Raw genomic sequence first — 225,495 nt, forward strand, 5'->3', positions numbered from 1 at the left:
GGGTGACGCAGGAGGGTAGCTCCGCCAGTGAATGGTAGTACTGGTGCAAGCCTGTAGCCCGACATCCAGGTAAATCCGGGTGTCATATAAGGGTGAGAGGTGACGCGTAGCCGATTGAGGCGAAGTAGAGTGATCCCATGCTGCCGAGAAAAGCCTCTAGCGAGTGCTGTTGCGGCCCGTACCCCAAACCGACACAGGTGGTCAGGTAGAGAATACTAAGGCGATCGAGTGAACTGTGGTTAAGGAACTCGGCAAAATACCTCCGTAACTTCGGGAGAAGGAGGACCGGCTGCTGTGAAGCTCCTTGCGGGCTAGCGGTGTCCGGTCGCAGAGACCAGGCCCAAGCGACTGTTTACTAAAAACACAGGTCCGTGCGAAGTCGCAAGACGATGTATACGGACTGACGCCTGCCCGGTGCTGGAACGTTAAGAGGACCTGTTAGTCCTTCGGGGCGAAGCGGAGAATTTAAGCGCCAGTAAACGGCGGTGGTAACTATAACCATCCTAAGGTAGCGAAATTCCTTGTCGGGTAAGTTCCGACCTGCACGAATGGCGTAACGACTTGGGCGCTGTCTCGACCACAGACTCGGCGAAATTGCACTACGAGTAAAGATGCTCGTTACGCGCGGCAGGACGGAAAGACCCCGGGACCTTTACTACAGCTTGGTATTGGTGCTCGGTTCGGCTTGTGTAGGATAGGTGGGAGACTGTGAAGCGGCCACGCCAGTGGTTGTGGAGTCGTTGTTGAAATACCACTCTGGTCGAATTGGGTGTCTCAACCTCGGGCCATGATCTGGTTCAGGGACAGTGCCTGGTGGGTAGTTTAACTGGGGCGGTTGCCTCCCAAAATGTAACGGAGGCGCCCAAAGGTTCCCTCAGCCTGGTTGGCAATCAGGTGTTGAGTGTAAGTGCACAAGGGAGCTTGACTGTGAGACCGACAGGTCGAGCAGGGACGAAAGTCGGGACTAGTGATCCGGCACCACCTGGTGGAAGGGGTGTCGCTCAACGGATAAAAGGTACCCCGGGGATAACAGGCTGATCTTGCCCAAGAGTCCATATCGACGGCATGGTTTGGCACCTCGATGTCGGCTCGTCGCATCCTGGGGCTGGAGTAGGTCCCAAGGGTTGGGCTGTTCGCCCATTAAAGCGGTACGCGAGCTGGGTTTAGAACGTCGTGAGACAGTTCGGTCCCTATCCGCCGCGCGCGCAGGAGACTTGAGGAAGGCTGTCCCTAGTACGAGAGGACCGGGACGGACGGACCTCTGGTGTGCCAGTTGTCCCGCCAGGGGCACGGCTGGTTGGCTATGTTCGGAAGGGATAACCGCTGAAGGCATCTAAGCGGGAAGCCTGTTCCAAGATGAGGTCTCCCACCACCTTGCGTGGTTAAGGCCCCCAGCAGACCACTGGGTTGATAGGCCAGAGATGGAAGCCCGGCAACGGGTGGAGTTGACTGGTACTAATAGGCCGAGGGCTTGTTCATGACGAGTTGTTTGCATCCACTGTGCGACCCTGAACACACAACTACGGTGTGGTCGGGTTGCGAAGGGTTCTGCGATGGTTCGTCGTCGTGTTTCGCATCCATTAATTGCATACGCTTGATCAGCACGACACTTGGAAGATAGTGTTGTCGGTGGTTATGGCGGAGGGGGAACGCCCGGTCCCATCCCGAACCCGGAAGCTAAGCCCTCCAGCGCCGATGGTACTGCACCTGTCAGGGTGTGGGAGAGTAGGTCGCCGCCGACATCAAACCTGAATTTGTGGGCCCCCGCCTGACGGCGGGGGCCCACTTTTTTTGCGTGCAGGAAACCGTTCAGCATCGCACGGCGGGCCGACAGTTCTCGTTCTCGGCTTCGCGGTTGTCCACATCGTGCGTGCGCCATCCACAGAATCAGGGCGGGTCTGGTGTGGCCCCGGACGGCGGCGGCAGTCTCGATCTCGTCAGCACGACCACCGGACGAGGAGAGACCCATGAACCAGACCAGCGTCACCGCCGTCGGCACCGTCATCACGCCGATCCACCTTCGGCACCTGCCCAACGGCACCCCCGTCCTGAACTTCCGCATCGCGTGCAACGAGCGGCGCTTCGACCGCGACTCGAACACGTGGATCGACCGGGACTCGTTCTTCGTGGCGGTGAGCTGCTGGCGCCGCCTGGCCGAGAACACGGCGCGGTCCCTGCAGAGCGGCGACCCGGTCGTCGTGCGCGGGCGGTTGGTGACCAGGAGCTACGACACCGCCGACGGCCGGCGCAACTCGGTCACCGACCTCGAGGCCGACGTCGTGGCTCCCGATCTCACGCGCTGTACGGCCGTCGTGACGCGGGTCCGGCGGGCCGAGGCGCCGGCACCGCTCGCCGTCGCGGTGGCCCCGGCCGGCGCCACGGAGGGCCCGGCCGCGTCCGATCAGCCGTCGGACGACCCGTGGAGCGAGCAGCAGGCCCCGGTGGCGGAGGGCGGGCGTGAGCTCGTCGACGCCGTACCGGCCGCAGGGCACTGACCGGCCGCGAACTACCATCGTGGGCGTGGCGGAGTTCATCTACAGCATGCAGAAGGTCCGGAAGGCTCACGGCGACAAGGTCATCCTCGATGACGTGTCGCTCAACTTCCTCCCGGGCGCCAAGATCGGCGTCGTCGGCCCGAACGGAGCCGGCAAGTCCACCGTGCTGAAGATCATGGCCGGGCTGGAGCACCCCAACAACGGAGAGGCGCTCCTGGCACCGGGGGCCACGGTCGGCATCCTCCAGCAGGAGCCCCCCCTCAACGAGGAGAAGACCGTCCTCGGCAACGTCGAGGAGGGTCTCGGCGAGATCAAGCAGCAGCTCGACCGGTACAACGCGATCGCCGAGCAGATGGCGACCGACTACACCGACGAGCTGATGGAGGAGATGGGTCAGCTCCAGGAGGTCCTCGACCACGCCGACGCGTGGGAGCTCGACTCCCAGCTCGAGCAGGCGATGGACGCCCTGCGGTGCCCGCCGCCCGACTCGCCGGTCGACATCCTGTCCGGGGGTGAGCGGCGCCGGGTGGCCCTGTGCAAGCTCCTGCTCGCCAAGCCCGACCTCCTGCTCCTCGACGAGCCCACCAACCATCTCGACGCCGAGAGCGTCCTGTGGCTGGAGCAGCACCTCGCGAGCTACGCGGGAGCCGTGCTGGCCGTCACCCACGACCGGTACTTCCTCGACAACGTCGCCGAGTGGATCATGGAGCTCGACCGCGGTCGCGCGATCGGCTACCAGGGCAACTACTCGACGTACCTGGAGAAGAAGGGCGAGCGCGTCGCGGTCCAGGGCCGCAAGGACGCCAAGTTGGCGAAGCGGCTCGCCGACGAGCTCGCCTGGGTGCGCTCGGGCGCCAAGGCGCGGCAGGCCAAGAGCCGGGCGCGGCTCGGCCGTTACGAGGAGATGGCCGCGGAGGCCGACAAGCACCGCAAGCTCGACTTCGAGGAGATCCAGATCCCGCCGGGCCCGCGCCTGGGCAACACCGTCGTCGAGGTCGACCACCTCGACAAGGGCTTCGACGGCCGGGTGCTGATCAAGGACCTGTCCTTCTCGCTGCCCCGCAACGGCATCGTCGGCGTGATCGGGCCCAACGGCGTCGGCAAGACCACGCTGTTCAAGACGATCGTCGGGCTGGAGCACGCCGACTCGGGCACGGTGAAGGTCGGCGACACGGTCAAGCTGTCCTACGTCGACCAGAACCGCGGCGGCATCGACCCGAAGAAGAACGTGTGGGAGGTCGTCTCCGACGGCCTCGACCACATCCAGGTCGGACAGACCGAGATGCCGTCGCGGGCCTACGTCGCGGCGTTCGGGTTCAAGGGGCCCGACCAGCAGAAGCCGGCAGGCGTCCTCTCCGGCGGAGAGCGCAACCGGCTCAACCTCGCGCTCACGCTCAAGGAGGGGGGCAACCTCATCCTCCTCGACGAGCCCACCAACGACCTCGACGTCGAGACCCTGGGTTCGCTGGAGAACGCGCTGGAGCAGTTCCCCGGCTGTGCGGTGGTCATCTCGCACGACCGGTGGTTCCTCGACAGGGTCTGCACCCACATCCTGGCGTGGGAGGGCACCGACGAGAACCCGGCGTCGTGGTTCTGGTTCGAGGGCAACTTCGAGGCCTACGAGGCCAACAAGCTGAAGCGGCTGGGTGCGGAGGCCGCGCGCCCGCACCGGGTCACCCACCGTAAGCTCACGCGCGACTGAGCGCGGGCGTTACCCCGGCCGGTGGAGTCCGGTGGCTCATCCGGGGGTGCCCGGCACTTCGGGAGGTCACGTGGAGTCGGCGAGCACCCAGGGGTCGTCCGTTCCTCCGCCGGCGGTGCCGGCGGCGGTGCGGTCCCTGCGCTGGGCCCGGCCCGACCTCGCGGGGGTGCTGTCCGAGCACCTGATGGAGTCGGCGTCGGCGGTCTCCGACCGCGACGCCTGGCTCCTGGCCACCGGTTGGCGGGTGCACGCGGCATCGGCGGTCGGTGACGGCCGGAAGATCGCCTCCGACGTCCTCGAGGCCCTGCCGCGCTGGGGGGCCGACGCGCTCTCGGCGCCGGCCGCGGCGCGGCTGCGGCTCGAGCTGGCGGTGCTCGCCCACGGCGCGGGGGAGAATCTGGCGTCGCGGGCACTGCTCGACACCCTCCCCGGTGCCGGGGCCGATGCGGAGTTCGCGGCCGACGTCGCGGTCGCGCGGCTGCGCTGCGGTGACGACGGTCCGCTCGACCCGACCGAGGCGCTCGCCGCGTGGGCGCGGGTGGGCGGGGCGGCAGCGGAGATCGGGTCGGCGACGGCGCTGCTGGTCGCGGCGTCGGCCGATCGCCGGCTCGGGCGCTCCGACAGCGCGGTGACGCGCTCGGTCGACGGGCTCGGTCGGCTCGACCGCGCGCGCACTTCGCCGCAGGCGCTGAGCCCGTCCCCGCACCTCGCGGCCGCGCTGGCCGCGGAGTGGATCTCGTCGCTCATCGCGGCGGGTCGTTCGGACCAGGCGAGCGAGGGCAGCCGCCCGCTGCGGTCGCGGCTCGTCGAGCACGCGCGCCCGACACGCCAGCTGGCGCTGCTGCGGCTCACCCTGACCCGGGTCGTCGCCGAGGAGGGTCGCGGCACGGGGGCCGACGTGTCACAGGAGCTGGAGCGGGCGGCGCACGCCGCCGCCGCCAGCGACGCCCCTGAGCTGGAGTTCATCTGCCGGACCGCACTGGGGGAGGTCCACGAGAAGGCGGGCCGGCCCGAGGCGTCGGCGGAGTCGGTGCGCCTCGCCGTCGTCGCCGAGCGCCGCCACCGGGCCCGCGTCGCGCGCTTCCGCACTGCGCTGGTGTCGCTGCCGGGGATCCTGTCGCTGGGCCCGGCCGCGCAGCCCGGCGGCGTCACGCGTCCGGGGCAGGGCGCGGCGACGGGGGATCCCGGCCGCGCCGCGCCCTCGCCAGCTGCCTCGAACGGCCGGGCGGTCGAACCCGAGCGCGGCCGTGGCGAGGCCGTCGGGCGGCGTCGGGCGCCGGATCCGGACGGGTCGGGCGATTCCCGGCGGGTTCAGGGCTCGGCTGAGCGGACGGCGGGGCTGCGCACGGCCCAGGCGGCGTCGATGGCGGACGACGGAGCGACCCGGGGCGGTGACGCGAGCGCTGGCGGCACCGGTGACACGGCCGCCGGTGGCGCCGGTGCTGCAGCTGAGGAGTCTGCCGGCGCCGGGCGTGCCGGCGGTGGGACCGCCGGCGCCGGTGCGCCTGGTGCCGCGGGTTCTGCCGAAGGCGGGGCGGCCGGTGCGGGCGGGCGGCGTCGTCGGCGGGAGGAGGACGCCGCGACGTCGAGCGGGTCGTCGGCCGGGTCCGCGTCGTCAGGCGCCGGGAACGCGGCGCGGCGCGGCGAGGACCGCGAGCCCGGTACGGGTGCGGCGGCTGGCTGGCCCGGCACCGCGTGGGCCCCACCGGCACGAGTCGCCGCGGCCACCGGTTCGGACGGCGGTGGCGCGGCCGCTTCCGGACGGAACGGAACAGGGCGCGAGGAGCCCGGGCGCACGGGTGGCCCCCGTGGCGCGAACGGGTCGACCTCGCGTGCTCCGGGTGCGACCGCGTCGGGTGCCGACAGCGCGGAGGGCCGAGGACGCAACGGCGCGTCCGGCACGGGGGGCAGCGGGGCCTGGCCCGCCGATCCCTGGGCCACCGGGATGTGGTCGGCGGGGTCGACGCTGGACCCCGCCCGGGACGGCGCCTCGGAGGCTCCCACCCAGGCGCTGCGCGCGTACCGGCCGGCGACGTCCCCGGAGGCGGGGAACGGCATTGCTCGCGGTGGGGGCGCTGCGGTAGACGACGGGTCTGCTCCGGCGGATCCGGCAGCTGGTGCGGGGCCGGGTGATCACTCGACGACTGGCGCGCCGACGCCTCCTGCGCCGACGCCTCCTGCGCCGACGCCTCCTGCGCCATCGACTCCTGCGCCGGCGACCGCCCCGGATCCGGCCGTCGTGTCGGCGCTGGCCGACCCGGAGGCCTGGTTGGCCTCGGCGCTCGCGGGGCTCGACCGGATCTGGGGGAAGTCGCCCGCGGAGGGTGGCGACGCGCACGAGACCCCGGTCGAGGTCCCGGCGACGGGCGCGGGCGAGTGCGCGGTCGTGCTCGACCTGGTGCGGGAGGGGCACCGGCTGTCTGCGGACGAGTCGGCCCCGACCGTGCGACGGGTGGCGCGCCGGCTGGCGCAGCGGCTGCCGGAGTCCGGGCGGCTGCGGCGCGACAGCCCGGACGCGGTGTCGGTGGTGCTGGCCGACGGTGACCGCGCGGCCGCCGCCGAGTGGATGCGCCGGGTCGTGCCGGCCCTCGTCGACGGCCTGGCGGTCGACGCCGCCGTGCAGGGCGCGCTGCTGCGCGCGGCCGTGCACGACGAGCACGGAGTGGTCGGGGCGCAGGTCCTGCAGCGCCTCGACGGCCGGGCCCGGCCGGCCGGGACGCCCGGGCGGTCGCGCCACGCCTCGCCCCGGTCGGACGCCGACCCCACGCCGGACCCGGATCCGCTCGGACCGTCGGGACGGGTGAGTGGTCGGGCGGCCGCGGAGCCGGACCCCCACGACGGTCGTGCACCAGCATCGGGCCGCCGAGCGCGCACGGACGCCGGCCGAGGCGCGGGCGCGAACGGGCGGGTGGGCGACCGGCACCTGGTGGACGAGGGTCCCGGACGGGGCCGGGCGAACGCTCCCGGTGCGGGCGCGGCACCCGGCCCCGCGCCGGCACGGCACGCCGACCACCCCAGGTCGTCGGACGACGACGCCGGCCTGCCGGGCAGCCGGGGCTACGACCCCTCGCACGACGACGAGACGGACGTGCTGGGCGGGTCGTCGGCAGGGCCGGACCCTGTCGATGGCGAGAGCCGTGCCGGTAGCGGGGCCGGTGCCGACGGGCCCGGCCAGGCCGGCCGTGCGGGTCGCCACGGCGGGGCCGGCCGGAACCGTGCCGATCGGAACGGGACCCGCAGGAACGGGACCGGTCGGGGCGGCGACGCGGGCGTGGACGGCGACAGGGGCCCGAACGGTGACACGGGCCGAACCGGCGCCACGGACCAGGTCGGCGGGACGGACCGGACCGGTGGGTCGGATCGGGTCGATGGAGCGGGCCGCACGCTGCCGGTCGAGCGCGCCGACAGAGCGGCCGGGCCGGCGGACGGTGCCGTCCGGCGGGGACGCGACGCCGACGCCGCCGACTCCCCCGGCGCGGCGAACGGCACGGGGCGACGGCCGGATCCCGTCAGCGCCGACGGCCGGGACGGGCGCGAGGGGCCGGGGGAGCGGCGGCCGTACCTGCCCGACGGGGTGGTCGTCCGGCCCGGCACCGGAGGACGTCGGCACCGGCGCGGCGACGGGTCCGCGCCGACCGGGCAGGACGGGCAGGCCGAGCAGACCGAGCAGACGGGGCGCACCGAGCAGACGGGGCGGAGCGAGCAGACGGGGCGGACCGGGGAGGCCGGGCGGGCCGAGGCCGACCCGGGACCGGAGGAGGCGGCCGAGGGACGGCCGGAGGCGCCGCGCGGCGGGCGCGGGAGGCCGTCGACCGCTCCCACCTCGACCGACGGCCTCGGCCTGGCCGACCTCCTCGCGGGGGCGCTCGCGGCCTACCGGGGCATCTGACCGTTCACTCGACCGGGGGGCCCGCGTTCGCCCGGTGGGAATAGGGTGGCGGTCCGATGACGAGACCCCGGAGCCGCATGTGACCACCGGCGAGAGGGCGACGAAGCCCGGCCCCGAACTGACGGCCCTGCGATCGTTGTACGCACGGCACGCCCCTGACCTGGACGGACTCGCCGGTGAGCACCTCCCGCTGCTGCTCGCGGCGGCCCGCTCGCACGTCGAGCTGGCCGGCCGGCGCGCGGCGGGGCAGGAGCTCATCCGCGTGCGGGACGCGCAGCCCGAGGGATCGGCGGACGGTCCGGTGGTGGAGATCGTCACCGACGACATGCCGTTCCTGGTGCAGTCGCTGCTCGCGGCCGTCGCGCGGGCGGGCGGCGAGGTCACGCGCGTCATCCACCCGATCGTCGTGGTCCGCCGCGATGCCGAGGGGAACCTCGAGGACGTGCTCACCGACGCCGACCCGGCCGCGCCGCCCGCCGACGGCACCGTCGAATCGTGGATCCACCTCGACCTGGAGACCTCGCACCTCACGCTCGACGAGCTGGCCGGGCGCCTCGGCGAGGTGCTGCGCGAGGTCCGCGAGATCGTCGGCGACGCCGAGCCCATGCTCGCGACGGCCCTGCGGATCGCCGACGGCCTGCCTTCGCGCGCCCCGGCCGGCGCCACCGCCGAGCCCCGCGACGTCGCCGAGCTGCTGCGCTGGCTCGCCGACGGCCACGTCACGTTCCTCGGCTACCGCCACTACACGGCCACCGCGGGCGGCGAGCTCGTCGCCGAGCCCGGCACCGGCCTGGGCGTCCTGCGCCGTGACGTCGCCGAGCGCGCGTTCGTGCCGCGCGTCGACGCCGTCCCGGGTCGTCCGGACCTGCTCGTCATCACCCGCGCCAACGACCCGGGCCCGCTGCGCCCCGAGCACCCGTACTACCTGGCTGTGGCCACCGTCGACGCCGAGGGTCGGCTCACCGGCGAGCACCGCTTCCTCGGGATGCTCACCGTGCCCGCGCTCTACGAGAGCGTCCTGGACATCCCGGTGATCGCCCGCCGCGTCCGCGACGCCATCCACCGCGCCGGCTTCCCGCTCGAGTCCTACTCGGGCCAGCAGATGCTCGAGGTGCTCTCGGACCTGCCGCGCGAGGAGCTGTTCAGCGCGGGCGTGCAGCGGCTGCACGACACCGCCGTCGGCGTGCTCGCCGTGGCCGGGCGCCGCGCGGTGCGGGTGTTCCTGCGCCCCGACCCGTACCGCCGCTTCGTCTCGGCCCTGGTGTACCTGCCGCGCGACCGCTACACGACGTCGTCGCGCCTGGCGATGGCCGACGTGCTGCAGCGGCGCCTGGGCGGCACGGCCGTCGACCACACCGCACGGGTCTCGGAGTCGGCGCTCGCGCTCGTGCAGTTCACCGTGCACGCGCCCACCGACGCGGCCGGCTTCGGCGACGTCGACGTGGCGGCGCTGCAGGACGAGCTGACCGAGGCCGTCCGCACCTGGGACGACCGGCTGCTGCAGACCGCGGAGGGCGCCGGGGTCGGCGGTCTGCTGGCCGGGGTGCCCGGAACGTACAAGGCCGCGGTCGACCCGCAGCACGCGGTGGCCGACCTGCACCGCATCGCCGCGCTGAGCGGCCCCGGCGACTTCTCGGTGCGCCTGCACGACGCGGCGGCGAACGGCGTCCGCCGCTTCGCGCTCTACCTCGCCGGCGCCCCCGCCACCCTGACGGCCGTGCTGCCGCTGCTGCAGCAGCTCGGCGTCGAGGTCCTCGACGAGCGCCCCTCGGAGTTCCTGCGCCCCGATGGGCTGCGCTGCTACCTCTACGACTTCGGTCTGCAGGTCGACGAGGCCACGCGCACGGCGCTCGCCGGGCGCACCGAGGCCGAGGTGGAGACCGGGTTCTGCTCGGCGTTCAGCGCCGCCTGGCGCGGTGACTCCGAGACCGACCGGTTCTCCGCGCTCGTGCTGCGCGCCGGCCTGCCCTGGCGCGAGGTCGCGGTGCTGCGCGCCTACGCCCGCTACGCGCGCCAGCTCGGCAGCCCGTACGGCGTGCAGTACATGGCCGACACGCTGCTCACCCAGCCCGCCGTGGCGCGGGCGCTGCTCGGGGTGTTCCGGGCGCGGTTCGACCCGGCCGTCGGCTCCGTCGAGGACCGGGAGCGCGCCGAGACCGCCGCGCTGTCCGAGGCCCGCACGCTGATCGACTCCGTCACCGGGCTCGACGCCGACCGCATCCTGCGCGGCTACCTGGCGATGATCACCGCGACGCTGCGCACCAACTGGTTCCGCGAGCGCGCCTTCTTCTCCTTCAAGATCGACCCGGCGCTCGTGCCGGACATGCCGGCGCCGCGCCCGCGCTTCGAGATCTGGGTGTACTCGCCGCGCGTCGAGGGCGTCCACCTGCGCTACGGCGCCGTCGCGCGCGGCGGGCTGCGCTGGTCGGACCGCCCGCAGGACTTCCGCACCGAGATCCTCGGGCTGGTCAAGGCGCAGGCGGTGAAGAACGCGGTGATCGTGCCGGTCGGGGCGAAGGGCGGGTTCTTCGTCCGCGCGGCGCAGCCGGACCCGGCCGAGGTCGAGGCCTGCTACCGCATGTTCATCTCGGGGCTGCTCGACGTCACCGACAACCTTGTCGACGGCGCCACGGTGCCGCCGCCCGACGTCGTCCGCCACGACGGCGACGACTCCTACCTCGTGGTCGCGGCAGACAAGGGCACCGCGCGGTTCTCCGACACGGCCAACGAGGTCGCGGCGTCCTACGGCTTCTGGCTCGGCGACGCCTTCGCCTCCGGCGGCTCGGTCGGCTACGACCACAAGGCCATGGGCATCACGGCGAAGGGCGCGTGGGAGAGCGTCAAGCGCCACTTCCGCGAGCTCGGCGTCGACACGCAGGTGCAGGAGTTCACCGTCGTCGGCGTCGGCGACATGTCCGGCGACGTGTTCGGCAACGGCATGCTGCTCTCCCCGCACATCCGGCTGCTCGCGGCGTTCGACCACCGGCACGTCTTCGTCGACCCGACGCCCGATGCGGCCACCAGCTTCGCCGAGCGCGAGCGGATGTTCGCGCTGCCGCGCTCGTCGTGGGACGACTACGACCGGTCGCTGATCAGCGCCGGCGGCGGGGTGTGGCCGCGCACGGCGAAGTCGGTCCCGGTGGGGCCGGAGATGCGCGCCGCACTGGGCCTGCCCGACGGCACCGAGCGGCTCAGCCCGCCCGAGCTCATCGCCGCGATCCTGCGCGCGCCCGCCGACCTGCTGTGGAACGGCGGCATCGGCACCTACGTCAAGGCCACCGACGAGACGCACGAGGCGGCGGGCGACAAGGCCAACGACCCCGTGCGCGCGAACGGCGCGGAGCTGCGCGTCAAGGTCGTGGGCGAGGGCGGCAACCTGGGGCTGACGCAGAAGGGGCGCATCGAGTTCGCGCGCGCCGGCGGCAAGATCAACACCGATGCCATCGACAACTCGGCGGGCGTCGACTGCTCCGACCACGAGGTCAACATCAAGATCCTGCTCGACCGGCTCGTCGTCGCCGGGGAGCTCGACCGCACCGACCGCAACGCGGTGCTCGTCGAGATGACCGACGAGGTGTCGGCGCTGGTGCTGGCCGACAACCGCGACCAGAACGCGGTGCTGGGCATCGCGCGGGCGCACGCCGCCGACATGACGAGCGTGCACGGGCGGCTCACCGCCGACCTCGAGGAGCGCCACGGGCTCGTCCGGCGCCTGGAGGTGCTGCCCGACGAGGCCGGCTTCGCCGCGCTCGAGGCGGCGGGGATGGGCCTGACCAGCCCGGAGCTCTCGACGCTGCTCGCGCACAGCAAGCTCGACCTCACCGCGCAGGTGCTCGCCACCGACCTGCCCGACGCGGCGGCGTTCGCGTCGCGGTTGCCGGAGTACTTCCCGCGCGCGATGCGCGAGCGGTTCCCGAAGGCGGTCGCCGGGCACCCGCTGCGGCGCGAGATCGTGACGACGCAGCTGGTCAACGAGATGGTCGACGGCGCCGGGATGACGTACGCGTTCCGGCTCGGCGAGGAGATGTCGGCCACCGCGACCGACGCGGTGCGCGCCTACGCCGTGACGACGGCGGTGTTCGACCTGCCCGCGCTGTGGTCGGAGCTGCGCGACCCGGCGATCGCGACCGAGGTCTCGGACACGATCGTGCTCGACTCGCGGCGCCTGCTCGACCGCGCGTCGCGCTGGTTCCTCACCAACCGGCCGCAGCCGCTCGCCGTCGGCGCCGAGGTGGCCCGCTTCGCCGGGTCCGTGCGGGCGCTGCGCGGTGAGCTGGCCGGGCTGCTGCGCGGGCGCGAGCTGGAGGCCGTGCGCGACCGCGCGCGCCTGCTCACCGAGTCCGGCGTCGGCGCGGAGTGCGCGCTGCGGGCGGCGGCGCTGATGTACGGCTACGGCCTGCTCGACGTCGTCGAGCTCGTCGAGCTGGCCGAGCGCGACCGGGAGCCGCGCGAGCCGCGCGAGGTGGCGGACCTGTACTACGCGCTGTCCGAGCACCTGGGCGTCGACATGGCGCTGACGTCGGTGAGCGCGCTGGAGCGCGGCGACCGCTGGCACGCGCTGGCCCGCCTCGCCCTGCGCGACGACCTCTACGGCTCGCTGCGCGCCATCACCCTCGACGCGCTGCGCGAGGCGGCGCCCGGGACGCCGGCGGAGGACGCCATCGCGCAGTGGGAGCAGGCGAACGCGTCGCGGCTGGTGCGGGCGCGGGCGGCGCTGCACGAGGTCGGGACGTCGGCGCGGCTGGACCTGGCCACGCTGTCGGTGGTCTCGCGGCAGCTGCGGGGCCTGGCGCGCTGACCCCGCGACCTGGGGTGAGAGGGTGGGGGCGTGGCGCACTTCGTCGCGCAGGTGCCCCTGCGCTGGACCGACCAGGACTCCTACCGGCACCTCAACCACGCTCGCGCGGTGACGCTGCTCGAGGAGGCGCGGATCGCGCTGTTCTTCGAGCGGGCCGAGGCCGACGGCGTCGGCGGGTTCGCCTCCGGGCTGCTCGTCGCCGAGCTCGGCGTGAGGTACGCCAAGCAGGTGACGTACCGGTCGCACTCGCTGCGTGTCGTGATGACGGTGGAGGAGGTGCGGGCGGCGTCGTTCGTCATCCGCTACGCCCTGCACGACGGGCCCGGCGAGGACGCGCCGGTCGCGATCACCGCGCACACCCGCATGGCCACGTTCGACCTGGCGGCCCAGCGTCCGCGGCGGCTGACGGCGGAGGAGAAGGCGTGGCTGGGGGAGTGGGCGTGAGCGAGCCTGCGAGCTCACCAGGGGACACAGCAGTGCCGCGAACGCGGCCGACGAGCGTCAGCGAGGAGGGTGCGTGAGTGAGCTGGCGATCCCCGACGCAGACGAGCGGGGCGACCTCGGCGCGTTCATCGGCCGGGTGGTGCGGCTCGACGCCGTGGCGACGGTGCGGCTGCGCGCGGCGGGAGGGGTCGTGACGGCGTGGGCCTCGACGCCGTTCGACGTCCTCGCGACGCGCTCGGTGCACGGCACGCTCGACCCCGCCGAGGTCACGACGCCGGCGTCGTCGCTGCTCACGGCGCTGTCGGTGGAGCGGGCGGGCGTCGTCAACCCGGGCGCGGGCGGGCTGTGGCAGGGCGAGCTACCGCCCGTCGACGGGTGGGCGGCGGTCGACGTCGTGCCCGCCGAGGAGATCGAGCAGCTCACCGAGCGCGGGCTGACCGTGGCGCGGGAGAACGCGGGGCCGATGGGGCCGCCGGCGTCGCTCCTGGACCAGACGGTGCTGACCGTCAGCGCGGGGGACGCCCCGGCGGTGAAGGTGCCGATGCGCTGCCTGTTCGCGCTGTCGGGGATGGGGTTCGTGGCCGGGGGTCCCGGCGATGCCGTGCGCGTGTCGTCGACGGGCACCTGGATGCGCCTGGATGCCCGCTACGGCGCCGTCGTGCGCCGCCGGCTCACCGCGCTGCCGCTGCTGCTGGCCTGAGGTCGTGAGTGGCGAACAGGGCCCTGGCACTGTTCGCCGCTCACGGGGCCGTCAGGCCAGCCAGACCGCGGTGTCCGGGGGGAGCAGGCCGCCGCGCAGCGGGCCCGAGGACAGCAGGACGTCGCCCGGGGGCAGCGGCACCGCCACCTCCCCGGTGTTCAGCGCGCACACCAGCGTCGACCCGGAGCGGCGGAACGCGAGGCAGTCCTGCGGGGCGCCGAACCACTCGACGTCGGTGCCGGTGAAGCCGGGGTGGCAGCGGCGCAGCTCGAGCGCTCGGCGGTACACCGACAGCGTCGACGCCGTGTCCTCCAGCTGGTCGGCGACGAGCCGGCCGGCCCACCGGGCGGGGATCGGCAGCCACGGCTCGCCGGAGGTGAACCCGAACCCCGGTGCGGCGCCCTCCCACGGGATCGGGACGCGGCAGCCGTCGCGACCGCGGTCGGTGCCGCCCGACTGCGCCCAGCGCGGGTCCTGGAGCAGCTCGTCGGGCAGCTCGACGTCGGGCAGCCCCAGCTCCTCGCCGTTGTAGAGGAACACCGTGCCGGGCAGCGCGAGCGTCACCAGGGCCATCGCCCGCGCCCGCGCCTCGCCGCCCCAGCGCGTGACCGGGCGGGCGGTGTCGTGGTCGGCCAGGGCCCACGACGGCCGTGCCCGCGTCGGCGCGACGGCCTCGAACGAGTCCTCGATCGCGTCGCGCACGGCGTCGGCGGCGAACGGGCACTCCAGCAGCCGGTAGGTGAGCCCGACGTGCAGCTCGTCGGGGCGGACGTAGCGGGCGAACGCGTCGTCGTCGCGGACGTCGACCTGCCCGACCAGCACCGTCCCCGGGAAGTGGTCGACGACGGCGCGGACCATCCGGTGCACGTCGTGGACGCCCTCGTGGTCGAAGCGGGGGTCGTCGCGACACCCGCGGGCGTCGGGCAGGCCCTCGGGCTTGCTCATGCCGTGGGCGACGTCGACGCGGAACCCGTCGACGCCGTGGTCGAGCCAGAACCGGACGGTCTTGTCGAGGTCGGCCCACACCTCGGGGTTGGTCCAGTTGAGATCGGGCTGCGACGGGGAGAACAGGTGCAGGTACCACTCCGGGTCGTCGGGCAGCCGCGTCCACGCGGGCCCGCCGAACACGCTCTGCCAGTCGTTGGGCGGCTGCTCGCCACGGGGGCCGCGGCCGGGGCGGAAGTGGAAGCGCTCGCGCTCGGGGCTGCGGGGTTTCGACGTGCGGGCGGCGCGGAACCACTCGTGCTCGACGGAGGTGTGGTTGGGCACCAGGTCGACGACGATCTTCAGGCCGTGCTCGTGGGCGTCGGTGACCAGCGCGTCGAAGACGGCGAGGTCGCCGTAGACGGGGTCGACGTCGCGCGGGTCGGCGACGTCGTAGCCGTGATCGGCCATCGGCGACGGGTAGAACGGCGCCAGCGACAGCGCGTCGACGCCGAGGAGCTCCAGGTAGCCGAGGCGGGCGCGGATCCCCTCCAGGTCGCCGATGCCGTCGCCGTCGCTGTCGGTGAAGCTGCGCACGTAGACCCGGTAGACCACCGCCTCGCGCCACCACTGCACGGGCAAGATCCTGCCAGGCTTCGCGCCCGGATGGCGGGGGAGTTGGTCACCGCCCGTAGTACGCGTCGCCCGATGGGCCGCACCGGGCGTCCCAGACCGAGACCCACCTCGACGGACCGTGTGAGGCGTGACACGCTCTGCCGATGGACCGGCCGACGGACCCCGCACTCGGCCCCGTCCGGGTCCTGGTCGAGGAGCACCTCGCGCTCGAGACGTCGTCGTGGTCGGCCGGGGCGCCCGGTGCGCTCGCCCGGCTGGCGCGGCTGCCCGGGGAGACCGCGCAGCGCGGGCCCAACAGCGTGGTCACCCCGCGCGGCGGGCTGCGGATCGTGCTGCCCGACGACGCCGTGGCGATCGCCTACGAGACGCCCTCGGCGCGCGACCCCCTGCGCTGGCACCACGCCGTCGCGTTCTGCGTCCCTGAGGAGGCGGCCCGGCGCGAGGGGCGCCGCGTCGTCACCGAGATCGGACCCGACGACGGTGCGCTGCGCCCGGCCGACCTCTCCGGCGTCCTGTTCGACCTCGGCCTCGGAGCGCCCGCCGCGGACGTGCTGGTGCGCACCGCCGACCCGGACGCCCTCGCGGTGCTCCGCGGGGCCGTCGGGCGCGACGCCGTCACCGGCGGCCTGCTCGGGCAGCTCACCGGCGTGGCGCCGGACGTCGTGGTCGTGACGGCGGCGGGGCGCATGGAGATCACCGCCCCCGGCGGCGGTACGGGGCTGCGGCTGCGGCCGTCGCAGGTGCGCCAGGAGCGGCCGCCGGCCGCGCACGTGCCGGTGCCCGACGGCTGGGTCCCGGTGCTGCGGCTGCACCCGGCGCACCCGGCGTCGGAGCCCGACGGGGCGCCGCTGCCCTTCGACGCCGAGCGCGACGCGGCCTTCCGCCGGCTGCTCGACGAGCACGGCGACCCGGTGCTGGGCGTGGTCGTGGCCGACGTCGTCGACGCGGTGCGCGAGATGCGCGGCCCCGAGACCATCGACCTGCCCGGCGACCCCGCCAGCCGGGCGGCCGTGGCCGTGACGCTGCGCCGGCTGGCCTTCACCGACGGCACGTCCGGGACGCTGGCGGCCTGGCGCGGGCACTACGGGCCGACGGTGGAGCTCGCCGACCCCGACGAGTGAGGGCTCAGAAGTCGGAGTTCTGCATGCTCGCCGCGGCGTAGGTCATGTACTGCCAGATCTGCTCGCGGTGGGCGTCGTCGAAGCCGGCCTCGTCGACGGCGATGCGCATGCAGCGCAGCCACGCGTCGCGCTCGATCGGCCCGACCTTGAACGGGTTGTGCCGCATGCGCAGGCGGGGGTGCCCGCGCTGGTCGGAGTAGGTGCGCGGACCGCCCCAGTACTGCTCCAGGAACATCCGCAGCCGCACCTCGGCCGGGCCGAGGTCCTCCTCCGGGTACAGCGGCCGCAGCACGTCGTCGGCGGCCACCTCCTCGTAGAACCGGGAGACGAGCTTGTCGAAGACGGGCGCGCCGCCCACCTCGGCGTAGAAGTTCTGCGGATCGCTCACGGCTCCATCATCCCCTGCTGCGTCACTTGGCGAGGGGCGGGCCCGCGGGCGGGAGGGCGGGGAGCAGGCCAGGGCGCGGGACATGGGCGTCGTCGAAGGCGTCGGTGAGGGCGGCGTTGAGCGCACGCTGCACCAGCCACTGCTTGCCGGGCGCGACCTTGACGGTGAGCCGCAGCGTCACGCCCTCCGGCCCGACGCGGTCGACGCCGAGGACCTCGACGGGCTCCAGCACGTGCGCGGAGACGTCGTCCAGCGTGACGCGCTCGGAGGCGACGGTGCCGATCAGGGCGGTGGCGTCGGCGATGTCGGCGCTGTGGGCCACCGGGATGTCGACGACGGCGACGGCGTAGCCCTGGCTCTTGTTGCCCACACGCAGGATCTCGCCGTTGCGGACGTACCAGACGGTGCCGTTGATGTCGCGCAGCGTCGTGATCCGCAGGCCGACCGCCTCGACGGTGCCGCTGGCCTCGCCGAGGTCGACGATGTCGCCGACGCCGTACTGGTCCTCCATGAGCATGAACATGCCGGACAGGAAGTCGCGGACGAGGTTCTGCGCGCCGAAGCCGACCGCCACACCGACGATTCCGGCGGACGCCAGGATCGGGCCGAGGTTCACGCCGAACTCCGACAGCACCATGATCGCGGCGATGGTCAGGACGATCACCGAGATGGTCGAGCGCAGCACCGAGCCGATGGTGCGGGCGCGCTGGGCGCGCCGCACCGGTGCGGCCGCGGCCGCCGCAGCGGAGGCGCGCCGGGGGAGCCGGGCGTTGGCCGCGCCGTCGACGACGCGGGAGACCAGCCGGTGCAGCAGGTACCGGGCGAGGATCGCCAGCACCAGCACCAGGCCGATCCGCATCGAGGTGCCGACGATCGCGTCGGCCGAGCGCGCGAGGAAGTCGTTGTTGGTCCACTGGTAGAAGCGGGCGCACCAGGTGCCGGCCTCGGAGGCGCAGGCGGGCTGTTCGGGGAGCAGGTCGTTCACGGGGCCATCCTTCGTGTCGCGAGTTCCAGTCCGGTGTGCGCGGCCAGGAACGCGAGCTGGTCGGCGGCGAGGCCGACGGTGCGGGAGACCGAGCGGGCGCCGTGGCCCACGTCGGTCTCGCGGCGCAGCAGGATCGGGGCCCCGCCCGCCGTGGCGTGCTGCAGGGCCGCGCACATCTTGCGGGCGTGCAGGGGGTCGACGCGGGTGTCGGACTCGAACACGGTGAACAGCGTCGCCGGGTAGTCGACGCCGTCGGTGACGTGGTGGTAGGGCGAGTAGGACAGCAGCCAGCCCAGCTCCGTGGGGTCGTCGGCCGTGCCGTACTCCTCGTTCCAGGTGCGCCCGAGCGAGAACTCCTCGTAGCGCACCATGTCCAGCAGCGGGGCGGAGCAGACCACCGCGGCGTAGAGGTCGGGGCGCTGGACGAGCGCGGCGCCCACGAGCAGGCCGCCGTTGGATCCGCCCATGATCGAGAGCTGTCGCGGGGTGGTGTCGCCCACGTCGACCAGGGCCTGCGCGGCGGCGTGCAGGTCGTCGAAAGTGTGCTGCTTGTGGCCGCGGTTGCCGGCGCGGTGCCAGTCCTCGCCCTCCTCGCCGCCTCCGCGCAGCGACACCAGCGCGTACCCGCCGCCCGCGGCGACCCAGGCCAGCGCGGACGCGGTGTAGGCGGGCTCGCGGCTGATGCCGAAGCCGCCGTAGCCGGTGACCAGCGTGGGGCGCGGGCCGTCGCCGGTGGCCGGGGTGACGACGAACATCCGCACGGTCGTGCCGTCGGCCGAGGTGAACTCGCGCTGCTCGGTGCGGACGTCGGGGACCTCGACCGCGCCCGGGGCGGTGGCCTCCAGCACCAGCGCGCCGGCCTCGTAGCGGTGCACCTGCGGCGGCGTCACGAGGTCGGTCCAGCCGATCCACAGCCTGCCGTGCTCGGCGGGGGTGTCGCGGTCGGCGACGGTGAGGCCGGGCACTGAGCCCGTGCCCGGCAGCGCCACGGCCTCCGCGGGCGTGCCGTCGGGGTGGTGCAGCGCGAGCTCGGAGACGGCGTGCCGGGAGCGCAGGACGGCCAGGCGGGGGGCGTCGCCGTCGAGCAGGACGACGGCGTCGAGCACCGACCCCGGGTCCTCGTCGACGAGCGGGCGCCAGTTCCCGCGCCCGGGCGTCGACGGGTCGGTGACGGCGAGGCGCCAGCGCGGGGCGCCGTCGGTCGTGAGCAGGTAGAGGCGGCCGTCGCGGTCGACCCACGCGCTGCACTGCACGTCGTCGTCCTGGGCGAGCACGCGCTCGAGGTCGCCGCCGACCGGACCGACCCACAGGCTGTCGCGCCGGGCCGTGCCGACGTTGGCGGTGACGACCATCCACGCGCCGTCGCGGGACACGCGGACGCCGTAGTAGTTGTGGCCGTCGTAGAGGCCGGGGGCCTCGACCAGCACGTCGTCGGTGGTGGGCGTGCCGATGCGGTGGCGCCAGATGCGTCGGTGGAACGCCTGCTGCCCCTCGGGCACCTCGGCGGCGTCGACCATCCGCACGAACAGGAACTCCTCGCCGCCGGGCAGCCACGCGACGGCGGAGTAGCGGCAGCGGTCGATCGGCGGCTCGACGTCCTCGCCGGTGGCGACGTCGAGCACGTGCAGCACCGACTGCTCGTCGCCGCCCGCGGAGAGCTGGTAGGCCAGGCGGCGGCCCTCGAGGTCGGGGGCCCAGCCGTCGATGGTGGTGAGGCCGGTGGGGTCGATCGCGATCGGGTCGAGCAGCACCCGCTCGGTGCCGTCGGGCTCGCGGACCAGCACGACGGCGTGCTCCTGGCCGGGCTCGCGGCGCACCGAGAACCGACGCCCGGCCCGCCACAGCGGCACCGACACCGAGCCCGACGACAGCAGCGTGCGCAGGTGCCCGGCCAGCGCCTCGCGGCCGGGGAGGCCGTCGAGGTGCGCGGAGGCCAGCTCGTCCTGGGCGGCCGACCAGGCCTTCGTACGCGGGTCGGCGGCGTCCTCGAGCCAGCGGTAGGGGTCGGCGACGCGGTGCCCGTGCAGGGTCTCGACGAGGTCGAGCCGTTCGGCGGCGGGGTAGGACGTGCTCTGGTCGCTCACGCGGACCGAGGTTAGTTCACCCGGCCGGGTGTCCGGCCGCCCCTGCTGACCAGCACCTCGTCCCGTCGGCTCAGTCCCGGCGGCCGCCGACGTGCCCGGCCACCGGCGTGGTGGCGGGGAGCAGGGGGCACGGCTCGGGCTCGCCGAACACCGTGCGCACCGGCAGCACGCCCGACCAGCGGCCGGTGGGGACGTCGTCGGCGACGTCCTCGTCGTCGTCGAGCGGCGGGCCGGTGCGCACCTTGAGGCTGGCCTCGGTGAGGTCGAGGGCGAGCACGGCGGTGGCGGCGAGCTCCTTGCGGTCGGGCCCGCGGGCGTGCTCCCAGGAGCCGGGGGACATGTTCTCGACGATCGCGCGCAGCCCGGCGAGGCGCTCGTCGTCGTCGGTGACGAGGCGGGGCACGCCGTGCACGACCGCGCTGCGGTAGTTCATCGAGTGGTGGAACACCGAGCGCGCGTAGACGACGCCGTCGACGTGGGTGACCGTGACGCACACCGGCTCGTTCCGCGCGGCGGCGCGCAGGGAGGCGGCCCCGGTGGAGCCGTGCAGGTAGAGGACGTCGTCGATGCGGCCGTAGCCGGTGGGCAGCACGACCGGCGACCCGTCCATGACCAGCCCGAGGTGGCACACCATCCCGGCGTCGAGAACGGCGTGGAGCTCGGAGCGGTCGGTGCGGGCGCGGTGCGGGAGGCGCCGGACCGTGCTGCGCGGGGTGGGGGAGAGCGTCGTCATGCGGCCATCCTGCCCGCCGCGGTGGCATCCTCGAAGGGCCACTGCGCCCCTACTCCGGAAGGCCACTCGTGCCGCTGCCCCCGATCGTCCTGGACCGCGCCGGGGAGCACCCGCTCTCGGTGCAGCTCGCCGACGCGCTGCGGGCGGCGACGGCCGACGGGGTGCTGCGCACGGGCGACCGGCTGCCCTCGACGCGGGAGCTGGCCGTGACGCTCGGGGTGAGCCGGACGGTGACGGCGGGGGCGTACGACCAGCTGCTGGCCGAGGGGTGGGTGGGGGCGCGGCGGGGGAGCGGGACGTACGTGGAGCAGGTGCCGCCGGGGGCCGCTCGTGCGGGTGCGGGGGCCGGGCCGAGTTGCAGGAAAGCCACGTTCCCGCCACCAGAGGGCAGGAACGTGGCTTTCCTGAACCCGGGCGGGGCGGGCGCGCTCGTCGACCTCTCCGCCGGCTCCCCCTGCCTCGACGCCCTCGACCCCGCCGCCTGGCGCCGGGCCTGGCGCGCCGCCGCCGACGGCCCCGCCGACGCCGGGCCCGACCCGGTCGGCATGCCGGCGTTCCGGGCTGCGGTCGTCGAGCACCTGCTCCGCCACCGCGGCCTGCCCGCCGACCCCGCCACCGTGCTCGTCACGTCGGGCAGCTCCGCGGCCGTGGCGGAGCTCGCGCGCACCTTCCCGCCCGGGTCGCGGGTGGCGGTGGAGGAGCCGGGGTACCGGCGGGCGGTGTCGGCGCTGCGGGCGGCCGGGCTGGTCGTCGTACCGGTGCCGGTGGACGCCGCCGGGCTCGTCGTCGACGCCGTGCCGCCCGGCGTCGTCGCCGTGTACTGCACGCCCGCCCACCAGTACCCGCTCGGCGTGCGGCTCTCCGCCGCGCGGCGGGTCGCGCTGGTGGAGCGGGCGCGTGCCGAGGGGTTCCTCGTCGTCGAGGACGACTACGACGGCGAGCTGCGCTACGACGTCGCCCCGCTCCCGCTGCTCGCCGCGCTCGGCCCGGACGTCGTCGCGCACCTCGGCACGGTGAGCAAGCTGCTCACCCCGACCCTGGGCGTCGGGTGGCTGGTGGCGCCGCCCGCCGTCGTCGGCGCCGTGCTGGCGCAGCGCGAGGCGACCGGGATGCGGCCCGCCCGCGCCGGGCAGCGCGTGTTCGTGGCCCTCGCCGCGCACGGCGACCTCGCCCGGCACCTGCGACGGCTGCGGCGCGAGCTGGCCGGCCGGCGGGCCGACGTCGTGGCGGCGCTGGCGGGCGTGGGCGTCGCGGTCACCGGGGACGAGGCGGGTGGGCACGTCGTCGCCCTGCTCCCCGGTCCGGACGCCGAGCGCCGGGCGATCGCCGATGCCGCGGCCGGGGGCATCCACCTCGACGGGCTGGGCCGCCACCACGTCGGCGAGCCCGCCACCAGCGGGATCGTGCTCGGCTACGCCGGGCCGCCGGGTGCGGGTCTGCGCCGGGCGCTCCCGGTCGCGGCATCGGCCTTGCGGGCGGCGCTAGGTTGCGGGGATGGCCGAGGATGAGCGCGTCGAGCCGCGGTCGCTCGACGAGTGGCGCGCCTGGCTGACCGAGCACCACACCCGCCCGCGCGGGGTCTGGCTCGTCACCTGGCGCACCGGCACGAGCGGGCCGCAGATCGGCTACGAGCAGACCGTGGAGCAGGCGCTGTGCTTCGGTTGGATCGACAGCACGGCCCGCAGGCTCGACGACGAGCGCCGCATGCTGTGGTTCGCCCCGCGCAAGAAGGGCAGCGGCTGGGCGCGCACGAACAAGGCGCGCATCGAGCGGCTCACCGCCGCCGGCCTGATGACGCCCGCGGGTACGGCGCTGATCGACGCGGCGAAGGCAGACGGCTCGTGGACGCTGCTCGACGACGTCGAGGACCTGGTCGTCCCCGACGACCTCGCCGCCGCGCTCGCCGCGCGCCCGCCCGCCGCGGAGCACTGGGCCGCGTTCCCGCCCTCGGCGCGGCGCGCCCTGCTCGGCTGGATCGTCATGGCCAAGCGCCCGGAGACGCGGGCGAAGCGGATCGCCGAGACCGCGGCGGCCGCCGCGGAGAACCGGCGCGCCAACGAGTGGACCCCGAAGGAGCGGACGTGACCCTCACCCTGCACCGCGGCGACATCACCACCGACACGGAGGTCGACGCGCTCGTCACCGCGGCCAACAGCGGCCTGCGCGGGGGAGGGGGCGTCGACGGCGCGATCCACCGCGCCGCCGGGCCCGCGCTGCTCGCGGAGTGCCGGCGGACCGGCGGCTGCGCCGTCGGCGACGCCGTGATCACCGGCGCGGGGGACCTGCCCGTGCGCCACGTCATCCACACCGTCGGGCCGGTCTGGTCGGGCGGCGGGCACGGCGAGCCCGAGCTGCTCGCGTCGGCCCACCGGCGGACCGTGGAGGTCGCCGCCGCGCACGGCTGCGCTCGTATCGCGCTGCCCGCGATCAGCTGCGGCGTCTACGGCTACCCCGTCGAGCAGGCCGCCGCGATCGCCGTCGCGAGCACGCGGGAGGCGATGGCCGCGCACCCGGAGGTCGTCGAGGCCCGGTTCTGGCTCTTCGACGAGCGCACGTACGCGGCCTTCTCCGCGGTGCTGTAGTCAGCCCTGGTGCGGGTACCGGACGGCCGTCGGGGCCACCGAGGTCTCCTTGATCGTCCGCGGGCTCGTCCAGCGCAGCAGGTTGTAGACCGAGCCCGCCTTGTCGTTGGTGCCGCTCGCGCGCCCGCCGCCGAAGGGCTGCTGGCCGACGACGGCGCCGGTGGGCTTGTCGTTGACGTAGAAGTTGCCCGCGGCGAACCGCAGCGACTCCGACGCCCGCGCGACGGCGGCCCGGTCGCGCGCGACCACCGCGCCGGTGAGGCCGTACGGGGCGCCCTCGTCGACCTGCTCGAGCACGGTCTCGAAGTCGCCGTCGTCGTAGACGTGGACGGCGAGCAGTGGCCCGAAGAACTCGGTGCGGAACACCTCGTGCGTGGGGTCGGAGCCGACGACGACCGTGGGGCGGACGAAGTAGCCGACGCGGTCGTCGGAGGTGCCGCCGGCGAGCACGTGCAGCTCGGTCTGCGCGCGCTGCTGGGCGGCGGTCACCTTGTCGAAGCTGCGGCGGTCGATGACCGCGCCCATGAAGTTCGAGAAGTCGCCGACGTCGCCCATGGTCAGGGCGTTGACCTCGTCGGCCAGGTCGTCGCGCAGCCGGGACCAGACGCTGGCGGGCACGAACGCGCGCGAGGCCGCGGAGCACTTCTGGCCCTGGTACTCGAACGCGCCGCGGACCAGCGCGGTGCGCAGGACGTCGACGTCGGCGCTCGCGTGGGCCAGCACGAAGTCCTTGCCGCCGGTCTCGCCGACCAGGCGCGGGTAGCTGCGGTAGCCGGAGATGTTCGCGCCGACCTGCCCCCACAGGTGCTGGAACGTGGCCGAGCTGCCGGTGAAGTGGATGCCGGCCAGGTGCGGGTCGGTGAGCAGCACCTCCGAGACGTCCCGGCCGTCGCCGGTGAGCAGGTTGACGACGCCGGGCGGCATCCCCGCCTCCTCCAGCAGCCGCATCGTCAGGTGCGCTGCGAGGCCCTGCGTGGGCGACGGCTTCCAGATCACCGTGTTGCCCATGAGCGCGGGCGCGGTGGGGAGGTTGCCGGCGATCGCGGTGAAGTTGAAGGGCGTGATGGCGTAGACGAAGCCCTCGAGCGGGCGGTAGTCCATGCGGTTCCACACGCCCGGTGAGCTCTGCGGCTGGTTGTCGTGGATCTCGCGGGCGAAGGCGACGTTGAAGCGCCAGAAGTCGGCCAGCTCGCACGCGGCGTCGATCTCGGCCTGGTAGCAGGTCTTGGACTGGCCCAGCATCGTCGCGGCGTTGAGGCGGTCGCGCCACGGCCCGGACAACAGGTCCGCGGCCTTGAGCAGGACGGCGGCCCGCTCGTCGAAGGGGAGGTCGCGCCAGGCCGGGGCCGCGCGCAGGGCCGCCTCGACGGCGCCCTTCGCGTCCTCGCGGGTGGCGTTGCCGCCGGTGCCGAGCACGTGGGCGTGATCGTGCGGCGCGACCACGTCGAACGGTGCGCCACCGGCGAGGTGCTGCTCGCCGCCGATGGTGACGGTCAGCTCGTGGTGGCGGCCGCCGAGCTCGGCCAGCGCGGCCTGCAGCGAGGCCCGCTCCGGGCTGCCGGGGGCGTAGTCGCGGACCGGCTCGTTGCGCGGCGCCGGGGTGCGGGTCAAGGCGTCCATGGAGCGAGCGTAGGAAGGCAGGCGGATCGGAGTCTCGTCCGATCGGACAGGGTCGTCTGGTTCCGGTCGTCGGATCGCACTAGCGTGTGGCGGGTTTGGCCGCGGGCACTCCTACCCGTCACCACCCACTCGTGAACGGACCCGCCGTGGACCTGCTCGACCTGTCGTTCGCGCTCGTGGGCGTCGGCGCCCTCTCGGCCGGGCTGCTGCCCCGGCTGCTCGCCGGCCGACCGCTGTCGCTGCCGATCGTGTTCCTGGGGCTCGGGGCGCTGGTCTTCGCGGTCGTGCCCCCCCTGCCCGATCCCGACCCGCTCGCGCACCCCGACATCGCCGAGCACCTCACCGAGATCGGCGTGATCGTGGCGCTGATGGGGGCGGGGCTGAAGCTGGACCGCAAGATCGGCTGGCGCTCGTGGTCGTCGACGTGGCGGCTGCTCGGCATCGGGATGCCGCTGATGATCGTCGCGACCTCGCTGCTGGGCTGGTGGGCGCTGGGCCTGGCCCCGGCCGCGGCGCTGCTGTTCGGCTCCGCGCTCGCGCCCACCGACCCGGTGCTGGCCTCGGACGTGCAGGTGGGCGAGCCGAACACCGACACCGAGGACGGCGAGGACGAGGTCCGCTTCGCGCTCACCTCCGAGGCCGGTCTCAACGACGCGCTCGCGTTCCCCTTCGTCTACGCCGCGATCGCGATCGCGCTGGCCGGGGCGGGCACGGTCGGCTGGGTCGGCGGCTGGGTCCTGCACGACGTCGTCATCAAGATCGCCGTCGGGGTCGTCGGTGGCGTGCTGGTCGGGCGGGGGCTGGGGGCGCTGTTCTTCCGGCCGCAGTCGGAGCAGCTGCAGCTGGCGTCGCACGCCGAGGGGTTCGTCGCGCTCGCCGCGACCTTCCTCGCCTACGGGCTCACCGAGGTCGCCGGGGGCTACGGCTTCCTCGCGGTGTTCGTCTGCGCCCGCTCCATCCGCGCCACCGAGCGCTCGCACGAGTACCACCAGGTGCTGCACGACTTCGTCGAGCAGATCGAGCGGCTGCTCACCGTCCTGCTGCTGGTCCTGTTCGGCGGCGCGATCGTGCGGGGGCTGCTCGGGCCGCTGACGTGGCAGATGGTCGCCGTCGGGCTGGTGCTCGTGCTGCTTGTCCGGCCGCTGACGTCGTGGGTCGCGCTGCGCGGGGGGCCGGGGTCGCCCCAGGAGCGCACGGCGATCGCGGTGTTCGGCATCCGCGGGATCGGGTCGTTCTACTACCTCGCCTACGCGACGGCGAAGGCGCCGTTCGACGAGGCGGACCAGCTGTGGGCCGCGGTCGGCTTCGTGGTGGTGGTGTCGGTGCTCGTGCACGGGATCGTCGCGACACCGGTGATGGCGCGGCTGGACCGCAGGCGGGAAGTCGCGTGATCGGGCGCCGCGGCGCCGGTCGCGTTACGGTCCGCGCGTCGGACGGGGGACGGGGAGCGCGATGAACCTCGAGAAGGTGGTCTTCGGCTTCTTCGTGCTGCTCGCGGCCACCCTGAACTTCGGCTTCGTGCTCGGCGACCTCGACGACCCGGCCCACCACAACGTCTACGAGCTGTTCGCCGCGATCGTCGTCAGCCTGATCGCCACCGTGCTGAAGTTCGGCGACCGCACGCAGATGGGCGCGGTGCACCTGGCCACCAGCCTCGTCGCCGACCTGCAGCTCGTCGCCGCAGCGGTCGTCTGGGGCATCACGGTCAGCATCCCGGCGACCCCGCTCGATGCGGCGAGCACGACCGCCGTGGTGTCGCTGGCGGCGGGTGCGCTGCTCGCCAACGCGGTGTCGGTGATCCTGCTCGTGGCCGAGACGGTCTCGTTCCGCGGGCCCTGACGCCGTGAGCCCGCCGCCGTGAGGCCCCATGCCGTGAGCCACCCGCCGTCCGCCACCTTCTTCCTGGTCATGCGCCGGATGCGGGTCCCGCTGATCACGCTCGTCGTGATCTTCGCGATCGGGATGCTCGGGCTGACGCTCATCCCGGGGCAGGACGACCAGGGGCAGCCCTACCGGCTCGGCTTCCTCGACGCCTTCTACTTCATGAGCTACACCGCCTCGACGATCGGGTTCGGCGAGCTGCCCTACCCGTTCACCTACGCGCAGCGGCTCTGGGTGGCCGCGACGATCTTCCTGACCGTCGTCGGGTGGGCCTACGCGATCGGCTCGCTGCTCGCGCTGCTGCGCGACCGCAGCTTCCGCGCGGCGATCGCCCGTGCGCACCTCGCCCGCAAGGTGGCCCGGCTGCGCGAGCCGTTCCTGCTCCTCGCGGGCTACGGGCGCACCGGGGAGCTGCTCGGCCGCTCCTTCGACGCGCTGGGGCGGCGCTTCGTGGTGCTCGACATCGACCGCGATCGCATCGAGGGCCTCGACCTCGCCCCGTTCCGCGCCGACGTGCCCGGTCTCGTCGCCGACGCCCGGGACGCCGTCGCGCTCACCGTGGCGGGGCTGGAGCACCCGCGCTGCGCGGGCGTGCTGGCGCTGACCAACGACGACGAGGCCAACCTGACCGTCGTCATGGCCGCGGCGCTGCTGCGGCCCGACCTGCCGGTCGTCGCGCGGACGGCGGCGCCGCTGATCGCGGAGCGGATGCGGGCGTTCGGGGAGCCGACCGTCGTCGACGCGTTCGCGGCGTTCGGCCGGCACCTGCGCATCGCCCTGCGCGCCCCGGCGAGCTACCAGCTCACGACGTGGCTGGAGAGGGGCCCGGGCGCGGAGCTCCCGCAGCGCGGCGAGCCGCCGCGCGAGGGGCGCTGGGTGGTCTGCGGCTACGGCCGGTTCGGGCGCCGGCTCACCGAGGACCTGTCCGCCGAGGGGCTGGAGGTGACGACCGTCGAGCCGTCGCCGGACCCCGACGAGGACACCCCGGAGATCATCGGCGACGGATCGGACCCGAGGGTGCTGGCCCGCGCCGACCTCGGCAGCGCCGTCGGCCTGGTGGCCGCCACCGACAACGACGCGGCCAACCTCTCGCTCGTGGCCGCGGCCCGCCGGGCCAACCCGGACCTGTTCGTCGCCGCGCGCCAGAACCGCCCCGACGGGGCGCCGCTGTTCGCCGCGATGGGGGTGGACGCGCTGCTGGTGCCGACCGAGGTGGTGGCCCACGAGGTGTACGCGCAGCTCAGCACGCCGCTGCTCTACCGGTTCCTCGGCCTCGCGGCCGAGCACGACGACGCCTGGGCCGCCGAGCTCGTCGACCGGCTCACCGACCTGTGCGGGCGGCGGCTGCAGTCGATCTGGAAGTTCCGGCTCGACCGCGGGCGCGCCCCGGGCCTGCGTGCGCCGCTGGCCGCGGGCCGGGTCGTGCTGGGTGACCTGCTGCGCGACCCCGACGCCCGCGAGCGTCCGCTGCGCGCCGTCGTGCTGCTCGTGCTGCGCGACGGCGAGGCGATACCGGCGCCCGGCCCGGACCTGGCCCTGCGCCCCGACGACGAGCTGCTGCTCGTCGGGCGGGCGGTGGCCCGGCGGTCGCTGGACGTCACGCTCGTCGACGAGGCGGCGGCGACCTACGTGCTGACCGGCGACCGGGTGCCGTCGGGCTGGCTGTGGCGGCGCCTGACCCGGACCGGCTAGATGTGATCAGGACTGGACGCCGGCGGCGCCGTCGCGGAGTCGGGAGAGCAGTGCGAAGCACCATCCCGGCAGCCGTGTGCGCGATAGGGCGCGTCGTGCAGCGCTCGACCAGCCGGCTGTCCAGGCCGCCACCTCGCACGCTGGGTGGTGACCTCGCACAGCGTCGGCGGTGTGCGAGGTGCTCAGTGGGTGTGCGAGGTCGGCCGCCCGGCGGACTCAGAGGCCGGCGAGGACCGTGTCGAGCCGGTCGGGGCCTGGCCCTGGCGGTGGTGGCTGACGGCGCGCCGGGCTCCGCCGGCAGCGACCGGACCCGGTCCACGATCGCCTCGGTCCGCGGTGATCGCGACGTGGCGATCTCCCCGGCCTCGGTGTCGATCAGGCAGCCAGGCCCACGTACGGACGCTCTGCCGGCCCTCGTACGGTCCAGGTCTAGGAGCGGGCGGGCTGGGGACGAGTGGGCCGGGAACGGGCCGGCTGGGAGCGCGCCGCGCGCAGCAGGTGCAGGTGGTGCACCACCCGCGCGGCCGGGTCGCCCAGGCGCAGCCCCGCCACCTCCGACGCCCGGCGCAGCCGGTAGCGCAGCGTGTTGGGGTGCACGGTGAGGCGGGCGGCGGCCGCGCGGACGTCGCCGAGGGCGTCGAGCAGCGCCAGCACCGAGGCGGCGAGGTCGCTGCCGTGCGCGGCGTCGTGGGCGAGCAGGGCGGCCGCGGCGGGGTCGTGCAGGTCGCCGAGGCGGGCGAGGGCCTCGTCGAGCAGGATCTCCGCGCGCAGGTCGCCGATGGCGGCGACGTCGGCGTCGGCGGGCATCGCGTCGAGCACACGGTCGGCGTCGGCGCGGGAGGCGGGCACCCCGGCCAGCCCCGCGACGCCCGACCCGATGCCGGCCCGCACCCGGCCGCCGCCGGCGCGCCGCCCGGTGATCGCGACGACCTCCGCGCACATCGCGTGCAGCGCGGGCGGCACGCCGTCGGCGTCGACGGCGGGGAGGTCGACGGCGGGCAGCACGGCGTACACGCGCGCACCCACCGGCGCGGTCAGCGCGCCCCGGCGGAACGTGGCGGCGTGCACCGACACGACCTCGGCCAGCTCCGCGGCCCCCAGCTCGGCGACGCCCGGCTCCGCGGCCCCGGTGCCCACGGCGAACCCGACGACCACCGCGGGCTCGGCGGTGTCGAGCCCGAACGTGGCGGCCACCAGGTCGGCGCCGACGCGCCCCTCCAGCAGTCCGGTGACGACGTCGCGGCTCCAGCGTGCGCCGGGCGACTGCTGCGACCGCCGCCGGATCAGGTGCCCCGCGGCCACCCGCGCCGCGCCGAGGAGCACCGACTCGGCCCGCTCGGCGAACGGTGTCGCGCCCTCCTGGACCCAGATCGTGCCGAGCTGGCGCTGCCCCGCGTGGACGCCGACGGCGAGGCGGCGGCGGATGCCCAGCTCGGCGTGCTCGTCGACGCGGACGACCTCCTCGCCCGCGCGCAGGCGGTCGAACACGCCCCAGCCGCGCAGGGTCGCGAGGTAGTCGGCGGGTCCGTGCCAGCCCAGGATCGACCGGCGGCGCAGCTCGTCGGGCGAGGTCGAGTCCGACCGGGAGTAGGCCAGCACGCGGCTCGCGGTGTCCTCGATGCTGACCAGGCCGCCGGTGAGCCGCCCGACCGTCTGGGCGAGGGAGTAGAGGTCGCCCGCGTCGTCGGCCTCGGCGGGCGGGCCGTCGTCCACGACGCCGTGGACGAGCGCCTCCAGGTGGTCCCAGCGGACGTCGGCGCGCACCGCCAGCAGCGCGACGCCGGCGTCGGCGGCGGCCGCGCACAGCTCCTCGTCGCCTCCCGTCCCGGCGGACTTCACGGCCACCGCGACGGCCCCGCGCCGGGCCGCGGCGCGCAGCGGGCGGACCGCGTCGCGGCCCCGGGCGCCGATGACGAGCACCAGGCGGCCGGGGTGGTCGGCCGGGTCGTCGTCGGGGTCGAGGATGGCGGTGCCGGAGACCGGGACGTCGAGTCCGGCCGGGGCGACCCGGACCTCCGCCAGCGGCTCCCCGATGGCGGCGAGCACCTGCGCCAGCGTCGATTCCATCGTCGGATCGTACGGCCGGAGCGCCGTTTCGTTGTCCGTCGCGACGAACCGGGCGGGGTGTGACCCGCTTAACGTTCCGGCCCATGCTGAGGTCCGCCCAGAGAACGGCACTGCTGGCGGCGTCCCGGTCCGGGGCGCTGCGCACGCTCGCCGAGAACACCGCACTGCTGCGCCCGGTCGTCGACCGGTTCGTCGCGGGGACGACCGTCGACGAGGTGGTGGCGGTGGCCCGCGACCTCACCTCCGACCGCTGCGTCACCGTCGACCACCTCGGCGAGGACACCACCGACCGCGCCCGCGCGGAGGCGAACGTCGACGCCTACCGGACACTGCTGCGCCGCCTGGGCGAGGACGGGCTCGCCCCGCGCGTCGAGGTGTCGGTGAAGCTCTCGGCGCTCGGCCAGGCCCTGCCCGGCGCCGACGCGGAGAAGATCGCGCTCGACCACGCGCAGCAGGTCTGCGAGGCCGCGCACGCCGTCGGCACGACCGTCACCGTCGACATGGAGGACCACACGACGACCGACTCCACGCTGGGGATCGTGCGCGACCTGCGCGTCGACCACCCGTGGGTCGGCGCCGTCGTGCAGGCCGGGCTGCGCCGCACCGAGGGCGACTGCCGCGACCTCGCGGGGCCGGGCTCGCGCGTGCGCCTGTGCAAGGGCGCCTACGACGAACCGGCGTCGGTGGCGTTCCGCGACCGGCACGAGGTCGACCGGTCCTACGTCCGCTGCCTGCAGGTCCTCATGGCCGGCGAGGGACTGCCGATGGTGGCCACGCACGACCCGGTGCTCATCGACATCGCCCGGCACCTCGGGCGCGACCGGCCCCACGAGATCCAGATGCTGCACGGCGTCCGCCCCCGCGAGCAGCAGGCGCTCGCGACGGCGGGGGAGACCGTCCGGGTCTACCTCCCGTACGGCACCGAGTGGTACGGCTACTTCGTCCGGCGCCTGGCCGAGCGCCCCGCCAACCTGGCGTTCTTCGCCCGGTCCCTGCTCACGAGAGGCTGACCCCGACGACGAGTCCGCTGCTGCGTCGCACACCCGTCGGCGAGGGTCGGGTCCGAGGCGAACGGCGGGCTGGCGGGCGCTGGGCCGGGCCGCTCCGCCCGCCGTTGCGGCCGGTGGGCGAAGAACCATCTCTCCTTGGTCGGCGGCCCGCCGTGCGTGCCTGTCGTCATGATCGTCAGGAGTGGTGCGGGAGGGTCATCCGTGACCGCCCTGCACCACTCCTGGTGATCTTGGCAGAGTTCAGGCGGCGGCGAGGCGGGCGAGGACCTTGCGCCGGGGTGTTCGGCCGGGGCCGATCCACCCCGGTGGCCGTGTAGGTGCGCCGTGTTCACGGTGGTGGATGTGGTGGATCTCGGACCAGGAGGGTGGGCGGTCGCAGCCGGGGTGGGCGCAGCCGCGGTCCCTGGCGGTGACGGCGCGGCGGAGGCCGTCGGGGATGGTGCGCGTGGCGCGGCCGACGTCGAGGGGTTGTCCGGCACCGTTCATGGGGCAGGGCGACCGCGGCGACGGCGTTGCCGAGCAGCGACAGGGCACCGGCGAGCAGGTAGCGGGTGAGCACGGGCGGAGCGTGCGGCCCTGACGCTGCGTCAGGGTCAGGCGTTGCCGTAGGTCCGGCGCGGCGTCACGAGGACGGCGACGCGGCCTTCCTCGAGCATCGTGCGGTCGTAGGCGTCCCAGTCGTCGTGGGTGCCGCCGGCGGCGGTGAAGACCGCGCGCAGCAGCAGGCGCAGCTCCCCGGCGTCGATGTCGCCGTCGTCGGGGCCGAGCAGCTCGCAGTCGCCGTCGACGGCGGCCCAGCGCCAGCCCGCCCGCCAGCACAGCGACGTGGCCGGACGGGCGCGCAGGGCGCGCAGCTTGACCGGCCCGTAGGTCACGTACGCGACGACGGGCCCGCCGGTGCGGGGGTGGTCGAGCACCCCGGCGTTGACGAGCGAGCTGTGCGGGGTGCCGTCGGCGCGGACCACGGCGACGCTCGCCAGCCCGCTCTCCTGCGCGACGATCCGGCGGACGGCGGCGAGGTCGACGGGCATGCGGCGACGCTACAACAGCGGGAGCACGCGGACCCGGGGCTGGGCCATCAGGGGGTGCCACCGCGGCGTTCGGCACAACCGGGGGGCGGCGCCTGGGCCGAACGGTGCACTCCGCGTCACGGTTCGGCCGCGACGGCAGCGGGCCGGCCGCGCTGCCCCGATCCTGGCGCGGACCAGCTCCCTCACCACCCCCCGGAGGTTCCCCGTGGTCGCCATCGCCGCCGCGGTCCTGTTCGGACTCGCGCTCCTGTTCCAGCTCGCCGGCATCTCCGTCCCGGTGCTCACCGCCGACGTCCTCATCACGGCGGGCCTGCTCTGCGTGGCCCTGCACCTCGCGGGCATCGGCACGACCCGCCGCGCCCGCTCGCGCCGCTGACCCCCGCCGCTCCCCTCACCGGAAGGACCACCATGGTCGCCGCCGTCGCCGCCGTGCTCTTCGGACTCGCCCTGCTCTTCCAGCTCACCGGCTTCGCCCTGTCCGTGATCACCGCGGAGGTGCTCGTCACCGCCGGGCTGCTGTGCGTCGCGCTGCACCTGGCCGGCGTGGGCAACACGGTGCAGGTGCGCAGCTACCGGCGGCGCCGCTGAGCACAGCTCCCGACGGGCGCGCCTACGACGCGGCGTCGAGCAGCGCGCGGCACGCCCGCTCGCAGCGGCGGCACGCCTCGGCGCACACGCGGCAGTGCTCCATCCCGGCGTCGCCGTGGGTGGAGCACTCGTCGCCGCAGCGGCGGCACGCGGTGGCGCAGGCCTCCAGCACCGCCCGCGTCACCTGCGCGTCGTAGGCGGTCTGACGACTGAGCACCCGCGAGGTGGCCGTGCAGACGTCGGCGCAGTCGAGGTCCAGGCGGATGCACGCCACCATCGCGGCGACGTCGGACTCGGACAGGCAGGCGTCGGCGCAGGCCGTGCAGGTCTGGGCGCACTCGACGCAGGCCGCGATGGCCTCGGCGAGGGCGTCGCGGTTGAAGTCGAAGTGGGCGGGGGTGGTGTCGAGCATCTCGGCGGCGCGTGTCATGCCCCCGGGCTACCCGCTCCCAGCCGGTCCAGTGCCGCGTCGAGGTCCTCGACGTCGGCGTACTTGGCGTCGAGGTCGGCGAGGTTGTGCGCGTGCAGGTCCGGTGTCCGGTCGGCGCAGGCCTGGCGCACGACGTGCGGGCGGAAGCCGTGGTGCAGCGCGTCGGTCGCGGTGGCGCGCACGCAGCCCGACGTCGACACCCCGGCGATCACCAGGGTGTCGACGCCGAGCGCGTGCAGCGTCGGCGCGAGCGAGGTGCCGGCGAACCCGCTCGCGTACTGCTTGACGACGACCGGCTCGCCCGGGGCGGGGTCGAGCACGAGCCCGCCCCACCCGCCGTCGGCGCCCTCGGCGAACGCGGCCAGCGCCGGGACCTTGCGCACGAACAGCCCACCGTCGGCCAGGTCGCGGTCGTAGCGCACGACCGTCCAGACCACCGGCAGCCCCGCGGCCCGCGCGGCGTCGACCAGGGCGGCCGTGGCCGCGACGGCCGGGCCTGCGTCGGGCAGCAGGAACGGCCCGCCCGGCTCGGTGTAGGCGCGCACGAGGTCGATGACCAGGACGGCGGGCCGGGCGCCCCAGCCGACGCGCCCGGAGAACGCCGTCCCGTGCGGCCCGCTCATGCGGCTGCGCCGCTCGTGAGTGGCAACCAGGGCCAGGGCCCTGGTAGCCACTCACGGGCTGTCAGCTCCACACCGGCTGCTTCGGCGCGGGGAGGCCGGTCTCGGCCTCGCAGTTCGCCAGGATCTCCGCCATCGGCGGCCCCATGTCGAACACCGGCAGCTCCGCCGGCCGCGACTCCCGCATCTGCGCCCGCAGCGCCGCCGTCGCGTCGGCGTCGCCGATGACCACGCCGTAGCGCCGCGCGCCCTCCTCGGTGACCAGCCCGCGCCGCACCTCGAGCTCGACGAGCCCGGGGTCGCGCTCCAGCGGGTCGCCCCAGCCACCCCCGCCCCACGTCACGAAGTGCAGGACGTCGCCGGGGGAGACCGGCACGTCGTGGCACTTGCTCGGCAGCACCTCGCGCGAGCCGCCGGGCCGCTCCAGCCATTTCGTCCCGCGCGCGCCCGGCGCCCCGCCGTTGACGCCCCACGGATAGGTCAGCCAGCGGTCGTCGTGGATCGCGATGGTGCCCGGCTCCTCGAACACGTACGCCACGTCGACGCCGTTGCCGCCTCGGTGCAGGCCCGCGCCGCCGGTGTCGGAGACGGTCTCCCACTTCTCGATCCGCAGCGGGTAGTAGGACTCCAGGTACTCGCACGGGATGTTGACGAAGCTCGGCCACAGCGAGTGCCCGTCCGGTCCGTCGCCCAGCGGACGCCCGGGGATCCCGCCGAAGCCGATCGAGTACAGCTGGAACCACTCGCCCTTGCGCTCACCCGTGGAGTAGTTGCCCGAGTACATGAAGTGCGGCGACGACGAGAAGCCGGCCGCGTTGAGCAGTGCCGGGTTGGTCTGCCCGAGCAGGCCGCCGAACAGGTCGAACACGCGCCCGATGCCGTGGTTGCGCCCGTTGAGCGAGGCCGGGTGCTTGGGCTTCCAGTACGAGCCGTCGGGGATCGTGACGTCGACGAGCGGGTAGAAGCCGTCGTTCCAGAGGATCTGCGGGTCGGCCACGGTGATCATGTAGATCCCGAAGAACATCCGTGTCAGGTTCTCGTTGATGTAGTAGTTGATCGGCCCCGCGGCCTGGGGCGAGCTGCCGGTGAAGTCCAGGTGCACCTTCTCGCCGGTGCGGGTGAGCGACAGCTTCAGCTCGTAGGGGCCGTTGCCGACGCCGTCGTCGCAGATGTAGTCGGTGAAGGAGAGCGTGCGGCCCTCCTCGAACACCATCGACAGCAGCGCCTTCATGGCGTCGTAGTTGCGCTGCAGCAGGGCGTCGAGGGCGGAGAGGTAGACGTCGGTGCCGAAGCGGTCGCACATCTCCACGACCCGGCGCGACGCCGTGCGGCACGCCGCGACCAGACCGTTGAGGTCGGCGCGGTTCCAGTCGGGCATCCGCACCTGGTTGAGGATGATCCGCAGCGCGTCCTCGTTGAGCACGCCCTTCGAGTACAGCTTGAAGGGCGGGATGACCACGCCCTCCTCGTAGATCGTGCGGGCGTCGGTCGGCATGGAGCACGGCGTCTTGCCGCCGACGTCGGACATGTGCCCGAACATCGACGCCCAGCCGACGACCCGCCCGTCCTGGAAGATCGGCACGACGATCAGCCAGTCGTTGGCGTGGCTGATCGCGGCGCCGCAGGCGTACGGGTCGGACGTCAGCAGGACGTCGCCCTCCTCGACGGTGTCGTCGAAGCCGTCGAGGAAGTCGGGGATCGACAGGCCGAACTGCCCGACGACCATCTTCCCGGCCGGGTCGCCGATCAGCGGGAACTCGTCGTGCTGCTCCCGGATGCCGGGGGACAGGGCGGTGCGGAAGAGCACCTCGTCCATCTCGTAGCGGGCGTTGCGCAGACCGTTCTCGATGAGGTCGAGGACGACGGGGTCGACCTCGGTCTTCTCGACGGTGCCGGTCGCGGTCTCGACGATGCGCGCCATCTCAGGCTCCAACCGGGTAGATGAGCAGGCTTCCGGACGGGTGCACGGTCGCGGTGTGCGCCGGCAGGACGAGCGTCGTGGAATCCATCTCGACGACGATCGCGGGACCGGTGATCACGTCGCCCGCCCGGAGCGTCGTGCGGTCGTAGACGGCGGCGTCGACGGACCCGCCGGACACGTGCACGGGATGGGTGTCGACCGGGGTCGGCGGTCCCTCCGACGCCGGCAGGGTCACCGCGGCCACCGACGGGCGCGGGCCGGAGACGGTCGCGCGCGCGTTGACGAGCTCGTGGTCGGTGCCGAGCAGGAACGAGAACAGCCGCTCGTGCTCGCGGTCGAAGTCGGCGGCCAGCGCGGCGAGCGGGTCGCCGTCGAGCGAGGGCACCTCGATCGGGATCTCGAAGCCCTGGCCGTGGTAGCGGACGTCGACCTGGTAGGTGAAGGTCGGGTCGTCGACGCCCTGCTGCGCGAGCCGGGCGCTCGCCTCCGCCGCCAGCTCGGTGAGCACCGTCGCGAGCTCGCCGCCGGTGAGGTCGGCGAACCGGCGCAGCACCGTGCGCGCCGACTCCGCCCGCTTCGACGTCGTCGCGTCGCCCAGCGCGCACAGCACGCCGGGCGAGGGCGGCACGATCACCGGCCAGGCGCCGGTGAGGACGCCGAGCGCGTTGGCGTGCAGCGGGCCGGCGCCGCCGAAGGCGACGAGGGCGAAGTCGCGCGGGTCGAAGCCCTGCTGCACCGAGACGAGCCGCAGGCCGCCGAGCATGTTCTCGTTGACGATGTCGACGATCCCGGCCGCTGCGGCCTCGGGCGACTTGAGCCCCATCGCGTCGGCGACGCCCGCCACCGCGGTCCGGGCGGCGTCGACGTCGAGGGTGATCTCGCCCCCGGCCAGCGACGACGGCAGGTAGCCGAGCACGACGTTGGCGTCGGTGACGGTGGGCTCGGTGCCGCCCTTGCCGTACGCGGCGGGACCCGGGTCGGCGCCCGCGGACTGCGGGCCGACGCGCAGGGCTTTCGTCAGCTCGGGGACGTGGGCGATCGAGCCGCCGCCCGCGCCGACCGTGCGGACGTCGACGCTCGACGCCCGGACCGTCAGGTCGCCGACCTTGGTCTCGCGCCCGATCCGCGGGGTGAGGCCCTGGACCAGCGCGACGTCGGTGGACGTGCCGCCCATGTCGAAGGTGATGAGGTCGGTGAAGCCGCACTGCTCGGCCACCCACACCGCGCCGGTGACGCCGCCCGCCGGACCCGACAGCAGCATCGTGACCGGAGCGTCGATCGCCGCGTCGGCCGAGGAGAGCCCGCCGTCGCTGCGCAGGATCGCCAGCTCACCGGCGACGCCGCCCTCGGCGAGCTGCGTCGCCAGCGTGCGGACGTAGCGCTCCACCTGGGGCTGCACGTACCCGTTCGCCACGGTGGTGACGGTGCGCTCGTACTCGCGCAGCTCGGGAAGCACGTCGCTCGACAGGCTCACCGGCACCCCGGGGAGCACCTCGGCGGCGATCTCGGCGATCCGCCGTTCGTGCGCGGGGTCGGCGAAGGAGTTGATGAGCGAGACGGCCAGCGCCTCGATCCCGGTGAGCTTCGCGAGCTGGGTGCGGACGTCGTCCTCGTCGAGCGGACGGATGACCGCGCCGTCGCTGGCCAGGCGTTCGGACACCTCGACCGTGTTCTCCAGCGCCGCGAGCGGCTCCGGCTTGGGCCAGATGATCCAGCCGGCGAGCCCGCCCGGGACGTAGGAGCGCGCGATCTGCAGCACCTGCCGGAACCCCTGCGTCGTCACCAGCCCGACGGTCGCGCCCTTGCCCTCCAGGATCGCGTTGGTGGCGACCGTCGTTCCGTGCAGCACCTGGGAGACGTCGGAGAGCGAGATCCCGGCCTCGGCGCACACCTTCCCGATGCCGGTCAGCACGCCCACGGACTGGTCGGACGGCGTGGACGCGGTCTTCGCGCGCCACGTCGCCCCGCTGGTCTCCTCGACCAGCAGCACGTCGGTGAACGTGCCCCCGACGTCGACACCGAGCCGGTACGTCATCGGACTCCCTCGCTGCGCTCGGTCACCGATGACGACCGTCGCTGCGTCGATGATTCGCTCGCAAGCTCGCTCATGGTTCCTCCTGGGCGTGAGCGGCGCGGACCATCACGGCCCGGGCGTTGTGGATGTGTGCGGTCATGACGGCGCCCGCCCACGCCGGGTCGCCCGCCCGCACCGCGGCGACGATCTCGACGTGGTGGGCGAGGCTCCGGCGCAGCGACGCCTCGTCGTAGGCGTGGAAGTTGCGGAGCACGATCGGGGCCTTGACCGCGCCGGCCAGTGCCGCGGCCAGCGCGGGGTGCTCGGCCAGCGCGACGAGCCGGTCGTGGAAGGCGCGGTTGAGCGGCACGAGGGCGTCGAGGTCGTGGTCGGCGACCTCGACCATCCGCCGGGCGAGGTCGTCGAGCGCGTCGACGTCGGCGGGGCGCGCGTTCGGCACGGCGAGGGCGGTGAGCTGCGGCTCCAGCAGCGCGCGCAGCTCGAACACGCCCTCGAGCTCGGCGACGGTCCAGCTCGCGACGCGGGCGCCGCGGTTGGGCACCAGCTCGACCAGCCCCTCGGCCGCGAGCCGGCCCAGCGCCTCGCGGACGGGGGTTCGGCTGACGCCGAGCCGGTCGGCCAGCTCCGCCTCGCCCAGCCGGGTGCCCGCGGAGAGCTCGCCGCCGAGGATCAGCTCGCGCACGGCCGCGTGGGCCCGCACCGCTGACGTGCCCGGCGATGTCGCCGTCATGTGACCTCCCGCACCCAGATTGTGTGCAATCTAGGGACAAGTGGTGTCCAGGACAAGACGATGCGGTTACTTTGCATGCATGGGGAACCTGTTGTCGGGGCCGAGCGCCCCCCGTGCCCGTCTCCGCGAGCTGCTGGCCGCCCCCGGCCCGCTCGTCGCCCCGGGCGCCTACGACGCGCTGTCGGCCCGCCTCGTCGAGCAGGCGGGGTTCGACGTCGTCTACATGACGGGGTTCGGCACCACGGCCTCGCTCGTCGGGCGGCCGGACGTCGGGCTGCTCAGCGGCACCGAGATGGTCGACAACGCGCGGCGCATCGCCGCCGCCGTCGACGTCCCGGTGATCGCCGACGCCGACACCGGCTACGGCAACGCGATCAACGTCGTCCGCACGGTCCAGCTCTACGAGCAGGCCGGCGTCGCGGGCATCCACCTGGAGGACCAGGTGATGCCCAAGAAGTGCGGGCACATGAGCGGCAAGGCCGTGATCGGCGCCGAGGAGATGGCGGGCAAGATCCGCGCCGCCGTCGCCGCCCGCCGCGACCCCGACTTCCTGCTCATCGCGCGCACGGACTCCGCGGCCGTCGAGGGGCTGGACGCCGCGATCGCCCGCGCCCGCCGGTACGCCGAGGCGGGCGCCGACGTGCTGTTCGTCGAGGCCCCGACCAGCGAGGACGACATCGCTCGCGTCGCCGACGAGCTGAAGGGCGTCGCCCCGCTGGTGTTCAACTGGGCCGAGGGCGGACGGACGCCGCCGATCCCGCTGGACCGCATCGGCGAGCTGGGCTTCTCGCTCGTGCTCTACCCGATCGGCACGCTGCTCGCGGCCACGGCCGGCATCCGGTCGTTCCTGGAGGTGCTGCGCGCCGAGGGCACGCCCGTGTCGACGCTGCCCGACCTGCCGACGTTCGAGGGCTTCACCGACCTCATCGGCCTGCCCGAGGTCCACGACCTGGAGTCGCGCTTCCGCCCGTGACACCCTCCCGGCGCAGGCGGCGCAGGGCCAGCGCGCCGCCGACGCCCGGGACGAGCGCGAGCAGCCGGGCCGCGCGGGAGCCTCCGGGCACCAGCAGCACCGCACCGATGACGACGAGGTAGGCCGTGCCGTGCACCGGGCCGGTGACCGAGGTGACCGGGTCGAGGTGGACGGTGAGCCGGTTCGCCAGCAGCACGGCCAGAGACACCGCCTCCACGACGGCCGCGACGGCGAGCAGCCGCACCTCAGACGCCCGTCGTGGAGCCGGGGCGCACGATCATCAGCACCACGACGGCGGCCCACGTGAGCGCGAAGACGCCGGACGCCATCGCGAGGCGCGGGGACGCCGCCGTCGTGCCGTCGGCGTGCAGCGCGGCGACGACGCGGCTCTGGCCGGGGAGCACGACGAGCGCGAGCAGTGCCGCGGCGCCCGCGGTCAGCAGGATCGAGGCGATCAGCCAGGCGTCACCGAGCATGCCCATCGCCGCGCCGGTGGCCAGTCCGAACGCGGGCACCGACACGCCGAGCACGGCGTAGACGCGGCTGATCCGGTGCAGCGCGTCGACGACGGCCGTGTTCCCCTCCCGCGCGTAGCGGGGGAACAGGCTGGTGGCGACGGTGACGGGGCCGATGAACACGATCGCGGCGATCACGTGGACGGAGAGGAGGACAGCGGTCACAGGAAGACTTTAAGCCCGGCTGATAGCGGCGCGGAAGCGCGGCCCGGGGGAGGATCGTGCGATGGAGTCCGAGCGGGTGCCGCTGATGGCGTCGTCGTCGGTGCTGATGCTCGTCGGCGCAGGCCGCGTCCTGGCGCGGCGGGTGGAGTCGGAGCTGGCCGGGTTGGGGCTCACACTGCGGCACCTGGGGGCGCTCGGACACCTCGTGCACCGGCCCGACCTGTCCTACAGCGACCTGGCCCGGCGCGCCGGCGTCACCGCGCAGAGCATGCACGCCACCGTCCGCGGGCTGGAGGAGCTCGGGGCCGTGCGGCGCGCGCTGCCCGGGCAGGGACACCGGGCGCGCCTGGAGGTGACCGACCGGGGCCGCGAGCTGCTCGACCGGGTCCGCGCGTCGGCCGAGCGCCTCGACGCCGAACTCCTCGCCGATCTCACCGACGAGCAGCGCACCGCGCTGCGGGCCGCGCTGCGGTCCCTGGTCGTCCCGACGGGGCCGGGGCCTAGTCTCGCGCCATGACGGGACGCACCAGGGTGGCCGTGGTCTTCGGCGGGCGCAGCAGCGAGCACGCGATCTCCTGCGTGTCGGCGGGCAGCGTGCTGGGCCACGTCGACCGCGAGCGCTTCGAGATCGTCCCGGTCGGGATCACCCCCGACGGGGCCTGGGTCCTGGGCAGTGACGACCCCCGCGAGCTGGCGATCTCCGGCCGCGAGCTCCCCTCGGTCGACGGGTCCCGCACCGCGCTCGCCCTGCCCGGCGACCCCACCCGCGGCGGCATCGTCGTCCTCGACGCCGACCGCGCCGGCGAGGTGTTCTCCGGCGTCGACGTCGTGTTCCCGGTGCTGCACGGCCCCTACGGCGAGGACGGCACGATCCAGGGGCTGCTGGAGATGGCGGGCGTGCCCTACGTCGGCGCGGGCGTGCTGGCCAGCGCGGCGGGCATGGACAAGGAGTTCACCAAGAAGCTGCTCGCCGCCGACGGGCTGCCGATCGGCACCGTCGTCGTGCTCCGCCCGCACGTCGCGACGCTCACCGCCGACGAGCGCGAGCGCGTCGGGCTGCCGGCGTTCGTCAAGCCGGCCCGGGCCGGGTCGTCGGTCGGGATCACCCGCGTCACCGACTGGGCCGACCTCGACGCCGCGATCGCCACCGCCCGCGAGCACGACCCGAAGGTGCTGGTCGAGGCCGCGGTCGTCGGGCGGGAGATCGAGGTCGGGGTGCTGGAGTTCCCCGACGGCTCGGTCCGCGCGAGCGTGGCGGCGGAGATCCGCCTGGTGGGCGCTCGTGCAGATGGAACGACGGCGGAGTGGTATGACTTCGACGCCAAGTACCTCGACGACGTCTGCGAGTTCGACATCCCCGCCAAGCTCGACGACGAGGTGTCCGACCGCGTCCGCGAGATGGCGGTCGCCGCGTTCCGCGCGCTCGACGGCCAGGGCCTGGCCCGCGTCGACTTCTTCGTGGGGCCCGACGGCGAGCTCACCGTCAACGAGGTCAACACGATGCCCGGCTTCACCCCGATCTCGATGTTCCCGCGGGTCTGGGCCGTGACCGGGCTCGACTACCCGACGCTGCTCACCACACTGGTCGAGACGGCGCTCGCGCGCGGCACCGGGCTGCGCTAGACGACCACGTGGCCGTGCACGAGCCCGGTCAGCGCGGCCCCCAGCGCGTGCCGGTCGTCGCCCACGCGCACCCAGCGCGGCCCGCCGAACGGGGCCTGCTCCTCCACCGACAGCTCCGCGCCGGGGACGACGCCCAGGTCGCCGAGGTAGCGCAGGGCGGCGCTGTCGCGGTCGGACACGCGGTCGACGCAGAAGCGCGCGCCGGCAGGCACGTCGTCGAGCGGGGTGCCCCGGACCTCGACGTGCGGGCCGTCGCGCGGCGGGATCGGGTCGCCGTGGGGGTCGTGGGTGGGGTGGCCGAGCGCGGCGTCGATGCGCTCCTCGAGCCGGTCGGACAGCGCGTGCTCCAGGAGCTCGGCCTCCTCGTGCACCTCGTCCCACGGGACGTCGAGGACGCGGGCGAGGAAGGTCTCCAGCAGCCGGTGGCGGCGCACGACCCGCAGCGCGGCGCGCTCGCCCTCGGGCGTCAGCGCGACGGTGCGGTGGTCGGGCCGGTCGAGCAGCGCACCGTCCTCGAGCCGCTTGAGCATGGCCGACACCGACGGCGAGGACACGCCCAGCTCCGTGGCCAGCGTGCTGGTGGTGACGGGTCCGCCGAGATGGGCGAGGTTGTAGATCGCCTTGAGGTAGTCCTCGGTGGCCCGGGACATCGTCACCATGCACCGAGGGTAGAACGCCCCTACCTGACGGCCACCGGGGTGGCGGGGAGTGTGTCGCGCACCACGTCGGACACGGCCTGCAGCGGGCCGCTCCCGGCGTCGACCGGCGTGGTCAGGACGACGTAGACGGGCCGGTCGACGGCCACGTACGTGACGACGACGGGCTCGGGCACGCCGTCGTCGAGCTCCAGCCACTGCACGCCGTCGATCTCGAGCAGCGCGGACGTGGGCGTGAGCTCCTGCGGGCGGGGCAGCCCGCAGCGCAGCACGACCGGGCGGGGCGCGGCGGCCCAGGCGCGGACGCCGTCGGGCGCGGGGTCGGCGAGCGCGCGGACGGGCAGGGTGGAGTCGCCCGCGGGGAGGTCGCCGTCGAGGCGGGCGAGCAGCGCGGTGCACTCCGGGCCGGTGGCGTCGGGGGCGTCGACGGGGGGAGTCGCCAGCGGCGTGGTGTCGGGAGCGGGCGCGGCGGGCTCGGAGGAGCGGGCCGTGAGCCCGATGCCCGCCACCACCACGGCGAGGAGCAGCGGCAGCGCGATCGCGATCAGGACCGGCAGCGGCGGGCGTCGGGTGGGGGCGGGCACGTCGGTGACCCCCTCAGGAGGGGAGGTGGACCACCGGGCAGGTCAGCGTGCGGGTGATCCCGTTGACGCCCTGCACCTGCGCGACGACGAGCTGCCCGAGGAGGTCGACATCGTCGGCCTCCGCGCGCACGATGACGTCGTAGGGCCCGGTGACGTCCTCCGCCGAGATCACCCCGGTGATCCCGGCGATCGCGGAGGCCACGGCCGCGGCCTTCCCGACCTCGGTCTGGACCAAGATGTACGCCTGCACCACGTCGTGCCCCTTCCACTGCGTTGTTTCGTTCTGGCTGATCACGCCCGGACCGCCCGTGGGGAGGTCGGACGCCGAACGTACCGGAGGAGACCCCGTTGCCCACACCGTCGACCCCCGCGGAGAAGAAGATCACCCTCGCCGCACTCGGTGAGTTCGGCCTGATCTCCAGCGTGACGGCCGGACGGACGCAGCCCGCGTCGACGCTGCTGGGGCCCGGCGACGACGCCGCGGTCGTCGCGGCGCCCGACGGGCGGGTCGTGGCGTGCACCGACGTCCTGGTCGAGGGCGTGCACTTCCGGTTCGACTGGTCCTCGCCCGAGCAGGTCGGCCGCAAGGCCGCCGCGGCGAACCTGGCGGACGTCGCGGCGATGGGGGCGGTGCCGACGGCGCTGCTCGTCGGGCTGGCCTGCCCGGCCGACACCGACGTGCCCGTGCTGCAGGCCATCACCGACGGGCTGTGGGCCGAGGCGGCCGCCGCCGGGGCCGGCGTCGTCGGCGGGGACGTGGCGGCGTCGTCGCAGCTGGTTCTGTCGGTCACGGCGCTGGGGTCGCTGGAGGGCCGCCCGCCGGTGACGCGCGGCGGGGCCCGGCCCGGTGACGTCGTGGCGGTGGCCGGGCGCCTGGGGTGGGCGGCGGCCGGGTGGGCGGTGCTGGCGCGGGGGTTCCGGTCGCCGGTGGCGGTCGTCGGGGCGCACCGGGTGCCGGAGCCGCCGTACGCGGCCGGTCCGCAGGCCGCGCGCGCCGGGGCGACGTCGATGATCGACGTCTCCGACGGGCTGCTCGCCGACCTCGGGCACGTGGCCGGGGCGTCGGGGGTCGTCATCGACGTGCGGTCGTCGGTGTTCTCCGTGGCGGGCCGGCTGGCCGACGTCGGGCAGGCGCTGGGCGTCGACCCGGTGCACTGGATCCTGACCGGCGGGGAGGACCACGCCCTCGTCGCCACGTTCCCCTCCGGCGCCCCGGAGGGGTGGACGGTGATCGGCTCCGTGTCGGCGGGGGAGCCCGCCGTGCTCGTCGACGGGCGGCCCTACGAGGGCGGTCCGGCCGGCTGGGAGCACTTCTCGCCCTGATCCCCGGGCCCGGGTGCAGCGCCCGCGCTCCAGCCGACGACCTCCGCACGGGGCACGAGCGTGCGTCAGCTCACCCGATCCGGCAGGACGGGAGCGCTCAGCCCAGGCGGATCACCGTGGGGCGGTCGGCCTCCCAGGCGTCGAGGAGCAGGTCGGGGAGGTCGTCGGGCTCGTCGGCGCGGACCTCGAGGGCGCGGACGTCGTGCGGCGTCCGGCCGTCGGAGCGCCCGTCGTCGCTGCCGTCGCGGACCACCACCACGGGCAGCGCCAGCCCGAGCCCGACCGCCGTCGCGAGCTCGTCGGAGGCGCACGCGAGCGCGCCCGTGCCGAGCAGCACGACCACCGGCCGCGCGGGCCGGACCATCGACGCGCCGACGGCCGCGGGCAGCCCGCCCGGGCAGAACAGGCGCGGGGCGGGGACCGGGAAGAAGTGCACCGAGCCCAGGCGCGACACCGGGGTGGCGCCGCCGACGAGCACCCCGTGGGCGGGCAGGGCCTCGCGCAGGACGTCGTTGACGAGCTCGAACGCGCGGCCGTCCGCGCGCGCCTGCTCCCGGCACTCCGAGCGCAGCGCCGCCGCCCGGACCACGCCGATCCCCGATCCCCAGCGGGGCCGGGCCGCGCGCCGCGCGGCGACGGTGGCGGCCGCGTCGCCGAGCAGGCCGACCCCGCCGGGCGGGAGCCGGTCGGCGTCGACGTCGATCCCGATCACCGGCACGCCGTCGGGGCAGGCGAACCCGCTGCCGACCACGAGGACGACGTCGCTGTCGGCGGCCGCGCCGGCCACCGCGGGCAGGCGGACCGAGGCGCCGGCGGACAGCGGGTGCCCGTCGTCGACGACGCCCTTGCCGCTCGTCGTGCTGACGACGGGCGCGCCGAGGGCCTGCACCAGCGCGGTCAGCTCGCCGGCCGCGCCGGCCGCCCCGGCACCGACGACGACCAGCGGTTTCTCGGCGGCGCGCAGCAGGTCGGCGGCCCGGGCGACCGCGTCGGGGTCGGCGACGGGCGGGGTCGCGGTCGTGGCGGCGGGCGCGCGGCCGTCCCACGCGCCGTCCAGGACGCCGGGGGCCACGTCGACCGCGACGCTCCGCAGCCGGCCCCCGCGCATCGCGGTGAGGGCGTCGGCGACAGCGGCGGCGGTCTCGTCGGCGCTGCGGGGCGGGCCGTCGCCGCGGGCGGTGAGGACGAGCAGTGTCCCGGTGCCGCCCGCCGGGCCCGGCCCGGTCGCCAGCAGCACGCCGGGGCGCCCGCCCACGCGCGCGTAGGCCGCGGCGGCCCGGTGGGCCGCGTCGTCGTCGGGGAGGGCGACCACGGCCACCCCGGCGTCGGTCAGCGGGCGGTGGAGCGGGTGACCGGGGGCGCCGAAGGCGGTGTCGACGCCGTGCGCGGCGAGCGTCTCGGCGACCGCGGTGGCTCCCGTGCGCAGCACGTTCATGCGACGACCTTGCCCGCCCGGGGCGCCCGCCGCCTACGGGCGGGCGCGGGTTGAGTCGATCGGCGTAGTGCGGTCACGCTCGGCACCCGGGTGAGGTCGCTCGGCCGGATGTCGTAGCGTCACCGCGTGCGCCGGACCACACACGCCCTGTCGCTCGCGGCCCCGCTCGCCGCCGCGGCTCTGCTGCTCTCCGGGTGCGGGGTGCTGCCGGGCCTGCCCGGCGCGTCGGCCGGGCCGGTCGACCTCGCCGCGTTCACGCCGACCGCCGAGGTCAGGGACCCGTCGACGCAGATCGACGGCGTCGTCGGGCAGGTGTTCGAGAACCCCCAGCACGTCGGCCCCGACCAGCGCGTCGCCTACACGTTCACTCCGCCGATCGGCGGCAACCACGACCAGGCGTGGGCCGCGTGCAGCGGCGTCGTCTACGCGAAGCCGCTGCGCAGCGAGAACGCCGTGCACTCCCTCGAGCACGGCGCCGTGTGGATCACCTACGACCCCGACGAGGTCGACGGCGCCGCGCTCGACGCGCTCACCGCCCGCGTCGAGGGGCAGCCGTACATGCTGCTCTCGCCCTACCCCGGCCAGGGGTCGGCGATCTCGCTGCAGTCCTGGGGCCACCAGCTCGCCCTCGGCGACGCCGACGACCCGCGCATCGACCAGTTCGTCGCCGCGCTGCGCCAGAACCGCTACACCCACCCCGAGCCCGGCGCGTCGTGCGACGAGATCGGCCAGGGCTACTTCGACCGCGACGCCCCGCCCCCTTTCGCCCCCGTCCCGGGGGCGGCGGAGGTCGACGGGAGCACGGTCGTCGCGCAGTAGGGATCAGGTCCGCGGCACCGGCACCCCGCGGATCGAGGCGTCCAGCAGCTGGACGGGGTGCAGGATCGGCACCCCGTCGTCGGCCATGTACTTGCCGATCTGCAGCAGGCAGCCCGGGTTGGCCGTCACGATGACGTCCGGCGACACCGACCGCACGTTCGCGGCCTTGCGCTCGCCCAGCTCGGCCGCCGCGTCGGGCATCACCATGTTGTAGATCCCGGCGCTGCCGCAGCACAGCTCGGCCTCGGGGAGGTCGACGAGCTCGACCTCGGGGATCGTGCGGATCACCGCGCGCGGCTGGGCCCGGACCTTCTGCGCGTGCCCCAGGTGGCAGGCGTCGTGGTAGGCCACTCGCCCGCGGACGGGGTGCCGCACGGCCACCGGTTCGAGCGCGGCCAGCACCTCGTGGACGTCGCGGACCCGCGCGCTGAACGCCGTGGCGCGCTCGGCCCACGCCTCGTCGTCGGAGAGCAGGTGGCCGTACTCCTTCATCGACGACCCGCAGCCGGCGACGTTGGTGACGACACTGTCGACGTCGAGGGTCTCGAAGCGCGCGATCGTGCGCCGCGCCCGCCCCAGCGCCGTCTCCTCGCGCCCGGCGTGCAGCTCCAGCGCGCCGCAGCACTGCTGGTCGCGCGGTACGAGCACGTCGTAGCCCTCGGCGGCGAGCACCCGCACCGTCGCCTCGTTGACGCGGTGGAAGAACACGTCCTGCACACAGCCCGACAGCAGCGCGACCCGCCCGCGCCGCGTTCCCACGGCGGGGGTGAAGACGGGCAGCCGCGCGAACGCCTCGCGCACCGACACCGGCGGCAGCAGCGACTCCATCGCCGCGAGCCGCCCCGGCAGCGCCGACGTCAGCTTCGCGACGCCCGGGATCCTCCGCAGCTGCTGGTAGAGCGCCCCGGGCAGCGCGGCCGCGCGCAGCCGCCGCGTGTAGGGGAACAGGGCGAAGATCGCGTCGCGGAACAGGGCGTCGCCGCGGTCGCGCTCGACGTTGCGCTCGATCTGCGGGCGCACCGATTCCAGCAGCCGGTCGTACTGCACGCCCGACGGGCACGCCGTCACGCACGCCATGCAGCCCAGGCACGCGTCGATGTGCTCGCGGAACGTGCCCTCCAGGGAGATCTCGCCCTTCTCGGCGAGGTCCATGAGGTAGATGCGCCCGCGCGGGGAGTCCATCTCCTCGCCCCACAGCTGGTAGGTCGGGCAGGTCGGCAGGCAGAAGCCGCAGTGCACGCAGTCGTCGAGCAGCTCGCGCTCGGGCGGGCGGTGGCCGTCGAAGGCGCTGGGCCCGGTCTGCGGCAGGTTGGTGTCGGCGGAGCCGGCGGGAGTCGTCACGAGTTCACATCCAGGGGGAGAAGCGGCCCGGACCGAAGCGGCCGTCCGGGTCGAGCGCGTGCTTGAGGCCCTTCAGCCCCGGAAGGGCCGACGGTGCCGGGCCCCCGGCGGGGGCGTCGGCGCCGGGCGCGCGGGCGCGCCGCCGGGACGTGCCGCCGGCGGCGTGCACGCGGCGGTGCGCGTCGGCGACGGCGTCGGGTGCGAGGGACAGGGTGGCGACGCCGGTGCCCAGTCCGACCGTCGCGGCGTCGGGCGCGAGCTCGGACACCAGACCGGGCAGCACCGAGGGCTTCGCCCCGATCCGCAGCACGGCGGCGCCCGGGGTGCCGCGGGTGAGCTCGGCGTGGCGGAGCCAGGGGTCCTCGGAGCGAACGGCACCCTCGCCCGGCGTGCTCGGCTCAGAGTGCCGTTCGCCCGCCAGGACGTCGGTGACCGCCGCTCCGCCCAGCACGTCCTGCAGCCGCGACACCCGGGCCGGGAGCGCCTCGTCGGTGCCCTCGAGGCGCACGAGCAGCCGCCCGCTGCCGTCACTGACCCACTCCAGCGCAGCCGGTTCGAACGGCCCCTCCAGCACGCGGGCGGCGATCTCCGCGGCGCGCGCCAGCGGGGCGTCGACGACGAGCGTGGCGGTGCGCTGCGGCACCGGGTGCAGCCGCAGCACGACCTCGGCGATCACCCCGAGCGTGCCGTGCGAGCCGTGCAGCAGCTTGGCCAGGTCGTACCCGGCCACGTTCTTGATGACGTGCCCGCCGCTGCGGGCCACGGTGGCGTCGGCGAGCACCACGGTGACCCCGATGACGAGGTCGCGCAGCGTCCCGTGCACCAGCGACGCCGGGCCGGCGTCCCCGGTGGCGACGAGCCCGCCGAGCGTGGCGCCGTCGGCGATCCGGGCGGCGTCGATGCAGACGTGCTGGCCGTGCTCGGACACCTCCTCGACCAGCGCGCGCAGCGGCGTGCCGGCGTGGGCGGACACCGTCATGTCGCCGGGGTTGTGGGTGATCACGCCGGACAGGCCCGACACGTCGAGGACGGCGTCGACGGTCTCGAGCGCGCCGGCCCAGCCCGCGGCCGAGCCGGCACCGGCGACGGCGATCCGGCCGGTGGTGTCGCGCACGGCGTCGCGGACCCCGGCGAGGTCGGTCGGGCGGAGCGTGGTGGGTGCGGTGTGCGTCAGCGGGCTGTTCACAGGCGTTCGATCGCTCCCGTTTCCTCGAGGGGGTGGGGCTTGTACCTGCCGGGGCGCTCCCCGCACAGCCGGGGCGTGGGCAGGACCTTGCCCGGGTTGCAGATGCCGTCGGGATCGAACGCGGCCCGCACACGGTGCATCGTGGCCAGGTCCTCCTCGCCGAACATCTTCGGCATCGAGCAGGCCTTGTCGGTGCCGATGCCGTGCTCGCCCGAGAGCGACCCGCCCATCTCGACGCACAGCTCCGCGATCGCGCCCGACAGCTCCTCGGCGCGCTCGGTCTCGCCGGCGGCCGCGCTGTAGAGCACCAGCGGGTGCAGGTTGCCGTCGCCCGCGTGGAAGACGTTGGCCACCCGCAGGCCGGCGTCGGCGCCCATCCCGGCGATCCTCCTCAGCACCTCGGCGAGCCGGGTGCGCGGCACGACGCCGTCCTGCACGAAGTAGTCGGGGGAGATGCGCCCGACCGCGGCGAACGCGGCCTTGCGGCCCTTCCAGATCTTCGCCCGCTCCTCGGGTGACCCGGCGATGTGCAGCCGCGTGCAGCCGTGCTTCTCGCAGATGGCCTTGACCAGCTCGAACTGCGCGTCGCACTCCTCGACCGGCCCGTCGAGCTCGACGACGAGCGCCGCGGGGACGCCGACGGTGTAGCCGGCGTGCACGGCCTCCTCGGCCGCCTCGATGGCGAGGGTGTCCATCATCTCGACGGCCGCGGGCACGATCCCCGCCGCGACGATGTCGGACACGACGTCGCCCGCCGCCGCGACCGACGGGAAGTCGGCCAGCAGCGTCCGCACCGACTCCGGCGTGCGCAACAGGCGCACCGTGACCGCGGTCGTGATGCCCAGCGTGCCCTCCGAGCCGAGGAACACCCCGCGCAGGTCGGGCCCGGACTGCTCGCCCGTGTCGGTGCCCAGCGTGACGACCGAACCGTCGGCGAGCACGACCTCGCAGCTCAGGACGTGGTTGGTGGTGAAGCCGTACTTGAGGCAGTGGGCGCCGCCGGAGTTCTCCGCGACGTTGCCGCCGATCGTGCAGACCTGCTGGCTCGACGGGTCGGGCGCGTAGTACAGCCCGTGCGGCGCCGCGGCGGCCGTGATCTCCAGGTTCGTGACGCCGGGCTGCACGACCGCCCGCCGGTTCACCGGGTCGACCTCCAGCACCGACTTGAGCCGCGCCAGGCTGATCACCACGCCGTCGGCCACGGGCAGCGCGCCGCCCGACAGGCCGGTGCCCGCCCCGCGCGCGACGAACGGCACGCCGTGCTCGTGGCAGACCCGCACCGCCGCCGCCACCTGCGCGGCGTCGCGGGGCAGCAGCACCAGGTCCGGGCACACCCGGTAGCCGGTCAGGCCGTCGCACTCGTAGGCCCGGCACTTCACCGGGTCCGACAGCACGTCCGCCGGATCGAGCACCCGCTCGAACGCCTCCCGCACCCCGCCGTGAAGCGTCACGGGTCGCCCCCTTCGTTGCGTGTCGATGGTCCGAACGAGACTACGACGGGACGGGCGCCCGCGCCGAAGTCGGTGCGGGCGCCCGCGGTCATGCCCGGGGCATCCGCAGCCCGGCCATGCCGCCGTCGACGGCCAGCTCCGTGCCGGTCACCGAGGCCGCGGCCGGGCTCGCGAGGTAGGCGACGGCGTGCGCCACCTCGTCCATCGACACGAGCCGGCCGAGGGGCTGGCGGGCCCGCAACGCCGTCAGGGTCGCGTCGGGATCGGTGGCGGCGTCCAGCAGCCGCCCGATCCACGGCGTGTCGACGGTGCCCGGGTGCACGCAGTTGACCCGGATGCCCTCCCCGACGTGGTCGGCGGCCATCGCGCGGGCGAGCGCCGTCACCGCCCCCTTGCTGGCGGAGTACAGCGCCCGCTCGGGCAGCCCAGCCGTGGCCACGATCGACCCGACCATGACGATCGAGGCCGCGGACGAGGCGCGCAGCGCGGGCAGCGCGGCCCGGGTCATGCGCACCGTGCCGAGCAGGTTGACCTCCAGCACGCGCCGCCACTCGTCCAGGCCGCCCGCCTCGACGGTGCCCGAGGCCCCGATACCGGCGTTGTTGACCAGCACGTCCAGGCCGCCGAGCCGGTCGAGGGCCTCGGCGACCGCCGACGCCACCGAGGCGTCGTCGGCCACGTCGGCGCGCACCCGCAGCAGCGGGTCCGGTGCCCCCGAGGGGTCGAGGTCCAGCACCGCCACGGTGGCGCCGCGTTCGGCGAGCAGCAGGGCCGTCGCCCGGCCGATCCCGGACGCGCCGCCGGTGACGAGCGCGGTGAGGCCGTCGAGATCGGTCATGAGAGCGTCTGCCCGCCGTCGACGTGCCACGACTGCCCGGTGACGAAGCGCGTCGCGTCAGACGCCAGCACCACCGCGAGATCGGCGACGTCCTCCGGCGTGGTGAGGCGCCCCATCGGGATGCCGGTGCGGAACTTCGCGGGGTCACCGGCGATCTGCCGCTCCGGGCCGATGCCGAGGCGGCGCCACTGCTCGCGCTGCAGCTCGGTGTCGCACGAGCCGGGGCACAGCGTGTTGACGCGGATGCCCTCGCCGGCCAGCTCGAGGGCGAGGCAGCGGGCCATCATGTCGGTCGCGGCCTTCGACGCGCAGTACGCGCCGAGGTCCATGCGCGGGGTGTCGGCGCAGTTGGAGGTCACCACGACGATCGACCCGCCCGCGGCGCGCTCCCGCATGTGCCGGGACGCGGCCCGCACCGACAGGTAGGCGGCGCGGGTGTTGACGGCGAACTGCGCGTCCCAGTCGTCCACCGGGGAGGTGGTGAGGTCGCCCGCGCGCAGGATGCCCGCGTTGTTGACGAACACGTCCGGGGCGCCCAGGGCGTCGACCACGTCCTGCACGGCGCGCTCGGCCTGCTCGGCGTCGGTCAGGTCCGCGGCGACGGCGACGCCGCCGAGCCCGTCCGCCGTGCGCTTCGCCCCCTCCGCGTCCTGGTCGATGACCGCGACGGTCGCGCCCGCCCCGGCCAGCGCCGCGGCGATGGCCGCACCGATGCCGCGGCCCCCGCCGGTGACGGCGGCCGTGCGGCCGGCGAGCACGGCTCTCACGAGGCGACCTCGTCGGCGTAGCGGGCGCGGATGCTCAGCAGCGAGCCCAGGCTGATCACGGCGATCACGGCCAGCAGCGCGGACATCGGCCATGCGGCGTTGTCGTAGGCGACGAGCAGGGCGCTGGCCAGCAGCGGGACGAGCCCGCCGAGCATGCCGCCGATCTGGTAGCCCAGCGACGCGCCGCTGTAGCGGACCTCCGGCGGGAACATCTCCGAGTACAGCGCGGCCTGCGGCCCGTACATCAGCGGGTGGCCGATACCCATGATCACGATGATGCCGAGGAACAGCAGCGGCGTCGAGCCGGACTCGATGAGCCAGAACAGCGGGAACGCGAACAGCGCGACGAGGACCGCGCCCGCGCCGAACACCGGCTTGCGGCCGAGGCGGTCGGACAGTGCGCCGAACGCCGGCACGGTGAGGCACATCACCACGGCGGCCACCAGCACGGCGCCGAGGAACGTGCCGCGGGGGATGCCCACGTGCGTGGTCGCCCACGACAGGCCGAGCACGGTCACCAGGTAGAAGACGGTGTTGATGATGATGAATGCGCCTGCGGCGCCGAACACGCTGCGGGTGTGGCCGGTGATCGCGTCCTTGACGGGCATGCGCGCGGTGCTGCCCGCGGCCTCCATCTGCGCGAACACCGGCGACTCCATGACCCGCAGACGCACCACGAGCCCGACGATGATGAGCAGCGCGCTGGCCAGGAACGGCAGGCGCCAGCCCCACGCCATGAAGTCCTCGTCGGGCAGGAAGCCGACGGCGGAGAACGCGGCGGTGGAGAGCACCAGCCCCAGCGGGCTGCCGATCTGCGGCCACGAGCCGTAGAAGCCCCGCCTGCCCGGCGGTGCGTGCTCGACGGCCATCAGGACGGCGCCGCCCCACTCGCCGCCGACGGCGACACCCTGGACGAAGCGCAGCCCCACGACGAGGATCGGCGCGAGGATCCCGATCTGCGCGAACCCGGGCACCAGCCCCATCGCCAGCGTCGCGATCCCCATCGCCAGCAGCGAGATGACCAGCATCTTCTTGCGGCCGACCCGGTCGCCGTAGTGACCGAAGACCATGCCGCCCAGCGGCCGCGCGGCGAACCCGACGGCGTAGGTGGACAGCGACGCGAGCAGGCCCGCGGCGGGGGAGAAGTCCGGGAAGAACACCGTGGGGAACACCAGTGCCGCGGCGGTGCCGTAGATGTAGAAGTCGTACCACTCCACGGTGGTGCCGACCAGGCTGGCGAAGGCGACCTTGCGGGTCTGGCGTGGTGTGGCCGCGCCGGCGGGTGCGCCGCCTGCGGGCCGCTCGGTGATGTCGGTCATCGGGATGCGACCTCCGTGGGTCGGGTCGTGTCGGGGGTGGGACGGGTGGTGCTCTTCAGGGCGGCGTCGTAGGCGCTGGTGATCGCCTCGCGGGCCTTGCCGGCCCGGGCGGCGTCGCCGATCACGACCACCTCCGTGCGCGCTGCGAGCGGGAGCCGGGCCGCGAGGGCGGCGCCCGCTCCGCGGCGGAGCCGGTGGTAGAGCCAGTCGCGCATCCGGTCGGAGGCGAACAGGCGGTGGGCGGCGCGCGAGCGGGCGGCGCGGGTGTGCAGCAGCCGGGGGACCACCGCGCCGAGCCCGAACCGGTAGCGGGCCCCGGTGGCGACGACGACGAGGTCGGCGTCGCGGAGCAGTGCGGCGGTGGCCTCGGTGCGGTAGTGGAACGCGACGCCCCGGCGGGCGCAGTCGCGCTCCAGCTCGGCGACGTACGCGGCGAACGTCGGCTCGGCCGCGACCACGTCGTTGAACCGCGGTGCGAGACCGGTGAGCCGGAACGCCCCGCCGGGCCGGTCGGCCCGCTCGACGACGACGACGTCGTTGCCCTGCGCCACCTGGGCGGCGTAGGTCAGCCCGGCCGGTCCCGCGCCGAGCACCACGATGCGGCGCCCGATGGCGGGGGTGGCGTCCGCGTACTCCAGTTCGCGTCCCGTGGCCGGGTTGACCACGCAGGACAGCGTCGCCCCCGAGCGCATGTGCGTGACGCAGTGGTTGCAGGCCAGGCAGCGCCGCACCGGCTCGCCCGCCTGCGCCTTGGCGACCCACTGCGGGTCGGCGATGAGCGGGCGGCCCAGCGCGACCACGTCGAGCCTGCCCTCGGCCACCGCGCGCGCCGCGACCTCCGGGTCGCCGAGCCGCCCGACCCCGATCACGGGCACGGAGACGGACTGCTTCATCCGTGCCGCGTAGTCCAGGAAGGTGGCCTCCGGGTACATCATCGGGGGAATCATCCGGGCCGCGTCGGGCAGCGAGCGGTAGTGCCCCGCGGTCACGCTCACCGCGTCGGCCCCGTCGCGCTCGGCCCAGCACCCCACCTGGATGCCCTCGTCGAGGGTGAGGCCACCGGAGAAGAAGTCCTCCACCCCGATGCGGAAGATCACCGGGAGGCCCGGGACCTCGGCCTTGATGCGCCGCAGGATCTCCAGGCCGAAGCGGGCCCGGTTCTCCAGCGACCCGCCGTAGGAGTCGGTCCGGGTGTTCTCCATGGGGGAGAGGAACTGCGAGATCAGGTAGCCGTGCGCGCCGTGCAGTTCGACGACGTCGAAGCCCGCCTCGCGGGCCCGGCGCGCGGCGGCCACGTACGCGGCGAACGCCTCCTCCAGCCGCTGCGCCGTCATCGCCTCGGGCACGGCGATCTCGTGCTCGATCTCGAACACCGGGGTCGGCACGGCCGACGCGGACACGGGCCGGACCCCCGAGACGACGCTGCGCGCCCGGCTGCCGCCGTGGCCGAGCTGGATCGAGGCCTTCGCGCCCGCCTGGTGCAGCACGTCGACGAGCCGGCGCAGGCCGGGGAGGAACCGGTCGTGGTGGATCCCCAGCTCGTGGAAGCGGTGCTTGCCCGCGATCTCCGGCGACGCCATCTCGACGGTGACCAGGCCGACACCGCCCTCCGCCCGCGCCCGGTAGTAGGCGACGGTCGCGTCGGTGACGTGGCCGTCGTCGTCGGCGAGACGGGTGGTCATCGAGGGGAGCAGGGTCCGGTTGCGCAGCGTGACCCCACCGATGACGACGGGGTCGAAGAGGTCAGCCACGGGGCAGCCCCGCACGCTCGACGACGGAGCGGATGCGGGAGCGCTCGAAGGCACCCACGGGCTGCAGAGGCGGCCGTACGTGCGCCTGGTCGATCCGTCCCAGCTCGGCCAGGGCCACCTTCATGCGGTTGTGGCCGTCGAGGAACGGGTCGTCGTAGCAGACCTCCGCCACCGGGCGGATGCGCTCCCAGATGCGCCGGGCCTCGGCGAGGTCCTGCTTCTCGACCGCGCGCCACAGCTCGACGTGCAGGTCGACGACGAGGCTGCCGTGACCCGAGAGCACCCCGTCGGCACCGAGCACGAGCGAGGCGAGCAGCGAGCGGCTGAAGCTCGACAGCACCGAGACCGGCTTGGCCAGCGAGCGCAGGGCCCGCAGGTTGCGCTCGTAGGCGACGATGTCGTTGGACCACTCCTTGACCGCCACGACGTTGTCGATATCCGAGCAGATCCGCACGACCGCGTCGGTGCCCAGCCGCAGGCCGGACGTGGAGGGGTAGAGGAACGCGATCATCGGCAGGCTCGTGGCGTCGGCGATCGCCGCGTAGTGCGCGAACGCCATCTCCGGCCGCAGCTGCGACCCGCCGTCGAACACGACCGAGGGGAAGACGAGCAGCGCGTCGGCACCGGCGGCCTCGGCGTCCGCGGCGATCCGGGCGGCCTTGGCGGACCCGTCCTGGTAGACACCGGAGATCACCGGGACGGTGCCGGCCGCCTCGTCGAGCACGATGTCGAGGACGCGGCGCTGCTCGTCGGCGGTGAGGGTCGCGACCTCGGAGGCGTGGGCGTTGGTGGTGATCCCGGTGACGCCGTCCACGTCGAGCAGGGCGCGCACGTGCCGCCGGAGCTGGGGCTCGTCGATCTCGAGATCGGCGGTGAACGGCAGCAGGTGGGCGGGGATCACACCGCGCAGTGAGACCATCGTCGGTCGTTCCCTTCGTCGGGGCCGCAGGTCGGAGGGGAGCGACCAGCGGGTTGAGGGGAAGTTACGTCCGTGGTTCGGGGTGGTGGAAATGCCGATCTGGCAGGTGTTATGCATGTGGGGCATCACAGAGATGCCGTGAGGGGTGCCAGATGACGCAGGAGCACGCGGTCGAGCTGCGGCACCTGCGCGCGTTCGTCGCGGTGGCCGAGGAGCTCAGCTTCACCCGTGCGGCCGTCCGGCTGCGGATGACCCAGCCCGCCCTGAGCCGCACGATCGCCGGGCTGGAGCGGATGGTGGGCGGCGCGCTGGTCCGGCGGGACCGGCGGTCGGTGGGCCTCACCGCGGCGGGCGTCCGGTTCCTGCCGCACGCGCACCGCGTGCTCTCGGCGATGGACGAGGCCGTGCGGGCGGCGTCGGACCGGCTGCCGGTGCTGCGCGTCGGCTTCACGTGGGGCTCCACGGCCGAGTACACCGGGCCGATCGTCCGGGCGTTCGAGCAGGAGCACCCCGACGTCGTGGTCGACATCCGGCGCTACGACGACGCCGTCGCGGGCCTGGCCGACGGGCGCACCCATGTGGGCTTCCTCCCCGGCGTGCCGGACGACCCGCGCCTGAGCTCGCTGGTGCTGGCCGAGGAGCCGCGGGTGGCGGCGCTGCCCGCCGACCACCCGCTGACCGCGCACGAGGTGGTCCGCCTCGCCGACCTGGCCGACGGGCCGGTGGTGATCAACGTCGTGTCCGGCACCACGACGCCGGACCTGTGGGACGCGGGGCGCCGGCCGCAGATCATGGTGCGGGTGCGCAACGTCGACGAGTGGATGGAGGCGATCGCCGCGGGCCGCGGGGTGGGCCTGACCCCGGCCTCCACGGGCAGGCTCTACAGCCACCCCGCCATCCGCTACCGCGAGATCGCGGACGCCCCGCGCGTCCCGATCTCACTGGCCTGGCTGCGCAGCGCCGCCCACCCGCTGGTGGCGGAGTTCGTGGCGGTGGCGGGCCGGACACGGCCGCAGGAGCGCGGGTGAGGTGACCGGCGGAGTCCGGGCCGGGGTGGACACCGGGCGTCGCGCGGCGCCGAGGAGCGTCACCGCAGCCCCTTCCCCGCGTCGACGGTCCGGACGAGACTGCGACGGCGTCGTGGCGTTCCGCCGGAGCCGGGCGACGCCGTATCAGGACGGGACGTCCCCGACTCCGGTCGGCACCGGACGACCGCGACGGCGAGCTGGAGGCGAGATGGACACCCCCCGAACCCCCGACGAACCGGCCCCGGACAAGCCGCCCCGGCCCGATGAGCCGGCCCCCGCCGTCGTCCTCGTGCTGGGCGAGAAGGTCGCCGACGGCGCGGAGGACGACCTGAACCGCGTCGTCGACAACAACCTGGATCTGCTCGGGCCGCTGCGTGAGTTCCTCCTCCGCAACAAGGTCCCGCGGGTCGCCCGCGTCGTCACCGCGGTCACGCGTGACGAGCTGCTGGAGGCCGAGCGGGAGGCGGCGGCCGACCCCGACTTCCCGCCGCTGGAGAGCCTCACCCGGTACTGGCGCATCGACGTCGCGGGCCTGGACGGGGTGAAGTCCGCGGAGCAGCTGGTCGAGGAGCTGCTCGCCGGGGAACGGGACCGGTCGTCGTCGGAGCGGGGTGTGGTGAACGCCTACGTCGAGTCGGCCGCGGAGAGCCCGGGCGCCCCTGCGGTGATCGGCGCGTTGACGGTGCAGTCCGGGCAGGGCTGGTTGCGCCCGGCCGAGGAGGGGGTCAACGTCTGGGCGGCCTGGGACCACCACGGCGGGAAGGGCGACGGCATCACCGTCATCGACGTCGAGCAGGGGTGGCAGTTCACCCACCCCGACGTGGACGGCCTGGCCGGCACGAAGCCGCTGGTGCACCGCAACCGGTTCGACGAGAGCCCGTCGGAGGGCGACCACGGCACCAGCGTGCTCGGGATCGTCGTCGGGCGGACCAACGGCGTCGGGGGCACCGGCATCGCGCCGAACGCCACGGTCCGGACCTGCTCCCACTACGACGGGGGCACGGTCATGCGCACCGTCGACGCGATCCTGATCGCCCGCAAGAACCTCGAGGCCGGTGACGTGCTGCTGCTCGAGGTGCACCTGCCGCACATGGACTACCTGTGCGCCGAGGCCGACGACGCCACCTTCCACGCCATCCGCCTCGCGGCCTCGAAGGGGATCGTCGTCGTCGAGGCCGCGGGGAACGGGTCCGAGGACATCTCGCAATGGACGAGCGCCGCGGGGCGCCGGCTGTCCCGGGACGTGCCGGCCGAGGACTCCGGGGCGATCGTCGTGGGCGCGTGCTGGCAGGAGGTCGAGACCATCGACGGCACGACGGGCCACGGCTACAACGGCGCCGCCCAGTCCAACTACGGGGCGCGGGTGGACTGCTACGCCTGGGGCGACGGCGTGGAGGCCCCCATCGTCGGCACCACGGCCAGTGCCCACGGCCCGTTCGGCGGGACGAGTGCGGCCGCCGCGATCATCGCCGGGGTCGCCGCCGCGGTGCAGGGGATGGTCGTGGCGGCGAACCAGCCGCGGCTGCGCACCAAGGCGATGCGCACCCTGCTGCGCGACACGGCGGGCACGAGGCAGGTGCCGGTCGCGTCCACGTTCCTGATCGGGGTCATGCCGGATCTCGGGCAGCTGGCGACGGCGGTGGGTGCGCGCCGGATCTACGAGCCCACCGGCAGCAGCACCGCCACCACGGTGCCCGACAGGCTGGACAGCAGCTCGTAGCGCCCGCCGAGTTCCTCGGTGCGGCTGCGGATCGAGCCCAGGCCGACGCCGTCCTCGCGGGGCTCCTGGGCGGGTTCGACGCCCTGGCCGTCGTCGGTGATCCGGACGTCGAGGTGTCGGTCGTCGCGGCGCACGTCGACGTCGGCCCGGGTCGCGTGCGCATGCTTGAGGACGTTGGTGAGCGCCTCGGTGACGACCCGGTAGGCCACGACCTCGACCGCGGCGGGCAGCTCGGCGAGGTCGGCGTGCGCGTGCAGCTCGATCTCGGGGCCGTGTCCGCGGAACCGCGCGACCAGGTCCTTCAGCGCCGGCTCCAGGCCGTCGTCGAGCGCGGCGGGACGCAGGCCGTCGATCAGCTCGCGTACCTCGGCGGTGCAGCTGTCCAGGTCCGTGGCCAGCGCGTCGAGCAGGCCGGGCGCGGGCCCGTCGGCGGGCACGGTGCGCCGGACCGCCTCGGTGAGCATCCGGGTGCCGACCAGCGCGGACGCCACGCCGTCGTGCAGGTCCCGGCGCAGCTTCCGGCGTTCCTCCTCGCGGGCGAGGACCAGGCGGTCACGGGCCCGGGCCAGCGCGATGGCGCTCCGGCAGGCGTCGGCGGCCTGGGCGGCCTGCCCGGCCAGGTCGCGCAGCAGCCGGGCGTCGGCGGCGGAGAACCGGGTGCCGGTCGTGCGCGGCGCGACGAGCAGCTCACCGACGACCGCGCCGTGCGCGACCATCGGGAACGCCTCGGGCTCACCGGCCCACCGGCCCCGCTCCGCGGCCGTGCCGATGGTGCCGTCGTCGTCGATCACCCGCACGGCCGCGTAGGGCACCCGCAGCGTGTCGACGACCGTCTCGGCGATCCGCGGCAGCACCGCGAGCGGGTCGCGGACGTCGCCCAGGTGCCGGCCCAGCTCGGTGAGCACGGCGTAGGGCTCGTCGCGCCGGCCGTAGAGCAGCCGCCGCACCCCCCGCTGGGCCACCCACTGGGCGGGCTGGAGCAGCGCGACGACCACCGCAGCGGCGATCGCCGACTGCGTCGGGGACCCGGGCTGGGCCACCGTGGCCCCCGCGACCGTCGCGATCCCGACGTAGGCCGCGATGACGAACCCGGTCAGCACCGCCCACACGACGCCGCGGTGGATGTAGAGATCGAGGTCGTGGAGCTGGTAGCGCAGCACCGCGACGGTGAGGCCGAGCGGGAACGCCAGTACGGCGGGTACCCAGGCGAAGGGCACCTCGGAGGCGTCCAGCGCCACTCCGGCGAGCAGCAGCACCCCGGCCGGCAGCAGGCACGTCAGCTGGCCGCGCACGTGCCGGTCGGCCCGCACCCACCGCGCCCCGAGCGACACCAGGACACCGATCGTGGCGAGCCCCAGCGCCACGGCCGCACCGCGGGAGATCAAGATCAGGACCCGGTCCGGACCCGCGAGGACCTCCGTGCCGGTGAACAGCCTGCGCGGCTCGAACACCGCGGCAGCGGCGGCGGACACCGTGAGTACGGCGGTTCCGGCCACCAGCGCCACCATGAGCGACCGCCACCGGGCCGACGGCAGTGCACCGTCAGGGGCGAGCAGCAGGATGACCGGGATCAGGGCCCATGCCGGGAGCCACAGCCACTTGCTCAACCACGCCACGGGGAGGAAGGCAGACCAGCTCACGGCGGCAGCTGCGCATGCGGCGAGGGTGCCCACCAGCAGCATCAGCAGGCCGATCGGGTTGCCCGGCAACCGGCGCAGCACCAGTACGGCGAGCGGAGTGAACGCGAGGGCCGAGGTCACGGTCATCGCTGCACCGGGCGAGGGCGCCGGCTCGGCGACGAGGAATCCGGTGGCGCCCGCGGCGGTCAGGATGCCGGCGATCAGCAGCAGCGTGCGGGGTGGCAGCTCCAGCACGCGGTCGAGCCGGTCGGTCGGCACGGGTCAGTGAGCCCAGAAGTTGTGCCACCAGCTGCCGGGATTCGGACCTTGGGGAGAGGGGTCCAGGTCCTTGTCCAGCGCCGCCAGCATGATCAGCACGTCGCGCAGCTCTCCCTGGACCCGCACCATCCGGACCGATTCCTTGTCCCTCGGCGGGTCGTGCCCCTCGATCCGCTCGGCGATCTTCAGGTCCAACCGCAGCTGGGCGTGGGCGAGCACCAGGTCGATGCGGGAGACGAGGATCTGCCGGACCGGGCGGAGCGGCAGGGCCGCGTTCGGGTCGGCGGGCTCGATCACCTCCCCGGCGCCGTGATCGGCGACGGCGAGCGCCACACCGCGGGCGTCGAAGTACTGCCAGGCGATCTGGTCGCCTCCCTGGGCGGCCTCCGCCGTGACGTGGGAGATCACCGTCGCGTCGGCGCCCACGTGCATCCGGTCGTCGTCGGGGGAAATGGCCAGCACCGGATCGGTCACGGCGGCAACCTCGCTTCTCTCCCGACGGTCCACTTGCGGTTCCATCCAACTCAGCGTGACAGCCCGGTCGTCCCAGTGGAAGCGACATGCACCCGTTCGGATCAGCGCAGCAGCCCGCGGTCGCGGGCGAGCAGGGCGGCCTGCACGCGGTCGGCGACGCCGAGCACCCCGAGCAGGATCGCGACCCGGTTGCGCACCGTCTTCTCCGCGACGCCGAGCTCGCGGGCGAGCTGGCCGTTGGTGCGGCCCTGCGCGAGCAGCGTGAGCAGGCGGAGGTCGCCGGGGGAGAGGCGGTCGAGCGGGGCGGGCAGCGCGGCGGGGCGCTGCGTCCCGAGCGCGGCCGGGGCGACCTCCGGGCCGAGTACCAGCCCGCCGTCGAGCACGGTGCGGGCGGCCCGCACGACCACGTCGGGCGGGTTGTCCTTGAGCACGTAGCCGGTGGCGCCGGCGGCCAGGCACGCGCGCACGGCCTGCTCGTCGCGGGTCATGGTCAGCACCAGCACGGGGCAGCCGGGGGAGCGGCGCAGGCGCGCGACCAGGTCGACGCCGCTGCCGTCGGGCAGCCCCAGGTCGACCACGGCGACGTCGACGCCCTCGGCCGCGCCGGTCAGCGCGCCCTCGCGCACCGATCCGGCCTCGACGACCCGCCCCACCCAGTCCTCGAGCCCGAGCAGGGTGCTCAGCCCGCGGCGCACCAGCGGGTGGTCGTCGACCACGAGCACCGTGACCGGCTCCATGGCGCGGGAGCCTAGCCCGCGGCGCCGGGCGGACGTCCCGGTCGCGGCGGGACCCACGGCCTCCTCGCGGGACCGCCCGGAGCCGAGCGTCACGGGTGACCCCAGCAGGACCGCCGGAAGGGCCCCCGTGATGCAGACGACCACGATCGAGCAGGACACCGAGCAGGACACCACCGACCTGGTGCGCGCCGCCGCCGCGGGCGTCCCCGGCGCCTGGGACGAGCTCGTGCGCCGCTACACCCCGCTGCTGCGCTCGCGCACCCGCGGCTTCCGGCTGCAGGAGGCCGACGCGCTCGACGTCGCCCAGGCCACCTGGCTGCGCCTGGCCGAGAACCTGCACCGCATCCACACCCCCGAGCACCTGGCCGGCTGGCTGGCCACGGTCGTGAGCCGCGAGTGCATCCGGCTGCTGCGCCACGGCTCGCGCACGATCCCGGCCGACGAGCCGCTCGCGACCGCGGCGGACCCGCGGCCCGGGCCCGAGGACGTCGTCGTCGACGCCGACACGTGCGCGGCCCTGCGCACCGCGCTCGACGCCCTGCCGGCCCGGCGGCGCGCGCTGGTGGCGGCCCTGTTCCTCGACGACCGCCGCCCCTACGTCGAGATCGCGCGCGACCTGGGCATGGCCGTGGGCAGCCTCGGGCCGACCCGCGCGCGCACCCTGACCGAGCTGCGACGGCTGCTGGACGGCGCCGGAGTCGTCGCCTGATTCCGCAATGCGGAAAACATGATCCGTATGGTAGAAAAGCGGCCATGGACCTGCGGATCGACCCGACCCTGCGCTCGTTCGTCGCCGAGGAGCTGCTGCCCGGGCTGGACCTCTCCCCGGAGCGCTTCTGGAGCGTCCTCGCCGAGCTCCAGGAGCACTTCGCGCCCCGGATCGCGACGCTGCTCGCCCGGCGCGACGAGCTCCAGTCGCAGATCGACGACTGGCACCGCGAGCACGGGGCGGGCGACGCCGCGGCCTACGCGGAGTTTCTCACCGGGATCGGCTACCTGCTGCCCGAGGCGAAGCCGTCGGTGCGGGTGAGCGGCGTCGACGCCGAGATCGCCGACGTCCCCGGCCCGCAGCTCGTCGTGCCCGCCACCGTGCCGCGCTACGCGCTCAACGCCGCCAACGCGCGCTGGGGCTCGCTCTACGACGCGCTGTACGGCACCGACGCGCTGCCGCTGGACCACGAGCTCGCGAAGGGCTACGACGAGCAGCGCGGCGCGCAGGTCATCGCCGCGGCCGACGAGCTGCTCGACGAGCTGTTCCCGCTGGCCTCGGGCAGCCACGCCGACGTCACGGAGTACGTCGTCACCGACGGCGCGCTCTCGCCCGCGCTCGCCGACCCCGCGCAGCTCGCCGGGTCCGGTGAGGGCACGGTCCTGCTGCGCCGCAACGGCCTGCACGCCGAGCTGCGGATCGACCCGGAGCACCAGGTCGGGCGCCGGCACCACGCCGGGGTCGCCGACGTCGTGCTGGAGTCGGCGGTCACCACGATCGTCGACCTGGAGGACTCGGTCGCCACCGTCGACGGCGAGGACAAGACCGAGGCGTACCGCACCTGGCTCGGGCTGATGACCGGTGAGCTGGTCACCAGCTTCGAGAAGGGCGGGGAGACCGTCGAGCGCCGCGTCCACGGGGACCGCACCTACACCGCCCCCGACGGCTCCGAGCTGGTCCTCCCGGGCCGCTCGCTGATGCTGGTGCGCAACTGCGGCCACCACATGACCACCAACGCGGTGCACGCAGGTGAGCACGAGGTCGCCGAGGGCGTGCTCGACGCGCTCGTCTCCGTCACCGCCGCCCTGCACGACCTGCGCGGGCTCGGCCGCTTCTCCAACTCGCGCGCGGGCAGCGTCTACATCGTCAAGCCCAAGCAGCACGGGCCCGAGGAGGTGGCGCTCACCGTCGAGCTGTTCGCGGCCGTCGAGGAGGCGCTGGGCCTGGAGCCGCGCACCGTCAAGATCGGGATCATGGACGAGGAGAAGCGCACCTCGCTCAACCTCGCCGCCTGCATCGAGGCCGCCCAGGACCGCGTCATCTTCGTCAACACCGGCTTCCTCGACCGCACCGGCGACGAGATCCACACCGACTTCGAGGCCGGCCCCGTCGTGCGCAAGGACGACATGAGGTCGACGCCGTGGCTCACCGGCTACGAGGACCGCAACGTCGACGTGGCGCTGGCCGCGGGCTTCGCCGGGCAGGCGCAGGTGGGCAAGGGCATGTGGGCCAAGCCCGCCGCGATGGCCGCGATGCTGCAGCAGAAGGGCGCGCAGCCCGAGGCCGGGGCGACCTGCGCCTGGGTGCCGTCGCCGACCGCCGCCACCCTGCACGCGCTGCACTACCTGCGCACCGACGTGCACGCGCGCCAGGAGGAGCTGGCCGGGCGCACGACCGACCGCGCGCTGCTGCTCGAGGTGCCGGTGCTGGCCGCGGAGCTGTCGGACGAGGAGAGGAAGCACGAGCTGGAGACGAACGCGCAGTCGATCCTGGGCTACGTCGTCCGCTGGGTCGGGCTGGGCATCGGCTGCTCGACCGTGCCCGACCTGGAGGGCGTCGGGCTGATGGAGGACCGCGCCACGCTGCGCATCTCCAGCCAGCTCATCGCCAACTGGCTCCACCACGGGATCGTCGACGAGGCGACGGTGCGCGAGACCTTCGCCCGCATGGCCGCGCTGGTCGACGAGCAGAACGAGGGCGAGCCGGGCTACGCGCCGATGGCGGCCGACCTCGACGCCAGCCCGTCGTTCCAGGCCGCGCTCGACCTGGTCTTCTCCGGGCGCTCCGAGCCGGGCGGCTACACCGAGCGCGCGCTCACCTCGTGGCGGCAGAAGGCGAAGGCCGGGGCCTGAGTCCTAGGGTCGTGGGGTGCTCCAGCTGCGCCCCACGCCCTTCGACCACCCCGACTCCCTGCGCCTGATCGCCGAGGTCCAGGCCTTCTACCGCGAGCGCTACGGCGACGAGGACACCACGCCCGTCGACGCCGCCGAGTTCGCCGCCCCGCGTGGGTTCTTCCTGGTCGGCTACGTCGACGGGGTCGCCGTCGCGAGCGGGGGCTGGCGGGCCCAGGACTCCGGGGCCGACCCGGAGTTGCGCGACGGCGACGCCGAGATCAAGCGGATGTACGTCTCGCCCGCCCACCGCGGTCGCGGGTACGCCCGCGCGGTCCTGGCCGAGCTGGAGCGCGCCGCCGCGGCGGCCGGGCGCGTCCGCACGGTCCTGGAGACCGGCACGAAGCAGCCCGAGGCCCTCGCCCTGTACGCGGGCGAGGGCTACGAGCCGATGCCCAACTTCGGCATCTACCGCCACGAGCCCGACAGCCGCTGCTTCGCCAAGCCCCTGCACGCCCGCGTCGGCTGACCGGTCGCGGCCGCACCCGGCGAGTCGTCCGGTTCGCCCGGGTCCCGGCGACGATCGGGTATCAGCCCTGGCGCGGGGACGGCCGCCGGGCGATCATCCCCGCACGGCACCGACGCCCCGGGGGAACACATGATCTCTGCGCAGGCCGATCTGCGGCTGGACACCACGTTCGTCGACTACGTGTTCGTGGCGTTCTACTTCCTGCTCGCGCTGGGGATCGGGGTCGCCGCACGGCGGTCGGTCAACTCCAGCCTCGACTTCCTGCTGTCCGGCCGGTCGCTACCGGCGTGGGTCACCGGCCTGGCGTTCATCGCGGCCAACCTGGGCGCGATCGAGCTGATCGGGTTCACGGCCAACGGTGCCCAGTACGGCATGGCGACCGTGCACTACTACTGGATCGGGGCCGTCCCGGCGATGGTCTTCCTGGGCATCGTGATGATGCCCTTCTACTACGGCAGCAAGGCGCGCAGCGTCCCGGAGTTCCTGCGGATGCGGTTCAACACCACCACGCAGCGCGTCAACGCCGTGACGTTCGCGCTGGCGCAGGTGCTGATCGCGGGCGTCAACCTGTTCGCGCTGGGCCTGGTGCTCGAGGCGCTGCTGGGGTGGTCGCTGGCCGTCGCGATCCCGGTGGCCGCGCTCGTCGTGCTCAGCTACACCTTCCTCGGCGGCCTGTCGGCGGCGATCTACAACGAGGTCCTGCAGTTCTTCGTGATCCTCGCGCTGCTGATCCCGCTGACGGTCGCCGGGCTCGCGCGCGTCGGGGGCTGGAACGGGCTCGTCGAGCGCGTCACGGCCGGCCCGGGCGGCTCCGAGCAGCTCTCGGCGTGGCCGGGCACGGAACTCACCGAGATCGAGAACCCGGTCCTGTCGGTGATCGGGATCGTGTTCGGCCTGGGCTTCGTGCTGTCGTTCGGCTACTGGACGACGAACTTCGCCGAGGTGCAGCGCTGCCTGTCGGCGAAGTCGATGTCGGCGGCGCGGCGCACGCCGATCATCGCGGCGTTCCCGAAGGCGCTCATCCCGGCCGTCATCGTGGTGCCGGGCATCATCGCCGCGGTGCTCGTCCCGCAGATCACCGAACTCAAGGCGGGCTCGGGGGCCGAGGGCGTCACGTACAACAACACGCTGTCGCTGCTGATGGGCGAGGTGCTCCCGAACGGCGTGCTCGGCGTCGCACTGGCCGGTCTGCTCGCGGCGTTCATGGCGGGCATGGCGGCCAACGTCAGCTCGCTCAACACGGTGTTCACCTACGACATCTGGCAGGACTGGCTGCGCCCCGGCCGCGACGACCGCTACTACCTGCAGGTCGGACGGGCAGTCACGGTGATCGGCTGCATCCTGGCGATCGGCACGGCGTTCCTCGCCGGCAGCTACGAGAACCTGATGGACTACATCCAGGCGCTGTTCAGCTTCTTCAACGCCCCGCTGTTCGCGATCTTCATCCTCGGCCTGTTCTGGAAGCGGATGAGCGGGACGGCGGGCTGGACGGGCCTGGTCTCGGGCACGATCGCCGCGGTCGCCGTCGACGTGCTCGTCCGCACGGGCGTGCTCGCGCTGTCGTCGCAGGCGGGCAGCTTCGTGGGGGCCAGCGCCGCGTTCGTCGTCGGCATCGCGGTGGGCGTCGCCGTCACGATGGTGACCAGCCCGAAGCCCGACGCCGAGCTGGTCGGGCTGGTGTGGCAGCTGACGCCCAAGGCGGACCGCAGCCACACCACGACCGGCGAGGACGCCGGGTGGTACCGCTCGCCGGCCCTGCTCGGCGGCATCGTGCTCGTGCTGACCGCGGCCCTCTACCTGCTCGTGCCCTGAGGGAGGGGAACCCGATGACGAACGAGGACCCGAACGCGACGACCGCACCCAGTGCGGCCAGTGCACTCTTCGACCTGCGCACGGTGATCGCGGTGCTGTTCGCGGTCTACGGCGTGCTCCTCACGCTGCTCGGCCTGTTCGGCGGCAGCGAGGCCGACCTGCAGAAGGCCGGTGGCATCAACCTCAACCTGTGGACCGGCGTCGGGATGCTGGTGGTGGCGGCGGTCTTCGTGACGTGGCAGCGGCTGCGCCCGACGCTCACCGAGGCCCCGCCGGAGTGACCGGCCGCGCTGCCGGTCGGCACGCCTCAGCGGCGGGTGTCGGCCGGCAGGCGCGGGTTGAGCACGGTCAGGGTCCAGGAGTCGAGGCGCTGCAGGAGTCGGCGGACGCGGCTGGTGGTGGTGTTGTTCTCGGTCACGCCCTGTTCAGCGCACGGGTCGTCTGAATCGTTCCAGTGCTGCGCGTGAGTCGGCTCACGACCGAGTTCGGCGCCCGGGATGTCCGGTGCCGCCGGTAGGGTGGGCGGCACATCGCGATCACTCGTCGGCATCCCCAGGCCGGCCGTTGCACCGTGCCCGACCCGGAGGAGAGGCGTGCTCGCACTGGTCGTCGCCCACCTCGTGGTGGCGCTGGCCCTGCCGCTCGTGGCGGCACGGGGGCACCGCACCGCGTTCCTGGTGGCCGCCGTGCTGCCCGCCGTCACGCTCGTGTGGGCGCTGGCGCACGCCGGAGCCGCGCTCGGCCCGGGCGTCTCGGAGTCGGTGGCGTGGGCCCCGACGCTGGGGCTGGAGCTCGCGTTCCGGCTCGACGCGCTGTCGCTGGCCATGATCGTGCTGGTCTCCGGGCTGGGCGCGCTGATCCTGGTCTACAGCGCGGGCTACTTCGGGCCGACCTCGGAGGAGGCCACCCGCTCCGCTGCGCTGCTGCTGACCTTCGCCGGCGTGATGCTCGGGCTGGTGCTGGCCGACGACCTGCTCACGCTCTACGTGTTCTGGGAGCTCACCTCCATCACGTCCTACCTGCTCGTCGGCCAGCGCGGCGACAAGCGCGAGGGTCGACGGGCCGCAGTGCAGGCGCTGCTGGTCACGGTGTTCGGCGGGCTGTCGATGCTGCTCGGGTTCGTGCTGCTCGGCGAGGCCGCGGGCACCTACCGGATCTCGGAGATCCTGGCCGACCCGCCGCGGGGCGGGATGGTCCCGGCCGCGCTGCTGCTCATCCTGGTCGGGGCGTTCACGAAGTCGGCGCAGCTGCCCTTCCACCCCTGGCTGCCCGCCGCGATGGTCGCGCCCACGCCGGTCAGCGCGTACCTGCACGCCGCATCGATGGTCAAGGCGGGCGTGTACCTCGTGGGACGCCTCGCGCCGGGCTTCTCCGACCTCGCGGTCTGGTGGGTGCCGATCGCGGTCGTCGGGGTCGGCACGATGGTGGTCGGCGGCTGGCGCGCGCTCGCCGAGACCGACCTCAAGCGCGTGCTCGCGTTCGGCACCGTCAGCCAGCTCGGGTTCCTCATGGTGCTCTTCGGCGCGGGCGGGCGGATCGCCGCGCTCGCGGGCGTCGCGATGCTGCTGGCGCACGGCCTGTTCAAGGCCCCGCTGTTCATGATCGTCGGGGCGATCGACCACGCCACCGGCACCCGCGACCTGCGACAGCTCTGCGGCCTGCGCCACGCCCTGCCCGGGCTCACGGCCGCCGCCGTCCTCGCCGCGGCGTCGATGGCGGGGCTGCCGCCGATGCTCGGGTTCATCGGCAAGGAGGCCGCGTTCGAGGCGTTCCTGCACGAGGGCGGCGTGCGGGGCTGGACCATCGCGCTGGGCCTGCTGCTCGGCTCGGTGCTGACGGCCGCCTACAGCGCGCGGTTCGTCTGGGGGGCGTTCGGGCGCAAGCGCGGCCGCGAGGCCACGGAGGTGCACCCGCTCGACGCGCTGCTCACCGTCCCGATCTGGCTCTGCGCACTGGGTGGGCTCGCGATGGGCCTGGCCTTCCCCGTCGGCGACGCGCTGGCCGGCGCCTACGCCGGGCAGTACGTCCCGGCCGACGCGGAGGCCGCGGAGTACCACCTCGCGCTGTGGCACGGAGTGGGCCTGCCGCTGCTGTTCTCGGCGATCGCGATCGGCGGCGGTCTCGCGGTGCACCGCCTGCGCAGGCAGGTCAAGCGCCTCTCGCAGCGCACCCCGTTCGACGCCCAGGCCGGCTACGAGAACACCGTCGCCGGGCTGGAGCGCGTCGCCGTCGTAGTCACCGGGCGCTCGCAGGTCGGGTCGCTCCCCGCCTACCTCGCCACGATCCTCGCCGTCGTCGTCGCGCTGATCGGCCCGGTCACGCTGCTGACGGGCACCTGGCCTGCGCAGCCGGTCTACCACGAGGTCGCGCAGGTGCCGCTGGCCGTCGCGGTGGTGGTGGCGGCGCTGGCGGTCCTGCGGTCGCGGCGGCGTTTCACCGCGGTGCTGCTGGTCGGCGTCATCGGCTACGGCGTGGGCGGGCTGTTCGTCGTCGACGGGGCGCCGGACCTCGCGCTCGCGCAGTTCCTCGTCGAGACGCTGTCCCTGGTGGCGTTCGTGTTCGTGCTGCGCCGGCTGCCCGCGCACTTCACCGCCCGGCCCACGCAGCGCCGGGCGCAGATCGCGAAGGCCGCCCTCGCGGCGGTGGGCGGTACGGTCGTCGCCGGGGTGGCGGTCGTGCTGTCCGGCGCGCGGGTCGGGCCGGCGTCCGCCAGCGACGACTTCATCGCGCTGGCCCCCGACGGCGCGGGCGCCGACAACGTCATCGCCGCGATCCTGGTCGACTTCCGCGCGCTCGACACCATCGGCGAGATCGGCGTGCTGTTCGTGGCCGCGGCGGGGGTGGCGAGCCTCGTGCTGGCCACCCGCTACGACCGCAGGCACAGCAGCGGCCAGGGCTCGCCCGGACACGAGAAGGATGTGCTGGGGTGAACGACGAGCGCCCGTTCGACGAGTGGGACCGTCCGACAGAAGGCTGGATGCTGTCCGGCACCGTCCGGGACGGCCACGACCGCACGCTGCTGCTGGAGGTCGCCACCCGCACGCTGTTCCCCACGATGCTGGTCTTCTCGATCTACCTGCTGCTCGTCGGGCACTACTCGCCCGGCGGCGGCTTCTCCGGGGGCCTCGTCGCCGGGCTGGCGTTCGTCCTGCGCTACACCGCGGGCGGCGGCGTCGGGCTGGGCGCGGTGTTCTCGGTGCGCCCGCCCGCGATCATCGGCACCGGCCTGGCGATCGCCGTGTGCACCGCGCTCGTGCCGCTGTTCCTCGGCGTCCAGGTCCTCACCAGTGCGAAGGTGCAGGTCGAGCTGCCGCTGATCGGGAGCGTCTCCACCCAGACCAGCCTGCTGCTCGACGTCGGCGTCTACGTGCTGATCGTCGGGGTCGTCCTCGACCTGCTGCGCTCGCTCGGGTCGGGCATCGACCGCGACATGCACGACGCGGGGGAGGTCGTCGGATGAACACGATCAACGTCGTCATGGCGCTCACGGTCGCCGTGCTCTTCTCCACCGGCTTCTACCTCCTGCTGCAGCGCTCGCTGATGCGCGTGCTGCTCGGCGTCGTCGTGCTCGGGCACGGCACCAACCTGCTGCTGCAGATCGCGGGCGGCCCGCCCGGGCGGCCGCCGATCGTCGGCACCGTCCCGCCCGAGCTGATCACCGACCCGCTGCCGCAGGCGCTCGCGCTCACCGCCGTCGTCATCACGTTCGCGCTCACCACCTTCCTGCTGGCGCTCGGCTACCGGTCGTTCGTGCTGGTCGGGCACGACGAGGTGCAGGACGACGTCGAGGACCGCCGCATCGCGACGCAGACCATGCCGTCGGCGTCGCTCGACGAGGACCACGACCACGAGCAGCTCGTGCGCGAGGTCGAGGACGACGAGGCCGACGACGAGGTCGAGGCGAGGGCCCGGTGACGCCCTTCGCCTGGCTGCTCGCCCTGCCGGTGCTGCTGCCGCTGCTCGGCGCCGCCGGCACGCTCGTCGGGTCGCGGTCGCCCACGCTGCAGCGGGTGATCGGCATCGTCGTGCTCGCGGCGGTCTCGGTGGTCGCGGCCGTGCTGCTCGTCGTCGCCGACGAGGGCGGGCCCGTCGTCGCGGCGCTGGGCGGGTGGGCAGCGCCCGTCGGGATCGCGCTGGTGGCCGACCGCCTCTCGGCGCTGCTGCTGCTCGTCTCCACGCTCGTCACGCTGGCGGTGCTGGTCTACGCGATCGACCAGCGCATCGCCGACTACGGCCGCGGCACGGCCAGCACCACGTTCCACCCGATGTACCTGATGCTCTCGGCCGGCGTCTCGCTCGCCTACCTCACCGGCGACCTGTTCACCCTGTTCGTCGCCTTCGAGATCATGCTGACGGCGTCCTACGTGCTGATCACGCGGCGCACGAGCGCGCGGAAGATCCGCGCCGGGATGACGTACGTGACGGTCAGCCTGCTGTCCTCCCTGCTGTTCCTCACCGCGATCGCGTTCGTCTACGCCGCCACCGGCACCGTCAACCTGGCCGACCTCGCGGGCCGGGTGGCGCTGCTGCCGCCGGGTCCGGTCACCGTGCTCGGGCTGATGCTGCTGCTGGTGTTCGGGATCAAGGCCGCGATGGTGCCGCTGCACTTCTGGCTCCCCGACAGCTACCCCAACGCGCCCGGCCCCGTCGCGGCGCTGTTCGCCGGGCTGCTCACCAAGGTCGGCTTCTACGCGATGCTGCGCACGCAGACGCTGCTCTTCCCGCGGGAGGAGCCCTGGGCGCTGCTGCTGGTGCTGGCCACCGCCACCATGCTCGTCGGCGCGCTGGGCGCACTGGCGCAGAACGACCTCAACCGCCTGCTGTCGTTCCTGCTCGTCAGCCACATCGGCTTCATGCTCTTCGGGCTCGCGGTCTTCGACGCGGCGGGCGTGTCGGGCGCCGCGCTCTACGCGGCGCACCACATCACGGTCCTGGCCACGCTGTTCCTGGTCAGCGGCCTCATCACGCGCCGCACCGGCACCGTGCAGCTCGACGAGATGGGCGGGCTGCTGCGCACCTCGCCGTGGCTCGCCGTGCTCTACGCGATCCCGGCGCTCACGCTGGCCGGGGTGCCGCCGACGGCCGGTTTCGTCGCCAAGCTGGCGCTGCTGCAGGCCGGCGCGGCGGCCGGCCTCTGGCCCACCGTCGTCGCGGGGGTCGTGGTCGTGGCGAGTCTGCTCACCCTCTACGCGCTGGCCCGGGTCTGGGTGCGCGTGTTCTGGGGCGAGCCGCGCGCCGCGCTGCCCGACGACGACCCCGACGACGAGATGGTCGTCGGCACCGCCCGCACGCCGGTGCCGATGTTCGCCGCCACGGCCGGGCTCGTGGTCGTCAGCCTGGCCATCGCGGCGTTCGCCGGCCCGCTCGCCGCGATCACCGGCCGGGCGGGGGTCGACCTGCTCGACCGGGAGCCCTACCTGGTGGCCGTCCTGGGCGCCCCGGAGCCGGGGGTGCTGCGATGATCCGCGCGCTGAGCGTGGCGTGGCTGACCGTCGTGTGGGTGCTGCTCTGGGGCTCGTTCACGCTGCTCACCGTCGTCGGCGGGGTGTTCGTGGGGTGGTTGGTCACCGCGATCTGGCCGCCCGGCCCCGTCGAGCGGCTGCCGCTCCGGCCGCTGCCGCTGCTCTCGCTCGTCGCCTTCCTCGCGCGCGACATGGTCGTGTCGTCGCTGCAGGTGAGCCGGGAGACGCTGCGGTACGGCCCGCGCTCGCGCGGCGCGATCCTCGACCTGCCGCTGCTGAGCACGTCCGACCGGGTCGTCGCGCTCATCGCCGGTGCGTACACGATCACGCCGGGCACGCTGGTCCTGCAGATCGACCTGCGGGGGGGCCGCTGGTTCATCTACGTCGTCGGGCCCCGCGAGCACGAGGCCGTCGAACGGGCCCGCCACGAGGCGCTGGAGGTGCAGCGTCGGGTCCTGGACGCGTTCGGGTCGCCCGCCGAGCGCGCCGCCGCCCACGATCTGGAGAGGACCCTTCGATGATCGTCGTCTACGCGATCGTCCTCGCGATGCTGTGCCTCGCCGGCGTGCTCACGCTGGTGCGGCTGTTCCAGGGGCCGCACGCGCTCGACCGCGTCGCCGCGCTCGACGTGTTCATCCTGCTGATCGTCGCCGCCACCGCCGTCTACGTCGCGTACTTCGAGGACGGCTCCAACATCCCGCTGCTGGTGGCGTTCGCCCTGCTGGCGTTCGTCGGGTCGGCCACCGCCGCCCGCCTGGCCGAGCGCCGGGAGCGGCACCGGTGAGCGCCGTCGACGTCCTCTCGGCCGCGCTGCTGCTGGCCGGCGCGGCTCAGTGCCTGCTCGGGGCGCTCGGGCTCGTCCGCCTGCCCAGCCTGCTGTCGCGGATGCAGGCCGCCACCAAGCCCCAGACGCTCGGCCTCCTGCTCATCCTGGCCGGCGCGGCCCTGCGGGTGCCGCTCGACAGTGCGGTCACGCTCCTGCTCGTGGGTGTGTTCCAGGTGATCACTGCGCCGGTGATCTCCCAGCTGATCGGCCGCTCGGCGTACCGGAGCGGGTCGGTGCACCGCAAGATCCTGGTGGTCGACGAGCTGGCCGGGCGCATGCCGTTGGAGGGGCCGGAGCGGGCGGGGGAGTAGGGCTCGCCGAGGTGCGGGCCGAGGTGCGGGCCGAGGTGCGGGCCGACGTGCGGGCCGACGCGCGCGCTGTGCGGTGATCGTCGGGAGTGTGACGTGGGGGTCGTCGGGAGGGCGCTGGTGGTGCACTCTCGGCGATCATGCGGCGGTGATCGTCGGAAGTGTGACGTGGCGGTCGTCGGGAGGGCTGTGGGGGCGCACTCCTGTCCGTCGGTCCGCGGGGGAGTCGTCGCACACCGGTCCTGCGCCCGGCGCACCAGCTGCAGCCGGTGTGTCGGTGGTGGAACCGGTGCGCGGGCCGGCGAGCCGGTGGTGATCGTCAGGAGTGTGGCGTGGCGGTCGTCGGGGGGACCCTGGTGGTGCACTCTCGGCGATCATGACGCGGTGATCGGCGAGAAGGTGACGTGGCGGTCGTCGGGAGGGCCGTGAGGGCGCACTCCTGCCCGTCGGGTCGGCGGTGAGCCGCCGCGCAGCGGTCTCGTGCGCCGGTGCGGTGCCGGTGGTGCCACAGCGGCCGACCGCTGCAGCCGCCACCCCACCCCGCTGCTCCGCGTCTCGGCACCACCCGCGGGCCTCGCGGCAGCGGGCCATCGCCGGCCGGTCCGCTCCACCACCGGCTGTCGGCCCCGCGCACCAGTGATTGTCGGGAGTGTGACGCGGCGGTCGGCGGAGGGACCCTGGCGGTGCACTCCCGGCGATCATGCGACGGTGATCGCCGAGAAGGTGACGTGCCGGTCGTCGGAAGGGCCGTGGGGGCGCACTCCTGCCCGTCGGCCGGTGGTGAGGCGGACACGAGCCCCCGCCGCACACCCGGTCCGGCGTCCGGGTCCTAGGGTGTCGGGGTGCCCCTCTACGCCCTCGGCGACGTCGAGCCCCGCATCCACCCCGACGCCTACGTGCATCCCGACGCGGTGGTGATCGGTGACGTCACGATCGGGGCGGAGTCGACGGTGTGGCCCACCGCGGTGCTCCGCGGCGACGACGGCCACATCGTCGTCGGCGCCCGCACGAGCATCCAGGACGGCACGATCATCCACACCACCGTCGTCCGGCCGACGATCATCGGCGACGAGGTGACCGTCGGGCACAACGTGCACATCGAAGCGGCCACCATCGGCGACCGCGCGCTCATCTCGTCGGGCTCCGTGGTGCTCAACGGGTCGACGGTCGGGGCCGGGGCGGTCGTCGCCGCGGGCGCGGTGGTCTCGCCGAACGCGGAGATCCCGCCGCGCACGATGGCGCTGGGCATCCCGGCGCGCGTGCGCGAGGGCTACGAGGTGCCGTCCGACGTCACCGAGTACGCGGTCACGTCCTACGTCCAGCGCGGCAAGCGGTTCCGCGCCGAGCTGCGCCGGTTGGAGGGCTGAGGTGGCGAAGCCGCTGAGCGAGGTCGTCGAGGCCGGGTGGGCGCGGGCGCTGGAGCCCGTGGCGCCGGTGATCGCCGACATGGGGGAGTTCCTGCGCGCCGAGCTCGCCTCCGGCCGCCGCTACCTGCCGGCCGGGGCGAACGTGCTGCGCGCCTTCACCCAGCCCTTCGACGACGTGCGTGTGCTGATCGTCGGGCAGGACCCCTACCCGACGCCCGGGCACGCGATCGGGCTGTCGTTCTCGGTGGCGCCGGAGACGACGCCGGTGCCGCGGTCGCTGGCCAACATCTTCCGTGAGTACAGCGACGACCTCGGCCATCCGAGGCCCTCCACCGGCGACCTGACGCCGTGGGCCGCGCAGGGGGTGCTGCTGCTGAACCGGGTGCTGACCGTCGAGCCGGGCAACCCGGGCAGCCACCGCGACAAGGGGTGGGAGAAGGTCACCGAGCAGGCGATCCGCGCGCTGGTCGACCGCGACGGCGAGCCGCTGGTGGCGATCCTGTGGGGCCGCGACGCCCGCAACCTCGCACCGCTGCTGGTGGACGTGCCGCTGGTGGAGTCGGCGCACCCGTCACCGATGTCGGCCGACCGCGGGTTCTTCGGGTCGAAACCGTTCAGCCGGGTCAACGACCTGCTGGAGGAGATCGGCGGCGACCCCGTCGACTGGAAGCTGCCCTAGCCCGAGCTGCCCGTCCGGACTCGCCCAGCACCGCCCCGCCCCACCCCGACTGCAACGTCCGGCAGCCCAAGACGACGGGCACGACGAAACGGCGCCCCGCCTCAGCGGAGCGCCGTCAGCCGTTCAGCAGAGCCGCGTCAGGCGCGCGCGACCTTCCCCGCCTTGAGGCAGGAGGTGCACACGTTGAGGCGGGTGCGGTTGCCACCGGCGGTGAGACGGGCCCGAACGGTCTGGATGTTCGGGTTCCAGCGGCGGTTGGTGCGGCGGTGCGAGTGCGAGACGGACATGCCGAAGCCCGGACCCTTGCTACAGACGTCGCAGACGGCAGCCACGTCGAACTCCTCGAATCTGGGGGTACGCCGGGATTCCCCGGACGTGAAGCCCAAGAGTACCTGCGACGTCCGCGGCGGCTCCACACCCCCCGGGTCACTACGCTCGTGACGTGCCCCCGATCCTCGACGCCGCCGTGCTCACCGGCTGGGCGAAGGCCGCGATCGGGTCGCTGGAGCGCCACCGCGCCGAGATCGACCGCATCAACGTCTTCCCCGTGCCCGACGGTGACACCGGCACGAACCTGCTGCTGACCATGCGCGCCGCGCTCGACGCCGTGGGCCGCGGCGAGGGGCAGGTGGCCGCGGCGCTGGCGCGCGGTGCGCTGATCGGGGCGCGCGGCAACTCCGGCGTGATCCTCTCGCAGGTCCTGCGCGGGGTCTCCGACGCCGTCGCGGCGAAGGCGGGCCCGTCCGCGGGCGGGAAGGTCCTGGCCGACGGCCTGGGCCGCGCGCACCGGCTCGCCACCGCCGCCGTGACGCGCCCGCGCGAGGGCACGGTGCTCTCGGTGCTGTCGGCGGCGGCCGTGGCGTCGGTGGCGGTGGGCTCCGACCGGCTCGACGCGGTGGCCGTCGCGGCCGCCGACGCCGCCCGCGACGCCCTGTGCGAGACCACCGGGCAGCTGCCCGAGCTGGCCCGCGCCGGGGTCGTCGACGCCGGCGGGCTCGGCCTCTACCTCGTCCTCGACGCCCTGGCCGCGCTGGTCAGCGGGCGGGCCGGGTCGGCGTTCCCGGAGCCCTCGCCCGGGCGCGGCCCCGCCCGCGGCCGCGACGCGCTCGTCGCCGCCCGCGAGTCGGGCTCCCCGGCCTTCGACTACGAGGTCATGTACCTGCTCCAGGCCTCCGGCGAGGCCGTCGCCGTCCTGCGCGCCGAGCTCGACGAGCTGGGCGACTCGGTCGCCGTCGTCGGCGACGGCACGGGCACCTGGAACGTCCACGTGCACTGCACCGACGTCGGCGCGGCGGTCGAGGCCGGCGTCGTCGCGGGCCGCCCGCACCGGATCACCGTCGTCCGGTTCGCCGACCAGCTCGCCCCGGCGCCCGACCGCTTCGACCGCCCCCGTGCGGTGCTCCTCGTCGCCGCCGGCGCGGAGCTCGGCGAGCTCGCCCGCTCGGCCGGGGCCGACGTCCTGGCCCGCGAGGACGCCGTCGACCACCGAGCCGTGCACGAGGCGCTCGTCGCCACCCGCGCCCGCCACGTCGTCCTGCTGCCCGCCGACAACGACCTGCTCGCCACGGCCGAGCGCGCGGCGACGGCGGCCCGGCGCGACGGCCAGGAGGTGCTGGTCCTGCCCACGGCCTCGGTGCTGCAGGGGCTCTCCGCGCTCGCCGTGCACGATCCCGAGCGGCGCGCGGCCGACGACGTCGTCGCGATGGCCGAGGCGGCGGCGCTCACCCGCACGGCCGCGCTCGTCGTCGCCGAGACCGAGGCGATGACGTGGGTGGGGCGCTGCGAGCCGGGGGAGGTGCTGGGGCTCTCCGACGGCGAGGTGGTGCTGATCGCGCCGGACCTGGCTGTCGGTGCCCTGTGGTTGGCTCACCGCATGCTCACCGCGGGGGGCGAGATCGTCACGGCGCTGCTCGGGGAGGGGGCCGACGACGCGCTGGGCGAGGGCCTGGCCACCGACCTGCGGCGCACCCACCCCGAGGTCGACGTCGTGGTCCACCGGGGCGGGCAGACCGACTACCCGATCGTCCTGGGGGTGGAGTGAACGTCGACCTCGACGCGGCGCTGGAACCGCTGCTCGGGCGCAAGTCCGCCGACCTGCTGGCGGCGCAGCTGGAGATCCGCACCGTCGGCGAGCTGGTGCGGCACTACCCGCGCCGCTACGTCGACCGCGGCAAGCTCACCGACATCGCGGGCCTGGAGATCGGCGAGCACGCCACGCTCGTCGCGCAGGTGGCCTCGTCGACGCTGCGCGACATGCGCGCGCGGCGGGGCAAGCTGCTCGCCGTCGTCATCCGTGACGAGAAGGGCGCCCAGCTCGACTGCACGTTCTTCAACGGCCACAAGGTGCAGCACCTCATCCACCCCGGCGTGCGGGCGGTGTTCTCGGGCAAGGTCGGGGTCTTCAACGGCAAGCTGCAGCTCACCCACCCGCAGTTCGAGCCGATCGACGAGACCGACGAGGTGCGCCCGTTCCTGTCGGTCTACCCGGCCACCGGCAAGATCGCCTCGCAGGTGATCGCGAAGTGCGTGCGGATCGTGCTCGACCTGCTCGACGCGGGCGGGCGGGTCGAGGTCACCGACCCGCTGCCCCCCAAGATCCGCGAGCGCGAGTCGCTGCCCGAGCTGGGCCGTGCGCTGCGCCGCATCCACGTGCCCGAGACCGAGGCCGACATCCACGCCGCCCGGCACCGCCTGGTGTGGGACGAGGCGCTCGGCGTCCAGCTCGCCCTCGCGCTGCGCCGCCAGGCCACCGCCGCCCGGCCGGCGCCGGAGTGCCCCCCGGTGGCGGGCGGGCTGCTCGACGCGTTCGACGCCCGGCTGCCGTTCACGCTCACCGCGGGGCAGCAGGAGGTCGGGGCGCAGGTCGCGGCCGACCTCGCGCGCGCCCACCCCATGAACCGGCTCGTCCAGGGCGACGTCGGCGCGGGCAAGACGATCATCGCGCTGCGGGCGATGCTGCAGGCCGTCGACAACGGGCAGCAGGCGGCCATGCTCGCGCCCACCGAGGTGCTGGCCGCGCAGCACGCACGGTCACTGCGGGCGATGCTCGGCCCGCTCGCCCAGGCCGGCGAGCTGGGCGGCGACGAGCGGGCCACGAGCGTCACGCTGCTCACCGGGTCGCTGGGGGCGAAGGCCAAGCGCCAGGCGCTGCTCGACGCGCAGTCCGGCCGGGCCGGGATCGTCGTCGGCACGCACGCGCTGATCCAGGACCGCGTCGGGTTCGCCGACCTCGGGCTCGTCGTCGTCGACGAGCAGCACCGCTTCGGCGTCGAGCAGCGCGACGCCCTGCGCGGGCGCGGGGAGAAGGCGCCGCACATGCTCGTCATGACGGCCACGCCGATCCCCCGGACCGTCGCCATGACCGTCTACGGCGACCTCACGGTGTCCTCGCTGCGCGAGCTGCCCCGCGGCCGCTCGCCGATCGCCACGTCGGTCGTGCCGCTGGCGGAGAAGCCGCAGTGGTTCGCGAGCGTCTGGCGGCGCATCCACGACGAGGTGGGGAAGGGCCACCAGGCCTACGTCGTGTTCCCGCGCGTGGGCGACGCGGAGAAGGACGCCGACGCCGACGTCGAGCCGCCCGGCCCCGACGAGGAGGCCCGCCGCCCGCCGCTGGCCGTGCTCGACATCGCCCCCCGCCTGCAGGAGGGCGCGCTCGCGGGGCTGCGCCTGGCCATCCTGCACGGCAAGCTGCCCGCCGACGAGAAGGACGCCGTCATGCGCTCCTTCGAGCGCGGGGAGATCGACGTCCTGCTGGCCACGACCGTCATCGAGGTCGGCGTCGACGTCCCCAACGCCACCGCCATCGTCATCCTCGACGCCGAGCGCTTCGGCCTCTCGCAGCTCCACCAGCTGCGCGGCCGCGTGGGCCGGGGTGCGGCGCCCGGGGTGTGCCTGCTCGTCACCGACATGCCCGAGGCCACCGCCGCCCGCGAGCGCCTCGCCGCCGTCGAGGGCACCACCGACGGGTTCGAGCTGGCCCGCCTCGACCTCGAGCTGCGCCGGGAGGGCGACGTCCTGGGGGCGCTGCAGTCCGGCCGCCGCTCGGGGCTGCGCCTGCTGTCGCTGCTCAAGCACGAGGACGTCATCGCGAAGGCGCAGGTCTACGCGGCCGATCTGGTGGCGCACGACCCGGGCCTGGCGACCAGCCCGGGCCTCGCCGCGCTGGTCGGGGAGGTCGTCACCGACGACCGCGCGGAGTACCTCGACAAGGTGTGAGGGTCCGGCTCAGATCCGCAGGTCGGCCGAGCCGCCCGTGGGCGTCGGGGCGGCCGGCTCGGGCCGGCGGGCGCGACGCGCCACCAGCACCACCCAGCCGCCCGCGAGGGCGAGCGTCAGGCCGGCGGTGAGAAGCGGCTGCGCCTGCGGCACGACGGTGTGCACGATCGCGAGGACCGCGAGGGCAAGCACCAGCAGCGCGACGTCGACGACCGGGACGGGCAGCCACCGCAGCCACGACGGCGTGCTGCGGTGCGGACGGACGCGGGCGCCGTGGAAGCGGTCGGCGAGCGAGGGGTCCTGCGCGTTCAGGGCGTCTTCGATGGCGGCGAGCGCCCTCTGCTCGTGGGGCGACAGGGGCATGGCGGTCCTCCGGTCCAGCGGGCGTACGGGGTGCGGCGTGCGGGCGTGCGACGGGCACTCCCTCGCAGGGTGACCGGTATTCGTCGGGTTCAACCCCGTGGTTCGGGTCGGGCCCGTCGGATCAGGCGGGCAGGGCCCCCCGTGCGGCCGCGTCGAGCGCGGCGCGGGCGGTGCGGGGGAGGTGGACGGTGCCCGCGGCGTCGAGCCTGCCGAGCTCGCTGCGGGCCCGGGCGTAGGCGCTCCGGCGCTCGGGTTCGTGGTCGGAGTCGCGGGCCGTGGTGAGCAGCTTGATCACCCGCTCGACCGTGGACCGCTCGACGGGCGAGAGCCCCGCGAGCCGGATCCGCTCCGCGGCCTCGCGGGCGGCGCGCCAGGCGCGCTCGGCGGTGTCGACGGCGGCGACGAACTGCGCGGCGTGCGCGTCGCCGGGGTAGGCGTCGGACTCCAGGGCCTGCGCGTGGGCGAACGCGTCGACGAACCGCCCGGTGCTGGGCACCGTGACGTCGGACAGGGCCGGCAGGCGCAGCACGTTCATCGGGTCGCACTCGTGGGTCGCGTAGGCGGCGGCCAGGGCGTGGAAGCGGTCGAGCGAGCGCCGCCACACGACGTCGGGCCGCTGCGGGGCGGCCGGCCGCCCGGGCAGCGGCGCCGTGCCGGCCGACCGCGCCCGGATCCTGCGCCGCACGACGTGGAACGCGACGCCGCCGGCGACGAGGAACGGCGTGGCCGCGGCGACCGTCAGCCCCAGCGCGACGGCCGTGGCCAGTACGAACGAGACCAGGGCCAGCACGCCGGAGAGGAACAGGGGCAGGAGCAGCAGCCAGGGCAGGACCCGGCGCGGCAGCGGCCGCGGGCGGCCCCTGCGGGCGCGGCGGATCTCGGCGGCCCGGCGCTGCCGACGGCCGTCGGCGAACGCGCGGGCGTCGTGGACGGTGGCGTGCCGGCTGTGTCCCACGACTCCTTGGTACCCGAACCAACCTGAGATTCGCACGGGTCCGATCGGGTGCGCCCGGGTACGGTTCGCGCGCCGGATCAAGAAACGGGCCGGGTGGAGAACGAGAGGGGTCGTCCGTGTTCCGCAAGGTGCTCGTCGCCAACCGGGGAGAGATCGCGATCCGGGCGTTCCGGGCCGCCTACGAGCTCGGGGTGTCGACCGTCGCGGTCTTCCCCTACGAGGACCGCAACTCCCTGCACCGGGCGAAGGCCGACGAGTCCTACCAGATCGGCGAGCCCGGTCACCCCGTTCGCGCCTACCTGTCGGTCGACGAGGTGATCAGGGCGGCGCGCAAGGCCGGCGCCGACGCGATCTACCCCGGCTACGGCTTCATGTCCGAGAACCCCGACCTGGCGCAGGCCTGCGCCGACGCCGGGATCACGTTCGTCGGGCCCCCGTCGTCGGTGCTGCACCTGACGGGCAACAAGTCGCGCGCGATCGCCGCGGCCCGCGAGGCCGGCGTCAACGTGCTGAGCTCCTCGGAGCCCGGTACCGACGTCGACGCGCTGGTGGCCGCGGCCGACGAGATCGGCTTCCCGATCTTCGTCAAGGCCGTGGCGGGGGGCGGCGGGCGCGGCATGCGGCGCGTCCAGGAGCCCGGCGACCTGCGCGAGGCCATCGAGGCCGCGATGCGCGAGGCGGAGTCGGCCTTCGGCGACGCCACGGTGTTCGTCGAGCAGGCGGTGGTGAACCCCCGCCACATCGAGGTGCAGATCCTGGCCGACGCTTCAGGCAACGTCGTGCACCTCTACGAGCGCGACTGCTCGGTGCAGCGGCGCCACCAGAAGGTCATCGAGATCGCGCCGGCTCCCAACCTCGACCCGGAGATCCGGGCGCGGATCTGCGACGACGCCGTGAAGTTCGCCCGCCACATCGGCTACGTCAACGCGGGCACCGTCGAGTTCCTGCTCGACGAGCGCGGCGAGCACGTCTTCATCGAGATGAACCCGCGCATCCAGGTCGAGCACACCGTCACCGAGCAGGTCACCGACCGCGACCTGGTCATCGCCCAGCTGCGCATCGCGTCGGGGAGGACGCTGCCGGAGCTGCGGCTCACCCAGGACCAGGTGACGTGCACGGGTGCGGCGCTGCAGTGCCGGGTCACCACCGAGGACCCGTCCAACGGCTTCCGCCCCGACACCGGCACGATCAGCAACTACCGCTCCCCGGGCGGGCCCGGCGTCCGCCTCGACGGCGGCACCACCCACACCGGCGCCGAGGTCAGCGCGCACTTCGACTCGATGCTGGTCAAGCTCACCTGCAACGGCCACGACTTCCCGAACGCCGTGCGCCGTGCCCGCCGGGCGATCGCGGAGTTCCGCATCCGGGGCGTGTCGACGAACCTGCCGTTCATCGCCGCCGTGCTCGCCGACCCGGACTTCCAGGAGGGCCGGGTCACCACCAGCTTCATCGAGGAGCGCCCGCAGCTGCTGCGCGCGCGCCAGCCCGCCGACCGCGGCACGCGGATCCTCACCTACCTCGCCGAGACCACGGTCAACCGGCCCAACGGGGAGCGGCCGCAGGTCGTCGAGCCCGTCGACAAGCTGCCGGCCTGCGACCTCGGCGCCCCTGCCCCGGACGGCTCGCGGCAGCTGCTGCGCGAGCTCGGGCCCGAGGGGTTCGCGCGGCGGCTGCGCGAGCAGACGGCCGTGGCCGTCACCGACACGACGTTCCGCGACGCCCACCAGTCGCTGCTGGCCACCCGCGTCCGCAGCCGCGACCTGCTCGCCGTCGCCCCGTTCGTGGCCCGCACGGCGCCGCAGCTGCTGAGCCTGGAGTGCTGGGGTGGCGCGACCTACGACGTGGCGCTGCGGTTCCTCAACGAGGACCCGTGGGACCGCCTCGCCGCGCTCTCCGAGGCGCTCCCCAACATCTGCACCCAGATGCTGCTGCGCGGGCGCAACACCGTCGGCTACACGCCGTACCCGACGGAGGTGACCGACGCGTTCGTCGAGGAGGCGGCGGCGTCGGGGATGGACGTCTTCCGCATCTTCGACGCCCTCAACGACGTCCAGCAGATGCGCCCGGCCATCGACGCCGTGCGCGCCACCGGCACGTCCGTCGCGGAGGTCGCGCTCTGCTACACCGGCGACCTGTCCGACCCGTCCGAGAAGCTCTACACCCTCGACTACTACCTGCGCCTGGCCGAGCAGATCGTCGACGCGGGCGCGCACGTCCTCGCCATCAAGGACATGGCCGGCCTGCTGCGCCCGCCCGCGGCGAAGGCGCTGGTCACGGCGCTGCGCGAGCGCTTCGACCTGCCGGTGCACCTGCACACCCACGACACGGCGGGCGGCCAGCTGGCCACGCTGGTCGCGGCGATCGACGCCGGGGTCGACGCCGTCGACGCCGCGGTGGCGAGCATGGCCGGCACGACGAGCCAGCCGTCGCTGTCGGCGCTGGTGGCCGCCACCGACCACACCGAGCGCGCCACGGGGCTCTCGCTCACCGCGGTCGGCGACCTGGAGCCGTACTGGGAGGCCGTGCGCAAGGTGTACGCGCCGTTCGAGTCGGGGCTCGCGTCGCCGACCGGGCGCGTCTACCACCACGAGATCCCCGGCGGGCAGCTGTCCAACCTGCGCCAGCAGGCGATCGCGCTGGGGCTGGGTGACCGGTTCGAGCTGATCGAGGACCTCTACGCCGCCGCCGACCGGATGCTGGGGCGGCTGGTGAAGGTCACGCCGTCGTCGAAGGTCGTCGGCGACCTCGCGCTGCACCTCGTCGGCGCCGGGGTGGAGGCGGCCGACTTCGAGGCCGAGCCCGGCAAGTTCGACGTCCCGGACTCGGTGATCGGGTTCCTGCGCGGCGAGCTGGGCGACCCACCCGGCGGCTGGCCCGAGCCGTTCCGCACCCGCGCACTGGAGGGACGCTCGCCGGAGAAGAGCGCCGTCGACCTGACGATCGACGACCGACGCGGCCTGCGCGAGGACCGCCGCGCCACCCTCAACCGCCTCCTGTTCCCGGCGCCGACGAAGGAGTACGAGGCCCACCAGGAGGCCTACGGCGACACGTCGGTGCTCTCCACCAAGGACTTCCTCTACGGCCTGGAGCCCGAGACCGAGCACACCGTCGAGCTCGAGCAGGGCGTCACGCTGCTCATCGAGCTGGAGGCGATCTCCGAGGCCGACGAGCGCGGCTACCGCAACGTCCTCGCCACGCTCAACGGGCAGATGCGCCCGATGCAGGTGCGCGACGAGTCGGTCACCACCGACGTCAAGGCGGCCGAGCGGGCGGAGCGGGGCAATCCGCACCACGTCGCCGCGCCGTTCGCCGGCGTCGTCACGCTGCAGGTGGAGGAGGGCGACGCGGTCGAGTCCGGCCAGACCGTCGCCACCATCGAGGCCATGAAGATGGAGGCCTCGATCACCGCGCAGCAGGGCGGCCGGGTGGGCCGGCTCGCGATCGGCAGGGTCCAGCAGGTGGAGGGCGGCGACCTCCTGCTGGAGCTGGAGTGACCCCTCGTGAGCGGCGATCGTGGCCAGGGCCGCGGTCGCCGCTCACGGGCGGCGAAGCCGCATGACACGGATCGTCGCGGGCACGGCGGGCGGGCGGCGCCTGGCCGTGCCCCCGTCGGGCACCCGGCCCACGTCCGACCGGGTGCGCGAGGCGCTGTTCAGCTCACTGACCCACGACCCGGGGCTCGAGGGCGCCGTCGTGCTCGACCTGTGCGCGGGGTCGGGGGCGCTGGGGCTCGAGGCGCTGTCGCGGGGCGCCGCGCACGCGCTGCTGGTGGAGTCCGACCGGCGCGCGGCCGCGGTGCTGCGGCGCAACGTCGCAGACCTGGGCCTGCCCGGTGCCGAGGTGCGGGCGGCTCCGGCGGGCGCCGTGCTGGGCTCGGACGCCCCGCGCCCCTACGACCTGGTGCTGGTCGACCCGCCCTACGACGTCCCCGACGCCGAGGTCGCCGGCTGGCTCGCCGACGCGGCCGCGCACGGCTGGTTCGCGCCCGACGCCGTGGTGGTCGTCGAGCGGCGGGCGGGGCGGGGGCGCGACGGCGGGTCGTTCGCGTGGCCGTCGCCGCTGGTGGCGGTCCGGCAGCGGCGCTACGGGGAGACGGTGCTGTTCACCGGGGCGTGTCAGTAGGCCTGCACGGCCAGCCACACCGCGAGGCCCAGCCCGGCCAGCGCGATCCCGACGCGCAGCGGCCCGGCCGGCAGCCGGCGCACCACCCAGGGCCCGCACCAGCCGCCGATCGCCACCCCGATCGCGAGCGGCGGCACCGCCCACCACGCGACGACGCCCAGCACCGCGAACCCGACGGCGGCGACGGCATTGGCGACGCCGAGCAGCACGGCCTTGAGCGCGTTGCCCCGCGCCAGGCCCACCGGCAGCCCGATCAGCACCAGTGCGAGCATCAGCACCCCGGCCGCCGCGCCGAAGTAGCCGCCGTAGACCGCGACGACGAACATGCCGCCGAGCACCGCGGGGCCCGCCTCGGAGGACCCCCGGCGCGCGGCGACGGCCCGGATCCGCGGCTGGAACAGCAGCACCAGCGCCGCCCCGCCGACGAGGAACGGCACGATCCGCTCGAACGCCTCCGACGGCGTCACCAGCAGCAGACCGGCCCCGGTGGCCCCGCCGAGCAGCGTCAGCGGGGCCAGGCGGCGCAGGACCGGCCACTGGCCCGACAGCTCGGGCCGCGAGCCGGCCACCTGCCCGACCGTCGAGAACGCCAGCGCGACGGTGTTGGTGACGTTCGCCGTCGTCGCCGGCAGGCCCACGGCCAGCAGCGCCGGGTAGGAGAACAGCGACGCGAGCCCCGCGATCGAGCCGGACAGCCCGGCCGCCACCCCGGCGACGAGCAGGAGCAGGACCGTCACACCGGCCCCGCCCCACCCCGACACGCGCGCAACGAGACCCCGACTCGCGGGAAGTGCCCCGGCGAGTCGGGGTGTCGTGGCGACCGAGTCGGGGTGCCGCTGCGGCCGGTGCTCACGGGCGGGGTAGGGCCTCCGCGTAGAGGGTCTCGAGCGCCGTCCAGTGCCGCGCGGCCGCCGCCTCGTCGAAGGTGGGGTTGTCGGGCACCGCGAAGCCGTGGGCGGCGGGGTAGGTCTCGACGGTGTGCGTCACGCCGGCCCCGGTGAGCGCGGCCTCCAGGCGGTCGCGGGCGGCGTCGTCGAAGGAGCCGTCGTCGGTGGCCCCGGCGACGTAGACGACCGACCGGATCTCGGCGGCACGCAGGTGCGGGCTGTCGGGGTCCTCGGCGGAGGCGATGCCGCCGCCGTGGAACGAGGCGGTGGCGGCGATCCGGTCGGGCCGGTGCGGGGCGACGACCATCGACGCGCGCCCGCCCATGCAGTAGCCCGTGGTGCCGACGGCGTCGCCGGAGACCTCGGTGGCCGCGGAGAGGAAGTCGAGGTAGGCGTCGAGGTCGCTGCGGTACATCGCCGCGGTGACGCCCTTGACCATCCCCATCAGCCGCGCGCGCTCGTCGGGCTCGGAGAACACGGTGGCCAGGTCGAAGGGGATCCAGCCGGGGGTGCGGTAGTAGACGTCGGGCAGCAGCACCGCGTAGCCCTCGCCCAGGGTGGCGAGGCGGTCGGCCATCGCCCGCATCGTCTCGCGGGTGCCGCCGGCGTCCGGGTAGAGGATCACCGCGGGCCAGGGGCCCGGTCCCTCGTCGGGCAGGTGCAGGGTCACGGGGCAGTCGCCGTCGGTGGTCGGCACGACGTGATCGAGTACGGGCACGGGTCGAGTTCTACTCCGGACGGCGCCCGCGTGCGCGACGGGTAGGGTCACCGGCCATGAGGCGCGCGGTCTGCCCCGGTTCGTTCGATCCCGTCACCCACGGCCACCTCGACATCATCGGGCGCACCGCCCCGCTGTTCGACGAGCTGGTGGTCGCGGTGCTCGTGAACAAGTCGAAGAAGGGCATGTTCACGCTCGAGGAGCGGATCGACATGCTCACCGAGCAGACGGCGCAGTACCCGAACGTCCGCGTCGACTCCTTCCACGGCCTGCTCGTCGACTACTGCCGCGACCACGACGTCCGCGCGATCGTCAAGGGCATCCGGGCGGTGTCCGACTTCGACTACGAGCTCCAGATGGCGCAGATGAACCACGGCCTGACCGGCGTCGAGACGCTGTTCATGCCCACCGCGCCGGAGTTCAGCTTCATCGCCAGCTCGCTGGTGAAGGAGGTCGCGACCTTCGGGGGCGACGTCGCCCACCTGCTCCCGGAGGCCGTACACGCTCGGCTGATGGAGCGCATCGCGGAGCGCGCCTGATCACCCGAACGGAACTTGACACGCGGGTGCGGGCCGAATAACCGGGTCCGGGCGCGCCCGGTGAGAGGATGCCCCGCGTGTACCGGGTCTTCGAATCGCTCGACGCGCTGGTCACGGTCGTCGAGGAGGCTCGGGGCGTCCCGATGACCTCGAACTGCGTGGTCCCCCGCGGGGACGTCCTCGAGCTGCTGGACGACGTGCGGGAGGCACTCCCGGGCGAGCTCGACGACGCCCAGGACGTGCTGGACCGCCGCGACGACCTCATCGGCGAGGCCGAGCGCGAGGCCGAGCAGGCCCGCTCCGGCGCGCAGGCCGACGCCGAGCAGATGCTCGCCGACGCCCAGGCGGAGGCGACGCGTCTGGTCGAGGAGGCCCGCGCCGAGGCCGAGCAGACGCTCGCGCAGGCCCGGCACGAGGCCGAGCGCGCCGTGGGGGAGGGCCGCCGCCAGTACACCGAGCTGACCGACCGCGCCCGCGCCGAGGCCGAGCGCCTCGACGCCGCCGGGCGCGCCACCTACGACCGGTACGTCACCGACGGGCTGGCCGAGCAGGCGCGGCTGGTGTCGCAGACCGAGGTGGTGCGTACGGCGCACGCCGAGGGCGCGCGGGTCGTCGACGCGGCGCAGGCGGAGTCCGACCGGCTGCGCCGGGAGTGCGACGGCTACGTCGACGCCAAGCTCGCCGAGTTCGAGGAGACGCTGGGCAAGGCGCTGCGCACCGTCGGCCAGGGCCGCAGCCAGCTCTGGCGCGGCCAGGGAGGCGGACCGGCGCCGGTGGCGCCCGGCTACGGCCGCTCGGGCACGGGGATGGACCTGATCGACTGACGATCGGCACGCAGCGCGTCGATCACGCTACTGTCCGTGCCATGGCGCGACGGGTCGAACCCGACCCCGCGGGCTGGTGGGAGCGCTACGGGCACCGCCTCCACGTCGGATCGGGTGCGGGGGCGGGAGTGGGCAGTGCGAGCGGAGCCGGCGTGAACGGATCCGGTGCGAGCGGGAACGGCGCGGGCGGTGTGCGCACGGCCGGTGAGCTCACCGACGACCTGATCGTGCGCCGGCGCGCCGACGTGCCCGGTGAGGGCTGGCGCCAGGTGGTGCACCGGGTCAGCGGCGGGCTGGTGAACCCCGGCCCGAGCGAGCTGGAGCGCGTGCGGCGCCAGCTCGTGCACCGGCTGCGCCGCCCCCTGCACGCCACGCACCGCATCGCCGTTACCTCGATCAAGGGCGGCGTCGGGAAGACGACGGTCGCCACCTGCCTGGGCCTCGCCCTGGCCGAACACCGCGGCGACCGCGTCGTCGTCCTCGACGCCAACCCCGACGCCGGCACGCTCGCCGACCGGCTCACCGGGGAGTCGTCGGTGACGGTCCGCGAGCTGCTGCGCGACGTCGACCGCATCCACTCCTGGGCCGACATCACCCGCTACACGAGCCTCGCGGGCCGGCTGCAGGTGCTCGCGTCCGAGCAGGACCCGGCGTCCAGCGACGCGTTCAGCCGCGAGGAGTACGAGCGGGTCAGCGGCGCGCTCTCGCGGTTCTTCAACATCGTCATCACCGACTCGGGCACCGGGCTCGTGCACTCGGCGATGGAGGGCACGCTCAACCTCGCCGACAGCGTGATCATCGTCGGCGCCCCCACCGTCGACGGGGCGAGCCGGGCGAGCAAGACGCTCGACTGGCTGCTGGCCCACGGCCACCCCGACCTCGCCCGCGCCGCGATCGTGGTGCTCTCGTGCGACCGCACGAGCGACGAGGTCGACGCCGTCCGCATCCGCGAGCACTTCGCCGCCCGCTGCCGGGCGGTCGTGGAGATCCCGCACGACCCGCACCTGGCGACCGGAGGGCGGGTCGAGCTGGCCCGGCTGCGGCCCCGGACCCGCGACGCGTTCCTCGGCCTGGCGGCGCTGGTCGCGGACGCCTTCGACCGGCCCCCGCTCGACGCCCCGCCCCCGTCCCCGTCCCCGCCGCACGCCTAGTGCGGGCGGCGGGCGCGACCACTGCGCCGGGGGGCCTACCCTGGGAAGGGTGAGCGCACACCGTCCCGCGTCCCGCGGCCCCGTGAGCCCCTGGGTCTTCGGCACCCGGGAGCTCGGGCGCCGACCGGGCGCCATGAAGTCCTCCACCCGCACGATCCCCGCCCCGGCCGAGCCCGAGCGGCTGGGCCTGGAGACGATCTGGGTGCCCGCGGGCAGCCCGGTCGAGCTCGAGGTCCGGCTGGAGTCGGTCAGCGAGGGCATCTACGTCTCCGGCACCGCGCACGCCGCCCTGGAGGGGGAGTGTGCGCGCTGCCTCGACCCGCTGACCGACGGGATCACCGTCGACCTGGCCGAGCTGTTCGCCTTCCCCGACAGCGTCACCGACGAGACCACCGACGCCGACGAGCTCCCGCGCGTCGGCGACGAGCAGGTCGACGTGGAGCAGATCGTCCGGGACGCACTGGTCCTGGAGCTGCCACTGTCGCCGCTGTGCCGTCCCGACTGCCCCGGACTGTGCGTCGAGTGCGGCGAGAAGTGGGCCGACCTCGCGCCCGACCACGGGCATGAGACACTTGACCCTCGTTGGGCCGCTCTGCGTGAGCGCCTGCCTGCCGACTGAACACCCCCAGTCGGAAATCGAGCACTGCTAGGAGATTCATCGTGGCCGTTCCGAAGCGCCGGATGTCGCGGTCGAACACGCGCTCGCGTCGGTCGCAGTGGAAGGCCACTGCTCCCACGCTGACCGCGTGCTCGAACCGCGCCTGCCGGGCCGTCAAGCCCCCGCACGTGGCGTGCCCGACCTGCGGGCAGTACGACGGCCGCCAGGTCGTCAGCCCGGCCTGATCCCCGGATACTCGTGCCAGGACACGGTCAGCAGGGGCCCGCAGACGACCGCGGGCCCCTGCTGCACGCCCTGGGTGTGGAGATCGGTGAGGAGCTGCTGGTCCTCGCGCTGACCCACCGCAGCTACGCCTACGAGAACGGCGGCCTGCCCACCAACGAGCGCCTGGAGTTCCTGGGCGACTCCGTGCTGAGCATCGTCGTCACCGAGCGGCTCTACCTCGAGCACCCCGACCTCCCGGAGGGACAGCTCGCGAAGCTGCGCGCGAGCGTCGTCAACATGCACGCGCTCGCGGGCGTCGCGGAGACCATGGGTCCCGAGGGGCTCGGCGCTTACCTCTACCTGGGGCGCGGCGAGGAGATGACGGGCGGGCGCACGAAGTCGAGCATCCTCGCCGACGCCACCGAGGCCCTGATCGGCGCGATCTACCTGGAGCACGGCCTGGAGACCGCCCGCGAGGCGGTGCACCGGCTGTTCGACTCCCTGCTGGTCGGCGCGCCCCTGCTCGGTGCCGGCCTCGACTGGAAGACGAGCCTGCAGGAGTTCACCGCGGCCGCCGACCTGGGCGTGCCCGAGTACCGCATCACCGAGGACGGCCCCGACCACCTCAAGGTCTTCACGGCCACGGCGGTCGTCAACGGGCGCGACCTCGGCTCCGGTGACGGGCGCACCAAGAAGGAGGCCGAGCAGAAGGCCGCCGAGCTGGCCTGGCGCACGCTGACGGCCGAGGCCGCCACCGGCTCCGCCGCCTCCTGAGCCGGCTCGAGAAGCCCTGTGCCCGAGCTCCCCGAGGTCGAGGTCGTCCGGCGCGGCCTGGCCGACCACGTCCTCCATCGCACGATCTCCTCGGTCGACGTCGCCCACCCGCGCGCGGTGCGCCGCCACCTCGCCGGCGGCCCCGACTTCGCCGCCCGCCTCGCCGGCCGCACGATCACCGCGGCCCGGCGCCGGGGCAAGTACCTGTGGCTCGACCTGGACGGCGACGACGGCGCGGGGGAGCGGGGCGACGACGCCCTCCTGGCGCACCTGGGCATGAGCGGCCAGATGCTCGTCGCCGACGAGGGCCGCCCCGACGAGAAGCACCTGCGCATCCGCCTGCGCTTCGACGACGACGGCCCCGAGCTGCGGTTCGTCGACCAGCGGACGTTCGGCGGGCTGTCGCTGCACCCCGTCGTCGGCCCCGACCGGCTGCCCGAGCCCGTCGCGCACATCGCCCGCGACCCGATGGACCCCGCCTTCGACCTCGACGCCGCCGTCGCGGGCATCCGGCGACGCCGCACCGGGCTCAAGCGCGCGCTGCTCGACCAGACCGTGGTGTCGGGCATCGGCAACATCTACGCCGACGAGGCGCTGTGGCGGGCGCGGCTGCACGGCGAGCGCCCCACCGAGAAGCTGACGCGCGCCCAGGGGCGGACGGTGCTCGCCGCGGCCGCCGAGGTGATGGACGCCGCGCTGGCCGCGGGCGGCACGTCGTTCGACGCGCTCTACGTCAACGTCAACGGCGCCTCGGGCTACTTCGACCGCTCGCTCGACGCCTACGGGCAGGCCGACCGCCCCTGCCGGCGCTGCGGCACGCCGATCCGCCGCGAGTCGTTCATGAACCGCAGCTCGTTCAGCTGCCCCCGCTGCCAGCCCCGCCCCCGCAGCGGTGCTACAGCCATCCGCGGCGCTTGAAGCTCGTGTAGAGCCCGAGGCCCAGCAGGATCATCAGCAGCACGGCGAACGGGTAGCCCAGCGTCCAGTGCAGCTCGGGCATGACGTCGAAGTTCATGCCGTAGATCGAGGCGACGAGCGTGGGCGCGAAGAGGATGGCCGCCCACGAGGAGATGCGCTTGACCTGCTCGTTCTGGTCGTAGCCCGCCTGCGTCATCCGGGCCATCTCCTCGTTCTGCCGCTGTCCGACCAGCGCGGCGTTCACGGTGAGGATGTTGGTGAGCAGCGCGCGGAAGCCCTCGATGCGCTCCAGGACGCGCGTGGCGTGGTCGGCGACGTCGCGCAGGGCCCGGCGCAGCTCGAGGTCGCTCTCGGACGCGGTCTCCTTGAGGCGCTCGCGCAGGCCCGCGAACAGCGTCTCCAGGGGCTCCACCGCGCGCTGGAACTCGATCACCTCGCGGGTGAGGGTGTAGATGCGCCGGGAGACCCCCGGGTCGCCGCCGAAGACCTGCACCTCGATCTCGTCGATGTCGTCCTGCAGGCCGTCCAGCACCGGCGCGTAGTCGTCGACGACCTTGTCCAGCACGGCGTAGAGCACCGCGTAGGGGCCGGTGTCGAGCAGTGCGGGGTCGGCCTCGAGGCGCTTGCGCACCTCGCCGAGGTCGGGCTCCTCCGCGTGCCGCACGGTGATGACGTAGTCCTGCCCGACGAACAGGTGCACCTCGCCGATGTCGACGACCTCGTCGTGGTCGACGTAGCGGGCCGGGCGCAGCACGACGAACAGCAGGTCGCCGTAGCGCTCGAGCTTGGGGCGCTGGTGGGCGGTGACGGTGTCCTCGACGGCGAGGGCGTGCAGGCCGAACTCCTCGGCGACGGCGTGGATCTCCTGCTCGCTGGGCCGCAGCAGCCCGATCCAGCCGAAGGTCCGTGGTCCGGCGGGACAGGCCTTGAGCTCCTCGAAGGTGTGGTCGAGCGAGGAGGGCACGACGGCGCGCTTCCCGTCGACGTAGATCGCGTTGTCGACGACGGACATGCGGACTCCTGGTCGTGCGGGCCGAATCTCCCGCTGCCGGGAGCGCGCCGCCAGCGTATCCGGGCGGGGTGTCCGCGGTGCTCGCCGACGGGCCGCGACGCGCCGGTGGTGGTGCGCGTGTGACAGTACTGCGCGTCGCGTAGTAGTGTCCGCCGCGTGGATCCGACGCAGCTGCTCCGAGGGGTGCTCGACCTGGCGGTGCTCGCGGTGCTCGACCGGGCCGACGGCTACGGCTACGAGGTCCTGCGGGGCCTGCGCTCCGCCGGGCTGGAGGACGTCGGCGACGCGTCGGTCTACGGCACCCTGCGCCGCCTCTACAACGCCGGGCTGCTGACGTCCTACGTCGTGCCCAGCGAGGAGGGCCCGCACCGCAAGTACTACAGCCTCAACGCGCTGGGCCGCGAGCGGCTGGCCGAGTCGACCGCGACCTGGCACACGTTCGCGAAGACCATGGAAGGGCTGGTGGACCGATGACCGCCGACGTGCACGGCGCAGCGCAGCAGGAGTACCTCGCGGGTCTGCGGGCCGCGCTGGCCGACCTGCCCGACGGCGAGGTGGGCGAGATCCTCGACGACGTCGGCGCGCACCTGGCCGAGCTCGACCCGGACGACGACCTCGTCGCGCGGCTGGGCCCGCCGCAGGCCTACGCCGCCGAGCTGCGGACCGCCGCGGGCTACCCGGCCGCGCCCGTCGCCGTCGACACCGCCCCGGCGGGCACGGGCGGTGCGCGGTTCGCCCTCGTCGCGCTGGTCGGGTCGACGGCGCTGGTGCTGCTCGCCGGACTCGTGGCGTTCGAGCCGGAGGCCGCGGCGCTGGTCCTGCTCCTCGCCCTGCTGCTCGGTCTGGCCGCGGCCCCGGTGGTGTTCCGGGCCGGGCCGCGCGTGGAGGCGGTCGCGGCGCTGCCCGCGGTCCGCGCGGCGCTGGCGTCCCGCACGGCCCCCGACTCCTCGGGAGGCCGCCTGCTCGGCTTCCTCGCGAGCCTGCAGCCCGCGTGGTGGCTGCTGCGGGCGCTCGCCGCGGCGGCGCTGGTCGGCCTGGTCCTCGGTGCCGCCGGCGCGCTGCAGGTGGTGCTGACCGGGCTCGTGCTCGCGCCGTTCTCGGTGTGGCTCGGGTTCCGCGCCCGCCGCGACCGCCGCTGGCTCTGGTCGGTCGTCCCGCTCAACGCCCTCGCCGCGGCCGTGGTGCTCGGCTGGCTCGTGCTGAGCCCTGGAGCGCCGTCCGACCAGGGCTCGTCGGCGACGTCGTCGTACCTGCCCGGCCTGTGGCAGGACGGGGAGCGCCCGATCGAGGACATCCGGCCCGTCGACGCGTCGGGCACCCCGCTGACCGGCGTCTACCTCTTCGACCAGGACGGCCGGCCGCTCGACGTGGGCGGGTACGGGGAGTGCGCCGTCGAGGACGGGACCCGCTCCGGCGCGGTGCAGCCCTACCCGCGGGGCGTCCCGCGCTACGACGACCGCACCGGCTCCTGCCGGCTCGTGCCGCCCGGCCCGCTGGTGGTGGCGGTGCCGTCGGCGACCCCCACCCCCGCTCCGGCGCCCCTGGCGACCCTCGCCCCCGTGCCGCCCGCCCCCACCACGGCGCCCCCGGCGCCCACCGTCCAGGCGCCGCCCACCGGGTGACGTCCGCGTCGGGCGGCCGGTGGTGCGGGGGCTCCGCCGGCCGCCCGGACATCGCTGCCCGGAACCCGGGTGTCAGAACCCGAAGTTCTGCACCCAGTAGTTGCCCTCGTCGTCGAAGCCGACGCCGATGCCGGCGAAGTCGCAGTCGAGGATGTTGCGGCGGTGGCCCGGCGAGTTCATCCAGCCCTGCACGACCTCGGCCGCCGTCTCCTGGCCGCGTGCGATGTTCTCCCCGCCCGGGGAGGGGTGTCCCTGCGTGCCGATCCGGTCGTCGAAGCGGCGGCCGTCGCGGCTGACGTGGTCGAAGTAGCCCTGCGCGGACATGTCCTCGGCGTGGCCCTGCGCGGCGGCCGCGAGCCGGGTGTCGGTGGCGAGCGGGCCGCAGCCGGCCTCGGCGCGCTCGGCGTTGGTGAGGTCGACGACCTGCGCGGACGGGCCGCCGGAGCTGCGGCGGGGCGCGGCGGGCTCGGGCTCCGGGGCGGGCTCCGGCGTCGGCTCCGCGGTGGGCGTCGGCTCCGGTGTGGTGGTGGGCGCGCCCGTCGTCGTCAGGGCGGGGGCCGGCGCGACCGGGAACGGGACGACGGCCCGGCGGGCGGGTGCCGTCGTCGGTGCCGTCGTCGGGGCCGGGGTGCTCGGCGGCGCGGTGGCGGCCAGCGGCGTCCCCAGCGCGGTGTTCACGGCGTCGGGCAGCGCGGCGGCCGGGGCGACGACGGCGACCGTGCCGACGGCGACCGCGCCGGCGGCGAGCCCGGCGAGCAGGGGTGCCGCGCGGCGCCCGAGGCTGATCACGCCGGGTAACGTAGCAGCCTTGTGAGTACCACCGAGCGTTCCTCCGTCCGGCTCACCGCATGGGTCCACGGCCACGTCCAAGGGGTCGGGTTCCGGTGGTGGACCCGCTGCCGGGCGCGGGAGCTGCAGCTCGTCGGCGAGGCCCGGAACCTGCGCGACGGGCGTGTCGCCGTGATCGCGGAGGGTGAGCGGCGCTCCTGCGAACGGCTGCTCCTGCTCCTGCGGGGTGACCGGACGCCGGGGCGCGTCGACGAGGTCGTCGAGCAGTGGGGCGACCCGCGGGGCGGGTTCGACGGGTTCGTCGAGGCCTGAACGGCCCCTGGCGCGGCGGGCCCCCGGCGGTGACGATGGCCCGGTGACTGACGATGTTGCGGTGACGACGCCGGCACCGACCGCCGACCTGCAGCGACGGGTCGTCGGGGTGCTGGTGGTGGCGCAGGTGCTGGGCGGGGTCGGGGTGTCCACGGGCATCGCGCTCGCGAGCCTGACGGCGGCCGAGCTGTCCGGCTCCGACGTGATCGGCGGGGCGGCGCTCACCGCGATGGTCGTCGGCACGGCACTGGCGGCGCTGCCGGTCTCGCGGCTCGCCGCGCGGTCGGGGCGCCGGCCCGCGCTGGTGCTCGGCTACGGGGGCGGTGCCGTGGGCGCCGCCGGGGCGGTGGGGGCGCTGTCGATCGGGAGCTGGCCGCTGCTGCTGGTCGCGCTGGTGCCGTTCGGAGCGGCGTCGGCCGCCGGTCTCGCGGCGCGGTTCGCGGCCACCGACCTCGCCGAGCCCGGGTCCCGCGCCCGGTCGCTGGCGCTGGTGGTGTGGGCGGTGACGGTCGGCGCGGTCGCCGGGCCCAACCTCGCCGGTCCGATGCAGGAGCTGGCCCGCGCGCTCGGCCTCGTCGCGCAGAGCGGCCCGTTCCTGCTCGCCGCGGTGACCTTCGGCGCGGCCGCGGCCGTCGTCTCGGCGGGTCTGCGGCCCGACCCGCTGGTGCTCGCCCGCGAGCGGGAGGCGGCCGTCCCGACCACCGTGCCCGCGGCCCCCGCCCGCAGCGCGTGGAGCGCGGCGCGCGAGCACCCGACCGCGCTGCTGGCCATCGGGGCGATCGCCGTCTCGCACCTGCTGATGGTCGGGCTGATGTCGCTCACGCCGGTGCACATGCACCACGGCGGCGCGACCGTGTCGGTCGTCGGGCTCGTGATCAGCCTGCATGTCGCGGGGATGTACGTCCTCAGCCCGCTGTTCGGCGTGCTCGCCGACCGGTGGGGCCGGCGCCCGGTGCTCGTGGTCGGCGCGGTGCTGCTCGTCGCGGCGGGGCTGGTGGCCGCCCCGGCGGCGCCGACCGATCCCGCGATGCTCGCCGTCGGCCTCGTCGCGCTCGGGCTGGGCTGGTCGGCGGCGCTGGTGGCCGGCTCGGCGCTGCTCACCGACGCGGTGCCGCTCGCCGACCGCGCCCGGGTCCAGGGGCTGTCGGACATCACGATGAACGTCGCCGGGGCGGCCGGGGGAGTGCTGGCGGGCGTCGTGGTCGCCGTGGCGGGCTTCGGCGCGCTCGGCCTCGGCGTCGCGGCGCTCGCGGTGGTGCTGCTGGGCGTGGTCGCCGTGGGTGCGCGGGCAGGGGCGCGCGCCTAGCGGGACCGCGCCGATCGCTACTCTGCGGGGCCCGCCCGACGCAGGAGAGCCGTGCACCTCAAGAGCCTGACGCTGAAGGGCTTCAAGTCCTTCGCCTCGGCCACGACGCTGCGCCTCGAACCCGGCATCACGTGCGTCGTGGGGCCGAACGGGTCGGGCAAGTCCAACGTCGTCGACGCGATCAGCTGGGTGCTCGGCGAGCAGGGCGCGAAGGCGCTGCGCGGCGGGAAGATGGAGGACGTCATCTTCGCCGGCACGTCCGGGCGGGCGCCGCTGGGCCGCGCCGAGGTGACGCTGACGATCGACAACTCCGACGGGGCGCTGCCGATCGAGTACTCCGAGGTGTCGATCACGCGCCGGATGTTCCGTGACGGCGCGGGCGAGTACGAGATCAACGGCTCGTCGTGCCGGCTGCTCGACATCCAGGAGCTGCTGAGCGACTCCGGCATCGGCCGGGAGATGCACGTCATCGTCGGGCAGGGGCAGCTCGACTCGGTGCTGCAGAGCAAGCCCGAGGACCGCCGCGCCTACATCGAGGAGGCCGCGGGCGTCCTCAAGCACCGCAAGCGCAAGGAGAAGGCGCTCCGCAAGCTCGACGCGATGCAGGCCAACCTCACCCGCCTGACCGACCTCACCGCCGAGCTGCGCCGCCAGCTCAAGCCGCTCGGGCGCCAGGCCGAGATCGCGCGTCGCGCCCAGAGCGTGCAGGCCGACCTGCGCGACTCCCGGCTGCGCCTGGCCGCCGACGACCTCGTGACCCTGCGCGACTCCCTGGCCCGCGAGGAGGCCGACGAGTCGGCGGCGCGGGCGCGGCGGGCGGAGGTCGAGGAGCAGCTGTCCGTGGCGCGCGTCGAGCAGGAGCGGCTGGAGACGGCGCTGGCCGCCGACGCGCCGCGCCTGGCCGCCGCGCAGGACACCTGGTACCGGCTCTCGGCCCTGGCCGAGCGGCTCGCGGGCACCGTACGCCTCGCCCAGGAGCGCGGCCGCCACCTCGCGGGCTCGGCCGAGGAGCGCACGCCCGGGCGCGACCCCGACCAGCTCGAGGCCGAGGCCGAGGCCGTCGCCGAGCAGGAGGACGAGCTGGTCGGGGCCGTGGTGTCGGCCCGCGCGACACTGGCCGAGCTGCTCGAGGAGCGGACCGCGCACGAGCGCACCCTCGCCGCGGCCGAGCGCGCCCACCTCGCCGCCGTCCGCGCGCTGGCCGACCGCCGCGCCGGCCTGGCCACCCTCGCCGGGCGCGCGGAGGCGATGCGCAGCACGGCCGCCGCCACGGCCGACGAGATCGAGCGCCTGTCCGACGCGCTCGCGGAGGCCGAGGACCGCGCGACCGCGGCGCGCGCGGAGCTGGAGGCGGCGGGCGACGCCGTCGACTCCGGGGACGTGCCCGCCGAGCTGGAGGAGCGCTGGGCCACCGCGGTCGAGGGGCTCGAGGCGGCCCGCGCGCGGGTGGCCGACCTCGTGGCGCAGGAGCGGGAGGCGGAGAAGCAGCGGGCGCACTGGGGGGCGCGGGTCGATGCGCTGTCGGTGGGGCTGGCGCGCAAGGACGGCTCGGCGTCGCTGCTGGGGGAGGACGGCGTGCTGGGCGCGGTTCCCGGGCTGCTGACGGTGCAGCCGTGGGCGCGGACGGCTGTGGCGGCGGTGCTGGGGGAGCTGGCCGACGCGGTGGCGGTGGTGGACGCGGGGGCGGCGGTGGGGGCGCTGCGGCTGCTGCGGGCCCGGGATGCGGGACGGGCGGCGCTGGTGGTGGGGTCCCCGGACTTGCAGGAAAGCCACGTTCACGCAACCACGTTGCAGGAAAGTGGCTTTCCTGCAACGGCGCGCTGGGTCGCCGAGGGGGTCGCGGCCGACGGCCCCGTCGCCTCCGCGGTGCGCCGGCTGCTCTCCGGGGTCGTCGCCGTCGACTCCCTCGACGACGCCGCGGCCCTGGTCGCCGCCGACCCCGCACTCACCGCCGTCACCGCCGAGGGCGACGTGCTCGGCGCCGCGCGGGCGTCCGGGGGATCGGGCACCGCGACCAGCGCGCTCGACGTGCAGGCCGCCGTCACCGAGGCCGCGCAGGCCCGTGACGGCGTCGAGGAGGAGCTGACGCGCCTGCGCCCCGCGCTGGAGGGCGCGCGGTCGGAGGAGGCGGCGCGCCAGGCCGAGGTCGAGGCGGCGCGGCGGGCCCAGAACGCCGCCGAGCAACGCCGGGCGGCGGCGTCGGCGCAGCTCGGGCGCATGGAGCAGGCCGTCCGCTCGGCCGCGGCCGAGGCGCAGCGGCTGAGGGAGCGGCGCGACGCCGTCGAGTCGCGGCGGTCCGACGCGCTGCTCGCGCTGGAGGCCGCCGAGCAGCAGCTCGCCGTCGCCGAGGACGAGCCGGTCGACGACGAGCCCGACACCGAGGTGCGCGACGCCGCCGCCGACGCGGTCGAGACGGCCCGGTCGTCGGAGGTCGACGCCCGGCTCGCGCTGCGCACCGCCGAGGAGCGGGCGCGGGCGATCTCGGGGCGGGCGGAGTCGCTGCGGCGGCAGGCGTCGTCGGAGCGGATGGCCCGCGAGCGCGCCGCCGCCGCCCGGGAGGCGCGGGAGCGCGGAGCCGCCGTGGCCGCGCTCGTCGTCGAGGCGGGGGAGGTCGCGTGCGCGCGGATCGCGCAGTCCCTGGCCGTCGCCGCCACCGAGCGCGACGACGCCGCCGCCGCCCGCGACGCCCGCGAGCGCGAGCTGGGCGAGGTCCGGCTGACCGCGCAGCGCCTCACCGGGCTGATGGAGAAGCTCACCGACGCCGTGCACCGCGACGAGGTGCTGCGCGCGCAGTCGCGCCTTCGCCTGGAGCAGGTCACGGAGAAGGTGCTGGCCGACCACGGCCTGGGCGTCGAGGACCTCGTCGCCGAGTACGGGCCGGACGCCCCGGTGCCCGCCTCGCTCGCCGAGGCCGCGGAGTACGAGGCGGCGCGCGAGCGGGGCGAGGACGTCACCGCACCGCCCGCCATGCCCTACGACCGCGCAACGCAGGAGCGCCGCGCGGCGCGCGCGGAGAAGGACCTCGCGCTGCTGGGGCGGGTCAACCCGCTCGCGCTGGAGGAGTTCGCTGCGCTGGAGGAGCGCTACCGGTTCCTGTCGACGCAGCTCGAGGACCTCAAGAACACCCGCCGTGACCTGCTCACCGTCGTCCGCGAGGTCGACGACAAGATCCTCGAGGTGTTCGCGCAGGCCTACGAGGACGTGGCGCGCGAGTTCACGGTGGTGTTCGAGACGCTGTTCCCCGGGGGCGAGGGCCGGCTCGTGCTCACCGACCCCGAGGACATGCTGACCACCGGCGTCGAGGTCGAGGCGCGGCCGCCGGGCAAGAAGGTCAAGCGGCTGTCGCTGTTGTCGGGCGGGGAGCGGTCGCTGACGGCGATGGCCCTGCTCGTCGCGATCTTCCGGGCCCGCCCGTCGCCGTTCTACATCCTCGACGAGATCGAGGCAGCCCTCGACGACGTCAACCTCCGGCGCCTGATCAGCCTGATGGAGGAGCTGCGCGCCACCAGCCAGCTCATCGTGATCACGCACCAGAAGCCGACGATGGAGGTCGCCGACGCGCTGTACGGCGTGGCGATGCGGGGAGACGGGATCACCACGGTGATCAGCCAGCGGTTGAGGCCGGCGAGCTAGACCCCGTGAGTGGCGACCGTGCCCAGGGGCACGGTCGCCACTCACGACCTCGTCGGCGGGGTGGGCCGGCGGGGGTGAAGTCCGGGCGGGGGTCGGGCCGGGCGGCTCGGGGTGGCGCGGCTCGGGGTGGCGCCGGCTCGGGGTGGCGCGGCTCGAGTTGCAGCAAGGCGACCTTGTGGACGCTTCGTGGCTGAAGGTGGCCTTCCTGCAACGGGCGGGGCCGCGCGCGGAGGGCAGCGGGAGGGCGCGGGACGGCGAGCGGGGGCCGAGCGGGGCGCGCGGGGCGGGCGCGGGCCGGGCCGGTGAGCGCCGGGAGCGTGACGTGGGGGTCGTCGGGGGGACCGTGGCGGTGCGGTTCCGGTGATCACCGGCGGGTGAGCGTCGGGAGTGTGACGTGGGGGTCGTCGCAGGGGCTGTGGTGGTGCGGTCGCGACGATCACGGTGGGGTGGGGTGCCGGGACCGGTGAGGTGGGCCGGGGCATGACAGGCTGGTCGGGTGACCCCGGAGACCCTGTGGATCGTCGTCGCGGTCGTGGCTGCGGTCGTGCTCATCGCCATCGTCGTGGGGCTGGTGCTCCGCAACCGCCGACGCATCAGCCTGCGCCGGGCCGAGGAGCTGGAGCGCGCCGACGAGGCCGCCAAGCCCAAGCCGCGCGGCGGCACCTACCAGGCCGGCGGCGGCTTCTCGTTCGCCCCCGGCGCCGGTGCCGCCACTCCGTCCGCACCGCCGGTGACGCCCCCGCCCACCCCAGAGCCCCTGCCGACGGCACCGCCCGAGGCCGCGTCCGCCCCTGAGGCCGCGCCGGCTCCCGAGGCCGCGCCCACCCGGCCGCTGCACGGCGACACGACCCTGCCCGACGCCCGCCCGCCGTCCGGCCCGGACACCGCAGGCCCGGACACCGCAGGCCCGGACACCGCAGGCCCCGCGACGGCGGTACCGGACACGGCCGCGGCCGACACCGCCGCCCCCGACGCACCGGCCACGCCAGACGTCGAGCGTCCCGTCGACGCCACCCGGCCGACGCCCACCCCGGCCCCCACCCCGATGCCGCCGCTGGGCACCTCGTCGGCTCCCACGGCCCCGCCGACCGAGCCGGTCCCGCCGACCGAGCCGGTCCCGCCGACCGAGCCGGTCCCGCCGACCGAACCGGTCCCGCCGACCGAGCCGGTCCCGCCGACCGAGCCGGCCCCGACGACCCCGCCGACCGGCGAACCGCCGACCGGGCCCGCCCCGATGGCCAAGCCGACGACGGAGCGCCCCACGACGGCGCCCCCCGCCCCGTCCACCAACGGCTCGGCCCCGACCTCTCAGCCCCCGGCCCCGGCCGCCCCGGCATCCCCGACCACCCCGGCACCCCCGGCCGACACCGCCCCGCCGACCCCGACCCCGACCACAGCCCCGACTCCGGCCCCGACCACAGCGCCCCCGACGGTGCCTCCAACAGCACCACCGACGACGACCACCCCACCCACCCCCACCGAGGAGATCGCCCCACCCGGCGGCCGCCTCGAGCGCCTCCGTGGACGCCTCGCCCGCTCCCGCTCCGGCTTCGGCCAGGGACTGCTGGGCCTGCTCGGCGCGGGGGAGCTGGACGAGGAGTCGTGGGAGGACGTCGAGGCCACCCTCCTGCAGGCCGACCTCGGCCCCGAGACCACGGCCGAGCTGATCGACCGGCTCCGCACCGAGCTGGCGGCCCGTGGCGTCCGCACCGCGGAGCAGGCGCGCCAGCTGCTCAAGGACGTCCTCACCGAGGCACTGCGCCCCGAGCTGGACCGCTCGGTCCGCGCGCTGCCCCACGACGGGCGGCCCGCGGTGCTGCTCGTCGTCGGTGTCAACGGCACCGGGAAGACGACGACCACCGGCAAGCTGGCGCGGGTGCTCGTTGCGGGCGGGCACCGGGTGGTGCTCGGCGCGGCCGACACCTTCCGCGCCGCCGCCGCCGAGCAGCTCGTCACCTGGGGCGAGCGGGCCGGGGCCACCGTCGTGCGCGGCGCCGAGGGCGCCGACCCGGCGAGCGTCGCCTTCGACGCCGTCAAGCGCGGCACCGGCGAGGGCGCCGACGTGGTCCTGCTCGACACCGCGGGCCGGCTGCACACCAAGACCGGCCTGATGGACGAGCTCGACAAGGTGAAGCGGGTCGTGTCGCGCCAGGCCGAGGTCGACGAGGTGCTCCTCGTCCTCGACGCCACGACCGGCCAGAACGGGCTGACGCAGGCGCGGGTGTTCGGCGACGTCGTCAAGGTCACCGGCATCGTCCTGACCAAGCTCGACGGCACCGCGAAGGGCGGCATCGTGTTCCGCGTCCAGCGCGAGCTGGGGGTGCCGGTGAAGCTCGTGGGGCTCGGCGAGGGCCCCGACGACCTGGCGCCGTTCGAGCCCGCCGCCTACGTCGACGCACTGTTGAGCTGACGCGTCATGCGGATGTAACTCGCGAGGGGGCCTCGTTCACGTCGGCGAAACACCGGTGGAGGACGACGGAAACACGGCGATCCGATAGTTCCCGCACCAGCCGCGGAATCCGTCCATTCCGGACGGAGCGCGGCGCAGACGGGAAGGAGTCGACGTGCCTGGAGTGCCCGATACCGGCGATACCGCCTGGATGATGACGGCGACGGCCCTGGTGTTGCTCATGACACCGGGACTCGCGCTGTTCTACGGCGGCATGGTGCGCAGCAAGAGCGTGCTGAACATGATGATGATGAGCTTCGCCTCGATGGGCCTGGTCGGCGTCCTGTGGGTGCTGTACGGCTACTCGATGACGTTCGGCACGAGCGTCGGCGACGCCGGCGTCGTCGGTGACCCGGCGCAGTTCGCCGGGCTGCAGGGCCTGACGGCCGGCACGTACCTCGCCGACGCGGAGGCCGGTACCGATGTGGCCGTCCCGCTCGTCGGCACGATCCCCTCGCTGGTGTTCGTCGGCTTCCAGGCCACCTTCGCGATCATCACCGTGGCCCTGATCTCGGGTGCGGTCGCCGACCGCATGAAGTTCGGCTCCTGGCTGGTGTTCGCCGGCATCTGGGTGTCGGTCGTCTACTTCCCGGTCGCGCACTGGGTCTTCAACTTCGACGACGTCACCGCGGGCGCGGGCGGCTGGATCGCCAACGACCTCGCCGCGATCGACTTCGCGGGCGGCACGGCCGTCCACATCAACGCCGGTATCGCCGCGCTGGTCCTCGCGATCGTCCTCGGCAAGCGCCGCGGCTGGCCGCGCGAGCCCATGCGCCCGCACAACCTGACGCTGGTCATGCTCGGTGCCGCCCTCCTGTGGTTCGGCTGGTTCGGCTTCAACGCCGGCTCCGCCGTCGGCTCGGGCGCCATCGCCGGTTTCGCGTTCCTCAACACCATCGTCGCCACCGCCGCGGCCATGATCGCCTGGCTGCTCGTGGAGCGCTTCCGTGACGGCCACCCGACGAGCCTCGGTGCCGCCTCCGGTGTCGTCGCGGGCCTCGTCGCGATCACCCCGGCCTGTTCCTCGGTGTCGCCGCTGGGGGCCATCGCGGTCGGTGCGATCGCCAGCGTCCTGTGCGCCCTGGCCGTCGGCCTGAAGTTCCGCTTCGGCTTCGACGACTCGCTCGACGTCGTCGGCGTCCACCTCGTCGGCGGTCTCGTCGGCACGCTGCTCATCGGCTTCCTCGCCACCGCCGACTCCCCGGCCGGCGTCGACGGCCTGTTCTACGGCGGCGGCGCCGACCAGCTCTGGCGCCAGGCCGTCGGTGCCTTCGCGGTGCTGGCCTACTCGGGCATCGTCACCGCGGTCATCGCCTACGCCCTCAAGTTCACGATCGGGCTGCGCGTCTCCGACGAGGACGAGGCCACCGGCATCGACGAGACCGAGCACGCGGAGTCGGGCTACGACTTCTCCACGCTGCGCGGCGGCGGCAACATGCGCCCCGCGGCCGGGGCGTCGACCCAGTCGGCACGCGACCACGAGCCGGCCACCGCCGGTCAGGAGGTCTGAGCGATGAAGCTGGTCACGGCGATCGTCAAGCCGTTCGTCCTCGAGGACGTCAAGGGAGCGCTGGAGCAGATCGGCGTCCTGGGCATGACCGTCAGCGAGGTGCAGGGCTACGGGCGGCAGAAGGGCCACACCGAGGTCTACCGCGGTGCGGAGTACTCCGTCGACTTCGTGCCGAAGGTCCGGGTGGAGGTCGTCGCCGACGACACCCTCGCGGAGAAGGTCGTGGACGCGGTGGTCGAGGCCGCCCGCACCGGCAAGATCGGTGACGGGAAGGTCTGGGTGACCCCCGTCGAGAGCGTGATCCGGGTCCGCACCGGCGAGCGCGGCACCGACGCGATCTGAGCTCGACCGCTCGTCCCGGGCCCGCCGCACCTCCTGGTGCGGCGGGCCCGGCGCCTTCCTCCCCTTTGTCCGGTTCGTCACCGATCGGAGAACCCCGAGATGATGCTCGTGACCGCGATCGTCAAGCCGTTCGCCCTGGACGACGTGCGCTCCGGCCTGGAGGTGCTCGACGTCGCCGGCATGACCGTGAGCGAGGTGTCGGGCTACGGCCGGCAGCGCGGCCACACCGAGGTCTACCGCGGCGCCGACTACCAGGTCGACTTCGTGCCGAAGGTCCGCGTCGAGGTCGTCGTCGACGACGGCGTCGTGGAGAAGGTGATCGACGCCGTGCTGGCCGCCGCGCGCACCGGCAAGATCGGCGACGGCAAGGTGTGGGTCACGCCGCTGGAGACCGTGGTCCGGGTCCGCACCGGCGAGCGGGGCGCCGACGCGCTGTGAGCGACGCGATCGCCGTGTCGTCGTCCGCGGGGGACGCGCAGGACCTGGTGCGGGCCAAAGCCGTGCTGCTCCAGGTGGGCGAGGGCAAGCGGCGGCTGTCACCGGAGGCGCTGCGCACCGCGCTCGTCGACCTCCACGACTTCTGGCTGTCCTCACGGGCGGCCTCCATCGGTCTCACCGAGCGGGCCGCGCTCGTCGCGGTCGGCGCGCTGGGCCGCCGCGAGCTCGCGCCGTGGTCCGACCTCGACCTCGTGCTGCTGCACGACGGCCGCAAGGACGTCGACCGGCTCGCCGACCAGCTCTGGTACCCGCTGTGGGACGCCGGCATCGGCCTCGACCACTCCGTGCGCACGCCCGGCCAGGCCGTCCAGGTGGCGGCCACCGACCTGCGGGCGGCCTTCGGGCTGCTCGAGATCCGCCACATCGCCGGCGACCCGGCGCTCACCGGCACCGTGCAGACCGCGGTCCGCCAGGCCTGGCGCGCGGGCATCCGCAGCCGCTTCGACGAGATCGTCGAGGCCGCGCAGGGCCGCTGGCGCAAGATCGGCGACGTCGCCCACCGCGTGGAACCCGACCTGAAGAACGGCCACGGCGGGCTGCGCGACATCCAGCTCGTCGACGCCCTCGCCGCCGCCCAGCTCGTCGACCGCCCCGGCGGCGACGTCCTGGAGGCCCAGCGGCTGCTGCTCGACGTCCGCACCGAGCTGCACCGCCTCGCCGGGCGCGCCCGCGACGTCCTGCGCGCCCAGGACGCCGACGAGGTCGCCGCCGTCCTGGAGATCGGCGACCGCTTCGAGCTCGCCCGCGCGCTGTCCGGCGCGGCGCGGGCGGTGGCGTTCAGCGCGGAGACCAGCCTGCGCTCGGCGAAGGGTGCGCTGCCCCGGCGCGGGCTCGCCGCGCTGCGCCGCAGCCCGGTCCGGCGCCCGCTCGACTCCGGGGTCGTCGAGCACGCGGGGGAGGTCGCGCTGGCCCGCGACGCCGCCGCGCCGCGCGACCCCGCGCTCGTGCTGCGCGTGGCCGCCACCGCCGCCCGCACCGGCCTCCCGGTCGCCGCGGGCACGCTGCACCGGCTCGCCGACACCGCTCCCGAGCTGCGCGAACCGTGGCCCCGCGACGCGCTGGGCGAGTTGCTGTCGCTGCTGGGCACCGGGCGCCCGCTCGTCGACGTCGTCGAGGCGCTCGACCGCACCGGCCTGTGGGGGCGGCTGTTCCCCGAGTGGGGCGCGGTGCGCGACCTGCCCCCGCGCGACCGCGCGCACGTCTGGACCGTCGACCGGCACCTCGTGGAGGCCACCGCGCAGGTCGCCCGGCTGACCACCCGCGTGGCGCGGCCGGACCTGCTGCTGGTCGGCACGCTGCTGCACGACATCGGCAAGGGCCGCGGCGGCGACCACTCGGTGGTGGGGGAGTCCCTCGCCGTGCAGGTCGGGCGCCGGCTCGGGTTCACCGAGTCCGACGTGACCGTGCTCGGCGCGATGGTCCGCCACCACCTGCTGCTGCCGCACACCGCGACCCGCCGCGACCTGGAGGACCCGGCCACCGTGACGCGGGTCGTCGAGACCCTCGACGAGGCGGTGCGCGACGGCGCCCCCGGCGCCGGCGGCCTGCTGCTCGACCTGCTCACCGCACTGGCCGAGGCCGACTCGCTCGCCACCGGCCCCGGCGTGTGGAGCCCGTGGAAGAAGGCGCTGATCGGCGACCTGTCGCGGCGCAGCCGGGCGCTCATGGCGGGGGAGCCGCTGCCGGTGCCGCCCGAGGGCACCGACGACGGGATCGCCGCGGCCGTGCTCGCCGACCAGCGGCCGCAGGTGCGGTTCGTCGACGAGGACACCCCGGCCACGGTCCTGGTCGCGGTGCCCGACGCGCGCGGCTCGCTGGCCGCCGCCGCGGGGGTGCTGGCGCTGCACTCGCTGGAGGTGCACGCCGCGGAGCTCGCGACCACCGGCGAGGTCGCGGTGTTCACCTTCACCGTGTCGCCGCGCTTCGGCGGGCTTCCCGACCCGGCGGTGCTGCGCACGGCGCTGGGCCGGGTCCTCGACGGCACCCTCACCCTCGCCGACGCGCTGGCGCGCAAGGAGCGCGACTACGCCCCGGCCGCGTCGACCGAGCCCGCCGCCCCACCGAGGGTGCTGTGGTTCGACGACGAGGCCACCGGCGCGGTCGTGCTGGAACTGCGCGGCACCGACCGCATCGGGCTGCTGCACCGCGTCGCCGCCGCGCTGGAGGGCTGCGACGCCGAGCTCCGCTGGGCGCGTGTCTCGACGCTGGGCTCGTCGGTCGTCGACTCGTTCTGCCTCGCCGGGCCCGACGGCGACGGCGCGATCCGGACGGCCGACCGCCGCCGCATCGAGGAAGCGGTGCTGGCCGCAGCGGGGTGAACGCAGCAGGATGAGGAGAACCGGGTGACCGGCCGGGTGAACTGCGGAGGCAACTCCGACGACACGACCCGGAAACGCAGGCGTAACAGACGGCACTGACGATCACCGCCGTGACGGCGTCGTCGGGTGTGCAGGTGTTGTCGGGCGTGCAGGTCGGGAACACCGCGTACGTCCTGGGGTGTGCGGCCCTGGTCATGCTGATGACGCCGGGGCTCGCGTTCTTCTACGGCGGCATGGTCCGCGCCAAGAGCGTGCTCAACATGATGATGATGAGTGTCGTCTGCCTCGGCGTGGTGGGCCTGGTCTGGGTGCTGGGCGGGTTCTCCCTCGCCTTCGGCGACTCGACGGGCGGCCTGATCGGCAACCTCGACCTCGCCGGCCTGCGTGACACCACCACGGTCGTCGGCGGCGACGCCGGCATCCCGCTGCAGGTGTTCGCCATGTTCCAGCTGATGTTCGCCGTCATCACCGCGGCGCTGCTGTCGGGCGCCGTCGCCGACCGCGCCCGGTTCTGGCCGTTCGCTCTGTTCATCGCGCTGTGGACGGTGCTGGTCTACGTCCCGCTGGCGCACTGGATCTTCGCCTTCGACGGGTTCGTCGGGGAGAGCGGCGGCTGGATGGCCAACACCCTGGGCGCGCTGGACTTCGCGGGCGGCACCGCCGTCGAGATCAACTCCGGCGCCTCGGCGCTCGCCCTGGCTCTCGTGCTGGGCCGGCGCCGCGGCTGGCCGCAGCAGCCGATGCGCCCGCACAACCTGCCCGCCGTGCTGCTCGGCGCGGGCCTGCTGTGGTTCGGCTGGTTCGGCTTCAACGCCGGGTCGGCGCTGGCCGCGGGCGCGGTGGCGGGCAACGCCTTCGTCACGACGATGACGGCCTCGGCCGCCGCGGTCCTGTCCTGGCTCGCACTGGAGCACCGCCTCGACGGGCGCCCGACCAGCCTCGGGGCGGCCTCGGCGGCCGTCGCGGGGCTCGTCGGCATCACCCCGGCCTGCGGGTACGTCGACACGTTCGGCGCGCTGGCCATCGGCCTGCTCGCCGGCGTCGTCTGCCAGCTCGCGATCCGGCTCAAGTACCGCCTGGGCTACGACGACTCGCTCGACGTCGTCGCGATCCACGGCGTCGGCGGCCTGCTGGGCATGCTGATGCTCGGGTTCGTCGCCACGAACGCGGTCAACGACGCCGGCGCCGACGGCCTGCTCTACGGCGGCGGCCCCGCGCAGCTCGGGAAGCAGGTCGTGGCCGTGCTCGCCACCGCCGCGTTCGCGTTCGGGGTGTCGTTCCTGCTGGCGTGGCTGATCCGCGCGACGATCGGGTTCCGCGTCGACGCCGAGATCGAGGCCGAGGGCATCGACGAGGCCGAGCACGCCGAGACCGCCTACGACTACACGCCGCTGACCACCACCGGCCGCTCCCTGGGAGCGGCCCGCACGGAGGAGACCACCGGATGATCCTGGTGACCGCCATCATCAAGCCCTTCGCGCTGGGCGACGTGAAGAACGCCCTGGAGCGCCTCGGCGTGCTCGGCATGACCGTGTCGGAGGTGCAGGGGCACGGCCGCCAGAAGGGCCACACCGAGGTCTACCGGGGCGCGGAGTACAACGTCGACTTCGTGCCGAAGGTCCGTGTGGAGGTCGTGGTCGACGACGAGGTGGTCGAGCGGGTGCTCGACGCGGTCGTCGCGGCGGCCCGCACCGGGAAGATCGGCGACGGCAAGGTGTGGACCACGCGCGTCGAGCAGGTCGTGCGCGTGCGCACCGGCGAACGCGGGCCCGACGCGGTCTGAGTGCCCCCGAGCCCGCAGGTCCCGCCCCGGCACAAGTAGTCTCGTGCGGGTGTTCGACACCCTCTCCGAGCGCCTCTCCGGCACGCTGGCGAACCTCCGTGGCAAGGGCCGTCTCTCCGAGGCCGACATCGACGCCACCGCGCGCGAGATCCGCATCGCGCTGCTGGAGGCCGACGTCGCGCTGCCCGTGGTGCGCGGCTTCGTCGCGCGCACCAAGGAGCGGGCCAAGGGCGCCGAGGTCTCGGGCGCGCTGAACCCCGCCCAGCAGGTCGTCAAGATCGTCAACGAGGAGCTCGTCTCCGTCCTCGGCGGCGAGACCCGGCGGCTGCGGTTCTCCAAGGAACCGCCGACGGTGATCATGCTCGCCGGCCTCCAGGGCTCCGGCAAGACGACGCTGGCGGGCAAGCTCGCGTTCTGGCTCAAGAGCCAGGGCCACACGCCGCTGCTGGTCGCGTGCGACCTCCAGCGCCCCAACGCCGTCACCCAGCTCCAGATCGTCGGCGAGCGCGCCGGGGCCACGACCTTCGCGCCCGAGCCCGGCAACGGGGTGGGCGATCCCGTCGACGTCGCCCGCCGCGGCGTCGCGCACGCGCGGGAGAAGATGTACGACGTCGTCGTCGTCGACACCGCGGGCCGCCTCGGCGTCGACGAGGAGCTGATGCGCCAGGCCGCCGACATCCGCGACGCGGTGCGGCCCGACGAGACGCTGTTCGTCGTCGACGCCATGATCGGCCAGGACGCCGTGGCCACCGCCGAGGCGTTCCGCGACGGCGTCGGCTTCACCGGCGTGGTGCTCACCAAGCTCGACGGCGACGCCCGCGGTGGTGCCGCGCTGAGCGTCCGCGAGGTCACCGGCCAGCCGATCCTGTTCGCCTCCGACGGCGAGAAGCTCGAGAACTTCGACGTCTTCCACCCCGACCGGATGGCCAGCCGCATCCTCGGGATGGGCGACCTGCTCACCCTCATCGAGCAGGCCGAGGGGGCCTTCGACCAGGAGCAGTCGGAGAAGGCCGCCGCCAAGATCGCCAGCGGCGAGCTGTCGCTCGAGGACTTCCTCGAGCAGATGATGGCCATCCGCAAGATGGGCCCGATCGGCAACATCCTGGGAATGCTGCCCGGCGCCAACACCGGGCAGATGAAGGACGCGCTGGCCCAGGTCGACGACCGTCACCTCGACAAGCTGCAGGCCATCATCCGCGGCATGACGCCGGCCGAGCGCGCCGACCCGAAGATCATCAACGGGTCGCGGCGGCTGCGCATCGCCAACGGCTCCGGCGTCTCCGTCGGCGACGTCAACGACCTGGTCAACCGCTTCTTCGACGCCCGCAAGATGATGAAGCAGATGGCCGGGCAGTTCGGCTTCGGCGGCGGCCAGCGCAGCGCCACGAAGAAGCTGGCGAGCAAGCGCAAGAACAAGAAGGGCAAGGGCCGGCCGACGCCGTCGCGCGCGGGAGGCGGGATGCCCGACCTGTCGGGCCTGCCGCCGACGCTGCAGCAGCTGCCGCCGGGGCTGGACCAGCTGCCCCCGGGGTTCGACCCGAGCAAGCTCCGGTTCCCGAAGGGGCGCTGAGCGTGTACCGCCTGCGGGGTGTGCTGCTGCCGGGGGAGGAGACCGTCGAGCTGTTCGTCGGTGCCGACGGGCGGTTCGTCGAAGAGCCGGTCGCGGGCGCCGAGACGCTGGTCGACGGCGGCTGGATCGTGCCCGGCCTGGTCGACGCCCACTGCCACGTGGGCCTGGGCCCGGGCGGCCCGGTGGACCTGGAGGAGGCCGACGCGCAGGCCCGCGTCGACCGCGACGCCGGCACGCTGCTGATCCGCGACTGCGGCTCGCCCGTCGACACCTCCGCGCTGCAGGCCCGCGACGACCTCCCGGAGATCATCCGCGCCGGGCGCCACCTCGCGCGGCCCAAGCGCTACATCCCGGGCCTGGCGATCGACGCCGACGACCCCGCGCTGCTGCCCGATCTCGTGGCCGAGCAGGCCGCGGCGGGCGACGGCTGGGTCAAGCTCGTCGGGGACTGGATCGACCGCGGCGTCGGCGACCTCGCCCCGCTCTGGCCCGACGACGTGCTCCGCGCCGCGATCGACGCCGCCCACGCGGCCGGCGCCCGGGTCACCGCGCACGTGTTCGGCACCGACGCACTGCCCGGCCTGATCGGCGCCGGCATCGACTGCATCGAGCACGGCACCGGCCTCACCGACGACCTCATCGCGCAGATGGCCGAGCGCGGCACCGCGCTGGTCCCGACGCTGATCAACGTCGAGACGTTCCCGGGGATCGCCGACTCGGCGTCGAAGTACCCGGCGTACGCCGCCCACATGCGGGCGCTGCACGCCGGGGCGGGCGGCGTCGTGCGCCGGGCCGTCGAGGCCGGGGTGGCCGTGTTCGCGGGCACCGACGCGGGCGGCGGCATCGCCCACGGCCGGATCGCCGACGAGGTCCGCGCGCTCGCCGCGGCGGGCCACACCGACCCGCTCGGCGCCGCCAGCTGGAACGCCCGCCACTGGCTCGGCCGCCCCGCGCCGCACCCCGGTGCCCCCGCCGACCTCGTCGTCTACCGCAGCGACCCGCGGGCCGACCTGTCGGTGCTCGACGAGCCCGCGCTGATCCTGCTGCGCGGCCGCGTCTTCGCGGGCTGATCTCGCCGGCCGGGCGCCCGGTACGGTCGGGATCGTGCGATCTGCCGGAGTCACTGCTGTCGGCCCCCGTACCCGGTCACGCCGGGCCGCCCGGACGGGACGGACGGGTCGCCTGCGGTGGCTCCTCGTCGTCGCTGTGCTGGGGGTGGTCGCGGCCCTCGCCGCCACGCGCTCGCGGCGTCCGGCCCCGGCCGCGCGTCCCGCGCCCGCCGAGGGCCCCTGGTTCGACGCCCCCGTGCCCGCCGACACCGCGACGCCGCCCATGGGCATCCCGACCTCGGCGCCGGAGCGGGCGCGGTCCGGTGCGCCCGCCGTCCTGACCGGTGCGCCGGCGTGGTCGGCGGAGGCCACCGACCCCGGACTGCGCCTGCCCGTCCCCGCCGACCCGCGGCTCCCGGGCCACGGCTCCGCCGAGGCCACCGACCGCCTGCCGGTGGCGACGCTCCTGGCGGCCCCGCCGGTGCCCCCGCCCGGGCCCCCTCCCGGCCCTCTCGCCGGGTTCGCCCCGTGGCCCGCACCGCCGGCGCCCCCGGCCTCCCCGGAGCCGGCGCCGCGCCCCGCCCACCGCTGGGGCCTGGGCGCGTACCTGGTCGCCGAGCTCGTGTTCCTCGCCGTGTCCGGGCTGATGGGCCTGCTGCTCGTCGGGCAGGACCCGATCGCGGCGGGGGCACTGGCCGCCGCGCTGGGCGTGCCGACCGTCGCGGCCGCGGGCGTCGCCCTGCTCTGGACCCGCTGGCGCGGCAACGGGCCCGTCATCGACCTGCACCTGCGCCCGACCTGGAAGGACCTGTGGCTGGGCCTGGGCTTCGGGTTCGGCGGGCTGTTCCTGACGATCCCGGCGTCGCTGGTCTACGTGTCGATCGTGGGGGAGGACGCCTCGTCGGCCGTCGGCGACGTGTTCGGCGACATCACGGCGCCGCCGCTGACCGCGCTCGCGATCGTCGCCATCGTGGTGCTGGTCGCGCCGCTGTGCGAGGAGATCCTCTACCGCGGGCTGCTGTGGGGCGGGCTGACGCGGCTCGGCGCGAACCGGTGGCTGGCGTTCGGCGTCACGACCGTCATCTTCGCCCTGGCGCACTTCGAATGGCCCCGCGCGCTGCTGCTGCTGGTGGTGGCGCTGCCGCTCGGCCTGGCCCGGGTCTACAGCGACGGCCTGCTCGCGCCGGTGATCGCGCACCAGATCAACAACCTGCTGCCCGGGATCGGGCTCTACCTCATGCTGACCGGTGCGTTCCCCGTCCTGTAGGGGCGTCTGGCACAATGGCGTGTCGGCCCCGCGGTCGGCCCTCTACCAGCCGCGGCCACAACGTTCGAGCGACGCGCAGCCCGTAACCCCACGCGAGCAGCGCGGCCTCATCGCCGAAGTACCGATCCAGGGAGCAGTCAAGAGCGTGGCCGTCAAGATCAAGCTGATGCGTCTGGGCAAGATCCGCCAGCCGTACTACCGCATCGTCGTCGCCGACGCCCGCAACCGCCGCAGCGGCCGGGCGATCGAGACCATCGGCAAGTACCACCCCAAGAACGAGCCGAGCCTCATCGAGGTCGACTCCGAGCGCGCGCAGTACTGGCTCGGCGTGGGCGCGCAGCCCACCGACCCGGTGCAGCACCTGCTGGAGATCACCGGCGACTGGCAGAAGTTCAAGGGCCTGCCCGGCACCGAGGGCACCCTGAAGCCGCAGCCGGAGAAGGTCGACAAGCTCGCGCGCTTCAACGCCGCGCTGGCCGCGGCCAACGAGGAGCCGACCACCGAGGCCACCACGGCCAAGAAGAAGGCCGACCGCCGGCCCAAGGCCGATGACGCCGCCGCCGAGGCCCCCAAGGCCGACGAGGCCCCGGCCGAGTCGTGACGGTCCTGGCCGACGCACTGGAGCACCTGGTCCGGGGGATCGTCGATCACCCCGACGAGGTGCAGGTCGACCTCGTCACCAGCCGCCGTGGCCGCACCCTCGAGGTGCGGGTCCACCCGGAGGACCTGGGCAAGGTCATCGGCCGGGGTGGCCGCACGGCCACCGCACTGCGCACCGTCGTCGGCGGCATCGGCGGGCGCGGCGTGCGCGTCGACGTCGTCGACACCGACCGCTAGGACCGCCGTGCCCGCACCCGTCCGCGGTCGAGCCGGCGAGCTCCTCGTCGGCGTCGTCGTGCGGGCGCACGGGCTGCGCGGCGAGCTCGGCGTCGACGTCCGCACCGACTCACCCGACGAGCGCTTCGCCCCCGGCGAGGCGCTCGTCGCGCGTCGGGCGGGCGCCGCCGACGCCGTCCTGACCGTCGAGTCCACCCGTGACCACTCCGGGAAGCTGCTCGTCCGCTTCGTCGAGGTCCCCGACCGCACCGCCGCCGAGCAGTGGCGCGGCACCCGCCTGCTCGTGCGGGCCGCGGAGCTGGCGCCCACCGACGACCCCGACGAGTTCCACGACCACGAGCTCGAGGGCCTGCGCGCCGAGCTCGAGGACGGCACGACCGTCGGCACGGTCCGCGAGATCCTGCACGGCCCCGCCGGCGACCTGCTCGTGCTCACCCGTCCCGAGGGCGACGCGCTCGTGCCGTTCGTGCACGCCATCGTCCCCACCGTCGACCTCGACGGTGGCCGGGTCGTCCTCACCCCGCCCGAGGGCCTGCTCGACCCCGAGCAGTAGCCGCCGCTAACGGGCGCCCGCCCGCGCGAGTGCCGCGGCCGGTCCGGCGGCGTCGGTGAGCTGCGGGATGTGCGCGGTGTCCGGTCGCTCGACGTGGTCGGCGCCGCCGGACCACATCAGGCCCCCGTGCCACTCCGGTACCCGGGCCGGCTCCAGGTCGCGCACAGCGCCGCTGCAACGGACGGTCTTGTCAACCATGGTTGACGAGCGGCAGATGTCAACGTAGGTTGACGTCCATGAGTGATGCCACGAAGGTTGCGGCGGCGGCGTCCAGCAGGGACCCGGCCGTCGGGCTGGCGGCGGTGGCCTCCCTGCGGGGGCTGCTGGAGTCGCTGGAGGAGCTGCAGGTGAGCAACGCGCGCGACCAGGGGTGGTCGTGGCAGCAGATCGCCGAGGTCCTGCGCGTGAGCCGTCAGGCCGTCCACAAGAAGTACCGCCGGTTCGGGTTCTGAGAGGGGATCGACGATGTTCGAGAGGTTCACCGACAAGGCCCGGCAGGTCGTCGTGCAGGCGCAGGAGGAGTCGCGGCAGCGCCGCGCCGACGCCGTCCGCACCGAGCACCTGCTGGTCGCGCTGTACGCCGTGCCGGGCAACCTGGCGCTCGCCGTGCTCGAGGGGCACAGCGTCGACGCCGCGGCCGTGCGTGCCGACGTCGACGCGCTGCGCGGCGGGCTCGGCCCGGCCGACGCCGAGGCGCTGTCGACGCTGGGGATCGACCTCGACGAGGTGCGCCGCCAGGTCGAGGACGCGTTCGGGCCCGGAGCGCTCGACCGCACGCGGTCGCGGGGCAGGAGCTGGTTCGCCGGGCACATCCCGTTCGACCGCGGGGCGAAGAAGGTGCTGGAGCTCGGGCTGCGCGAGGCCCTGCGGCTCAAGCACAACTACATCGGCTGCGAGCACGTCCTGCTCGGCCTCCTGCGCGCCGAGGGGTCGGCGCAGACGATCCTGCTCGCCCGCGGCGCCCGGCTGGACACCGCGCGGGTCATGGTCGAGGAGCTGCTGCGGGGGCGCCGCGCGGGCTGAGGCCCGGCGGCGCGGCGCGCCCTGGCAGCATCGCCCCGTGCGGATCGACGTCGTCACCATCTTCCCCGGCTACCTGGCGCCGCTGCGGGAGGCGCTGCTCGGGCGCGCGATCGAGGCCGGGCTGGTCGAGCTCGGGGTGCACGACCTGCGCGACTGGACCCACGACGTGCACCAGGCCGTCGACGACTCCCCGTACGGCGGCGGCCCGGGGATGGTGATGCGACCGCAGGTGTGGGGCGAGGCGCTGGACGCCGTCGTCGGCGACGCGCCCGCGCGGCTCGTCGTCCCGACGCCGGCCGGGCGGCCGTTCACCCAGGCCACCGCGCAGGCCTGGGCGGGGGAGGAGCGGCTGGTGTTCGCCTGCGGGCGCTACGAGGGCATCGACCAGCGCGTCGTCGACGCCTACGCACAGCGGATGCCCGTCGACGAGGTGAGCATCGGCGACTACGTGCTGGTCGGGGGCGAGGTAGCCGTGCTCGTCATGGTCGAGGCCGTGGTGCGGCTGCTGCCCGGCGTGCTCGGCAACCCGGTGAGCGCGCAGGAGGACTCCTTCTCCGACGGCCTGCTGGAGGGTCCCGCCTACACGCGCCCGGTGTCCTGGCGCGGCCTGGACGTGCCCGACGTGCTGCGCAGCGGCAACCACGCCGCCATCGCCCGCTGGCGGCGCGACCGGGCGCTGGAGCGCACCGCCGCCCGTCGCCCCGACCTGCTCGACGCCCTGCCCGACGACGCGCTCGACCGCGCCGACCGCGCGTTCCTGGCCGGCCTGGACGGGTGAGTTCGGCCCGCCGGGACGCGTCTGGCATCATGGTCTCCGAGCTGCTGCGCCCGCAGGCGCCTGCCCGCGCCCCGATGCGCGCACCGGAACTTTGTCGGTACCGCACGACCGCTATTCGAACCGAGGACGGATCTCCGCGATGAACACCCTGGACGCACTGGACGCACAGATGCTGCGCCCCGACATCCCCGCCTTCCGGCCGGGCGACACGCTCAAGGTGCACGTGAAGGTCATCGAGGGCACGCGCTCCCGCGTCCAGATCTTCCAGGGCGTCGTCATCCGCCGCCACGGCGCGGGCGCCCGCGAGACCTTCACGGTCCGCAAGGTCTCCTTCGGCGTCGGCGTCGAGCGCACCTTCCCGGTGCACTCCCCGAACCTCGAGCGCATCGAGATCTTCACCCGTGGTGACGTCCGGCGCGCCAAGCTCTACTACCTGCGTGACCTGCGCGGCAAGGCCGCGAAGATCAAGGAGAAGCGCGAGCGCACGTCCGCGTCCTGACCGACGCGGACCTGTTGCCGTAGCCTCGTGGCCGTGGCCCTCCCCGAGCTCCCCGACGACCGGCGGGCCCGACCGCAGCGCTTCTCGCCGGCCGGTCCAGCGGGATCCCGGCACGCGGTGCGCACGCCGCCGGGAGGGCAGCCCGCGAGTCGCGGCGACGACGAGGGCGCCCCGGATCAGCGGCCCGAAGGGCCGCGCCGGGGCACCGTCGTGCCCCCGCTCTCGGGGATGCGCCCGCCGCTGCCGCCGTCCGGTCCGCGGCCGCCGCTGAACGGTTCCACCGCTCGCCGCGACGGGGGCGCGCCCGGCAGCGGTGCTGCGTCCGTCGGGGGAGCCCCGCCCGTGCGGCGCTCCGGGCCCCCGGCGCCCGCCGGCCCGAACGGCCGGGGTCCCAGCCGCTACGGCGTGGTCCCGCCGCCCGTCCGCGGGTCCCGCCCGCCGTCGGCGCCCGTCCGCAGGGTCCCCGGTGACGACGAGCCGACCGAGGTCCACGGCGATCCCGTCCGCGACGCCGCTCCGGCGCGCCCCGACACCGCCGCGCGCGCCTCGGCGGCGGCCGCCCCCGCCGGCCCCGTCGACCCCGCACCGGGCGACGAGTCGCCCGCCGCGCCCCCCGGCACCGCCACCGAGTTCCCCGGCCGCCACCGCCGCCGTGCGGGAGCCACCGCCGGGTCCCGGCCCGCGTCGGAGTACCAGGCCGAGGCCGCAGCCGCGCGCGGCGGCAAGAAGGCGCGCCCGGGCCGTCGGCGCCGCGAGAACTTCTGGCGCGAGCTGCCGCTGCTGATCGTCGTCGCGCTGGTGCTCACGTTCCTCATCCAGACCTTCCTGGCCAAGGTCTACGTGATCCCGTCCGGCTCGATGGAGACCACGCTGCACGGCTGCACCGGCTGCAACAACGACCGCGTGCTCGTCGACAAGGTCACCTACCGCTTCACCAGCCCGCAGCCCGGCGACGTCGTCGTCTTCCGCGGCCCGGAGGGCTGGATCAACACCGAGTTCTCGGTGCCGCAGTCCGACAACGCGCTGATCAACGGCCTGCAGCAGTTCGGTTCGCTGATCGGCCTCGCGCCGCCCGACGAGAAGGACTTCGTCAAGCGCGTGATCGCGGTCGGCGGCCAGACGGTGCAGTGCTGCGACAGCCGCGACCGGCTCCTCGTCGACGGCGAGCCCCTCACCGAGCCCTACGTCTACTTCCTGCCCGAGGCCGGCCCGGCCCGCGAGCAGCGCTTCGATCCGGTGACGGTCCCCGAGGGCCAGCTCTGGATGATGGGCGACAGCCGCAACAACTCGTCCGACTCCCGGGCCGAGGGGCACGGCGCCGTGCCGGTGGAGAACGTCATCGGCCAGGCCCGGCTCATCGTGCTGCCGTTCGGCCGGTTCGGGTGGGTCGACGCGATCGACCCGCAGCCCGACCAGGCCGTCGGCATGGGCGCGGGGGCGGCTGCGGGCGTCCCGCTCGCGATGGGGATGCTGGGTACGCTGCCCCTGGCCCTGTGGCGCCGTCGCCGCGCCGAGCGCGGCGAGACCTTCCTGCCCTGACCGTCGTCCGACCGGTCCTGCGAGTCCCGGAGCGTTCGTGCCCGTCCGTCGTCGCCGCCCCCCGCGGATCCTGCTGCCCGCGGAGCTGCGCCCCACCCGTGCGGTGGTGCGGCGCTCCGCCGGGAGCTGGACGCTGCAGTCCACGCTCCACCGGCACGGCCTCGGGCCGGTCGCGGGCGTCGACGAGGCCGGGCGGGGGGCGTGCGCGGGCCCGCTGGTCGTCGCCGCCTGCGTCCTGCGGCCCGGTGACGCGCGGGCGCTCGACGGCCTCACCGACTCCAAGCTGCTGACGGCCGCCGCGCGCGAGGAGTACTACGCGCTGATCCGGCGGCGCGCGCTCGACCACGCCGTCGTCGTCATCCCGCCGGAGGAGGTCGACCGGCGTGGGGTGCACGTCGCCAACATCGAGGGGATGCGCCGCGCCGTCGCCGGTCTCGCGTCGCCCCCCGGCTACGTCCTCACCGACGGCTTCCCGGTGCGGGGGTTCGGCCGACCGGCCCTGGCCGTGCCCAAGGGCGACCAGGTGGCGGCGTGCGTGGCAGCCGCGTCCGTGCTCGCCAAGGTGACCCGGGACCGGATCATGGTCGGTCTCGACGCCGAGCACCCGCGCTACGGGTTCGCCGAGCACAAGGGGTACTGCACGCCGGTGCACGACGCGGCCCTGGCCGAGCACGGGCCGAGCTCGGTGCACCGCTTCTCGTTCGTCAACGTGCGGGCCGCCGCGCGGGGTGAGCTGGTGCCGCGCCTCCCTGCCGCCGGGCGCGTGCCCGTGCTGGTCCACAATGACGGGGTGAGCGAGGAGAGCGAGCTGTGAGCGCCGAGGATCTCGAGAAGTACGAGACCGAGATGGAGCTCACGCTCTACAAGGAGTACCGGGACATCGTCTCCCAGTTCTCCTATGTCGTGGAGACCGAGCGGCGGTTCTACCTGGCCAACTCCGTCGACGTTGCGGCGCGCAACGCCGACGGCGAGGTGTACTTCGAGGTCCGCATGTCCGACGCCTGGGTGTGGGACATGTACCGCCCGGCGCGGTTCGTGAAGAACGTGCGGGTGCTGACGTTCAAGGACGTCAACGTCGAGGAGCTCGACAAGCCCGACCTGCGGCTGCCGGAGGGCGACCAGTTCGGCTCCTGAGCCGGGTTGTCCACATCGGCCCCGGTCCATCCACAGAAATCCGGAAGTCCCGCCGGCGCGTCCGCCCGGCCCCATGGTGGGTCCATGGCAGCGAAGGACGAGCTCGGACGCCGCGGCGAGGACGTCGCGGTGGAGTACCTGCAGGGCCGGGGCCTGGTGGTCCTCGACCGCAACTGGCGGTGTCGCGAGGGGGAGCTCGACGTCGTCGCCACCGAGGCCGACGTCGGCCGGCTCGTGGTGTGCGAGGTCAAGACCCGCTCCGGCACCCGCTACGGCGAGCCCGCCGAGGCCGTCACGGGGCAGAAGGCGCGCCGCATCCGCAGGGTCGCGCAGCGGTGGCTGGCCCAGCACGGCGTGCCGTGGGTGGAGGTCCGGTTCGACGTCTGCGCGGTGCTGGTCGAGCCGGGCCGCCCGGCCACCGTGCAGTACTACGAAGGAGCCTTCTGATGGGGCTCGCACGGGGGTGGTCGGTCGCGCTGCGCGGCGTCGACGGGCACCTGGTGGAGATCGAGGCCGACATCGGGGGCGGGCTGCCGGGCGTCCACCTGCTGGGACTGCCGGACGCGGCGCTGCAGGAGTCGCGCGACCGCGTGCGCGCGGCCGTCGTCAACTCGGGGCTGGTGTGGCCCAACGAGCGGATCGTGCTGGCGCTGAGCCCGGCCACGCTGCGCAAGACGGGCTCGGCCTTCGACCTGGCCCTGGCGTGCTGCGTGCTCGCCGCGGCCGAGCACGTGCCCCAGCCCGCGCTCGACGGCACCGTCCTGCTCGGGGAGCTGGCGCTCGACGGGCGGCTGCGTCCGGTGCGGGGCGTCCTGCCCGCGCTGCTGGCGGCCCGGGCGGCGCGGATGCGCCGCGTCGTGGTGCCGGTCGCGGCGCTGGCCGAGGCCGCGCTGGTGCCCGACATCGAGGTGCTCGGCGCGACCGACCTGCGCGAGGTGCTGTCCTGGCTGCGTGACGGCACGCCGCTGCAGGTGCCCGGGCCGGTCGTCGACGGGTCGGGACCCGAGCCGCCCGACCTCGCCGACGTCGTCGGACAGGACGACGCCCGGCACGCGCTGGAGGTGGCCGCCGCGGGCGGGCACCACCTGCTGCTCATCGGGCCACCGGGCACGGGCAAGACGATGCTCGCGCAGCGCCTGGTCGGGCTGCTGCCGCGGCTGGGCCGGACCGACGCGCTGGCGCTGGCCGCGGTGCGCTCGGTGGCCGGGCGGCTGCCGGCCGAGGCGCCGCTGGCCACGCTCCCGCCGGTCGAGGCGCCGCACCACTCCAGCTCGATGGCTGCGCTGGTCGGCGGCGGCAGCGGCCTCGCCCGGCCCGGGGCGGTGTCGCTCGCGCACCGCGGGGTGCTGTTCCTGGACGAGGCCCCGGAGTTCGGGGCCCACCTGCTCGACGCGCTGCGCACGCCCCTGGAGGAGGGCGAGGTGCGCATCGCGCGGGCCGAGGGCACGGTGCGCTACCCGGCGCGGTTCCAGCTCGTGCTCGCCGCCAACCCCTGTCCGTGCGCACCCGCCCACGACCGCGACTGCGTCTGCTCCTCGCTGGCTCGCCGGCGCTACCTGGGCCGGCTGTCCGGGCCGCTGCTCGACCGCGTCGACCTGCGGGCCGTGATGTACCCGGTCACCACGTTCGCGGCGGCGGCCGACGGCGAGGACACCGCCACCGTCGCCACGCGCGTCCACGCGGCCCGGGCGGCGGCGCTCGAGCGCTGGGCGGGCCACGGGTGGCGCACCAACGCCGAGGTGCCCGGCCCCGAGCTGCGGGGGCGCTGGGGTCTGGCCCGGGCCACGGTCCGTCCGCTCGACGCGGGCATGCGCGCCGGTTCGCTCACCGCGCGCGGGGCGGACCGGGCGCTGCGCGTGGCGTGGACCCTGGCCGACCTCGCCGGGGCCGCGCGGCCCGATCCCGACCACGTCGAGGCCGCGCTGTACTTCCGCGACCGGAGGGCGGCGTGAACGACGAGCTGCTCCGGGCGTGGGCCCACCTGTCGCGGGTCGCCGAGCCGCCCGCCCCCGGGCTGGCCGCGCTGGTGGCCGAGGTGGGCGCGGTGCGCGCCGTCGACCTCGTGCGGCGCGGGGAGGTGAGCGAGCGGGTGGCGGCGGAGACCTCGGCCCGCCGCGGGGTGGAGCGGGCCGACGCCGACCTCGCCGCGGCGTCCGTCGCCGGGGTCCGGATCATCGGGCCCGAGCATCCCGACTGGCCGCACGAGCCGCTCGCCGCCCTCGCGGCGTGCGGGGTCGGCGAGCTCGCGCCGCCGGCGGCGCTGTGGGTGCGGGGGCCCGGGCGGCTCGCCGCGCTGTGCGAGCGGGCGGTCGGCGTCGTGGGGTCGCGGGCGGCCACCGGCTACGGCCTACACGTGGCGGCCGAGCTCGGGGCCGGCCTCGCCGACCGCGGGCACACCGTCGTCTCCGGGGCGGCGATCGGCATCGACGGGGCGGCGCACCGCGGGGCGCTCGGCGTCGAGGGTCCGACGGTGGCGGTGCTGGCCTGCGGCGCCGACCGCGCCTACCCGGTGGCGCACCAGGCGCTGCTCGCCCGGATCACGGCCACCGGGCTGGTGGTGAGCGAGTACCCGCCCGGCAGCGTGCCCGCCCGGCACCGCTTCCTGGTGCGCAACCGCCTGATCGCCGGGCTGTCGGCGGGCACGGTCGTCGTGGAGGCCGGGCTGCGCAGCGGGGCCACCCGCACGGCGAGCGACGCGGCCACCCTCGGGCGTCCCGTGCTGGCCGTTCCCGGGCCGGTCACGTCCGCGATGTCCGCGGGCAGCCACCGGCTGGTGCGCGAGGGCGCGGTGCTGGTCACCCGCACCGAGGAGGTGCTGGAGGAGCTCGGCCCGATCGGCGCGCACCTGGCCACCGACCCGCCCGCCGCCCGGCGCGCCACCGACGCCCTCGACCCCGTGGGGCGGCTGGTGCACGACGCCCTCCCCGCCCGCGGGGCGCGGGAGATCGGCTGGCTGGCGAAGGAGGCCGGCGTCCCGGTCGGGGCGGTGCGGGTGGCCCTGGTCGACCTGGAGCGCCGCGGCCTGGTCGACCACCACGCCGGCCGCTGGCAGCTGCGGCCGGAGGAGCTGCCGGCAGGGCGGTGAGCGAACTGCGCACCTTGCGGCCTCCCGCGCACTCGCGGACGTGCGCGGGAGGCCGGGACGTACGCAGTTCGGCCGGCTCAGGTGGGTGCCGGTGCCGGTGCCGGTGCGGAACGCGGAGGGGTGCGGGGTGGCGGAGGGGCGCGGGGTGGCGGTGGTGGCGGGACACGCGGGTGGGGTGCTTGACCCGGGGCGGCCGGGGCCGGACCGTCGGAGCGTGCCTCCCCGTCCTCCCGGCCCCGAGCGGAGCACCCCCGAGTCCGCCGCCGATCCCGCCGCCGATCACGCCGCCGAGCCGGCGGCCGATCCGGGGGCCGATCCCGCCGCCGAGCCGGGGGCGGCGGCCCGGGCCGTCGCGCCCGACGTGGGGGAGGCGCTGGAGGGGTTCGTGCGCCACCTGACCCTGGAGAAGGGGCGGTCGGCGCACACCGTGCGGGCCTACCGGGGCGACCTCGACGGCCTGCTGTCCCGCCTCGACCTGCTCGCCGCGCTCGACCTGGCCCTGCTCCGGCGCTGGCTGGCGGAGGGGCACGCGGCCGGGCTGGGGCGCTCGACGCTGGCGCGCCGGGCCGCGGCGGCCCGCACCTTCACCGCGTGGGCGCACCGCACCGGGCGCCTCGGGAGCGATCCGGGGGCGCTGCTGGTGTCGCCGCGACCGCGGTCGCCGCTGCCCGACGTGCTCGACACCGCGGAGACGGAGTCGCTGTTCGCCGCGGCGGTGTCGGGGGCCGCCGAGGGGGAGCCGGAGGCGTAGAGCAGCTCGACGACGGCCAGGTCCCGCAGCGCCACCGGCGTGCGGGTGGGGGAGCTGTGCGGCCTGGACGTCGACGACGTCGACGAGGAGCGCCGCGCGCTGCGGGTGCTCGGCAAGGGGAACCGGGAGCGGACGGTGGTCTACGGTGTCCCCGCCGCCCGGGCCCTGCGCCGCTGGCTCGACGGCGGACGGCCCGCGCTGGCCCGCAGCACCTCGCCGCCCGCACTGCTCCTCGGGGCGCGCGGGGGGCGGATGGACCCGCGGATCGTGCGCGAGGTCGTGCACGCCGCGGTGGCCGCGGTGCCCGGTGCGCCCGACACGGGACCGCACGGTCTGCGACACGCCGCCGCCACTCACATGTTGCAGGGCGGCGCGGACCTTCGTTACGTACAGGAGTTACTCGGTCACGCTAAGCTAGCAACCACTCAGCTCTACACACACGTGACCGTCGAACGGCTGAAGGTGGTACATGAGCAGGCACACCCCAGGGCATAGCGCAGTCCTGGACGGAACGGTGCAGCTCAAGGCGTTCGCCGGAGCTCTCGTCACCGCACTGAACCGTCGTGAGCAGGGCCCGCTCGAGCCGGCTCCGGCTCCCGTGGCGCCGGCCGCGCCCGCCCCGGCCGCCGAGCGGACTCCCGTCGAGCAGCTCTGGGACGCCTACCTGACCGAGCCGACACGCCCGGTGCGTGACCGACTGCTCGTCCACTACACGCCGCTCGTCCGCGCGGTCGCGCACCGCACCGCGGCCGGGCTGCCGACCTACGTCGACATCGGCGACCTGGTGCAGTCCGGGGTCTTCGGCCTCATCGACGCCGTCGAGCGCTTCGACCCGCAGCGCTGCCCCCGCTTCGAGAGCTACGCGGCGCAGCGCATCCGCGGCGCGATCCTCGACGAGCTGCGCGCCCAGGACTGGGTGCCGCGCACGATCCGCGGGCGGGCCCGGGAGCTGGACCGCGCGCAGCAGCGGCTGGAGTCGCGGCTGCGGCGCGCGGCCTCGGACCACGAGCTCGCCGCCGAGCTGGGCGTCGCGCCGCGCGACCTGCGCAGCGTCGGCAAGCACGTGGCACTGGTGAGCATCGACGCCCTCGACGACGGCGCGGGCGGGCTGTCGGAGCTGCTCGCCGACGACGCGGCGCCCGACCCGATGGCGGTCGTGCAGGCGCGCGAGACCTCCCGGCAGCTGTCGATGGCGGTGGCGCAGCTCGGCGAGCGAGACCGGCTCGTCGTGCAGATGTACTACCTGGAGAACCGGACGCTGGCCGAGATCGGGCGGCACCTCGGCGTCACCGAGTCGCGGGTGTGCCAGCTGCACACGCGCCTGGTCGGACGGCTGCGGGGCCGGCTCGAGGAGCTCGCCGCGGGCTGATCCGGCTCACCCCGGCCACGGGTCGGGCACCGGCAGCAGCCGGACCCGCGGCGGGCGCAGCAGCACGAGCGGGTCGAGGTACTCGGTGCGGTCGCGGCGCACGCCCCAGTGCAGGCACCCGGGGCAGCCCGGGTGGCCGGGTCCGAGGACGCCGAGCACGGCGCCCGCCCCGACGACCGCGCCCGCGGTGACCGCCGGCTCCACCGGCTCGTAGGTCGTGCGCAGGCCGTCGTCGTGCTGCACCGACACGAGCGACCGGCCGCCCACCGGCCCCGCGAACACCACCGTCCCGCCCCGCGCGGCCAGCACCGCCTGCCCGGGCGCCCCGGCGAGGTCGACGCCCCGGTGGCCGGGCCCGTAGGCGTGCTCGGGCGCCCGGAACGGCGTGCGCACCGGCGGCACGGGCAGCAGCGGCCACGCGTACCGCGCACCCGGCGCCGGCACCCCGGCGAGCGGGGGAGCAGGTGGCGTGACCGGTGGCGGCTCCGCCGGCGGCGCGGGGGCCGATGGCGGAGGAAGTGGTGGAGGAACGGGCGGAGCCGGGGCCGTGACCGTGGGGGTGGCGGCGGTGGGGATGTGGGCGGTGGGGATGGCGGCGCCGGAAGGGACGGCGCCGGGCGCGACGAGGGCCCCCGCGACCAGGACAGCGGTCAGCAAGCGCCCACCCCGCCACCCCCGTCCCGCCATGCCCCGAGCCTGCCCCGCCGGACCCCTCCGCGGCGCCACGTTCCCGCAGGCTGGGGACGGCGGGGCGGGGATGTGGACAACCCGGGCCTCCGGGTGAGGGGGTGCGGGCCCGGGCGTACACTCGACCCGCACCCCGGTTCTCCGGGGTGACTTCGCGCGTTCGCGCCTCCCCTCGGGGGATCGGCGGCCGGGCGGTCCCGCAGGTGGTCACACCGGCGGGTCCGGACGCCGACGCGACGCCAGGGCGGTACCGCCGAACCGGCGCTCCGCACAACCGCGTGCGTGGTCGCCGAGCGGCCGCGCCTGACCGAGAGGTGAACGCAGGCCATGGCCGTCGTCACCATGAAGCAGCTGCTCGACAGCGGCGTGCACTTCGGGCACCAGACCCGACGCTGGAACCCGAAGATGAAGCGCTACATCCTCACCGAGCGCAACGGCATCTACATCATCGACCTGCAGCAGACGCTGTCCTACATCGACCGGGCCTACGAGTTCGTGCGCGAGACCGTCGCGCACGGCGGCACGATCATGTTCGTCGGCACGAAGAAGCAGGCGCAGGAGGCCATCGCCGACGAGGCGGGCCGCGTCAACATGCCGTACGTCAACCAGCGCTGGCTGGGTGGCATGCTCACCAACTTCCAGACCGTCCACAAGCGCCTTCAGCGGATGAAGGAGCTCGAGACGATGGAGCAGACGGGGGGCTTCGAGGGTCGCACCAAGAAGGAGATCCTCATGCTCACCCGCGAGAAGACCAAGCTCGAGAAGACCCTGGGCGGCATCCGGGACATGACCAAGGTCCCGAGCGCGGTCTGGATCGTGGACACCAAGAAGGAGCACATCGCCGTCGGCGAGGCCCGCAAGCTGGGCATCCCGGTCGTCTCCATCCTGGACACCAACTGCGACCCGGACGAGGTCGACTTCCCGATCCCGGGCAACGACGACGCGATCCGCTCCGCGGCTCTGCTGACGAAGGTCGTGGCGCAGGCGGCGGCCGACGGCCTCATGCAGCGCTCGCAGCGCGCCCGCGGTGGCGACGGCGGCGAGGAGAAGGCCGCGGCCGAGGAGCCGCTGGCCGAGTGGGAGCAGGAGCTGCTCACCAGCGGCGCCGGCTCCGACGGTGCGAGCCTGACGGCCTCCGCGGCGCCCGCCGAGGCGCCGAACCCGGCGGCCGAGCCCGCCCCGGCCACCACCAGCAACGGCACCCAGACCGCCAGCTGACCTCCTCACCGCCCCGGGCCGCACAGGTCCGGGGCGGTGCCGGTCCCACCGACTGAAGGACGAAGAGACACCACCATGGCGAACTACACCGCCGCCGACGTGAAGAAGCTCCGCGACCTCACCGGGTCCGGGATGATGGACTGCAAGCGGGCGCTGGAGGACTCCGACGGCGACTTCGACAAGTCCGTCGAGCTGCTCCGCATCAAGGGCGCGAAGGACATCGACAAGCGCGCCGGGCGCGAGACGGCCAACGGCCTCGTCGTCGCCGAGGGCGGCACGATGGTCCAGCTGAACTGCGAGACCGACTTCGTCGCCAAGAGCGACGACTTCCAGAAGCTCGCCGACTCCGTCCTCGCGGTCGCGGTGGCCGAGAAGCCCGCCGACCTCGAGGCGCTCAAGGCCGCCAAGCTCGACGACGGCACCGTCGAGGACGCCGTCCTCGCGCTGTCGGCGCGCATCGGCGAGAAGCTCGAGCTCAAGCGCTACATCCACGTCGACGGCCCGGTCGCGCTGTACCTGCACCGCCGCGCGTCGGACCTCCCGCCGGCCATCGGCGCGCTGGTCTCCTACGACGGTGGCGACGAGGACGCTGTCAAGGGCGTCGCGATGCACATCGCCGCGGCCCGCCCGAGCTACACCACCCGCGACGAGGTCCCGGCCGACGTGATCGAGAACGAGCGTCGCATCGCCGAGGCCACCGCCCGCGAGGAGGGCAAGCCCGAGCAGGTGCTCGCCCGCATCGTCGACGGCCGCATCAACGGCTACTACAAGGACGTCGTGCTCCTCGAGCAGCCGTCCGTGCAGGAGCCGAAGAAGACCGTGAAGGCCCTGCTCGACGAGGCCGGCGTCACCGTGAAGACGTTCGCGCGCTTCGAGGTCGGCCAGGCCTGATGCCCGATCCCGGAGTCGACACCGACCCCCGCCCCGGATTCCGCCGCGTGCTGCTCAAGCTCGGCGGGGAGATGTTCGGCGGTGGTGCCGTCGGTGTCGACCCGGAGGTCGTCGAGACCGTCGCCCGCCAGATCGCCGAGGTCGTCTCCTCCGGCGCGCAGGTGGCGGTCGTCATCGGCGGCGGCAACTTCTTCCGCGGCGCCGAGCTGCAGGACCGGGGCATGGAGCGCTCCCGGGCCGACTACATGGGCATGCTCGGCACCGTCATGAACTGCCTCGCGCTGCAGGACTTCCTCGAGCGCGGGCACCACATCGACACCCGGGTGCAGACGGCCATCACGATGGGCCAGGTGGCCGAGGCCTACATCCCGCGCCGCGCGATCCGGCACCTCGAGAAGGGCCGCGTCGTCATCTTCGGCGCCGGAGTGGGTATGCCCTACTTCTCCACCGACACCGCGGGCGCCCAGCGCGCCCTCGAGATCGGCGCGGAGGCGCTGCTGCTGGCCAAGGGCGTCGACGGTGTGTTCACCGCCGACCCCAAGACCGACCCGGGCGCGAAGCTGTACGAGGAGATCACGCACCGCGAGGTCCTGGAGCAGGGCCTCAAGGTCGCCGATGCCACCGCGTTCAGCCTCTGCATGGACAACAGGATGCCGATCATCGTGTTCAACCTGCTGGTCGAGGGCAACATCGCCCGCGCCGTGCGGGGTGAGAGGATCGGCACGCTGGTCAGTACGCCAGGGGAAAGGTAGGTACGTCGTGATCGACGAGACGCTCTTCGACGCCGAGGAGAAGATGGAGAAGGCCGTCACCGTCGCCAAGGACGACCTCGCCTCGGTGCGCACCGGCCGCGCGACACCCAACATGTTCTCCCGGGTCATGGTCGAGTACTACGGCGCCATGACCCCGATCAACCAGCTGGCCTCCATCAGCATCCCCGAGGCCCGCATGGTGATCATCAAGCCGTACGACGCGAGCTCGCTCAAGGCGCTGGAGAAGGCGATCCGCGAGTCCGACCTCGGGCTCAACCCGGGCAACGACGGCCAGATCATCCGGTGCGTCATCCCGCAGCTGTCCGAGGAGCGGCGCCGCGAGATGGTCAAGGTCGCGCGCGGCAAGGGTGAGGACGCGCGGGTCACCATCCGCAGCGTGCGCCGCAAGGCCATGGACGAGCTCGGCCGCATCGTCAAGGACGGCGAGGCCGGCGAGGACGAGGTCGCCCGCGCCGAGAAGGAGCTCCAGACCACGGTCGACAAGTACGTCCACCAGATCGACGACCTGGTGAAGCACAAGGAAACCGAGCTCCTCGAAGTCTGAGCCCGTGTCGACCTCCGCCTCCCGTGACCTGCCGTTCGCCTCGGCCGGGCCCCCGTTGACGCCCGGGCAGGCCGCGGCCCCGCGGCAGCTCAAGTCGGCGCGGCTGGGGCGCAACCTGGTCGCGGCGGTCCTGGTCGGCCTCTCGATGGGCGCGATCATCCTGTCGTCGCTGCTGTTCGTGCGGCAGTTCTTCGTGCCGGTGCTCGCGGTGTCGGCGGCCATCGCCACCTGGGAGCTCGCCGGGGCGCTGCGCCGCGGGGCGGGGATCGAGGTGCCGCTGCCGGTGGTGCTGGCCGGCGGGCAGGCGATGATCTGGCTGGCCTGGCCGTTCGGCACCGCGGGCCTGGCCGGCTCGTTCGCCCTGACGATGGTGGCCACGCTGCTCTGGCGGATGCGCGGGGGTGCGTCGCACTACGTCCGCGACGTCACCGCCACCGTCTTCACGGCCGCCTACGTGCCGCTGTGCTGCGGCTTCGCCGTCCTGATGACGGTCGCGCCCGACGGCCTGGGCCGCGTGCTCACGTTCATGCTCCCCGTCGTCGCCTCCGACGTCGGCGGCTACGCCGCGGGCGTGCTGTTCGGCCGCCACCCGATGGCGCCGACGATCAGCCCGAAGAAGTCCTGGGAGGGCTTCGCGGGGTCGCAGATCGCGGGGATGGTCACGGGCGCGCTGTGCGTGCACCTGCTGCTCGACGGGCCGTGGCTGGCCGGGGTGCTCACCGGGTCGCTGCTCGTGGTGTCGGCGACGCTGGGCGACCTCGTCGAGTCGATGGTCAAGCGCGACCTCGGCATCAAGGACATGGGCAACCTGCTGCCCGGTCACGGCGGCATGATGGACCGCCTCGACTCCCTGCTTCCGACGGCCGTCGTCGCGTGGCTGCTGCTCACCGTGCTCGTCCCCGCATGACCGGCGGCACCATCCCGAGCCCGAACCTCTGGAACTGGCCGGAGGTCTACGAGCGGGAGAACCGCGCCCAGGACGTCGAGGGAGCGATCTGGGACGCGCTGCGCGAGGAGGCCCCGTGGGCCGGGGCGGACGTCGTCGACGTCGGCTGCGGCGACGGCTTCCACCTGCCGCACTTCGCCCGCGAGGCCGCCTCGGTGGTGGGCGTGGAGCCGCACCCGCCGCTCGTCCGCCGGGCCCGGGAGCGCGGGCTGCCGGTGGTGCAGGGCGGAGCGGCCGCGCTGCCGCTGCCCGACGCCTGCGCCGACCTCGTGCACGCCCGCACCGCCTACTTCTTCGGGCCCGGCTGCGAGCCCGGCATCGAGGAGGCCGAGCGCGTGCTGCGCCCGGGCGGCGCGCTCGCGATCGTCGACCTCGACGCCACGCGGGCGCCCTACGGCGACTGGATGCGCGCCGACATCCCGCACTACGACCCGGTGCGCGCCGAGCGGTTCTTCGTGCGCCGCGGCTTCTCGCTGCGCCGCATCGCCGCCCGCTGGACGTTCGACGACCGCGAAACGCTGGAGGCGGTGCTGCGCATCGAGTTCTCCCGGGAGACGGCCGACCGGGCGATCGCGGCCGTGCCCGGCCTCACGGTGCCCGTGTCCTACCGGCTGCACGTGCGCCGGCGCGGGGCGGCGGGCCGGTTCAGCCGAGCGTGATCTCGGTGCCCGACACCGTGACGGGCACGGCGGCCAGGCCGCTCTCCGCGGGGCCGGTCAGGACGGCGCCGGTGAGGTCGAACCGGCTGTCGTGGCACGGGCAGATGATCTCCGCGCCCTCGACGGCGTTGACGTTGCAGCCCTGGTGCGGGCAGACCGTGGAGAAGGCGGCGAAGCTGCCCGCGGTGGCCTGCGTGACGACCACGGCCCGGTCGGCGAAGATCGTGGCCCCGCCGACGGGGACGTCGGTGGTGGTGGCGAGCGGGCCGGTCGCGGCGGGCGCCGAGCCGGCGCCGGACGCGCAGCCGGCGACGGTCAGGCCCGCGGTCAGTGCGGCGGCGCCGATCACGACGGTGCGGCGGTCGATCTGGGTGTCGGGCACGGGCGTACTCCAGGCGGTGGTGGTGGGGGAGCGTTCGGCCCGAGCCTGGCACAACCGGGCGTAGCGCTACCGTGAGAAGCATGGCGAGGACGGTCACGCTCTCCGCCGCCGCGGTGCTCGCACTCGGTGGCGGTCTCGGGTGGTTGGTGGGCAGCTCGGCGCTGGACGCGGGCACCGGCACGGTCGTGCTGGCCGCCGGGATCGCGGTCACGGTGTGGCTGGTGGTGATCGGCAGCCGCGACGCCGCGACGCGCCCGATGGAGCACTGGCGCAGCCGGAAGCTGCTGCGCCTCGCGGTGATCGGCCTGGTCGTGATCGTCGCCGGGTCGGCGCTGCTCGGCTTCACCCCCTACGGCGAGCTGGCGGTGCCGCTCGGGTTCGGGGTGGTCGGCGCCCTGCTGCTGCCGGCGTCGTCGCTGCTGGGCGACCGCACCTACCTCGTGCTCGGGGCCCTGCTCATGCTGCTCGCCGCGCTCGGCGCGTTCCTGGCGCTGAACTCGGTGGGCCAGCTCTACCCCCGCGGGCTCGTCGGGCTCGGCGCCGGGGTGCTGCTGTGGGCGGCCTCGGCGCACCGGTCCGGACTGGTGGCCCAGCTGGGTGGCGCACGCTACCGCTAGGCGCCTCCCGTCACCTGGCACACTGGAGGGCGTCATGACCTCCCTCCCGCTCGTCTTCGATGCGCCCCGCCGCGCGCTGCCGCCCCGCCACCTCGCCGACCTCGACCCCGCCGAGCGCCGCGCCGCCGTGGGGGAGCTCGGGCTGCCCGGCTTCCGCGCCGACCAGCTCGCCCGGCACTACTTCGGCCGTTTCACCGCCGACGTCGAGCAGATGACCGACCTGCCGGCCGCGGCCCGCGAGGCGCTGCGCCCGCTGCTGCCGCAGCTGGTCACGCCGGTGCTGGAACAGGCCTGCGACGACGGCACCACGCGCAAGACGCTGTGGAAGGGCCACGACGGCACCCGCGCCGAGTCGGTGCTGATGGGCTACCCCGACCGCGCCACCGTGTGCGTGTCGAGCCAGGCCGGCTGCGGGATGGCGTGCCCGTTCTGCGCCACCGGCCAGGGCGGGCTGGAGCGCAACATGTCGACGGGCGAGATCGTCGAGCAGGTCCGCCAGGCCGCCGCGGCCGCCCGCGACGGCGCGCTCGGCACCCCCGCGCGGCTGTCCAACGTCGTGTTCATGGGCATGGGCGAGCCGCTGGCCAACTACAAGCGCGTGGTCGCCGCGGTGCGGCGCATCACCTCGCCCGCGCCCGACGGCCTGGGCATCTCCGCGCGCGGCGTCACCGTGTCCACGGTGGGGCTGGTGCCGGCGATCGACAAGCTGGCCGCGGAGGGGCTGCCCGTCACGCTCGCCGTGTCGCTGCACACCCCCGACGACGAGCTGCGCGACACGCTCGTGCCGGTCAACAACCGGTGGAAGGTCGACGAGGTGCTCGACGCCGCGCGCCGCTACGCCACGACCACCGGGCGGCGGGTGTCGATCGAGTACGCGCTCATCCGCGACGTCAACGACCACGCGTGGCGCGCCGACCTGCTCGGCAGGAAGCTGGCGCAGCGCATCGGCAAGCACCGCGTGCACGTCAACCTCATCCCGCTCAACCCGACGCCGGGCAGCGAGTGGGACGCCTCGCCGCGCCCGGTGCAGGACGAGTTCGTCCGCCGCGTGCAGGCCGCCGGGGTGGCGTGCACGGTGCGCGACACCCGCGGCCGCGAGATCGCCGCCGCCTGCGGGCAGCTGGCCGCCACCGGGGCGTGACGCTCCCGCCCCTGGACCCCTACGACGGCGGCATGCTCGACGTCGGCGACGGCCAGCGCCTGCGCTGGGACGTCCGCGGCAACCCCGACGGCATCCCCGCCGTGGTCCTGCACGGCGGTCCGGGCTCGGGCGCTCCCACCGGCACCCACCGGTCGTTCGACCCGTCCCGCTACCGGATCGTGCAGTTCGACCAGCGCGGCTGCGGCGGCAGCACCCCGCACGCGTCCGACCCGGCCACCTCGCTGGCGACGAACACCACCGCACACCTCGTCGCCGACGTCGAGCGGCTGCGCGAGCACCTCGGCGTCGACCGCTGGGTCGTCCTCGGCGGCTCCTGGGGCTCGACGCTCGCGCTGGCCTACGCGCAGGCCCACCCCGAGCGGGTGCGGGCGGTGCTGCTCGTGGCCGTCACGACGACCCGGCGCAGCGAGATCGACTGGCTCTACCGCGGCGTCGGCCGGTTCCTGCCCCGGGAGTGGGAGGCGTTCCGCGCCCACCACGACGACCCCGACCTGCTCGGCGGCTACGACCGCCTCCTCGCCGACCCCGACCCGGGCGTGCGCGAGCGCGCCTCGCTGGCCTGGGCGACGTGGGAGGACGCCGTGCTCTCGCCCGAGCCCGGCGGCCGCGCGATCTACGCCGTGCGCCCGCCCCGGGAGCTGCTCGCGCTCACCCGCCTCTGCGCCCATTACTTCTCCCGCGGCGCGTTCCTCGAGGAGGGCGTGCTGATCCGCGGGGCCGGGGCGTTGGCCGGGATCCCCGGCGTGCTGGTGCACGGCCGCCTCGACCTCGGCGGCCCGCTCGTCACCGCGTGGGAGGTCGCGAGGGCATGGCCGGGAGCCGAGCTGCACGTCGTCGAGGACGCCGGGCACCTGGGCGGCGCGGAGTTCGGGCGGTTGGTGCGCGAGGCGCTGGTGCGGTTCGCCGACGCCCCCTGATCAGCCCGCCCGCCGCAGCTCCACGAACGACAGGCCGTGCGCGGCGTCCTCGACCGAGGTGAGGGTCAGTCCCGCCTGGCGGGCCAGCTCCGCGAACTCGGCGCGGGTGCGCTCGCGGGCGCCGAACACGACGAGCATCCGCAGGTCCATGACGACGTGGTCGCGGCTGGGGTGGTCGGGATCGGGCACGCGCTCCACCAGCAGGACGCGCCCGCCCGCGGGCAGCGCCTCGGCGCAGCGGCGCAGGATCGCGACCGCGGCGTCGTCGGGCCAGTCGTGCACCACCTGGGCCAGCACGTACACCGGCTCGCCGGGTGGGAGGGCGTCGAAGAAGCTGCCCTCGACGATCGACGTGCGCTCGTCCAGGCCGGCCGCGGTGAACCGCTCCCGCGCCCGCTCCGCCGACGCCTCCTGCTCCACCAGCGTGCCGAACAGCGTGGGGTCCTGCTCGAGGACCGCGGCCAGCAGGCCGCCGGTGCCGCCGCCGACGTCGACGATCGAGTGCGCGGCCCGCGCGGCGAGACCGGGCGCGACCGCGGGCACCCAGACCGCGGCCCACTGGTCCATGTAGGCGTCGAAGGAGGCGGCGAGCGCGGGGTCGGCGGCGAGGTGGTCCCAGAAGCCGCGCCCGAACACCTGCGGGTAGGCCGCGGTGCCGGTGCGGACGGCGTGCCCGAGCCCGGCCCAGGCGCGGTCGAGGTGCCCGGCGGCGCCGTCGAGGTCGAGGAACGCGCGCAGGTGGTCGTCGAGCAGGGGCTCGCCCAGCTCGCCGAGCGCGAACACCCGCGGCCGGACCTCCTCGAGCACGTCGCACGTGACCAGGCGACGCAGCAGGCCGAGCGTGGCGCGCGGGTCGGTGCCGCAGCAGGCGGCGATCGCGTCGGCCGTACGGGGGCCGGTGGCCAGCACGTCCGGCACGCCGAGGGACACGGCGAGGCGGACGGCCGTGGGCGTCAGCAGGTCGGTCAGCGCGCGCAGCCGCTGGGGCCGCGGGTCGTCCGGGTCGGGCGGCGCAGCGGGTCGTCGGGCTGCGGGTCGTCGGGCTGCGGATCGTCGGGGCTCCACTGCGGCAGCGTAGGTAAGGGTGCCCTAATGGTCAAACGGCAGGACCGGTCAGCGGGGGAGCCCGAGCACCTCGGCCAGGTCGAAGTCGACGGCCTGTTCCAGCTGCGCGTAGGTGCACGACTCCGGCTGCCGGTCGGGGCGCCAGCGGACGAACTGCGCGGTGTGCCGGAACCGCACGCCCTCCATGTAGTCGTAGCGCACCTCGACGACCCGCTCGGGGCGCAGCGGGACGAACGACAGGTCCTTGCCGCTGTTCCACCGGCTGGCCTCGGCCTTGCGCGGGGTGCGCTCGCCGTCCTCCTGCTTCGCCCACGCCCACGGGTGGTCGTCGAAGGTGGTGACGAGCTCCTGCAGCTCCTCGAACAGCTCGCGCCGCCGCGCCATCGGGAACGCCCCGATCACGCCGACGCTCGCGAGGTGCCCGTTCTCCTGGTAGAGCCCGAGCATCAGCGAGCCGATGACGTCGGGCCCGGACTTGTGCACGCGGTAGCCCGCCACCACGCAGTCGGCCGTGCGCTCGTGCTTGATCTTGGCCATCACGCGCTTGTCGGGCTGGTAGGGCTGATCGGGCTTCTTCGCGATGAGGCCGTCGAGCCCGGCACCCTCGAACTGCTCGAACCACTGCTGCGCGAGCGTGTGGTCCGACGTCAGCGGCGTGACGTGGACGGGCGGGCGCGCGTCGGCGAGGGCGCGCTCCAGCGCCGCGCGGCGCTGCTCGAACGGCAGGCCGGTGAGGTCGTCGTCGCCCAGGGCCAGCAGATCGAACGCGACGAAGCTGGCCGGGGTGGTCTCCGACAGCATCGTCACGCGACTCGCCGCCGGGTGGATCCGGTGCTGCAGGACCTCGAAGTCGAGCGTGTTGTGCTCCCGGTCGAGCACGACGATCTCGCCGTCGACGACCGCGCGCTCCGGGAAGTTGGCCTTGACGGCCTCGACGACCTCGGGGAAGTACCGCGTCATCGGCTTCTCGTTGCGGCTGCCGATCTCGACCTCGTCGCCGTCGCGGAAGATGATCGACCGGAAGCCGTCCCACTTGGGCTCGTAGAGCTGCCCCTCGGGCACGGCGGCCACGGGCTTGGCCAGCATCGGCTTGACCGGGGGCATCACGGGCAGGTCCACGCCCGCCATCCTGCACCGTCGGGCAAGGTGGGGGCGTGCGCGTGCCCGATCGTGTCCGGCCGGCCCCGGAGGTCCTCGAACCGCAGTCCGCCGACCGCCTCCTGGGGATCGGGCTGGACCTGCCCGGCGCGCTGGACGTCTGCTACGGGGCCGGGCCGCAGGAACCCGCGCGGGTGGCCGGGGTGGTCACGACGGCACTGGAGCAGTACGGGTTCGGCGACGTCCGGGTCGTCGCGGACGAGCGCGGCCCGGCGGTCTCGGTGCGGCGGACGTGAGCTGGACCCGCGCCGAGCTGGAGGCCGCGCGCGCCCTGACGATCCCCGACGTCCTGCCCGGGCCGGGCGACCCGCCGCTGCGCGTGCTGTTCTGCGGCATCAACCCCGGCCTGGTCTCCGCGGTCACCGGGCACCACTTCGCGCGCCCGGGCAACCGGTTCTGGCCCGTGCTGCACCGGTCCGGGTTCACGCCGCGGCAGCTGCGGCCCGACGAGCAGGGGGAGCTCCCGGCGCTGGGCCTGGGCATCACGAACATGGTCGCCCGCGCCTCGGCCCGCGCCGACGAGCTCACCGACGAGGAGGTCGTCGCGGGCGGGATGCGGCTGCGGACCCTGGTGGCGCAGCACCGGCCGCGGTGGCTCGCCGTCGTCGGCATCACCGCCTACCGCACCGCGTTCGGCGCGCGCCACGCCGCCGTCGGCCCGCAGGAGGGCAGCTGGGACGCCACGCGCGTGTACGTGCTGCCCAACCCCAGCGGCCTCAACGCGCACTGGTCGGTGCAGGCGATGGCGGAGGAGTTCGGGCGGCTGCGCGCGCTCAGCGCGGCGGACGGGTGATCAGCCCGTGCGCGAGCAGGTCGAGCATGCGGCCGGCCTGCGCGGCGTCACCGGCGGCCAGCGAGACGCCCGAGAGGCTCGCGAGCACGTCGTCGGCCTCGACGTCGTCGCGGACGGTGCCGGCGCGCACCCCCGCGTCGAGCAGCGACGCGACCGCGGCGAGCAGCCGACCGCGGGTCTCCGCGAACGGGTCGCCGCCCGAGGCGACGAGGGCGCGCAGCGCGTCGGCCATGCCGCGCTTGGCGGTGGCGTAGGCGACGAAGCGGTCCATCCACGCCCGCAGCGCGCGCTCGGGAGGCCGGTCGGCCAGCAGCTCGCCCGCGGCGTCGCACAGCCGGGCGAGCTCGGTGCGGTACGCCGCCTCGACCAGTGCCTCGCGGGTGGGGAAGTGGCGGTACAGCGTGCCGATGCCGACACCGGCGTCGCGGGCCACCGCCTCCAGCGTGACCTCGGGACGCCCGTCGGAGAACGCGCGCACGGCGGCGGAGACCAGGCGGTCGCGGTTGCGGCGCGCGTCGGCCCGCATCGGCCGCGTGCCTGTGTCCGGCGTCACATCTCCCTCTCGGAATGAAGCGGAGGGCCCTCCGCTTGTACGACTCGTAACGGAGGTTCCTCCGCTACCAGGCTACCGGCCACGAGAGGAACGGGACATGACCACCGCATCCCGTGTCAGCACCGGATTCACCGCCACCTCCACCGCCGCCGAGGTCCTCGCGGGCGTCGACCTGTCCGGCCGTCGCGTGATCGTGACCGGCGGCGCCTCCGGCATCGGCGTCGAGACCGCCCGCGCGCTGGCCGGCGCCGGCGCCGAGGTCACCCTGGCCGTCCGCGACGTCGACGCGGGCGTCCGCACGGCGTCCGACATCGTCGCGAGCACCGGCAACGACCACGTGCAGGTCGCGTCGCTAGACCTGGCCGACCGCGCCTCGATCGCCTCCTTTGTCCGCCTCTGGGACGGACCGCTGCACGTGCTCGTGAACAACGCCGGCGTCATGGCCGCGCCGGAGACGCGCACGCGCGAGGGCTGGGAGCTGCAGTTCGCGACCAACCACCTGGGGCACTTCGCCCTGGCCACGGGCCTGCACCTGGCGATGGCCGCGGCCGGGGACGCCCGCATCGTCTCGGTCAGCTCGAGCGCGCACCTGCGCTCGCCGGTCGTGTTCGACGACGTGCACTACATCGGGCGGCCCTACGACCCGTGGACCGCCTACGGGCAGTCGAAGACGGCCAACGTCCTGTTCGCGGTCGAGGCGGCCCGCCGCTGGGCCGATGACGGGATCACGGCCAACGCCCTGATGCCCGGCGGGATCCGCACCAACCTGCAGCGCCACGTGAGCGCCGCCGAACTCGACCGGCAGCGCGCGGCGAGCGGCCCCGGCCGTGCCCTGCGCTGGAAGACCGTCGCCCAGGGCGCCGCGACCTCGGCGCTGCTCGCCGGGTCGCCGGTGGTCGGGGGCGTGTCCGGGCGCTACTTCGAGGACTGCGCCGAGGCCGACCTGCACCGCCCCGGCCACCGCACCGGGGTGGCCGCCTACGCGCTCGACCTCGAGGCCGCCGCGCGCTTGTGGGACGAGTCGGTGCGCGCGCTGGCGTAGGATCTGGAGCATCTGCTCCAATTTGCTCGGAGGTCCGCATGTGGTTCTGGTTGATCGGCGCGATCGTGGCCGAGGTGACGGGCACCGTGGCCCTGCGGTTCTCCGAGGGGTTCACGAAGCTGATGCCCTCGATCATCGTGGCGCTGGGCTACGGCACGGCGTTCTACGCGCTGTCGCAGGCGCTCACGCGGGGGATGGCGATCGGGGTGGCGTACGGCGTGTGGGCCGCCGTCGGCGTCGCCCTGATCGCGCTCATCGGCGTGGCGTTCCTCGGCGAGTCGCTGACGTGGGTGCAGGTCGGGGGCATCGGGCTGGTGATCTGCGGGGTCTTCGCCCTGGAGCTCGGCGGCGCGTCGCATGCCGCCTGAGGGACGCGCGCCCGAGCGGCCGGACCGGCGGCGGCGCAAGGGGGAAGCCCGGCGCCGCGCCCTGCTCGACGCCGCGCTGCGGGTCGTCGGCCGGGAGGGGGCGTCGGCGGTGACGCAGCGGGCCGTCGCCGCCGAGGCCGGTGTGCCGCCGACGGCCGTCCTGTACTACTTCCCGACCGTCGACGACCTGCTGGTGGCCGCGCTGCTCGACGTCAACGACCGGTGGGTCGCCGCCGTGGACGCCCTGCCGGCCGACCGGGAGGGTGCGCTCGACGGCCTCGCCGCGCTCGTGGCGGGCAGCGCGGAGCACGCGCTCGCCGAGTACGAGCTGTGCCTGCTCGCCGCCCGCCGCCCGGCGCTGCGCGGGGAGCTCGACCGCTGGTGGGGCTCCCTCGACGCGCTGGCGCGGCGGCTGGTCCGGGGCGCGGACGGGGAGGCCGACGCGGACGGGGACGGCGACCGGGCCGCCGCCACGGCCTTCACCGCCGGCGTCGACGGCCTGCTGCTGCGGGTCTCCGGCGGCGGGCTCGACCCCCGGCGGGCACGGGCGGTGCTCGAGGCCCTGGTGGGGCGGCCTCATCGCTGATCAGTCGAGGTCCGGGGGATCCGGCGGTTCCTCGGCGCCCTCGTGCGCGTCGCGGTCGGCCCACTCCAGCAGCGGGGCCAGGGGGAACACGGCCTCGTCGATGCCGGTGTGCAGGTCGCCCAGCTCGGCGAACCGGGCGGGGACGGTGGCGATGGTGAAGTCGCGCGGGTCGGCGTCGTCGATCTCGTCCCAGCGGATCGGCGTCGACACGACGGCCTCGGGCACGCCACGCACGGAGTAGGCGCTGCGGATCGTGTGGTCGCGGGCGTTCTGGTTGTAGTCGACGAACACCGAGGCCGGGTCGCGGTCCTTGCGCCACCACGTGAGGTCGACCAGCTCGCAGCGGCGCCCCACCTCGCGGGCGAACGCGTGGGCGGAGCGGCGGACGTCGGCGAAGCCGTGCTCGGGCGGGATCCGCACGTAGACGTGCATCCCCGAGCCCCCGGAGGTCTTGGGGAAACCCGTGGCGCCCAGCTCGTCGAGGATCTCGTGGACGACGTGCGCCACGCGCCGCACGTCGTCGTAGGACGCCTCGGGCATGGGGTCGAGGTCGATGCGCCACTCGTCGGGCTGCTCGACGTGGTCGCGCCGCGAGTTCCAGGGGTGGAACTCGACGGTGGACATCTGCACCGCCCACACGACGTCGGCCGGGTGCTGCACGCACAGCTCGTCGGCGGTGCGGTTCCAGCGCGGGAAGTGCACGCGCACGGTCTCGACCCAGTCGGGCGCGCCCCGCGGCAGCCGCTTCTGGTGCACCTTCTCGCCCGTGACGCCGGTGGGGAAGCGGTGCAGCATGCAGGGCCGGTCGCGCAGGGCGCGCACGATGCCGTCGGACACGGCGAGGTAGTACCGGGCGAGGTCGAGCTTGGTCTCGCCGCGGGCGGGGAAGTAGACGCGGTCGGGGTTGCTCAGCCGGACGGTGCGGTCGCCGACCTCGAGCTCGATCGCCGGCCCGGCCACGGCGCGGCGCTCAGCGTCGCCAGGCGTTGCGCTTGCGCACCGACTGCAGGACCAGCGCGGCGGCCAGGAGGATGCCGGTGCCGATCAGCCAGATGTCCTCGGTGCGCCCGGTGTGGTTGCCGATCAGCATGATGAACATGATCACGACGACGGTCCAGCCGGCGATGATCGACCCGCGCGGGAACCCGCCGTGCCAGCCCCACTCGACCGACGGCTCCTCCTGGGGGTCGACGCCGTCCGTGCGCTGGACCAGCTCTCGGGAATCGTTCGCCACGGGTGTCCTCCTGATCTCGCGTGCGGGTCACATGGTGGCACAGGACGGCCGCGAGGATGATGGTCGGTGATGAACACCCGATCCGTGCTCGTGCTGGGCTCCACCGGCTCCGTGGGCACGCAGGCGCTCGACCTGCTCGACGCCCACCACGACCGCTTCACCGTCGCCGGCCTCGCCGCGGGCGGCGGCGACGTCACGCTGCTGCTGCAGCAGATCCGCCGCCACGGCGTCCGGCGGGTCGCGGTGGCCGACCGCGCCGCGGCCGACGTGCTGCGCCGTGCCCTGCCGTCCACCGGGCTGCGCGGCGTCGAGGTGCTGTCGGGTCCCGGCGCGGCCACCGAGCTCACCGAGGGCGCGGGCGCCGACATCGTCCTCAACGGCATCACCGGGTCCGTCGGCCTGGGTCCGACGCTGGCCGCGCTGCGGTCGGGCGCCGTGCTCGCGCTGGCCAACAAGGAGTCGCTGGTCTCGGGCGGGGCGCTGGTCACCGGCGCCGCCGCGCCCGGGCAGATCGTGCCGGTCGACTCCGAGCACTCCGCGCTGGCGCAGTGCCTGCGCGGCGGCCGCGCCGAGGAGGTCGCGACGCTCGTGCTCACGGCGTCGGGCGGCCCGTTCCGCGGGCGCGCGCGGGCCGACCTCGACGGTGTCACCGTCGACGAGGCGCTGGCCCATCCGACCTGGGCGATGGGCCCGGTCATCACGATCAACTCGGCGACCCTGATCAACAAGGGGCTCGAGGTCATCGAGGCGCACCTGCTGTTCGACGTGCCCTACGACCGGATCGACGTCGTGGTGCACCCGCAGTCGATCGTGCACTCGATGGTCACCTTCGTCGACGGCTCGACGCTCGCGCAGGCCAGCCCGCCGGACATGACGCTGCCGATCGCGCTGGCCCTGGGCTGGCCCGAGCGCCTCGATGGCGCGGCGCGGCCGTGCACCTGGGCCGCGCCGCAGACCTGGTCGTTCGAGCCCCTCGACGAGGACGCGTTCACCGGCGTGCGGCTCGCCCGCCGCGCGGGGGAAGCCGGGGGCTGCCTGCCCGCGGTGCTCAACGCGGCCAACGAGGAGGCGGTGGCCGCGTTCGTCGCCGGGGCGCTGTCGTTCACCGGCATCACCGACCTGCTCGACCGCGTCCTCGACGCCGCGGGGGACTGGACCGGCGACCCCGCTAGCGTGGACGACGTGCTGGCGGCGGAGGACTGGGCCCGGGCACACGCCCGGGAGGCGACGGGAGTGCCCGGATGATGTTCGTGCTCGGCATCCTGATCTTCTTCGTCGGGATCCTGTTCTCGGTGTTCTGGCACGAGCTGGGGCACTTCGTCACCGCGCGCTGGTTCGGCATCAAGGTGCCCGAGTTCATGGTCGGGTTCGGGAGGACGATCTGGTCGACCAAGCGGGGCGAGACCGAGTACGGCCTCAAGGCGATCCCGCTCGGCGGCTACATCCGCATGATCGGCATGATCCCGCCCGCCCGCGGCGAGCTGCTGGGCAGCAGCCGGCGCACCGGCCCGTTCCAGGGCCTCATCGACGACGTGCGCAGGCAGTCGGCGATGGACGTGCGCCCCGAGGACGCCCACCGGCAGTTCTACCTGCGCAAGCCCTGGAAGCGGATCGTCGTGATGGCCGCCGGGCCGGTCATGAACCTGATCCTCGCGGTGCTGCTGTTCGCGGTGCTGCTCATGGGCATCGGGATGAACACCGGCACCACCACGGTGAGCGCCGTCAGCGAGTGCGTCCTGCCGGCCGACTCCACCACCACGAGCTGCCCCGTCGGCGCGCCGCCCACCCCGGCGGCGGTGGCCGGCTTCCGCGCGGGCGACGAGATCCTCGCGCTCGACGGGCAGCAGTTCTCGCGCTTCGACGGCGAGGAGCTGCGCGCGGCGATCCAGCAGAGCACCGGGCCGGTCGTCGTCACGGTCCTGCGCGACGGGCAGCGCCTCGACCTCACTCCGACGCCGATCCGCAACCTGGTGGCCTCCGTCGACGACCCCACGCAGATCGTCGAGGGCAACTTCCTCGGCATCGGGCTGCTGCAGGACTACGAGCGGCAGAGCCTGGGCGCGGTGTTCGTCGAGATAGGGGACGTCGTCGGGCGCACCGGGCAGGCCATCGCGGAGCTGCCCTCGCGCGTGCCGGGGCTGTTCGGGTCGGTGTTCCTCGGCGAGGAGCGCGACGTGAACGGGCCGATCGGGATCGTGGGCGTCTCGCGCATCGGCGGCGAGGTGCTGGAGCAGGAGATCCCGTTCGTCGCCGAGGCGTCGCTGCTGCTGAGCCTGCTCGCGGCCGTCAACATCTCGCTGTTCCTGTTCAACCTGCTGCCCATCCCGCCGCTCGACGGCGGGCAGATCTTCCCGGCGATCTGGGAGGCCGTGAAGAAGCGCATCTGGCGCCTGCGCGGGCGGCCCGACCCCGGGCCGGTCGACGTGGCGAAGCTGATGCCGGTGGCCTACGTCGTGGCGATGGTGTTCATCGTGTGGAGCGGGCTGCTGCTGGTCGCCGACGTGATCAATCCCGTGCGGCTGTTCCAGTGAGCGTCGCTCCCGAGCCCGACACGCGTCCGCTGGCGGTGTTCGACGTCGACGGCGTGCTGGCGGACGTCACCCACCGGCTGCACCACCTGCGCGCCCGGCCGCAGCGCTGGGAGCGGTTCTTCCAGGCCGCCGACCGCGACCCGCTGCTCGTCGAGGGCGCCGACCGGCTGCGCGCCGCGCTGGTCGACCACGACGTGCTGTACCTGACCGGGCGCCCCGAGCGCACCCGCCGCCTCACCGAGCGCTGGCTGGCCCGCCACGACCTGCCCACGGGCCCGCTGGTCATGCGCAGCGACGACGACCACCGCCCGGCGCGGTGGATGAAGCGCGAGGTGCTGCGACGGCTCTCGGCCACCCGCGACATCGTGTCGGTGATCGACGACGACCCGGCCGTCGTCGCGGTGCTGGAGGCCGACGGCTGGCCGGTGGAGCTGGCGACGTGGCTGCCGCACTCCTCCACGCTGCAGAGCGCGCAGGAGCGCCAGGGCCGCACCTGACGCACCCTTTGCTCTGCACACCGATACGCACCGGGTCCGGTGGTGCGCATCGGTGTGCAGAGCAAAGGGTGGTGCTTCCCGACACGGTGAGCGGCGGCGCCCGGCGGTACGGGGGATACTCGAGGTCGTGAGCGTCTCCCTGGGTATGCCCGTTCCTCCCGCACCGACCCTCCACGACCGGCGGAAGACCCGTCAGCTGCAGGTCGGGGCCGTCGGCGTGGGGTCGGACCACCCGATCTCGGTGCAGTCGATGACCACCACCCTGACCTCCGACGTCAACGCCACGCTGCAGCAGATCGCCGAGCTCACCGCGGCGGGCTGCGACATCGTGCGCGTCGCCTGCCCCAGCCAGGACGACGCCGACGCGCTGCCCGCGATCGCGGCCAAGAGCCAGATCCCGGTGATCGCCGACATCCACTTCCAGCCCAAGTACGTGTTCGCCGCGATCGACGCCGGCTGCGCCGCGGTGCGCGTGAACCCGGGCAACATCCGCAAGTTCGACGACCAGGTCAAGGAGATCGCGCGCGCCGCCCGCGACCGCGGCACCCCGATCCGGATCGGCGTCAACGCGGGCTCGCTCGACAAGCGACTGCTGGAGAAGTACGGCAAGGCCACGCCCGAGGCGCTGGCCGAGTCGGCGATGTGGGAGGCGTCCCTGTTCGCCGAGCACGACTTCCACGACCTCAAGATCTCGGTCAAGCACAACGATCCCGTCGTGATGATCCGCGCCTACGAGCTCCTGGCCGAGCAGTGCGACTATCCGCTGCACCTCGGCGTCACCGAGGCCGGGCCGGCGTTCCAGGGCACGATCAAGTCGGCCGTCGCATTCGGGGCACTGCTGCGCCAGGGCATCGGCGACACGATCCGCGTCTCGCTCTCGGCCCCGCCCGTCGAGGAGGTCAAGGTCGGTACGCAGATCCTGCAGTCGCTCAACCTGCGCCCCCGCAAGCTCGAGATCGTGTCGTGCCCGTCGTGCGGCCGCGCGCAGGTCGACGTCTACAAGCTGGCCGACGAGGTCACCGCCGGGCTCACGGGCATGGAGGTGCCGCTGCGCGTCGCCGTCATGGGCTGCGTCGTCAACGGTCCGGGAGAGGCCCGCGAGGCCGATCTCGGCGTCGCCTCGGGCAACGGCAAGGGCCAGATCTTCGTCAAGGGCGAGGTCATCAAGACCGTCCCGGAGCACGCCATCGTCGAGACGCTCATCGAGGAGGCCATGAAGCTGGCCGAGACGATGGAGGCTTCCGGCGAACCCCAGGTGTCGGTCGGCTGACCGCACGCTGATCCGCCGTGGGCATCGGAGCGCCGGTATGACACCGTAGACAGGTGCTCAGAGTCGCCGGTGCCCGGCTTCTCGACGACCGGGAACGCCCGGTCGTCCGCGCCGCGCTCGACGCGGATCCGGTGGCCTCCTGCATGGTCGCCGCGCGCGTCGAGGTGGCCGGTCTCGATCCCTGGCGCCTCGGCGGCGAGGTGTGGGCCTCCGGCTCGCGCATGGACGGCCTCTGCTTCTCCGGCGCCAACCTCGTCCCACTGCGCGGTGAGCGCCCGGCGCTGCGCAGCTTCGCCGACCGCGCGCGCCGCCACGGGCGCTCCTGCTCCTCCATCGTCGGCCGCGCCGAGCTCGTCCTGCCGCTGTGGGAGGAGCTCGCCCCGCACTGGGCGCCCGCCCGCGAGGTCCGCGCCGACCAGCCGCTGATGGTGCTGGCCGGCCTGCCGTCGGTGGCGGCCGACCCGGCCGTGCGGGCCGTGCGCCCCGAGGAGCTCGACCGCTACCTCCCCGCCGCGATCGCGATGTTCACCGAGGAGGTCGGCGTCGACCCCCGCGGCGGTGACGGCGGCGCCGGCTACCGCGCCCGGGTCGCCGAGCTCGTCGCCGCCGGCCGCGCGTTCGCCCGGTTCGAGGGCGACCAGGTCGTGTTCAAGGCCGAGGTCGGCGCCCTGTCCTCGCGCGTCGGGCAGATCCAGGGCGTGTGGGTGCACCCCGCCTGCCGCGGGCGCGGCCTGGGCACGGCCGGCACCGCCGCCGTCGTGGAGCGCCTGGCCGCGATGAACCGCGTGTCGAGCCTGTACGTCAACGGCTTCAACCACGTCGCCCGCGCCTCCTACGCGCGCGTCGGCTTCACCCAGGTGGCCAGCTTCTCCACGATCCTGTTCTGAGCCGCGCTCACCGCGCTCGTCGGCGGGGCCTGCTGGGAGATCGCGAGGATCGGCGAGCCGCCGGGGATGTCGTCGTTGGGGGAGCCCGCCGGTGGCGCCGGTGATGGTCGGCATGAGCGTCGCGCCGACCCCGACGCCCATGACGGCTCCGGCCGCCATCACCGCGGCGACGGGCGCGTCCGCGCTCAGCATGGCGACCAGCAGCAGCTGCCCGGCGAACGCCGCCGGCTCCCCGCGCGCCGGACGAACGCGGCCACCGCGAGCGCCCCGGGGACCACGGGCACCGCCCCGGCCGCGGTCGGTGCGCAGCCCGGGTTGATCAGCCCGCCGCCGAGCCCCTGCACGACCCGCGCCGCGATCAGCCACCGGTGCGGCGCAGGCGGGGGTCGAGGGGGAGGACGGACCAGGGCGTGCCTGCTGCTCCCGGGTGCGGTCGCGGCGGTGCCGGCCGGTCCGGGAGCGGTGCCGCCGACGCTCTGCACCGCGCACATCGTCGTCGGCGGGGTGCTGCGCAACGCCGGACGCCGCGGCCCCCTGGAGTACGGGGTGGCCGCGGCGTCCGGTGCCGTGCGCGAGCGCGTGCTCAGGCGCTCGGGAAGAGCTTCTCCTGCTCCGCGCGCAGCTCGTCGACCAGGCGGCCCGGGGGCAGCGTGACGTCGGCGTAGGTGAGCACGTCGTCCTTCTTCACGTCTCGCAGCAGCACGCAGCCCTCGGCCACGCCCATCGGCAGCAGCCCCTCGGCGCGCGTGACCGGCGTCGACTCGGCGAGGCCGTAGGTGTCGTAGCCACCCAGCCCGTCGAGCGTGTCGCCCGCCCTGAGGTCGCGCTTCACGCCCGCGACGACGTCGACGCGCGGCCCGCCGGGCGGGGTGAGCGCGGCGTCGGCGAAGTCGACCGCGCGCGCGATCGTGTTCGGCACCTCGAAGTGGCAGAGGTGGTAGGGCGTGTAGAACGAGTACAGCGGGCCCTTCCCGAGCTTGTAGAGCTCGAGGTAGTGGCGCTGCTTGGGGTCGTCGTGCGTGCCCAGGACGTAGATGCCGGGCCCGGGCTGCGACCCCACCACGTAGTCGACGATCCCGCCGAGCTCGCGCAGCTGGTCGACGTCGTACATGCCGGTGAGCTCGTCGACGTGGCCGTGGTGGTCGCGGCCGAACATGCCCCGCTTCGGCACCGTGAAGCCGTGCGCGTTGGCCACGATGGCCTCCTCGAACGACACCTTGGTGCCGTCGGCGAAGCTGGTGACCATGTAGGGGTCCTGGCCCCACTTCTCGGCGAACCCCTTCTGCGTCGTGGGGTTGCGGTACTCGTCCTGCAGGCCCTTGATGTTGCCCGACACCAGCGGCGTCACGCCCAGGCTCTTCACGAACCGGATCAGGTTGCCCTGCACGCCGGGCTGGTCGCCGTCGACGCCGGTGAGGATGACGCCGGCCTCGCGCGCGCGGTGCGCGAGCAGCGGGCCCACGGTGCCGTCGAGCTCGGCGTTCATGGTGACGACGGGCAGCCCGCGCTCGATCGCGGCGACGGTGACGCGCGCACCGAACTCGACCGCGCCCGTCACGTCGACGATGCAGTCGATCTGCTCGGCCGCCAGCAGCTCGAAGGCGTCCTCGAGCACGCAGGGGGTGGCGGCGGTGATCGCGGCGTCGATCTCCGCGGCGGTGCTCACGCGGGTCGGCGTGGCGCCGGCCTCGGTGTAGGCGCGCTCGGCGTTGGCGAGGGTCTTGTTCGCCACGGCGACGAGCAGCATGCCCGGCACGGTGTTGATGATGTGATTGGCCAGGCCGCGGCCCATGAAGCCGGCGCCGACCATGCCCACGCGGATCGGGCGGCCCTCGGCCTCGCGGCGCTGCAGCGCGGTGTCGGTGATGATCATCGCGAGCCCCATGGCTTCTCGGACAGCAGCGGCCACGCCGCGTCCTTGGGCGAGACGACCGTGGGCTGGATCGGCCACGGGAGCGCGAGCTCCGGGTCGTCCCAGCGCAGGCCGCCCTCGGCGCCGGGCTGGTAGGCGGTGCTCACCTGGTAGTGGACGGTGGCGCCGTCGGTGAGCGCGATGTAGCCGTGCCCGAAGTCCTTGGGCACCAGTAGCGAGGTCATGTTGTCCTCGGTGAGCTCCGCCCCGAAGTGCTGCATGAAGGTGGGGGAGTCGGGGCGCAGGTCCACGATCACGTCCCAGATCGCCCCGCGCAGGCAGCGGACCAGCTTGGTCTCCTGGTGCGGGTCGAACTGGAAGTGCATCCCGCGCAGCGTGCCGGCCTTGTGGTTGAACGAGATGTTCGTCTGCTCGACGACGGGGTCGAGCCCCGCGTCGATGAACTCCTGGCGGCAGAAGGCCCGGGCGAAGAAGCCGCGGTCGTCCTCCAGGCGCTTGAGGTCGATCAGGGCGGCACCGTCGAGCGGCGTCGGTTGGATCAGCATGGATGCCTTCGCGTCGTCTGAGTCGACTGCGTGAGCCGACGTCTCGGGACCCCGATCGTAGGGGGCGCCGTGTCACCCTCTCGTGGTGCCCGGCCGGTCGGCATACTCGCGGTCGTGCCCCGCCGCGTCCTCGCCCTGCTCCTCACGGCGGGGGTGCTGGGCGCGACCGCCGGCTGCGGCCTGTTCGGCGGCGGCCCGGACGAGGCGGTCGAGGGGTTCGTGGCCGCGTGGAGCACAGGGGACCTCGCCGGGGCGGCGGCGCTGACCGACGACCCCGAGGCCGCGCTCACCCTGCTCACCGCCACCCGGGACGCGCTGGCGCCACAGGCCCTGACGGCGGAGGCGGCGCAGGTCCGCACGGCCACCGACCGCGCGACGGCCTCGGTCGATCTCACGTGGGACCTCGGCGGCGGGCGGCTGTGGAGCTACCTCGGCGAGCTGGAGCTCGCGCCCGACAGCGACCGCGAGTCCGGCTGGGAGGTGCGCTGGGCGCCGACCGTCGTCCACCCGCAGCTCGGGGCCGGCCAGCGGCTCGCCCTGCGCAGCGAGACCCCGGCGCCCGCGCCCGTCGTCGACCGGATCGGCGCGCCGCTGCTGGAGGCGACGCCGGTGGTGTCGGTGCTGCTCGACCGCACCGCGGCAGGTGACCTGCCCGCCGTCACCGGGGCGCTGGCGGCGGCGCTGGGCCCGCTGGACCCGGCCATCACGCAGGCCTCGATCACCGACGGCGCCGCCCGCACGCCGGACGGGCAGGTCTACACCGTCGCTGTGCTGCGCGAGACCGACTACCGCTCGGTGCGGGACGCGATCTACGAGCTGCCCGGCGTCCGCTTCGTCACGGCGCAGCGGCTGCTGGGCCCCGACGCCGCGTTCGCCCGCCAGGTGCTGCCCGCGGTCCGCACCCTGGTGGCGCCGCAGCTCGACGGCGTCGCGGGCTGGTCGGTGCGCGTCGTCGACGGCAGTGGCGGCGACATCACCGCGCTGGCCGAGACCCCGCCGCGGCCCGGCTCCACCGTCGCGGTCGGGCTGGACCGGGCCCTGCAGACCGCCGCCGAGGACGCCGTCGAACCCATCCCGCAGCAGGCGGTGCTGGTGGCGATCGCGCCGTCGACGGGGGAGGTGCTGACCGTCGCGCAGAACGGGGCAGCCGACGCCGAGGGGGCGCTGGCGCTCACAGGCCGTTACCCGCCCGGCTCCACCTTCAAGATCGTGACGGCCGCGGCGGGCATCGCCGAGGACGGGCTGGCGCTCGACACCCCGGTCGCCTGCCCCGGCACGCTCGCGATCGGCGGGCGCCCGGTGCCCAACATCGACGAGTTCGACCTCGGCACCGTGCCGCTGCGCACCGCGTTCGCCCGTTCCTGCAACACGACGTTCGCGCAGATCGGGGCGGGGCTCGCGCCCGGCGCGCTCCCCGAGGCCGCCCTCACCCTCGGCCTGGGCGCCGACTTCGCGATCCCCGCGATCACGACGATCACCGGCTCGGTGCCGGTGGCGCAGGCCGAGGTGCAGCGCGCGGAGAACGGGTTCGGGCAGGGCCAGGTGCTGGCCAGCCCGTTCGGGATGGCGCTGGTGGCGGCCACCGTCGCGCACGGGGCGCCGGTGGTGCCGCGGCTGATCGAGGACGAGCCCACGCAGGCGCTGGTGCCCGCGACCGCGCCGGACCCGGCGGTGCTCGACGTCGTCCGACCGATGATGCGGGCCGTGGTCACCGAGGGCTCGGCGACGGCGCTGGCCGGGCTGGGCGAGGTGTACGGCAAGACCGGCACGGCGGAGTTCACCGACGACGGCCGCGCCCACGGCTGGTTCGTCGGCTTCCGCGGCGACGTGGCGTTCGCTGTGCTGGTGGTGGACGGCGGGTCGTCGGGCCCCGCGGTGGCGGCGGCGGCCCGCTTCCTGGGCGCCGCCCCCTGACCCCCACCCGGCAGGTTCTCCGTCCTCTCCCGGCGAGTTCGCCGTCCCCAGGGCAGGGGTCCTACCCTGGGCCCATGTCGCGCAGCCGGATCCCCGCGCTCGCCCTCGCCGCCGACCTGGTGGCGGTGGTCGTGTTCGCCGCCGTCGGCCGCCTCAACCACGCCGAGGCGGGCGACCTCTGGGGCCTCGCCGGCACCGCCGCGCCGTTCGCGGTCGGTGCGGTCGCCGCGTGGGCCACGCCGTACGTGCGCGCCGACCCGCCGGGACTCAGGGTCGGGGCTGCGGTGCTGGCCGTCACCGTCGTCGTCGGGCTGGCGCTGCGGGCCGGGTTCACCGGCCGGCTCCCGCTGAGCTTCGCGATCGTGACCACGCTCTCGCTCGCCGTGCTGATGCTCGGCTGGCGCGCGTTGTCGCTGGTCGTGGCCCGGCGAGCCGCCCACCGCGTGCGCTGAGCCCTCGGACGCCCCTCCCGGTGCCGACCTACACTGGGCCCATGTCCGCCCGCACGCTGCTGACCCCCGGTACGCCCACGCCGATCCGCCCCGTCCCCGCGCACATCCCGCGGCCGGAGTACGTCGGCAAGAAGGCCCCGGCGCGCAGCACCGAGCCGTGGGTGCAGGACGCCGGGACGATCGAGCTCATGCGCCACGCCGGCCGGATCGCCGCGCAGGCGCTCGCCGCGGGCGGAGCGGCGGTCGCGCCGGGCGTCACCACCGACGAGGTCGACGCCGTCGTGCACGAGTACCTGCTCGACCACGACGCCTACCCGTCGACGCTGGGCTACAAGGGCTTCCCGAAGTCCTGCTGCACCAGCCTCAACGAGGTGATCTGCCACGGCATCCCGGACACGACCGTGATCCAGGACGGCGACATCGTCAACATCGACGTCACCGGCTTCGTCGGCGGGGTCCACGGCGACACCAACGCCACCTTCCTCGCCGGCGACGTCGACGAGGAGAGCCGCCTGCTCGTCGAGCGCACCCGCGAGGCGATGATGCGCGCGATCAAGGCCGTGCGCCCGGGCCGCGAGCTCAACGTCGTCGGCCGCGTCATCGAGTCCTACGCCAAGCGCTTCGGCTACGGCGTGGTCCGCGACTTCACCGGCCACGGCATCGGTCGCAGCTTCCACAGCGGTCTCGTGGTGCTGCACTACGACGAGCCGGACGTCGACACGGTCCTCGAGGAGGGCATGACGTTCACGATCGAGCCGATGATCACCCTCGGCTCGATCGACTACGACATCTGGTCCGACGGCTGGACCGTCGTCACCAAGGACCGCTCGCGCACCGCCCAGTTCGAGCACACCATCCTCGTCACGGCCGACGGCGCGGAGATCCTCACCCTGCCCTGAGCCCCCGGAACAGCGCATCGGCCAGGCCCTCGGGGCGCAGCTGGACGCCCACGTGGCTGCTGTCGAGGTCGTGCACGGCGAACGGGTTCCCGGGCGTCGCAGCGTCGGCGTCGGTGATCAGCGGCGCCACACGGCCGAGCTGCAGAACGCGCCGTGGACGAGGACGAAGGCCGGGGTCGTCGTCGGGGTGGTCGTCGGGGTGGTCGTCACAGCCGACATCATGGACGGACGGGCCCCGCGGGTGCGACCGTGACCGGCATGGCGAAGATCTACGACGACATCGACGAGCGCATGACGGCCTGGATCTCGCGCCAGCCGGTGTTCTTCGTCGCCACCGCCCCGCTCGCCGGCGACGGTCTGCTCAACCTCTCGCCCAAGGGCACGATCGGCACGTTCCGGGTGGTCGACCCGCTGACGTTCGCCTACCTCGACCTCACCGGCAGCGGCGTCGAGACCATCGCCCACCTGCGGGAGAACGGCCGGATCTGCGTGATGTTCTGCGCGTTCGACGGCGGGCCGCGGATCGTGCGCCTGCACGGCACCGGGCGCGTGGAGTTGGCCGCCGACCCCGGGTTCGACGCCGCGCTCGCGGCGTTCGGCGAGGCGGGGGAGAGCCGGCGCCCGCAGGCCCGGGCCGTGATCACCGTCGACGTCACCCGCGTCGCCGACGCCTGCGGCTACGCCGTGCCGCGCATGGACCTCGTGGAGGAGCGCGGCATCCTCGACGCGTGGGCCGACACCCGCGGCGAGGAGAAGCTGCGCACCTACCACGCCACCCGCAACGCCACGAGCATCGACGGCCTCCCGGGACTGCCCGCCCCGGTCTCGCCGTGAGCCCCCCGCTCGAGCTCCGGGGACTCGTGAGCGGCAACCGTGGCTCCGGCGACGATCGCCGCTCACGGGCCTGGAAGGCCTACACCTGCGCGGGCGACCCGAAGATCGTCTGCAGGCGGCGCAGCGTGTCGCGGATCGACTTCGCGTTGCCCTTGTGCATCCCGAACAGCTCGATGCCCCTGGCCACGGGCGATCCGGTGAAGTCGAACGTCTCCGTGACGCGGGTGCCGCCGTCGACGGGCTCCAGCTCGTAGCGCCAGATCGCGCGCGCCGGGTGGCACCAGCCGATGAGCCGGTCCTGCTCGAACTCGACCACGCGGTTGGTGATCCGGTAGGGCAGCCGCATCTTCATGTCCATGCCGAACCGGTCGCCCAGCGCCAGCCGCTCCGGTCCGGACGTGGCGCCGCGGACGGTGCCCGAGCCGTCGAACTCGTGGTGGCGGTGGGGGTTCGCGAGCAGCGCGAAGACCTCCGCCGCCGGAGCGGCCACCACCACGGAGGAGGTGACCGTCCGGCCGTCGATCACGGCGTGGTCGGAGCTCACGCGGCCGCCTTGTGGCGCTTGAGCGCCGCGAGGGCGTCGTCGGCGTGCATGTCGAACTTGGTCTCGCTCGCGATCACCTCGATGATCCGCCGGTCCTGGCCGATGACGAAGGTCTTGCGCTTGGTCTGCAGACCGCCGGGAAGCCAGGAACGCTTCGCGCCCAGCTCCTTGGCCACCTTCTTGCCGGCGTCGGACAGCAGCGGGTAGCCCAGCGAGTGCGCGGTGGCGAAGGTGCTCTGCGCGGTCACGTCGTCGCCGCTGATCCCGACCGGCTGCGCGCCCAGCGCCGCGAACTCCCCGGCGAGGTCCCGGAAGTGGCAGGCCTCCTGGGTGCAGCCGCCGCTGGAGGCGATGGGGTAGAAGAACAGGACCACGGGGCCGTTCTGCAGCAGCGCGGACAGGCGACGGGGTGCGCCCGTCTCGTCCTGGAGCTCGAAGTCGCTGACCTGGTCGCCGACGTTCATGTGGATCCCTTCTCGGAGGTCTGTCGCGGGGGGAGCGGGAAGAAGCCGCTGGTGCGCTTCACGTACTCGACGTAGCCGGGGCGGCGGTTGCCGATCGTCGACTCCAGCAGCTTCGCGCCGGTGCCCCTGGCCAGCAGCCAGCTCATCAGCGCGGCGCTGACCAGCCCGATGAGGCCGGCCGGGTGGTGCAGGGCGAGCAGGGTCAGGCCCCACCACACCGCGGCGTCGCCGAAGTAGTTGGGGTGGCGGGTGTAGCGCCACAGGCCGCGGTCCATGACCTGGCCCTTGTTGGCCGGGTCGGCCTTGAACGCGGCGAGCTGGGCGTCGCCGACGGTCTCGAAGAAGAAGCCGACCGCGAAGGACAGCACGCCGAGGACGGTGACCGTGGTCGCGAGCGTGCCGGAGGCGTAGCCGTACTGGCCCAGCTGCACCGGCAGCGACACGACCCACATGATCACGGCCTGCGGCACGTAGACCGTGCGGACGATGTGCACGACCGGGTCGCCCTGCGCCCTGGACATGATCTCGACGTAGCGCGGGTCCTCGTCGGTGCCGCGGTTGCGCCGCTCGATGTGCCAGGCGAGCCGGAAGCCCCAGACGCAGGTCAGCGCCGTGATGAGCAGCTGGCGCCAGAGGTCGCCGTCGCCGAGGGCGAGGACGAACGAGGTGAGCGCGACGACCGCGAACCCCGCACCCCAGACGACGTCGATGCCGTCGTGGCGGTTGCCGCGCACGACCAGCGCCACGAACAGCGCGCCGGCGAACAGCACGAGCACGACGACGGCGGTGACCCACAGGTTGGTCAACGCCGCGCCCCAGGGGTACGGAGTCATGCCGGTCATCGTGTCGGGCCCGCCAGCAGGTCGCGCGCCGATCCGTTGGTGGGGGCGCCGTCCGTCACCGAGACGTGATCGGTCCCCTGATCGGCGACGCGGTCGAGCTCCGGGTCGCGGCCCAGGGTCGACGTGCGCCCGCGGGGCAGGCCGGAGCGGCCGTCGGCGTCGGGGCGGACCATGAGCATCTGGTGCACGCCCATCCGGTTCTCCTCGAACGCCAGCGCGGCGCCCGCGAGGTAGAGCAGCCAGACCCGCCACTGCTCCTCGCCGACGAGCCGGACCGCCTCCGCCCTGTTGTCCTGCAGCGTGTCGAGCCACGGCCGGACGGTCCAGACGTAGTGCTCGCGCAGGGAGTGGACGTCGACGACCTCGAGGCCCGCGGCCTCCAGGAAGTTCAGCGTCTCGCCCAGGGGGCGCATGTACATGTCCGGGGCGACGTAGGACTCCATGAACGCGCCGCCGCCCGGGGCCGTGTTGGCGCCCGCTGCGCCGCGCGACATCTGCTGCAGCAGCAGGCGCCCGTGGGGGAGCAGCAGCCTGTGCAGCTGCGCGGCGTAGACCGGGTAGTTGTCCTGGCCGACGTGCTCGCCCATCTCGATGCTGGAGATGGCGTCGAAGGGCTGGTCCGGGCTCGAGTCCGTTCCCAAGGCTCGGTAGTCCTGCAGCCGGATCTCGATCTTCTCCGACAGCCCGAGGGCCTCGACGCGCGCCATCCCGAACGCCCGCTGCTCGGCGCTGAGGGTGACCCCGACGGCCGTGACGCCGTAGTGCTGCGCGGCGTGGATCAGCAGCGACGCCCAGCCGCAGCCGACGTCGAGCAGGCGCATCCCCGGCTGCAGCCCGAGCTTGCGGCAGATGAGGTCGAGCTTGTCGGTCTGGGCCTCGCGCAGGCCGTAGGACGCGCTCGTCTCCTGGGTCCAGTAGCCGCAGGAGTAGGCCATCTGCGGGTCGAGGAGGAACTCGTAGAAGTCGTTGGAGAGGTCGTAGTGGTGCGCGATGGCGGCGCGGTCGCGGCGGCGGGTGTGCAGCCCGCCGTCGAGCCGGGCCTCCGACGCCGGGGGCTTCGGGCGCGGGCCCAGGATGCCGAGCTTCCCGGCCAGCTTCGCGGCGTCGAGCTTGTCGGCGGTGCTGAGCCTCAGAGCACCGAGGTCCTGGCTGCGCGCGAGCTTCCAGAACCGCGACAGGCCCTCGGCGACATCGCCCTCGACGTCGAGCTCACCCGCCACGAACGCCCGCGCGAGACCGAGCTCGCCCGGGTTCCACAGCAGCCGCCGCAGCGCGCGGCGGTGCCGGATGATCGCGACGGGGCCGTCGGGCGCGCCCGCCTCGGAGCCGTCCCACGCGCGCAGGCGGATGGGCAGCGGCGCGCCGATGAGGCGCTCGACGAGCCCGGCGAGCTGCGGGGCGACGGGAGTGGGCACGGTGGTGTCTCCGGATTCGGCCTGAGGGGGATCAGTACGGGCGGCGGTGCTGGAGCGAGAGCTGGTGGACGTCGAGGTAGCCGACGCGGAACCCGGCCTCGCAGTAGGCGAGGTAGAACTCCCACATGCGGCGGAAGGTCTCGTCGAAGCCGAGGCCGGCGACGGTCTCCCAGCGGTCCAGGAACGTGCGGCGCCAGTGCGCGAGCGTGCGGGCGTAGTCCGGGCCCAGGCTGCGGCGCTCGGCGATGCGCAGGCCGGTGTGGTCGCGCAGGTTCTGCTCGATGGCCTCGATCGACGGGATCACCCCGCCCGGGAAGACGTACTTGGAGATCCAGGTGTAGTCGTCCTGCGACACCAGCATCCGGTCGTGCGGCATGGTGATCGACTGCAGGCCGACCTTGCCGCCGGGCTTGAGCAGGCGGTCGAGTGCGGCGAAGTACGTCGGCCAGTAGGCCACGCCCACGGCCTCGATCATCTCGACGCTGACCACGGCGTCGTAGCTGCCCTGGGCCTCGCGGTAGTCGCGCAGCAGGACCTGTACGCGGTCGGCGACGCCGGCCGCCTCCAGGCGCTGCTCGGCGAGCTTCGCCTGCTCGGCGGAGATCGTCAGGGTGGTGACGCGGGCGCCGCGCTGCGCGGCGCGGGTGGCCAGGCCGCCCCAGCCGGTGCCGATCTCCAGGACGTGGCTGTCCGGGCCGACGCCCGCCATGTCCAGGATGCCGTCGATCTTGCGCTCCTGGGCGAGCACGAGGTCGTCGCTGCCGTCGGCGAACCAGCCGGCGGAGTAGGACATCGTCTCGTCGAGGAACGTGGCGAACAGGTCGTTGGACAGGTCGTAGTGGCGGTGGATGTTCTCCCGCGACCCCTCGACCGTGTTGACCTCCTCGCTGGGCTGGCGGGCCTCGGCGAAGCGCCGCCCGATGCGCTGCAGCACCGGCGGGATGAGCGTCGCCATCTTCGCCGCGAACGGGGCGAGGAGGTCGGCGAGCTCGGTGGTGGTCCAGTCGCCGACCATGTAGGACTCGCCGAACCCGATCTTCGAGCCCGCGCCGAGGCGGTGGAAGAACGCGTCGGGACGCACGATGCGCATGACGGGGGAGTCGGGGCCACCCGAGCCGATGCGCTCGCCGCCCGGGAACACCACCCGCACCGGCAGCGGCTTGACCGCCTGGCGGAACAGCGCCTCGGCGATGCGCGCCTTGCCCGGTGCCCGCGGCGGCGTGGCCAGACCCGGCCACACCCCTTCGTTGGGCCGCGGCACGAAGTGGTTGTTGGAGCGCCGGACCGGGGTCGGGCTGAAGGGTTCGGTCGTCACTGGACGCCTTCCTGTGGTGCGTGCTGCGGCCGGCGGATCACGGGCAGTCGCCGCAGCCACAGCGCGATGCCGTGGCGGCGGATGAGAGCCGAGGTGCGGTGGGTCACGAGCGGGCGCCGGACGAGCATCCGGGCCAGCGCGGCGGGGGTGGCCGGGCGCCGCGAGCCGGTGACGGTGGCCGTCAGCGCGGTCGCGTCGTCCTGGCGCAGGCTGACCGACACCGCCAGGCGCTCGCCGGGCAGCGGCAGCACCATCCGGTAGTCGCCCTCGACGGTGAGGAACGGCGAGACGTAGAAGTCCTTCGGCGTCTCGGCGCGGCCCGCGTCGTCGGTGCGCAGCAGGTAGCAGTGGCGCTCGCCGTAGGTGTTGTGGACCTCGGCGACGACGCACTCGAGCCCGCCGTCGGGCCGGTGGCACCAGTACACGGTGATCGGGTTGAACACGTACCCGAGCACCCGGGCGTGGGCGAGCATGAGGACCCGCCCGCCCGCGAGGTCGACGCCGTGGGTGGCCAGGTAGGCGTCGAGGTTCCGGCGGATGGTGCGGTCGGGGTCGCCGAGGTGGTCGCGCGCCTCGAACCGGGCGAACGGGCGCAGCCACACCGGCATCTGCGGCAGCGCGTCGAGGTCGACGAGCCAGAGGTAGACGGAGTGGGTGAAGCGCCGGTCCATGCTCTGACGCCGGACGTGGCGGACCTCGGTGTCGTACAGGGCGGGCACCTCCGGCGCCCGTGAGCGCGAAACGCTGCCCTGGGCCTGGTCGCCACTCACGACCTCGGTCACCAGCCCGCTCCGAGGCTCGCCGCGGCCCGCACGCCGGCCGCGCACCCGTCCTCGTGGAAGCCCCAGCCGTGGTAGGCGCCCGCGAAGGCCACCGTGCCGTCGTTGAGCAGCGGCAGGCGGCGCTGCGCGGCCACCGACCCCGGCGTGTAGATCGGGTGCTCGTAGTGCATGGTCGCGATCACCGAGTCCTGGTCGACGCGGTCGGTGCCGTTGAGCGTCACGACGTAGTCCTCGGGCTCGGCCAGGCGCTGCAGCCGGTTCATGTCGTAGGACACGAGCACCGGGGCGTCCTGGCTGGAGCAGGCGGACTTGAGGTAGTTCCACGATGCGCGGGCGCCGGCGTTGCGCGGTAGCACCGACGTGTCGCGGTGCAGCTGGGTCGTGTTGGCGGAGTAGGCGAAGGCGCCCAGAACCGCGCGCTCGTCGTCGGTGGGGCGGTCGAGCAGCGCGAGCGCCTGGTCGGGGTGCGTCGCGATGACGACCTTGTCGACGCGGTGCGGGCCGTCGGCCTCGATCCGCACGCCGTCGCCGTCGCGGCGCACGGACGTGACCGGGTTGCTGACGTGCACCGCCGAGAGCCCCTTGACGACCTTCTCCACGTAGGCGCGCGAGCCGCCCGTGACGGTGCGCCACTGCGGCGACCCGCTGACGGCGAGCAGCCCGTGGTGGTGCAGGAACGTGAACAGGTAGCGCGCCGGGTAGGACATCGACACCGTCTCGCCCGCCGACCACACGGCGCTCACGACGGGCAGCATGAAGTGCTCGACGAAGTAGCGCGAGTAGCCGCCGATGGCCAGGAAGGCGCCGAGGGTGACGTCGCCCGCGCGCTCGTCGTCGAGGACCCGGCGGGCGTGCCGGTGGAACCGGACGACCTCGCCGAGCATCCGCAGGTACTGCGGCCGGGCCGCGTTCGACAGCTGCGGGAACAGGCCACCGAGCTTGCGCGCCCCCGCGTACTCCAGCCCGCACCCCTCGCAGCGCACCGACATCGACATGTCCGACTCCTGCGTGGCCACCCCGAGCTCGGCGAACAGCCGCAGCAGGTTCGGGTAGGTCCGCTCGTTGTGGACGATGAAGCCGGAGTCCACGTTGGCCGTGCCGCCGTCCGGGGTGGACAGCTCGTGGGTGTGGGCGTGGCCACCCAGGCGGCCGTCGGCCTCGAACAGCGTGACGTCGTAGCGGCGCTGCAGCAGGTGGGCGGCGGTGAGCCCGGCGACCCCGGACCCGACGACGGCGGCCGTGGGCCGGGCGGTCGCGGGCAGCTGGCTCATGTGGTTGCTCCATCGAGTACGGCCCGGAGGCCGTTGGGCGGGGGTTGGCGCAGAGCGTTCGCAATCGCGGGGTCCTCGGGTTCGATGTGGAGGACGCCGAGCACGAATCGTGTGACGAGGTCGTGCCAGACCCGCGACCGGGCGATCATGAAGTGGCCGGCGCCGGGCACGTCGAAGCGGCAGATCCGCACGCCGCGCTCCTTGGCGCGCACGGCGTAGCGGAAGGACTCGCCGGGATCGGTCCAGCGCTCGCGGTCGCCGTGGGCGATGAGGACGGTGCGGCCGTCGAGCTGGTGGACGGGGTCGGAACCGTCGAGCCAGGGCGCGAGCGCGCAGACGGCGACGACGTTCGACCCCGCCGCGGCCCCGAGCGCGGCGCGCCCGCCCATCGAGTGCCCGACCAGCACGACCGGCACACCCGGGAAGCGCCCGGCCAGCTCGCCCAGCGCCCACTGGGCGTCGCGCAGGGCGTCGCGGGCCGGGGCGTTCCAGCCGCGGTAGCGGTAGCGGAGCAGGTGGACGGCGGGTCCGCGCCGGCTCAGCGCGCGGGCGAACGGCACCATCCGCCGGTAGGTCAGCCGCTTGCGCTCGCCGCTCTCGCGGCTGTGCGCGCGGCCGCCGTGCAGCACGAGCACCAGGGCGGCCGGGCGGTCCTGCTCCCGGCCGACGGGCTCCAACCGGGGCAGACCGGACTGATCGGGCACAGGGACCTCATGGACGGGGAACGGAACGCGGACAGTGTCCTGGGACATCCGTCTCCGCCCGCGGGCCGGTTGGGGGCTGGGACGCACGTCACACGCACCCCGTGCGACACAATGGACCGATGAGGCCGCTCACGACCTGGCAGAAGCTGCGCCTCACCGTCACGCGGCGGTGGGACACCTCCGGTTTCTGGTACGGGTTCGCCATCTGGGCGCTCTGGCCGTTCACGATGTTCGGCACCCGCATCGGCTGGAGCGGCGGCGAGCACATCCCCCGCACGGGTGGCGCCCTGCTCGCGATCAACCACGTCTCGTTCGCCGACCCGATCTTCGACGTCGCGTTCACCATCTCGCACGGGCGGATGCCGCGGTTCCTGGCGAAGTCGGAGCTGTGGGACGTGCCGGTGGTGCGGTCGGTTCTCGGCAAGGGCGGCCACATCCCGGTCTACCGCTCCTCGGCGCGCGCGGGCGACGCCTACCGCGAGGCCATCGCGGCCGTGCAGCGCGGCGAGATCGTCGCCTTCTACCCGGAGGGCACGTTCACGGCCGATCCCGAGGGCTGGCCCATGAAGTCCAAGAACGGCATCGGCCGGATCGCGCTCGTCACCGGTGCGCCGGTGATCCCCGTGGCCAACTGGGGCACGCAGGACGTCCTCCCTCCCGGGTCGAACCGGCCGCGCCTGTTCCTCCCGCGGCGGCGGGTCAGCGTGGTCGCGGGCCCGCCCGTCGACCTCTCCCGCTGGCTCGGCGGCCCCCGCACCCGCACCGCCCTCGACGGCGTCACCGCGGCGATCATGAACGACGTCACGGGGCTGGTGGCCGGGATCCGCGGCGAGCTGCCCCCGGCGCAGCCCTACGACCCGGCGGCGATCACCGCCGGCTCTTCCGGCCCGCCCGTGGGCGCGGCGGTGGACGAGCGCCCGGCGTCCTGAGGCTCATGATCGCCGGAAGTGGTGCAGGGCGGTCAGGGATGGCCGCTCCGCACCGCAGATCGTGATCATGGTCGGGAGTTCGGCCGAACCGCCTCGGTGATCATGGTCGGTCGGCGATCCTCGCCGGATGCTCCTCGACCACCTCCTCGCCCGGCAGGCCGGGGTGCTGACGACCGTGCAGGCCGTGGAGTGCGGGATCAGTGCCCGCACGGTGCGGCGCCGGGTCCAGCAGGGGGAGTGGGAGGTGCTGCATCCCGGCGTCCTCCTCGTGGGCGGGCACCGGCACTCCGACGAGGCACGGGTCCGGGCGGCGTGGCTGTGGGCCGGGACGTCGGCGATGGTCAGCGGCCCCGCGGCGGCGTACTGGCACCGGATGCTCGACCGGGCGCCGGCGGTGGTCGAGGTGACGGTTCCGCGCAACCGTCACCTGCGACCGCAGCCCGGCGTCGTGCTGCACCGGCGTGACCTCTCACCCGCCGACCACGTCGCCCACCGGCACCTGTCGCTCACTGCGGAGCCGCTGACCGCCCTCGAGACGGCGGTCGTGCAGCCCGGGGGATCGGTGTTCCTGGACCGGGCGCTGCAGCGGCACGTCCGGTTCCCGACGCTGTACCGCGCATACTGCCGCAACCTGGGTCGCCGCGGCTCGCCGCGGGCCACCGAGCTGATCGCGGCGTCGGCGGACCGGGCGGACTCGGCGGCCGAGCGCCTGCTCGTCACGCTGCTGCGGAACGCGGGGGTCACGGGTTGGGTGCTCGGGCACCCGTTCGGGTCGTGGCGGATCGATCTGGCGTTCCCCTCGGCGAAGCTCGCGATCGAGGTCGACGGGTGGGCGTGGCACGTCGACGCGGAGCGCTTCCGGAACGACCGGCGCAAGGGCAACGCGATCACCCGGGCCGGGTGGGACCTGCTCCGCTACACCTGGCACGCGCTGGACGGCGAGCCGGCCGCGACCGTTGCGGAGATCGCCGGCACCGTCGCCGCCGCGGCGTGACGACCGGCGTGATGACCGGCGTGATCACCGCCTGCGGTGCGCAGCGGCCACGGACGGCCGGGTGGCACCGCGGCCGGTGATCATGTGCCGAGCCGATCATGTGACAGATGCGCCTACCAGCCCCGGCCCCCGCTTGCGACCGTGGACGCATGGACGACGGCTGGTACGTGCGGGACCTCGCGGTCACCGCCGCGGTGTTCGGGGTGGCTGCGTTCCTGTGGTTCGGGTGGGGGCAGGAGGGCCCACCGGAGCGCTGGCGGGCCTGGCTCGGCGTCGGCTCCGGGGTGGGGCTGCTGGTCACGGGCGTCGGCGGGTTCCTGGCGTGGCGGAACTGGGGTCCGGAGTCGGTGTTCGCCGTCGCCGGGACCCCGCGGGTGTTCGGGATCGTCTGCGGCATCGAGTTCGGGCTGGCCGGCGTCGGCGCGGCGGTGCTGGGCGCCCGGGAGCGGCCGGAGTGGATCGCACCGTGGGTCGCGGTCGTTGTCGGCGTGCACTTCGTGCCGCTGGCGTGGATCTTCCGCGACCCGGCGCTGTTCCTGCTCGCCGCCCTGGTGACGGGCGCGGCCGTGGTGGCCGTGCTGCTGCGGGGACGGTTCACGCCCAGCGCGGTGACCGGCGTGGGGGCCGGCACCGCGCTGCTCGTGTTCGGGACTCGCGCCGCGCTGCTGGTCCTCTGGGCGCGAGCCCCCCTAGACGCGCGCCAGCTTCTCCAGCCGCCGCGCGGTGGGCCAGCGGACCGAGTGGGCCCAGCCGAGCTTCTCGAAGAGCCAGATCACGCGGGCGGAGACGTCGACCTGCCCGCGCTGCACGCCGTGACGGGCGCAGGTGGGGTCGGCGTGGTGCAGGTTGTGCCACGACTCGCCGAACGACAGGACGGCGAGCGGCCAGACGTTGCGCGAGTGGTCGCGGGAGGCGAAGGGCTGGTCGCCGATGACGTGGCAGATCGAGTTGATCGACCAGGTGACGTGGTGCAGCAGCGCGACCCGGACGAGCCCGCCCCAGAAGAACGCGGTGAGCGCCCCCCACCAGGACATCGTGACGAGCCCGCCGATGACGCCGGGGACGACGAGCGAGAGCGTGGCCCACAGGACGAACAGCCTGTCGACGCGCACGATGTCGCGGTCGGCGAGCAGGTCGGGGGTGAAGCGCTCCTCGTTGGTCTGGTCACGGCCGAACAGCCAGCCCATGTGGGCGTGGTAGAAGCCGCGGGCCAGCGCCGCGGGGCCGGTGCCGAACAGCCAGGGGGAGTGCGGGTCGCCCTCCTTGTCGGAGAACGCGTGGTGGCGGCGGTGGTCGGCCACCCAGTCGATGACGGGGCCCTGCAGCGCGAGGCTGCCCGACACCGCCAGCGCCACGCGCAGCACCCGGTTGGCCTTGAACGACCCGTGGGTGAAGTAGCGGTGGAACCCGACGGTGATGCCCAGGCCGCTGACCACGTAGAACGGCAGCGCGATGGCGAGGTCGACCCACGTCAGCCCCCAGCCCCACGCCACCGGCACGGCGGCCAGCAGGGCGAGCAGGGGCACGATGACGAAGACGTAGACGGCGACGGTGGACGCGACGCCGCGCTGCCCGTCGAGAAGGGGCTGCGGTGATCGCTTCTGCGGACCCGCCGTACGGGCGGGGCTCTCGGCTACGGACACGGGCACCTCGGTGTCGACGGGGGAAGGGTGGCCTCACCAACCGGCCCAGTATCCAGCATTCGCGCGCCGAGCTCCTACAGATCGAGCCCGAGCAGTGCGTTCTCGACCACTTCGGGCAGCGCAGGGTGGATCCAGTACTGGCCGGTGGCCATCTCGCGGGCGCCGGTGCCGAACGCCATGGCCTGGACCAGCGGTTGGACGACCGTGCTCGCCTGCGGACCCATCACGTGCGCCCCGAGGATCCTCCCCGTGCCGCGCTCGGCGATGACCTTGCAGAAGCCGGTCGTGTCCTCCATCGCCCAGCCGTAGGCGACGTCGCCGTAGGCCTGGACCTTGACGACGTGGTCGAGCCCCTGCTCCCGGCACTGCGCCTCGGTGAGCCCGACCGAGGCGATCTGCGGCGACGTGAACACCGCCGCGGGGACGGCGTGGTGGTTGGTCGTGCGCAGGTCGTCGGGGTGGGCGAGGTTGTGGGCGACGATCTTCGCCTCGTGGTTGGCGACGTGCTTGAGGGCGTAGGGCGAGCTGACGTCGCCGAGCGCGAACACGCCCTCGGCCGTGGTGCGCTGCTGCCCGTCGACGACGATCCGGCCGTCGGCGTGGACCTCGACCCCGGCCTTGTCGAGGTCGAGGCGGTCGCCGTTGGGGGTGCGGCCGGTGGCGACGAGGAGCAGGTCGCCCTGCACCGTCGACCCGTCCTCCAGCGTGAGCTCGACGCCGGCCGCGTCGTGGCGGGCCGCGGTGACCGGCTGCCCGAGCCGGACGTCCCAGCGGTCGCGCACGGCCGCGGTGAAGCGCTCCGCGACGGTCTCGTCCTGCGAGCGCAGCAGCTGCTGCCCGCGGCCGATGATCGTGACACGGGAGCCGAGCGCGGAGAAGACGTGCGCGAACTCGGCGCCGATGTACCCGGCGCCCACGATCAGCAGGTGCTCGGGCAGCGCGTCGATGCGCATCACGGTGTCGGACGTCTCGTAGGGCACGCCGGAGTCGGTGATCACGGCCGGGATCGCGGGACGCCCGCCCGCGGCGATGACGACGCGGTCGGCGGTGAAGGGCTCGGCCCCGTCGACGGAGATCTCCCGCGGGCCGGTGAACCGGGCGTGCCCCTCGTAGACGGTGACGTTGGGGCAGCGGTCGACGCGGTACTCGCGCCCGCCGGCGGAGATGGGGTCGATGCGGCCGAAGACGCGGTCGCGGATGTCGGTCCAGCGGACCTTGTCGACCGTCGCGTCGATGCCGTAGCGCGCGGCGTGCCGGATGTGCTCGGCGACGTCGGCCGGGTAGACGTACATCTTGGTGGGGATGCAGCCCACGTTCAGGCACGTGCCGCCGAACACCCCGTGCTCGACGATCGCCACGTCCAGGCGGTCGAAGCGCGGGTCGACGATGGAGTTGCCGGAGCCGGTGCCGATGACGGCCAGATCGTGGTGTCGCACCACCGGGAGGTTAGTCCGGCCTGCGACACGACGTGGCGCGCGAGTGGCCGGTACCGCACCCGGACGCCCGCCGGACCGGGTACCGGCGGCGCCCGTCTGGTAGGTAGAGGGCATGACCAACGACGTGATCGCGGCGACCGTCCACCGGGCCTGGGCGGCGGACCTCGATCCGCGGACGCTCTACGACCTCCTGCGGCTGCGGGTCGACGTGTTCGTCGTCGAGCAGTCCTGCGCCTACCCCGAGCTCGACGGCCGCGACCTCGAGGACCGCGCCCGCCACTACTGGCTCGGCGGCGACGGCCGCCCGGAGCCGGTCCTCGGCACGCTGCGCCTGCTCAAGGAGCCCGACGGCGAGCACCGCGTCGGGCGCGTCTGCACCGCGCCCTCGGCCCGCGGGCACGGGCTGGGCCGGCGCCTGATGGAGGCCGTGCTCGGCGAGGTCGGCTCGCGCCCGTGCGTCGTCGACGCGCAGGCGCACCTCGGCGACTTCTATCGCTCGCTGGGCTTCGAGCCCACGGGCGAGGCCTACGACTGGGACGGCGTGCCGCACGTCCCGATGCGCCGGCCCGGCCGCTGAACCCGGCCGCCGGGAGCTCAGCCCGCCGCCCGCTTGCGCGGGTCCGGCGGGAACGCCCCGGCCTCGACGCAGCGCCGCGACCAGGCCTCGAGCTCCGCGGTGACCGGCTCCAGCTCGGTGCCCAGCGCGCGGTCACCAGCGCCTCCTGCGACGCGTCGGTGGCGGCCTCGATGCCGTCGCGGACCGCGCGTCCGGTCTGCGTGATGGCGCCGTCGCCGAGCAGTCCGTCGGCCTCCAGCCGGGCGACGGCGGCCGCGGCCGCCGCCTCGGGCCACGCGCGGGTGCCGGAGTACTCGCCGACGGGGTAGCCCAGCCAGACCTCCATGAGCACGCCCATGCGCACCGGGTCGAGCCCGGCGGCGACGCACGCGGCGACGTGGCCGTCGCCGCGGTGCTCGCGCACGAGGTCGGCGGCGCGCCACAGGCGACCGAACGGGTCGGTGAGGCGCGGCTGCGCGCGCAGGGCGGAGAACAGCGGGCGGCCGCTGCCGTCGAGCCCGTCGACGGCGGCCTCCAGGACCCCCGCGACGCGGGCCGCGTCCTCGGCCGCGGCGTCGCCGAGGGCGGCCCGCAGGCTCGCCGCGGTGGCGGCGTCGCGCAGCGCGATCAGCTCCGGCAGCGGCACGAGCGCGCGGCCCGCTGTCCACATCGCATCGACGAGCCCGGGCTCGAACACCGCGAACGCCGCCGCGACGACGGCCGAGGGCACCTCGCCCAGCGGCGCGGCCCGGCCGGTGACGTAGCCGGTGAGGAAGTCGTGGCCCCGTGCGGCGAGCGCCGCGTTGACCGGCTCGGACCAGACGGCGTGCATCGCCACCGGCTCCAGCGCGTCGCGCAGGGCGCGCGCCGGGGTCGCGGCGGGCCCCGGGACGGTGGCGGGGGAGTCGGGCGGAGCGGCGAAGAAGGCGTCCCGGGCGGCGGCGTGGTCCACGTCCGGACGTTAACCGACCGTGCTCCGCCTCACACGGCAGGTTGCGGGATACTCCGCGGCGCAACCGCGCAACGACAGGAGTGGTGACGGCATGAGCGAGGACCCGACCCGGGCGACCCGATCTGGCGGGCCGAGCTACGGGAGCGTCGGTCCGAACGACCCGCACGCCGATCCGGCCACCGACCCCGGCATGCGCCCGGTCGGCCCGCCCGCCGGTCCCGACGGCCAGACCGTCGCGGTGCCGCAGGACCCGGACACCGCACCCGTGCCGACCACCCCGCCGGCGCGGCGCGACCCGGTCGCCGTCGGCCACTCCCGCACGGGCGGGCTGTGGACGGGGCTGATCCTCTCGGCGATCGTCGGCATCTTCCTGCTGGTGTTCATCCTGCAGAACAACGTGCCCGTCGTGATCGAGTTCCTGGGCCTGTCCGGCGCGCTGCCGCTGGGCGTGGCGCTGCTGCTGGCCGCGATCGCCGGGCTGCTGCTCGTCGCCATCCCGGGCGGGCTGCGGATCCTGCAGCTGCGCCGGTTGGCGAAGGGCGCGGGCCGCCAGGGGTAGGTCACCGCACGGGCACGCGTCGGCGCGTGCCCGTGCGGGAGGTCCTCAGGAGTACGAGTGCTCGGCGTCGGGGTACTCCCCGCCGCGCACCTCGTCGCCGAACCGCTGCGCGGCGTCGAGCAGGATCGACCCGACGTCGGCGTACTGCCGCACGAACCGCGGCTTGCGGCCCCGGTTCATGCCGGCCATGTCCGACCAGACGAGCACCTGCGCGTCGCAGTCGGGGCCGGCGCCGATGCCGATCGTGGGGATGGCGAGCTCACCGGTGACGCGCTTGGCGACGTCGGCGGGCACCATCTCCAGCACGACGCCGAACGCGCCGGCGGCCTGCATGGCCAGGGCGTCCTCGATGAGCTTCTCCCCGGCGTCGCCGCGGCCCTGGATGCGGAAGCCGCCCAGCGCGTGCTCGCTCTGCGGGGTGAAGCCGAGGTGGGCCATCACCGGGATGCCGGACGCCGTGAGCGCCTCGACCTGCGGGGCGAACCGCGCCCCGCCCTCGAGCTTGACGGCGTGCGCGCCGCCCTCCTTCATGAAGCGGAAGGCGGTGGTGAGCGCCTGCTCGGGGCTGATCTGGTAGCTGCCGAAGGGCAGGTCGGCCACGACGAGTGCCTGCTGCGAACCGCGGACGACGGCCTTGACCAGCGGCATCAGCTCGTCGACGGTGACCGGGATGGTGTTGTCGTAGCCGTAGACGTTGTTGCCGGCGGAGTCGCCGACGAGCAGCACCGGGATGCCGGCCTCGTCGAAGATCTCCGCGGAGTACACGTCGTAGGCGGTGAGCATCGGCCAGCGCTCGCCGCGGTCCTTCATCTCCCGCAGGTGGTGCACGCGCGTGCGCCTGGGCTTGGCGGCGGCCTCGCGGTAGGGGGCCTGCACCTCGGTGCCGGCGCTCTGGGCTGCTGCGTTGTCAGACATCGTTGTCCGTCCTCCCTCGAGGCCCTCGCGGGTCCCCGGGTTGTCAGGTGGTGACGATCCGAAGCGTGACAGCCCGGCGGCGCCGCGGCACCGGTGAGCGACGGAGTTCACACGGCCTGGCATGATCGCGGCCGATGGACGTCCGCCGCGCCGCCCCCGCCGCCGCCCTCGCCGTACTGGCTCTGGTCGCCGCGTGCACCACCACGACCGGGGGTCGCGGGGCCGCCGCGGCCGGCGCCGCACCGCCCGGGCTCGAGGCGTTCTACGACCAGGACCTGAGCTGGGGGCCGTGCGTCTCCTTCGCCGTCACGGCCGACGACGCCGTGGCCTACGCCGACCCGGCGCTGGACTGCGGGCGCGTCACGGTGCCGCTGGACTACGCGCAGCCGGGCGGCGAGACGGCCACGATCGCGGTGCTGCGCAAGCGCGCCACGGGTGACCGCATCGGCTCGCTGCTGATCAACCCGGGCGGGCCCGGCGCGTCGGGCATGAGCTTCGCCCCGTCGATCGCCGGCCAGATCGCGGGCACGCCGCTCGCCGAGCGCTTCGACCTCGTCGGGTTCGACCCGCGCGGCGTCGGGTCGAGCGAGCCCGCGATCGACTGCGAGACCGACGCCGAGCGCGACGAGGAGCGCGCCGACATCGACGTCGACGGCTCGCCGGAGGGCGTCGCGGTCCTGGAGGCCGACTCGCAGGAGTTCGTCGACCGCTGCGTCGAGCGCGTCGGGGTGGACGTGCTGGCCAACGTCGGCACCCGCGACGTCGTCCGCGACCTCGACGTCGTCCGCGCCGCGCTCGGCGACGACGAGCTGACGTTCCTGGGCTACTCGTACGGCACCTTCATCGGCGCGAAGTACGCCCAGGCGTTCCCGCGCAACGTCCGCGCGCTCGTGCTCGACGGCGCCGTCGACCCGGCCCAGAGCGCGGTGGAGAGCGCGGTGGCGCAGAACGCCGGGTTCCAACTCGCGTTCGACGCGTTCGCCGCCGACTGCACGACCCAGCCCGGCTGTGCGCTGGGCACCGACCCGGCGCAGGCCGTCGACGCGTTCAGGGCGCTGGTCCTGCCGCTCTACGACGCACCCGCGGCCGTGCCCGACGGCCGCACCCTGGGCTACGCCGACGCCATGACCGGCGTCATCCAGGCGCTCTACAGCGAGCAGCTGTGGGAGCCGCTGCGGCTCGGGCTCTCCGAGCTGACCGCCGGTCAGGGCCGCGTGCTCATGCTGCTCGCCGACCTCTACGAGAGCCGCGCCGACGACGGCACCTACGACGACTCGCTCGAGGCCTTCCCGGTGATCAGCTGCCTGGACGAGGAGCGGCTCACCGACCCGGCGGTGTTCCTGGAGATCGACACGCGGGCCCGGGAGGTCGCGCCCTTCCGCGACGACGGCCGCGGCCCGACCGCCGCCCGCCCGCCGTGCGCGTTCTGGCCGGTGCCGCCCACCACCGAGCCGTCGCTGCCGTCGGTCGAGGGGCTGCCGCCGGTGCTCGTGATCTCGGTGACCGGCGACCCGGCCACCCCGTACGAGGCGGGCGTGCGCCTGGCCGACCAGATCGGCGGCGTCCTGCTGTCGGTGGAGGGCAACCAGCACACCGTCGCGCTGTCGGGGGTGCCGTGCGTCGACGACGTCGTCACGCGCTACCTGGTCGACCTCGAGGCGCCCGATGACGGCACGAGCTGCACGATCTGACGACGTCGACCGCCGTGACCGGCCACGAAACACGTTCGTAACGCGGCGTTCCTAGGCTCCGGCCCATGGATCGCCAGCAGGAGTTCGTGCTCCGCACGCTCGAGGAACGCGACATCCGCTTCGTGCGGCTGTGGTTCACCGACGTGCTCGGTTACCTCAAGTCGGTCGCGGTCGCCCCCGCCGAGCTGGAGGGGGCCTTCGCCGAGGGCATCGGGTTCGACGGCTCCGCGATCGAGGGCTTCGCGCGCGTCTACGAGTCGGACATGGTCGCCCGCCCCGACCCGTCGACGTTCCAGGTGCTGCCCTGGGAGACGGCGTCGGGCGAGCACTACTCGGCCCGCATGTTCTGCGACATCGCCATGCCCGACGGCTCGCCGTCCTGGGCCGACCCCCGCCACGTCCTGCGCCGCGCCCTGAGCAAGGCCGCCGAGGCGGGCTTCACCTGCTACGTCCACCCCGAGATCGAGTTCTACCTGCTGCGCGACCTCACCTCCGACGGCACGGAGCCGGTGCCCGCCGACAACGGCGGCTACTTCGACCAGGCCAGCCACGACGTCGCCCCGCACTTCCGGCGCAACGCGATCGAGACGCTGGAGTCGATGGGCATCTCCGTCGAGTTCAGCCACCACGAGGGCGGCCCGGGCCAGCAGGAGATCGACCTGCGCTACGCCGATGCGCTGACGATGGCCGACAACATCATGACCTTCCGGTACGTGGTGAAGGAGGTCGCGATCACGCAGGGTGTGCGGGCGTCGTTCATGCCCAAGCCGTTCTCCGCGCACCCCGGCTCGGCGATGCACACGCACTTCTCGCTGTTCGAGGGCGACCGCAACGCCTTCCACGACCCGAACGACCCCTACGAGCTGTCCGAGACGGGCAAGGCGTTCGTCGCGGGGGTGCTGCGCCACGCGCGCGAGATCAGCGCCGTCACCAACCAGTGGGTCAACTCCTACAAGCGCCTGATCACCGGCGGGGAGGCGCCAACGGCCGTGTCGTGGGGCCACGCCAACCGCTCCGCGCTCGCGCGCGTGCCGATGTACTCGCCCGGGAAGTCCTCGACGCGGCGCGTGGAGATCCGCACGCTCGACACCGCGTGCAACCCCTACCTGGCGTTCGCGGTGATCCTCGGGGCCGGCCTGCAGGGCGTCGCCAAGGGCTACGAGCTGGGCCCGGCCACCGAGGACGACGTGTGGTCACTCACCGACACCGAGCGCCGCGCCATGGGCTACGAGCCGCTGCCGCAGAACCTCACCGAGGCGCTGCACGCGATGGAGGGCTCCGAGCTCGTCGCCGAGATCCTGGGCGAGCACGTGTTCGACTTCTTCCTGCGCAACAAGCGGGCGGAGTGGGACGCCTACCGGCGCAACGTCACCCCGTACGAGCTGGCCACCTACCTGCCGGTCCTCTAGGGGGAACGGGGAAATCGGGACGGTCCCGCCCCGCCGCGGTGGGACCATCGGCCCATGCGCGTCACCCTCCACGAGTCGGTCGCGGCGTTCGCCGCCGCGGCCGGCCCGCTCTACGCCGCCGACCCGGCGCGGCACACGATCGCGCTCACGGTCCTCGACCGGCTGCAGTCCCGGGGCGACCGCGCCGCGCTGCTGCTCACCGTCGCCCTCGACGGGGAGACCGTCGGCGCGCTGCTGCAGGAGCGGGGCCGGCCCGCCACGGCGTCGGCGCTGCCGCCCGCCATGGCCACGGCGGCCGAGCGGGCCGTCGACGCCGACCTGCCCGCCGTCAACGGGCCGGTGGCGGAGGTCGAGGCGTTCGCGGCCGCCCACACCGCCCGCACCGGCCTGCGCTCGGAGGTCGCGATGCGGATGCGGCTGTTCCGCCTGGTCGCGCTCGTGCCGCCGTCGGCGGTGCCGGGGTGCGCGCGCGTCGCCGGGCCGGGGGACGTCGACCTCGTCACCGGCTGGCAGACGGCGTTCACCGCCGAGGCCATCAGCTCGCCCGACCCGCCCGCCGACCCGCGGCCCGGCGTCGTCGAGTCGATGGAGCGGGGGGCCGGGCACGTGCTGTGGGAGATCGACGGCCGGCCGGTCGCGTACGCCTCGGCGCGGCGCCCGGTGGGGCCGATGTCGCGGATCGGGCCGGTGTACACCCCGCCCGGGCACCGCGGGCACGGCTACGGCACGGCGGTCACGGCCGCGGCCACCGCGTGGGCGACCGGGGCGGGGGCGCGGGAGGTCGTCCTGTTCACCGACCTGGCCAACCCCGTCAGCAACGCGATCTACCCGCGGATCGGCTTCCGGCCCGTCCTCGACGCGCTGGAGCTGCGGTTCGTGCCCTGACCGGGCCCCCTCGTGCGCGCCGACCACGGCTCGGGCCGGGGCCGCCGCGCACGGGCCTAGACTCGGGGCCGTGGCGGGACGCATCCGGGATTCGGACATCACCGAGGTCCGCGACCGCACCCGCATCGACGAGGTCATCGGCGACTACGTGGCGCTGCGGCGGGCGGGCGCGGGATCGCTCAAGGGGCTGTGCCCGTTCCACGACGAGAAGTCGCCGAGCTTCAACGTCCGGCCGACGCACGGCACGTTCCACTGCTTCGGCTGCGGCGAGGGCGGCAGCGTCTTCGACTTCGTGATGAAGATCGAGGTCGTCGGGTTCGCCGAGGCCGTGGAGCGGCTCGCCGACCGCATCGGGTTCCGGCTCACCTACACCGGCGGCGGCGCCTCGGTGCAGCGCGACCGCGGCACCCGCTCGCGGCTGCTGGAGGCCAACAAGCGCGCCGCGGAGTTCTACGCCGAGCTGCTGGGCACGCCCGAGGGCGCGCCCGGCGTCGAGTTCCTCACCTCGCGCGGGTTCGACGCCGCCGCGGCCGAGCGGTTCGGCTGCGGCTGGGCGCCCGCGGGCTGGGACCGGCTCACCAAGCACCTGCTCGCCGGCGGGTTCTCCCTCGACGAGCTGATCAAGGCGGGGCTGTCGAAGGAGGGCAGGCGCGGGCCGATCGACCGGTTCCACCGCCGCCTGCTGTGGCCGATCCGCGACCTCGGCGGCGAGGTCGTCGGCTTCGGCGCCCGGCGGATCTTCGACGACGACGGCATCGACGCCAAGTACCTCAACACCGCCGACTCGCCGGTCTACCGCAAGACCAACGTGCTGTTCGGGCTCGACCTCGCCAAGCGCGAGATCGCCAAGCGGCGCCAGGTCGTCGTCGTCGAGGGCTACACCGACGTCATGGCCATGCACCTCGCGGGCGTGCCGACGGCCGTCGCCTCCTGCGGCACGGCGTTCGGCACCGAGCACATCGCGGTGATCCGCCGCCTCATCGGCGACGACTCGTTCGACCTCGGCGAGGTCATCTACACCTTCGACGGCGACGCGGCCGGGCAGGCCGCGGCGCTCAAGGCGTTCGAGGGGGAGCAGAGCTACACGGGCCAGACCTACGTGACGATCGCCCCCGACGGCCAGGACCCGTGCGAGCTGCGCCAGACCCACGGCGACACCGCCGTGCGCGACCTGGTGGCCCGCCGCGAGCCGCTCTACGAGTTCGTCATCCGCTCGATGCTGCGCGAGCACGACCTGGAGACGCCCGAGGGGCAGACGGCGGCGCTGCGCCGCGCGGTTCCGCTGGTCGCGCGGATCAAGCGCGAGGACCTGCGCGACGAGTACGCGCGCCGCCTCGCCGGATGGACCGGCTGGCCCGACGAGTTCGCGGTCGTCCGCCGCGTCCGCGAGGAGTCCGGGACGCCGCAGGAGAAGGTGCGCGGCCGCCGCGACGCGCCCGCCCCGCCCCCGCGCGACGACCCCCGCCTGCACCTGCAGCGCGAGGCCCTCAAGGCTGCGCTGCAGCTGCCCGCGATCGCCGGCCCCGCCTACGACGAGCTGCCCGAGCAGGTGTTCAGCCACCCCGCGCTGGCGGGCGTCCACCGGGCGGTGCAGGCCGCGGGCGGCGTGTGCGCGGGGCTGGAGGGCTCGACCTGGCTCGACGCGGTGAGCGCGGAGTGCGTGCCGGAGTCGCGGCCGCTGGTGCACGAGCTGGCCGTGGAGCCGCTGCAGATGCCGCGGCGCGGGATGGAGGAGGCGCGGTACGTGGGGAGCGTGGTCGCCGGCGTGAAGCTGGCCCTGGTCGAGGCGCAGGTCGCGGAGCTGAAGGGGCGGCTGCAGCGCACCAACCCGCTGGAGGACGCCGACGCCTACCACCAGCTGTTCGGCGACCTGGTGCCGCTGGAGCAGTACCGGATCGCACTGCGCGAGCAGGCGTCGCGGTGAGCGGCTGCGCCACCCGTGAGTGGCGACCGTTGCCAGAGCCCTGGTTCGCACTCACGAGGGGGGTCCGGCGATGAGCCGCCCGATCCGGCTCAACCCGCTGAAGGCGATCCGCAGGGTGCTGGGCCGCGACGAGCTGCCCGCCGGCTTCACCGGCGAGCTGGAGCCCGACGAGCGGGTCCTCGCCGTCGCGCCGATGCCCGACGGCGCGAGCTGCGTCGTCACCTCCTGGGGCATCTGGACGCCGGACGGGGACGGCGCGCACCGCGTCGGCTGGCACCGCGTCAGCAAGGCCATCTGGGACGCAGGCGTGATCGCGCTCGTCGAGGCCGACGAGGAGGCCGCCGGGGGAGCGGTGATCCTCACCGACCGGCCCGTGCGCCGGATCCGCCTCACCGAGCCCGGGCGCGTGCCCGAGGTCGTGCAGGAGCGCGTCACCGCCTCGATCCGCAGCCGCCACCACCGCGAGCTGCCCGGCGGCGGCGCGTGGTTCGTGCAGCGCAAGGTCCCCGGGCGCGACGGCGTGGTCCTGCAGGTGCGGCCCGACCCCGGCACCGACCCCGCCGCCGTCCGCCAGGTCGCCTCCGACGCCGCGGCCGCGCTCGGCCTGGGTCCGTCGTGACGTCCTGGGACCCGGCGCTCTACCGCACCTTCGACGACCACCGCTCCCGCCCGTTCCACGACCTGCTCGCGCGCATCGGTGCGGTCGAGCCGCGCAGGGTCGTCGACCTCGGCTGCGGCCCGGGCCACCTCACCGCGCTGCTCTCGGCGCGCTGGCCGGGCGCCGCGGTCACCGCGCTCGACTCGTCACCGGAGATGGTCGCGGCCGCCCGCGGGAACGGCGTCGACGCCGAGCTCGCCGACGCCGCCGACTGGACGCCCGCACCCGACACCGACGTCGTCGTCACCAATGCGGTGCTGCAGTGGGTGCCCGGGCACCTGGCGCTGCTGCCGCGCTGGCTCGGGGCGCTGCCGTCGGGGGCGTGGTTCGCGATGCAGGTGCCCGGCAACTTCTCGGCGCCCTCGCACCACCTCGTCCGGGAGGTCCTCGACCAGCCGCGCTGGCGGGGGCTGGTGGACGTGCGCGACGAGGACGCACTGCCCGAGCCGGCCGCGTACGCCGACCTGCTCGTGGGCACCGGCGCGGAGGTCGACGTCTGGGAGACGACCTACCTGCACCGCCTCTCCGGCGCCGACCCGGTGCTGCGCTGGATCAGCAGCACCGCCCTGCGCCCCGTCCGCGACGCCCTGCCGGGCGCGGAGTACGACCGCTTCCGCGAGGAGTTGGCGCCCCGGCTGCGCGGCGCCTACCCGCCCCGCCCCGACGGCACGACCTGGTTCCCGTTCCGCCGGGTCTTCGCCGTCGCGCGGACCGCCTGACCCTCCCCGGCGGCGGCGCGGCGGCTGCGCCGGACGTCCGACCGCCCCGGCCCCGGATCGGGGTAGGTTCGATCCCGGCGTGCAGCGTCGCGCGCACCGCCGCGTCCGTCGAACGTCGTCAGGGAGTCCGCGTGTCCCAACCCGCCGTGAGCAAGCCCGTCCTCCTGACGGTCGACGACGACCCCGGCGTCAGCCGCTCGGTGGCGCGCGACCTGCGCCGCCGCTACGGACAGGACCACCGCATCGTCCGGGCCGAGTCGGGCGCCGACGCGCTCGAGGCCCTGCGCGAGCTGGTGCTGCGCGGGGAGCCCGTCGCGGCGATCCTCGCCGACTACCGGATGCCGGGCATGAACGGCATCGAGTTCCTTGAGCAGGCCATGGACATCGCGCCGCACGCCCGCCGCGCCCTGCTCACCGCCTACGCCGACACCGACGCCGCGATCCAGGCCATCAACGTCGTCGACGTCGACCACTACCTGCTCAAGCCCTGGGACCCGCCGGAGGAGAAGCTCTACCCCGTCGTCGACGCGCTGATCGAGACCTGGCGCGCGGTCGGCCAGCGGCCCGTCGACGAGATCCGGGTGGTGGGCCACCGCTGGTCGGCCGAGTCGTTCGCCGCGCGCGACTTCCTGGCCCGCAACGCCGTGCCCTACCGCTGGTACAGCAGCGACGACGCCGAGGGCGCCCGCCTGCTCGACGCCGCGGGCGCGGGCGCCGACGACCTGCCCGTGATCATCACCGTCGACGGCACCGCGCTGCGCGCCCCCACCGACGCCCAGATCGCGTCGGCGTGCGGGCTCACCGTCGACCCGGCCACCGACTTCTACGACCTCATCGTCATCGGCGGCGGCCCGGCCGGGCTCGGCTCGGCGGTGTACGGGGCGTCGGAGGGGCTGCGGACGGTGCTGGTCGAGCGCCAGGCCACCGGCGGCCAGGCGGGGCAGAGCTCCCGCATCGAGAACTACCTCGGCTTCCCCGACGGCGTCTCCGGCGCGCAGCTCACCGACCGCGCGCGGCGCCAGGCCGCCAAGTTCGGGGCCGAGGTGCTGACGGCGCGCGACGTCGTGGCGCTGGAGGTGCGCGGCTCGGCCCGCGTCGTGACGTTCGGCGACGGGTCGGAGATCGCGGCGCACGCCGTCGTGCTGGCCACCGGCGTCGCCTACCGCAGCCTCGACGCCCCGGGCGTCGCCGAGCTCGCCGGCCGCGGCGTCTACTACGGCTCGGCCGCCACCGAGGCCCCGGCGTGCGCGGGGCAGGACGTCTACATCGTCGGCGGCGCCAACTCCGCCGGGCAGGCCGCGGTGTTCTTCTCCAGGCACGCGCGGACGGTCACCGTTCTGGTGCGCGGCCCGGACCTGGAGGCGTCGATGTCGCACTACCTGATCAAGCAGCTCGACGCGATCGAGAACGTGGCGGTGCGCACCGGCACCGAGGTCGCGGAGGCCTGCGGCGACGGGCACCTGGAGCGCCTGGTGCTGTCGGACCGGACGTCGGGGGAGAAGGAGACGGTCGACGCGGGCGCGATGTTCGTGTTCATCGGGGCCGCGCCGCGCACCGACTGGCTCGACGGCGTCGTCGTCCGCGATGCCCGGGGCTTCGTCCCCACCGGTCCCGACCTCACCCACGGCGGCGGCCCGCCGCCCGGCTGGACGCTCGACCGCGACCCCTACCACCTGGAGTCGAGCGTGCCCGGGGTGTTCGTGGCGGGCGACGTGCGGTCGGAGTCGGTCAAGCGGGTGGCGTCGGCGGTCGGCGAGGGTGCGATGGCGGTGACGCTGGTGCACCGGTACCTGGCGGAGCAGTGACCACCCGGGCCGACCTGCGGACGCTGTTCCTGTTCGAGGCTCTCACCGACGAGCAGCTCGCGTGGGTGTCCGAGCACGCCGACGAGGTCGACGTGGGCGCGGGGAACGACATCGTCGTCGAGGGCGATCCGGCGGACTGCTTCTACGTCCTCTACGCCGGCACCGTCGCGATGAGCCGCATGATCGCCGGCGACCCCGTGGAGACCACGCGCACCGACCACCGCGGGGTCTACTTCGGCGCCGTCCAGTTCTACCTCGACGACGAGAGCGCCCGGACCTACCCGGCGTCGGTCCGGGCGGTCACCGACTGCTGCGTGCTCGCGCTGCCGGCGCGGGAGTTCGCCGCGGAGTTCAGCCGCTGGTTCCCGATGGCGGTGCACCTGCTGGAGGGGATGATCCTCGGGCTGCGCAAGGGCGGGCAGATCACCGCCGAGCGCGAGCGCCTGCTCGCGCTGGGCAAGCTGTCGGCGGGGCTCACCCACGAGCTCAACAACCCGGCCGCGGCCGCGGGGCGCGCGGCCGACGCGCTGCGCGACAAGGTCACCGGCATGCGCAACAAGCTGGCCATGATCGCCGACGGGCGGATTGCCGGCCCGCAGCTGCACAAGCTGGTGATGGCGCAGGACGAGTTCGTCAAGAAGGTCCGCCACGCCCCGGCGCTGTCGCCGATCGAGACCTCCGACCGCGAGGACGAGCTCGGCGACTGGCTCGACGACGCCGGCATCAGCGGCGGCTGGGACCTCGCCCCGGTGTTCGTCGCGGGCGGGCTGGAGGTCTCCGACCTCGACGCCGTGCGCACCGCGAGCGACCCGGCGGTGCTGGAGGGCGCGATCCGCTGGCTCGCCTACACGGTGGAGACCGAGAGCCTGCTGCGTGAGATCACCGACGCCACCAGCCGGATCTCCGACCTCGTGCTGGCGGCCAAGCAGTACTCGCAGATGGACCGCGCGCCGTTCCGGTTCGTCGACGTCCACGAGGGCCTCGACGCCACGCTCGTGATGTTCGGGCGCAAGCTCGCCACCGCCGACGGCACGGGCGAGGGCGGTGTGCGGATCGTCCGCGAGTACGACCGGTCGCTGCCGCCGATCCCGGCCTACGCCGCCGAGCTCAACCAGGTGTGGACCAACATCATCGACAACGCGGTCGACGCGATGGGCGGCGCCGGCACGCTGACGGTCCGCACTGCGCGCGACGAGGACCGCGTGCTCGTCGAGATCGGCGACTCCGGCCCGGGCATCCCGCCCGAGGTGCGGCAGCGGATCTTCGAGCCGTTCTTCACGACCAAGGGCGTCGGCAAGGGCACCGGCCTGGGGCTCGACGTCAGCTACCGCGTGGTGGTCTCGCGCCACCACGGCGACATCGCCGTGGTCTCGCAGCCCGGGGACACCCGGTTCCAGGTCCGCCTGCCGATCACGGAGGCGCCCGCATGACCCCGGCCCGGACGACCCAGGAGCAGCAGCCATGACCATGCAGATGCCGATGGCCGCGGCCGACGCGCGCATCACCCCGTCCGGGCCGGTCGTGCTCGACCTCGGCGGCCACTCCGTCGTCGTCGACCACGAGGAGGCCGGGCCCACCCCGCTCGAGCTGATGACGGGCGCGCTGGCGGCGTGCAGCGCGATGTCGGCGCGCACCCACCTGGCCCGCGACGGCGACATCGGTGACGTCGAGGTGGTCGTCACCCTCGACGCCGGCCCGCCCACCCTGTTCTACCGGCGGGTGCTGCTGCCGTTCTCGCTGAGCACCGCCGACGCCCACCGCCTCGCCGACGCCCTGGAGCGCACGGAGCTGACGATGATGCTGCGCCCGTCGTTCCAGATCCGGACGTCGGTGGAGCACGCGGGCGAGGTTGTCAACTAGCCGTCCCGGCCCGCCCCCGCGCTCGGCTCGGCCGTCCGCACGTCGGGCGCGTCGAGCCGGGCGCGGGCGAACGCCGTCCGCACCGCGTCGGTGACGGCGTCGGCCCGGTCGACCGGCACCAGCGCGATCGCCGAGCCGCCGAACCCGCCGCCGGTCATCCGCGCGCCCAGCGCCCCGGCGGACCGGGCGACCTCGACGGCGAGGTCGAGCTCCGCGCACGACACCTCGTAGTCGCGCGACAGGGAGGCGTGCGAGGCGTCGAGCAGGGGGCCGATGTCGCGCAGCCGCCCGTCGTCGAGCAGGGCGACGACCTCGCCGACCCGCGCGATCTCGCTCACGACGTGCCGCGCGCGGGGGAGGAGGTCGGCGTCGAGGGCGTCCAGGTCGTCGGCGGTCGCGTCGCGCAGGCTCGACATGCCGAGCGCGGCCGCGGCCTTCTCGACGGCCGTGCGCCGCGCCCCGTACTGCCCGTCGGCGAGGTGGTGGCGGATCCGGGTGTCGATGACGAGGACGGCGAGCCCGTCGTCGGCGGGGGCGAAGGGGACCTGCCGCGTCGACCCGTCGCGGGTGTCGAGCAGCAGTGCGTGGCCGGCGGTGCACAGCAGCGCCGCGGCCTGGTCCATGCCGCCGGTGGCCGCGCCGACGACCTCGTTCTCGGCGCGCACGCAGGCCCGCGCGAGCTCGTCGCGGGGCAGGCCCAGCCCGAACAGCTCGTCGGCGGCCACGGCCACCGCGCACTCCAGCGCCGCCGACGACGAGAGCCCGGCGCCGAGCGGGACGGTCGCGGTGACGGTCAGGTCCATCCCGCCGACGGGGTGCCCGGCGTCGCGCAGGGCCCAGAGCACGCCGGCGGCGTACCCGGCCCAGCCCGCGGGGGAGCCGGGACCGACGTCGTCGAGCGCGACGTCGACGCCGCCCCGCTCGGCATCACTGCGCGCGGTCAGCCGCCCGTCGGTGCGCACCGACGCCTCGACGACGGTGCGCTCGGCCAGCGCGAACGGCAGGCACAGGCCCTGGGCGTAGTCGACGTGCTCGCCGATGAGGTTGACCCGGCCGGGCGCGGACCAGCGGCTCACGCGGCACCTCCGGTGCTCGTGAGCGGCAACCGTGGCCCTGGCGACGATCGCCGCTCACGGGTCACGGGCCCGCCTCCCTCAGCCGCTCCGCGATCCGCTCCGGCGAGGCGTCGTTGAGCCACGCCGCCATCCCCGACTCCGACCCGGCCAGGTACTTCAGCTTGCCCGGCGCCCGGCGCAGCGAGAACAGCTGCAGGTGCAGGCGGGTGAGGTCGCGCCCGGTGTGCACCGGCGCCTGGTGCCAGGCCGCGATGTAGGGCGGGTCCTCGCTCCCCGGCCCGAAGTAGCGCTCGACGCGCCCGAGCAGGTCGCGGTAGACCACGGCCAGCTCGGCGCGCTCGTCCTCGTCGAGGGCGGCCAGGTCGGGCACCGGGCGGTGCGGCACCAGGTGCGCCTCCACCGGCCAGCGCGCCGCGGCGGGCACGAACGCCGTCCAGTGCTCCCCGTCGACGACGACGCGCGTGCCGGCCCTGCGCTCGCTGCCCAGCACGTCGTCGAACAGGTCGCGACCGGTGCGCTGGCGGTGCGAGCCCGCGCGGTGGAGCAGCTGCGCGGTGCGGGGCGTGACGTAGGGGTAGCCGAACACCTGCCCGTGCGGGTGCTGCAGCGACACCCCGATCTCGACGCCGCGGTTCTCGAACGCGAACACCTGCTCGACGCCCCGGCGCGCCGACAGCTCCGCGGTGCGGTCGGCCCACGCCTCGATCACCGTGCGGACCCGCTCGACCGGCAGCGCGGAGAACGCGGCGGTGTGGTCGGAGGTGAAGCAGACGACCTCGGCGGTGCCGGTGGCCGGGCGCTGGGGCCAGAGCGGGTCGCCGTCGACCTCGGGCGGCACCGGCGCGCTGCCCTCGCCGAAGGAGGGGAAGCGGTTGTCGAACACGACGACGTCGTAGTGGTCCGACGGGATCTCCGACGCCTCGTGGCCCGGCTTCGTCGGGCACAGCGGGCACAGGTCGGCGGGCGGCATGAACGTGCGGTTCATGCGGTGCGCGGCGATCGTGACCCACTCGCCGGTGAGCACGTCGAAGCGCATCACCGACCCGTGCTCGACGACGGGCAGGTCGCGGGTGTCGGGCGGCGGCACGCGCCCGGGGCTCTCGTCGTAGTAGCGCAGGGTGCGGCCGTCGGCCATGGGCGCGTCGGTCCGGTGGACGGTGTCCTTCACGACGCCAGCACCAGCCGTCCGCACGTCTCGTCCAGCGTGCGGCGCGCGGCCGGCTCCAGGCCGTCGTCGCTGACCAGCACGTCCACCTCGTCCAAGGCCGCGATCGTGCTCAACCCCACCACCCCCCACTTCGAGTTGTCGGCCACCACGGCCACCCGCCGGGCGCTGGCGACCAGCGCCCGGTTGGTCTCGGCCTCGGCCAGGTTCGGCGTGGTGAAGCCGGCCCCGACGTCCATCCCGTGCACCCCCATCAGCAGCCAGTCGACGTGCAGCCCGCGCAGCGCGTTCACTGCGACCGGCCCGACGAGCGCGTCCGACGGCGTCCGCTCCCCGCCGGTGAGCACGACGCACAGGTCGCTACGCGCGGACTCGTGCAGCACCTCGGCGACCCGCAGCGAGTTGGTGACGACCGTGAGCCGCGGGATCGCGACGAGCTCGGCGGCGACGGCGTGCGTGGTCGTGCCCGCCGACAGCGCGACCGACGCCCCCGGCTCGATCAGCGCGACCGCGGCCCGCGCGATCGCCTGCTTGGCGTCGGTGTGCAGGCCCGACTTCGCCGCGAACCCCGGCTCCTCGACGCTCGACCCGGCGGCCGTCGCGCCGCCGTGGACGCGCGTGACCAGGCCCCGCGCGGTGAGCACCTCGATGTCGCGGCGCACCGTCATGTCGGAGACGCCGAGGCGCTCCACCAGGTCGGACACGCGCACCCCACCGGTGCTGCGGACCTCGTCGAGGATCAGTTCCTGGCGTTGTCGGGCGAGCATTCAGCGACCTTCCCGGACCACGGCCGCGGACGCCGGCGCGACGGTCACGGTACCGGTGACGGCCGCGCCGCCCAGCAGTTCGGTGCCCGTCGCCGGCACGGTGACCGGCCGGTCGCCGCGGTTGAGCACGAACAGGTAGTGCCCGCGCCGGACCACCTCCACACCCTCCTGCGGCTCGTCGAGCCGGGCGACGCCGGCGTCGCGGGTGAGGCGGTCGGCGAGCGCGGTGGTGGCCGCGTGGTCCAGGCGCGTGGCGACGTACCAGGCCGAGCCCGCGCCCACGGTCCGGCGCGTGACCGCCGGGGTGCCGGGCAGCGGGCCGTCGGCGTAGCGGGCGACGACCTCGGCGTCGGTCACGCCCAGCACCTCGGTCCACAGGTCGGCGCTGCCGCCGTCGTCGAGCGTGACGGTCGCACCCGCCGGCAGCGGCGTGAACTCCTCCGCGCGCACGCCGAGCAGGTCGCGGAACGCGCCCGGGTAGCCGCCGAGGCGCACGTGGTCGTGCCCGTCGACGATGCCGGAGAAGTAGGTGACGAGCACCGTGCCCCCGGCCGCGGCGAACGCCTCCAGCGTCGGCGCGACGCGGTCGGAGCACAGGTACAGCGTCGGCACCACGACGATCTTGTACGCCGACAGGTCCGACCCCGGGTGCACGACGTCGGCCGTGGCGCCCAGCTCCGTGAGGGCGCGGTGCCAGCGGTGTGCGGCGTCGATCGCGCGCAGCTCGCTGCTGGGGTGCGAGTCCAGGTCACAGGCCCAGCGCGACTCCCAGTCGTAGAGGAGGGCGACGTCGGCCCGCACCGGCTCTCCGGCGACCTCGCCGATCGCGGCCAGCGCCGCCCCGAGCCCGACGACCTCGCGGAACCGCGCCGAGTCGCGCCCGGCGTGCGGCACGAGCGCGGAGTGGAACTTCTCCCCGCCCGCCTTCGACGCGCGCCACTGGAAGAACCCGATGCCGTCGGCGCCGCGGGCGACCTGGCGCAGCGAGTCGACGAGCAGCTCGCCCGGCTGCTTCGTGATGTTGACCGGCTGCCAGTTGACCGCCGACGTCGCCGACTCCATCAGCAGCCACGGCCGTCCGCCCGCCGTGCCGCGCGTGAGATCGGCGGCGAAGGCCTGCTCGGCGTGCGGGTGCGCGAGCCGGTGGTCGAGGTAGTGGTCCTGGCTGACGACGTCCATCTCCGGGCCCCAGCCGAAGTAGTCCTGCTCGTACTGGTGGTCGGCCACCATGAAGTTCGTGGTGACGGGCACGTCGGGGGAGTGGCGGCGCAGCACGTCGCACTCGGCGCGGTAGTGGCCCAGCCACGCGTCGGAGGAGAAGCGGGCGAAGTCGAGCTCCTGGGTCGGGTTGGGCACCGCGGGGGTGATCCGCGGCGGCAGGACCTCGTCGAAGCTCGTGTAGTGCTGGCTCCAGAAGGCGGTGCCCCACGCCTCGTTCAGCGCTTCGACGTCGCCGTAGCGGTCGGCGAGCCAGACGCGGAACGCCGCCGCGCTGACGTCGGACCAGTCCTTGCCGATGTGGCAGCCCAGCTCGTTGCTGACGTGCCACATCCGCACGGCGGGGTGGCTCCCGTAGCGCCGCGCCATCTGCTCGACCAGGCGCAGCGCGTACTCGCGGAACACCGGCGAGGACGGGACGAACGACTGCCGGCTGCCCGGCCAGAGCGTGCGCCCCTCCCTGTCGACGGGCAGGACCTCCGGGTGCCGGGCGGTCAGCCACGGCGGGGGCGCCGCGGTGGCCGTCGCCATGTCGATCGCGATACCGCCCTCGTGGAGCAGGCCCACGACCTCGTCGAACCACCCGAAGTGGAACTCGCCCGGACGCGGTTCGAGCAGGCCCCAGGAGAAGACACCGAGGGTCACGAAGCCGACCCCGGCCTCCTGCATCAGGGCGACGTCCTCGCGCCACACCGACCGCGGCCACTGCTCGGGGTTGTAGTCGCACCCCAGGGAGATCCCGTCGAACGGAAGCACGCTCGTCCCTTCGTCGCGATGCGACGAGTATCCACACGATCACACAAGAACGCACATCGAGGGCCGCGGGAGCCTGGTGCCCACCCCCACCCCCGCCCGGGCCGCCGGGGGCGGTGCGCTACGCTTTCCAAGCCGATCGGGGCGGTGCCCCGGCGATACGGTCCTCCGTAGCTCAACGGCAGAGCACCCGACTGTTAATCGGGCGGTTACTGGTTCGAATCCAGTCGGAGGAGCAACAACCCCCAGTTCAGCGGCCGTATCCTCGGTGCGTGGAGCACCGCGATCCGGGACCCGACAGCGTCGACCATCGGGTCACCGCACTGCGCGGGATCCTCAACGCCTGGGACCCGATCGGCATCATCGAGGACGGCGAGCCGGCCGACGAGTACGACTGCCTGATCGCGCCGGTACTCGACCTGGTGGCGCACGGCGCGGGCCCCCGGGAGGTCGAGACCTTCCTGCGGACGGAGCTCGCCGACCACTTCGGGCTCGATCCCGAGCGGCACGCCGCCGGTGTCGAGGCGGTGGCGCACGACGCAGTCGACCTGCGGACCCGCGACGGCGGCTGAGCCCCGCACCGGCGCCGCATCACGGACGCGTCGCGGTCCCCTTGCGCCCACCGGTCTGCGGTGTCAGGCTCCGCGCGATCTTTCCAGCGTCGGGAGGCTGCCGTGTTCGGTCCGGTCAAGAAGCTCGCGGTCGTCCTGGCCGCAGGTGCGCTCCTCGCGGCGGGGTGCGCCGAGGAGCAACCCGCCCCGGGAGCGCAGGGCGGCGGGAGTGAGGACGGGCCGTTCCGGATCGGTGCGGTCCTGGACATCACCGGAGCCGGGGCCAGCCTGGGCGTGCCCGAGCGCGACACCCTGACGCTGCTCGCCGACCAGCTCAACGCCGAGGGCGGCATCGACGGCCGGCAGGTCGAGCTGATCATCGAGGACAACGCCTCCACCGAGGACGGCGCCGCCCGCGCCGCCTCGAAGCTGATCACCGAGGACCAGGTCGACATCCTGCTCGGCGCCAGCCGGACCGGCCCGAGCCTGGCCATGCGGCCGATCGCGGAGTCGACCCCGCTCCCGATGATCTCGCTGGCGGCGAACGCCGCGATCGTCAACGGGTCGGAATGGGTGTTCAAGACCGCCCAGAACGACTCGGTGGTCATCGAGAACATCGTCCGGGACGCCGCGGCCAAGGGCTACACGACCCTCGCGCTGGCCCGCGACGCGTCCGGGTTCGGCGAGGGCGTGCAGCAGCTGTTCGACGAGATCGGCGCGCCGTCCGGGGTCAGCGTCGTGGCCGTCGAGAGCTTCGCGCCCGACGCCACCGACTTCACCGCGCAGATGGTCAACATCCGCAACGCGAACGCCGACGCCGTCGTCATCTGGGGCATCCCGCCGGCCGCGGGCCTGGCGCAGAAGGCCTACGCGCAGCTCGGCGTCGGCAAGCCCGTCTACCAGAGCCACGGCATCGGCAACCAGGTCTTCCTCGACACCGCCGCGGAGAGCGCGGACGGCCTCGTCGCGCCGCTGGGCCGCCTGGTCGTCGCCGACCAGCTGCCCGCCGACGACCCGCAGAAGCAGGTCATCACCGACTTCGTCGCCGACTACCGCGGCGCCTACGGCGCCGCGCCGTCGACGTTCGCCGGACACGCCTACGACGGCTGGCAGCTGGCCGTGGACGCACTGCGGGCCGCGGGCACCGACCCGGAGGCACTGCGCGAGCACCTCGAGGGCGTCACCGACTTCGTCGGGGTCTCCGGCACGTTCACCATGACCGCCGAGGACCACAGCGGGCTGCAGGCCGACGACCTCGTGCTGGTGACCGTGCGCGACCAGCAGTTCCAGCTCGCCACCCCGTGACCCGCTGATGGGAGACCTGCTCCAGTTCACGATCGCCGGGCTGTCCCAGGGAGCGGTCTACGCGCTGGTGGCGATGGGCTTCGTGGCGGTGTTCTCCGTCAGCGGGGTGATCAACCTGGCGCAGGGCGAGTTCGCCGCGATTGGGGGACTCGTCGCGCTGTCGGGCGTCGGCGCCGGCCTGCCGCTGCCGCTGGCGCTGGTGGTGGCGCTGCTGGTCGTCGCCCTGGTGGCGGTGCTCATGCAGCGGCTGGCGATCGCGCCCGTCCGGCGCATGACGACGCTCGTGTCGATCATCCTGACTCTCGGCGTCTCCACCGCGCTCAAGGCCCTGATGCTGCTGCTCTACGGGCCGCAGGGGCGCGGGCTGCCCCCACTGCCGGGGCCGGACCTCGTCATCGGCGGGGTGTCGGTGCGCGCCCAGGAGCTGTGGATCCTCGGCGTCACCGCCGTCGTGGCGGTCGCGGTGACGGTGTTCTACGACCGCACGATGCTGGGCAAGGCGCTGCGGGCCTGCGCGGAGCAGCCCGTCGCGGCCCGGCTCGTCGGGATCTCGCCCGTCGCGGCGGCCACCGTCGCGTTCGCGGTGGCCGGGCTGCTCGGGGCCGTCGCCGGGGTGCTGGCCAGCCCGATCCAGCTCACCCAGTGGGACTCCGGGCTGCTGCTCGGGCTCAAGGGCTTCGTCGCCGCGACCCTGGGCGGGCTCGTGTCCATCCGCGGCGCGGTGCTCGGCGGGCTGGTGCTCGGCGTGCTGGAGTCGCTGGTCGCGGGCTACGTCGACTCCGGCTACCGCGACGCGGTGGCGTTCGTCCTGCTCATCGTGGTCCTGGTGGCCCGGCCCGGCGGCGTGTTCGGCCGGCACGCGCAGGCGAGGGTCTAGGGATGAAGCGCCGCTCGGACGCCGTGGGCGTCGTCGTGCTGCTGGTGGCCCTGCTCGGGCTGCCCCTGCTGCTGCCGGTCTGGGTCACCGGCACCGCCGTCTACGCGACGATCTACGCCATCGCGGCGATCGGGCTGTCGCTGCTGATGGGGCTGGCCGGGCAGGTCAGCCTGGGGCACGCGTCGTTCTTCGCCGTCGGCGCCTACACGCAGGCGATCCTGGTGACCCGCACCGACGTACCCGGCCTGCTCGCGGCGGCCATCGCGGTCGGGCTGGCCGTGCTCGCGGCGCTGCTGGTCGGCCTGCCGCTGCTGCGGCTGCGCGGGCACTACCTGGCCCTGGCCACCCTCGGCCTCGGGATCATCCTGACCGTGGTGGCCATCGAGACCCCCTTCCTCGGCGCCACGTCGGGGATCTTCGGCATCCCCAAGCCGGAGTTCGGCGGCCGCCGCTACGACACCCCGGCCGAGTACCTGTGGCTGCTCGCCCCGGTGGTGGTCGTGGCCGTCGTGGCCGCGCGCAACGTCGTCGACAGCCGGGTCGGGCGGGCGCTGGGCGCGGTCAACGACTCCGAGGTGGCGGCGGAGACGCTGGGCGTCGACACGTTCCGCCTGCGGCTGCAGGTGTTCGTGCTGTCGGCCGCCTACGCGGGCGTCGCCGGGGTGTTCTTCGCCCACTGGCTGGCCGTGGTCAACCCGAACGCGGCGAACTTCTCGCTGTCGGTGGAGTTCCTGCTGATGGCCGTGCTCGGCGGGCTCGGCACCGTCTGGGGCGCCGTGGTGGGCGGCTTCGCCGTGGAGTTCCTCGACGAGGGGCTGCGCGAGGCCGTGCCGCTGCTGGTGCCGGGAGCGACCGGCGAGGTCCAGCTGATCGGCTTCGGGCTGGTACTGACGCTGGTCATGATCTTCCTGCCGGGCGGCCTGCACCAGCTCTTCCGGATGCTGACCGGCGCCCGTCCGGCCCCCGCGGGCGGCGCCACCGCCGTACCGGCCGGCCCGGACGGGGACGACGGCCCGCTGCTGGCCCGCGAGGGGCGCCCGGAGCCCGGGACCGTCCTGCTCTCGGTCCGCGGGCTGACCAAGCGCTACGGCGGCGTGGTCGCGGTGGACGGGGTGGACCTCGACGTCGCGGCCGGGGAGATCGTCGCGCTGATCGGGCCCAACGGGGCCGGCAAGACCACCTGCTTCAACATGGTCAGCGGCGTCACCGAGCCCAGCGCCGGCACCGTCGAGCTGCGGGGCGAGCGGATCGACGGCTGCAAGCCGCACGTGTTCGCGCGGGCGCGGGCGACGCGGACGTTCCAGAACCTGCAGGTCTTCGGCTCGGCCACCGTGCTCGGCAACGTGATGGTCGGCCGGCACCTGCGCAGCCGGGCCGGGCTGCTGCGCGGCATGCTCGGCGTCGCCGCGCGCCGGGAGGAGCGGGAGGTCGTCGAGGCGTCCCGCGCCGTGATCGACCTCGTCGGGCTGACCGCCGACGCCGACCGGCCCGCCGCGGACCTGCCCTTCGGGCGCCAGCGGCTGATGGAGGTGGCCAGGGCGCTGGCCGTCGAGCCGGACCTGCTGCTGCTCGACGAGCCGCTGGCCGGGCTGTCGGGCGCCGAGCGCCGGGAGCTGGCGCTGCTCCTGCGGCGGCTGCGCGCCGGCGGGATGGGGATCGTGCTGGTGGAGCACGACGTGGAGGCGGTGCTGGCACTGGCCGACCGGGTCGCGGTGCTCGACGACGGTGTGCTGATCGCCCTGGGCACGCCGCAGGAGGTCCGCGAGGACCCGGCCGTGGTGGCCGCCTACCTCGGTGTCGACGACGACGACCCCGAGGCGGAGCGGGCGCGGCGGGCGCTGGCGGCGGGGAGCGACGGATGACGGGGGTGGGCGGCGCGGCCGGGGCGTCGGCCGCGACGGACAGCGGCGGGGGGATCGAGGCGGACGCGGTCGAGGCCGGCTACGGCCGCATCGCGGTGCTGCACGGGGTGTCGCTGGCCGCGCGGCCCGGCGAGATCGTCGCGGTGGTCGGCGCGAACGGCGCGGGCAAGTCGACCCTGCTGCGTGCCCTGTCCGGACTGCTGCCCCTCACCGGGGGCAGGGTCCGGCTGGCGGGGAAGGATGTGACGGGGCGCGGTCCGGAGGCGATCGCCGCGGCCGGGCTGGCGCACGTCCCGGAGAACCGGCTGGTCTTCCCGACCCTCGCGGTCGAGGACAACCTCGCCCTCGGCGGGTGGACCCGGCGCCGCGACCGGGCCGGCCGCCGCGCCCGCCGCGAGCAGGTGCTCGAGTACTTCCCGCGCCTGGCCGACCGGCTCGGCCAGGCCGCCGGCACGTTGTCGGGCGGAGAGCAGCAGATGCTGGCCATCGGCCGCGGGCTGATGGCGAGCCCGTCCGTGCTCGTCCTCGACGAGCCCAGCCTGGGGCTGGCCCCCCGGGTCGTGCGGGAGATCTTCGCGACGCTGGGCCGGCTGCGCGCCGAGGAGGGGCTGGCGATCGTGCTGGTCGAGCAGAACGTGCGGGCCGCGTTCCGCGTGGCCGACCGGGCCCTGGTCATGGACCGCGGGGAGGTCCTGCTCGAGGGCGTCCCCGCCGACCTGCTCGACGACGAGCGCATCCAGCGCGCCTACCTCGGCGGCGGCTACGCCGTCGGCCCCGACGCCTGACCGCTCACCCGTCCTCCAGCTCGGCCAGCGCTGCCGTCCAGCGCACGCGGCGCGCCGCGTCGTCCTGATCCCACCACGGGTCGCCGCGCTCGCCGAGCCCGCGCTTGGCGGCGCCGACGCGGGAGCGGGCCCGCGCGAGGCCGTCGGCGTCGTCGGCCTTCCTCGACGTCCGTACGGCCCAGCGGGCCACGCCGAGGTGGTGCAGGAGCGCGGTGCGCACGTCGTCGGGGAGGGTGGGGTCCTCGGCCCGCCAGCGCCGGCCGTCGACGACGATCCAGCGGCCGTCGGGGGTGCGGGGCGGGTCTGCGCCTGCCACGACGGCCACACCCCCTCCAGCTCGCCCGCGCACTGGTCCGCGGGCGTGCCGTGGACGTTCCCGCGGACGACGGCGGCCGAACATCGCGTGCCCGGTTCTCGGGTTCGTCGGCCGGTTCGCCGGCGCATGGCAGGGGTAGGCCTCGTCGGTGACCGGACCTGGAGATACGCCGCACCCGCGGCGCAACGTGGTCGTCGGCCTGCTCGCGGACCCGGGTCTGCCGGCCGTGGCTGCCCAGCGCATCGCGCAGACCCTGCCCGCGCGCCTCACGGACGAGATCGACGACGACGTCGACTGGGCCGTCGATGTGGTGCTCGAACCGTTCGAGGTGGCGCCGGACGCCGACCGGGTGATCGACAAGGCCCGGCGCAGGGTGCAGGGGACCCGCTGGGACGTGGCCGTCTGCCTGACCGACATCGCGCTGCTCGCCGATGCCGGGCCGGTCGTGGCCCAGCTCGGCCACGCCGACCGGGTCGCGCTCGTCTCACTGCCGGCCCTCGGCGGACTCCGGTTGCGCCGTCGGCTGGCGGACCTCGTCGTGGCGCTGGTCGCGGAGGTCGGGGTCACGGGAGTCGGCCCGCCCGGGCCATCCCCGGTCCGTCTCGCACGCCTCGCCCGGCGCGCCACACCGGGCTCGAACGACATCGATCTCGAGCTGGTGCTGCATCCGGGCCACGGCCGGGCGCGGCTGCTGGCGGGGATGGTGCGGGCCAACCAGCCCTGGCAGCTGACGCTGGGCCTGTCCACGGCGCTGGCCGGCGCGGCCACCGGCAGCGTGTTCGGCATCCTGTACTCGTCGGTGTGGTCCCTGGCGGTGGCGATGGAGCCGTGGCGGCTCGCGGTCGCGACGACGGCGGCGCTCGCGGTGTTCGTCGTCTGGCTGATCGCCGGGCACGACCTGTGGGAGCGTCGGTCGGCCGGGTTGCGGCTGCGGCCGCTGCTCAACCTCGGCACCGGGCTCACCGTCGTCTGCGGGGTGCTGCTGTTCTACGCCATCCTCGTCGCGGCGAACATCCTCGCGACCGGTCTGCTCCTGCCGCCGGAACACCTGGCGTCGGTGCTCGGCCGTCCGATCGATCCCGCGGTGTACCTGCGGATCGCGCTGATGGCTTCGGTGCTGGGGCTGGTCGCGGGCGCGGTCGGGTCGGGTCTGGAGAAGGACGAGACGGTCCGTCAGGCCGCGTACAGCACCCGTGAGCAGCAGCGGCGCAGGCAGCTCGGCGACGCGGGCTGAGGCCCGGCGACGCACCTCACCGCCGGACCCGGTACGCGGACCGCGAGGATGGAGGCCATGCACATCGGGATCGACAGCTTCGTCTCCGCGGTCACCGACCCGGGCACGGGCCTCACCGTGAGCCCCGAGGACCGGGTCGCGCACCTGCTGGAGGAGGTCCAGCGGGCCGACGAGGTCGGGCTCGACTCCTTCGGCATCGGCGAGCACCACCGCAGCGAGTACTACGACTCGGCGCCCTCGGTGCTGCTGGCCGCCGCCGCGGCGCGCACGAGCCGGATCCGGCTCAACAGCGCGGTCACGGTGCTCAGCGCCGACGACCCGGTGCGCGTCTTCCAGGAGTTCGCCACGCTCGACCTCGTCTCCCGCGGCCGGATGGACCTCGTGGTCGGGCGCGGGTCGTTCACCGAGGCGTTCCCGCTGTTCGGGTTGTCCCTGCACGACTACGACGAGCTGTTCGCCGAGAAGCTCGACCTGCTGCTGCGCATTCGGGAGTCCCACACCGTCACGTGGTCGGGGAAGCACCGCCCGCCGCTGAGCGGGCAGGGCGTCTACCCACGGCCGCTGCAGGACCCGCTGCCGGTGTGGGTGGGCGTCGGCGGCACGCCCGAGTCGTTCATCCGGGCCGGGATCCTCGGGCTGCCGCTGATGGTGGCGATCATCGGCGGGGAGCCGCACCGCTTCCGCCCGCTGGTCGACGCCTACCGCGAGGCGGGACGCCGGGCCGGGCACGACCCCGCGCAGCTGCGGGTCGGGCTGCACTGCTTCGGGTTCGTCGGTGACACCACGCAGCAGGCGAAGGACGACTTCTACCCGGGCTGGTCGGAGATCTTCACCAGGATCGCGCGCGAGCGCGGCGGCTCGGCCCCGACCCGGGCCGCGTACGAGGCCACGACCGGCCCCACCGGCGCCTACTTCATCGGGGACGCCGAGACGGTGGCCGCGAAGATGCTGGCCGTCTCCGACGCGCTCGGCGGCGTCGACCGGATCGCGCTGCAGATGACCAACGTCCGCCTGGCCCACGAGAACCTGCTGCACGGCATCGAGCTCCTGGGCACGGAGGTCGCGCCGATCGTCCGCGAGCGGGCGGTTCGCGCCGAAGATCCGAACTGAGAGTTCACTCTCACTTAGCTGGTAGCGTCGGGCGGGTCGATCACCGTCGGGGAGAGGACGCACCATGACCCAGGCACCACCGGTCCCACCGCTGCACATGCAGCGCGACCGCTTCGATCCCGTGCCCGAGCTCGCCGAGGTCCGCGAGGGTGCGGGGATCCGGCGGGTGCAGTCGATGTTCGGGGCGCCCGCGTGGCTGGTGGCCCGGCACGAGGACGTGCGGGAGGTCCTCGCCGACGCGAGCCGGTTCAGCAACGCGGGCGGCCTCGCGATGCGGATGCCCGGCGACACCCGCTCGGAGGAGGAGAAGCGCCGCGCGATGGCCGGGCAGATGCTCGCGGCCGACCCGCCCGACCACACCCGGCTGCGGCGGTTCCTGACCCCGGAGTTCACCGTCCGCCGGATGCGCCGCCTCGAGCCGCGGATCGTCGAGATCGTCGACGAGCACCTCGACGCGATGGAGCGCGCCGGCAGCCCGGCCGACCTGGTGCCCTCCTTCGCGCTGCCGATCCCGTCGCTGGTGATCTGCGAGCTGCTCGGCGTGCCCTACGCCGACCGCGACGAGTTCCAGCACCGCACCGGCCGCCAGCTCGACCTGTCCATCCCGATGGACGAGCGGATCGCGCTGCAGCGCGAGAGCCGCGCCTACATGGACCGCCTGGTCGCCGGGGCGAAGGCCGATCCGGGGGAGGACGTGCTGGGGATGCTGGTGCGCGAGCACGGCGACGAGATGACCGACGACGAGCTCGTCGGCATCGCGTCGCTGCTGCTCGTCGCCGGGCACGAGACGACGTCGAACATGCTCGGCCTGGGCACGCTCGCGCTGCTGCGCCACCCCGACCAGCTCGCCAGGGTCCGCGACGAGCCGGAGTCCGTCGACGCCGCCGTCGAGGAGCTGATGCGCTGGCTCTCGATCGTGCACACCGGCGTCGCCCGCACCGCGACGACCGAGGTGGAGATCGCCGGGCAGACGATCGCGGCCGGGGAGCTCGTCCTCTGCGCGCTGCCCACCGCCAACCGCGACCCGGGCTTCATCGACGACCCCGACGTCCTCGACGTCTCCCGCGGCGCCATGGGCCACCTCGCCTTCGGGCACGGCGTGCACCACTGCCTCGGAGCGCCCCTGGCCCGCATGGAGATGCGGATCGCGTTCCCGGCGCTGCTGCGCCGCTTCCCGCGCCTCGCGGCGGCCGTGCCCTTCGAGGAGGTCCCGTTCCGGGCGTTCCACTTCGTCTACGGGCTGCACTCGCTGCACGTCACCTGGTAGGAGTCGAGCATGAAGATCCTCGCTGACCGCGACCTGTGCATCGGCGCAGGCCTGTGCGTCACCAGCTCCGAGGCCGTGTTCGACCAGGACGACGACGGCATCGTCCTGCTGCTGGTCGAGGAGCCGGAGGGCGCCGACGCGCAGGCGGCGGAGCAGGCCGTCTCGCTGTGCCCGTCGGGGGCGCTGCGCCTCGTGGAGTGACGCGGCCGAACGAGGCGGCCGGAACGAGGCGGCCGGAACGGCCCGGCGGGAATGACGCGCCGCCCGGCGGGTGGGAGAGTCGGCCCATGACGGCCGGGCGCGCGATGCGGGTGGACGCCGCGCGCAACCACGAGCGGATCGTGGTGGCCGCCGGCGCCGCGTTCGAGGAGGACGGCCCGGGGGTGGCGCTCGACGAGGTCGCGCGCCGCGCCGGGGTCGCCCCCGCCACGCTCTACCGCCGCTTCCGCAACCGCGACGAGCTCGTGCGCGCGGTCGTCGAGCACGTCCTCGCCACCGAGGTCGCGCCGGCCGCCGAGGTCGTCACCGACGACCCGTGGAACGACCTGGTCGGGATGCTCGGGGCCGTCGTCGACGCGTTCGCCGCGCACCGCACGGTGCTGCGCCTGGCCCGCGACGTGCGGGCAGTCGACGTCGACCTGGTCGGGGCGTGGGTGACGGCGATGGAGCGGCCGCTGCGCCGCGCCATCGACGCCGGGCGGGTGCGGCCCGAGCTGCTCGGCCGCGACCTGGCCGCCGTCGTCGTCATGGCGCTGGCCACGGTGCACGAGCGGGATCCCGCCGGGGCCGACCGCCGCCGCTACCTGGCCCTGCTCACCGACGGCCTGCGCCCCGCGCCCGCCCCGCTCCCGCCCCCGTCGGACCGCAGGTTCGGCGAGCGGTAGCGCTCAGGCGGCGGGGGTGGCCGGGGCCGGTGCGTACGCCAGGTGCACCACGCCGTCGGCGAAGCTCTGCGCGGACTTCAGGGTCAGGGCCCGCTTGGGGATGCCCGGCCCGAACAGCGTCGGGCCCTCACCGAGCGCCACCGGGTAGACGAACAGGTGCAGCTCGTCGACCGGGCCGTCGTCGAGCAGCGCGCGGACCAGGGTGGTGCTGCCGAAGACGTGGATCCCGCCCACCCACCGCGGGCGTGCGGGAGGATGGCCCCATGGCGATCCGGCTGCGCGCCCTCGAGCGCGACGACCTGGAGTTCGTGCACGGCCTGACGAACGACTCCAAGGTCATGTCGTACTGGTTCACCGAGCCGTACGAGGCGCTGGTCGAGCTGCGCGACATCTACGACCGGCACGTGCACGACAACCGCGAGCGGCGGTTCGTCATCGAGGCGGCGGGGGAGCGCGCGGGCGTCGTCGAGCTGATGGAGATCGACTACATCCACCGCGTCGCGGAGTTCCAGATCATCGTGCACCCCGACCACCAGGGCCGCGGGTACGCGCGGGAGGCCACGATGCAGGCCCTGGACTACGCCTTCGCGGTGCTCAACCTGCACAAGGTCTACCTGGTCGTCGCCGTCGAGAACCCCAGGGCGATCCACATCTACGAGAAGGCCGGGTTCGTCACCGAGGGCGAGCTGCGCGAGGAGTTCTTCGCCGACGGGCGCTACCGCAACGCCCTGCGCATGGGCATCCTGCAGCGCGAGCACCTCGACCGGTAGGCGTGGGCGGCGTAGCGTCGGCCCCGGCCGTCCGGGGCTGATCCCGCCCCGCACGTCGGATCCGGCAGCTGTGGAGGATGCGCGCCCGGGCCCGTTCCACGGCGGCCCCCGCTCGTCCGATCGCGCGCTGCGGCGCGCCGAGGAGCACCCGTGTCCGACAAGTCCCCGCGCCAGTCCGCGAGCAAGAAGTCCGGCAAGTCCATCAAGGAGAAGCGCGCCGAGAAGAAGGACAAGAAGGACGGCGGCTCCGGCAGCCTCACGGGGAAGTAGGGCGCACCCGCAGCACCGGCTTGCCCGGGGCGCGGTCGGGGGAGTCGACGTACGCGTGCGCGGCGGCCACGTCGTCGAAGTCGAAGACCCGGTCGACGGTCGGCACGAACGCGCCGCACGCCAGCCCGGCCCGGACGAAGTGCTCCGCGCGCCGCAGGGCCGCCGGGTCGCCGGTGATCTCGAAGACGAGGTAGCGCCGCATCCACACCGGGGCGTAGCGGCCGCCGGGCAGCGGCGTCGGCTCGCCGGACAGACCGCCGTGGACGAGCACCGTGGCACCGGGCGCGCAGGCTGCCACGAGCTCGGCCACCCGTGGGCCGCCGACGGCGTCGAGCACGAGGTCGGCCCCGGCGCCGCCGGTGGCCGCCCGCAGCGGGCCGGCGAGCCCGGACCCGTCGTCGACGACGACCTCCGCGGCGCCCGCGGCCAGCAGCGCGTCCCGGCCGGCGGGTGCGGTGACCGTCGCGACCGGCACCGCGCCGAGGTGGCGCAGCACCTGCACCGCGGCCAGGCCGATGCTGTTGGCGGCCGCCGTGACGACCACGCGGTCGCCGGGCCGGACCCGGACGACCTCCTGGACCATCCCGTAGACCGTGACGTAGGGCATCCACACCGCCGCACCCGTCACGGCGTCCATGCCCGGCGGGCGCGCCACCAGCGCGGCTGCGGGGACGACCGCCTCCTCGGCGTAGACGGGGAAGTCGTTCTGGGAGAACGCCGGGATGACGCAGACGGGGTCGCCCGCCCGCCACCGCCCGACGTCCGGGCCGGCCTCCAGCACCTCGCCCGCGGCCTCCGACCCGAGCCCGGCCGGCAGCACCGGCTGCTCCAGGTAGGTGCCTCGGCGGAAGTTCACCTCCGCGCGGTTCAGGCCGATCGCGTCGACGCGGATCCGCACCTCGCCCGGCCCGGGTGCCCGGACCGGGAGGTCCTCGATGCGCAGGACCTCCGGACCACCGGTCTCGTGGAACCTGATCGTGCGCGCCATGCCCCGGACGCTAGCGGTGCCGACGCCGGGCGGTGGCGCAGGCGATGCAGGTCTCGGCGGCGGGCAGGGCGTCGAGGCGCTCCGGGGCGATCGCGGCGCCGCAGCGCGTGCACCGGCCGTAGGTGCCGGCGGCGAGGCGGGCGGCGGCGCGGTCGAGCGCCTCGACCTCCTCGCGGGCGCCGGCGAGCAGGCCCTGGAGCTGGGCGCGCTCGAAGCCGATCGTGACGCCCTCGGGATCGTGCTCGTCGTCGTGGGTGGTGTGGGCCTGCTGCTCGGCGAGCCCCTCGACCTGGCGGGCCAGCGCCGCGGCGCGCTCGACGGTGGCGGTGCGCTCGGTCGCGACGGCCTTCGCGCGGTCGGTCATGCCGGAAGCAGGCGGCCGAGGAGGTCGAGCGCGCGGGCGCGCAGGTCGGGGCCCGCGGTGGGGGAGCCCGCGACGTGGTGCAGCAGCGCCTGCTGGAACAGCCCGTCGAACAGGGCGTAGGTCATGGCGGGGGAGGTGGGCACGGGGCGGTCGCACAGCTCGCCGTAGCGGCTGACGATGCGCCAGACCATGCGCTCCAGCGTGGCGTCGATGTCGAGGACGTCGGGGCGGAAGGACTCCTCGAACAGCGACTGCGAGCGCAGGTCGTACCAGAGCCGGTGCATCCGGGCGTCCTCGACGAGCGTGGCGACGAGCCCGTCGGCGAACCCCGTGGCCAGGGCGTCGGCAGTGCCGGCGGTGGCGACGATCTGGTCGTAGCGCAGCACGCAGGCCGCCTTGTACTGCCGGACGCAGTAGGTGATCAGGTCGACCTTGTCGCGGAAGTAGTAGTGCAGGACGCCGTGGCTGAATGCGGAGTTCTGGGCGATCTCCCGCAGGCTCGTGCGGGCGTAGCCGAGCTCGGACAGCGTCGTGAGCGCCGCGGCGGCGAGCTCGCGGCGCCGCTCCTCGACCCTGTCGGTCCGGTTCCCCGACGGGGGCCCGGCCTTCTGTGCGGTGCTCATGACGGCATGGAGAGTACCCCGGCCACCTCGTCTGGACAGTCGTCCAGACGTGTCTTGACACTCGTCCAAGCGGACTTCTACGTTGTGCTCCGCATCACCGGCGATGAGAGGACCACGGATGAGCTCGATCGATCTGACGGGGAGGCGCGCGCTGGTCACCGGCGGCGCCCGCGGGCTGGGTGCCGGCATGGCGCAGGCCCTCACGGCCGCCGGAGCCAGGGTGATGATCGCCGACGTGCTCAAGGACGTCGGCGAGCAGACCGCCGCAGGCCTGGAGGGTGGCGGCTTCGTCGAGCTCGACGTCACCAGCGACAGCCAGTGGGAGGCCGCGGCCGCGCACACCGTCGCGGAGCTCGGCGGGCTCGACATCCTGGTCAACAACGCCGGCATCGAGGTCACGCAGCTCCTCGCCGACACCGACCCGGACGAGATCCGCAAGATGCTCGAGGTCAACATCCTCGGCACCATGCTCGGCATCAAGCACGGCTTCCGCACCATGCGCCCGGGCGGGGCGGCCGGCAACGGCGGCTCGATCATCAACATCGCCTCGGTCGCCGCCACGATCGCGTTCCCCGCGATCGCGGGCTACTCGGCCACCAAGTCCGGCGTCGACCGGCTCACGCGCGTCGCCGCGATGGAGGCCGGCAAGCTCGGCTACGGCGTGCGCGTCAACTGCCTCTACCCCGGCCTCGTGGCCACCGACATGGGCGTCAAGCTCGCGGTGGAGACGGCCGGGCTGGGCCTGTTCGAGAGCCCCGACGCCGCCGTCGGCGCCGTCATCGAGCTGACGCCCTCGGGTCGCCTCGGCGAGGTCTCCGACATGGCCGACGCCGTGGTCTTCCTCGCCTCCGACGCGTCGCGGTTCGTCAACGGGGCCGGTCTCCCCGTCGACGGCGGCATGGGCATGTGACGGTGCCCCCCGTGGGAGCCCCCGCATGGGTCTGACCGCCTACCTGGACAAGGGGGCGTCGCTCGGACGCGACGCCCCCTGTCTGGTGATGGGTCCCGACACGCTCACCTACGGGGACGTGCAGGACCACAGCCACGCCGTCGCCCGCGCGCTCGCGCGCTCGGGCGTCCGGGCGGGGGACAAGGTCGGGATCCTCTCGGGCAACGACCCCGTCGCCTTCGCCACCGTCTTCGGGATCTCCCGCCGCGGCGCGGTGTGGTGCCCGATCAACCCGCGCAACTCGGCGTCGGAGAACGGCGAGCTGCTCGACCTGTTCGACTGCGTCGCGCTCGTCCACTCCCGGGCCTACGCCCCGATGGTGGCGGAGATGGACCTGCCGCAGGTCACCACGACGGTCTGCCTCGACGAGATCGACGAGTGGCTGGCCGAGGGCGAGGAGTTCGACGACGCCGGCTCCGGCGACACGGTCATGATCGTCGGGACGGGCGGCACCACCGGCCGGCCCAAGGGCGTGCAGCTGACCGACCGCAACATCGAGACGATGACGGCGCTGGCGCTGATGGGCTACCCCTTCGAGGGGCGGCCGGTGTACCTCGCCATGGCCCCGCTGACGCACGCGGCCGGGGTGCTCTGCTTCCCGGTGCTGTCGCTCGGCGGGCGGATCGTCGTCATGCCGGCGCCCGACGTGGGCGGGTTCCTCGCGCTCGTCGAGGAGCACGGCGTCACGCACACGTTCCTGCCGCCGACGCTGATCTACATGCTGCTCGCGCACGAGCGGCTGGCGTCGACGGACCTGGGCTCGCTGCAGTGCTTCTGGTACGGCGCGGCGCCGATGTCGCCGGCCCGCCTGGAGCAGGCGCTCACCGACATCGGGCCGGTGATGGCGCAGCTGTTCGGGCAGTCCGAGGCGCCGATGTTCGTGTCGATGCTGTCGCCTGCCGACCACTTCCTGCCCGACGGGTCGGTCGCCGTGCAGCGCCTCGCGTCGGCGGGGCGGCCCGGGCCGCTGGTCACCGTCGGGATCATGGCGTCGGACGGCTCGCTGCTGCCCGGCGGCGAGCGCGGCGAGATCGTCGTCCGCAGCTCGCTGGTGATGGCCGGGTACTACAAGAACCCGGAGGCGACGGCCGAGGCGTCCGAGCACGGCTGGCACCACACCGGCGACATCGGCTACCTCGACGAGGACGGCTTCCTGTTCATCGTCGACCGCGCCAAGGACATGGTCATCACGGGCGGCTTCAACGTCTACTCCGCCGAGGTGGAGCAGGCGCTGATGGCGCACACGGCGGTGCGCGACTGCGGCGTGGTCGGGCTGCCCGACGAGAAGTGGGGCGAGCGGGTCGTCGCGGTGGTGCAGCTCCAGCCGGGGTCCACGGTCTCCGGCGAGGAGCTGCGGGCGTTCGTCAAGGAGCGGATCGGGAGCGTCAAGGCGCCCAAGCAGGTCGAGTTCTGGCCTGACCTGCCCCGGTCGACGGTCGGTAAGGTGCTCAAGACCGACATCCGCGCGCAGCTGCTGCGGTAGTCCGCGCCGCCGCCCCCTCGTGGGTTAGGGTCCCCTTATCGATCGACGAGGGGGCGGCATGGCACGGACGAACATGGCGGCGACGGCGGTGAAGCCGGAGGTCGCGGAGACGCTGCGGCTCCAGGTCCTGCGGCGCACGGAGGTCTCGCCGCACATGGCGCGCGTGACGCTGGGCGGCGGCGACGTCGACCGCTTCCGCTCCATGGGCTTCGACCAGTGGTTCCGGCTGTTCATCCCGGTCTCCGACGACTCGCTCGACCACGTGCCGCCGGTCTTCAACCGCATCGCCTGGGCCGAGGTGCTGGCCGCGCCGAAGGCCTCGCGGCCGGTGGTGCGCAACTACACCGTGCGCGCGTACCGGGCGCTGGGCGGCGACGGCCCGGAGATCGACGTCGACGTGGTCCTGCACGGCGAGGGCGACGGCGCCGGCCCGGGGTCGACCTGGGCCCGCACCTGCGCGCCGGGCGACCCCGTCGCCATCCTCGACGAGGGGATCGGCTTCGTCCCGCCCCCGGCGACGGAGGGGCGCACGGTCCTCGTCGCCGACGAGTCGGGCCTGCCCGCGGCCGCCGGGATCCTCGCGTCGCTGCCCGCCGACGCGGAGGGGCTCGCGCTGCTCGAGGTGCCCGCCGGGGCCGACCGCCAGGACCTGGTCGCGCCGTCCGGCGTCGAGGTGCGCTGGGTCGTCCGGACCGACCCGCACGACGTCCCCGGGCGCGCCGCGGCGGCCCTCGCGCAGGCCGAGGAGCTGCCCGACGGGCCGTTCTACGGGTGGACCGTCGGCGAGCAGGCGCTGCCCACCGGCCTGCGGCGGCACTGGGTGCGCACCGGCGTGCCCAGGGACCACATCATGTTCTGCGGGTACTGGAAGGTCTGATCAGGCCCGCAGGTCGGCAGCCGGGAACGGGGGGCGCTCGTCCAGACGCAGGCTGAGCCGGCCGGCGGCGCGCCAGGCGCGGGCGGTGAGGTCGCGGTCGGCGTCGGTGACGAGGTTGCCCATCACGCGCAGCGCCACCGTCATCAGGGCGCGCGAGCGCATCCCGACCGGACCGGCCAGCGGCAGCAGCCGAGGCAGCGTGAGCAGCCCGGCGAGGCGGCGCGCGATGGAGAACGCCTGGCCGTAGTGGGTGCGCAGGGTGGCGGGCCAGGCGAGGGCGAGGTCGCGGTCCTGCGCGATGAGCTCGGCGACGAGGCGGCCGGTCTCCAGGCCGTAGTCGATGCCCTCACCGTTGAGCGGGTTGACGCAGCCCGCGGCGTCGCCGATGAGGGCCCAGTTGCGGCCCGCGACGCCCGACACCGCGCCGCCCATCGGCAGCAGCGCCGACATCGGGGCGCGCACCGGGCCCTCGAGCCGCCAGTCCTCGCGGCGGGCGTCGGTGTAGTGCTCGATGAGGCTGCGCAACCGGATCTGGGCGGGGCGCTTCGCCGTGGCGAGCGTGCCGACGCCGATGTTGACCTCGCCGTCCGACAGCGGGAACACCCAGCCGTAGCCGGCGAGGACCTCGTCCTGCTCGCCGCGCAGCTCCAGGTGCGAGGAGATCCACGGGTCGTCGCTGCGGCCGGACTGCACGTAGCCGCGGGCGGCGACGCCGTAGGCGGTGTCCTTGTGCCACTCGCGCCCGAGCACGCGCCCCAGCGTCGAGCGCGCGCCGTCGGCGACGACCAGGCGCTCGCAGCCGATCGTGGTGCCGTTCTCGAACACGACACCGGTGACCCGGTCGCCGTCGCGCACGACGTCGACGGCCTTCGCCCCCTCGACGGGCACGGCTCCGTCCTTGAGCGCCACGTCGCGGATGCGGGCGTCGAGCTCCAGGCGGGGGACCGCGCCGCCGTGGTCGGGCAGCGAGCCGCCGGGCCAGGGCAGCTCCAGCACCTGCCCGAAGCCGGTGGCGCGCAGGCCCCGGTTGGTGCCGTGGGCGCGGACCCAGTCGCCGAGGCCGAGCTCCTGCAGCTCCGCGATGGCGCGGGGCGTCAGGCCGTCGCCGCAGGCCTTGTCGCGGGGGAACGTCGCGGAGTCGGCGAGGACGACGTCGCGGCCGTGGCGCGCGGCCCACGCCGCGGCGGCCGACCCGGCCGGCCCGGCGCCCACGACGAGCACGTCGGTCGAGGTGGGCGGGGTCAGCGAGGCGGACATGGCTCCAGTATCCCGGCCGCCGGCGCGGGGAGCGCGCCCACCGGACGCGACCCCCGTCTCACGTGGGCCCGGCGTGACCCCGACACGGTCGCAACGAGGCCCCGACTCGCGGAGGGGGCCGGCGGCCCCCCTGCCCGCGAGTCGGGGTCTCGTGGTGCGTGAGTCGGGGTGTCAGGCCTTCTTCGGCGGCAGGGCCAGGCGGTTGATCGTGCGCAGCACCTGCAGGTACTGCTTCGGCAGCGTGCCCGAGGTGTACTCCAGGCCGTACTCGGCGCAGATCGCGCGGATCTCCGGGGCGATCTCGGCGTAGCGGTTGCTGGGCAGGTCGGGGAACAGGTGATGCTCGATCTGGAAGCTCAGGTTGCCCGTCATGAGGTGGAACAGCGGGCCGCCCTCGAGGTTGGCCGAGCCGAGCATCTGGCGCAGGTACCACTGGCCGCGGGTCTCGTCCTCGAGCTGCTCCTCGGAGAACTGCACGGCGCCGTCCGGGAAGTGCCCGCAGAAGATCACCGCGTGCGACCAGAGGTTGCGCACCAGGTTGGCCGTCGCGTTGCCCGCCAGCACCGGCAGGAGGAACGGCCCGGCGAGCGCGGGGAACGCGATGTAGTCCTTGGTGAACTGCCGGCGGACCTTGCGCCCGATCGCCTTGAGCTGCGGCCACACCGACCGGAGCGACCTCTCGCCTGCGGCGATCTTCTCCGCCTCCAGGTCGTGCAGCGCCACGCCCCACTGGAAGAACGTGGCGAGCAGGGCGTTCCACAGCGGGTTGAGCAGGAAGTACGGGCGCCACTCCTGCTCGTCGCTCATCCGCAGGATCCCGTAGCCCACGTCGCGGTCGCGGCCGACGACGTTGGTGTAGGTGTGGTGCTCGTAGTTGTGGGTGTACTTCCAGGCCTCGGCCGGGCTGGTGTTGTCCCAGTCCCAGGTGGTCGAGTGGATCTTCGGGTCGCGCATCCAGTCCCACTGGCCGTGCATGATGTTGTGCCCGAGCTCCATGTTCTCGATGATCTTCGACGCCGAGAGCAGGGCGGTGCCGGCGATCCACGCGGGCGGCAGGACCCCGGCGAACAGCAGCGCGCGGCCGCCGATCTCCAGGTAGCGCTGCGTGCGGATGACGGAGTGGATGTAGGCGGCGTCGCGCTCGCCGCGGTCGGCGACGACGCGGTCGCGGATGGCGTCGAGGCGGCGGCCGAGCTCCTCGACCTGCGCGGCGGTCAGCCCCGCGGCCTCCGGTGCGGGCCGTGAGGCGACCGTGCGCACGGGCGGGCCCGGGGTGCCGGTGGGGGCGTCGGAGATCGGGCGGTCCAGCGTCGCGGTCATGGTCCGGGCTCCTTCTGCGGGTCGGGGTCGGATCGGGTTCCGCGGTTCAGCGGGTGAGGTCGAGCCGGGCGCTGCCGGTCGCCCCGGTGATGCAGATCTGCACGAGGTCGCCGGGCTCGCCGTGGACCTCGCCGGTGCGCAGGTCGCGCACCTGGCCGTCGCGCAGGGGCAGGACGCAGCTGAAGCAGATGCCCATGCGGCAGCCGCTGGGCAGGAGCACGCCGGCCTCCTCGCCGGCCTCCAGGAGGCTGGCGCCGCCGTCGACGTCGACGGTCGTGCCGCCGTAGGTCACGGTGCCGCCCTCGCCGCCCGTCGAGCGGGCCGGCGGGGTGAAGCGCTCGAGGTGCAGGCGTGCCCGCGCGTCGCCCCAGTGCTCCTCGGCGGCGTCGAGCAGGCCTGCGGGGCCGCAGACGTAGGCCTCGCGGTCGCGCCAGTCGGGGCACAGGTCGTCGAGGTCGGCCAGGTCGAGGCGGCCCTGGTCGCGGGTGGTGCGGACGGTGACGCCGGGCAGCGCGCGGAGCTCGGCGTCGAAGAGGACGTCCTGCGCGGTCGGTGCGCTGTGCAGCACGACCGCGTCCGGGTGCCCGTCGAGCGTGCGCAGCATGCCCATGACGGGGGTGATGCCGCTGCCCGCCGTGATCATGAGCAGCTTCGCGGGCACGGGGGAGGGGAGGACGAAGTCGCCCGCGGCCTGCTCCAGGCGCACGATCGAGCCGACCGGCGTGGCGTCGACGAGATGACGGGAGACGACGCCGTCGGGCAGGGCCTGCACGGTGATCGTCAGGTGCTCGTCGGTCTCGGCGCCGGTGAGGGAGTAGGTGCGCCAGTGCCGCACGCCGTCGACGTCGACGCCGACGCGCACGTACTGGCCGGCGCGGTGCCCGGCCCAGGCGCGCCCCGGCCGGATCCGCAGGGTCGTGGCGCGCTCGGTCTCGCGGTGCACGCCCACGACCCGGCCGCGCAGCTCGGTGGTGGACCACAGGGGGTCGACCAGCGAGAGGTAGTCCTCGGGCAGCAGAGGAGTGGTGAGAGCGACCAGCGCCTTGAACATGACATCAGTCCACCACGAGTTGATGTCACATAGCAACACGAGGCCACTGATAAGGTGTGTCACATGTCTGAGGACGGAGATGATGTCGAACGGCGGACCATCGACGAGCTGGCCCGGGTCAGCGGCGTCACCGTCCGCAACATCCGTGCGTACCAGGCCCGCGGCCTGCTGCCGCCGCCCGAGGTGCGGGCGCGCACCGGCTACTACGGGCCCGGCCACGCCGCGCGGCTGGAGCTGATCCAGGAGCTGCAGGGCGAGGGCGTCAAGCTCGACGTGATCAAGAAGCTGCTCGACACCACCGGCGGCTCCACCGAGCAGGTCGTCCGCTTCATCCGGGCGGTGCGCACGCTGTTCGCGGTGGAGGACCGCCAGATCGTCACGCTCGCCGAGCTGGTGGAGCGCTTCTCCGAGACCGACCCGAACCTCGTCAAGCGCGCCCAGAAGATGGGGCTGCTCACCGAGATCGCCGACGGCACGTACGAGGAGACGAGCCCGCGGCTGATGGAGGCGGCGCAGGCGATGACCGAGATGGGCATCCCGATGACCCGCTCGCTCGACGTCGTCGAGCAGCTCCGCCGCCACGCCGACGGCATCGCGAAGATCTACGTCGACCTGTTCCTGGGCGAGGTCTGGCAGCCCTTCGACGCCGAGGGCCGCCCCGACGACCAGTGGCCCCGGCTCTACGAGGTGATCGGCAACCTGCGCAAGGTCTCCGGCGACGCCATGCTCGCGGTGCTGGAGCTCGCGGTCGCCGAGCGGCTCGACGTCACGTTCGGGCGTGACATCGTCCGCAACGTCCGCACGAACAGCCGTCCGCCCGCCGCCGACTGAGCCGCCTGCCCTCAGGTGGGGAACGCGGGAGGCCGGGCGGACGCACTCACCGCCGGGTGCTCGGGTTCGGCACGCACCCCGCTGCCGCCGCGCCTACATTCGACGGAGCGCACGTCCCGGGGTGCCCCTCGGGGTTGCGCACCGGCGGCCGCCGCGTGGATGTCCCCTCCGCCCCGACGGCCGCCGGTCCACCCCGGCGTACGCGCGCCGTACGGTGATCGGTTCGGCTCAGGCGCCCGTCAGACCAGGAACCGGTACGCGGCGGTGCCGGGGGCGACGAGCTGGATGCGCAGCGGGCTCGCCTCCATGCGCTTCCACAGCGCCTCGTAGCCCTCGCGCTCGGCGAGCTCGATGCCGCAGAGCGCGGCGCCGGTCTCGCGGTTGTCCCGCTTGACGTACTCGAACAGCACGATGTCGTCGTCGGGGCCCAGCACCTCGTCGAGGAAGCGGCGCAGCGCCCCGGGCTCCTGCGGGAACTCCACGAGGAAGTAGTGCTTGAGCCCGCGGTGCACCAGCGAGCGCTCGACGACCTCGGCGTAGCGGCTGACGTCGTTGTTGCCGCCGGAGAGCAGGCTGACGACGGTCGAGCCGGGCGCGAGGTCGAGGTCGGCGAGCGCGGCGCAGGCCAGGGCGCCCGCGGGCTCGGCGATGATGCCGTCGACCTGGTAGAGGTCGAGCATCTCGGTGCAGACGCGGCCCTCGTCGACGGTGACGAGCTCGGCGCGGGAGTCGCGCACCAGCGGGAAGCTGACGTCGCCGACGCGCCGGACGGCCGCGCCGTCGACGAACGTGTCGAGCTCGGGGAGCGGCACGGGCGCGTCGGCGACCAGCGCGGCGCTCATGCTCGCGGCGCCCGCGGGCTCGACGCCCACGACCCGCACGCCCGGGTGTCTCGCGGCCAGCCAGGTGCCGACGCCGGCGAGCAGCCCGCCCCCGCCGACCGGCACGACCACGACGTCCGGCGGGTGGGCGAGCTGGTCGAGCACCTCCACGGCGACGGTGCCCTGGCCGGCGATCGTGCGCACGTCGTCGAAGGCGGGGACGACGGTGGCGCCGGTGCGGGCGGCGTGCTCGGCGGCGGCCGCCGCGGCCTCGTCGTAGGTGTCGCCGCCGACGACGAGCTCCACGGCCGAACCGCCCAGCGCCGCGATCCGCTCGCGCTTCTGGCGCGGCGTCGTGCTGGGGACGTGGACGCGGCCGCGGATGCCCAGCCGGGCGCAGGCGTACGCGACGCCCTGGCCGTGGTTGCCCGCGCTCGCGCAGACCGCGCCGGCCGCGCGCTCGTCGTCGCCGAGCCCGGCCAGCAGGTTGTAGGCGCCGCGCAGCTTGTAGGAGCGTCCGACCTGCAGGTCCTCGCGCTTGAGCCACACCTGAGCGCCGGTCGCCTCGGACAGGCGGGTGCTGTGCTGGAGCGGGGTGGTGCGGGCGACGCCGGAGAGCCGGGCCGCGGCCTCGGCGACGGAGGCGGCGAAGGCGTCAGGGGTCACGAGCCTGATCCTCCCCGTCGCCGTGCCCGCGCCGGGCACGGGGTCACCCGTCCCGGTGGTCTCACACCGGGTTCACGAACCTGTCACGGCCCGTAGGCAGAATGCCCGGCATGGCGACGGTGGGTGACGAGCACGGCGGATACGTCGCCGGCCGCTACCGCGACGGCTCGCTGAGCGACGGCTGGACCGACGTCGGGCGCTGCGCGGGCGGCACCTTCGTCCGCTACGTGGGCCGGTGCGCCTGCGGGTGGACGGGGCGCAGCCACCCCGCGACCCCGGCGGGCGCGCGGGCGGCGGCGCAGGAGTGGTTCCTCGGGCACGTGGTGGCGCTGCCGCTCTCCGACGTCGCAGCCCGCTGACCTGCGTTCGTCCCGGGCTCAGTGGATGTGTCGACGCCAGTCCGCGGGCACGCGTCCGGCCGGGCCGGGGGTGGGCTGGTCCTCGGGGTGGTCCGTCGGGGGCGCGAGCTCCGGGCCGTCGGCGGCCGAGTTCGTCGCGTAGTCCCAGAACCAGTCCTCGCCGGGCTCGAAGCTCTGGACGACGGGGTGCCCGCTGGCCTTCCAGTGCGCGGTGGCGTGCTGGGCGGGGGAGGAGTCGCAGCAGCCGACGTGCCCGCACTGCGCGCAGCGGCGCAGGTGGACCCACCACCCGCCGGTGGCGTCGCAGTCGAGGCAGCCGGGGCCGCTGGGCGGGACGGTGGGATCGACGGAGCTGGTCATGCGACCACTATGGCGCGCCCCCGCCCCGACCCCACCCCCACCCGCACCCGCGAGTCGGGGTCTCGTTGCGAGCGAGTCGGGCCGTGGTTGCGAGCGAACCGGGCGCTGGCTGGGAGCGAGTCGGGCTCTGACACCGCGCGAGTTTGACGCCCGCACCCGGCGAGTTTGCCGCTCCCGCCCGGCGCCTTCGCCGTTCGTGCTCAGAGGGGTGCACTCCTCCGCCCGTCAGCGCAGCCCGTTCCAGTCCCATCTCGGCAGGGGCAGTTGCGCCGGGACGTCCGCGGGCTCCTCGTGCGCCAGCACGTCGGCGACGGCCCACTCCATGTACGCCCGCAGGGCCGCACGGAACTCGGCGTCGTCGGGCAGGCCGGCGTCGTCGATCGCCGCGACGAAGCAGTCGACGAACCGGCGGCCCAGGTCGCTCATGTCGCCGTTGCCGCCGTGCATCACGAGGACCTCGGTGTGGCTGCCGCAGTCGCCCGAGAAGTGGGGCGGCCCGTCGAGCACCTCCGCCCAGTAGTCGGCGAGGCGATCGGTGTGCTGCGGGTGCTGGTCGGGCTTGGAGAACGGGTGGTCGAGCTCGGGATCGGCCATGCAGCGCCGGTGATGGGCCCGCGCGAGTGCGCGGAAGGCGGCTCGGCCGCCGGCGAACTCGTACAGCGTGGGGCGCACGGCGGAAGCGTGGCAGGTAGCGCCGCTGCTGGACAGCCCCGAGAGCGTCGCGGACACGACACCGAAGCAGTCGGCAGAACCGGCCGACTCGGCGAGCGTGGAGGGCGAACTCGCCGGGCAAGAACGGCGAACTCGCCGGGGGTGGTCGGCGAACTCGCTGGGGGTGGTCGGCAAAACTCGCGCGCACCTGCAGCCCCGACTCGGTCGCAACCAGACCCCGACTCGCGGGGAGTCAGGGGTGCGGGTCGGGCGGGCCGGTCGTCGTCCCGATCCTCAGCGCCACCGGCAGGACCGTGTCCGGGGGGCGGGTGCCGTCGACCAGGTCCATCGCCGCCTGCGCCGCCCGCCGGCCCTTCTCGTCGGTCGGCTGGACCACCGTCGTGAGTCGGGTCGCGCCGAGCCAGGGGAGCTCGGCGCCGTCGAACCCGGCCACGCTGACGTCGCCCGGCACGTCCAGCCCCAGCTCCGCGGCCGCCTGCAGCACCCCGGCGGCGAGGACGTCGCTCTGGGCGATCACGGCGGTCGGACGCCGGGCGGCGGGCACGTCGAGCAGGACCCGGCCCGCGTGCTTCCCCTCGTCGACGGCGTTGCTGGCCGTCTCGAACGCCGGCACCGCCCCGAACACGTCCTCGACGCCCTCCAGCCGGTGCCGCACGTCGCGGTAGTGCACGCGGGCGCGGCGGGCCCCGTCGATCGGCCCCCGCCGCCCGTCCAGGCGCAGCGGCATCGCGACCACCTCGACGCGGCGGTGGCCGAGCCCGTGCAGGTGACGGGCGAGGTCGGCGGTGCCGGAGCGGTCGTCGATGTCGACGAGCACCACCCCGTCGACGACCGGCCCCTCGACGGCGACGATGGGGACGCCGCGGGCGCGCAGCAGGTCGAGGGCGGGGTCGTCCTCGAGACCGCAGGTCGCGAAGATCGCGGCGTCGAGCGGGATCCGCGCGATCTGCGTGGCCGACGGGCGGCCGGTGTCGCCCGCGAGCAGCAGCAGCCCGACGTCGTGGGCGCCGAGCACCTCGGTGATGCCGTCGAGCAGCTGCACGGCGACGGGGTCGCGGAACGCGTAGAGGAGCCGTTCCCCGATGAACGCCCCGATGACGCCGCTGCGGCCGCGGCGCAGGGACGCGGCGAGGGGGTCGGGGCCGGCGTAGCCCAGCGCGGCCGCCGCCGCGAGCACCCGCTCCCGCGTCGGCGGCGAGACGCGCGTGCTGCCGGAGAACGCGAGCGAGGCCGTGGACGGGGACACGCCGGCGCGCGCGGCCACCGTGGCCAGGGTCGGACGGGCGCCGCTCACGGCGTGAACGGTAGCCCCGACGCCAGCTGCACGGCCGACACCACGGTCGCCGCGCTCCACACGAGACTGCGCAGGAGGTTGGCGCGGAGCAGGATCCGCAGGTCGCGGTCGGTGTCGAGCCGCTCGTGCGCGGGCACGGCGGCCAGCACCGTGAGCGCGACGCCGGCCGCGGCGAGCACCCCGAGCAGCGCGAACTCCCACGGCGAGGCCAGCAGCAGCATCCCCACCGACACACCCTGCACCAGCCACGGCGGCCCGACGACCCAGCCGATCCGCACCACGTGCCGCCGGTGGTACTCCGGCCACTCGCCCGCACCGACCAGCGCGAACGCGGGGTAGACGACGACCTGCACCACCCAGCCGACGCCGGCCAGCACCGCGGTCGTGACGAGGTGCACGAGCAACCAGAGCACGCCGGACCGTACCCGTGGCGTACTCTCGTCGGCGGCATCGAATCGATTCGACGCCAGAAGAAGATGGCCGGGAGGGAGTCCGAGGGTGTCGACCGAACTGCGCCGGGCGCGCAACGCGGTGGTGGTGGCGTTCGCCGTCAACGGGCTGGCGTTCGCGTCGTTCATCAGCCGCACGCCGGCCATCGCCGACGGCCTGGACCTCACGACCTCGCAGCTCGCGCTGATGCTGCTCTGCCTCTCCGCGGGGTCGGTCACCGGGCTGCCGCTCGCCGGGCCGCTGGTGGCGCGGCTGGGTCCGGCCCGGTCGGTGCTGGTCGCGGCGCTCACCGAGACCGTCGGCCTCGCGAGCCTCGCCACCGGCCTGGTCACCGGCACCGTGTGGCCCGCCGCGCTCGGCCTGGCCGTCACCGGTCTCGGCACGGGCGTGTGGGACGTCGCCATGAACGTCGCCGGGGCCGAGGTCGAGCGGCGCCGCGGCCGCACCCTGATGCCGCGCCTGCACGCCGCGTTCAGCATCGGCACGGTCACCGGCGCGGGCCTGGGCGCGCTCACCGCCGCCACCGGGGTGCCGCTGGCCGCGCAGATCCTCGGGGTCGTGGTGCTCATCCCGGTCGTCATGACGGTCACCGTCCGTGGCTTCCTCCCCTCGACGCCCGTCGCCTCGCGCGCCGAGGGCGGCCCCGGTGTCCTGGCCGCCTGGCGCGAGCCGCGCACGCTGCTGATCGGCGTGCTGGTGCTGGGCTTCGCGTTCACCGAGGGCTCGGCCAACGACTGGATCGCCTATGCCCTCGTCGACGGCTACGGGTCGAGCGAGACCGTCGGCGCCATCGCGTTCGGCATGTTCGTCACCGCGATGACGATCGGGCGCACGTTCGGCGGTTCGCTGCTGGAGCGCTTCGGGCGGGTCGTCGTGCTGCGCGCCGCGGCCGGGCTCGCGCTGGCCGGGCTGCTGCTCGTGCTCGTCGGCGGGTCGGTGCCGGTGGCGCTGGCCGGCGCGCTGCTGTGGGGCCTGGGCGCGTCGCTGGGCTTCCCGATCGGCATGAGCGCCGCCGCCGACGACCCCGCGCACGCCGCGGCGCGCGTGTCCGTCGTCAGCTCGGTGGGGTACACCGCCTTCCTGGCGGGCCCGCCGCTGATCGGCCTGCTGGCCGAGGGGTCGGGCATCCTGCGCGCGCTGTTCGTCGTGCTCGGCGCCCTGCTGATCGGGCTGCTCGCCACCGGAGCCGCCCGCCCTGTCGCTACTGGAACGACACGAACACCGGCGGAACCGGCCCGACCCGCAGGGTCTCCGCAGGCGTGAACATCGGCGTGTCCTCGTCGTAGAAGTTCTTCCAGCCCCACGCGACGCCCGCGGGCTCGCCCTGGTGCAGGGCGGCCCAGGTCTCGAGCTTCTCGCCCGGGACGCCGAACCCGTCGGCGTGCAGGACGACGGCGAGCTCGTCGCGCGAGGTGTCCAGGCGCTCGCGCTCGCGGATCATCGTGAGCCGGAACTGGTGCACCATCAGCAGCTTCTGCGGCAGCGCGTTGTCGCGGGTGAGGTCGGCCAGCCAGGTCGCCACGGCGTTGACCTCGTCGACGCTCACCGTGCCGATCTGCTGCGACGGCCGCTGGCCGGGCTCGAGCCGCCACTCCGGGTCGAGCGCGAGCCCGACGTGCGGCTGTGCGAGGAGCTCGGCGTAGCGCTGGGCCTGGGTCAGGAAGTCGGCGCGGCCGGGCTGCAGGTCGAGGACGACGTACACGCCGGCCTCGCGCGCCGCGTCGACCCAGGGCCGCAGGAACTCCACGGTCGCCTCGGAGCTGAAGTCGCCGTCGGGGCCGGGCCCGCTGTCGGCGACGGTGCTGATCAGCTCGAACGCCGGCACGACGGGCACGTCGGACACCGGCCGGTACTCCGCGGCGAGCGCCTGCGCCCGCGCCACCGACTCCGCGACGCCCTGCTCGCCGAGCACGCCGAGCGCGGGGACGCCGGGGTGGCCGTAGAGCGCGACCATCCGCCGCCCCGGGAACAGCACCTGCCCGCCGCCGGGCAGCGTCGTGCCGGTCGCGGCGACGTCGAGCCGGGCCGACAGCTGCTCCGCCGTCCCGAACCCGCCGCCCAGGGCGACGACGTGCGCCGGGCGCGGGTCCAGCCCCGCCGGCGGCGCGACGCGCGGGTCGGGATCGCCGACGGCCTCCACGCGCGCCCCCGACGCCCGCGCGGTGGCCGCGGCGGGCGAGGCGGCGTCGACGGTGAGGGCCAGGACGTCCCGGGCCGGCGGCGCGACGACCTGCGGGTCCTCCAGGACCTCGCGCCCCGCATCGGCCGCCCACTGCTGCGCGCCCGGCCCGACGGGCACCACGCCGGTGGCGCCGAGGCGGTCGAGCTCGGCGGACGGGTCGGGCGTGAGCAGCAGCGGCACGCCGAGCTCCGCGGCCCGCCCGGCGGCGTCGGCCTGCGCGCCGGGGTCGTCGGCGGCGGCGAGCACGGCCAGTGGCGCCGAGGTGAAGAGCGCGGCGCTGGTGGCCGTGGCGAGCGCGGCCGGGTCGGCGCCGTCGAGCACCGTCACGGTCTCGGCGGGCGTGGCGACCTGCGTCGCCGGCAGCGGCGGGGCAGGGGTCGCGGCGCACGCCGCCAGCAGCAGCACCGCGAGCGCCGTCACCGCTCCGTGTCGTACCCGTTCACCCGTGCGCCCGCGCAGTGCCCTCACTCGACGTGACCCTAGGTGACGATCACGGCACGCGCCGATCGGCGGCTACCGTGACGGCGTGACCGGCCTGACGCTGGACGAGGAGCTGTTCCTGGTCTCGCGGAGGAGGCCTCGGGGCGCGACCGCAGCTCGGTCGGCATCGACGCGCCGCTGGCGGGCGCCGTGCTGATCGCGCTGGCCGTCGCCGCCGCGTCCTCGGGGTCGCCGTCCTGCGCTTCCCGGACGCCGGACCCGGGCCGCCCGGCCGCCCGGAAGCGGGCCGACGCGTTCACGGAGGAGGCCCGCTGGGCGACGATGTCGCCGGCGTCGTCGCCGCTACGCAGCGGGCCGCCTCGGGCTACTGGGTGTCATGACGACCTGCCGTGCGGCAGCGGCGCGTTCCACCGCCGCCACAGCGCCAGCACCCGTAGCCCGGCCACGAGCACGGCGGCCACCAGCGCCACCGGCACCTGGGGGAGCGACAACGCGTTCCCGGCCACGACGACGGCCGCCCCCGCGGCCGCGGCGAGCGCGTAGATCTCGCGGCGCAGGACCGTCGGGATCTCGCCCCGCAGCAGGTCCCGCAGCACGCCGCCGCCGACGCCGGTGATAACCCCGACCAGCGCCGCCGTGATCGCCGGCGCCCCCGTCCTCAGCGCCACCGCGGTGCCGGTCGTGACGAACAGCGCGAGCCCGAACGCGTCGGCGAGCTGCACCCCGCGCCGCAACCGCGCGACCGCCGGGTGCCACCGGAACACCAGCAGCGCCACGACCGCCGGCACCACGAGGTAGGGCCACTGCCGCAGCGTCGACGGCGGGGTGACGCCGAGCAGCACGTCGCGCACGACGCCCCCGCCCAGCGCGGTCACCGCGGCCAGCACGACGACCCCGAACACGTCCAGCCGCGCGTGCACCGCGGCCAGCGCGCCGGAGGCGGCGAACACGGCGACGCCGAGGAGGTCGAGGACGAGGAGCACGCCGCAAGCGTAGAGCGCCCTCAGACGTCCAGGGCCCCCGGCAGGACGCGGGCGGCCTCGGTGAGGCTCGGGCCGTACCAGGTCAGCAGGCGGCCGCTGACCAGCGCGGACGGGACGCCGGGGAACGCTTCCGGCCCGTCGTCGGCGGTGAAGAGGTAGGGCTCGTCGGGCAGCACGGCGAGGTCGTGCGGGGGCAGCGCGGCGGGGTCGAAGCGCGGGTAGCGCTCCGGGTCGTCGCCCAGGACGTTGTCGACGCCGAGCCGGGCGAGCAGCGCGCCGGTGAACGTGTCGGACCCCACCGCCATCCACGGCCTGCGCCAGATCGGCACCACCGCACGCCGCCGGCGCGCCGGTTCGGGGACCGCCGCCCACGCCGCCTCGGCCTCGTCGAGCCACGCCGGGCGGTCGAGGCGGCAGGCGGCGAGCATGCGCGCGAGCGAGCCGAAGGCGTCGTCGAGGGTGCGGATGTCGGTGACGTACACGGGCACGCCGGCGGCGCGCAGCGCGTCGAGGTCGGGGACGCGGTTCTCCTCCTGGTTGGCCACCACGAGGTCCGGGCGCAGCGCGACGATCGCCTCGACGTCGGGGTTCTTGGTGCCGCGGATGCGCGGGACGTCGAGATCGGCGGGGTGCGTGCACCAGTCCGTCGCGCCCACGAGGAGGCCCGGTGCCGACGCCGCGACCGCCTCCGTGAGCGACGGCACGATCGACACCACGCGCTTGACGGTGTCCGGTATGTCCACGTCTGTCCCGAGATCGTCCAGAGCCACGGGGCCGACCCTAGGTGGCCGCTCGTGACGAGCGCGTTTCCGGTGCTCCGGGCCTCTTGACAGCGCCCCGGGCAGAAGTCACCGTCTGTTGCGTCAGGTGCTCACCGTTCCGTCCTGCGCTTCCGGAGCCCCCCATGATCCACGTCTGCGCCCTCGCCGACCTGCCCCGAGGCGGAGCCCGCCGCCTGCCGCTCACACCGCCGGTCTCGGTGTTCCACACCACCGACGGCGAGTTCTACGCGATCGACGACACGTGCACCCATCAGGACGCCTCGCTCGCCGACGGCTGGCTGGAGGGCTGCGAGGTCGAGTGCCCGCTGCACGCGGCGATATTCGACCTGCGCACCGGCGAGCCCGACGGCCTCGTCGCACGGCGCCCCGTGCGCACGCACCAGGTCGTGGTCGACGCCGACGACGTCTACGTCCTCGTGGCCTCCGAGACCACGCTCGAAGCCGCGTCGTGAGCCCCCGCGTCGTCGTCATCGGGGCCGGCGTCGTGGGTGCGGCGGTGGCCGACGAGCTCACCGCCCGCGGCTGGACCGACGTCACCGTCCTCGACCGCGGCGAGCTCCCGCTGCCGGGCGGCTCGTCGTCGCACGCGCCGGGGCTGGTGTTCCAGACGAACCCGTCGAAGACGATGGCGGGCTTCGCCCGCTACACCGTCGAGAAGATGACGGAGCTCGGCGCGTTCACCGCGGTCGGCGGCCTGGAGGTCGCGACCACCCCGGAGCGGCTGCTCGACCTGCGCCGCCGCCACGGCCTGGCGCAGAGCTGGGGCATCGACTCCCGCCTGGTCGACGCCGACGAGTGCGCCGCGCTGCACCCCCTGCTGCCCGCCGGCAACGTGCTCGGCGGCTTCCACACCCCCACCGACGGCCTGGCGAACGCGCCCGGCGCCGTCGCCGCGCAGCTCGCCCGGGCCGTCGACCGCGGCGCCCGCGTGCTCGGCGGGCACCGCGTGCTGGAGATCCTCACCGAGCGCGGCCGCGTCACGGGCGTGCGCGTGGAGACGGCCTCCGGCACCGGCGGGCGCGCACACCGCGACGTCCCGGCCGACCGCGTCGTCTCGTGCACCGGGTTCTGGGGCCCGCAGACCGGCGCGCTGGTCGACCTGGCGATCCCGCTGCTGCCCATGGCGCACCAGTACGTCACGACCACGCCGCTGCCCGAGCTCGCCGGCGCCACCCGCGAGGCGAGCGCGGTGATCCTGCGCCACCAGGACCGCGACCTCTACTTCCGCGAGCACGCCGAGCGCATCGGCATCGGCTCCTACGCCCACCGCCCGATGCCCGTCGACCTCGACGACCTGCCGGTCGAGGACATGCCGTCGAAGCTCGCGTTCACCGAGGAGGACTTCGCCGCCTCCTGGGACGACGCCCGCGCGCTGCTGCCCGCGCTCACCGGCATCGAGACCGGCTTCAACGGCATCTTCTCCTTCACCGCCGACGGCGCGCCGCTGATCGGCGAGCACCCGTCCGTCGCGGGGTTCTGGGTGGCGGAGGCCGTGTGGGTCACGCACTCGTGCGGCGTCGCGCAGGCTGTGGCGCGCTGGCTCGTCGAGGGCGAGCCGGGCGTCGACCTGCACGAGGCCGACCTCGCCCGCTTCGAGGAGCCCCAGCTCGCCCCCGACTACGTGCGGACGCGCAGCACGCAGGCCTTCGTCGAGGTCTACGACATCCTGCACCCGCTCGAGCCGCCGGTGCAGCCGCGCCCGCTGCGCGTCAGCCCGTTCCACGCCCGCCAGGTCGAGCTGGGCGCGGTGTTCACCGAGGGCGCCGGCTGGGAGCGCCCGCTGTGGTTCGAGGCCAACGCCGGCCTCCCGGAGGTCGGGCGCATCCCGCGCCGCGGGGAGTGGGCGTCGCGGTTCTGGTCGCCGATCGCCGGGGCGGAGGCCCTGGTCACGCGCGACCGCGTCGCGATGTACGACATGACCCCGCTCAAGCGCCTCGAGGTGAGCGGCCCCGGCGCGCTCGACCTCCTCGACGGCCTCACCACCAACGACCTGCGCAAGAACCCGGGTGCGGTCACCTACACGCTCCTGCTCGACGGCAACGGCGGCGTCCGCAGCGACCTCACGGTGGCGCGGCTGGGCGAGCAGCGGTTCCAGGTCGGCGCGAACTCGAACATCGACCTCGACGTGCTCCAGCGCGCCGCGGGCGACGACGTCCACATCCGCGACATCACCGGCGGCACCTGCTGCATCGGGCTGTGGGGCCCGCGGGCGCGTGACGTGCTGTCCTCGCTCACCCGTGACGACGTTTCGCACACCGGCTTCGGCTTCTTCCGCGCGCGGAGGATCCACGTCGGCGAGGTGCCGGTGACGGCGCTGCGCCTGTCCTACGTCGGCGAGCTGGGCTGGGAGCTGTACTGCAGCGCCGAGCTGGGCCTGCGGCTGTGGGACCTGCTGTGGGAGGCCGGCGAGCGCCACGGCGTCATCGCGGCCGGGCGCAGCGCGTTCAACTCGCTGCGGCTGGAGAAGGGCTACCGCTCCGCGGGCACCGACATGACCACCGAGCACGACCCGTACGAGGCCGGCGTCGGGTTCGCCGTCAGGCCCGCCGCGGACGTCACGCCGGCGCGCCGGCTCGTCCCGCTGCTGCTCGACGACCCCGCGTACGTCGTGATGGGCAAGGAGCCGGTGTTCCACGCGGGCGCCTGCGCCGGGTACGTCACGAGCGCCGCGTACGGCTACACGATCGACGCCTCCATCGCCTACGCCTGGCTGCCCGCCGCGGCCGCCGTCGCGGGCACGCCGGTGCAGATCGAGTACTTCGGCGAGCGCCTCCCGGCGGTGGTGGCCGCCGAGCCCCTGTTCGACCCCGAGATGAAGCGGATCCGCGCGTGAGCACTCCCCATGACGTGATCGTGGTCGGCCTGGGCGGCATGGGCTCGGCCACGGCCCGCCACCTCGCCGGTCGCGGCGTGCGGGTGCTCGGGCTCGAGCGGTTCACCCCGGCGCACGACCGCGGTTCCAGCCACGGCGGCTCGCGCGTGATCCGCCAGTCCTACTTCGAGGACCCGGCCTACGTCCCGCTGCTGCTGCGCGCCTACGAGCTGTGGACCGACGCCGAGAAGGCTCTGTCGTCGATCGGGGCGGACACCGACCTCCTGACGCTCACGGGTGGGCTCTACCTCGGCCCCGAGCAGAGCACGACGTTCGCGGGCAGCCTGCGCGCGGCGCAGGAGTGGGGGCTGCCCCACGAGGTGCTCGACGCCGACGCCGTCCGCGCGCGCTTCCCGACGATCACCCCGGCCGAGGGTGAGGTGGCCGTCTACGAGGAGCGCGCCGGTTTCGTCCGCCCCGAGGCGACGGTCCGCGCGCACCTCGACCTCGCCGCCCGCGACGGCGCCGACCTGCGGTTCGGCCAGCAGGTCCTTGACGTCACCGAGACCGCCGACGGCGTGGTCGTCCGCACCGCCGAGGGCACCTTCACGGCGGGGCACGTCGTCGTCAGCCCGGGCGCGTGGGCGCCGTCGCTGCTGGCCGACCTCGGGCTGCCGCTGCGCGTCGAGCGGCAGGTGCAGTACTGGTTCGCGCCCCCGGGCGGGGTCGAGCCGTTCGTCGGGCACCCCGTGTACGTGGCCGAACAGGCCGGCGGGGCGCAGATCTACGGCTTCCCGTCGATGGACGGCCCCGACGGCGGCGTGAAGGTCGCGTTCTTCCGCCGCGGGCGTGACACCGACCCGGACGCGCTCGACCGGGTCGTCACCGGGGCGGAGGTCGAGGAGATGCGCACGCGCGTCGCCGACACCCTGCCCGGGCTGGCGGGAGCGCTGGTCAAGGCCGTGCCGTGCATGTACACGACCACGCCCGACGAGCACTTCGTCATCCGGCGCCGCGACAAGGTGACGATCGCCTGCGGGTTCTCCGGACACGGCTTCAAGTTCGTGCCGGTGATCGGGGAGATCTGCGCCGACCTCGCGACGACCGGCACCACCGCCCACCCCATCGGCCTGTTCGACCCGGAGCGCTTCGGATGACCGCCGTGCAGCCCCCACCCGTGGTGTCCAGCCTCGTCCCGACCCTCTCCGGCGCGGCCTACACCGACGCCTCGGTGTTCGCCGCGGAGCAGGAGCGGATCTTCGAGCGGGCCTGGACCTGCGTCGCCCTCGCCGCCGACCTCACCGGCCCCGGCGCGTTCCGGACCGTCACCGTCGGGCGCGAGTCCGTGGTGCTCGTCCGCGGCCGCGACGGCGCCGTCCGCGGCTTCCTCAACGTCTGCCGCCACCGCGGCGCCGCCCTGTGCACCGAGGAGGCCGGGCAGCTGCGGCGCAACCTGCAGTGCTCCTACCACGCGTGGACGTACTCGCTGTCCGGTGAGCTGGTCGCCGCCCCGAACCTCACGACGATGCCCGACGTCGACCGCGCCGCCTACGGCCTGCACGCCGTGCACCTGCGCGAGTGGCTCGGGTACGTGTGGATCTGCCTGTCCACGGGGGAGGGGCCCCCGTCGTTCGACGACGAGGTCATCGGCGCGGTCGTCGAGCGCCTCGGTGACCGCGACGCCATCGAGCGCTACGACGTCGGCTCCCTGGCGCTGGCCCGCCGCATCCGCTACGACGTGGCCGCGAACTGGAAGCTCATCGTCGAGAACTTCATGGAGTGCTACCACTGCGCGACGATCCACCCGGAGCTCACCGAGGTGCTCCCGGAGTTCGCCGACGGCTTCGCCGCGCAGTACTACGTGGGCCACGGCGCCGAGTTCGGGCCGGACGCGGCGGGCTTCACCGTCGACGGCCGCGCCGGCTTCGACCGCCTCCCCGGCATCGCCGACGACCAGGACCGCCGCTACTACGCCATCACCATCCGGCCCCAGGTCTTCGTCAACCTCGTGCCCGACCACGTGATCGTCCACCGGATGACCCCGCTCGCCCCCGACCGCACCGTCGTCGAGTGCGACTGGCTCTTCGCGCCCGGTGTCAGCGACGTCGACGCGAGCGTGGAGCTGTTCCACCGGGTCAACCAGCAGGACTTCGACGCCTGCGAGCGCACCCAGCCCGGCATGGGCAGCCGGGCCTACCGCGACGGCGGGGTGCTGGTGCCCAGCGAGCACCACATCGCCGAGTTCCACGAGTGGGTGGCGCAGCGGCTCGCGTGAGCGGAACACCGTCGTCGTTCAGCGGCTGTCGAACAGCAACGTCGTTCCGTTCACGCGCGCCAGTGCGCGGCTGAGCTCGTCGACGATCCGCCGCGGCTCGTCGCGGATCTCGTACTTCGTGTAGCGGTGGATGCGCCAGCCCCGCGCCACCAGGCGCGTGTACCGCCGGCGTCGCGCAGCACCCCCTCCGGGGTCGTGTGCTGCTCGCCCTCGTACTCGATGCCGATCATCGCCTCGGGGTAGGCGAGGTCGAGCCACACGCAGGTGCGGGCCACGGGGTCCTGCACGACCCACTGCACCTGCGGCCGGGGCAGACCCGCGTCGACGAGCAGCAGCCGCAGGCGGGTCTCCATCGGCGACCCGCTGTAGCGCGCGGCCCGCGCGAGCGCCGCGGCGACCCGGCGGTTGCCCCGGGCGCGCGGGTAGTGGACGGCGAAGTTCAGCAGCAGGTCCGGCGCGAACCGGTGCCGGTTCGCGAGCCGGTCGAGCGCGACGACGCCCTCGACGTCGTCGAGCCGGCGCACCAGGTCGTACGCGGTGCGCACCGGGCTCGTGACGGCGACGCCGCCGAGCCGCCATGTCTCACCGGGAGCGACGGCGTCGCGGTGGACGAGCAGCCCCGGGTGCGCACGCTGCCGCCCGCGGAGCAGCGTGACCTCGGCGGGGGCGTCGAACGGGCCGCACGACGCACCGAGCAGTTCGGCCGCCGAGTAGCCCGACAGGACCCCGCGGCCCTCCACGAGCAGCGCCGCGGCGCGGGAGCGCAGCGCGAGGGAGGGCGGAGCACCGGTGGCGGCGGCGTAGACGTCGGGGAAGATCCGCACGAACCGCGGACCGCGCAGCCGGCCCCACGTGACCAGGCCCGCCGCGACGGCGGCCGAGCCGCGGAACACCTCCGGCCACGCCATCCCCGCAGGATGCCCCGACGGCACCGTTGCCCGTGGCGGAACGGGGGAACTCGCGCGTGAACGGTACGTCGTTGCTGTTCAGCGCCCGCTGAACAGCAACAGCGTTCCGCTCACCCGCCGAACCACCCCATCCGCCGGGAGATCTCCGCCGCCCCCGCCCGCACCGGCTCCACGAGGTCGTCCACGCGCTCCTGGTCGAGGCGGTAGGCGGGGCCGCTCGCGGAGAGTGCGGCGATCACCTCGCCGCTGCGGTCCACCACCGGCGCGGCGACGGCGTTGAGGCCCACCTCGTACTCCTCCATCGCCACGGCGTACCCCTGCGACGCGACGGCCGCGAGCTCGGCGTCGAGGTCGCGGGCCAGGGTGACGGTGCTGCCGGTGAGGCGCTCCATGCCCGACGCGGCGAGCAGGGCGGCGCGGCGGGGGGCGGGCAGGTGGGCGAGCAGGATCTTGCCGCTCGAGGTGCAGTGCAGCGGGGTGAGGCGGCCGATCCAGTTGTGCGTCGACACCGTCGAGGGCCCGCGGGCCTGGTCGACGTTGACGGCCCAGTGCTCCTGCAGCACGGCCAGGTTGACGGTCTCGCCCAGCTCCTCGGCCAGGCGCACCAGCACCTCGCGGCCCTGCCGGGTGACGTCGAGCCGGTCGGAGACCGCGCCGGCGAGCGGGATGAGCCCGAAGCCGAGCCGGTACTTGCCGCGGTCCTCGGCCTGCTCGACGAGACCGCGTCCCTCCAGCGCGCCGAGCAGGCGGAAGGCGGTGGACTTGTGGACGTCGATCTCCTGCGCGACCTCGCTGACGCCCGCCTCGCCCCGCCGCGCCAGGATCTCCAGAACCGAGATCGCCCGATCGACGGACTGCACGCCCCCATCCCGACCAGCAGCGTTGCTCATGGCGAAACTATAGGCGTCGATCACAGCGCAGTGCTTGACGTGGCTCCAGCGGCGAGGACGATCAACGCGTGCCGAGCCTGCATATCGATGGGAAGTGGACCGCCGGATCCGGCGGTACCGACGACGTGATCAACCCGTTCGACGGATCGGTGGTCGAGACCGTCGACCAGGCCGGCCCCGCCGAGGTGGAGGCCGCCGTGGCCGCCGCCCGCGCGGCGTTCGACACGGGCCCGTGGCGCACGACGCCCGCCCCCGAGCGCGCCGCGCTGCTGCGCCGGGTCGCCGACCTCCTCGTGCGCGACAAGGAGTCGATCGCACACACCGAGACCCTCGACACCGGCAAGACGATCGTCGAGAGCCGCATCGACGTCGACGACGTCACCGCGGTGTTCCGCTACTACGCCGACCTCGCCGACAAGGACGCCGGCCGGGTCGTCGACGTCGGCAAGGCGCACGTGCTCTCGCGCGTCGTGCACGAGCCGGTCGGCGTCTGCGTCCTCATCACGCCGTGGAACTACCCGCTGCTGCAGCTGTCGTGGAAGCTCGCCCCCGCGCTCGCCGCGGGCAACACGTGCGTGATCAAGCCCAGCGAGGTCACGCCGCTCACGAGCGTCCTGCTGGTGCGGCTGTGCGAGGAGGCCGGGGTGCCGCCCGGCGTCGTCAACATCCTGCTGGGCAGCGGGCGCGACGTGGGCGCCCCGCTCACCGAGCACAGGGGAGTCGACATGGTCAGCTTCACCGGCGGCCTCGCGACCGGCCAGGCGATCATCCGGGCGAGCGCGCCCACCGTGAAGCGGGTGGCGGTGGAGCTGGGCGGCAAGAACCCCAACATCGTCTTCGCCGACACCCCGCTCGACCTCGCCGTCGACTGGGCGCTGACCGCGGTCTTCCTGCACGCCGGGCAGGTGTGCTCGGCGGGGGCGCGGCTGATCGTCGAGGAGTCGATGCACGACGAGCTGGTCGCGGAGATCGGGCGGCGCGCCGACCTGATCCGGCTGGGCGGCGGGCTCGTCGAGGGGTCCGAGTCCGGGCCGCTGGTGTCGGCGGCGCAGCGCGACAAGATCGAGAGGTTCGTGGCGGACGCGCTGGCCGACGGCGCCCGGCTCGTCGCGGGCGGGAAGCGGCCCGACGACCCCGGGCTGCAGGACGGATTCTTCTACCGGCCCACCGTGCTCGCCGACGTCACCCGCGAGATGCGCGTGATCCGCGAGGAGACGTTCGGGCCGATCCTCACCGTCGAGACCTTCCGCACCGAGGCCGAGGCGATCGCGCTGGGCAACGACACGGAGTACGGCCTCGCGGGCGCGGTCTGGACGGCCGACATGGCGCGCGCGCACCGCGTCGCCGGGGCCCTGCGCCACGGCACGGTGTGGATCAACGACTACCACCCCTACGTCCCCGCGGCGGAGTGGGGCGGGATGAAGTCCTCCGGCAACGGTCGGGAGCTGGGACCGACCGGTCTGGCCGAGTACCAGGAGCACAAGCACGTCTGGCACAACACCGCGCCGGAACCCGCCGGCTGGTTCACCGGAGGTCAGGGATGAGTACGACGGAGAACAGGCCTGCGGACGACGGGATGGCCGACTTCGGCTACTCCCAGACGCTCGACCGCAGCATCGGGAAGTTCGCCAGCTTCGCCGCCGGGATCAGCTACATCTCGATCCTCACCGGCACGTTCCAGCTCTTCTACTTCGGCTTCGCGTTCGGCGGGCCGGCGTACTGGTGGAGCTGGCCGCTGGTGTTCGCCGGCCAGGTCATGGTGGCGCTGTGCTTCGCCGAGCTCGCGGGGCGCTACCCGGTGGCCGGGTCGGTCTACAACTGGTCCAAGCGGCTCGCGAGCCCGACCACGGCGTGGCTGGCCGGCTGGATGATGTTCACGGCGTCGGTGGTGACGCTGACGGCCGTGGTGCTCGCCTACCAGGGCACGCTGCCGCTGATCTGGAGCGGCTTCCAGCTCGTCGGCGACGGCACGGGGGAGACCGACTTCGCCGTGTCCGCCGTGATCTGGGGCGCGATCCTCGTCGCGTTCACCACCACGATCAACGCGCTCGGCGTGAGGCTCATGGCCCGGATCAACAGCGCCGGGGTGTTCATCGAGCTGATCGCGGCCGTGCTGCTCGTCGTGCTGCTCGCGGTGAACATCGTCAACCCGCCGACGGTGCTGTTCGACACCCAGGGCCTGGGCGCGGGCACCGACCTCGGCTACTTCGGGGCGTTCCTCGTGGCCGCGCTGGCCAGCGCGTACGTCATGTACGGCTTCGACACCGCCAGCTCGCTGGGCGAGGAGACCGTCGACCCTCGGCGCACCGCGCCCACGGCGATCCTGCGCGCCGTCATCGCCTCGTTCGTCATCGGCGGGCTGATCCTGCTGTTCGCGATCCTCGCCGCGCCCGACCTGGCGGCCCCGGAGATCGGTCATGTCGGCGGCCTGCAGTTCGTCGTGCTGGCGGTGCTCGGCGGCCCGCTCGGTATCGCGCTGCTGATCAGCGTCGTCATCGCGGTGACGGTGTGCGCGCTGGCCGTGCACACCGCCGCGATCCGGCTGATGTTCGCCATGGCCCGCGACAACGCCCTGCCCGCAGGCGCGCGGCTCGCGAAGATCGACCCCAAGCGCAAGACGCCCGTCGTGCCCGCGGTGCTGATCGGCGTGGCCTCGGTGCTCATCCTCGTGGTGAACATCGGCAGCCCGCAGATCTTCACGGCCGTCACGAGCGTCGCGATCATCATGATCTACATCGCGTACCTGCTGGTCACCGTGCCCATGCTGCGCAAACGGCTGAAGGGGGAGTGGCCCGGACCCGGTGCGGGCACCGACGGCTACTTCTCGCTGGGGCGCTGGGGACTGCCCGTCAACATCATCGCCGTCGTCTGGGGCGCCGGCATGGCCATCAACCTGGCCTGGCCGCGGGAGGATGTCTACGGCGCCGGGGTGCTCAGCTTCATCGCGCCGATCTTCATCGGGGCCGTCATCCTGATCGGGCTGGCGTGGTACCTGGCCCGCGGCCGGCACCAGACGGGCACGCTGCCCGAGCACATGGCCCAGAACATGGACCTGGGGAACCTGGAGCAGGCGCCGTGACGCGGCTGCGCCACCCGTGCGCGGCGATCGTGGCCAGGGCCACGATCGCCGCGCACGACCACCGGAGGGACGCATGACCGAGCAGTTCGACTACGTCGTCGTCGGCGGGGGGTCGTCGGGCTGCGCGCTGGCCGCGCGGCTGTCCGAGGACCCCGCCGTCACCGTGTGCCTGCTGGAGGCGGGCCCGTCCGACGTCGACGACCCGGCGATCCTCAAGCTCACCGACTGGATGGCGCTGCTCGACTCCGGCTTCGACTGGGACTACCTGGTCGAGCCGCAGGAGCGCGGCAACTCCTTCCTGCGCCACGCGCGGGCGAAGGTGCTCGGCGGGTGCTCGTCGCACAACTCGTGCATCGCGTTCTGGACCCCGCGCGAGGACCTCGACGAGTGGGCCGCCCAGGGGTGCGAGGGCTGGACCGCCGACGAGTGCTGGCCCCTGCTGCGCCGCCTGGAGACCAACGACGGCGAGTGGGACGGCCACGGCCGCTCCGGCCCGGTCAACATCCACCACATCGCACCCGACGACCCGTGCGGCGTCGCCGTGCTGGAGGCCGCGGCCGGCGTCGGGCTGCCGACGGTGAAGTTCAACGAGGGCACGACCGTCACCGAGGGCGCCGGGTTCTTCCAGATCAACCGGTTCCCCGACGGCACGCGGGCCTCGGCGTCGGTGAGCTACCTGCACCCGGTCCTGGACTCGCGGCCGAACCTGTCGGTGATCACCGGGGCGTGGGCGTCCAAGGTCGTCTTCGAGGGCCGGCGCGCCACCGGCGTCGAGTACCAGCAGGACATCGGCCCGGGCCGGCGGACGGTCACCGCGCGGCGCGAGGTCATCCTGTCCACGGGCGCGATCGACACGCCCAAGCTGCTGATGCTCTCGGGCATCGGCCCGGCCGAGCACCTGCGCGAGTTCGGCGTCGACGTGCTCGTCGACGCGCCGGGCGTCGGAGCCAACCTGGACGACCACGTCGAGGGCCTGGTGATGTGGGAGGCTGCGCGGCCGATGGTCACGCGCTCCACGCAGTGGTGGGAGATCGGGCTGTTCACGCGCACCCGGGAGGGGCTGGACCGGCCGGACCTGATGATGCACTACGGGTCGGTGCCCTTCGACCTGAACACGGTGCGCTGGGGCTACCCGACCACCGACAACGGGTTCTGCCTGACGCCCAACGTCACGCGCGGGCGCTCGCGGGGCACGGTGCGGCTGCGCAGCCGCGACTTCCGCGACCGCGCACGGGTGGACCCCCGCTACTT

General features: G+C 74.5%; 218 protein-coding genes, 1 tRNA gene, 2 rRNA genes and 3 pseudogenes (2 of these 224 only partly in view). 142 read left to right on the plus strand and 82 right to left on the minus strand.

Going from position 1 to position 225,495, the window contains the following annotated elements; translation table 11 throughout:
• The 8 genes from I4I82_RS22145 to I4I82_RS22180 form a co-directional block, all read left to right on the plus strand.
• A 23S ribosomal RNA gene (locus I4I82_RS22145) occupies window positions 1-1,479 on the plus strand (it extends 1,636 nt beyond the left edge of the window).
• A 146-nt stretch (window positions 1,480-1,625) separates the two neighbouring features.
• Window positions 1,626-1,742: ribosomal RNA gene (gene rrf, locus I4I82_RS22150) — 5S ribosomal RNA — on the plus strand.
• A gap of 225 nt (window positions 1,743-1,967) precedes the next feature.
• Window positions 1,968-2,495, plus strand: coding sequence for a single-stranded DNA-binding protein (gene ssb / locus I4I82_RS22155; RefSeq protein WP_218594680.1), 528 nt, complete (start codon window positions 1,968-1,970; stop codon window positions 2,493-2,495).
• 25 nt (window positions 2,496-2,520) lie between these two features.
• Window positions 2,521-4,197 (plus strand): energy-dependent translational throttle protein EttA, encoded by a 1,677-nt coding sequence (ettA, locus tag I4I82_RS22160; RefSeq protein WP_218594679.1) that lies wholly within the window; start codon window positions 2,521-2,523, stop codon window positions 4,195-4,197.
• 70 nt (window positions 4,198-4,267) lie between these two features.
• Window positions 4,268-8,086: a hypothetical protein gene (locus tag I4I82_RS22165; protein WP_218595982.1), complete on the plus strand. Its 3,819-nt coding sequence runs from the start codon at window positions 4,268-4,270 to the stop codon at window positions 8,084-8,086.
• Window positions 8,087-8,222: 136 nt separating this feature from the next.
• Window positions 8,223-12,884: an NAD-glutamate dehydrogenase gene (locus tag I4I82_RS22170; protein WP_225920648.1), complete on the plus strand. Its 4,662-nt coding sequence runs from the start codon at window positions 8,223-8,225 to the stop codon at window positions 12,882-12,884.
• Window positions 12,885-12,914: 30 nt separating this feature from the next.
• Window positions 12,915-13,328 (plus strand): acyl-CoA thioesterase, encoded by a 414-nt coding sequence (locus tag I4I82_RS22175; protein ID WP_218593099.1) that lies wholly within the window; start codon window positions 12,915-12,917, stop codon window positions 13,326-13,328.
• A 73-nt stretch (window positions 13,329-13,401) separates the two neighbouring features.
• The gene (locus tag I4I82_RS22180; protein WP_218593100.1) at window positions 13,402-14,028 is read left to right on the plus strand and encodes a DUF8185 domain-containing protein; all 627 of its coding nucleotides are present in this window, start codon (window positions 13,402-13,404) and stop codon (window positions 14,026-14,028) included.
• Window positions 14,029-14,079: 51 nt separating this feature from the next.
• On the opposite strand, the gene I4I82_RS22185 is transcribed toward I4I82_RS22180, so the two are convergent.
• Entirely contained in the window at window positions 14,080-15,588 is a 1,509-nt protein-coding gene (locus I4I82_RS22185; RefSeq protein WP_218593101.1) for an alpha-amylase family glycosyl hydrolase, read from the minus strand.
• Window positions 15,589-15,731: 143 nt separating this feature from the next.
• Here I4I82_RS22185 and I4I82_RS22190 point away from each other — a divergent pair, with 143 nt between their 5' ends.
• Window positions 15,732-16,709 (plus strand): DUF6925 family protein, encoded by a 978-nt coding sequence (locus tag I4I82_RS22190; RefSeq protein ID WP_218593102.1) that lies wholly within the window; start codon window positions 15,732-15,734, stop codon window positions 16,707-16,709.
• A gap of 4 nt (window positions 16,710-16,713) precedes the next feature.
• On the opposite strand, the gene I4I82_RS22195 is transcribed toward I4I82_RS22190, so the two are convergent.
• The 4 genes from I4I82_RS22195 to I4I82_RS22210 all read right to left on the minus strand — a co-directional run bounded on the left by I4I82_RS22195 (window position 16,714) and on the right by I4I82_RS22210 (window position 20,899).
• The gene (locus I4I82_RS22195; RefSeq protein WP_218615498.1) at window positions 16,714-17,097 is read right to left on the minus strand and encodes a globin; all 384 of its coding nucleotides are present in this window, start codon (window positions 17,095-17,097) and stop codon (window positions 16,714-16,716) included.
• Window positions 17,098-17,119: 22 nt separating this feature from the next.
• Complete coding sequence (locus I4I82_RS22200) at window positions 17,120-18,082, minus strand: mechanosensitive ion channel family protein (RefSeq protein WP_218595984.1); 963 nt, start codon at window positions 18,080-18,082, stop codon at window positions 17,120-17,122.
• The gene (locus tag I4I82_RS22205; RefSeq protein ID WP_218594412.1) at window positions 18,079-20,166 is read right to left on the minus strand and encodes a prolyl oligopeptidase family serine peptidase; all 2,088 of its coding nucleotides are present in this window, start codon (window positions 20,164-20,166) and stop codon (window positions 18,079-18,081) included. The genes I4I82_RS22200 and I4I82_RS22205 overlap by 4 nt, the downstream gene beginning before the upstream one ends.
• Window positions 20,167-20,236: 70 nt before the next feature.
• A complete protein-coding gene (locus tag I4I82_RS22210) occupies window positions 20,237-20,899 on the minus strand; it encodes a pyridoxamine 5'-phosphate oxidase family protein (protein WP_218594411.1) in 663 nt (220 codons plus the stop codon).
• Window positions 20,900-20,967: 68 nt separating this feature from the next.
• On the opposite strand from I4I82_RS22210, the gene pdxR reads away from it, so the two are divergent.
• The 3 genes from pdxR to I4I82_RS22225 are packed head-to-tail and all read left to right on the plus strand — an operon-like array spanning window position 20,968 to window position 23,481.
• Window positions 20,968-22,407, plus strand: a complete 1,440-nt coding sequence (gene pdxR / locus I4I82_RS22215; protein WP_218595985.1) for a MocR-like pyridoxine biosynthesis transcription factor PdxR — start codon at window positions 20,968-20,970, stop codon at window positions 22,405-22,407.
• The gene (locus tag I4I82_RS22220; protein ID WP_218589242.1) at window positions 22,394-22,984 is read left to right on the plus strand and encodes a YdeI/OmpD-associated family protein; all 591 of its coding nucleotides are present in this window, start codon (window positions 22,394-22,396) and stop codon (window positions 22,982-22,984) included. The genes pdxR and I4I82_RS22220 overlap by 14 nt, the downstream gene beginning before the upstream one ends.
• Window positions 22,981-23,481, plus strand: coding sequence for a macro domain-containing protein (locus I4I82_RS22225; protein ID WP_218589243.1), 501 nt, complete (start codon window positions 22,981-22,983; stop codon window positions 23,479-23,481). Before I4I82_RS22220 ends, I4I82_RS22225 begins: the two co-directional genes overlap by 4 nt.
• Here the strand turns inward: I4I82_RS22225 and pruA are convergent, their stop codons facing one another.
• Complete coding sequence (pruA, locus tag I4I82_RS22230) at window positions 23,482-25,101, minus strand: L-glutamate gamma-semialdehyde dehydrogenase (RefSeq protein WP_218589244.1); 1,620 nt, start codon at window positions 25,099-25,101, stop codon at window positions 23,482-23,484. It abuts the gene before it with no gap.
• A 131-nt stretch (window positions 25,102-25,232) separates the two neighbouring features.
• Here pruA and I4I82_RS22235 point away from each other — a divergent pair, with 131 nt between their 5' ends.
• From I4I82_RS22235 to I4I82_RS22245, 3 genes are all read left to right on the plus strand, one after another.
• On the plus strand, window positions 25,233-26,492 hold the full coding sequence (locus tag I4I82_RS22235; protein ID WP_226370188.1) for a cation:proton antiporter domain-containing protein: 1,260 nt from the start codon (window positions 25,233-25,235) through the stop codon (window positions 26,490-26,492).
• A 61-nt stretch (window positions 26,493-26,553) separates the two neighbouring features.
• Entirely contained in the window at window positions 26,554-26,940 is a 387-nt protein-coding gene (locus tag I4I82_RS22240; protein WP_218589245.1) for a DUF6394 family protein, read from the plus strand.
• Window positions 26,941-26,973: 33 nt separating this feature from the next.
• Window positions 26,974-28,674, plus strand: a complete 1,701-nt coding sequence (locus I4I82_RS22245) for an NAD-binding protein (protein ID WP_218589246.1) — start codon at window positions 26,974-26,976, stop codon at window positions 28,672-28,674.
• A 429-nt stretch (window positions 28,675-29,103) separates the two neighbouring features.
• Here the strand turns inward: I4I82_RS22245 and I4I82_RS22250 are convergent, their stop codons facing one another.
• Entirely contained in the window at window positions 29,104-30,741 is a 1,638-nt protein-coding gene (locus I4I82_RS22250; protein WP_218589247.1) for a PucR family transcriptional regulator, read from the minus strand.
• A gap of 83 nt (window positions 30,742-30,824) precedes the next feature.
• Between I4I82_RS22250 and I4I82_RS22255 the strand changes: the two genes are divergently transcribed.
• Window positions 30,825-31,751 carry a proline dehydrogenase family protein gene (locus tag I4I82_RS22255; RefSeq protein ID WP_218589248.1) on the plus strand — a complete coding sequence of 309 codons (927 nt, stop codon included), beginning with the start codon at window positions 30,825-30,827 and terminating at the stop codon, window positions 31,749-31,751.
• 593 nt (window positions 31,752-32,344) lie between these two features.
• Here I4I82_RS22255 and I4I82_RS22260 read toward each other — a convergent pair.
• Window positions 32,345-32,782, minus strand: coding sequence for a TIGR03618 family F420-dependent PPOX class oxidoreductase (locus I4I82_RS22260; RefSeq protein WP_218589249.1), 438 nt, complete (start codon window positions 32,780-32,782; stop codon window positions 32,345-32,347).
• A gap of 205 nt (window positions 32,783-32,987) precedes the next feature.
• Between I4I82_RS22260 and I4I82_RS22265 the strand changes: the two genes are divergently transcribed.
• Both I4I82_RS22265 and I4I82_RS22270 read left to right on the plus strand, forming a co-directional pair.
• Entirely contained in the window at window positions 32,988-33,158 is a 171-nt protein-coding gene (locus I4I82_RS22265; protein WP_218589250.1) for a hypothetical protein, read from the plus strand.
• Between the two features lie 32 nt (window positions 33,159-33,190).
• Window positions 33,191-33,370, plus strand: a complete 180-nt coding sequence (locus I4I82_RS22270) for a hypothetical protein (RefSeq protein WP_218589251.1) — start codon at window positions 33,191-33,193, stop codon at window positions 33,368-33,370.
• 22 nt (window positions 33,371-33,392) lie between these two features.
• Here I4I82_RS22270 and I4I82_RS22275 read toward each other — a convergent pair whose 3' ends face one another.
• From I4I82_RS22275 to I4I82_RS22295, 5 genes are all read right to left on the minus strand, one after another.
• Window positions 33,393-33,800, minus strand: coding sequence for a four-helix bundle copper-binding protein (locus tag I4I82_RS22275; RefSeq protein ID WP_218589252.1), 408 nt, complete (start codon window positions 33,798-33,800; stop codon window positions 33,393-33,395).
• The gene (locus tag I4I82_RS22280) at window positions 33,797-34,423 is read right to left on the minus strand and encodes an isochorismatase family protein (RefSeq protein WP_218589253.1); all 627 of its coding nucleotides are present in this window, start codon (window positions 34,421-34,423) and stop codon (window positions 33,797-33,799) included. Before I4I82_RS22280 ends, I4I82_RS22275 begins: the two co-directional genes overlap by 4 nt.
• Before the next feature lie 61 nt (window positions 34,424-34,484).
• Window positions 34,485-36,341 (minus strand): hydantoinase B/oxoprolinase family protein, encoded by a 1,857-nt coding sequence (locus tag I4I82_RS22285; protein ID WP_218589254.1) that lies wholly within the window; start codon window positions 36,339-36,341, stop codon window positions 34,485-34,487.
• Window position 36,342: 1 nt separating this feature from the next.
• Complete coding sequence (locus I4I82_RS22290) at window positions 36,343-38,376, minus strand: hydantoinase/oxoprolinase family protein (RefSeq protein WP_218589255.1); 2,034 nt, start codon at window positions 38,374-38,376, stop codon at window positions 36,343-36,345.
• A gap of 70 nt (window positions 38,377-38,446) precedes the next feature.
• On the minus strand, window positions 38,447-39,106 hold the full coding sequence (locus I4I82_RS22295; RefSeq protein WP_218589256.1) for a GntR family transcriptional regulator: 660 nt from the start codon (window positions 39,104-39,106) through the stop codon (window positions 38,447-38,449).
• Between the two features lie 79 nt (window positions 39,107-39,185).
• Between I4I82_RS22295 and I4I82_RS22300 the strand changes: the two genes are divergently transcribed.
• Window positions 39,186-40,079, plus strand: a complete 894-nt coding sequence (locus I4I82_RS22300; RefSeq protein WP_218589257.1) for an isocitrate lyase/PEP mutase family protein — start codon at window positions 39,186-39,188, stop codon at window positions 40,077-40,079.
• Here I4I82_RS22300 and I4I82_RS22305 read toward each other — a convergent pair.
• On the minus strand, window positions 40,030-40,323 hold the full coding sequence (locus I4I82_RS22305; RefSeq protein ID WP_218589258.1) for a hypothetical protein: 294 nt from the start codon (window positions 40,321-40,323) through the stop codon (window positions 40,030-40,032). The genes I4I82_RS22300 and I4I82_RS22305 overlap by 50 nt on opposite strands.
• A gap of 1 nt (window position 40,324) precedes the next feature.
• Complete coding sequence (locus tag I4I82_RS22310) at window positions 40,325-40,759, minus strand: hypothetical protein (protein ID WP_218589259.1); 435 nt, start codon at window positions 40,757-40,759, stop codon at window positions 40,325-40,327.
• A 61-nt stretch (window positions 40,760-40,820) separates the two neighbouring features.
• On the opposite strand from I4I82_RS22310, the gene I4I82_RS22315 reads away from it, so the two are divergent.
• Both I4I82_RS22315 and I4I82_RS22320 read left to right on the plus strand, forming a co-directional pair.
• Window positions 40,821-41,276 (plus strand): MarR family winged helix-turn-helix transcriptional regulator, encoded by a 456-nt coding sequence (locus tag I4I82_RS22315; RefSeq protein ID WP_218589260.1) that lies wholly within the window; start codon window positions 40,821-40,823, stop codon window positions 41,274-41,276.
• Window positions 41,273-42,382: a D-alanine--D-alanine ligase family protein gene (locus I4I82_RS22320; RefSeq protein WP_218589261.1), complete on the plus strand. Its 1,110-nt coding sequence runs from the start codon at window positions 41,273-41,275 to the stop codon at window positions 42,380-42,382. Before I4I82_RS22315 ends, I4I82_RS22320 begins: the two co-directional genes overlap by 4 nt.
• On the opposite strand, the gene I4I82_RS22325 is transcribed toward I4I82_RS22320, so the two are convergent.
• The 3 genes from I4I82_RS22325 to I4I82_RS22335 are packed head-to-tail and all read right to left on the minus strand — an operon-like array spanning window position 42,379 to window position 43,875.
• Window positions 42,379-43,041 carry a metal-dependent transcriptional regulator gene (locus I4I82_RS22325; RefSeq protein ID WP_172167494.1) on the minus strand — a complete coding sequence of 221 codons (663 nt, stop codon included), beginning with the start codon at window positions 43,039-43,041 and terminating at the stop codon, window positions 42,379-42,381. The genes I4I82_RS22320 and I4I82_RS22325 overlap by 4 nt on opposite strands.
• A 20-nt stretch (window positions 43,042-43,061) precedes the next feature.
• Entirely contained in the window at window positions 43,062-43,622 is a 561-nt protein-coding gene (locus I4I82_RS22330) for a DUF3515 domain-containing protein (protein WP_226370189.1), read from the minus strand.
• Window positions 43,623-43,635: 13 nt separating this feature from the next.
• The gene (locus I4I82_RS22335) at window positions 43,636-43,875 is read right to left on the minus strand and encodes an Lrp/AsnC ligand binding domain-containing protein (protein ID WP_172167490.1); all 240 of its coding nucleotides are present in this window, start codon (window positions 43,873-43,875) and stop codon (window positions 43,636-43,638) included.
• Window positions 43,876-43,970: 95 nt separating this feature from the next.
• Here I4I82_RS22335 and I4I82_RS22340 point away from each other — a divergent pair, with 95 nt between their 5' ends.
• Window positions 43,971-44,945, plus strand: coding sequence for a thiamine-phosphate kinase (locus I4I82_RS22340; RefSeq protein ID WP_218595986.1), 975 nt, complete (start codon window positions 43,971-43,973; stop codon window positions 44,943-44,945).
• A 97-nt stretch (window positions 44,946-45,042) separates the two neighbouring features.
• On the opposite strand, the gene I4I82_RS22345 is transcribed toward I4I82_RS22340, so the two are convergent.
• Window positions 45,043-46,380 (minus strand): thiamine pyrophosphate-binding protein, encoded by a 1,338-nt coding sequence (locus tag I4I82_RS22345; protein ID WP_218595987.1) that lies wholly within the window; start codon window positions 46,378-46,380, stop codon window positions 45,043-45,045.
• 126 nt (window positions 46,381-46,506) lie between these two features.
• Between I4I82_RS22345 and I4I82_RS22350 the strand changes: the two genes are divergently transcribed.
• Complete coding sequence (locus I4I82_RS22350; protein ID WP_218594375.1) at window positions 46,507-47,199, plus strand: thioredoxin-like domain-containing protein; 693 nt, start codon at window positions 46,507-46,509, stop codon at window positions 47,197-47,199.
• Between the two features lie 3 nt (window positions 47,200-47,202).
• Here the strand turns inward: I4I82_RS22350 and I4I82_RS22355 are convergent, their stop codons facing one another.
• The 8 genes from I4I82_RS22355 to I4I82_RS22390 all read right to left on the minus strand — a co-directional run bounded on the left by I4I82_RS22355 (window position 47,203) and on the right by I4I82_RS22390 (window position 56,771).
• The gene (locus I4I82_RS22355) at window positions 47,203-48,540 is read right to left on the minus strand and encodes a (Fe-S)-binding protein (RefSeq protein ID WP_226370190.1); all 1,338 of its coding nucleotides are present in this window, start codon (window positions 48,538-48,540) and stop codon (window positions 47,203-47,205) included.
• A gap of 4 nt (window positions 48,541-48,544) precedes the next feature.
• Window positions 48,545-49,726 (minus strand): FAD-binding oxidoreductase, encoded by a 1,182-nt coding sequence (locus I4I82_RS22360; protein ID WP_226370191.1) that lies wholly within the window; start codon window positions 49,724-49,726, stop codon window positions 48,545-48,547.
• Complete coding sequence (locus I4I82_RS22365) at window positions 49,723-51,177, minus strand: FAD-linked oxidase C-terminal domain-containing protein (RefSeq protein WP_226370192.1); 1,455 nt, start codon at window positions 51,175-51,177, stop codon at window positions 49,723-49,725. Before I4I82_RS22365 ends, I4I82_RS22360 begins: the two co-directional genes overlap by 4 nt.
• 88 nt (window positions 51,178-51,265) lie before the next feature.
• Window positions 51,266-52,015, minus strand: a complete 750-nt coding sequence (locus tag I4I82_RS22370; RefSeq protein WP_218594050.1) for an SDR family NAD(P)-dependent oxidoreductase — start codon at window positions 52,013-52,015, stop codon at window positions 51,266-51,268.
• Entirely contained in the window at window positions 52,012-52,782 is a 771-nt protein-coding gene (locus I4I82_RS22375) for an SDR family NAD(P)-dependent oxidoreductase (RefSeq protein ID WP_226370193.1), read from the minus strand. Before I4I82_RS22375 ends, I4I82_RS22370 begins: the two co-directional genes overlap by 4 nt.
• Window positions 52,779-54,101 (minus strand): MFS transporter, encoded by a 1,323-nt coding sequence (locus tag I4I82_RS22380; RefSeq protein WP_218595988.1) that lies wholly within the window; start codon window positions 54,099-54,101, stop codon window positions 52,779-52,781. Before I4I82_RS22380 ends, I4I82_RS22375 begins: the two co-directional genes overlap by 4 nt.
• Window positions 54,098-55,852 (minus strand): oxidoreductase, encoded by a 1,755-nt coding sequence (locus I4I82_RS22385; protein WP_218595989.1) that lies wholly within the window; start codon window positions 55,850-55,852, stop codon window positions 54,098-54,100. The genes I4I82_RS22380 and I4I82_RS22385 overlap by 4 nt, the downstream gene beginning before the upstream one ends.
• Complete coding sequence (locus I4I82_RS22390) at window positions 55,845-56,771, minus strand: dihydrodipicolinate synthase family protein (protein ID WP_218594455.1); 927 nt, start codon at window positions 56,769-56,771, stop codon at window positions 55,845-55,847. The genes I4I82_RS22385 and I4I82_RS22390 overlap by 8 nt, the downstream gene beginning before the upstream one ends.
• 152 nt (window positions 56,772-56,923) lie before the next feature.
• Here I4I82_RS22390 and I4I82_RS22395 point away from each other — a divergent pair, with 152 nt between their 5' ends.
• Together I4I82_RS22395 and I4I82_RS22400 are read left to right on the plus strand one after the other, a co-directional pair.
• Entirely contained in the window at window positions 56,924-57,799 is an 876-nt protein-coding gene (locus I4I82_RS22395; protein ID WP_218594454.1) for a LysR family transcriptional regulator, read from the plus strand.
• Window positions 57,800-58,007: 208 nt separating this feature from the next.
• Window positions 58,008-59,519, plus strand: coding sequence for a S8 family serine peptidase (locus I4I82_RS22400; protein ID WP_218595990.1), 1,512 nt, complete (start codon window positions 58,008-58,010; stop codon window positions 59,517-59,519).
• Here I4I82_RS22400 and I4I82_RS22405 read toward each other — a convergent pair.
• The 3 genes from I4I82_RS22405 to I4I82_RS22415 form a co-directional block, all read right to left on the minus strand.
• Window positions 59,456-61,417 (minus strand): sensor histidine kinase, encoded by a 1,962-nt coding sequence (locus I4I82_RS22405; RefSeq protein ID WP_218594368.1) that lies wholly within the window; start codon window positions 61,415-61,417, stop codon window positions 59,456-59,458. The genes I4I82_RS22400 and I4I82_RS22405 overlap by 64 nt on opposite strands.
• 3 nt (window positions 61,418-61,420) lie before the next feature.
• Entirely contained in the window at window positions 61,421-61,891 is a 471-nt protein-coding gene (locus I4I82_RS22410) for a hypothetical protein (protein ID WP_218594367.1), read from the minus strand.
• Window positions 61,892-61,992: 101 nt separating this feature from the next.
• Complete coding sequence (locus I4I82_RS22415) at window positions 61,993-62,628, minus strand: response regulator (protein WP_218595991.1); 636 nt, start codon at window positions 62,626-62,628, stop codon at window positions 61,993-61,995.
• Window positions 62,629-62,758: 130 nt separating this feature from the next.
• Between I4I82_RS22415 and I4I82_RS22420 the strand changes: the two genes are divergently transcribed.
• From I4I82_RS22420 to I4I82_RS22485, 14 genes are all read left to right on the plus strand, one after another.
• The gene (locus I4I82_RS22420) at window positions 62,759-63,337 is read left to right on the plus strand and encodes an RNA polymerase sigma factor (protein ID WP_218590443.1); all 579 of its coding nucleotides are present in this window, start codon (window positions 62,759-62,761) and stop codon (window positions 63,335-63,337) included.
• Between the two features lie 44 nt (window positions 63,338-63,381).
• Window positions 63,382-65,469 (plus strand): malate synthase G, encoded by a 2,088-nt coding sequence (locus tag I4I82_RS22425; protein WP_218590444.1) that lies wholly within the window; start codon window positions 63,382-63,384, stop codon window positions 65,467-65,469.
• Between the two features lie 16 nt (window positions 65,470-65,485).
• Window positions 65,486-65,977 (plus strand): GNAT family N-acetyltransferase, encoded by a 492-nt coding sequence (locus I4I82_RS22430; protein WP_218590445.1) that lies wholly within the window; start codon window positions 65,486-65,488, stop codon window positions 65,975-65,977.
• Between the two features lie 129 nt (window positions 65,978-66,106).
• Window positions 66,107-67,789 carry a sodium:solute symporter family protein gene (locus I4I82_RS22435; protein ID WP_218590446.1) on the plus strand — a complete coding sequence of 561 codons (1,683 nt, stop codon included), beginning with the start codon at window positions 66,107-66,109 and terminating at the stop codon, window positions 67,787-67,789.
• Between the two features lie 14 nt (window positions 67,790-67,803).
• Window positions 67,804-68,070 (plus strand): hypothetical protein, encoded by a 267-nt coding sequence (locus I4I82_RS22440; RefSeq protein WP_218590447.1) that lies wholly within the window; start codon window positions 67,804-67,806, stop codon window positions 68,068-68,070.
• A gap of 312 nt (window positions 68,071-68,382) precedes the next feature.
• Complete coding sequence (gene mbhE / locus I4I82_RS22445) at window positions 68,383-70,719, plus strand: hydrogen gas-evolving membrane-bound hydrogenase subunit E (protein WP_218590448.1); 2,337 nt, start codon at window positions 68,383-68,385, stop codon at window positions 70,717-70,719.
• Window positions 70,716-71,249, plus strand: a complete 534-nt coding sequence (locus I4I82_RS22450; protein WP_226370194.1) for an MnhB domain-containing protein — start codon at window positions 70,716-70,718, stop codon at window positions 71,247-71,249. The genes mbhE and I4I82_RS22450 overlap by 4 nt, the downstream gene beginning before the upstream one ends.
• Window positions 71,246-71,704, plus strand: coding sequence for a Na(+)/H(+) antiporter subunit C (locus I4I82_RS22455; RefSeq protein WP_218590449.1), 459 nt, complete (start codon window positions 71,246-71,248; stop codon window positions 71,702-71,704). The genes I4I82_RS22450 and I4I82_RS22455 overlap by 4 nt, the downstream gene beginning before the upstream one ends.
• Window positions 71,701-73,251, plus strand: a complete 1,551-nt coding sequence (locus I4I82_RS22460) for a Na+/H+ antiporter subunit D (protein WP_226370195.1) — start codon at window positions 71,701-71,703, stop codon at window positions 73,249-73,251. The genes I4I82_RS22455 and I4I82_RS22460 overlap by 4 nt, the downstream gene beginning before the upstream one ends.
• Complete coding sequence (locus I4I82_RS22465; RefSeq protein ID WP_218590450.1) at window positions 73,248-73,772, plus strand: Na+/H+ antiporter subunit E; 525 nt, start codon at window positions 73,248-73,250, stop codon at window positions 73,770-73,772. The genes I4I82_RS22460 and I4I82_RS22465 overlap by 4 nt, the downstream gene beginning before the upstream one ends.
• On the plus strand, window positions 73,769-74,035 hold the full coding sequence (locus I4I82_RS22470) for an MrpF/PhaF family protein (protein WP_218590451.1): 267 nt from the start codon (window positions 73,769-73,771) through the stop codon (window positions 74,033-74,035). The genes I4I82_RS22465 and I4I82_RS22470 overlap by 4 nt, the downstream gene beginning before the upstream one ends.
• On the plus strand, window positions 74,032-74,388 hold the full coding sequence (gene mnhG / locus I4I82_RS22475) for a monovalent cation/H(+) antiporter subunit G (RefSeq protein ID WP_218590452.1): 357 nt from the start codon (window positions 74,032-74,034) through the stop codon (window positions 74,386-74,388). The genes I4I82_RS22470 and mnhG overlap by 4 nt, the downstream gene beginning before the upstream one ends.
• Window positions 74,389-75,227: 839 nt before the next feature.
• Entirely contained in the window at window positions 75,228-75,752 is a 525-nt protein-coding gene (locus tag I4I82_RS22480; RefSeq protein WP_218590453.1) for a gamma carbonic anhydrase family protein, read from the plus strand.
• A gap of 1 nt (window position 75,753) precedes the next feature.
• Window positions 75,754-76,431 carry a uracil-DNA glycosylase gene (locus tag I4I82_RS22485; protein WP_218590454.1) on the plus strand — a complete coding sequence of 226 codons (678 nt, stop codon included), beginning with the start codon at window positions 75,754-75,756 and terminating at the stop codon, window positions 76,429-76,431.
• 137 nt (window positions 76,432-76,568) lie between these two features.
• Here I4I82_RS22485 and rpmB read toward each other — a convergent pair whose 3' ends face one another.
• Entirely contained in the window at window positions 76,569-76,763 is a 195-nt protein-coding gene (gene rpmB / locus I4I82_RS22490; RefSeq protein WP_172167445.1) for a 50S ribosomal protein L28, read from the minus strand.
• A 110-nt stretch (window positions 76,764-76,873) separates the two neighbouring features.
• On the opposite strand from rpmB, the gene I4I82_RS22495 reads away from it, so the two are divergent.
• Both I4I82_RS22495 and I4I82_RS22500 read left to right on the plus strand, forming a co-directional pair.
• Window positions 76,874-78,472, plus strand: coding sequence for a DAK2 domain-containing protein (locus tag I4I82_RS22495; RefSeq protein ID WP_218590455.1), 1,599 nt, complete (start codon window positions 76,874-76,876; stop codon window positions 78,470-78,472).
• Complete coding sequence (locus I4I82_RS22500; RefSeq protein ID WP_218590456.1) at window positions 78,469-80,646, plus strand: ATP-dependent DNA helicase RecG; 2,178 nt, start codon at window positions 78,469-78,471, stop codon at window positions 80,644-80,646. Before I4I82_RS22495 ends, I4I82_RS22500 begins: the two co-directional genes overlap by 4 nt.
• A 9-nt stretch (window positions 80,647-80,655) precedes the next feature.
• Here the strand turns inward: I4I82_RS22500 and I4I82_RS22505 are convergent, their stop codons facing one another.
• Together I4I82_RS22505 and I4I82_RS22510 are read right to left on the minus strand one after the other, a co-directional pair.
• Window positions 80,656-81,009 (minus strand): DUF3040 domain-containing protein, encoded by a 354-nt coding sequence (locus I4I82_RS22505; protein ID WP_218590457.1) that lies wholly within the window; start codon window positions 81,007-81,009, stop codon window positions 80,656-80,658.
• 121 nt (window positions 81,010-81,130) lie between these two features.
• Window positions 81,131-81,964 carry a hypothetical protein gene (locus tag I4I82_RS22510; RefSeq protein ID WP_218590458.1) on the minus strand — a complete coding sequence of 278 codons (834 nt, stop codon included), beginning with the start codon at window positions 81,962-81,964 and terminating at the stop codon, window positions 81,131-81,133.
• A gap of 116 nt (window positions 81,965-82,080) precedes the next feature.
• On the opposite strand from I4I82_RS22510, the gene I4I82_RS22515 reads away from it, so the two are divergent.
• Window positions 82,081-85,458: a pyruvate carboxylase gene (locus I4I82_RS22515; RefSeq protein WP_218590459.1), complete on the plus strand. Its 3,378-nt coding sequence runs from the start codon at window positions 82,081-82,083 to the stop codon at window positions 85,456-85,458.
• A 61-nt stretch (window positions 85,459-85,519) separates the two neighbouring features.
• The gene (rsmD, locus tag I4I82_RS22520) at window positions 85,520-86,086 is read left to right on the plus strand and encodes a 16S rRNA (guanine(966)-N(2))-methyltransferase RsmD (protein WP_218595993.1); all 567 of its coding nucleotides are present in this window, start codon (window positions 85,520-85,522) and stop codon (window positions 86,084-86,086) included.
• On the opposite strand, the gene I4I82_RS22525 is transcribed toward rsmD, so the two are convergent.
• Window positions 86,080-86,823, minus strand: a complete 744-nt coding sequence (locus tag I4I82_RS22525) for a sulfite exporter TauE/SafE family protein (protein WP_218595994.1) — start codon at window positions 86,821-86,823, stop codon at window positions 86,080-86,082. The two genes, rsmD and I4I82_RS22525, sit on opposite strands and share 7 nt — an antisense overlap.
• Before the next feature lie 112 nt (window positions 86,824-86,935).
• Window positions 86,936-87,691, minus strand: coding sequence for a dienelactone hydrolase family protein (locus I4I82_RS22530; RefSeq protein ID WP_218594622.1), 756 nt, complete (start codon window positions 87,689-87,691; stop codon window positions 86,936-86,938).
• Between the two features lie 56 nt (window positions 87,692-87,747).
• Between I4I82_RS22530 and coaD the strand changes: the two genes are divergently transcribed.
• From coaD to mutM, 7 genes are all read left to right on the plus strand, one after another.
• Complete coding sequence (coaD, locus tag I4I82_RS22535; RefSeq protein ID WP_218594621.1) at window positions 87,748-88,230, plus strand: pantetheine-phosphate adenylyltransferase; 483 nt, start codon at window positions 87,748-87,750, stop codon at window positions 88,228-88,230.
• Between the two features lie 77 nt (window positions 88,231-88,307).
• Window positions 88,308-89,054, plus strand: a complete 747-nt coding sequence (locus I4I82_RS22540) for a F0F1 ATP synthase subunit B (RefSeq protein ID WP_218594623.1) — start codon at window positions 88,308-88,310, stop codon at window positions 89,052-89,054.
• Window positions 89,055-89,206: 152 nt separating this feature from the next.
• Window positions 89,207-90,205 carry a MinD/ParA family ATP-binding protein gene (locus tag I4I82_RS22545; protein ID WP_226370196.1) on the plus strand — a complete coding sequence of 333 codons (999 nt, stop codon included), beginning with the start codon at window positions 89,207-89,209 and terminating at the stop codon, window positions 90,203-90,205.
• Between the two features lie 49 nt (window positions 90,206-90,254).
• Window positions 90,255-90,824 (plus strand): YceD family protein, encoded by a 570-nt coding sequence (locus I4I82_RS22550; protein WP_218594175.1) that lies wholly within the window; start codon window positions 90,255-90,257, stop codon window positions 90,822-90,824.
• 41 nt (window positions 90,825-90,865) lie between these two features.
• A complete protein-coding gene (gene rpmF, locus I4I82_RS22555) occupies window positions 90,866-91,048 on the plus strand; it encodes a 50S ribosomal protein L32 (protein ID WP_218594174.1) in 183 nt (60 codons plus the stop codon).
• A gap of 13 nt (window positions 91,049-91,061) precedes the next feature.
• Window positions 91,062-91,802: a ribonuclease III gene (rnc, locus tag I4I82_RS22560; RefSeq protein WP_218594173.1), complete on the plus strand. Its 741-nt coding sequence runs from the start codon at window positions 91,062-91,064 to the stop codon at window positions 91,800-91,802.
• An 18-nt stretch (window positions 91,803-91,820) separates the two neighbouring features.
• Window positions 91,821-92,720, plus strand: coding sequence for a bifunctional DNA-formamidopyrimidine glycosylase/DNA-(apurinic or apyrimidinic site) lyase (gene mutM / locus I4I82_RS22565; RefSeq protein WP_218594172.1), 900 nt, complete (start codon window positions 91,821-91,823; stop codon window positions 92,718-92,720).
• Here mutM and I4I82_RS22570 read toward each other — a convergent pair.
• On the minus strand, window positions 92,698-93,732 hold the full coding sequence (locus I4I82_RS22570) for a magnesium and cobalt transport protein CorA (protein ID WP_218594171.1): 1,035 nt from the start codon (window positions 93,730-93,732) through the stop codon (window positions 92,698-92,700). The two genes, mutM and I4I82_RS22570, sit on opposite strands and share 23 nt — an antisense overlap.
• Before the next feature lie 156 nt (window positions 93,733-93,888).
• Between I4I82_RS22570 and I4I82_RS22575 the strand changes: the two genes are divergently transcribed.
• Window positions 93,889-94,206 carry a PadR family transcriptional regulator gene (locus I4I82_RS22575; RefSeq protein ID WP_218594170.1) on the plus strand — a complete coding sequence of 106 codons (318 nt, stop codon included), beginning with the start codon at window positions 93,889-93,891 and terminating at the stop codon, window positions 94,204-94,206.
• A complete protein-coding gene (locus I4I82_RS22580; RefSeq protein WP_218595996.1) occupies window positions 94,203-95,354 on the plus strand; it encodes an HAAS signaling domain-containing protein in 1,152 nt (383 codons plus the stop codon). The genes I4I82_RS22575 and I4I82_RS22580 overlap by 4 nt, the downstream gene beginning before the upstream one ends.
• A gap of 72 nt (window positions 95,355-95,426) precedes the next feature.
• Here I4I82_RS22580 and I4I82_RS22585 read toward each other — a convergent pair whose 3' ends face one another.
• Window positions 95,427-96,143, minus strand: coding sequence for a CAP domain-containing protein (locus I4I82_RS22585; protein ID WP_218595997.1), 717 nt, complete (start codon window positions 96,141-96,143; stop codon window positions 95,427-95,429).
• Window positions 96,144-96,164: 21 nt separating this feature from the next.
• Between I4I82_RS22585 and I4I82_RS22590 the strand changes: the two genes are divergently transcribed.
• From I4I82_RS22590 to rimM, 16 genes are all read left to right on the plus strand, one after another.
• On the plus strand, window positions 96,165-96,455 hold the full coding sequence (locus I4I82_RS22590) for an acylphosphatase (protein WP_218595998.1): 291 nt from the start codon (window positions 96,165-96,167) through the stop codon (window positions 96,453-96,455).
• 43 nt (window positions 96,456-96,498) lie between these two features.
• On the plus strand, window positions 96,499-97,761 hold the full coding sequence (locus I4I82_RS22595) for an MFS transporter (protein ID WP_226370198.1): 1,263 nt from the start codon (window positions 96,499-96,501) through the stop codon (window positions 97,759-97,761).
• 51 nt (window positions 97,762-97,812) lie between these two features.
• Window positions 97,813-101,394, plus strand: a complete 3,582-nt coding sequence (smc, locus tag I4I82_RS22600) for a chromosome segregation protein SMC (RefSeq protein WP_218595999.1) — start codon at window positions 97,813-97,815, stop codon at window positions 101,392-101,394.
• A 1,045-nt stretch (window positions 101,395-102,439) separates the two neighbouring features.
• On the plus strand, window positions 102,440-103,804 hold the full coding sequence (gene ftsY / locus I4I82_RS22605; RefSeq protein WP_218596520.1) for a signal recognition particle-docking protein FtsY: 1,365 nt from the start codon (window positions 102,440-102,442) through the stop codon (window positions 103,802-103,804).
• A 190-nt stretch (window positions 103,805-103,994) separates the two neighbouring features.
• The gene (locus tag I4I82_RS22610) at window positions 103,995-105,353 is read left to right on the plus strand and encodes an ammonium transporter (RefSeq protein WP_218592812.1); all 1,359 of its coding nucleotides are present in this window, start codon (window positions 103,995-103,997) and stop codon (window positions 105,351-105,353) included.
• A gap of 3 nt (window positions 105,354-105,356) precedes the next feature.
• Window positions 105,357-105,695: a P-II family nitrogen regulator gene (locus tag I4I82_RS22615; RefSeq protein ID WP_172167405.1), complete on the plus strand. Its 339-nt coding sequence runs from the start codon at window positions 105,357-105,359 to the stop codon at window positions 105,693-105,695.
• A 99-nt stretch (window positions 105,696-105,794) separates the two neighbouring features.
• Window positions 105,795-106,133, plus strand: coding sequence for a P-II family nitrogen regulator (locus I4I82_RS22620; RefSeq protein WP_218592807.1), 339 nt, complete (start codon window positions 105,795-105,797; stop codon window positions 106,131-106,133).
• Window positions 106,130-108,511: a [protein-PII] uridylyltransferase gene (locus I4I82_RS22625; protein ID WP_218592808.1), complete on the plus strand. Its 2,382-nt coding sequence runs from the start codon at window positions 106,130-106,132 to the stop codon at window positions 108,509-108,511. The genes I4I82_RS22620 and I4I82_RS22625 overlap by 4 nt, the downstream gene beginning before the upstream one ends.
• Window positions 108,512-108,621: 110 nt before the next feature.
• A complete protein-coding gene (locus tag I4I82_RS22630; protein ID WP_267461580.1) occupies window positions 108,622-109,959 on the plus strand; it encodes an ammonium transporter in 1,338 nt (445 codons plus the stop codon).
• Window positions 109,956-110,294: a P-II family nitrogen regulator gene (locus tag I4I82_RS22635; RefSeq protein ID WP_218592809.1), complete on the plus strand. Its 339-nt coding sequence runs from the start codon at window positions 109,956-109,958 to the stop codon at window positions 110,292-110,294. The genes I4I82_RS22630 and I4I82_RS22635 overlap by 4 nt, the downstream gene beginning before the upstream one ends.
• Window positions 110,295-110,343: 49 nt before the next feature.
• Complete coding sequence (ffh, locus tag I4I82_RS22640; RefSeq protein WP_218592810.1) at window positions 110,344-111,864, plus strand: signal recognition particle protein; 1,521 nt, start codon at window positions 110,344-110,346, stop codon at window positions 111,862-111,864.
• Entirely contained in the window at window positions 111,861-112,934 is a 1,074-nt protein-coding gene (locus I4I82_RS22645) for an amidohydrolase family protein (RefSeq protein ID WP_218592814.1), read from the plus strand. Before ffh ends, I4I82_RS22645 begins: the two co-directional genes overlap by 4 nt.
• Window positions 112,935-113,070: 136 nt before the next feature.
• Entirely contained in the window at window positions 113,071-114,180 is a 1,110-nt protein-coding gene (locus I4I82_RS22650) for a CPBP family intramembrane glutamic endopeptidase (protein WP_218596000.1), read from the plus strand.
• A 145-nt stretch (window positions 114,181-114,325) separates the two neighbouring features.
• Window positions 114,326-114,781 carry a 30S ribosomal protein S16 gene (gene rpsP / locus I4I82_RS22655; protein ID WP_218594206.1) on the plus strand — a complete coding sequence of 152 codons (456 nt, stop codon included), beginning with the start codon at window positions 114,326-114,328 and terminating at the stop codon, window positions 114,779-114,781.
• Window positions 114,778-115,017 (plus strand): RNA-binding protein, encoded by a 240-nt coding sequence (locus tag I4I82_RS22660; protein ID WP_141279615.1) that lies wholly within the window; start codon window positions 114,778-114,780, stop codon window positions 115,015-115,017. Before rpsP ends, I4I82_RS22660 begins: the two co-directional genes overlap by 4 nt.
• A gap of 7 nt (window positions 115,018-115,024) precedes the next feature.
• Window positions 115,025-115,570, plus strand: a complete 546-nt coding sequence (gene rimM, locus I4I82_RS22665) for a ribosome maturation factor RimM (RefSeq protein ID WP_218594207.1) — start codon at window positions 115,025-115,027, stop codon at window positions 115,568-115,570.
• Between the two features lie 6 nt (window positions 115,571-115,576).
• Here rimM and I4I82_RS22670 read toward each other — a convergent pair whose 3' ends face one another.
• Entirely contained in the window at window positions 115,577-115,768 is a 192-nt protein-coding gene (locus I4I82_RS22670) for a hypothetical protein (protein WP_218594208.1), read from the minus strand.
• Window positions 115,769-115,806: 38 nt separating this feature from the next.
• On the opposite strand from I4I82_RS22670, the gene I4I82_RS22675 reads away from it, so the two are divergent.
• From I4I82_RS22675 to I4I82_RS22735, 12 genes and pseudogenes are all read left to right on the plus strand, one after another.
• Entirely contained in the window at window positions 115,807-116,022 is a 216-nt protein-coding gene (locus I4I82_RS22675; RefSeq protein WP_172167388.1) for a helix-turn-helix domain-containing protein, read from the plus strand.
• A 13-nt stretch (window positions 116,023-116,035) separates the two neighbouring features.
• Window positions 116,036-116,593, plus strand: coding sequence for a Clp protease N-terminal domain-containing protein (locus I4I82_RS22680; RefSeq protein WP_218594209.1), 558 nt, complete (start codon window positions 116,036-116,038; stop codon window positions 116,591-116,593).
• A 37-nt stretch (window positions 116,594-116,630) separates the two neighbouring features.
• Complete coding sequence (gene trmD / locus I4I82_RS22685; protein ID WP_218594210.1) at window positions 116,631-117,371, plus strand: tRNA (guanosine(37)-N1)-methyltransferase TrmD; 741 nt, start codon at window positions 116,631-116,633, stop codon at window positions 117,369-117,371.
• Window positions 117,372-117,510: 139 nt separating this feature from the next.
• Window positions 117,511-117,870 carry a 50S ribosomal protein L19 gene (rplS, locus tag I4I82_RS22690; protein ID WP_172167380.1) on the plus strand — a complete coding sequence of 120 codons (360 nt, stop codon included), beginning with the start codon at window positions 117,511-117,513 and terminating at the stop codon, window positions 117,868-117,870.
• Window positions 117,871-117,903: 33 nt separating this feature from the next.
• Window positions 117,904-119,409, plus strand: coding sequence for a signal peptidase I (gene lepB / locus I4I82_RS22695; protein ID WP_372481238.1), 1,506 nt, complete (start codon window positions 117,904-117,906; stop codon window positions 119,407-119,409).
• A gap of 37 nt (window positions 119,410-119,446) precedes the next feature.
• Window positions 119,447-120,223: a ribonuclease HII gene (locus I4I82_RS22700; RefSeq protein WP_226370200.1), complete on the plus strand. Its 777-nt coding sequence runs from the start codon at window positions 119,447-119,449 to the stop codon at window positions 120,221-120,223.
• Window positions 120,220-120,543, plus strand: coding sequence for a DUF2469 domain-containing protein (locus I4I82_RS22705; RefSeq protein ID WP_172167377.1), 324 nt, complete (start codon window positions 120,220-120,222; stop codon window positions 120,541-120,543). The genes I4I82_RS22700 and I4I82_RS22705 overlap by 4 nt, the downstream gene beginning before the upstream one ends.
• Before the next feature lie 84 nt (window positions 120,544-120,627).
• Entirely contained in the window at window positions 120,628-120,990 is a 363-nt protein-coding gene (locus I4I82_RS22710) for a YraN family protein (RefSeq protein ID WP_218594100.1), read from the plus strand.
• On the plus strand, window positions 120,990-122,495 hold the full coding sequence (locus tag I4I82_RS22715; RefSeq protein WP_218594101.1) for a YifB family Mg chelatase-like AAA ATPase: 1,506 nt from the start codon (window positions 120,990-120,992) through the stop codon (window positions 122,493-122,495). Before I4I82_RS22710 ends, I4I82_RS22715 begins: the two co-directional genes overlap by 1 nt.
• Complete coding sequence (gene dprA, locus I4I82_RS22720; RefSeq protein ID WP_218594102.1) at window positions 122,492-123,628, plus strand: DNA-processing protein DprA; 1,137 nt, start codon at window positions 122,492-122,494, stop codon at window positions 123,626-123,628. The genes I4I82_RS22715 and dprA overlap by 4 nt, the downstream gene beginning before the upstream one ends.
• 361 nt (window positions 123,629-123,989) lie before the next feature.
• A pseudogene (locus I4I82_RS34650) lies at window positions 123,990-124,874 on the plus strand (tyrosine-type recombinase/integrase).
• A gap of 19 nt (window positions 124,875-124,893) precedes the next feature.
• Complete coding sequence (locus tag I4I82_RS22735; RefSeq protein ID WP_226370201.1) at window positions 124,894-125,748, plus strand: FliA/WhiG family RNA polymerase sigma factor; 855 nt, start codon at window positions 124,894-124,896, stop codon at window positions 125,746-125,748.
• A gap of 6 nt (window positions 125,749-125,754) precedes the next feature.
• On the opposite strand, the gene I4I82_RS22740 is transcribed toward I4I82_RS22735, so the two are convergent.
• On the minus strand, window positions 125,755-126,405 hold the full coding sequence (locus I4I82_RS22740; RefSeq protein ID WP_225920652.1) for a peptidoglycan DD-metalloendopeptidase family protein: 651 nt from the start codon (window positions 126,403-126,405) through the stop codon (window positions 125,755-125,757).
• Between the two features lie 357 nt (window positions 126,406-126,762).
• Between I4I82_RS22740 and rpsB the strand changes: the two genes are divergently transcribed.
• From rpsB to I4I82_RS22770, 6 genes are all read left to right on the plus strand, one after another.
• On the plus strand, window positions 126,763-127,653 hold the full coding sequence (rpsB, locus tag I4I82_RS22745; protein ID WP_172167365.1) for a 30S ribosomal protein S2: 891 nt from the start codon (window positions 126,763-126,765) through the stop codon (window positions 127,651-127,653).
• A gap of 75 nt (window positions 127,654-127,728) precedes the next feature.
• Window positions 127,729-128,544: a translation elongation factor Ts gene (tsf, locus tag I4I82_RS22750; protein ID WP_218589082.1), complete on the plus strand. Its 816-nt coding sequence runs from the start codon at window positions 127,729-127,731 to the stop codon at window positions 128,542-128,544.
• A complete protein-coding gene (gene pyrH / locus I4I82_RS22755) occupies window positions 128,544-129,296 on the plus strand; it encodes a UMP kinase (RefSeq protein ID WP_218589083.1) in 753 nt (250 codons plus the stop codon). The genes tsf and pyrH overlap by 1 nt, the downstream gene beginning before the upstream one ends.
• 7 nt (window positions 129,297-129,303) lie before the next feature.
• A complete protein-coding gene (gene frr, locus I4I82_RS22760; RefSeq protein ID WP_218589084.1) occupies window positions 129,304-129,861 on the plus strand; it encodes a ribosome recycling factor in 558 nt (185 codons plus the stop codon).
• A gap of 4 nt (window positions 129,862-129,865) precedes the next feature.
• A complete protein-coding gene (locus I4I82_RS22765) occupies window positions 129,866-130,768 on the plus strand; it encodes a phosphatidate cytidylyltransferase (protein WP_372451329.1) in 903 nt (300 codons plus the stop codon).
• Window positions 130,765-131,466 carry a class I SAM-dependent methyltransferase gene (locus I4I82_RS22770; RefSeq protein ID WP_218589085.1) on the plus strand — a complete coding sequence of 234 codons (702 nt, stop codon included), beginning with the start codon at window positions 130,765-130,767 and terminating at the stop codon, window positions 131,464-131,466. The genes I4I82_RS22765 and I4I82_RS22770 overlap by 4 nt, the downstream gene beginning before the upstream one ends.
• Here the strand turns inward: I4I82_RS22770 and I4I82_RS22775 are convergent.
• On the minus strand, window positions 131,453-131,848 hold the full coding sequence (locus I4I82_RS22775) for a Rieske (2Fe-2S) protein (RefSeq protein WP_218589086.1): 396 nt from the start codon (window positions 131,846-131,848) through the stop codon (window positions 131,453-131,455). The two genes, I4I82_RS22770 and I4I82_RS22775, sit on opposite strands and share 14 nt — an antisense overlap.
• An 80-nt stretch (window positions 131,849-131,928) precedes the next feature.
• On the opposite strand from I4I82_RS22775, the gene I4I82_RS22780 reads away from it, so the two are divergent.
• Genes I4I82_RS22780 through pip form a run of 3 tightly spaced genes read left to right on the plus strand, consistent with a single transcriptional unit; the run spans window position 131,929 to window position 134,544 of the window.
• On the plus strand, window positions 131,929-132,465 hold the full coding sequence (locus tag I4I82_RS22780) for a hypothetical protein (RefSeq protein ID WP_218589087.1): 537 nt from the start codon (window positions 131,929-131,931) through the stop codon (window positions 132,463-132,465).
• 34 nt (window positions 132,466-132,499) lie between these two features.
• A complete protein-coding gene (gene rlmN, locus I4I82_RS22785; RefSeq protein ID WP_218589088.1) occupies window positions 132,500-133,606 on the plus strand; it encodes a dual-specificity RNA methyltransferase RlmN in 1,107 nt (368 codons plus the stop codon).
• Window positions 133,603-134,544, plus strand: a complete 942-nt coding sequence (pip, locus tag I4I82_RS22790; RefSeq protein WP_226370202.1) for a prolyl aminopeptidase — start codon at window positions 133,603-133,605, stop codon at window positions 134,542-134,544. The genes rlmN and pip overlap by 4 nt, the downstream gene beginning before the upstream one ends.
• On the opposite strand, the gene I4I82_RS22795 is transcribed toward pip, so the two are convergent.
• Together I4I82_RS22795 and I4I82_RS22800 are read right to left on the minus strand one after the other, a co-directional pair.
• Complete coding sequence (locus tag I4I82_RS22795; protein ID WP_218589089.1) at window positions 134,545-135,609, minus strand: methyltransferase; 1,065 nt, start codon at window positions 135,607-135,609, stop codon at window positions 134,545-134,547. It lies immediately after the preceding gene.
• A gap of 48 nt (window positions 135,610-135,657) precedes the next feature.
• A complete protein-coding gene (locus I4I82_RS22800) occupies window positions 135,658-136,728 on the minus strand; it encodes an ATP-dependent DNA ligase (protein ID WP_218589090.1) in 1,071 nt (356 codons plus the stop codon).
• 35 nt (window positions 136,729-136,763) lie between these two features.
• Here I4I82_RS22800 and I4I82_RS22805 point away from each other — a divergent pair, with 35 nt between their 5' ends.
• Window positions 136,764-137,003, plus strand: a complete 240-nt coding sequence (locus I4I82_RS22805; RefSeq protein ID WP_218589091.1) for a hypothetical protein — start codon at window positions 136,764-136,766, stop codon at window positions 137,001-137,003.
• Window positions 137,000-137,560, plus strand: a complete 561-nt coding sequence (gene mug / locus I4I82_RS22810) for a G/U mismatch-specific DNA glycosylase (RefSeq protein WP_218589092.1) — start codon at window positions 137,000-137,002, stop codon at window positions 137,558-137,560. The genes I4I82_RS22805 and mug overlap by 4 nt, the downstream gene beginning before the upstream one ends.
• Here the strand turns inward: mug and I4I82_RS22815 are convergent.
• Entirely contained in the window at window positions 137,541-138,086 is a 546-nt protein-coding gene (locus tag I4I82_RS22815) for a TetR/AcrR family transcriptional regulator (RefSeq protein ID WP_218589093.1), read from the minus strand. The genes mug and I4I82_RS22815 overlap by 20 nt on opposite strands.
• A gap of 124 nt (window positions 138,087-138,210) precedes the next feature.
• Between I4I82_RS22815 and I4I82_RS22820 the strand changes: the two genes are divergently transcribed.
• The 3 genes from I4I82_RS22820 to I4I82_RS22830 are packed head-to-tail and all read left to right on the plus strand — an operon-like array spanning window position 138,211 to window position 140,109.
• Window positions 138,211-139,155 (plus strand): SDR family NAD(P)-dependent oxidoreductase, encoded by a 945-nt coding sequence (locus I4I82_RS22820; RefSeq protein ID WP_218589094.1) that lies wholly within the window; start codon window positions 138,211-138,213, stop codon window positions 139,153-139,155.
• A gap of 38 nt (window positions 139,156-139,193) precedes the next feature.
• Complete coding sequence (locus tag I4I82_RS22825) at window positions 139,194-139,523, plus strand: DMT family transporter (protein WP_218589095.1); 330 nt, start codon at window positions 139,194-139,196, stop codon at window positions 139,521-139,523.
• Complete coding sequence (locus I4I82_RS22830; RefSeq protein ID WP_218589096.1) at window positions 139,513-140,109, plus strand: TetR/AcrR family transcriptional regulator; 597 nt, start codon at window positions 139,513-139,515, stop codon at window positions 140,107-140,109. Before I4I82_RS22825 ends, I4I82_RS22830 begins: the two co-directional genes overlap by 11 nt.
• Here the strand turns inward: I4I82_RS22830 and ligD are convergent, their stop codons facing one another.
• Together ligD and I4I82_RS22840 are read right to left on the minus strand one after the other, a co-directional pair.
• Window positions 140,110-141,069, minus strand: coding sequence for a non-homologous end-joining DNA ligase (ligD, locus tag I4I82_RS22835; RefSeq protein ID WP_218589097.1), 960 nt, complete (start codon window positions 141,067-141,069; stop codon window positions 140,110-140,112).
• 10 nt (window positions 141,070-141,079) lie between these two features.
• A complete protein-coding gene (locus tag I4I82_RS22840) occupies window positions 141,080-141,343 on the minus strand; it encodes a DUF2631 domain-containing protein (protein WP_218589098.1) in 264 nt (87 codons plus the stop codon).
• A gap of 69 nt (window positions 141,344-141,412) precedes the next feature.
• Between I4I82_RS22840 and dxr the strand changes: the two genes are divergently transcribed.
• The 5 genes from dxr to I4I82_RS22865 all read left to right on the plus strand — a co-directional run bounded on the left by dxr (window position 141,413) and on the right by I4I82_RS22865 (window position 146,528).
• Window positions 141,413-142,588 carry a 1-deoxy-D-xylulose-5-phosphate reductoisomerase gene (gene dxr / locus I4I82_RS22845; RefSeq protein ID WP_218589099.1) on the plus strand — a complete coding sequence of 392 codons (1,176 nt, stop codon included), beginning with the start codon at window positions 141,413-141,415 and terminating at the stop codon, window positions 142,586-142,588.
• A complete protein-coding gene (locus I4I82_RS22850) occupies window positions 142,585-143,874 on the plus strand; it encodes a M50 family metallopeptidase (protein WP_218589100.1) in 1,290 nt (429 codons plus the stop codon). Before dxr ends, I4I82_RS22850 begins: the two co-directional genes overlap by 4 nt.
• A complete protein-coding gene (locus I4I82_RS22855) occupies window positions 143,871-144,371 on the plus strand; it encodes a phosphatase domain-containing protein (RefSeq protein WP_218589101.1) in 501 nt (166 codons plus the stop codon). Before I4I82_RS22850 ends, I4I82_RS22855 begins: the two co-directional genes overlap by 4 nt.
• Window positions 144,372-144,498: 127 nt before the next feature.
• On the plus strand, window positions 144,499-145,641 hold the full coding sequence (gene ispG / locus I4I82_RS22860; protein WP_218589102.1) for a flavodoxin-dependent (E)-4-hydroxy-3-methylbut-2-enyl-diphosphate synthase: 1,143 nt from the start codon (window positions 144,499-144,501) through the stop codon (window positions 145,639-145,641).
• 53 nt (window positions 145,642-145,694) lie between these two features.
• Window positions 145,695-146,528 carry a GNAT family N-acetyltransferase gene (locus tag I4I82_RS22865; RefSeq protein WP_218589103.1) on the plus strand — a complete coding sequence of 278 codons (834 nt, stop codon included), beginning with the start codon at window positions 145,695-145,697 and terminating at the stop codon, window positions 146,526-146,528.
• A 583-nt stretch (window positions 146,529-147,111) separates the two neighbouring features.
• Here I4I82_RS22865 and I4I82_RS22870 read toward each other — a convergent pair.
• Both I4I82_RS22870 and rfbC read right to left on the minus strand, forming a co-directional pair.
• Window positions 147,112-148,437, minus strand: coding sequence for an NAD(P)H-dependent oxidoreductase (locus I4I82_RS22870; protein ID WP_226370203.1), 1,326 nt, complete (start codon window positions 148,435-148,437; stop codon window positions 147,112-147,114).
• On the minus strand, window positions 148,398-148,946 hold the full coding sequence (gene rfbC, locus I4I82_RS22875) for a dTDP-4-dehydrorhamnose 3,5-epimerase (RefSeq protein WP_218589104.1): 549 nt from the start codon (window positions 148,944-148,946) through the stop codon (window positions 148,398-148,400). Before rfbC ends, I4I82_RS22870 begins: the two co-directional genes overlap by 40 nt.
• Before the next feature lie 114 nt (window positions 148,947-149,060).
• On the opposite strand from rfbC, the gene I4I82_RS22880 reads away from it, so the two are divergent.
• The 3 genes from I4I82_RS22880 (at window position 149,061) to map (ending at window position 152,211) form a co-directional block, all read left to right on the plus strand.
• Window positions 149,061-150,860, plus strand: a complete 1,800-nt coding sequence (locus I4I82_RS22880; protein ID WP_218589105.1) for a penicillin-binding transpeptidase domain-containing protein — start codon at window positions 149,061-149,063, stop codon at window positions 150,858-150,860.
• Between the two features lie 74 nt (window positions 150,861-150,934).
• A complete protein-coding gene (locus tag I4I82_RS22885) occupies window positions 150,935-151,312 on the plus strand; it encodes a DUF3054 domain-containing protein (protein ID WP_218589106.1) in 378 nt (125 codons plus the stop codon).
• A gap of 41 nt (window positions 151,313-151,353) precedes the next feature.
• Window positions 151,354-152,211, plus strand: coding sequence for a type I methionyl aminopeptidase (map, locus tag I4I82_RS22890; protein ID WP_218589107.1), 858 nt, complete (start codon window positions 151,354-151,356; stop codon window positions 152,209-152,211).
• Here the strand turns inward: map and I4I82_RS22895 are convergent.
• Window positions 152,198-152,341, minus strand: a complete 144-nt coding sequence (locus tag I4I82_RS22895; protein ID WP_218589108.1) for a hypothetical protein — start codon at window positions 152,339-152,341, stop codon at window positions 152,198-152,200. The genes map and I4I82_RS22895 overlap by 14 nt on opposite strands.
• A gap of 128 nt (window positions 152,342-152,469) precedes the next feature.
• Between I4I82_RS22895 and I4I82_RS22900 the strand changes: the two genes are divergently transcribed.
• Entirely contained in the window at window positions 152,470-153,045 is a 576-nt protein-coding gene (locus I4I82_RS22900) for a pyridoxamine 5'-phosphate oxidase family protein (RefSeq protein WP_218589109.1), read from the plus strand.
• A gap of 79 nt (window positions 153,046-153,124) precedes the next feature.
• Here I4I82_RS22900 and I4I82_RS22905 read toward each other — a convergent pair whose 3' ends face one another.
• Genes I4I82_RS22905 through I4I82_RS22940 form a run of 8 tightly spaced genes read right to left on the minus strand, consistent with a single transcriptional unit; the run spans window position 153,125 to window position 160,382 of the window.
• Window positions 153,125-153,589, minus strand: a complete 465-nt coding sequence (locus tag I4I82_RS22905) for an SRPBCC family protein (RefSeq protein WP_226370204.1) — start codon at window positions 153,587-153,589, stop codon at window positions 153,125-153,127.
• Entirely contained in the window at window positions 153,586-154,053 is a 468-nt protein-coding gene (locus tag I4I82_RS22910) for a peroxiredoxin (protein ID WP_218589110.1), read from the minus strand. The genes I4I82_RS22905 and I4I82_RS22910 overlap by 4 nt, the downstream gene beginning before the upstream one ends.
• Window positions 154,050-154,886: a DUF1295 domain-containing protein gene (locus tag I4I82_RS22915; RefSeq protein WP_225920653.1), complete on the minus strand. Its 837-nt coding sequence runs from the start codon at window positions 154,884-154,886 to the stop codon at window positions 154,050-154,052. Before I4I82_RS22915 ends, I4I82_RS22910 begins: the two co-directional genes overlap by 4 nt.
• A gap of 5 nt (window positions 154,887-154,891) precedes the next feature.
• Window positions 154,892-156,310, minus strand: coding sequence for an SAM-dependent methyltransferase (locus I4I82_RS22920; RefSeq protein WP_218589112.1), 1,419 nt, complete (start codon window positions 156,308-156,310; stop codon window positions 154,892-154,894).
• 31 nt (window positions 156,311-156,341) lie between these two features.
• Window positions 156,342-157,625, minus strand: a complete 1,284-nt coding sequence (locus I4I82_RS22925) for an SAM-dependent methyltransferase (RefSeq protein ID WP_218589113.1) — start codon at window positions 157,623-157,625, stop codon at window positions 156,342-156,344.
• Window positions 157,622-158,344 (minus strand): DUF1365 domain-containing protein, encoded by a 723-nt coding sequence (locus tag I4I82_RS22930; RefSeq protein WP_218589131.1) that lies wholly within the window; start codon window positions 158,342-158,344, stop codon window positions 157,622-157,624. Before I4I82_RS22930 ends, I4I82_RS22925 begins: the two co-directional genes overlap by 4 nt.
• A 59-nt stretch (window positions 158,345-158,403) precedes the next feature.
• A complete protein-coding gene (locus tag I4I82_RS22935; protein ID WP_218589114.1) occupies window positions 158,404-159,678 on the minus strand; it encodes an NAD(P)/FAD-dependent oxidoreductase in 1,275 nt (424 codons plus the stop codon).
• On the minus strand, window positions 159,675-160,382 hold the full coding sequence (locus tag I4I82_RS22940; RefSeq protein ID WP_226370206.1) for an alpha/beta hydrolase: 708 nt from the start codon (window positions 160,380-160,382) through the stop codon (window positions 159,675-159,677). The genes I4I82_RS22935 and I4I82_RS22940 overlap by 4 nt, the downstream gene beginning before the upstream one ends.
• 119 nt (window positions 160,383-160,501) lie before the next feature.
• Between I4I82_RS22940 and I4I82_RS22945 the strand changes: the two genes are divergently transcribed.
• The 3 genes and pseudogenes from I4I82_RS22945 to I4I82_RS35045 form a co-directional block, all read left to right on the plus strand.
• Window positions 160,502-161,311 carry a lysophospholipid acyltransferase family protein gene (locus I4I82_RS22945; protein ID WP_218589116.1) on the plus strand — a complete coding sequence of 270 codons (810 nt, stop codon included), beginning with the start codon at window positions 160,502-160,504 and terminating at the stop codon, window positions 161,309-161,311.
• Window positions 161,312-161,438: 127 nt separating this feature from the next.
• Entirely contained in the window at window positions 161,439-162,305 is an 867-nt protein-coding gene (locus tag I4I82_RS22950) for a type IV toxin-antitoxin system AbiEi family antitoxin domain-containing protein (RefSeq protein WP_218589117.1), read from the plus strand.
• 149 nt (window positions 162,306-162,454) lie between these two features.
• Window positions 162,455-162,904: pseudogene (locus I4I82_RS35045) on the plus strand (DUF7010 family protein); the annotation flags it as partial.
• Between the two features lie 90 nt (window positions 162,905-162,994).
• On the opposite strand, the gene I4I82_RS22955 reads toward I4I82_RS35045, so the two are convergent.
• Together I4I82_RS22955 and I4I82_RS22960 are read right to left on the minus strand one after the other, a co-directional pair.
• Window positions 162,995-163,948, minus strand: coding sequence for an acyl-CoA desaturase (locus tag I4I82_RS22955; protein WP_372451331.1), 954 nt, complete (start codon window positions 163,946-163,948; stop codon window positions 162,995-162,997).
• Window positions 163,949-164,022: 74 nt separating this feature from the next.
• Window positions 164,023-165,384, minus strand: coding sequence for a mycothione reductase (locus I4I82_RS22960; protein ID WP_218589119.1), 1,362 nt, complete (start codon window positions 165,382-165,384; stop codon window positions 164,023-164,025).
• Between the two features lie 112 nt (window positions 165,385-165,496).
• Here I4I82_RS22960 and I4I82_RS22965 point away from each other — a divergent pair, with 112 nt between their 5' ends.
• Window positions 165,497-165,961: a GNAT family N-acetyltransferase gene (locus I4I82_RS22965; RefSeq protein ID WP_218589120.1), complete on the plus strand. Its 465-nt coding sequence runs from the start codon at window positions 165,497-165,499 to the stop codon at window positions 165,959-165,961.
• A 187-nt stretch (window positions 165,962-166,148) separates the two neighbouring features.
• Here I4I82_RS22965 and I4I82_RS35050 read toward each other — a convergent pair.
• Window positions 166,149-166,772, minus strand: a pseudogene (locus I4I82_RS35050) (SCO6745 family protein); the annotation flags it as partial.
• Window positions 166,773-166,983: 211 nt separating this feature from the next.
• Between I4I82_RS35050 and I4I82_RS22975 the strand changes: the two are divergent.
• Window positions 166,984-167,451 (plus strand): lipopolysaccharide assembly protein LapA domain-containing protein, encoded by a 468-nt coding sequence (locus tag I4I82_RS22975; RefSeq protein ID WP_225920654.1) that lies wholly within the window; start codon window positions 166,984-166,986, stop codon window positions 167,449-167,451.
• A 45-nt stretch (window positions 167,452-167,496) separates the two neighbouring features.
• Here the strand turns inward: I4I82_RS22975 and panB are convergent, their stop codons facing one another.
• Window positions 167,497-168,366, minus strand: a complete 870-nt coding sequence (gene panB / locus I4I82_RS22980) for a 3-methyl-2-oxobutanoate hydroxymethyltransferase (protein WP_218589122.1) — start codon at window positions 168,364-168,366, stop codon at window positions 167,497-167,499.
• Window positions 168,367-168,500: 134 nt separating this feature from the next.
• Here panB and I4I82_RS22985 point away from each other — a divergent pair, with 134 nt between their 5' ends.
• The 9 genes from I4I82_RS22985 (at window position 168,501) to I4I82_RS23025 (ending at window position 179,317) form a co-directional block, all read left to right on the plus strand.
• The gene (locus tag I4I82_RS22985) at window positions 168,501-170,057 is read left to right on the plus strand and encodes an alpha/beta hydrolase (RefSeq protein WP_218589123.1); all 1,557 of its coding nucleotides are present in this window, start codon (window positions 168,501-168,503) and stop codon (window positions 170,055-170,057) included.
• A gap of 65 nt (window positions 170,058-170,122) precedes the next feature.
• The gene (locus tag I4I82_RS22990) at window positions 170,123-171,466 is read left to right on the plus strand and encodes a glutamine synthetase family protein (RefSeq protein ID WP_218589124.1); all 1,344 of its coding nucleotides are present in this window, start codon (window positions 170,123-170,125) and stop codon (window positions 171,464-171,466) included.
• A 54-nt stretch (window positions 171,467-171,520) separates the two neighbouring features.
• Complete coding sequence (locus tag I4I82_RS22995) at window positions 171,521-172,351, plus strand: GNAT family N-acetyltransferase (protein WP_218589125.1); 831 nt, start codon at window positions 171,521-171,523, stop codon at window positions 172,349-172,351.
• Window positions 172,352-172,421: 70 nt separating this feature from the next.
• On the plus strand, window positions 172,422-174,275 hold the full coding sequence (gene dnaG, locus I4I82_RS23000) for a DNA primase (RefSeq protein ID WP_218596004.1): 1,854 nt from the start codon (window positions 172,422-172,424) through the stop codon (window positions 174,273-174,275).
• A gap of 70 nt (window positions 174,276-174,345) precedes the next feature.
• Entirely contained in the window at window positions 174,346-174,894 is a 549-nt protein-coding gene (locus I4I82_RS23005; protein ID WP_218592788.1) for a hypothetical protein, read from the plus strand.
• Entirely contained in the window at window positions 174,891-175,652 is a 762-nt protein-coding gene (locus I4I82_RS23010; RefSeq protein WP_218592789.1) for a trans-aconitate 2-methyltransferase, read from the plus strand. Before I4I82_RS23005 ends, I4I82_RS23010 begins: the two co-directional genes overlap by 4 nt.
• Window positions 175,653-175,798: 146 nt before the next feature.
• Window positions 175,799-177,457, plus strand: coding sequence for an NAD(P)/FAD-dependent oxidoreductase (locus I4I82_RS23015; RefSeq protein ID WP_218592794.1), 1,659 nt, complete (start codon window positions 175,799-175,801; stop codon window positions 177,455-177,457).
• Entirely contained in the window at window positions 177,454-178,887 is a 1,434-nt protein-coding gene (locus tag I4I82_RS23020) for an ATP-binding protein (RefSeq protein ID WP_218592790.1), read from the plus strand. The genes I4I82_RS23015 and I4I82_RS23020 overlap by 4 nt, the downstream gene beginning before the upstream one ends.
• A gap of 31 nt (window positions 178,888-178,918) precedes the next feature.
• Complete coding sequence (locus tag I4I82_RS23025; RefSeq protein WP_218592791.1) at window positions 178,919-179,317, plus strand: OsmC family protein; 399 nt, start codon at window positions 178,919-178,921, stop codon at window positions 179,315-179,317.
• On the opposite strand, the gene galK is transcribed toward I4I82_RS23025, so the two are convergent.
• From galK to I4I82_RS23045, 4 genes are all read right to left on the minus strand, one after another.
• Window positions 179,314-180,393, minus strand: coding sequence for a galactokinase (galK, locus tag I4I82_RS23030; RefSeq protein WP_226370207.1), 1,080 nt, complete (start codon window positions 180,391-180,393; stop codon window positions 179,314-179,316). The two genes, I4I82_RS23025 and galK, sit on opposite strands and share 4 nt — an antisense overlap.
• Before the next feature lie 61 nt (window positions 180,394-180,454).
• Window positions 180,455-181,528, minus strand: coding sequence for a galactose-1-phosphate uridylyltransferase (gene galT, locus I4I82_RS23035; RefSeq protein ID WP_218592796.1), 1,074 nt, complete (start codon window positions 181,526-181,528; stop codon window positions 180,455-180,457).
• 29 nt (window positions 181,529-181,557) lie between these two features.
• Entirely contained in the window at window positions 181,558-182,325 is a 768-nt protein-coding gene (locus I4I82_RS23040) for a DeoR/GlpR family DNA-binding transcription regulator (protein ID WP_218592792.1), read from the minus strand.
• Window positions 182,326-184,299, minus strand: coding sequence for a beta-galactosidase (locus tag I4I82_RS23045; RefSeq protein WP_226370208.1), 1,974 nt, complete (start codon window positions 184,297-184,299; stop codon window positions 182,326-182,328).
• Between the two features lie 161 nt (window positions 184,300-184,460).
• Here I4I82_RS23045 and I4I82_RS23050 point away from each other — a divergent pair.
• The 6 genes from I4I82_RS23050 to I4I82_RS23075 all read left to right on the plus strand — a co-directional run bounded on the left by I4I82_RS23050 (window position 184,461) and on the right by I4I82_RS23075 (window position 189,676).
• Window positions 184,461-184,532 (plus strand) — tRNA-Asn (locus I4I82_RS23050).
• Window positions 184,533-184,568: 36 nt separating this feature from the next.
• On the plus strand, window positions 184,569-184,868 hold the full coding sequence (locus tag I4I82_RS23055) for a hypothetical protein (protein ID WP_218594293.1): 300 nt from the start codon (window positions 184,569-184,571) through the stop codon (window positions 184,866-184,868).
• Between the two features lie 102 nt (window positions 184,869-184,970).
• A complete protein-coding gene (locus I4I82_RS23060; protein ID WP_218594294.1) occupies window positions 184,971-186,152 on the plus strand; it encodes an ABC transporter substrate-binding protein in 1,182 nt (393 codons plus the stop codon).
• Between the two features lie 7 nt (window positions 186,153-186,159).
• Window positions 186,160-187,029 carry a branched-chain amino acid ABC transporter permease gene (locus tag I4I82_RS23065; protein ID WP_218594295.1) on the plus strand — a complete coding sequence of 290 codons (870 nt, stop codon included), beginning with the start codon at window positions 186,160-186,162 and terminating at the stop codon, window positions 187,027-187,029.
• Between the two features lie 2 nt (window positions 187,030-187,031).
• Window positions 187,032-188,891, plus strand: a complete 1,860-nt coding sequence (locus I4I82_RS23070) for a branched-chain amino acid ABC transporter ATP-binding protein/permease (protein ID WP_218596005.1) — start codon at window positions 187,032-187,034, stop codon at window positions 188,889-188,891.
• Window positions 188,888-189,676 (plus strand): ABC transporter ATP-binding protein, encoded by a 789-nt coding sequence (locus I4I82_RS23075; protein WP_218596006.1) that lies wholly within the window; start codon window positions 188,888-188,890, stop codon window positions 189,674-189,676. The genes I4I82_RS23070 and I4I82_RS23075 overlap by 4 nt, the downstream gene beginning before the upstream one ends.
• A 4-nt stretch (window positions 189,677-189,680) precedes the next feature.
• Here the strand turns inward: I4I82_RS23075 and I4I82_RS23080 are convergent, their stop codons facing one another.
• Complete coding sequence (locus tag I4I82_RS23080; RefSeq protein WP_218594039.1) at window positions 189,681-189,992, minus strand: hypothetical protein; 312 nt, start codon at window positions 189,990-189,992, stop codon at window positions 189,681-189,683.
• 148 nt (window positions 189,993-190,140) lie between these two features.
• Between I4I82_RS23080 and I4I82_RS23085 the strand changes: the two genes are divergently transcribed.
• The 5 genes from I4I82_RS23085 (at window position 190,141) to I4I82_RS23105 (ending at window position 194,487) form a co-directional block, all read left to right on the plus strand.
• Entirely contained in the window at window positions 190,141-191,226 is a 1,086-nt protein-coding gene (locus I4I82_RS23085; RefSeq protein ID WP_218594040.1) for a hypothetical protein, read from the plus strand.
• A gap of 57 nt (window positions 191,227-191,283) precedes the next feature.
• Window positions 191,284-192,336: an LLM class flavin-dependent oxidoreductase gene (locus I4I82_RS23090; RefSeq protein ID WP_218594041.1), complete on the plus strand. Its 1,053-nt coding sequence runs from the start codon at window positions 191,284-191,286 to the stop codon at window positions 192,334-192,336.
• A gap of 64 nt (window positions 192,337-192,400) precedes the next feature.
• Window positions 192,401-193,603, plus strand: a complete 1,203-nt coding sequence (locus I4I82_RS23095) for a cytochrome P450 (RefSeq protein WP_218594042.1) — start codon at window positions 192,401-192,403, stop codon at window positions 193,601-193,603.
• A 9-nt stretch (window positions 193,604-193,612) separates the two neighbouring features.
• Window positions 193,613-193,804, plus strand: a complete 192-nt coding sequence (locus I4I82_RS23100; RefSeq protein ID WP_218594043.1) for a ferredoxin — start codon at window positions 193,613-193,615, stop codon at window positions 193,802-193,804.
• An 86-nt stretch (window positions 193,805-193,890) separates the two neighbouring features.
• The gene (locus tag I4I82_RS23105) at window positions 193,891-194,487 is read left to right on the plus strand and encodes a TetR/AcrR family transcriptional regulator (RefSeq protein WP_218596007.1); all 597 of its coding nucleotides are present in this window, start codon (window positions 193,891-193,893) and stop codon (window positions 194,485-194,487) included.
• 3 nt (window positions 194,488-194,490) lie between these two features.
• Here the strand turns inward: I4I82_RS23105 and I4I82_RS23110 are convergent, their stop codons facing one another.
• On the minus strand, window positions 194,491-194,721 hold the full coding sequence (locus tag I4I82_RS23110) for a dihydrofolate reductase family protein (protein WP_218596008.1): 231 nt from the start codon (window positions 194,719-194,721) through the stop codon (window positions 194,491-194,493).
• A gap of 29 nt (window positions 194,722-194,750) precedes the next feature.
• Between I4I82_RS23110 and speG the strand changes: the two genes are divergently transcribed.
• On the plus strand, window positions 194,751-195,257 hold the full coding sequence (gene speG / locus I4I82_RS23115) for a spermidine N1-acetyltransferase (protein ID WP_225920655.1): 507 nt from the start codon (window positions 194,751-194,753) through the stop codon (window positions 195,255-195,257).
• Between the two features lie 256 nt (window positions 195,258-195,513).
• On the opposite strand, the gene I4I82_RS23120 is transcribed toward speG, so the two are convergent.
• The 3 genes from I4I82_RS23120 to I4I82_RS23130 are packed head-to-tail and all read right to left on the minus strand — an operon-like array spanning window position 195,514 to window position 197,502.
• The gene (locus I4I82_RS23120; RefSeq protein ID WP_218592324.1) at window positions 195,514-196,515 is read right to left on the minus strand and encodes a zinc-dependent alcohol dehydrogenase family protein; all 1,002 of its coding nucleotides are present in this window, start codon (window positions 196,513-196,515) and stop codon (window positions 195,514-195,516) included.
• 10 nt (window positions 196,516-196,525) lie between these two features.
• A complete protein-coding gene (locus I4I82_RS23125) occupies window positions 196,526-196,879 on the minus strand; it encodes a TraR/DksA family transcriptional regulator (protein ID WP_218592323.1) in 354 nt (117 codons plus the stop codon).
• On the minus strand, window positions 196,876-197,502 hold the full coding sequence (locus I4I82_RS23130; protein ID WP_218592322.1) for a TetR/AcrR family transcriptional regulator: 627 nt from the start codon (window positions 197,500-197,502) through the stop codon (window positions 196,876-196,878). The genes I4I82_RS23125 and I4I82_RS23130 overlap by 4 nt, the downstream gene beginning before the upstream one ends.
• 118 nt (window positions 197,503-197,620) lie before the next feature.
• On the opposite strand from I4I82_RS23130, the gene I4I82_RS23135 reads away from it, so the two are divergent.
• The 3 genes from I4I82_RS23135 to I4I82_RS23145 are packed head-to-tail and all read left to right on the plus strand — an operon-like array spanning window position 197,621 to window position 200,811.
• Complete coding sequence (locus I4I82_RS23135) at window positions 197,621-198,412, plus strand: SDR family NAD(P)-dependent oxidoreductase (protein ID WP_218592321.1); 792 nt, start codon at window positions 197,621-197,623, stop codon at window positions 198,410-198,412.
• A 25-nt stretch (window positions 198,413-198,437) separates the two neighbouring features.
• Window positions 198,438-199,934: an acyl-CoA synthetase gene (locus I4I82_RS23140; protein WP_218592320.1), complete on the plus strand. Its 1,497-nt coding sequence runs from the start codon at window positions 198,438-198,440 to the stop codon at window positions 199,932-199,934.
• Window positions 199,935-199,992: 58 nt separating this feature from the next.
• Window positions 199,993-200,811, plus strand: a complete 819-nt coding sequence (locus tag I4I82_RS23145; protein WP_218592319.1) for a siderophore-interacting protein — start codon at window positions 199,993-199,995, stop codon at window positions 200,809-200,811.
• On the opposite strand, the gene I4I82_RS23150 is transcribed toward I4I82_RS23145, so the two are convergent.
• From I4I82_RS23150 to I4I82_RS23160, 3 genes are all read right to left on the minus strand, one after another.
• Window positions 200,812-202,068 carry a geranylgeranyl reductase family protein gene (locus I4I82_RS23150; protein ID WP_218592318.1) on the minus strand — a complete coding sequence of 419 codons (1,257 nt, stop codon included), beginning with the start codon at window positions 202,066-202,068 and terminating at the stop codon, window positions 200,812-200,814. It lies immediately after the preceding gene.
• Between the two features lie 171 nt (window positions 202,069-202,239).
• A complete protein-coding gene (locus I4I82_RS23155) occupies window positions 202,240-203,388 on the minus strand; it encodes a fatty acid desaturase family protein (RefSeq protein WP_218592317.1) in 1,149 nt (382 codons plus the stop codon).
• Window positions 203,389-203,434: 46 nt separating this feature from the next.
• A complete protein-coding gene (locus I4I82_RS23160; RefSeq protein WP_218592316.1) occupies window positions 203,435-204,439 on the minus strand; it encodes a ferredoxin reductase in 1,005 nt (334 codons plus the stop codon).
• A 63-nt stretch (window positions 204,440-204,502) separates the two neighbouring features.
• On the opposite strand from I4I82_RS23160, the gene I4I82_RS23165 reads away from it, so the two are divergent.
• Window positions 204,503-205,270, plus strand: coding sequence for a MerR family transcriptional regulator (locus I4I82_RS23165; protein WP_218592315.1), 768 nt, complete (start codon window positions 204,503-204,505; stop codon window positions 205,268-205,270).
• 239 nt (window positions 205,271-205,509) lie between these two features.
• Here the strand turns inward: I4I82_RS23165 and ilvA are convergent, their stop codons facing one another.
• Window positions 205,510-206,757, minus strand: a complete 1,248-nt coding sequence (gene ilvA / locus I4I82_RS23170) for a threonine ammonia-lyase IlvA (protein WP_218592314.1) — start codon at window positions 206,755-206,757, stop codon at window positions 205,510-205,512.
• 110 nt (window positions 206,758-206,867) lie between these two features.
• On the opposite strand from ilvA, the gene I4I82_RS23175 reads away from it, so the two are divergent.
• On the plus strand, window positions 206,868-207,116 hold the full coding sequence (locus I4I82_RS23175; RefSeq protein WP_218592313.1) for a hypothetical protein: 249 nt from the start codon (window positions 206,868-206,870) through the stop codon (window positions 207,114-207,116).
• Window positions 207,117-207,134: 18 nt separating this feature from the next.
• Here I4I82_RS23175 and I4I82_RS23180 read toward each other — a convergent pair whose 3' ends face one another.
• From I4I82_RS23180 to I4I82_RS23195, 4 genes are all read right to left on the minus strand, one after another.
• The gene (locus I4I82_RS23180) at window positions 207,135-207,476 is read right to left on the minus strand and encodes a UBP-type zinc finger domain-containing protein (RefSeq protein ID WP_218596009.1); all 342 of its coding nucleotides are present in this window, start codon (window positions 207,474-207,476) and stop codon (window positions 207,135-207,137) included.
• A 225-nt stretch (window positions 207,477-207,701) separates the two neighbouring features.
• The gene (locus I4I82_RS23185; RefSeq protein WP_218592169.1) at window positions 207,702-208,148 is read right to left on the minus strand and encodes a globin domain-containing protein; all 447 of its coding nucleotides are present in this window, start codon (window positions 208,146-208,148) and stop codon (window positions 207,702-207,704) included.
• Between the two features lie 232 nt (window positions 208,149-208,380).
• Window positions 208,381-209,442 carry a LacI family DNA-binding transcriptional regulator gene (locus I4I82_RS23190; protein WP_218596010.1) on the minus strand — a complete coding sequence of 354 codons (1,062 nt, stop codon included), beginning with the start codon at window positions 209,440-209,442 and terminating at the stop codon, window positions 208,381-208,383.
• The gene (locus I4I82_RS23195; RefSeq protein ID WP_218592167.1) at window positions 209,439-209,855 is read right to left on the minus strand and encodes a hypothetical protein; all 417 of its coding nucleotides are present in this window, start codon (window positions 209,853-209,855) and stop codon (window positions 209,439-209,441) included. The genes I4I82_RS23190 and I4I82_RS23195 overlap by 4 nt, the downstream gene beginning before the upstream one ends.
• 85 nt (window positions 209,856-209,940) lie before the next feature.
• On the opposite strand from I4I82_RS23195, the gene I4I82_RS23200 reads away from it, so the two are divergent.
• Complete coding sequence (locus tag I4I82_RS23200; RefSeq protein WP_218592166.1) at window positions 209,941-211,155, plus strand: MFS transporter; 1,215 nt, start codon at window positions 209,941-209,943, stop codon at window positions 211,153-211,155.
• On the opposite strand, the gene I4I82_RS23205 is transcribed toward I4I82_RS23200, so the two are convergent.
• The 3 genes from I4I82_RS23205 to I4I82_RS23215 all read right to left on the minus strand — a co-directional run bounded on the left by I4I82_RS23205 (window position 211,094) and on the right by I4I82_RS23215 (window position 214,268).
• Window positions 211,094-212,494 (minus strand): IolE/MocC family protein, encoded by a 1,401-nt coding sequence (locus tag I4I82_RS23205; RefSeq protein ID WP_218592165.1) that lies wholly within the window; start codon window positions 212,492-212,494, stop codon window positions 211,094-211,096. The genes I4I82_RS23200 and I4I82_RS23205 overlap by 62 nt on opposite strands.
• A gap of 395 nt (window positions 212,495-212,889) precedes the next feature.
• The gene (locus I4I82_RS23210; RefSeq protein WP_218592164.1) at window positions 212,890-213,498 is read right to left on the minus strand and encodes a trimeric intracellular cation channel family protein; all 609 of its coding nucleotides are present in this window, start codon (window positions 213,496-213,498) and stop codon (window positions 212,890-212,892) included.
• A gap of 20 nt (window positions 213,499-213,518) precedes the next feature.
• Window positions 213,519-214,268 (minus strand): helical backbone metal receptor, encoded by a 750-nt coding sequence (locus I4I82_RS23215; protein ID WP_218592163.1) that lies wholly within the window; start codon window positions 214,266-214,268, stop codon window positions 213,519-213,521.
• A 134-nt stretch (window positions 214,269-214,402) separates the two neighbouring features.
• On the opposite strand from I4I82_RS23215, the gene I4I82_RS23220 reads away from it, so the two are divergent.
• Genes I4I82_RS23220 through I4I82_RS23235 form a run of 4 tightly spaced genes read left to right on the plus strand, consistent with a single transcriptional unit; the run spans window position 214,403 to window position 219,367 of the window.
• A complete protein-coding gene (locus tag I4I82_RS23220) occupies window positions 214,403-214,732 on the plus strand; it encodes a bifunctional 3-phenylpropionate/cinnamic acid dioxygenase ferredoxin subunit (protein ID WP_218592162.1) in 330 nt (109 codons plus the stop codon).
• Window positions 214,729-217,113: a GcvT family protein gene (locus I4I82_RS23225; RefSeq protein ID WP_218592161.1), complete on the plus strand. Its 2,385-nt coding sequence runs from the start codon at window positions 214,729-214,731 to the stop codon at window positions 217,111-217,113. Before I4I82_RS23220 ends, I4I82_RS23225 begins: the two co-directional genes overlap by 4 nt.
• Window positions 217,110-218,249, plus strand: a complete 1,140-nt coding sequence (gene solA, locus I4I82_RS23230) for an N-methyl-L-tryptophan oxidase (protein WP_226370209.1) — start codon at window positions 217,110-217,112, stop codon at window positions 218,247-218,249. Before I4I82_RS23225 ends, solA begins: the two co-directional genes overlap by 4 nt.
• Window positions 218,246-219,367, plus strand: coding sequence for an aromatic ring-hydroxylating oxygenase subunit alpha (locus I4I82_RS23235; RefSeq protein ID WP_218592160.1), 1,122 nt, complete (start codon window positions 218,246-218,248; stop codon window positions 219,365-219,367). The genes solA and I4I82_RS23235 overlap by 4 nt, the downstream gene beginning before the upstream one ends.
• A gap of 50 nt (window positions 219,368-219,417) precedes the next feature.
• Here the strand turns inward: I4I82_RS23235 and I4I82_RS23240 are convergent, their stop codons facing one another.
• Together I4I82_RS23240 and I4I82_RS23245 are read right to left on the minus strand one after the other, a co-directional pair.
• Window positions 219,418-220,275, minus strand: coding sequence for a hypothetical protein (locus tag I4I82_RS23240; protein ID WP_218592159.1), 858 nt, complete (start codon window positions 220,273-220,275; stop codon window positions 219,418-219,420).
• Between the two features lie 110 nt (window positions 220,276-220,385).
• The gene (locus tag I4I82_RS23245; protein WP_218596011.1) at window positions 220,386-221,165 is read right to left on the minus strand and encodes an IclR family transcriptional regulator; all 780 of its coding nucleotides are present in this window, start codon (window positions 221,163-221,165) and stop codon (window positions 220,386-220,388) included.
• A 68-nt stretch (window positions 221,166-221,233) separates the two neighbouring features.
• Here I4I82_RS23245 and I4I82_RS23250 point away from each other — a divergent pair, with 68 nt between their 5' ends.
• The 3 genes from I4I82_RS23250 to I4I82_RS23260 form a co-directional block, all read left to right on the plus strand.
• Window positions 221,234-222,709, plus strand: coding sequence for an aldehyde dehydrogenase family protein (locus I4I82_RS23250; protein WP_218593757.1), 1,476 nt, complete (start codon window positions 221,234-221,236; stop codon window positions 222,707-222,709).
• Entirely contained in the window at window positions 222,706-224,244 is a 1,539-nt protein-coding gene (locus I4I82_RS23255; RefSeq protein WP_218593756.1) for an APC family permease, read from the plus strand. The genes I4I82_RS23250 and I4I82_RS23255 overlap by 4 nt, the downstream gene beginning before the upstream one ends.
• 73 nt (window positions 224,245-224,317) lie before the next feature.
• Window positions 224,318-225,495 carry the 5' portion of a GMC family oxidoreductase gene (locus I4I82_RS23260; RefSeq protein ID WP_218593755.1) on the plus strand. Its footprint extends 373 nt past the window's final position, so 1,178 of the gene's 1,551 nt are visible here — the first part of the coding sequence; it begins with the start codon at window positions 224,318-224,320; its stop codon lies beyond the right edge, outside the window.

Origin of the sequence: Pseudonocardia oceani (genome assembly GCF_019263585.2) — a bacterium.
Taxonomy (GTDB): Bacteria; Actinomycetota; Actinomycetes; order Mycobacteriales; family Pseudonocardiaceae; genus Pseudonocardia; species Pseudonocardia oceani.

What these genes read in the sequence shown, in the direction of transcription:
- I4I82_RS22435 (WP_218590446.1), top strand. Translation starts at nt 66,107, where the DNA reads ATGATCTCTGCGCAGGCCGATCTGCGGCTGGACACCACGTTCGTCGAC.
- I4I82_RS22260 (WP_218589249.1), bottom strand. Translation starts at nt 32,782, where the DNA reads ATGCCCGTCGACCTCGCCGCCGTCCGCCGGATCGTCGCGCAGGAGAGC.
- I4I82_RS22995 (WP_218589125.1), top strand. Translation starts at nt 171,521, where the DNA reads ATGCGCGTCACCCTCCACGAGTCGGTCGCGGCGTTCGCCGCCGCGGCC.
- I4I82_RS22780 (WP_218589087.1), top strand. Translation starts at nt 131,929, where the DNA reads ATGGCGAGGACGGTCACGCTCTCCGCCGCCGCGGTGCTCGCACTCGGT.
- I4I82_RS22710 (WP_218594100.1), top strand. Translation starts at nt 120,628, where the DNA reads ATGGCAGCGAAGGACGAGCTCGGACGCCGCGGCGAGGACGTCGCGGTG.
- map (WP_218589107.1), top strand. Translation starts at nt 151,354, where the DNA reads ATGTCCGCCCGCACGCTGCTGACCCCCGGTACGCCCACGCCGATCCGC.
- I4I82_RS22850 (WP_218589100.1), top strand. Translation starts at nt 142,585, where the DNA reads ATGATGTTCGTGCTCGGCATCCTGATCTTCTTCGTCGGGATCCTGTTC.
- I4I82_RS22945 (WP_218589116.1), top strand. Translation starts at nt 160,502, where the DNA reads ATGAGGCCGCTCACGACCTGGCAGAAGCTGCGCCTCACCGTCACGCGG.
- I4I82_RS22300 (WP_218589257.1), top strand. Translation starts at nt 39,186, where the DNA reads ATGGGGAACCTGTTGTCGGGGCCGAGCGCCCCCCGTGCCCGTCTCCGC.
- rfbC (WP_218589104.1), bottom strand. Translation starts at nt 148,946, where the DNA reads ATGCTGATCCAACCGACGCCGCTCGACGGTGCCGCCCTGATCGACCTC.
- I4I82_RS23140 (WP_218592320.1), top strand. Translation starts at nt 198,438, where the DNA reads ATGGGTCTGACCGCCTACCTGGACAAGGGGGCGTCGCTCGGACGCGAC.
- I4I82_RS22210 (WP_218594411.1), bottom strand. Translation starts at nt 20,899, where the DNA reads ATGACGACGCTCTCCCCCACCCCGCGCAGCACGGTCCGGCGCCTCCCG.
- I4I82_RS22455 (WP_218590449.1), top strand. Translation starts at nt 71,246, where the DNA reads ATGAACACGATCAACGTCGTCATGGCGCTCACGGTCGCCGTGCTCTTC.
- I4I82_RS22255 (WP_218589248.1), top strand. Translation starts at nt 30,825, where the DNA reads ATGCTGAGGTCCGCCCAGAGAACGGCACTGCTGGCGGCGTCCCGGTCC.
- I4I82_RS22440 (WP_218590447.1), top strand. Translation starts at nt 67,804, where the DNA reads ATGACGAACGAGGACCCGAACGCGACGACCGCACCCAGTGCGGCCAGT.
- I4I82_RS22325 (WP_172167494.1), bottom strand. Translation starts at nt 43,041, where the DNA reads ATGGTGACGATGTCCCGGGCCACCGAGGACTACCTCAAGGCGATCTAC.
- I4I82_RS22830 (WP_218589096.1), top strand. Translation starts at nt 139,513, where the DNA reads ATGCCGCCTGAGGGACGCGCGCCCGAGCGGCCGGACCGGCGGCGGCGC.
- I4I82_RS22635 (WP_218592809.1), top strand. Translation starts at nt 109,956, where the DNA reads ATGATCCTGGTGACCGCCATCATCAAGCCCTTCGCGCTGGGCGACGTG.
- I4I82_RS22470 (WP_218590451.1), top strand. Translation starts at nt 73,769, where the DNA reads ATGATCGTCGTCTACGCGATCGTCCTCGCGATGCTGTGCCTCGCCGGC.
- panB (WP_218589122.1), bottom strand. Translation starts at nt 168,366, where the DNA reads ATGTCTGACAACGCAGCAGCCCAGAGCGCCGGCACCGAGGTGCAGGCC.
- I4I82_RS22915 (WP_225920653.1), bottom strand. Translation starts at nt 154,886, where the DNA reads ATGACTCCGTACCCCTGGGGCGCGGCGTTGACCAACCTGTGGGTCACC.
- I4I82_RS23165 (WP_218592315.1), top strand. Translation starts at nt 204,503, where the DNA reads ATGTCTGAGGACGGAGATGATGTCGAACGGCGGACCATCGACGAGCTG.
- I4I82_RS23075 (WP_218596006.1), top strand. Translation starts at nt 188,888, where the DNA reads ATGACGGGGGTGGGCGGCGCGGCCGGGGCGTCGGCCGCGACGGACAGC.
- pruA (WP_218589244.1), bottom strand. Translation starts at nt 25,101, where the DNA reads ATGGACGCCTTGACCCGCACCCCGGCGCCGCGCAACGAGCCGGTCCGC.
- I4I82_RS23220 (WP_218592162.1), top strand. Translation starts at nt 214,403, where the DNA reads ATGATCCACGTCTGCGCCCTCGCCGACCTGCCCCGAGGCGGAGCCCGC.
- I4I82_RS22250 (WP_218589247.1), bottom strand. Translation starts at nt 30,741, where the DNA reads ATGGAATCGACGCTGGCGCAGGTGCTCGCCGCCATCGGGGAGCCGCTG.
- I4I82_RS22825 (WP_218589095.1), top strand. Translation starts at nt 139,194, where the DNA reads ATGTGGTTCTGGTTGATCGGCGCGATCGTGGCCGAGGTGACGGGCACC.
- I4I82_RS22290 (WP_218589255.1), bottom strand. Translation starts at nt 38,376, where the DNA reads ATGACGTACCGGCTCGGTGTCGACGTCGGGGGCACGTTCACCGACGTG.
- I4I82_RS22285 (WP_218589254.1), bottom strand. Translation starts at nt 36,341, where the DNA reads ATGGCGCGCATCGTCGAGACCGCGACCGGCACCGTCGAGAAGACCGAG.
- I4I82_RS22220 (WP_218589242.1), top strand. Translation starts at nt 22,394, where the DNA reads ATGGCCGAGGATGAGCGCGTCGAGCCGCGGTCGCTCGACGAGTGGCGC.
- I4I82_RS22670 (WP_218594208.1), bottom strand. Translation starts at nt 115,768, where the DNA reads ATGGTTGACAAGACCGTCCGTTGCAGCGGCGCTGTGCGCGACCTGGAG.
- I4I82_RS22675 (WP_172167388.1), top strand. Translation starts at nt 115,807, where the DNA reads ATGAGTGATGCCACGAAGGTTGCGGCGGCGGCGTCCAGCAGGGACCCG.
- I4I82_RS23155 (WP_218592317.1), bottom strand. Translation starts at nt 203,388, where the DNA reads ATGACCGCGACGCTGGACCGCCCGATCTCCGACGCCCCCACCGGCACC.
- dxr (WP_218589099.1), top strand. Translation starts at nt 141,413, where the DNA reads ATGAACACCCGATCCGTGCTCGTGCTGGGCTCCACCGGCTCCGTGGGC.
- I4I82_RS23090 (WP_218594041.1), top strand. Translation starts at nt 191,284, where the DNA reads ATGCACATCGGGATCGACAGCTTCGTCTCCGCGGTCACCGACCCGGGC.
- I4I82_RS22620 (WP_218592807.1), top strand. Translation starts at nt 105,795, where the DNA reads ATGATGCTCGTGACCGCGATCGTCAAGCCGTTCGCCCTGGACGACGTG.
- I4I82_RS22885 (WP_218589106.1), top strand. Translation starts at nt 150,935, where the DNA reads ATGTCGCGCAGCCGGATCCCCGCGCTCGCCCTCGCCGCCGACCTGGTG.
- I4I82_RS23180 (WP_218596009.1), bottom strand. Translation starts at nt 207,476, where the DNA reads ATGACCAGCTCCGTCGATCCCACCGTCCCGCCCAGCGGCCCCGGCTGC.
- I4I82_RS22280 (WP_218589253.1), bottom strand. Translation starts at nt 34,423, where the DNA reads ATGAGCGGGCCGCACGGGACGGCGTTCTCCGGGCGCGTCGGCTGGGGC.
- I4I82_RS22275 (WP_218589252.1), bottom strand. Translation starts at nt 33,800, where the DNA reads ATGACACGCGCCGCCGAGATGCTCGACACCACCCCCGCCCACTTCGAC.
- I4I82_RS22570 (WP_218594171.1), bottom strand. Translation starts at nt 93,732, where the DNA reads ATGTCCGTCGTCGACAACGCGATCTACGTCGACGGGAAGCGCGCCGTC.
- tsf (WP_218589082.1), top strand. Translation starts at nt 127,729, where the DNA reads ATGGCGAACTACACCGCCGCCGACGTGAAGAAGCTCCGCGACCTCACC.
- I4I82_RS23145 (WP_218592319.1), top strand. Translation starts at nt 199,993, where the DNA reads ATGGCACGGACGAACATGGCGGCGACGGCGGTGAAGCCGGAGGTCGCG.
- speG (WP_225920655.1), top strand. Translation starts at nt 194,751, where the DNA reads ATGGCGATCCGGCTGCGCGCCCTCGAGCGCGACGACCTGGAGTTCGTG.
- I4I82_RS22990 (WP_218589124.1), top strand. Translation starts at nt 170,123, where the DNA reads ATGGATCGCCAGCAGGAGTTCGTGCTCCGCACGCTCGAGGAACGCGAC.
- I4I82_RS23095 (WP_218594042.1), top strand. Translation starts at nt 192,401, where the DNA reads ATGACCCAGGCACCACCGGTCCCACCGCTGCACATGCAGCGCGACCGC.
- I4I82_RS22415 (WP_218595991.1), bottom strand. Translation starts at nt 62,628, where the DNA reads ATGGAGCCGGTCACGGTGCTCGTGGTCGACGACCACCCGCTGGTGCGC.
- I4I82_RS22465 (WP_218590450.1), top strand. Translation starts at nt 73,248, where the DNA reads ATGATCCGCGCGCTGAGCGTGGCGTGGCTGACCGTCGTGTGGGTGCTG.
- I4I82_RS22390 (WP_218594455.1), bottom strand. Translation starts at nt 56,771, where the DNA reads ATGGTCTCACTGCGCGGTGTGATCCCCGCCCACCTGCTGCCGTTCACC.
- I4I82_RS23005 (WP_218592788.1), top strand. Translation starts at nt 174,346, where the DNA reads ATGAGCCGCCCGATCCGGCTCAACCCGCTGAAGGCGATCCGCAGGGTG.
- I4I82_RS23235 (WP_218592160.1), top strand. Translation starts at nt 218,246, where the DNA reads ATGACCGCCGTGCAGCCCCCACCCGTGGTGTCCAGCCTCGTCCCGACC.
- I4I82_RS23175 (WP_218592313.1), top strand. Translation starts at nt 206,868, where the DNA reads ATGGCGACGGTGGGTGACGAGCACGGCGGATACGTCGCCGGCCGCTAC.
- I4I82_RS23100 (WP_218594043.1), top strand. Translation starts at nt 193,613, where the DNA reads ATGAAGATCCTCGCTGACCGCGACCTGTGCATCGGCGCAGGCCTGTGC.
- I4I82_RS22815 (WP_218589093.1), bottom strand. Translation starts at nt 138,086, where the DNA reads ATGCGGGCCGACGCGCGCCGCAACCGCGACCGCCTGGTCTCCGCCGCC.
- I4I82_RS22715 (WP_218594101.1), top strand. Translation starts at nt 120,990, where the DNA reads ATGGGGCTCGCACGGGGGTGGTCGGTCGCGCTGCGCGGCGTCGACGGG.
- I4I82_RS22380 (WP_218595988.1), bottom strand. Translation starts at nt 54,101, where the DNA reads ATGACCGACATCACCGAGCGGCCCGCAGGCGGCGCACCCGCCGGCGCG.
- I4I82_RS22295 (WP_218589256.1), bottom strand. Translation starts at nt 39,106, where the DNA reads ATGACGGCGACATCGCCGGGCACGTCAGCGGTGCGGGCCCACGCGGCC.
- I4I82_RS23240 (WP_218592159.1), bottom strand. Translation starts at nt 220,275, where the DNA reads ATGGCGTGGCCGGAGGTGTTCCGCGGCTCGGCCGCCGTCGCGGCGGGC.
- I4I82_RS23135 (WP_218592321.1), top strand. Translation starts at nt 197,621, where the DNA reads ATGAGCTCGATCGATCTGACGGGGAGGCGCGCGCTGGTCACCGGCGGC.
- pyrH (WP_218589083.1), top strand. Translation starts at nt 128,544, where the DNA reads ATGCCCGATCCCGGAGTCGACACCGACCCCCGCCCCGGATTCCGCCGC.
- I4I82_RS22315 (WP_218589260.1), top strand. Translation starts at nt 40,821, where the DNA reads ATGGAGTCCGAGCGGGTGCCGCTGATGGCGTCGTCGTCGGTGCTGATG.
- I4I82_RS22425 (WP_218590444.1), top strand. Translation starts at nt 63,382, where the DNA reads ATGGACCTGCGGATCGACCCGACCCTGCGCTCGTTCGTCGCCGAGGAG.
- I4I82_RS23255 (WP_218593756.1), top strand. Translation starts at nt 222,706, where the DNA reads ATGAGTACGACGGAGAACAGGCCTGCGGACGACGGGATGGCCGACTTC.
- I4I82_RS22420 (WP_218590443.1), top strand. Translation starts at nt 62,759, where the DNA reads ATGCAGACGACCACGATCGAGCAGGACACCGAGCAGGACACCACCGAC.
- I4I82_RS22345 (WP_218595987.1), bottom strand. Translation starts at nt 46,380, where the DNA reads ATGAACGTGCTGCGCACGGGAGCCACCGCGGTCGCCGAGACGCTCGCC.
- coaD (WP_218594621.1), top strand. Translation starts at nt 87,748, where the DNA reads ATGAGGCGCGCGGTCTGCCCCGGTTCGTTCGATCCCGTCACCCACGGC.
- I4I82_RS23070 (WP_218596005.1), top strand. Translation starts at nt 187,032, where the DNA reads ATGAAGCGCCGCTCGGACGCCGTGGGCGTCGTCGTGCTGCTGGTGGCC.
- I4I82_RS22190 (WP_218593102.1), top strand. Translation starts at nt 15,732, where the DNA reads ATGGACCGGCCGACGGACCCCGCACTCGGCCCCGTCCGGGTCCTGGTC.
- I4I82_RS23120 (WP_218592324.1), bottom strand. Translation starts at nt 196,515, where the DNA reads ATGGCGCGCACGATCAGGTTCCACGAGACCGGTGGTCCGGAGGTCCTG.
- I4I82_RS22950 (WP_218589117.1), top strand. Translation starts at nt 161,439, where the DNA reads ATGCTCCTCGACCACCTCCTCGCCCGGCAGGCCGGGGTGCTGACGACC.
- ftsY (WP_218596520.1), top strand. Translation starts at nt 102,440, where the DNA reads ATGCCGCCGCTGGGCACCTCGTCGGCTCCCACGGCCCCGCCGACCGAG.
- I4I82_RS22580 (WP_218595996.1), top strand. Translation starts at nt 94,203, where the DNA reads ATGACCGCCGACGTGCACGGCGCAGCGCAGCAGGAGTACCTCGCGGGT.
- I4I82_RS22370 (WP_218594050.1), bottom strand. Translation starts at nt 52,015, where the DNA reads ATGACCGATCTCGACGGCCTCACCGCGCTCGTCACCGGCGGCGCGTCC.
- I4I82_RS22400 (WP_218595990.1), top strand. Translation starts at nt 58,008, where the DNA reads ATGGACACCCCCCGAACCCCCGACGAACCGGCCCCGGACAAGCCGCCC.
- I4I82_RS23130 (WP_218592322.1), bottom strand. Translation starts at nt 197,502, where the DNA reads ATGAGCACCGCACAGAAGGCCGGGCCCCCGTCGGGGAACCGGACCGAC.
- rlmN (WP_218589088.1), top strand. Translation starts at nt 132,500, where the DNA reads ATGACCTCCCTCCCGCTCGTCTTCGATGCGCCCCGCCGCGCGCTGCCG.
- I4I82_RS23245 (WP_218596011.1), bottom strand. Translation starts at nt 221,165, where the DNA reads ATGAGCAACGCTGCTGGTCGGGATGGGGGCGTGCAGTCCGTCGATCGG.
- I4I82_RS22320 (WP_218589261.1), top strand. Translation starts at nt 41,273, where the DNA reads ATGACGGGACGCACCAGGGTGGCCGTGGTCTTCGGCGGGCGCAGCAGC.
- galT (WP_218592796.1), bottom strand. Translation starts at nt 181,528, where the DNA reads ATGGCCGACGGCCGCACCCTGCGCTACTACGACGAGAGCCCCGGGCGC.
- I4I82_RS22900 (WP_218589109.1), top strand. Translation starts at nt 152,470, where the DNA reads ATGGCGAAGATCTACGACGACATCGACGAGCGCATGACGGCCTGGATC.
- I4I82_RS23040 (WP_218592792.1), bottom strand. Translation starts at nt 182,325, where the DNA reads ATGCTCGCCCGACAACGCCAGGAACTGATCCTCGACGAGGTCCGCAGC.
- I4I82_RS22505 (WP_218590457.1), bottom strand. Translation starts at nt 81,009, where the DNA reads ATGCCCCTGTCGCCCCACGAGCAGAGGGCGCTCGCCGCCATCGAAGAC.
- I4I82_RS22910 (WP_218589110.1), bottom strand. Translation starts at nt 154,053, where the DNA reads ATGAACGTCGGCGACCAGGTCAGCGACTTCGAGCTCCAGGACGAGACG.
- I4I82_RS22615 (WP_172167405.1), top strand. Translation starts at nt 105,357, where the DNA reads ATGAAGCTGGTCACGGCGATCGTCAAGCCGTTCGTCCTCGAGGACGTC.
- I4I82_RS23105 (WP_218596007.1), top strand. Translation starts at nt 193,891, where the DNA reads ATGACGGCCGGGCGCGCGATGCGGGTGGACGCCGCGCGCAACCACGAG.
- rsmD (WP_218595993.1), top strand. Translation starts at nt 85,520, where the DNA reads ATGACACGGATCGTCGCGGGCACGGCGGGCGGGCGGCGCCTGGCCGTG.
- I4I82_RS22610 (WP_218592812.1), top strand. Translation starts at nt 103,995, where the DNA reads ATGATGACGGCGACGGCCCTGGTGTTGCTCATGACACCGGGACTCGCG.
- rpsB (WP_172167365.1), top strand. Translation starts at nt 126,763, where the DNA reads ATGGCCGTCGTCACCATGAAGCAGCTGCTCGACAGCGGCGTGCACTTC.
- ssb (WP_218594680.1), top strand. Translation starts at nt 1,968, where the DNA reads ATGAACCAGACCAGCGTCACCGCCGTCGGCACCGTCATCACGCCGATC.
- I4I82_RS22820 (WP_218589094.1), top strand. Translation starts at nt 138,211, where the DNA reads ATGACCACCGCATCCCGTGTCAGCACCGGATTCACCGCCACCTCCACC.
- I4I82_RS22965 (WP_218589120.1), top strand. Translation starts at nt 165,497, where the DNA reads ATGACCAACGACGTGATCGCGGCGACCGTCCACCGGGCCTGGGCGGCG.
- I4I82_RS22975 (WP_225920654.1), top strand. Translation starts at nt 166,984, where the DNA reads ATGAGCGAGGACCCGACCCGGGCGACCCGATCTGGCGGGCCGAGCTAC.
- rplS (WP_172167380.1), top strand. Translation starts at nt 117,511, where the DNA reads ATGAACACCCTGGACGCACTGGACGCACAGATGCTGCGCCCCGACATC.
- I4I82_RS23160 (WP_218592316.1), bottom strand. Translation starts at nt 204,439, where the DNA reads ATGTTCAAGGCGCTGGTCGCTCTCACCACTCCTCTGCTGCCCGAGGAC.
- I4I82_RS23065 (WP_218594295.1), top strand. Translation starts at nt 186,160, where the DNA reads ATGGGAGACCTGCTCCAGTTCACGATCGCCGGGCTGTCCCAGGGAGCG.
- I4I82_RS22270 (WP_218589251.1), top strand. Translation starts at nt 33,191, where the DNA reads ATGGTCGCCGCCGTCGCCGCCGTGCTCTTCGGACTCGCCCTGCTCTTC.
- I4I82_RS22680 (WP_218594209.1), top strand. Translation starts at nt 116,036, where the DNA reads ATGTTCGAGAGGTTCACCGACAAGGCCCGGCAGGTCGTCGTGCAGGCG.
- I4I82_RS22935 (WP_218589114.1), bottom strand. Translation starts at nt 159,678, where the DNA reads ATGAGCCAGCTGCCCGCGACCGCCCGGCCCACGGCCGCCGTCGTCGGG.
- I4I82_RS22770 (WP_218589085.1), top strand. Translation starts at nt 130,765, where the DNA reads ATGACCGGCGGCACCATCCCGAGCCCGAACCTCTGGAACTGGCCGGAG.
- I4I82_RS23025 (WP_218592791.1), top strand. Translation starts at nt 178,919, where the DNA reads ATGACCATGCAGATGCCGATGGCCGCGGCCGACGCGCGCATCACCCCG.
- I4I82_RS22240 (WP_218589245.1), top strand. Translation starts at nt 26,554, where the DNA reads ATGAACCTCGAGAAGGTGGTCTTCGGCTTCTTCGTGCTGCTCGCGGCC.
- I4I82_RS22985 (WP_218589123.1), top strand. Translation starts at nt 168,501, where the DNA reads ATGGACGTCCGCCGCGCCGCCCCCGCCGCCGCCCTCGCCGTACTGGCT.
- I4I82_RS23150 (WP_218592318.1), bottom strand. Translation starts at nt 202,068, where the DNA reads ATGTCCGCCTCGCTGACCCCGCCCACCTCGACCGACGTGCTCGTCGTG.
- I4I82_RS23125 (WP_218592323.1), bottom strand. Translation starts at nt 196,879, where the DNA reads ATGACCGACCGCGCGAAGGCCGTCGCGACCGAGCGCACCGCCACCGTC.
- I4I82_RS22395 (WP_218594454.1), top strand. Translation starts at nt 56,924, where the DNA reads ATGACGCAGGAGCACGCGGTCGAGCTGCGGCACCTGCGCGCGTTCGTC.